Here is a 230686-nt window from a genome sequence, read left to right on the forward strand (position 1 = left end):
GCGGAACTGGCGGCGGAGGCCGGACCCCGGCTGCGCGCGGCGGGGTGGGTCACGCTCGCGGGGCTCGACCCGGTCGGCGACGCGCGTGGCGAGGCCCGGCGCCTCAAATGCACTCATTTCATCGATCCGGCCGTGGGCGCCGGGTCCGATCCCCTGCCGGTCGACTGAACGGCCGGCATCGTTCCAGGACGAGGACGAACAGAAGCATGACCAATGTGGTGGTGATCGGCTCCCAGTGGGGGGACGAAGGCAAGGGCAAGATCGTCGATTGGCTGTCGGAACGCGCGGATATCGTCGTGCGTTATCAGGGCGGCCACAATGCCGGCCATACGCTGGTGATCGGCGAGAAGGTCTTCAAGCTGAGCCTGTTGCCGTCGGGCGTCGTGCGGCCCGGAAAGCTGGGCGTGATCGGCAATGGCGTCGTGGTAGACCCCTGGGCCCTGCTGGAGGAGATGGAGCGTGTGCGCGCCCAGGGCGTCGAGATCGATCCGGGAAGCCTGGTGATCGCGGAGAATGCCTCCCTGATCCTGCCGGTTCACCGCGCGCTCGACCGCGCGCGCGAACTGGCGCGCGGCGCCGACAAGATCGGTACCACGGGCCGCGGCATCGGCCCGGCCTATGAGGATAAGGTCGGCCGGCGCGCCGTGCGCATGTGCGACCTCGCCGATCCGGAGCAACTCCGCCGTCGGGTGGACGGGCTGCTGGTCCATCACAACGCGCTGCTCAAGGGGTTGGGCGACGAGCCCGTCTCGGCCGAGGCGTTGGTGCGCGAACTGGAGGCCATCGCGCCGCGCATCCTGCCCTATGCCGGCGTTACCTGGCAGGTGCTGTCGGAGGCGAAGCGCGCGGGCAAGCGCGTGCTTTACGAGGGGGCGCAGGGCGTGATGCTCGATGTCGATCACGGGACCTATCCCTTCGTCACCTCCTCCAACACCGGCGCGGGTCAGGCCGCGACCGGCAGCGGCAGCGGTCCGAATTCGATCGGCTATGTCCTCGGCATCACCAAGGCCTATACGACGCGCGTGGGCAGCGGGCCCTTTCCGACGGAACAGGATAACGAGATCGGCCGAACGCTGGGCGAGCGCGGCCGGGAATTCGGCACCGTCACGGGCCGCGCGCGACGGTGCGGCTGGTTCGACGCGACATTGGTGCGTCAGGCGATGCGGGTCGGCGGGGTGAACGGCATCGCGCTCACCAAGCTGGACGTGCTGGATGGCTTGGACGAGATCAGGATCGGCATCGGCTATGATATCGACGGCCGGCGCTATGACCACCTGCCGGCCTCGGAGGCGCTTCAGGCCCGGGCCGTGCCGGTCTACGAGACCATGGAAGGCTGGAAGGAAAGCACCTACGGCGCGCGCCGCTGGGCCGACCTGCCGGCGACCGCGATCAAATATATCCGCCGCATCGAGGAATTGATCGATACGCCCGTCGCCCTGCTTTCCACCAGCCCCGACCGGGACGACACGATCCGCGTGCGCGATCCGTTCGAGGATTGACCGACGGCGGGGCGGACCGTGCGCCAAGCTGGCGTTCGGCTCGAATCGTGATAGCGTTCCGCCACTGGGATGTGCACTGTTGGAGGATAGGGCCGCCGCGTTCGCGCGTGCGGTGACGGCGGCACGTCGGCTAGGCGGAAAACGGACTGATGGCGCTTAAGGTCAGCGGCGGCAAGGGCGAGGAGGCGGTCGAACCCGGCGGCCCGCTGCTGGTCAAGGACCGGTTCGAGGTTCATCCCGACCATCCCCTTCCGCATCTCGACAATCCGCCGGCGGTGGCGGTGCGCACGACGCATACGCGCGACGGCTCGCGGCAGATCTATGCGCTGGTCTGCGATCCGAAGATGCCGCCCCGGCTCGACATCGTCTCGACCGTGCACCGTGTCGATCATCGCAATCTGCAGCGCGTCGTGGATTGGAGCGTTCTCGACTGGCCACAGGAAGGGCGGCGGTGCCCCGTGGTCGTCATGGAACAACCGCAGGGCGACCGCGTCTTTCCCCAATTGACCGACTGGCGCGCGCCGATGACGGAGGAGGCGGTGACCCGCCTTTTCCTCGCTCCCGTCGTTAGTATTCTGCGCGACATGCATGCGCTTGGCGTGCATCACCGCAATATACGCCCCAACAACCTCTATTTCGTGAATAGCGACGACCGGGAGATGTGTCTCGGCGAATGCTTCACGGCGCAGCCGGGGACCAACCAGACCGCGCTGTTCGAGACCATGGAATGCGGTCTGGCGGCGCCGGCCGGCCGGGGCGAGGGCGGGGCGGAGAACGACCTCTACGCGGTGGGGGCGACGGCGATCGCGCTTTTGACCGGCAAGGTGCCGATGGCCGAGAAGACCGACGAGGAGGTGATGCTGCGCCGTCTCAATGTCGGATCGTACGCCGCGCTGGTGCATAACCAGCGTATCTCGCTGACCATGATGGAGCCCTTGCGCGGCCTTCTGAACGACGACCCGAAGGAGCGCTGGACGCTTGAGGATCTGAGCCTTTGGCTCAATGGCCGTCGTCTCTCGCCCAAGCAGCAGGTGATGCCGACCAAGGCCTCGCGCGCCTACAGCTTCGCCGGGCGGGACTATTTCACCGCCCGCGAGTTGGCGCATGCGATGCACCGGCATTGGGATTCGGCCGTCATGCCGATCCGGGACGGCAGCCTCGATACCTGGCTTCGCCGGGGGTTGAGCGAGGACGACCGGGTCGAGGCCGTGAACCAGGCGAAGGGCGGCGTCGGTCAGCATGACGACGACAAGTTGATCGCGCGGGTGCTGATCGCCCTCGATCCGGAAGGGCCGGTGCGCCTGCGCGATTTCAGCGCGACGATAGAGGGGATCGGCTCCCTGGTCGGCCTGAACGTCCATGATGCCAATGCGCGCACCCTGTTCGCGCGGGTCAACAGCATGGGGCTCGGCCAATTCTGGCTGGAGCAGCAGCGCAAGGTTGATCCGAACCAACTGCGCTATCTCACTCGAATGGACAAGGCCAAGATGGTGATGAACCAGCCCGGCCTCGGTTTCGGGATCGAGCGGGTGGCCTATGAGCTCAACCCGAATCTGCCCTGCCTCTCGCCGCTCTTCGAGCGCGATTATATCGCGACCATAGAGCATCTGCTGCCGGCCTATGAGCGCTTGGCCCAGGCGGTAGAGGCCGGGCGGGTCGATCCCGTGCGCCGGCTGATCGATCGCGATTCGGCCGCCTATATCGGGGTCAATTACAAGCGCCCGAGTGGTACCGAACTGCGCGATATCGAGCGCGAGGGCGACGACCCCCCGGGGCGGATCGCGCAGATCCGGCTGCTCGCCAATATCCAGGACTACATGCACAAGAAGACCGATTTTCCGGCATTGTGCGCGCTCGCCGCGACGATCCTGGAGCCCGCGATAGAGCGGTTCCAGAGCCGGGAACGGCGCGCGCGGGTACGCGACCGGTTGCGCAAGGCCGCGCGGGGAGGCCGGCTCTCGGCGCTGCTCGACGTCGTGGACGATCAGCAGGAGGTCGCCAACGACCAGCGTAATTTCGAGTCGGCGGTGCGCAACTATGCCGCCTCGGTCGAGGAGACGATCCAGGTCAAGCGCGACATCAAGAACCGCTCGCAACTCGCCCACGAGGTCGGCGGGCAACTCGCCAGCACCTTTTCCGCCCTCGGCGCGACCGTCACCGCCCTTATTACCTTCATCGTGTGGTGGTTCTGATGGCCAAGCCGGCGACGAAGGCCAGGAAGGGCGCCAAGGGGGGGCGGAACAAGGGAGGCCGGAACAAGGAGGGTCAGAAGACGCTCGGCGCCGGGAAGCGTTTCCTCGCGCTCTTCATCGCCATCATTCTGGTGACCTTGTTCTTCGACAGCATGATCCTGCTTGCGGCCGGCATGATCCCGACGGGGGTCGCCTATCTGACCGACCGGGGCCCGCGCAAGCATGCCACGCGCACCGTCGCCTGGATGAATCTTGCCGGCTGTCTCATCGTGATCCTTGATCTGTGGGGCGGCGGCGGGTCGTTGGATCATGCGATCAGGCTGCTGATGGACCCGCTTAACTGGGTGCTGATGTTCGGGTTCGCGGGTATCGGGTGGGTGATCTATTTCACGCTGCCGCCGATCGTCTCCGGCTATCTCGCGCTTTCCCAGGAGATGCAGTTGAAGGATCTGGCCAAGCGTCAGAAGGCCCTGGAGAAGGAATGGGGCAGTGACGTGCGCAAGAACGCGCCTCTCGACCGGCTCGACATGATCGAGGAGGAGATCGCGGAGGCGGAGCGCCGCGCCAAGGCCCCCAAGGCATCCGGTGGAGAGGCGACCGATTCCGAAACGGCGGACTCGGAGGAGTCGATGGGGGTCGAGGCGGGCGAGGATCTCACCGACACGCCGGCCGGCCGGCCGGTCGCCGGCCGGCATGGAGTCGCTTCCGGACAGTCCGGCCGCACGCCGGCAAAGGCGGGGTGAGGCGCCGGTGGTCTACGCGCTCTGCAGGCGGCGCTCGAGGGCGAGGTTCTTCATCGCCTTCTGAAGCTTCTCGAAGGCACGTACCTCGATCTGGCGCACGCGCTCGCGGCTGATATCGTATTCCTGGCTGAGTTCCTCGAGCGTCTTCGGCTCGTCCTGCAGTCGACGCTCGGTCAGGATGCGGCGTTCCCGGTCATTCAGGGTCTTCATCGCCTCCTCCAGCATCTCGCGCCGGATCGACAGTTCCTCGGTATTGGCGATCATGGTTTCGTGGCTTTCGGAATCATCCTCCAGCCAATCCTGCCATTCGCCCTCGCCATCGGCGCGCAGGGGGGCGTTCAGCGAGTTGTCGCCACCGGCCAGCCGGCGGTTCATGGACACGACATCCTGTTCGGGGACGTCGAGCTCCTCCGAAATCTGCTTCACGTTCTCGGGCGAGAGGTCACCTTCCTCGAAGGCCTGAAGGCGGCCCTTGATCTTGCGCAGATTGAAGAACAGCTTCTTCTGCGCCGCCGTGGTGCCCATCTTCACCAGCGACCAGGAGTGCAGGATATATTCCTGAATCGCCGCGCGGATCCACCACATGGCATAGGTGGCCAACCGGAAGCCACGGTCGGGGTCGAAGCGCTTGACCGCCTGCATCATCCCGACATTGCCTTCGGAAATCAGTTCCGCCACCGGCAAGCCGTAGCCGCGATAGCCCATCGCGATCTTGGCGACGAGACGCAGATGCGAGGTCACGAGTTGATGCGCGGCCCCACGGTCGTCATGCTCGCGCCACCGCTTGGCGAGCATGTATTCCTCGTTCTGTTCGAGCATCGGGAATTTCCGAATCTCATCCAGATAGCGCTGAAGATTGCCTTCCGGCGTCAGCGTCGGGATGTTCCTGTCGGCATTGCTCATCGGATGCGGTCTCTCCCCGAAGCGAAAGGCGCGCACCCCGAATAGGGCGCGCGTTATGCTGGATAAATGTGCGCGCAAACCCCGATTTTCAAGGGGTTCATGTCTCCACGCGCTGGGATGGCGCGCACGGGCGCTGATGGATTCGCGCTATACCGTGGGCGCTTCCAATGCCTCGATCAGCGCCGCCATGTCGCCCGGCAAGGGGCATTCGAAAGTCATGCGTCGACCGTCCTCGGGATGGTCGAAGGAAAGCTCCGCGGCATGCAGCGCCTGGCGCGCGAAGGTCTCGGCCGCGTCTCGTCCCCGGGGCGATAGGCGGCCGCGTCGCGCCGTGGTCGCCCGGCCATAGACGGGGTCGCCGATCAAGGGATGGCCGATATGCGTCAAGTGGACGCGGATCTGATGGGTGCGGCCGGTCTCCAGCCGGCAGGCGATCCGGCTGGCGCCGAGGCCCAGACGTTTCTCGACCCGGTAATGAGTGACGGCCCGCTTTCCGCCTCCGCTCACGACGGCCATGCGCTTGCGCTCGCGCGGGTCGCGGCCGATCGGGGCGTCGATCGTGCCTTCCGACGGGCTTGGCGTGCCCCAGCAGACGGCGATATAACGGCGTCCGGCGCTATGTTCGGCGAATTGGCGGCTCAGTTCCGCATGGGCGCGGTCCGTCTTGGCGCAGACGATGAGGCCGCTCGTCTCCTTGTCGAGCCGGTGGACGATCCCCGGCCGCGCCACCCCGCCGATACCGGAGAGCGTGTCCGCGCAATGGGCAAGCAGCGCGTTGACCAATGTCCCGTCCGGACTGCCCGGCGCCGGATGCACGGCCAACCCAGCCGGCTTGTCGATCACGATCAGGTTGTCATCCTCATGCAGGATGGTGAGCGCGATGGCTTGCGGGCGCGGGGTCGCGGGTTCCGGCGGGGGCACGTCGATCGTGATTCGCGCCCCGGGTTTGACCGGGGTTTTCGGCTCCTTTACGGTTTCGCCATTGATCGTGACCATGCCGTCGAGCATCAAGGCCTTGATCCGACTCCGAGACATTTCAGGCAGGGCATCGGCCAGCCATCGGTCGCATCGCGTACCGTCGGTCCCCGGAGCGGGGCCTATGGCGGTCCCCGGGGCGGTCCCTGGGGCGGCGACCCCGGTGCTGGCCGCGGCGCCGACCGTCAATGCGATCCGTTCGACGGGGAGGGGCGGGTCGTCCGCGTCGGCATGGTCCGTGTCGGCATGGTCTGTGTTCATGGAGGTTCCGTTCATGTCCGGCACTGGGCGCCTCGCCGTGCGTGCCGCTGGGCTCGCCGCTGGGCTCGCCATCGAGGAAGGGGAACAATGCAGGCGTTGAAGGCCCTGGTTATCGGCATGGGCGTCCTGCTCATCCTGGGTGTTGTCGGCTTGGTCTACGCGATCGTGACGGATGCGGGCAAGAAGGTTGCCCCGTTGGCCGGCGCGGGGACCCCGATGCGGGTGGAACTTCCGGCCGGATCGGCGGTGAAGGGGATTCATCCGGATGGGGACCGACTCTATCTCCATCTGGAAACCGGATCGGGTACGCGTATCCTGATTTTGGATAGTGCCACCGGTCGTGATCTGGGCAGCATCGATCTGGTGCCCGGCGGTGTTGAATAGGGCGAGGGACATGAATTTCTGCTCCGACAACGTGACCGGCGCGGCACCGGAGATTCTGGCGCATCTGAGCGCGGTCAACGCCGAGCCCATGATGCCCTATGGCGAGGACCCGGTGACCGCGCGGGTGGATGCCGCGCTGGCCGCCGTCTTCGAACGCGCGCCGGGGACGATGGCGAGCTTTCCGGTCGCGACCGGAACGGCCGCCAACGCGCTGTGCCTCTCCGCCGTGGTGCCGCCCTATGGCGCGGTGCTGTGCCATCGAGACGCGCATATCAATGTGGATGAGTGCGGCGCGCCGGAGCACTTCACCGGCGGGGCGAAGCTGATCCCGCTCGACGGCGCGGCGGCCAAACTGACGCCGGAGACGGTGGCCGAGGCGCTGGCCGCCGGATGGACGGGCGTCGTCCATCACGCGCAGCCGGCGTGCCTGTCGATCACCCAGGCGACGGAGGCCGGCGCCGTCTACACCCCGGACGAGGTGGCGGCGCTGGTCGATGTCGCGCATGCCCATGGGCTGATGGTTCATATGGACGGTGCGCGCTTCGCCAACGCCCTGGTCGCCGTGGGCTGCGCCGCCGCCGACATGACCTGGCGGGCGGGGGTCGATCTGATGAGTTTCGGGGCCACCAAGAACGGTGCCCTGGCGGCGGAGGCGGCCATTTTCTTCCGGCCGGAACTGGCGGAGAGCATCGCCTTCCGGCGCAAGCGGGCGGGTCATCTCTTCTCCAAGATGCGTTTCCTCTCCGCCCAGTTGGAGGCCTATCTGGCCGGGGACCTGTGGCTGCGCAATGCGCGGCATGCCAACGCCATGGCCGCGCGTCTGGCCTCCGGGCTGGTCGACGTGCCGGGCGTATCGCTCGCCGATCAGGTGGCGGCGAACGAGTTGTTCGTGCATTTGCCGGATGGTTTGGCGGCGCATCTGCGGGCGCGGGGCTTCGCCTTCTATCCCTGGACGGCGGGTGGGGCCGACTGCTACCGCTTCGTTACGGCATGGTGCACCGCCCCGGCGGACGTGGACCTATTGATCGAGACGGCGCGCGGCTCGGCTGCTGCTTGAGAGGGCACGGTCTTCGAGGCGGGTGGTTCGGACATGGCCGGCGTGGCCGATCTGGAGCATTCGGAGTACGAGGAGAAACCGTTGGGCGCGATCGAGAGCGAAAGCTTTGGTGGCCTGGCGCTCGACCATGTGCGCGGAGAGGAATTGCGGCGTTTCGCGGCCAATTGGGTCGCGGTGCGCGGTGGCCGGCTCATGCCGATGCGGCGGGATTTCGATCCGATGGCGGTGCCGCGCTTGCTAGGGCGGCTCTGGCTTTGCGATTTCCTGCCGGCGGAACGGCGTTTCATCTATCGATTGGCCGGGGAGGACATCAACGATGTCTATGGCCGCTCACTCAAGGGCCTCGATCTGGAACAGGTGATCACGGCCGGCTCCTATGCCAATATCCATCGGCGGTTGCTCGCCACGGTCGAGACCCCGGGTATCGTCCATGTGATCGGTCGGATCTATATCGACAGCGATCGTCTCCTGGTGGGGGAACGGCTGATCCTGCCGCTCGCGAACGAGGCGGGGGAAGCCCGTTTCGTGCTCGGCGCGACGGTGGTCGAGGGTGATTGGGAATGGGACGAACGCGCGACCGTCGGCGCGCCCAGCCACTATGTCGCGACCCTCACACCACTCGACGGCGGGTCCGCCAAGCCTCTGCCGGGGGCCTGAGGCGGACTGAAGGAGGGCTGGCGCCCACCGGACCCGTTCTCCCTGGGGGGAGGGGGCGACCGTGCCGCGTATCATTTGGCTTGATCACAGCCCGGCGATCCGTTAGAACCCGCGCCGTCCCCGGAGGCGGCATGGTCCGCCCGATGGAACAACCGGCCAAGCTCCCTTCGTCTAGTGGCCTAGGACGCCGCCCTCTCACGGCGGAAACAGGGGTTCGAGTCCCCTAGGGAGCGCCAGCGCCTTTCCAAGCGCTTGATATCCCAAAAACCCCATATTACGGGGCATTGCGGCTTTCGCGGTGCTACAAAGCACGCTTTATGCGTGGTCTCACCAAACGAGGAAATACCTTCTGGTTCCGTCGTGGCGTCCCGCCCGGTCTGCGCGCGTCGATTGGTGCGCGTGAGATCACTCAACCGCTCAAGACAACTGACAAGAAGGTCGCGGAGCGGTGCTGTGCCGAAGCCTGGCTCGCGTCGGAGGAAAGGCTTGATGAAGCGCGCCTGGCGGCCAAGCGATCCGCGATCGGACAGGAGGATGAGCTTCTCGAGGATTGGTTGATGGGTCATGTCTCTCGGTGGTGGGAAGAGCACATAGGAACATTCGATCCTGACCACGGATCCCCAGAAGTTCGAGGACACGACTGAGGCGCACGCCGCGCGCTATAAATTCTCCGACCAGCACCTTCAGCAGTTTCGTGAAATCTGCCAAGAAGAACACTTTGGTCAGTTCGGTTGCTACCCAGGCGAACCATTATCCGCACGGGACCGTCCTCGTTCTCCACAGCAATCTCGAGACTCGTTGGGACATGTGGCCCAGTACATCGGCGAGACGAACAGCCAGACGGAGCCGCGACTGAGCGAGCTGCTCGAGCGGTACGTGCTCGCGAAAGAGACAGATGGCGGTACACTCACTGAATGGCGCCGAGCATTCAGGTTGCTCATCGACATTATCGGCGATCTCAAACCATCAGAAATTAGGCCATAAACTCATAAACAGGATTCCCTTTTCGCCGGTTTTGTGCTTCACGTTTTTCCTCTTTGCAGAGGAGGAACGATGAGCCGCCGCCGCTATGACCTGACGGATTTCGAATGGTCCGTGATCCAGCCGTTGTTGCCGAACAAGCCGCGCGGGGTGCCGCGTGTCGACGATCGCCGGGTGTTGAACGGCATTCTTTGGCGGTTCCGGACGGGCTCGCCCTGGGCGGACATCCCGGAGCGCTACGGCCCCTACACGACCTGCTACAATCGCTTCGTGCGGTGGCGGAAGGCCGGGGTGTGGGATCGGCTTTTGGAAGAGATATCCAGGGCCTATGACGGCGATATCATCATGATCGACAGTTCCTGCGTCCGCGTCCACCAGCACGGTGCGACGGCAAAAAGGGGGATTCGGACGATGGCCGCATGGGACGTTCCCGTGGCGGTCTGACGACGAAGATCCATGCCTTGGTCGATGCCGAGGGGCGTCCGGTCGCACTCGACCTGAGCGCCGGTCAGGCCCACGACGGCACGGCGGCCGAGAGCCTACTGGAATGGCTGGGGACGGCGCTATCCTGCTTGCCGACAAGGCTTACGACAGCAACGCCATTCGGGAATTCGCCACGGCGCGCGGCGCCTGGGCCAACATCCCCGCCAGAAGCAATCGGAAGGAAACCTTCGCCTTCAGCAAATGGCTCTACCGCCAGCGCAATCTGGTCGAGCGCTTCTTCAGCAAGCTCAAGCAGTTCAGAGGCATCGCCACGCGCTATGACAAGAAACCCGAGAACTTCCTCGCCGCCGTGAAACTCGCCTCAACGCAGATATGGCTGCGAAATTATCAGTCTACGGCCTAAATTAAGTTTCATCAGGACCGCTTCTCTCAGGATATCGGAAAAATCTGGCATTGGAGCCGCCGTCCGTTCCTGACCCGGAGCGAACTTTCAACCGTTTTGCTGCTCGGAACAAACTCTTTCCGCGGCGCCTTACGTCCTTCGCGACAATTCTCCAAAAAAACGCATTCGAACCTCACCAATTTTAGGAAATTGTGCTTTAATACATGGGGAAATCTTTCGACTCTGCATGCTCATTTAAGCGCTGATCCCGAAATAGGAAAAAAGCCACTACGGTCAAGCATGAAGCCAAAGAGCGAACTTCGTCTAGGTATACTAGAAAAAGTGACTGAGGCCGCGTTGGATGACCGCCTTTGGAAAGAGGTCATGGAAGATTTACGCGTCGAATTATCGGGCAGTCACGGGATCATTTTCACACCTGACGTCGATCCAACCAGTGCTGGCGGAATATGGAGCAGTCCGACCATCAGCCCCACCGATGTTTCCGAGTATTTACAATATTACCATGCGAAGGATTTGTGGACCGTTCGAGGACTAGAAACCGGAATGATAAAAACCGGCCGTATCTTCGTCGGGCAGGAAGTGGTCAGCGACCAAGATTTCGTTGAGTCTGAATTTTATCAGGATTTCATGCGTCTCCTCGACGCAAAGAACCTGCTCACCGCTACTGTTTTTGATGGTACGAGTGATGTTCCCCGCGTCATGATGAGTATATTTGCGGGCAATCAGTCCGATCCATTTGCAAAGGATGCGGTCGAATTCTATCGGTCCATTATTTCAGGTGTCCAAAACAGCATCGCTCTTCGGCAAAGATTCAAGACATTTGAAGACAAGTCTTTGTCGTTCGAGTTTTTGTTTAATTCCATACAGACGCCATCGTTACTAGTAGACGACTCTAGGCGAGTCATAGCAATTAATGCCGCTGCAGAAGGTCTTTTGACGTCGACTGATGATTTTTTCGTCAGATCCAAGCTCGCGTGCTGGTGTCCAAATGATCAGAGGAAATTGGACGCGGCGTTCCATCGTGTCAGCGAGGTTGGCACCGTTGAGCGGGAAAGATCAGCCGTTGTTACGGTTAAGAGCAAATACTCGACGACACCCTATGTCATCGATTTCCGCACCGTTCCGGGAAGTCGGGACGTTTTTGGGCGAACGCCCTGTGCTATGATTTGCATTTCGTCTACGCGCCCGACAAACATGGAGCACATTTCCGCAGTCTGCGACTTCTACGGTCTGACCAAGGCGGAAAAGGCTCTTTGCCTTCGGTTGCTCAACGGTCACTCCTTAATTGCATCCGCGGAACTGTTGGGAATTACCGAAGGTACGGCACGACAACGTCTCAAGACAGTGTTCAGCAAGACCGGTACCCGCTCGCAAGTTGCTCTGAATAGTCTGTTCAGATCTTTCTAAAGATCACACCGCACGCCTCCCAATTGGGAGTTCTCCGTCGATCAATCCCACGATCATAATTGCGCGGCAAGACTAGGAGGCGGGCATGTATGGACGGATTCTATCCGTATTTTCAGCGATCATTATCGCTGGATGTGTCAGCAACCATCGAGTGGATAGCTGGCCTTCACCAAATGGCAAGGCAACATCGCTCAAGGCCGAGTACCGCCCGTTGGAGGGGGAAGATCCTCGCCCGGCCGTTATTCTATTGCACGGTTGCGGTAGTTGGTATGGCGACCGCTTGGGGGTGTGGGGCGAATGGTTTCGTGAGCGTGGCTATCACGCGTTGGCCGTCGACAGCTTTGAAAGCCGCGGCTACACGGATGGGATTTGCAGGGATTTGGGACGGGTACCGTATTTCAATCGCGTAAGCGACGCCTATGGCGCGCTTTAACTGGTTGGCAAAGCGCTCTGAAGTAGATGGCGGACGCGTGGTGCTCATGCGTGCGGCTCCTCAAGGAGCATAGAGCCATCTTAGGTTTAGAGAGGCGCCTGGTTCGCGCTGAAACATTGATCTTTCTCCGCTGCAGCTTCGGAGCGGTTAGTCAGCTTAGCGAACCGACCGGATTTTGACGTGCAGGCGTTTTCAAGATTGGGGGACTAAAAATGCAATTATGGAAGAATGCGCGTTTCGCAACGCTGAGCCTCTTGTGCGTACTTACGGCATGCGCGGGAGTTAAAACTGGGCCCGTCTCAGAGCTGATGCCGCCAGCACCGCCGCCTACCTATAAGATTGGTGATCACTACCGATACAGTATTGCGGTGCTCGAGGACGAGCAGACGGTTGTCGACCAAACAGCGGAAGCCGCAATCATAGAATCGACGGTATTCGGCCGCCTTAAACAACCGCGTGCGTTTAGCAATCCACGAACCTGGAGCGGCGCGGTCGCATCAAAACTGTCGGTGGATATGGAGGGAAATCTGGACGCTCTGTTTCCTCTAGAGGTTGGTAAGACAGTAAGTGCGCGCGGCACGTCCCACTACAAGGGACGCAGTAGCCCGTTCGAACGAACCTGCGTCGTCGAGGATCAGTTGAAGATCACGGTGCCTGCCGGCGCGTTCGATACTTTCAAGGTCGACTGCCGAATTCGGTTCCGTCAGGGCGGCTACACGGTCACGTTCTGGTACGCGCCCTCGATCCACCATTTCGCCGCCTTCAGCGACCATGGAATCTTTCTCCTACTCGACTATCGGCTCGCGGAGAACTAGCGCCCAAACTAATGACCCTTGCCCTGCGAAAGGACACGGATCCCATCGCGTCGCCGCCGGCACGTGCCGGCTCACCGGGAGTCGAACGAATGTTGAAGATGCTCTGCAAGCTTTTGGCAATTTTCTACATGGCTGTTTTGGGCGGCTGCCAGACGATGGGACCGAAGATCACCGACCTCTCGGATGGCAGGACCGGGCAGGTCTACTACGAGAGTTATCTCGACAGTGACCTTACCTTGACCGGCAGTGTGCAACTTCCGGAATCGGTGAGCGGCCCCGTGCCTGCAATAATTCTGGCGCATGGTTCAGCCGGTGTCGGATACAGAGAATCGACGTGGGGCAGCTTCTTCCGAGAGAAAGGCTACGCCACAATGGTCATCGATATGTTCGGGCCGCGCGGTTTCAAACCGATGTCCGGGCCCAATGTGGGCGGGTACGACGACATCATAGATGCCTTCAATATCCTGAAAACACACCCGATGATTGACCCTGATCGAATCGCCGTCATGGGATGGTCGTTTGGTGGCGGCAATGCGCTAAACGCTGCCTCGATGACAAGGCGACGAGGGGAGGGCCATGCACTCAAGGCGTTCGTTTCTTTTTATCCAGTTTGCGGCGTCTCGGCAGTTCCTTTTATCGGAGAGGAAGATGCGAAAATCCTAGTCGTGATTGGCACCGAAGATACCTACACCGAGGTATTTCAGTGCGAAAGGATCGTCGAAAAAGGGAAGCAGGATGGACGGGACGTTCAATTGATCGTCTACGAGGGCGCATATCACGGATTTGATGGCAACCTAAATACGACGTTTTTTCACGGAAAATTTGGACGGCAGAGAGTCAAGCCGAGCGCAACAATAACTATGCGTGCCCGTCGAGACGTACTTACCTTCCTGGAAGCTAGTATGTGAATGGATGTGAGTTGCAAGTTGTCAGCATATGGCTATGCACAGACATTGGTTCCGGCAAAGCGATATTCTGTATTCGGCATAGAAGCAGACAGAGCGCATTTCATCGTATGCGTCGTGCAGGCGCTTTGTGCTATACTAATGACCCTCGCGCCGATGCTGACCACCGCCCGAAAATGATACAAAATCATGCTACAAGGCACGTTCGAGGGAAGGGGCAAGGTATTATTTTAACATATAAATTTTTGACGGACGCAGCATCCTCCTAGGGAGCGCCAATTTCCCACGACCGATCCATTCATGTGACTCGTTGAGGGTCGACGGGTCCGTTCCGATTCGTCGATAAGTCGGGCCGTTTGGAAAGCGCTCCCCATTCGGGACGCGCGGCACCGGGCGGAGTAATCGAGCGTTACATCCAAGGTCTCGAATCATTCGCCGCCGGCATGGCACGTTCCGTGCGCGTGATGCGCCCGTGTCGATCACCCCCCTTCCGTCGTGACCGAACGCCGGCGTGTTCCTTCCCCTCTTTGTCCGATTTCGTCCGTGTGTGGCGTGAGGCACATCGCGCTTCCGTCCATGCCGCGAGAATTTCGTGGCTGGCCCCTTGCATGATTTATGGTCTTAAAGATATAAATCATATAAATGTATAAGCGATGACGTTCGGTGCCGACCGGCGCCCGGCGTCCGAGACAGTAACGGGAGGAAATCATGGCGCTTCGCCGTATTCTGGTCGCGAACCGGGGCGAGATCGCCCTTCGCGTCATCCGTGCCTGCCGCGATCTGGGGATCGAGGCGGTGCAGGCACATTCCACCGCGGATGCCGACACGTTGCCGGTCCGGCTCGCGGACGCGGCGGTCGAGATCGGTGGTCCCAAGGCCACGGAAAGTTATCTGAAGGGCGATGCCGTGATCGAGGCGGCCAAGCGAATGGGCGCCGATGCGATCCACCCAGGCTACGGCTTCCTGTCCGAAAATGCCGCCTTCTCCGATGCCTGCGCGGCGGCGGGGCTCGTCTTCATCGGGCCGAAAGGGTCGGTCATCGACCTGATGGGCAACAAGGCGGCCGCGCGCGACGTGGCGCGGAAGGCCGGGGTGCCGGTGACCCCCGGTTCCCAGGACCCGGTATCGGACCCGGCGGAGGCGTTGAAGGTCGCGCGCGATGTCGGTTTCCCACTGCTGATCAAGGCGTCGGCGGGCGGTGGCGGCCGCGGCATGCGCGTCGTCGAGTCGGAGGACAAACTGAAGGAAACCCTGGAAAGCGCCGCGCACGAAGCGTCGGTCGCCTTCGGGGACGGCTCCGTCTATATCGAGAAATATCTGTCCGACGTCCGCCATGTCGAGGTTCAGGTCTTCGGCGACGGCAAGACGACACTGCATTTCGGCGAGCGCGATTGCAGCACCCAGCGCCGACACCAGAAGCTGGTGGAGGAAAGCCCGTCCCCGGCGATCACGCCGGAACTGCGCGAGGCGATGACGGCGGCGGCCTGCGCGCTTGGCGATCAGGTCGGCTATGAGGGGGCGGGCACGGTCGAATTCATCGTCGATGCGGCCACCCAGAGCTTCTACTTCATCGAGATGAACACCCGCATCCAGGTCGAGCACCCGGTGAGCGAGGAAGTCTCCCGCGTCGATCTGGTGAAGCGCCAGATTCAGCACGCCGGCGGTATCGCCCCGGCGCTCCGTCAGGAGGATATCCGCCTCGAAGGTCATTCGATCGAATGCCGTATCAACGCGGAGGATCCGGAGAAGGGGTTCATGCCAAAACCCGGGCGGATCGAGACTTTCACCCTACCGGCCGGGCCGGGCATTCGGGTCGATACCCATGTCTATCCCGGCTATCAGATGCCGCCTTTCTATGACTCGCTGTTGGCGAAGGTCATCGCCACCGGCCGTGATCGGGACGAGGCACTGGCGCGCATGCGCCGCGCGCTCGGCGAGATGAAGGTGGAAGGCGTGCCGACCACGATCGGCTTCCACCAGAGGCTGCTGGACGATCCCGCCTTTCTCGAGGGCCGGGTCCATACCCGCTATCTCCGCGAGGAGATGTATGCGGGCCATCGCATGCAGCAAATGCTCTAGGCGGCGCGCGGCCGGCCGGCGTCACCCCCGGGACCCTGTTCCACGGACCCATCCCGGAGCCGTCCGGGTGGTGGGCGGGTCCCGGTTGACGCGCTTGTGACTTCAATATGATATATATGAAATAGTTGTTTCCGACGGCATGACGGCCCGATGGGCGGGCCCCATTGGCGACTCCGACGAGTGGGGCCCGACCAGTGGGGTCGAGAAGCCGGGCCTGATGCGGGCGAGGGCGGTTCGCCCGCGGACATGTCGCCGGAAACGGAGGAAACACCGGGCCACACGCCCAAGAAACAGGAAGGTTGAGCAATGTCTGGCCCTGCGGATCTAACCCACCAAGCCGTGGTGCGTATTCTTCAAATCGTCGACCAGGCCGAGGATCTGGAGGTTCTCGTCGAATATGGCGGCATGAAGCTTCGCGTCCAGAAGGGGGCGGCGGGCGCCGGCGCCCCGTTGGCCGCCTTCGCCGGTCAGGCGGCGCACGTGCCCGTGACGCAGCCGGCTGCCCAACCGGCGCCGGCCGTCGCGGCTCCGGCGGCCGCTCCGGCGCCGCCCCCCGCCGGGGACGGTCCCGAAGTGGGGGCCGATGGCCCGGGTCTCGACGGGGCGAGCGATGCCCTGCCCGAGGGGGCGGTGGCGGTCGCGGCACCGATGATGGGCACGTTCTACCGCGCTTCCAATCCCTCCGCCCCCCCGTTCGTCGAGGTCGGCGACCGGATCGGCCCGGACGACACCGTGGCCCTGATCGAGGTGATGAAGCTGTTCAACACGGTCGAGGCCGGCGTCGGCGGCACCGTCCTGGAAATCCGTGCCGGGAACGGGGCGATGGTCGAGGAAGGCCAGACCATCCTCGTCGTCCGGCCCGATTGATCCGATGCCGAGGGAGGAAACCATGACCGAAGCCGAGAAGGTCCATGCCTGCCGGGCGAAGGACGGCAAGATCGGTTTGATCGACACCACGTTGCGCGACGCGCAGCAGTGTCTTTGGACCACCCGCATGACCACCGGCATGATGATGCCGATCGCCGACCGGATGGAGCGCGTCGGGTTCGAGATGATCGATTTCATGGCGCCGGTTCAGTTCGATGTCTGCGTGCGCTATCTCAACGAGGACCCGTGGGAGAAGGCGCGCCTGATGAAGCAGCGCTTCGTCAACACGCCCTTGCGGAGCTATTGCCGCAGCAAGAGCCTGATCGGCTTCAGCCTCGCCCCCGACGACATGGTCGAGATGTGGATGGAACGGCTGGCCGCGAACGGGTTCTCCGTCGTCGGCACGCTGGACGCGCTGTTCGATGTCGACAACATGGCCGTCAGCATCCGGCACGGGAAGAAGCTGGGGCTCTATACCGTCGGCGCCCTGGTCTTCAGCGAAAGCCCGGTGCACACGGACGAAGTCTATGCCAATACGGCCAAGGCCCTGATCGACCAGACCGATGTCGATGCGATCATGATCAAGGATTCCGGCGCGCTACTGACGCCGGACCGTATCCGCACGCTGGTGCCGGCGCTGAAGGCGGTGATGGGCGGCCGCCCACTTGAATTACACAGTCATTGTAATACTGGCCTGGCGCCGCTGGTCTATCTGGAGGGCACGAAGCTCGGCGTCGATCAGCTTCACGCCTCCATCGCGCCCTTGGCGAGCGGCCCGGCCCAGCCGTCGGTGCAGAACACGCTGCGCAATCTCTTCCATGCCGGCTACGAGACCGCGATCGACGGCGCGTTGATCGACGAGGTCAGCGACTATCTGACCGACCTCGCCGCCCAGGAAGGCTTCCCCCACGGGCAGCCGATGGAATACGACCTGTTCCACTATAAGCACCAGATGCCGGGCGGGATGCTCAATAATTGGCGCTTCCAGCTTCGCGAGCAGGGGCTGGAGGATCGGTTCGACGAGATCCTGGAGGAGATCGTCACCATCCGCGCGGAATTGGGCTGGCCCATCATGGTGACGCCCTTCTCCCAGATCGTCGGGGTGCAGGCGATGCTGAACGTCGTCGGCGGCGAGCGCTATGGCAGTGTTCCGGACGAGATCAAGCGCTACGCGCTCGGCCATTTCGGCAAGCTTCTGTCCCCGGTCGATCCGAACGTCCTGGACCGCATCGTGGAGAATGGCTCCCCCGCCATCCCGATCGAGCCGACACCGCTGGAGCCGGCCCGCCCGAAGCTGGCGCGCGACTATCCCAATCTCGACGATGACGAGCGGATGCTGCGCTACATGTTCGCGGGCGGCGAGGTCGATTCGATGAAGGCGGCGGGGCCGATCAAGACCACCGCGACGCTCGGCAGCCCGGTCGAGGCGCTGCTGCGTGGATTGAACGACCGTCCGAACGTCACCGGTTTCGAGCTCGAGTTCCACAACACGCGGGTCGCCTTGCGCCGTACGGCCTAGGCGGAAAACCGCGTATCAACGGGAGGATTCGAAGATGACCATGATGATGCCGCCGATTATCGATATGCGCCTTCGCCCGCCGATTCCCGCCTGGACGCGGGGCAGCGTGTTCCGCACCGCGATGCACTATCCCCGGCAGATGATCAGCTTCAAGGGCGCGCGCTCCGCCTGGCTGGAGGATCTCGATCTGTTGTTCGAGGAGATGGATTCCGCCTCCATCCGCTATGGCGTCCTGATCGGCAGGGCCTCCTCCGGGGCCGGTACGCTCGGCGGTGTCGACAATGCCGAGATCGTGGAGGCCGTGAACCGCTATTCCGACCGGTTCCTGGGCTTCCTGGGGGTCGACCTGGACGATATCGACAAGGGGCTCGGGGAAATCCGCGACTATGCCTCGGTCGAGAACATCAAGGGCATTTCCATCGAGCCCGGGTCCGCCCGCGAGCCGCGATGGTCGGACGATGCCAGCCTCGATCCGATCTATGAGATCGCGCTGGAATACGACCTGCCGGTGTCGATCTCGCTTTCGGGATTGCTGTCGGTCCTGGGCGGGCACGATATCACTTGGTCCAGCCCGGTCTCGATCCAGCGGGTGGCCCAGAAATATCCCGATCTGAAGATCATCGTCTCGCACGCCGCCTGGCCCTATGCGCAGGAGATGGTCGTCGTCGCGCTCGCCTGTCCGAACATCTATGTGTCGCCGGACCTCTATGCCTCGACGAAGGGCATGATCTGCGCCGATACCTATGTGCAGGGGGCGAACATGTTCCTTGAGGATCGCACGCTTTTCGGAACCGCCTATCCGGTGAAGGACATTCAGGATTCGCTGCGCGACTTCCTGGATCTGGGCTACCGGCAGGATATCGTTCCGAAGATCCTCTACGGAAACGCGGCCAAGCTGCTGAAGCTCGATCTCTGAACGGAGAGGGCGAGGAACGAGAATGGAAGCGGACGGCTCCCGACCGAGTTGGATCAGGGGCCGTCCGACTTCAGCAGGTTCCGGTACTCGAAATTCTCCGTGTTGAGCAGCGTGCGCCGCCATTCCACGGGGCGGTCCTCGAAGGTGACGGCGACGCGTATGATCTCCAGCAGCGGCGTGCCCAGCGCGATGTTCAGCCGCTTGGCCGTGCGCGCGTCGGCGGGGATCGCGCGCAGCCGGTCCAAAGTCCGGATCACGTTGATGCCGAAACGGCTCTGATAGAGGTCGTAGATCGTCGTGTCGCGCGCCACGAACTCCGCCTCCGTCAGGCCGGGGAAAAGCGATTCCGGGATGCGGATCTCGTCCAGAACCGCCGGTTCCCCGCCCATCAGCATGATGTTGAACACCCGATAGATCGGGTCGCCCACGCGAAGCCCCAACGCCTCCGCCGTCGGCGCGTCGGCGGTCGCGGCCTCGAAGGACAGCGTCTGGACGATCGGGATTTCCCGGTGTCCGTCATGGCTGACGATGTGGAAGAAGAAGTTCAGCATCCGCTCCGGGCTATAGGGCGCCAGGAAGGTGCCGCGCCCCTGCTGGCGGATCAGGACATGTTCGGCGACCAGCTCGTCGATGGCGCGGCGGATCGTGCCGATGCTCGTTCCGAACATCGCGCAGAGTTCCTTCTCCGTCGGGATCGCCTCTCCGGCCTGGATGTCGCCGCTGCTCAACATCCGGGTGATCGCGAACTTCACCTCTTTATAGAGCGGTTGGCGGGACTCCCCCATCAGGGTCACCGACTCGCGGCGGCCGCGCCGGGCCGGTTTGGGATCGCTCGTCTGAGCGGCCTTCGTCGGGGGGACGGTCTCGGTGGTCGGGGAGCGTCTTGGCATGATCCGCGTCTCGTCGCTTTCGTTATCGGGAGATGCCGCCCGGCGACGGGTCACGTGCCGTCGATTTTCGGGCATTGTCGGCGAGGAACCCGGCCCGGTGGCGAAGCCTAGACAGGATTCCCTCATCCTTCCAGGCCTCGTTGCCAGGTCGCCTTGCCCGGTCGCCTTGCCAGGCCTCATTGGCAAGGCGACCGGGCGCGGGCGGCGCGGGATGCGACACCTCTTGATTATCGGTCGATAATAGATTTGTATCATACATATGTTTTAGCTGTCACTGCATGAGGCCTGGGATGAACATCACGAAGGAAATCGCGGCGCGCGTCGCCGGAACGCGGTTCGAGGATTTCTCGGACCACGACGTCGCCTACTCCAAGACGCTTGCCATGAGCGCGCTGGGCGCGATGGTCGCCGGTCCCTATTGCGTCGGCAGCGATATCATGACCCGCTATGTCGAGCGCGCGGGCGGGGCCGGGGAGGCGAGTGTCCTCGGCGCCGGCATGAAGGCGCCGGTGGAGATGGCGGCGCTGGCCAACGGCACCTATGCCCACGCGACGGAATACGAGGACGACAGCTTCCCCGAGGCAGTGTCCAGCTACACGCTGTTTCCCGCCATTCTGGCGATGGGGGAGAAGCTCGGCTCCGACGGTAAGGACGTCATCGCGGCCTTCATCCTGTCCTACGAGGCGCAGGCGCGCATCGGCCTCGCCTGCCGGGAGGCGAGGCGTCTCGGCTACATGGTGTTGAGCCTCGCGGGCTCGATCGGCTGCGCGCTCGCCGGCGCCAGGCTGCTCAAGCTCGACGAGGAAGCGACCGCCAATGCCATCGCGATCGCCGCCTCCCAGGCCAGCGGTCTCGGTTATCAGACGGGCACCATGTCGCACATCGTGGAGATGGGCTTCTCCGCGCGGAACGGCTTGACCGCGGCGCTCCTGGCGGCGGACGGCTTCACCGGCCAAAAGGACATCCTCGAGGCGCCGCGCGGGCTGTTCAACATCATCACGGCCGGCAAGGTGGATAATCCGGAGGGCATCATCGAGGATTGGGGCAAGCCCTTCCGCATCAACGAAATCGGGATCAAGTCCTATCCCTGCTGCTACCACCTGCAACGGATGATCGAAACGACGGCGGCGGTGAAGGAAGAGGAAGGGTTGAGCGCCGATGACATCGACGCGATCTCGGTCGAGGTCAACGCGTTCTTTCCGACCGTGGTGCAGCATGCCGAGCCGAACGATCCGATCCAGGCGCAATTCAGCCTGCCTCATTCGCTGGCCATCGCGATGCTGGAACCCCGCGTCCTGCCCGCCGGTTTTGGCCGGGACAAGATCGCGGACCCCGCCTTCGCGGCCTTCCGCAAGAAGGTCGAGACCGTCGTGCGCGAGGATTGGGGCTGGACCCCGACCGGCTGGACGCCGAGCCTGACCTACCGGTTGAAGGACGGGCGGGTCATCGAACGCCGCCCCGAAACCGCGAAGGGCCAGCCGCCGGCGCTCCTCGGCTTCGAGGAGTGCGTCCCGAAATATCGCGGCTGCGTCGAGGGTATCGTGCCGGAGGACAGGATCGTCCGGTCGATCGAACTGATGGCCGGCATGGAGGAGTGCGCGGATATCGGCCAGTTGATGCGCGCGGTGGCCGTCTGACCATCCGCACGTCGCGGTTTAGAGCATGATGATATCATCCATTCTCTAGAAGTTCCGGAAGCTCTCCTCGAAGCCCTTCGCGCGGTCGCGCAGGGCCTCGATGAGGGTTTCCACCGCATGCGATTGCGGACGCTGAACCGGTAGCAACATGCCGAACTGCAGCGTGATGGCGGGGCGGAAGGGTTTCAGGATCACGCCCTTGTCGGCGAAGGCGCTGGCCGTGAAGACCTCGACGATCGAAACGCCCAGTCCGGCGGCCACCATGTCGCAAATGGCGGCGCCGGATTGGGTCTCGATCATCAGTTGGCGCTCCACCCCCATCTCGTCGAAGACCTGATCGACGCGGCGGCGCAGGACCGTGTCCGGGATGATCGAGATGAAGGATTCGTTCGCGAGATCGCCGGCCGTGATCACCGGGGCCTCGCTCAGCCGATGGCCGGGCGGCAGGACGCAGACGCAATTCAGGCTCGCCAAGGGCATGATGTTGGCCGCCGGATAATCCACCGGCAGGGTCGCCAACCCAATGTCGAACTGCTGGCCGTCCAGCCACTCCCGCAGTTCGCGCTTGACGATGGTCTTCACCGAGAGCTGGATTTGCGGCATCTGCTCGTGAAAGACCTTCAGGGCCTCCGGCACCAGCCGCTGGACCATCGGCATGGTCGCGATGATCCGGATCAGACCGCTGTCGGTCAGCGCGATGTTCTGCATCAGATTGCTGAGATGCGTCAGGCCGGGATAGACGCGTTCGATCCCGCGATAGAGAGCCTCGGCCTCCGGCGTGGGGTGAAGTCGCCCGCCGCGCCTTATGAAGAGCTGATAGTCGACCTGTTCCTCGAAATTGTGGATCAGCCGGCTGACCGCCGGCTGCGAGATGTGCAACGTCGCCGCCGCCTGGCTTGTCGATCCGGAGATCATCACCCAGCGGAACGCATCGATCTGCTTGAGGTTCAGGGCGCCGGCCATGCGTTTCTCCGAAATGAATAGTCGCGGTCTAATATATACCGAAAGCTTATGTCTTGTCCTGTGGATTGGCATGAAACGCCTTGATCTATCAACGCCATGCTGGGCAGGGGCGGGCGCGCGTGTTGTGATCGTTTCTATGCTAAAATGTTATAGATGCATGATTTAATAATATTGGAAATTATAGGGTGAGCCCGCGAGAATATATTGAAAGGGCGCCCGGGGCGCCGACGAAGAAGAGTGTTCATGCGGGAGGATATCGGTGGCGTTCGACGATTTGCTCGATGATCATGCGCGGCGGAAGCAAACCGCCCTTGCTATGGGGGGCGAGGAGAAGCTCGCGAAGCGGCGCGACCAGGGAAACCTGAATGCGCGCGAACGCTTGGATGTCCTGCTGGACCGGGGGTCGTTCTTCGAATCCGGTTTGTTCGCCAAGGGCATTCGCCCCGAGGCGCGTCACAAGACGCCGGCGGACGGCAAGATCGCCGGCTATGGCCGTGTCGACGGGCGCGAGGTCGCGGTTGTCTCGAACGATTTCACGGTCGTCGGCGCGACGAGTAGCGCCATCAACGGCAAGAAGATCCGTCATATGCGCGAGGTCGCGAGCGAGCGCGGCCTGCCGCTGATTTTCCTGGGAGAATCGGCCGGCGCGCGCATGCCGGATCGCATGGGGGCCGCGGGCCGCGCCATGCTGGGCCAGGACGCGGCGGAATATCTGCGCGACCGGAAGACGCCCTGGGTGTCGGCGCTGCTGGGTGACTGTTACGGGTCCTCCACTTGGTATGCTTGCCTGTCGGACTTCGTCGTGATGCGCAAGGGCGCGACCCTTGCCGTCGCCAGCACGCGCGTCACCTCGGTCGCGATCAACCAGTCGGTGGAAGCCGAGGATCTCGGCGGGTGGCGGCTGCATACCGGGTCGACGGGCCTGGTCGATATGGCCGTCGACACGGACGAGGAGGCGCTGGAGGCGGTTCGTACCTTCCTTGGCTATCTGCCGAGTCACCGCGGCGAGGCGCCGCCCCGGGTCGAGGCCCGGCCCCCGGAGGACGGCGCGGCCGACCGGATTCTCGACATCCTGCCGGACGTGCGGAACGCCGTTTACGACGTTCGCGATATCGTGCGCTGCGTCGTCGACGCGGACAGCCTGTTCGAGTTGAAGGCGCGCTTCGGCAAGTCGGTCGTCACGGGCCTTGCCCGGATCGATGGGCGTTCCGTCGGTATCCTGGCGAATAATCCGAAGTTCAAGGGCGGCGCGATCGATGTGGATGCGATGCGCAAGGCGGTGAGCTTCCTGGTCCTGTGCGATTCCTACAATATTCCGGTCGTCTTCATGGTCGACCAGCCTGGCTTCCTGATCGGCATCGATGGAGAGAAGCGCTGGGCGCCCGGGCGCATCATGAACTGGATGAACGCCATCAGCCTGGTCACCACGCCCAAGATCTCGGTGATCATGCGCAAGAGCTACGGCCAGGCCTATCTGAACATGGGTGGCGGGCGGAACTCCGACGAGGTGCTGTCCTGGCCCACGGCCGATCTGGGGTTCGTCGACCCGGTTCTCGGCGTGCACATGCTCCACAAGCTGAAGCGCGAGGACGATCCGGAACGCTTCGACTCGCTCGTCGCGGAGCTGAAGCAGGATTCAACCGCCTATTCCTTGGCCGAGCTTTACGAGACGCATGCGGTCATCGACCCGCGCGAGACGCGGGACGCGCTGACGCGCCTGTTGGAAGTGCATGCGCGGGAGGGTGTGGTCGGCGAGCACAAGTTGGCCAATTGGCCGACCTCCTACTGACCCTCCAACTCCTCCGCGCGCGGCGGAACAAGCGAAGAGAGAAGAGAAGAAGGACCCCATGGCCGAGATCGAAGTAAAGAGTGATATCGCCGGCACCGTTTGGAAGATCATGGTCGCGCCCGGCGCCGAGGTCGCGGAGGACGACACCTTGGTCATCCTGGAATCCATGAAGATGGAGATCCCGGTCTCCTCGCCGGAGGACGGGACGGTCAAGAGCATAGCGCTGGCGGAAGGCGATGCCGTGGTCGAAGGGCAGCTTGTCCTGGTTCTGGAAGTCTGAGGACGATGTGGAGGATGCCGGGCGGAGTGGCGCGATGAGCGACGCGGCGTTGAAACTGGGGGATGGGACCGGCCGCGAGGAGGCGCGGTCGGTCCTGGCGCGTGCCCATGAGGAAGGGCGGAGCGCCTTGGACGAGAGCCTCGGCAAGAAGGTTCTGGCCGATTACGGCGTGCGCGTTCCGCGCGCGGCCACGGCGCGGACGCCGGATGCGCTGGCGCTGGCGGCGGGGCGGTTGACGCCCCCCTTCGCGGTAAAGGTTCTGTCGTCCCAGGCCCTGCACAAAAGCGATCTGGGCGGGGTCCGCCTCGGTCTCGCCACGGCCGGGGACGCGGCCGGGGCCGCCGCCGCCATCCGCGACGGATGGCCGGGCGAGGCGCCGGCCATCGAGGGATTCCTCGTCGAGGAGATGGCGCCCGCCGGTCAGGAGATGGTGATCGGCGGTTTCCATGATCCGCAGTTCGGCCCGATGGTCATGGTTGGCTTCGGCGGGGTCTTCGTGGAGATCTTCGCCGATGTCACCTTCCGCATCTGCCCGATCGATCGCGCGGATGCGTATGCGATGCTGGACGAATTGACGGCCAAGCCCTTGCTGGAGGGCGCGCGGGGTCGGCCGCCCCAGGACAAGGAGGCGCTGGTCGACGCCCTGCTGCGCATCGGCGGCGCCGACGGGCTGTTGATGGAGGCCGGCGGCGGGATCGCGGAGCTCGACATCAATCCGATGATCGTCGGGCGCGAGGGCGCGGTGGCGGTCGATGCGCGCATCGTCCTGCGCGCCGGCGATGCCGGGGCGTCGCGCTCCCCGGATCAGGATGTCGCGCCCCCGCCGGCGAGTTTCGCCCCCCTCTTCGCGCCCCGGACCGTCGCCGTGGCGGGGGTATCGGCCTCCGGCAAGGGGCCCGGCAACCGCTTCATCGCCAATCTGCGCGCGCTCGGCTTCGCGGGCACGATCTACCCCATTCATCCCAAGGCGGAGACGCTGGAAGGGCTGACGGTCTATCGCGATCTCGGCGGGACGCCGGAACCCGTGGATTACGCCTATATCGCCGTGCCCAAGGCCGGCGTCGCGGATCTCTTGCGGTCGGCCGGTGGGCGGGTGCGCTTCGCCCAGGTCATGACCAGCGGCTTCGGGGAAGGCGGCGCCAACGATGATGGGCAGAATGCCCTGATCGCGGCGGCGCGCGAGGGGGGCGTGCGTGTCCTCGGCCCGAATTCGCTCGGTACCTATTCGCCGCGCGGGCGGATCGCCTTCGCGGAGGTTCGTCGCGCGGAATCGGAGCCCGGCCGCATCGGCATCGTCTCCCAGAGTGGCGGCATCGGCATCGACTTCGTGCGCACCGGCCAGTCGCGGGGGCTGCGCTATTCCGGCGTGGTGACCGTGGGGAACAGCGCCGATCTGGGGCCCAACGACCTGTTGGCGCATTTCATCGACGATCCGGAAACCACCGTCATCGGCATGTATCTGGAGGATATCGGGGATGGGCGGCGCTTCTTCGACCTGCTGCGTCGGGCCCAGGGACGCAAGCCCATTGTCCTGCTGAAGGGCGGACGCAGCGCCGAGGGGCAAAAGGCCGTGGTCTCCCATACCGGTGCGCTGGCGGGCGATTTCCGCATCTGGCGCGCCCTGTCGGCGCAAACGGGCTGTATCCTGGTCGATACGATCGAGGACCTTCTGGAGGTCCTGTTGCTGTTCCAGACGATCACCCCATCACCCGACCGGATCAGCCGCCGATTGGCGCTGTTCGGCAATGGCGGCGGCGCCAGCGTGGTGGCGACGGATTGTTTCGTCGAGCAGGGGTTCGAGATCGCGACTTTCGCCGAGAAAACCGCGGAGAGGCTGGCCGCGCTGGATATTCCCGATGGGGCCAGCACGAGCAACCCGATCGATTTCCCGGCGAATGCCTTCAACCGCAGCAATGGCAAGGTAGCGGCGGATATCCTGCCGGCGCTGCATGACGATTCGGGGACGGATGCGATCCTGTTGCACCTCAATCTGCCGGTGCTGATCAGCTATCGCGGCAGCGACATCGTGCCGAACATCATCGAGTCCGCCATCGCGGCGCGGGGGCAGGCGGGGCAAGATGCGCCGCATCTGGTGATCGTGATGCGCTCCGACGGCACGGACGAGGTGGACGGCGTCCGGCGCGAACAACGCCGCCGCGCCGTCGCCGCCGGCATCCCGGTTTTCGAGAATTTCGCGACGGCCGCGCGGGCCCTGGGCGCCATGGCCCGGTTCGAAGCCTTCCAGGCGGCGCGGTCGCACGGCGGAGGCGGCAACAGATGAGCGACGCGACGGGAACCGCGCTGATCGTGGGGGCCGGCGGCGTGGTCGGGCGTACCGTGCTGGATCATTTCACGGGTCTGGACGGATGGTCGGCGATCGCGGCCTCGCGCAATCCGCCGGAGACGGTGGACGGCGCGCGACGCGTCGCCATCGATCTGCAGGACCCGGCGGATTGCCGGCGCCGAATCGCCGAGAATGCCGATGTGAGTCACATCTTCTTCGCGGCCTATCGCCCGGCGCCGGACCCGGTGTCGGAGATCGAGGCCAATCTTTCGATGCTGGTCAATCTGGTGGACGCGGCCGAGGCGGAGGCGCCCGGCCTGCGTCATGTCAATCTGGCCCATGGGCAAAAATGGTACGGCAATCACCTCGGCCCCTATCGCACGCCGGCGAAGGAGGACGACCCCCGGCACATGCCGCCGAACTTCTACTACGACCAGCAGGACTTCATCGCCGCGCGGCAGAAGGGAAAAGCCTGGACATGGTCGGCCGTGCGCGTTCAGGCGCCGCTCGGCTTCTCGCTCGGCAGTCCGATGAACCAGGTGTTGATCGTCGGCCTCTACGGCTCGATCTGCCGCGCCCTGGGGCAACCCTTGAACTTTCCCGGGCCGGCGGGGTGCTTCGATGCGCTTTACCAGGTAACCGATCCGGACATACTGGCCCGGTCGATGCATTGGATGGCGACCCGTCCCGGCTGTGCCAACCAGGCCTTCAACGTCACCAACGGCGACCTGTTCCGCTGGCGCAATCTATGGCCGCGCCTGGCGGCGTTCTTCGGCGTTCCCTGCGGGGAGGTCCGTACCCGCTCCCTCGTCGATCTGATGGGGGATAAGGGGGATGTCTGGGATCGTCTGGTGGCGGAGCACGGTCTTCAATCCTACAAGATGGATCAGCTTGTCAATTGGCGCTGGGGTGATTTTATCTTCGGCAGTACATACGACAATGTTTCATCAACAATAAAAATAAGAAAAACAGGCTTCACCAACTGTATGGATAGTGAGGAGTGTTATCTGAATGCTCTGGAGAGGCTACGGAACGAGAAAATAATACCGTAGGTTTTCTTCTTCTCCGGGGGTGCCGGGCGGCCGATACGACCGCGCCCGGTTGGAGAAGGGTGCCGGAAACGAAAGAGCTTCCGGTTCGCCGATCGAACGCGGGGGAGACGATCTGCCCCGCGCGAAACAAACCGGACCCCGTGGATGTCCGGTAAAATGGGAGGTAACGATGAATCAAATGTTCAAGAACGTATCCCGCCGGGATCTGATGAGTATCTTTGGCCGTTACGGCATGGCGTCGACGATGCTCGCCGCGTCCGGCATGGCCGGTGCGATCACCGCGCCGCGGCTGGCGGCCGCGGCCGAGGAAACCCAGAAGGACCGCTATACGAGCGAGCCGAAGTATAAGTTGCGCTATGGCGGGGCCGGCTATAACGCCGAACGCCTGAAATATGTCCATGTCGGGTGCCTCGACTTCATCCGCGATCTGGAGGAGCGCACGAACGGCGCCATCCGTGTCGAGTTCATCGGCGAGAACCAGATCTGCAATGAACTGGACTGCGTGAAGAAGACCCAGCAGGGCATCATCGATATCTTCACGTCGTCCACGCAGAACGCGGCCGGCGCGGCGCCCTACTACAACGCGCTCGATTTCGCCTATATGTTCCCCAGCCGCTCGTCCTTCTATCATTTCCTCTATCATCCGAAGAGCGAGACGCTGCTGCGCGAGCCGCTGCGTCGCCTGCACAAGGTGCAGTTCCTCTTCACCATGTACGAGGCGCGCGGTCTGATGATGGGCCTGAAGTACAAGGACCGGCCGACCATCTCCACGCTGGAGGAATTGCAGGGCGGCAAGAACCGCGTGACCGGCTCCCAGCCGGGCCGGATCGCGATGGATCTGATGGGCCTCAACCCCGTTCCGGTCGCCTGGGAGGAGACGCTCGACGGATTGAAGCAGGGGCTGATCGACGGGGCGGAGACGTGGATGTCGGCGGTGGCCGCCTTCAACATGACCCCGGTCGTGTCCCAGGCGGTGGATCTGCGGTTCTTCTGCGGGGCCGAGCATGCGGCGATGAATCTCGACGTCTTCGAGAAGCTGGAGCCGGAATACCAGGACGCGATCATGGAATCGGCCTATCTCACCCAGGCCCGCATCCAGGGCACCCATGAGGCCGCGCTGGTCAACTTCATCGGGGCGACCAATCCGCCGATGGCCGGTACGGTGTTCGACGAGTACGGCGTGCGCGTGGCGCAGCTTCCGGACGAGGAAATCGCCAAGGCCGAGCAGCTGTGCGCGCCCGAGCATGTTCCCGAGCCCTGGGAGCAGTGGCGCGAGCGGATCAACGAATGGTCCGGCGGCCATGATGTCTATTCGGAAATCCACGCCATCGCGCGGGAGATTCCGAAGGAAACCCCGGCACAGGACGTCACGCCGCGTCGTTGGTGGAACGCCTGATTTCGGAAGGCGCGCGGGGTGGCCGAAGGGCCACCCCGTCGCCCTTTCGAAAAGGAGATAAGAAATTGGGGTCGAAACAGGAAACGCAGCGGGGGCGCGGGATATGAAGAAAGCCATTCTGTGGCTCGACGACAATATCGAGCCCATTCTCATCTATATCGCCTATGCCGCGATGGCGGGGCTGGTCTTCGAACAGGTGGTTCTGCGGTTCCTCTTCAAGACCCAGGTTGCCTGGAGCGCCGGCGTGGCGATCTACATGTTCATCTGGGTCACGTGGTTGGGGGCGGCCTATAACGTGCGCAAGCGCGCGCATCTGACCTTCGGCGAGATTCGCGCGCAGATGTCCTATGGGATGCAGTTCGTCTGCCTGATCATCGATGCGCTCATGTGGGTCTCGCTCGCGGTCGTCGTGATCTACTACGCGCTGGATCAGATCGATTTGTTGCAGATGAACTTCGCCTTCGTGCCGGGCACGAGCAATCTGATGCAATGGTGGTTCTATCTGATCATGCCCTTCGGCTGGGGGCTGATCATCCTGCGGGCCGTTCAGAATCTGTGGCAGGACATCGCCGCGTTCCGCCGGCGCGAGCCGTTCAAGCTCAACGCCCATGCGATGGCGGAATAGGGGGCGGTCATGGAAGGCGAACTCATCGCTCTCGTCTCGGTATCCGCCGTGGTGCTGTTCTGCATCGGGGTGCCGATCTTTCTGATCATCGCGCATTGGGTGCTGTGGACCAGCGTGATCACCGATTTCACGCTCGCCAATCTCAGCCTGACGCTGTTCGAGGGGATCAACTTCTTCGGTCTCCTGGCATTGCCATTGTTCATCCTGACTGGAGACATCATCAACGCGGCCGGTATCGCGAAGCGCCTGACCGATTTCGCCTACGCGCTCCTCGGGTGGGTGCGCGGCGGTCTCGGGCTGGCGGCGCTCGGCGCCTGCGGGATGTTCTCCGCGATCTCCGGGTCCAACGCGGCGACCACGGCGACGATCGGCTCGATCATGTACAAGGAGTTGAAGGAGGGAAAATACGACGACCGCTTCTCGGCCGCGACGCTCGCGTCCGGCGGTGTCGTCGGGATCATCATCCCGCCCTCGATCATCTTCGTCATCTACGGCTTCCTGCTGAACCTGCCGATCGGCGATCTGTTCATGGCCGGTCTGTTGCCGGGCGCGCTGATGATCGTCGGCATGCAGATCGTCTGTCTGGTCCTGTCCTGGAAGTTCGGATGGGGCACGGTCCAGCCGCTGCGGCTCGGCAATTGCGTCCGCACGGGCCTTCGCGCCTATCTTGGTTTCGTGGCGATCGCGATCGTGTTGCTCGGTATTTATGGCGGTATCTTCTCGCCGACCGAGGCGGCGGCGATGACGGTGGTTTTCGGCCTGTTCGCCGGCGTGGCGATCACGCGGGAGATCAAGCCGCGCGCCATCCCGAAGGTGTTGCTCCATTCGGGGCAGATCGCGGGGCTTCTGGTGCCGCTGGTCGCGGTGTCGATCGTGATGCAACAACTCCTCTCGATCATCGGTGCGCCGGCCTTCGTGGCCGGGCTGTTCGACGGTGTCGGCGGCTATTACGCGACCATGATGATCTGCATGGCGATGATCCTGGTAACGGGATGTTTCCTGGAAAGCGTGCCGGTGGTCATCATCCTGGCCCCGATCCTGGCTCCGATCGCCTATGGCGTCGGTGTCGATCCGACGCATTTCGCGATCATCTTCGTGGCGGGAACGGCGATCGGGTTCATCACGCCGCCCTTCGGCCTCAACCTGTTCGTGGCCAGCAGTATAACCGGCGTGCCGTTCCTGCGGATCGTGCCGTTCGTGGTGCCCTATTTCATCGTGCTGCTGCTGTCCTGGCTGGCGATCGTCGGCCTGCCTGAATTGTCCACCTACCTACCGTCGATCAGCGGCATGTAGGCACTCATCCGTGAAAGCCGTTCGCCCCGCGCCCATCGGTGCGGGGCGGCGGTTCGGAAATGGAGATCCCGTTATTTCCGCGCCCTCTCTCAAGTCGGCCTATCTGGGCGAACTGCGCGTGGTGTTCGCGCGCTCGCACATCATCGGCGACACACCCGCCGGCGCGCGCCGGGTCGATTGCTTCGAGAGCGGTCACTTCCAGGGCCCCCGGTTGAACGCTCGTGTCCTGCCCGGGACCAGCGATTGGCTCCTCGGGGGGCGGGATGGGGTTCACCGGCCCGATGTCCGGGTCTGCCTGGAGACCGATGGGGGGGAGCGTCTGCTCATGTCCTATCGCGGCGTGCGGCGCGGCACGCCCGAGGCGATGGAACGCTTCGCCCGCGCGTTGCCGGTCGATCCGGAGAGCTACTATCTGCGAAGCCTGATCCTGTTCGAGGCGGCGACGAGCGGTCCGCATGCCTGGTTGAACGACCTAGTGGCCGTCGGCATCGGCCGGCGCGAACCCGAGGCGACCTGTTACGATGTCTTCGAAATCCTGTAGCGACACGGCCCCTTCCGGCCCCTTCGCGCGCGGGCTGTCCTTCTTGGAGCCGGCCAACGCGATCTTTCCCGGCCTCGCCGTCGCCGGCATCGTCGGCCTCGCCGCGGCGTTCCTGACGGATCATTACGGCGGGCCGATCATGGTCTTCGTGCTGTTGCTCGGGATGACCCTCAATCCCGTCGCGTCCAGCCCGCGCTTCGTTCCCGGGATCACGCTGGCAACGACCCGGGTCCTGCGGATCGGCGTCGCCCTGCTGGGCGCGCGGATCACGCTCGATCAGATCCTGTCGCTCGGCCTTGCGCCGATCGCGGTGGTCGTCGTCGGCGTGGTCGCGACCGTGTTGTTCGGCGTGGCGATGGGGCGGGTCTTCGGCCTTGGCAGCCGCTTCGGCGTGTTGACCGGCTGCGCCGTCGCGATCTGCGGGGCCTCGGCCGCGCTGGCGATCGCGGCGGTCCTGCCCAAGGGGTCGAACGACGAGCGCGACACGATCTTCACCGTGATAGGGGTGACGACGCTCAGCACGGTCGCGATGGTGCTCTATCCGTTCGTTACCGTGATGCTGGACTATGACGACCATATGGCGGGCATATTCCTGGGCGGGACGATTCATGATGTCGCGCAGGTCGTCGGCGCGGGATACAGCCTCTCCGACACGGCCGGCGACGTCGCGACCTATACCAAGCTGCTGCGCGTCGCGATGTTGTTGCCGGTGGCCCTGGTGGTCGCCCTGGTCTTCCATCGCGGTGGGGCGGAGGGGACGAAGGCGCGCCCGCCGTTCTTCCTGTTCGCCTTCTTCGCGCTGATCGGGCTCAACAGCGCCGGGCTGATCCCGGCGGAGGTCGCCTCGCTCCTGGAGACCGCCTCGAAGCTCTGCCTGATCGTCGCGATCGCCGCCCTGGGGATCAAGACGTCCCTCATGGGCCTCGTGCGCGTGGGTGGGCCCGCGATTGTTCTCATCGTCCTGGAAACCCTGATGATCGCCGGGATCGTCATCGGATTGCTCACCGTGCTGGGGTGAGCGCCGGGGTGAGCGAGCGCTCATCCTGCATGCCGGAGGCCCCGGTTGGGAGATCGTGTCTTGTTACCGATTTGGGATCAGGTGGTGTTTCTCTGCGTGGTGGCCTTCGGGTGCTACACGCAGGCGATCACGGGCTTCGCTCTCGGGCTCATCGTGATCGCGCTCTCGGCGCTGTTCGGCGTCATGTCGATCGAGATGTCGTCGATCGTCGTCACCATGATCACCCTGGTCAATGCCAGCATCGCCCTGTGGCGCAGCGGCTGCACGGTGCGGTGGAGCCGGGTCATCCCGCTTTCGCTGGCCTCGGCCCCGACGATCTATCTGGGGCTGCTGCTGCTGGGGGAGATGACGGTCGCCAGCCAGGAACTGCTGCGCATCCTGCTCGGCGCGACGATCGTCGGGTGCAGTCTTATGCTGGTGCTCAACCCCAAACCATTGCCGAGGGAATCGAGCCGGACGTCCTTCGGCGTGCTCGGCTTCGTCTCCGGAATCCTGGGCGGTCTTTTCACCGCCTACGGTCCGCCGATCATCTTCCAGTTCTATCGCCAGCCCTTGCCGCTGCCGATCATCCGCGATTCGCTGCTGATGATCTTCCTGCTGCTGTCGATCGAGCGGTTCGGCTTCCTGGTGCTGCAGGACGGGCTGCCGCTGGACGCGATGTTCCAGGCGGCCCTCGCCGTGCCGGTCACACTGGCCTTCACGCTTCTGGGCGGCCGCCTTCCCCCCCCGATGAGCGAGGCCGCCATGCGCCGCGCGGCATTCATCCTGCTGATGCTGGCGGGCCTCGCCATCATGGGGTTGTCGATCCTGGCGGAATAGCGGCGGCGGGTGGCGTGAAGCGATTTCCACGCCGCCCGCCGCCCCCGGCGGCGGATCAGACCCGTTCGATCACCACGGCGATACCCTGGCCCACGCCGATGCACATGGTGCACAGCGCATAGCGTCCGCCGCGCGCCTCCAGCTCGTGCAGGGCGGTGGTGATCAGCCGCGCCCCCGACATGCCGAGCGGATGGCCCAGCGCGATGGCCCCGCCATTGGGGTTCACATGCGCCGCGTCGTCGGGCAGGCCCAGCCGGCGCAGCACGGCCAGGGACTGGCTGGCGAAGGCCTCGTTCAGTTCGATCACATCCATCTTGTCGAGCGGCAGGTCCAGCCGCGCCAGCAGCTTCTCCGTCGCGGGCGCCGGGCCGATCCCCATGATCCGGGGCGGCACGCCGGCCGTCGCCATGCCCAGCACGCGCGCCCGCGGGCGCAGCCCATGCTTGGCCGCCGCGGCCTCGCTGGCGACGATCAGCGCGGCCGCGCCGTCATTGACGCCGGAGGCATTGCCCGCCGTCACCGTGCCTCCCTCGCGGAAGGGGGTGCGCAGCTTGGCCAGTCCTTCCAGGGTCGTTTCGGGGCGGGGATGCTCGTCGGTGTCCACGATGACCGGGTCGCCCTTCCGGCGGGGGATGGTGACCGGCACGATCTCCCGCGCCAGGCGCCCGTTCGCGGCGGCGGCGGCGGCGCGTTGCTGACTGCGCAAGGCGAAGGCGTCCTGGTCCGCGCGCGTCACGTCGAAGTCCTCGGCGACGTTCTCGCCCGTCTCCGGCATGGAATCGATGCCGTACTGATCCTTCATCAGCTTGTTGACGAAGCGCCAGCCGATGGTCGTATCCTCGATACTGGCGGCGCGGGAGAAGGCGCTCTCCGCCTTGCCCATGACGAAGGGGGCGCGGGACATGCTCTCCACCCCGCCGGCGAGGTAAAAGTCGCCATCCCCGGCCCGGATCGCCCGCGCGGCCGATCCAACCGCGTCCATTCCCGATCCGCACAGGCGGTTGACCGTCGACCCCGGCACCTCGACCGGCAGCCCCGCCAGCAGGCTCGCCATGCGGGCGACGTTGCGGTTGTCCTCGCCGGCCTGGTTGGCGCAGCCGAAGATCGCGTCGTCCACGGCCTCCCAGTCGACTCCCTCGTTGCGCGCCATCAGGGCCTTGATCGGAACGGCGCAGAGATCGTCGGCCCGCACCGGGCTCAAGGCCCCGGCATAGCGGCCGATGGGGGTGCGGACGGCGTCGCAGATGAAGGCGTCGGTCATGTGCTTGATACTCCTGTTCTCATGAGGCCCGGGCGGTTGCGGCGTGGGCTCGCGTTCGGTTCGCGCGCCGGGAAAGGCATGGTCGCTGCGGTTGTCATCTCTCCGACGGCTCGGGCGATACGACCGCGTCCCACGGACCGGGAAGCGGGCCGAGGTCGAGGCGCCGGGCGAAATCCGGCGTTCCGTCGTCGCGCGGGAACAGGTCCCCGACCAGCGGGTCGTGGCCGGGAATGACCAGCCCGGGCGTGGAGGCCAGATCCCGAATGCGCCGGAACCCGGAGAGCATGTCGCCCAGATCGACCACCAGGGGAAAGACCTTCTCCTGGAGGAAGTTCTCGTAATAATGCGAGGCATCCGAGGCAAGGCAGAGCCAGCCCGACCGGGTCTTGACCCGCACCACCTGAAGCCCGCGCGTATGGCCGCCGATCAGATGCACGGTGATACCGGGGGCGATCGCCGTGTCACCGGCATGGAAGGCGACGCGGCCGGAATAGATCCGCCGCACCATCTCGCAGATATCGTCGGGCGCGTAGGCGACGTTCAGCGCCGCATGCGCCATGCAGGGACCGCAGGCATAGGCCATCTCCGCCTCCTGGAGATGGAAGGTCGCGTTGGGAAAACGTGCCAGCCCGCCCGCATGATCGTAGTGCAGGTGGGTGATGATGACGTCGTCGATCGTCTCCGGATCGATACCGAGGGCGGCGACGGCGGTCGCGGAATCACGTTGGACCGGGCGGTTGCGCCGCGTGGCTTCCCGTTCGTCGAAGCCCGTATCGACGAGGATCGTTCGCCCGCCGGACCGCAGGACCCAGACGAAGTAGTCCAGGCCGTGTTCGCTCTCGTGATCGTCCTCGAAGAGGAAACTCTCCGCGCGGGTACGGTCGCGCCGCTCCGCGTATTTCAACGCCGTCACTTCCCAAAGCTGGTCCATGCGTTTTCTCTCCGCTTACATCGCGATCGCGTGTCGTCAGAACACCAGGCTTTGATAGCGTTCCAGGCAGGCGCGGGCCGTTCTTATTATCTCGCGCTTGCAGCGCTCGGCCTCCTCCGGCTCGCGCGCGGCCATGTGCCGCAGCATACGGTGATGCATGCCGCAGCCCTCCTTCGCGCGGCCCGGCAGCAAGGTGACACGCCGGGCGACCACGCGCGCCTTGTCCAGTACGAGGTCGAGGAAATGCGTGATATGGGCGCTGTCCGCCCAATGCAGCGTGCGCTCGCGTACCGCGTCCAGCACTTCCAGATAGCGTTCGATGTCGCCGGCCTCGATCGTCTCCTCCATCGCGGGGCCGAGCGCCTCGATCAGGTCGTCCCAGGCGCCGTCCGGGGCGTTCACGGTCGCCAGTCGGACGGCGAGGCCTTCGAGCACCTCGCGCACATCGAAGATCTCGTAGACTTCCTTGGCGTCCAGCCGGGCGACCACGGCGCCCCGGTTGGGGATGCGCTCGATCAATCCCCGCTGCTCCAGGATGCCCAGCACCTCGCGCACGCGGGCGCGGGAAATCCCGAATTCGGTCGCGATCAGGACTTCCTGGATCCGCTGACCGGGTTGCAGGTCGTGTCGCGAGATACGGGCGCGCAGGATATCCGTCACCTGCTCCGCCGTCGCGCCGTCGCCGCGCTTACGCTCCGCGGGGCCGTCGGATCGATCTTGGGTACCCGGCGGCACCTTGTCTGCGGCCGTCTTCATCAATCGCGCTTCCTTTCCGGGGTCCGTCCCGTCCCCTTCGGATATCCCCTAGATACCCCGTGGAGCGGGCCACATCAAAGCCCCGACATAATTGTGTATAGAGTATCAACAATATTGTTGGCAATCTTGTCGTCGATTATGTAGGGTCCGTTCCAACGTCGATCCGGGACCGCCGGAGCGATGGCCATTGCAAGCCAGTCGGCTAAAGCCCAGCCGGAAAAGGAGACATGTGATCATGAGCAGGATGACGGGCGGTCAGGCCGCCGTCGCGGCCCTTCGGAACGAGACGGTTTCCCATGTCTTCGGATTGATCGGGTCGGCGACGATGGAGATGTTCGACGCGCTCTATGACAGCCGCGACATCCGCATGATCGGCGTGCGGGACGAACGCACCGGCACGCACATGGCCGACGGCTACGCCCGGGCGAGCGGCCGTCCCGGCGTCATCCTGGCGGGCCAGAACGGACCCGGCGCCACCAACCTCGTCACCGGCTTGGCGCAGGCGAAGGCCGCCTATTCGCCCGTGGTGTCCATCGCCGGCGCCTTGGCGACGGGCCATATCTATCGCGACGCCTTCCAGGAGGTGGATCAGCAATCCCTCTTCATGCCCATCACCAAGAAGACCTGGAGCGTGCCGAGCACGGATCGCGTGCAGGAGATCATGCGCGAGGCGTTTCGCACCGCCATGAGTCCGCGCCGCGGGCCGGTGCATGTCAATCTGGCGCGCGACGTGCTGGCCGGGCAGGCGGATTTCGATCCGCAACCGGAGCCCGGCAGCTATCGCGTTCAAATGGTACCCGCCGCCCCGGCGGAGGCGGCGGACAAGGCCGCGGCCCTGCTCCTCAATGCCGAGCGGCCGGTGATCGTGACCGGCGGCGGGGTGAAGTATAATGGCCGTTCGGACGCGGTGCTGGCGTTGGCCGAGCGGTTGAATTGTCCCGTCGCGACCTCGCCCGGCCATGGCGACGCCATCCCCTTCGGCCATCCGCTGAATGCGGGTCAGATGGGGCCGCGCGGCAATCCGGTGGCCTCGCGGCTGGTGAAGGAGGCCGATGTGATCCTGGCCCTCGGCACGCGGCTGGGCTTCAATTCGACCTTCTATTCCTACGATAACATCAACCGGGATGCCGCGATCATCCATGTGGAGATGGAGCCGACCGCCATCGGCCGCTATTTCCCGATCGCCCAAGGGATCTGGGGCGACGCGGCCACGGTCGCCGAGCAGATCGCCGACCGGCTGGAGAACGCCGAACGCAAGGCGGCGGCCGAGGCGTGGCTCGCCCGGTTCAAGGAGGAGCGCGCCGCTCACCTCGCCCGGCGCGACGCCGATGCCGTGATGGGAGAGCCGATGCAGCCTTCCGGCGTCTTCAAGACCTTGCGCGACGTGCTGCCGAAGGACGCGGCGGTGACCATGGATGCGGGCACGTTATGCCTTCAGGCGACGGACGCGCTGAATTATTGGGAGAGCCCCAGCCTCTTCACGCCGCTGGATTTCGGCCTTGTCGGCTTCTCCTTCGCCTGTGGCCTGGGGGTGAAGCTCGCGCGGCCCGACCGGCCCGTCGTGAGCCTCATGGGCGACGGCGGTTTCGGCATGACGCTGACGGAGCTGAGCACCGCCGTGCAGCATGATATCCGGACCGTCACCGTGGTCATGAATAATGGCTGCTGGGGCGCGGAGAAGGCCTATCAGCGCGATTTCTTCGGCGAACGCTATATCGGCGCGGACATCCACAACCCGCCCTTCGACAAGGTGGCGGAACTCTACGGCGCGGCCGGCTTCCGGGTGGAGCGGCTCGATGAGCTCGGTGATGCGGTAAAGGCGGCGCTCGCCTGCGGCAAGCCGGCGGTCGTCGACGTCCAGGTCGATCCCAGCGCGCTTTACAGCTTCCGCCGCGATTCCTTCGCCCATCGCGCCGGAAAGGCGTCCTGAGCCAGCCATGACGGAAATCCATGATTATATCGTCGTCGGTGCCGGTTCCGCCGGGGCTGCCCTTGCCGCCCGCCTGAGCGAATGCGGCCGCTATCGTGTGCTGTTGCTGGAAGCGGGCGGGCCGGACCGGAATCCGTGGATCCATATCCCGCTCGGTGTCGGCAAATTGCTGACGAACGCCCGTTATGTCTGGCCCTATGAATCGGAGCCGCAGGCGCATCTGGCGGGTCAGCGCATCTATTCTCCGCGCGGCAAGGTCCTGGGCGGGTCGAGCGCGGTGAACGGCATGGCCTATCTCTGGGGCGATCCGGCGGAATATGATTCCTGGGCCGAAGATGGGGTGACCGGCTGGGGACATGATGACGTCCTGCCCTATTTCCAGCGCATGGAAAGCAACGCCTTCGCCGACGACCCACGGCGTGGCCGAACCGGGCCGGTGCGCATCACCGACCTGAAGCAACGCGATCCGGACATCCTTTCGGAAGCCTTCATCGGCGGCTGCAAGGAAGCCGGGATCGCGGAGACGCCGGACTACAACGTCGTCAGCTATGAAGGCGTCCGCTATCTGGAGCAGACCGCCGCCGACGGGCGGCGTTGGTCGACCGCGCGGGCCTATCTGCGCGCGGCCGCGAAGCGTCCGAATCTCCGGATCGTGACCCATGCGCGGGCGACATCCATCCTGTTCGAGGGGCGGCGCGCGGTGGGCGTCGCCTATGAGCGGAACGGCACCGCGTTCGAGGCCCGCGCGCGGGGCGAGGTGTTGGTTTCGGCCGGGACGATCATGTCGCCCCATCTGCTCGAACTCTCCGGTATCGGGGCGGGGGAGCGACTGCGCGGGTTCGATATCCCCGTCACCGTCGACAACCCGGCGGTGGGCGAGAATATGAGCGATCATCTTCAGGTGCGCCGAACCTACGAGACCCGGGCCGCGCGCACGATCAACGATATCGTCTGCAATCCCGCGGTCAGGACCTTAGAGGCCATTCGCTATCTGTTGACCCGCAAGGGGATGTTCGCCGGTACTTCCTCGACCGCGCATGCGATCACGCGCGCCGACCCGGACGTGACGCGGGCGGACACGATGATCCGGCTTTACCAGATCAGCGGAAAGGACCGTTATTCACGCAGCAAGCTGGGAGGCATCGATAGTTTCTCCGGCTTCTCGGTCGGCGGGTTCAAGCTGCTGCCGAAATCGCGGGGTCATGTGCATATCGCCTCGCCGGACCCGTCGGCGCTTCCCCGGATCGAGCCGAACTACTTCGCCGATCCGGCGGACGCGGTGACCGCCGTCAATATCCTGAAGCTGATCGGCCGGGTTGCGGCCCAGCCGTCCTTCCGCCAGGTGATCGTCCAGGAACATCAACCGGACCTGTCGGAGGAGACCGACGAGGCGCTGCTGGACTATGCCAAGCGCACCGGTCAGACGGCTTGGCACACGGTCGGAACCTGCCGGTTCGGCCCGGCCGGTGTCGGGGTCGTGGGTTCCGATCTGCGCGTCCATGGCACGGAGGGGCTGCGGGTGATCGATGCCTCCGTCTTTCCGACGATCCCTTCCTCCAACACGAACGCCCCGGCGATCATGGTCGGCGAACGCGGGGCGGATCTGGTGCTGGCCGACGCGCGGAGAGCCTCATGACGACGGATAGCACGGACGGCATGGACGACTTCCCCCATACGCGGGCGCATCGCGACAAGGGGGATTGGAACCCGCTATGGGAGCAGTTCCGGGAATTCGACCCGGATTTCCTCGAAGCCTATCTGGCCTTTCGCGGCGTGCCGCAGCGCAAGGGTCCATTGCCGCAGAAAACCAAGGAATTGATCCTGATCGCGATCAACGCGGCGACCACCCATCTCTATGCCCCCGGCGTCCGGCGTCATATACGCAACGCGTTGAAGGCCGGGGCGACGCGCGCGGAAATCCTGGAGACGATCCAGCTCACCACCGTGATGGGCATCCATGCCTGCAATCTGGCCCTGCCCATCCTGGCGGAGGAGTTGCGGGACTGGGAAGGCGGGCAGGGCCGGGAAGACCAGCAGGGTCAAGGGGGCGCGGGCGGCGACTGACGGCGCCGTGCGTCCGAGTTAGCTCCGCGCGGCCGCGATCGCGTCGGCCATGATCTCCAAGCCCCGGTCGATCTCCGCGTCGGAGACCGTCAGCGGCGGGGCGATCCGGAAGACGGCGCCCATCGCGGGCAGCTTGACGATATTCATGCTGAGCCCGCGCGCCATGGCCTCCGCGCCCAGCCGCTCACCCATCGCCAGGTCGGGTGCCTTGCCGGCGCGGTCGGTGACGATCTCCAGCCCCAGCATCAGGCCCCGGCCGCGCACATCGCCGATGCAGTCGAAGCGCTGCTGTAGATCCTCCAGCCCCGCGCGCAGCCGGTCGCCGGCGACGCGGGCGCGGGTGATCAGACCTTCCTTCTCCACCACGTCCAGCACGCTCAGCCCGACCGCCGCCGTCAGCGGGTCCGAGACATGGGTGGTATAGAAGAGGAACCCGCGCTCATGCGCCGTTTCCTCGATGTCGGCACGGGTCAGGACGGCGGCCAGCGGCAGGCCCGCGCCCAGCGTCTTGGACAGCGTCAGGATATCCGGCGTCACGCCGTCGCGTTGGAAGGCGAACATATAGCCGGTGCGGCCGATGCCGGTCTGCGCCTCGTCGAGGATCAGCAGCATCCCGCGCTCCTCGCACTTTTGCTTGAGCGCCGCCAGATACCCCTCCGGCAATGGGATGATCCCCCCGGAGGACAGGATCGGCTCGGCGATGAAGGCGGCGAGGTTGCCGGTCGACTGGCTGTCGATCAGGGCGAAGGCGTCGTCCAGTTCCGTCCGCCAATCGAGGCTGCCGTCGGCATGGGTGAAGCGCGGACGATAGGCATTCGGCGCGGGGATCGCGTAGGTCCCCGGCTGGGCCGGGCCGTAGCCGCGCCGCCCGGCGGCATAGGTCGCCGCCGCCGCCGCGCCGGTCATGCCGTGCCAGCTCTTCGAGAAGGCGACGATCTCATGCTTGCCGGTCACGATCTTGGCCAGCCGGATCGCGGCCTCGTTCGACTCCGCCCCGGTGGAGAGCAGCAGCACCTTCTCCAACCCCGGGGCCAGGGTACCCAGCCGCTTCGAAAGGTCGACGACGGGGCGCGAGAGCATGGCGCTCAACAGATGATCAAGCCGTCCCGACTGGTCGCGCAATGTGCGCACGATGGCGGGATGGGAATGGCCCAGGACGGAGCTCATCTGCCCGGAGGTGAAGTCCAGGATCGCCCGGCCGGCCGCGTCATGAACGTAGCTGCCCTCGGCGCGTTCGATGATGCGCGGTTCGAACGGCACGCCGTAACGCAGGACATGGCTGGAGACGTCGGCCCAGAATGCCGGGTCCGCGTTGGCGTCTGCCGGGGTCGTGTCGGGCATGGTCGATCCTTCGTGTCGAGGGTGGCGGCTGCGCGCCGGGAAGACGGTTACCGGTGATTCTATGGCCGGCCGCCTCTTCAGCCAAATTCATAATATGGAAACCCGATATCAACCGATATGATGGGGTATGTCGCTCGACATCCTTCTTCTGCGTAGTTTCGTCGCCGTGTCGCGAACCGGGTCGATCAGCGCGGCCGCGCTTCGGATCGGCCGCACCCAATCGGCCGTCAGCATGCAGATGCAGCGGCTCGAGGAGGCCGTCGGCCGGCCCGTGCTGCATCGCGCCGGCACCGGCGTGCGCTTGACGGCGGCGGGGGAGCGGCTGTTGTCGCATGCCGAACGGATTCTGAGCGCCCATGACGAGGCGATGTCGGACCTCTCGGGCGAGGGGCTGCGAGGGGCGATCAGCTTCGGCTGTCCGGAGGATTACCTGACCGCCTTCCTGCCGGATATTCTCAGGGGATTCAGCGAACGGCATGGCGGCGTGGAGATTGAGGTCGTCTGCGCCCCGACGGTGGATTTGCATGCGCTGCTCCATCGCCGGCGGATCGACGCGGCCTTGATCTCCTTGCCCGCGGGGGAGGGCGGAGGGGAGGACGGGTGTCGCGTCATTCGCCCGGCTTCCTTCGTTTGGGTGGCCGATCGTCCTGCGCCGGCATTGCTCGACAACCCGGTGCTGCCGCTCGCCCTGTCGGCGCCGGAGACGCTGGACCACAGGGCGGCGCGGGATGCGATGATGCGGGCGGGGAGGGCCTATCGCATCGCCTTCGCCAGCAACAGCCTGGCCGGGTTGCTGGCCATCGCGCGCTCCGGCCAGGCAGTTAGCGTCGTCACCCGGTCGGCCGTGCCGGACGATCTGCATGTACTGGGCGCACCGATGCCGGCATTGCCCGATATCGCCATCAGCCTCGCCTATGCCTCGGACCGGCCGCCGGCGATCGTCCGGGCCTTCGGCGATTTCGTGGCGAACGGTCTTCGCCCCGGTGTTCTGCGATATCGATAGGTTGCGGTCCGCGCCATGCGCGCGATTGCAGTTTCATCGGAGGAAGGTTAGAACGCGGATGAGAATCATTATCAACTGAGGCGGCGGTCCCTCGGCTCGGGAGGCCGGACGCGATGCGCGTGCCGCCCGGAACGACGACGAGCGCCCGGCTTTGTCCCAGGATACGGAAATTCTCGCTCTCTATACCGCCCATCGCAGCGCACTCGTGGAGTATGCGAGCGGGATCACGGGCAACCGCGCCCATGCGGAAGATCTGGTGCAGGAGGCATGGGTGCGCATGGACCGGGCGGCGCGCAAGGAGCCGCCGAAGGAACCGCTTCGCTATCTTTATCGGATCGTGCGCAACCTTGCCTTCGACGGTCGGCGGAGCCTGGCGCGCGAACGTCAGGTGATCAGCGGCGAGGATGTCGCGGGCGCGGCCGCGCGGGGGGCGTCGCCGGACCCATCGCCGGAGGCGGTGGCACTTTACAAGGCGGAATTCGAGCGTCTGGTCGCGGCCATGGACGAATTGCCGGAGAGAACGCGGATCGCGCTCGAAATGCACCGGATCGGCGGGTGCAAGTTGCGGGAGATCGCGGCCTTCCTGGACATCTCCCTGCCGATGGCGCATGTGCTTGTCGCGCAAGGGGTTGAGCATTGCAAGCGCCGGCTCGGCTGGTCGTAGGCGATAAAGCGGGGCACGTTCCGCATGCTGCCCGGCACCCCGCCGGTTCCTCAACGGGGCGGGGCGGACTAGAAAAATCGCGCGCCGCAACGTCTGATGGGTAGGGTGACGGCAATCGCGGGGCGCGCGGTGCCCGTCGGTTCGTCCGAACGCGGGAATGACGAGGGAAGGGCATGTCGGATAGCGCCGGTCAAACCCGGGACAAGGCATCGAGGGAGGCCACGGACTGGTTGATCCTGTTGCAGGACGATCCCGAGGATCGCGCGCTTCGTGATCGGTTCGAACAATGGTTGAACGCCGATTCCTTGAATCGCGCGGCCTGGGACGCGACCGCGCGCGCCGCACAAATGATGGCGGTCGCGCCCGCCGTCCATGCAGCCCGATGGCGGCCGGCCGTGGTGACGCCGTCCCGGCCCCGCTATGCGCGAACGGTGCGCGCGGCAAGCCGCTTCCGTTCCGGGGCGCGCTCGCGTTTGCATCGTCGGATCGCGGCCGCGACGGGTGCGGTGGCCGTCGCGGTTTGCCTCGTGCTGCTGGCCGCGCCCGATATCCCCATGCGGATGCGCGCCGACATCGTTACCGCGACGGCGGAGGTGCGGTCGGTCGCGCTGGAGGACGGCACCACCGTCACCCTCGGTCCCGAAAGCGCGATTTCCGTACGCTATGACCCGGACGGCCGGCAGGTCGACCTGCTGGCGGGGGAGGCCTATTTCGATGTCGTTTCCGATCCCGGCCGGCCCTTCCGCGTGGCGGCTGGAACGGTCCGCGCGCGTGTTCTCGGCACGCGGTTCGATGTCTGGCGGGGCGAAGAGGGGACCGCCGTCTCGGTCGCGGAGGGGAGGGTCCGGGTCGAGAATCCGGCCGCCGCGCCGCCCGTCTCCGTCATCCTGACGAAGGGGCGGGCCGCGCGGTTGGATGGCCGGGGGGCGGTGCGGCGGTTCGCGGTCGCACCGGATCAGGTCGCGTCCTGGCGGGACGGACGCCTGATCGCGCAGGACGAGCCGGTGGAGGATGTGATCGACCGGCTGCGCCCCTATCACGACGGCGTCATCCTCGTCGCGGGATCGGCCTTGGCGGATCGGACCGTCACCGGCGTCTACAATCTGGACGACCCGATGTCGGCGCTCTCCGGCATTGCCCGGGCGCACGGGGCGGCCGTCCGGCGGATCACGCCCTGGATCGTGCTGGTTTCGGGGTTCTGAGGACCGTTCTATCCGCCACCCATGCACGTTTCCCTCCATGTTCCGGTCATGGGCGGAGGCATATGGCACGGACGGACCTATTTTTTATTAGAAAAGCTGTTCCACCCGTCGTCGGTCCTTGTGAGGGGGCGGAAATGAGACGCATTCGCAATATTCGCGGATGCGATCCCTCGCCCGGCTTTGGGATGCATGAAACGGAGGGGAACGATGGCGGATAAGGTGGATCGGCGCATGGAAGCCGGCCGGGCAAGGGGGGCGCTCGCGCTCGCGGCGGCTCTGGCGGGAACTGTGGCGACCGGATTGGCAAGCACCACATGGGCGGAAACACCGGGCTCCCGGTCCGGGACGTTTGTCCAGGGCGTCGGCGTCCCCGCCCCGATCTCCTTCGAGCCGGGGGCGCAACTCGCCCAGGCCGAGGGCGAAAACGTGACTTTCGATATCCCCGCCCAGCCGCTGACCAGCGCGCTGGCCGCGTTCGGTCGGCAGTCCGGTCTGCAGGTGACGGTAGATGGCGCGATCGCGCGCGGTCACGACGCGCCGGACGTCCATGGCAGCATGACGGCGGAAGAGGCGTTGCGTCGCCTGATCGCCGGCAGCGGTCTTACCTACCAGCGCGACGGCGGGACGATCGCCCTGCGCCGGCGCGTGGGCGAGAATGGTACCATGCAGCTCGACCCCATCACGGTTGAGGGGCAGGGACATGCGCTCGACCCCGGGCGCACGGAGGATACGGGCTCCTATGCCGGGTCCCAGGTTTCCGTCGGCTCCAAGATGCCGATGTCGATCCGGGAAATCCCGCAATCGGTCAGCGTGGTCACCCGTCAGCGCATGGAGGACGAGGACCTCGTTTCGCTGCAGGACGCGATGGAGCGCACGACCGGCGTTCGCGTGCAATATTGGGATGACGATCGGGCGAGTTTCAGCGCGCGCGGTCATGACGCGTCGCTTCTGCGTGACGGCGTTCCGGTAACGCATATGACGAACTTCACGGCGGCGCCCGATCTCGTCGCCTATGACCGCATCGAGGTTCTGCGCGGCCCGGCGGGTCTGTTCCACGGCGCGGGCGAGGCCGGGGGATCGATCAATCTGGTGCGCAAGCGCGCGCTGGAGGATGCCCGCATCAAGGGGTCGGCCCAGGCCGGGTCCTGGAACAACTATCGCGGCGAGGTCGATGTGACCGGCGCCTTGGTGGAGTCCGGCCGTCTGCGCGGGCGTCTCGCCGGTTCCTATCAGGACAAGGAATCCTTCATCGACATCTACGACCAACAGGAATCGGTGATCTACGGCACGGTGGAAGGTGACCTGACCCCCGCCACCACGCTTTCCGTCGGCGGGATCTATTTCGAGCAGGACAAGCACCAGTTCCAGGGCATTCCGATCGCCTATACGACGGGCGAAATGGTCGAGTTGCCCCGGCATTCGAACCTCGGCCATGACTGGAGCCGCGGCAACGAGTCGGCGAGCGATCTTTTCGTGGAGGTGGAGCACGGTTTCGACAACGGGGTGGACCTGACGCTTTCCGGGCGCCATGTCGAACGCGATCGCGACGGCTTCGTGAGCTACGTCACCTCGGGTATCGATCGCGCGACGGGAACCGTCAGTTCCCAGGCCTGGGAATTCATCGCCGGAAGCGAGGATACCTCGTTCGACGCGAATATCGCGGCGCCGACGCGTTTCTTCGGCCAGCAGCAGGAATTCCTGGTCGGCGCGGACTACACGCTCGCCGATCACCGTTCGCAATGGGGCAGCAGCGCGGCCTTCAGGACCGACGCCTTCGCACCGGATCATCATTTCCCGCTTTCCACCATCCGGGGCTTCAGCTCCGATTGGGAGGAGGATACGGAGCAGATCGGTGCCTATGGTCAAGCGAACATCAAGCCCGGCCTGGACTGGTTGACGTTGGTCGCGGGCGGGCGCTTCACCTGGTGGGACTATGTCAACACGAACAATGCCGCCGGCACGACGACGTCCGACGTGACGGTCAGCGGCGAATTCACGCCGAAGCTGGGGGTGGTCGCGGATGTGACGGAGGAGCTTTCGACCTATGCCTCCTATGCGGCGATCTTCGAGCCGCAGACGAACCTCGACCCTTCCGGCGAGGTGATCGACCCGCGCGAGGGCGAGCAGTTCGAGGTCGGCGTCAAGGGCGAGTTCATGGACGGCCGGTTGCTTGCCCATCTGGCCGCCTATCAGATCGAGGACAAGAACCGCGCGACCCAGATCGACGGTTGCGTCGGCCCGCTCTGCGCCGAGGCGGCCGGGCTGGTCCGCAGCCGGGGTGTCGAGATGGAGGTTAGCGGATCTCCGGCCCCCGGATGGCAGGCCATGGCGGGCTATGCCTACACCTACGCCACCTATGTCGATGATCCGACCAACCAGGGGGAGGTCTTCGCCTCCTATATCCCGAAGCATATGGTCAACCTTTCCGCGACCTACAGCTTCGAGGGCGGCGCCCTGGACGGACTCAGCCTCGGCGGCGGCGGCCGGTTCATGAGTTCCTATTTCGATGTCTCGGGCGGCAATCGCTATACCCAGGATGCCTATGCGTTGTTCGATGCCCGCGTCGGCTATGACCTGACCAAGGAAGTTTCAGCCCAGTTCGCGGTCAAGAACCTCCTGGACGAGGAATATTTCGAACGTCTGGGCGGGGTGAGCCGGAACAATTACTGGGGCACGCCGCGCAGCTACATGCTGACCCTTCGCGGGGAATGGTAAGGAACGCCGGATGCCGGATAGAACCAGGGGGCTTTCGGTCCTCTCACGGGTGGCGGCCGCGGCGCTCGGCGGCTATGCCTGCGCCGCGGCGGTCTCGGTATGGGTCTCCCATATCGTGCCCGCGCCGCGCGTGGAGGGGGTGACGACCGGCCTCCTGATCGGCTTCGCGGTGTTCGTGGGCGCGGTGGTGTGGGTCTTCGCCGCCACCACCGCGCGCCGCGCCTGGGCGGGGGTGCTCTCCGTCACCGTGCTTTTCGCCGTGATGGCGTGGGTCGCCGGACCGGTGCCCGCGCCATGAAGACCGGATTCCGTCAGTCCATGGTCGGGGTCCACACATGGGCCGGGTTGGTTGTCGGCTGGGTGTTGTTCCTCGTCTTCCTGACCGGGACCGCCGGCTATTTCGATGCGGAAATCGACCGTTGGATGCAGCCCGAGCGGCCGCTCCAACGCGAGACGGTCTCGGCGGAGCGGGCGGTCGAGGAGGCCTCCGCGCGTCTGAGCCGCGCCGCGCCCGGCGCGGAGCGTTGGTTCATCGGATTGCCCGGGCCGCGCGATCCGGACATGACGCTGTTCTGGCGTGCCGATCCGTCCGCGGGTGGCGGCACCGGGCGCGTGGAGATCGACCCCACGACGGGCGCGCCGGTCGCGGCCCGCGAAACCGGGGGTGGGCAGTTCCTCTACAAGCTGCATTACCGCCTGCACTACATGCCGGCGGTGCCGGCCTATTGGATCGTCGGCCTGTGCAGCATGCTGATGCTGATCGCCATTATCACCGGCATCATCATCCACAAGCGGATATTCAAGGACTTCTTCACCTTTCGTCCGGGGAAGGGACAGCGCTCCTGGCTCGACGCGCATAATGTCCTGAGCGTTCTGGCACTGCCCTTCCACCTCATGATCACCTATTCGGGATTGATCTTCTTCGCCTATCTCTACATGGCCCCGGTGATCGCCGCGACCTACGGCATGGGGGAGGAGGCGCGGGACGTCTATTTCGACGAGCGCTTCGAGCGCGATTCGATCCCGGCGCGCACCGGTATCCCGGCCGATCTGACCCCCCTAGCCCCCCTCGTCCGGGAGGCGGAGCGGCGGTTGGGGGACGGGATGCTCGGCTATCTCAATATCCACAATCCGGGCGACGCCAATGCCCGGGTCGTCATCGTGGGCGGGCCGGCCACGCCGTCCCGGCAAAGAACCGGGCTGACCTTCGACGGGGTCGACGGCACGCTCCTCACGGTTTCCGCGCCCGATTCCGCGCCGATGACGACCTATCAGACATTGCTCGGCCTGCATGAGGGGCTGTTCGCGGGCCCGATCCTGCGATGGTTCTATTTCCTTTCCGGCGCGCTGGGAACCGCGATGGTCGGGGCGGGGCTGATCCTGTGGACGGTGAAACGCCGCGCGCGGATTGGCGGGACGCCGGGATTCCGACTGGTGGAGCGGTTGAATATCGGAACGATCGCCGGCCTGCCGGTCGCCATTGCCGCCTATTTCTGGGCCAACCGGCTGATCCCGGTGGGGATCGGGGCACGCGCGGCCTGGGAGGCCCATGTGCTCTTCATCGTCTGGGCGGCGATGCTGCTGCATGCCTTCCTTCGGCCCGCGCGGCGGGGGTGGCGGGAGCAGCTCTGGCTCGCCGCGGCCGCGTTCGGTCTGTTGCCGGCGCTCAATGCCGTCACCACCGACCGGCATCTCGGTGTCACCTTGCCGGCCGGCGCGTGGGATCTGGCGGGCGTCGATCTCGTGACGCTGGTCCTCGGGCTTGCCTTCGCGGGTGTCGCCTGGCGGCTTGGGCGCCGCGCGCGACATGAGGTTCGTGCCGGGGGACGGCGGGCTGAATCCGGCTTGCGGGCACGCGGCTCGGAGGCGGCGGAATGACCGGCGGGGCGGCCCTGCTTCCCGCGCTGGCTGGGTTCGGCGTTCTGGCGCTGTCGATGCACCGGCATCATCGCGACCTGGTCGGACACGCGCCGTCCCGGCGGCGGATGCTCAGATTGCGATGCGTCGGCGGGGGATTGCTCGCCCTGTCCCTGGCCATGCGGGTGGCGGTGGCGGGCTGGGCCGTGGGGGTGGTCTCCTGGCTCGGTTTCCTGACCGTCGCGGCGTTGCTCGTCGTCTTGACGCTCGCCTGGGCGGCGCGGCGTTAACGCCGCCGGTTTCGTTATTCCGCAGGCCGGGGGCGCGGGGCGGAGAGTTCCTCCTCCAGCAGTTTTTCGGCATGGGAGCGCGGCTTGGTCAGGCCCGCCAGCAGGTCGTAGAGCACCGGCGTCAGGAACAGCGTCAGCACCAGCGCCGATCCGAGGCCGCCGACGACCACCCAGCCGATGGCGATGCGGCTCTCGGCGCCGGCTCCTTCGGCGACGATCAGCGGGATGGCGCCCAGGATGGTCGATATCACCGTCATCACGATCGGCCGGAAGCGCAGGACGGAGGCCTCGATCACGGCATCCCGGACACTCGCCCCCTCGTCCCGGAGCTGGTTCGCGAATTCCACGATCAGGATGCCGTTCTTGGCCATCAAGCCGACCAGCAGGATGATGCCGATCTGGCTGTAGACATTGAGCGAGACATCGGCCAGATACAGCGAATAGAGCGCGCCCGCGATGGCGAGCGGCACGGACAGCATGATGACGAGAGGGTGGACGAAGCTCTCGAACTGAGCCGCGAGCACGAGGAAGACGATCAGCAACGCGATCGCGAAGGTCACGCCGAGCCCGCCGGAGGTCTCCTTGTAGGTCGCGGACTGGCCGGCATAGCCGAGCTTGGCGGTGGCGGGCAGGATGCGCGCGGCGCCTTCCTCCATATAGGTGATCGCCTGGCCGAGCGTGTAGTCGGGCGAGAGCGCCGCCTGGATGGTGACGGAGGGAAGGCGGTTATAGCGCCGCAATTCGGCGGCGGCGGCCGTCTCCTCGGCCGAGACCATCGCGCTCAACGGAACGAGCGTCCCGTCCGCGCCTCCGGAACGCACGAACACGAAATCAAGATCCGAGGGCGTGCGGCGATCGCTTTCCTGTGCCTGGGCGATCACCGGATATTCCCGCCCCCGGTCGACATAGGTCGTGATCTCGCGAGAGGCGAACATGGTCTGAAGCGTGGTGGCGACCGTGTTGGCGCTCACATCCAGATCGTCGGCGCGTGCGCGGTCGAGCGCCAGGTCGAGTTGCGGTTGATTCTCCTCATAGTCGATTTCCGGGTTCAGCAGCCCTTCGTTGAGCCGGGCATGTTCCAGCAGGTCCGTGGCCCAGCCCTTGACCTGGTCGAAGTCCGCGCCGCCGACGACGATCCGCAAGGGGGTCGAGTTGCCGCGCAGTCCGAGGCCCGCCGGGCTCGCCACCGCGGCGCGCGCGCCCGGCAGGCCAAGTGCCGCGGGCTGCACGGCGCGCACGATGTCGGCTTGGGAATCCGTCCGGTCCTCCCACGGCGCGAGGCGCATCACCACGAAGGCGCGATAAGGGCGGGACCCCCAGCCGACCAGGGAATAGAGCGTGGCGATATCGCCGTTCGCGACATAGGGGTCCAGGGCCGACTCGATGATGCGGGCCTGCTCGTCGGTGTAGTCGACGGTCGCGCCCTGCGGGGCGGTGATCGGCACGAAGGCGACGCCACGATCCTCCAGCGGCGCCAACTCGCGCGGCAACTCGTTGAAGATGCCGACGGACCCCGCGACGAACAGGCCGGACAAGGTGAGCACGACGAGCGGCGCCGATATCGCCCGCACGAGGCACGCGCGATAGAGCCGCCCGATCCAGGACCGGGCCATGGCGCTGTCGCCATCCGCCGCCGCGCCGGGATCGCCGCTGCCGGGCGCGCGGCCGGAGAGGATGCGCGAGGCGATCATCGGGCACAGGCTCAAGGCCACGAAGGTGGAAATGACGACGGAGGCGGCCATGACCAGCCCGAACTCGCTGAACAGACGTCCGACCTGCCCGCCGAGGAAGGAGATCGGAATGAAGACAGCGATCAGTGTCGCGGAGGTGGCCAGTACCGCGAAGGTGACCTGACGAGTGCCTCGAACGGCGGCGACCAGCGGCGTCTCCCCCTCGTCGATACGGCGCTTGATGTTCTCCAGCACGACGATCGCGTCATCGACGACCAGCCCGATGGCGAGGAGTAGGGCGAGCAGTGTCAATACATTGATGGAGAAGCCGAAGAGCGCGATCAATGCCATGCAGCCGATCAGGGCGACCGGGATCGTGACCGCGGGCACGAGCGTCGTGCGAAGCGAGCGGAGGAAGAGGAGGATAACGGCGATCACGAGCCCGAGCGAGATCAGGAGCGCCGTCATCACCTCCCGGATCGAGGCGGAGATGAACAGCGCATCGTCGGAGCCGACGATTACCCGCATGCCCGGCGGCAGGGTGGGCTGCAAGGCGTCGATCTCGTCGCGTACCGCCTCCGCGATTTCCATCGTGTTGGCCTGGCTCTGGCGGATCACCTGCAGGCCGACGGCGGGCGTGCCGTTCGATCGGACGATGATCTCGTCGTTCTCGACGCCCTGTTCGACCCGCGCGACGTCCCGCAGACGGATCGGATACCCGTCGACCGTGGTCAGGACGATTTCGCGGAACCCTTCCACCGTGCCGAGCCGCCCGTCGAGGCGGATGTCCAACATCCGCTCGCGCGAGGTGATCTCGCCCGCGGGCAGTTCGACATTGTTGCGACGAATCGCTTCCTCGATATCCGCGACGGTCAGGCCACGCGCCGAGAGCGCGCGCCGGTCGATCCATATGCGGATCGCGTAGCGCCGTTCCCCGCGCATGTCCACGCTGGCCACCCCGTCCAGCGTGGACAGGCGGTCGATCACGAAACGTTCGACATAATCCGTGATCTCCTGTGGCGAATGCCGGTCGGACAGCACGGCGAGCCGCATCACCGGATCGGCATTGCTGTCGTTCTTGACGATGATGGGCTCCTCGACGCTTTCCGGCAGATCGCCCCGGACCCGGCCGACCGCGTCGCGCACGTCGTTCGCGGCCTCGTCGATATTCCGGCCGACCTCGAATTCGATCACCGTCTGGCTGCGGCCGCGACGGCTTTCGGAGGAGATGGTCTTCACGCCTGAGACGCCCGCGACCGAACTTTCGATCAATTCGGTGATGTCGGTATCGACGATCTGGGGCGAGGCGCCGACATAGGTCGTCGTCACCGTGACCACGGCGGAATCCACGTCGGGCAGCTCGCGGATCGGGATGCCCAGGATCGATGCGATACCGGCCGTGACGATCAGGAGGCTGGCGACGATCGCCAGCACGGGCCGGCGAACCGAGATGTCCGAGAGGCTCATGATCCCAGCGCGCCCGATGAGGGGTCGGACGGCGCCGGGGGCGTGTTCGCGGTTCCCTTCGGTTCGAGCGTAAGGGCCGCGCCGTCCCGCGCCTTCTGCACGCCGCGCACGATGACCCGCTCGCCCTTCGAGACGCCGTCCAGAACCTCGACGAAGCCGAAGGCGCGCTGGCCGAGGTCGAGATGGCGTTGCGCGGCGCGCGGGCCGCCGTCCTCGGCCTCCACCGCGACGAAGGCATGGGCGCGGCTTCCGTCGAAGACGACCGCTTCCTCCGGAATCGTCAACGCGTCGCGCCGTTCGACCATGACTGAAAGATGCATGAACATGCCGACGGGCAGGGCGCTGTCCTCGTTGCCGATGACGGCGCGCACCTTGAAGGCGCGCGAGATGGGATCGATCCGGCTGTCCAGTGTCTCGACCCGGCCGGTGAATTCCCGCTCCGTGAAGGCCGCCGCGCGGGCTCTAACCGTCTTGCCTGGCTGGATTCGGCCGAACCACCGCTCGGGCAACGAGAATTCCACCTCGATCGCCGACAGATCGTCGAGGACGGTTACGTGATCGCCGACCTCCACCCGCGCCCCGATCTCGATATCGGTGAAACCGACGATGCCGTCGAACGGGGCGAAGACTGTCCGGTCGCGCAGCCGGCGCTCCGCGCGCTCCAACTGCGCCTTGGCGATGGCGAGTTCGGCGGTCAATTGCTCGACCGTCGCCTCGGCGACGGTATTCGAGCGGCGCAATGCCTGGGCTCGGGCCAGCTTGCCCTCCGCGTCGCGTACGCGCGCGGCCGCCTCGGCGACATCGGCCCGCTCGATGCCGTCATCCAGCTTGAGCAGCATGTCCCCGGACTTGACGGGCGCGCCCGGGACCAGATGAAACTCCGTGACCCGGCCGGCGGCGGCGGGCGTGATCGCGACCGACCGTCTGGCCCGGGTCGATCCGACGGCCTCCAGGAGGATTTCGATCTCCCGCGTCTCGGCGAGCGCGGTCACGACGGCGATGCGGGGGACTGCGCGTATGTCGGTGGCTTGCTCGGTTCGATCGTCCTGGCCGTAGCGCTCCCAGCCGAAATATCCCGCGATGGCGAGCGCGCCGATCAGGACCAGGACGCCCATCTGCTTGAGAAACGACACGAAGCGGTCCTCCCGGCGAGAACGCGGCCCGCATCGGTATGGCGCGGCGCCTTGTCGAAATCGAGGAATCGGATACGCGGATCATTCCTTGCCGACATCCCTTGTACGTCGGGAAGTGCGCGCTGGGCCAGCGCGAAATGCGAGTCCAACGCGTTCTTGCTCGCGATGCGCGCGGTGCGACCCTCTATATCTTTGGAAAGTCGCACCAGAAGGTGCTGCCTTCGCCCACGACGCTCTTGACGCCGATATCGCCGCCCATCCTTTCGACCAGGTTCTTCGCGATCGTCAGGCCGACCCCCGTTCCCTCGCCCGCCAGGAAGGGGTCGCCCTCCAGCCGGCTGAAAACGTCGAAAATCGACCCGTACATCGATTCCGGGATGCCGCGCCCGGTGTCCGAGACGCGGATGCGGACCCGGTCCGGGCGCGTCTCGCCGAGGTCGATGACGACGCGCCCGTCCGGGCGATTATACTTGATGGCGTTGGAAAGGATATTCACCAACACCTGCCGGGCACGAATCGGATCGATCCGGCAGAGGATCTCCCCCTCCTCGTCCAGCCGGTTGACGATCGCCACATTTCGGCTCGCCGCCAGGAAACGCACCTGGGCAAGTGCTTCCTCGACGCACTGTCGCAGCGAGGAAGGCACGGGGGCGATATGGAAGTCGATCTGTTCGGCATGCGTCAGTTCCAGGACGTCGTTGACGAGGGCATAGAGCTGATGCGCCGCCGTTTGGATATCGCTCAACTGCTCGTGCTGCTTGGCGGTGAGCCGATCGTTCGCGGACATCTGCAGAACCTCCGAGAACCCGATGATCGCGTTCAACGGGGTTCGGAACTCGTGGCTCATGCTGGCCAGGAAGACCGACTTCGCCCGGGCCGCCTGTTCGGCCTCCACCTTCGCTTCCAGCAGGGCCTGCTCCATCTCGATTCTGGAGCTGATGTCCTGGCATGTCCCAAAGATCACCGTCCGGCCCGCGGCCTCGCGCGCGATCTCGATATTGGTTTCGACCCAGATCGCCTCGCCCGTCTTTCGCACCAGCCGATAGACCGCGGGGCCCATGGACGTGGCCCCTTCGGCGATACCCCTTTGGATCCATGCCATGATGCGTTCCGCATCGTCGGGGTGATGTATTCCTTCCGCGACGGTCTCGAAGGTGATTTCGTCGTTCTCGTCATACTCCAGAAGACGGCGTAGGCCATTCGACCACTCGACCTCGCCGGTATCGACATTCCAACTGAAGTCACCAAGCCGGGCCAGGCGTTGCGCTTCCTGAAGCTTGCTCGTGCTATGTCGCAAGGCCTTGGTGGCCGAGGCGATTCGCCGGCGCAGCACGACCCCTGAGACGAGGGCGCTTAGGAGAATGACGATCCCGACCGCGGCGAGCGCGCGCAACCAATCGGGGACACGCACCGATGCGGCCTCGAACCATTTTTCGTAAGCGTCGAAATAGGGGGAGTGTGGGTCGGATTGAAGCCGTGCCAGGAGGGAGTCGAACTCATCGACGAGGCTTCGGGGAATATCCGGCGCGAACGCTAGATAAAGCGCGGAGGCGTTGAAGACGAACTGGGCGCGGATCAGGCCGGAATCGGCCTCCATGCGTTCTCCGAACAGGTGGTTCACGATCGCGACGTCCGCGCGTCCGCTGCCGACGGCGGCGAAACTCTCCGCATGGCTCGCGGTGCGCACCGTCTCTATCGTCCAGCCGCCTTCCTGCGAGAATTCCCGTAGCTTGGTTTCCTGGATGCTGTCCGCGAGGATAGCGACCCGCTGACCGTCCAGTTCGGCGAGGCCGCCCACGATGCCGCCTGGGCGGGTATAGAGATAGGACCAGCTATAGAGCGCCGGCGTCTTGCCGAATTGAAAGCGCGCGGCCCTGGCCTCGGAGAACGCGACGTCCGGCATGATGTCGATCCGGCCTTCCTCCAGCCGTTGCAGGCATGTACGCCATTCACAAATCTCGAAGCGGATCGGGTGACCGGCGCGGACCGATAGTTCCCGCATCAGGTCCGGAAAGAAACCGGTGGGATGGTCGGCGTCGTCGACGATGATCTTGGGGGCGTTCCGATAGGCACCGACGACGAGCGGACGGTCGTCCGGCGCGGCGCCGCCCACCGACGGTGGAGCGAGGAGAAGGAGGAGGCAGATCAGGACCGCCCGCGACGCGCGGCCCCCACGCCCCCCAGGCGGCGGCGCGGCGTGATGTGTCCCGCCATGGCGGCCGGGCATATGGAAGCTTCGGGCCATTCCCATGCGACAGACTCTTACCCCCGTTCGTCCCCACGAATCTCGGAGGACCATAGCATGTCCGGGCATGTCCACGATGGATCGATATGGGGGCTCACGCGCGCGGGGCCATCCCCGCGGTCTTCCCCAAGCGTGCCTTGAATTCGGTGGGGAGGCCGCCATCTCTACCAATCCGCGGCCATCCGGCGGGGCTTTCCGGGCGTGGAGCGCCAGGGCCGGTTTAGCCAGGAACGGTTTAGGTTCAAAATGACATACGCGCTCTTTCCTGCCTTCGATCAGTCTCCCCCGAGCGTGATGGAGACCGTGGAGCCGGCCGCGCCTTTGCTCGGAGGACCCGCGTGAGCCGCGCGGGCCGATGGTCGCGTCGTCTCGCCGAGTCGCGGTGGGGCGATTGGGGGGTCGGAATCGCCAGCCTTGCCGAGGCCCTGGCCGTGCCGGTCCCGCTGGAGCTCGCGCTTATCCCCCATATGCTGGCGAACCGGACGCGGGTCTGGCGGTTCGCGACGTTGGCGCTCGCGGGGTGCCTCGTCGGGGCCGCCGTCGGCTATGGCATCGGTTGGCTTTTCTTCGAATCGGTCGGGCGCTGGGCGGTCGAGAGCCTGGGGTGGGCCGAGGACATGGAAACCGTTCGCGGGTGGATGGAATCCTATGGATTCTGGGCCGTCGTCGCCATCGGAGTAACGCCCGTTCCCTTTCAGGCGGCGATGCTGATGGCCGGTCTGACGGGGTATCCCTTCGCGGCCTTCATGCTGGCCGCCGCGCTGGCCCGCGGTCTGCGCTATTACGGCTTGGCCGCCGGGGTTCTATGGCTCGGGCCGAAGCTGGAGGTGGTTGTTCGAAAAGGCACCGGGCGCGATCGGTAGCCCGCCGATTCGAGAGGGGCCGATTCGGGAAGGCGAGAGGGTCAGCGCGGAACCGGCGTCTGATCGATCTGTTCCGTTCGTGCCGGCGCACCCAGCAGGAAGTCGCGCGCGCCGAGGCCGGCGGCCGCGCAGAAGCCCCCGCCGGCAAGCCCGTCGAACGGTGCTTCCGATTGGCGGGCCTGGGAAATCTGGAGCGCGGCGGCGATGAGCGCGCCGGCCAGGAGAAGCGCGCCGAGGGCCCAGAAGGCCGCCGCCTCGACCGATCCACCATGCCCGGCATTCCGGTTCGCGCCGCTTTGGGGGGCGTGTGGGACGACTGTTCGTTCATCCTCGTGCGTCATGTACCCCTCCGGCTTTTCCGGTGCCGTAACCGCCGATGCGGGCGGTTTTCGCCGGGTCACGGCGGCGCCCGATATCCGCGCGGGACGGGCGGAGAATAAGCGTTCGGCGGCTTCGAGACAATCGGGAGCACCGTATGGTCACGGGCATATTTGCAAATGCAAATAATTCTCATTGACAGTTCGGTTCTGATCGGAGACGGTGCGGCCATTCCGATATTCGTTCTGACGAGGACTGACGAGGAGAGGAGAAACCAAATGAGGCAAAGAGCCATCCTGGCGTCCAGCGCCTTCGCCGCGACGCTTGCATTCGGCGCGGCGGCGGCCCCGGTCCAGGCGGCCGAACCGGCGGAGGTCGTGGAGACCTATGCCGATATCGCCCACGCCATGTACGAGGATTCGCTGGACACGGCCAAGGTTCTGCAGGACAGGGTCGATGCGTTGCTGGCGAACCCGAATCCGGCGACGCTCGCGCTGGCCCGCGTGGCCTGGCGCAACGCCCGCGTCCCCTATCAGCAGACCGAGGTCTATCGCTTCGGCAACGTGATCGTCGACGAGTGGGAGGGCAAGGTGAATGCCTGGCCGCTCGACGAAGGGCTGATCGATTATGTCGCGACCGATTCCTACGGCGACATGTCCGATGCCAACCGCTTCTACACCGCCAATGTCATCGCCAACGAAACGCTGGAGATGAGCGGCGAGACGATCGATGCCTCCACCATCGACGCCGACCTAATCCAGAACGAGCTGCATGAGGTCGACGGGGTCGAGGCGAACGTGGCCACCGGCTATCACGCCGTCGAATTCCTGCTCTGGGGCCAGGACCTGAACGGGACCGAACCCGGCGCCGGCAATCGTCCCGCGACGGACTTCGATACCGAGAACTGCACGCACGGCAATTGCGACCGCCGGGGCGCGTATCTGAAGGCCGCGACCGATCTCCTGATCTCCGATCTGGAGTGGATGACCGCCCAGTGGGCCGAGGGCGGCGAGGCCCGCGCGGCCGTCACCGACGATCCGGCCGCCGGTCTCGTCGCGATGGTCACCGGCATGGGCAGCCTCAGCTACGGCGAACTCGCGGGTGAGCGGATGAAGCTCGGCCTCATGCTGCACGACCCGGAGGAGGAGCATGACTGCTTCTCGGATAACACCCACTATTCGCACTATTACGACGTGGTCGGTATCCGGAACGTCTTCCAGGGCCGCTATGTCGGGCCGGACGGCACGGTGACCGAAGGGCCGGGGCTGGCCGACCTCCTGCCGGAGGCGGAGCGCGAGGAACTCGCTCAGGCGATTGACTCGACGGTTGCCCGCATGACCGTCCTGGTCGACGAGGCCATGGCCGGCCGCCCCTATGACGTGTTGCTCGCGCCGGGCAATACGGAGGGGAACGAGAAGATCGACGCGGCCGTCACCGCGTTGTTGACGCAAACCAAGGCGATCGAACGGGCGGCTTCCGCCCTGAAGCTCGACGGGATCGGGATCGAAGGCTCCGATAGCCTCGACAACCCCTCGGCTGTCCTGCAGTAGCCGCTGGGCCCCTAACCCGATCCCCCGAGAGGCGGGTCGGTCGGCGATCCCTCGTCCGCCGCCCGGCCCGCCTCACTCTTTTTCATCCGGCATCCTGCCGTGCGGGGCGTCTCCCGGCCCCCTAACCGCCGGGAGCCACCCCGCCCCTTGATCCTAGCCCGCCGGGGCCCGAACGGAAAGGAAGCCAACCCATGTCGCGGATGATGTCGCCCACCATCCCCGGCTTGCGTGCTAGAGGCGCGGTCGAGCAGTTCACGCTCTGGGCCTTTCGCTCCTGGGTTCAGGGCTTCGACAACCGTCCTTGGAAGCGCGCGGAAATGCGCGAGGGCTTCGCCGCCATCGGCGCGGGCGAGGCCGGAGACCCCTTCGACGAGGCGCTGATGATGCTGGCGGCGTCCACGACGACGGTGCTGGGCGTCAACTGTCCGACTTGCCCGACCGTTACCGAGGATGAGCATGATTTCCTGCTGGTCCTCGCCCATCTTCAGCGCGGCGAGACGAGTCGGGCCGACCGGGTGCTGCGGACCTGGCTGCCACCCGCCGCCGCGCGTCTGTGCACGGGGCGTTTCGCCCAGGCGGCGCGCGCCATGGATGAGGCGGGCTATCGCCTGCCCGTGCGGGCCGAGGCCCTGCGCGCCGTCGATTCGGTCGGATGGGACGGGACGGCCCGCGACCCGGTGCCGCAGGGGGCTTCGCGTACGCTCCATTGACGCATCTCGCCGGGTGCGTCACTCCAGGTGCTCATGCGACACATTCTCAATCCCGGTCGTGTTCACACCCTGATAGGCTTGTGCCTCGCCGCTTGCGGTGGGATGGGCGCGGCCGTTCTTGCGGCCGCGCCCGTGGATCTGCCCCACGCCGCCTTCGAGGCCGGGGAGGACCGGCCAGGCGGCGCGGCCACCAGCGACAAGGCGTTCGATCGCAACGCCTTTTCCCATGCCAGCGCCAACATGCCGTTCGAGAAGGAATTGGACTTCAAGATCGGCAACGGCTTCTTCAAGCGCATCTGGGTGTCGGCGCCGTCCTCGACCCAGGCGGCGGATGGGCTCGGCCCGGTGTTCAACGCCAAGGCCTGTCAGCGCTGTCACTTAAAGGACGGGCGCGGCCATCCGCCGGCCGGCAATTATCCCGAGGACACGGCGGTTTCAATGTTCCTCCGTCTGTCCGTGCCGCCCGCGACGGCGGCGGAACGGCGGCTGATCGAGGAAGGACGCCGGAACGTCATTCCGGAGCCGACCTATGGCGGCCAGCTTCAGGATTTCTCCGTCCAGGGCGTGCCCGCCGAAGGGCGCATGCATATCGAGTACACGGAGCGCACGGTCGCGCTGGCCGATGGGACCGAGGTTTCGCTGCGCGTGCCGCATTACAGCGTCACCGACCTCGGCTACGGCCCGATGCACCCCGACACCATGATCTCCCCGCGTATCGCGCCGCAGATGATCGGCCTCGGCCTGCTGGAACTGGTGCCGGAGGCGGATATCCTCGCCGCCGCCGATCCGGACGATGCCGATGGCGATGGAATCTCCGGCCGGCCGAACCGGGTGTGGAGCCATGTGGAGGGGCGGGTGAAGCTCGGCCGTTTCGGGTGGAAGGCCGGCGCGCCCTCGATCGACGAGCAGACGCAGAGCGCCTTCAACGGCGATATCGGCATTTCCACGCCGCTTTTCCCCGATGCGTACGGCGATTGCACCGACGGCCAGGCCGAATGCCGCGCCGCGCCCAGCGGCGCCAGCCCGCAATATAACGACCTCGAAGCGCATGGCGAGGTGGTCGATCTGGTCACCTTCTATTCGCGCAACCTGGCGGTTCCGGCGCGGCGCGATCCACGCGATCCGACGGTTCTGGCCGGCAAGAAGCTGTTCAATGACGCGGGCTGCGCGGCCTGTCACACGCCCCGGCATGTGACGGCCGCATCCGAGACGCAGCCCTGGCTCGGCGGACAGACGATCTGGCCCTATAGCGACATGTTGCTGCACGATATGGGCGAGGGGCTGGCGGACAACCGGCCGGAAGGCCGGGCCAACGGGCGCGAATGGCGCACGGCCCCCCTATGGGGCATCGGCATGACCGAACGGGTCAACGACCATACGAACTTCCTGCATGACGGGCGGGCACGCAATCTATTGGAGGCGATCCTATGGCATGGCGGCGAGGCGGAAGCGGCACGCGAGCGCGTGCGCATGATGACGCGGGCGGAGCGGGAGGCGCTGATCGCCTTCCTGAATTCCTTGTGAGGCGACGGCGCTTCTGCCTCGCGCTGGCGTCGGTCCCAATCGCGTCCCCGTTCCTGGGGGGGGCCGGATTGGGATGGTCGTCCACCGGCGCGCGGGCGCAATCACCGGCGCCGGACATGGCGGTCGGCTTCGTGGAAAGCGCGCTCGACCGGGTCATCATTCCGGATTATGAGCGTTTCGCCGATGCGGCGGAAGGGTTCGCGACGACCGCCGCCGGCGGATGCGCCGATATCGAGACGCTGCGCGCCGGCTTTCACGACGCGATGGACGCCTGGCAGGCGGTGCAGGCCGTTCGCTTCGGCCCGGTCGAGCGCGAGGAGCGGCATTTCCGCATCCAGTTCTGGCCGGACAAGCGCAACCTGACCGCCCGGCATCTAGGGCAATTCATCCAGGACGCGGACGAGTCCGCGCTGGCGCCGGAGACGCTCGCCGCCTATTCGATCGCGGTTCAGGGCTTCCCGGCGCTGGAGCGGCTGTTGTTCGAGGATGCGGAGGCCCTGACGGCGGGCAATGCCGAGGCGGATTTCCGCTGTCGCCTTGTCGCGGCGATCGCCCGGAACATCGCCAACATCGCGGCCGCGATCGTCGCCGAATGGCCGGAGGACCGTCGTCTGATGACCGCGCCGGGACCGGATAATTCGGCCTATCGCGACGGGTCGGAAGCGCTGCGCGCGATCCATGGGGTCATGTCCGGCGGTCTCGATGCGGTGGTGATGCTGAAGCTCGAACCCGTCCTCGGCGACGGGCCAGAGGGTGTGCGCGCGCGGTTGGCGGAGAATTGGCGCTCCGCGCGGTCCTTGCGCAATATCGCGCTCAACCTCCGGGCGGCCGAACGGCTTTTCCGGGCCGACGGCGCGGCGGACTATAGCTTCGACGGGTTCCTGCGGGCGAGCGAACTGGGCCGCCTCGCCGATCGGATCGGCGGCGGACTGGGCGATGCGGCGGATCGCGCCCACGACATCGGGCCGGATTTCGAGACCGCGTTCGCGGCCGAGGGCGGCTATACCGGCGTTCTGCTGCTGCGCGATCAGGTGGGCGGCGCGCGCGGCGCGGTCAGCCGGGACCTCGCCGCCGCGCTGGGCCTGACCCTTGGTTTCAATGCGCTGGATGGGGATTGAACCATGATGGATCGTCGGAACGCCTTGCGATTGATCGCCGCCGGCGGCGCGGTCGCCACGTTGGCGCCGGGCGCCGGCTGGTCGGCCGAACAAGCGTCCGGTCCGGCGCGGCGTTGCGTCGTGGGATGCGCCCGGGGCGCGGACGGGCGCGACCGCGCGGTCGTCACCGACATCGAGGGCCGGGTGCTGATGGATATCGTCCTGCCCGATCGCGGTCACGGACCCTCCGTCTCGCCGGATGGGCGGACCGCGATGGTCCCCGCGCGGCGTCCGGGGCGATTCGCCGCGATCCTGGATCTCGACGCGATGCGGCTCGCCGACATGCTCGAAACCCCGGACGGGCGGCACTTCATGGGGCACGGCGTCTTCTCGCCGGATGGGCGCCATTGGGTCGCGACCGAGAACGACCATGTGCGCGGCCGCGGGATGTTGAGCGTCTGGGACGTGAAAAGCCGCAAGCGTGTCGCCGAGTACGAGACGGACGGGATCGGCCCGCACGAGATCCTGCTCGACCCCGGCGGCGGGAGCGTGACCGTCGCCAATGGCGGTATCCTGACCGACCGCGACGACCGCCCGCGCGAGAAGCTGAATATCCCGACCATGAAGCCCAATATGCGGCGCATCTCGCTCGCGGACGGCGCCGTCATGGCGGGCGCGTCGCTGTCGGCTGACATGCATAAGGTCAGTCTGCGCCATATCGACATGGCGCCGGACGGCACCGTCCTGGTCGCCGGGCAGGACCAGGGGCCGGTGGGCATGGACATGCCGCTGCTGTTCGTCTGGCCGGCCGATGGCGGGGCGTTGCGCACGATCGAGCTTCCGCTGACCAAGACCCGCGCGCTCGTCCAATATTGCGGCAGCGTCGCCCTGGACCGCACGGGGCGCATCGGCGCCACGGCCAGCCCGCGCGGCGGCGTGGCCATGTTCGTCGATGTGGAAAGCGGTGCCTTCCTCGGTCAGTTGCGCGCGCCGGACGGATGCGGGCTGGCACGCGACACGCGCGTCGATGGCGGCTTCTTCCTGTCCAGCGGAACCGGACGCCTGGACGCCGTCCGGGTCGATGCCGAGGGCACCCTCCGGCGCGAGGCGGTCTCCGGCCCGAACCCGACGACCGCGATGTGGGACAATCACCTGGGGGCTTTCGGCTGATTCAGCCGGTCGCTGCGGGTGGGGTTGCAAGTACCGGCGCGCCCGCGATGATGGGGCGTCCTCTCGCAACCCACCGCCCGGAGACGTTTCATGCCCGCCGATCCATCGGACTCCTATCCGCGTGCCCGCGCCGCCGCCCTGGCCGGCGCGGCGGCCAGCCTGCTCGGCCTCGGGCTCGCGCGGTTCGCCTATACGCCGCTTCTTCCGGCGCTGGTCGAAGGGGGATGGTTCGACGCGGGCGCGGCCGCCTATCTGGGGGCGGCCAATCTGGCGGGCTATCTGATCGGTGCGTTAGCGGGCGCGCGGGTGATGCGCTGGCTCGGTCCGGGCGGTACGACGCGGGCGATGATGCTGCTCTCGGCGGCGAGCTTCCTCGCCTGTATCGAGCCGGTCGGTTTCGCCTGGTTCTTCCTCTGGCGGCTTCTCTCGGGCATCGCGGGCGGGCTCGTCATGGTGGCGGCTTCCAGCCTCGTCATGTTGCAGACGCCGATCGACCGGCGGGGGCGCGCCGGTGGTTTGATGTTCAGCGGTGTCGGCCTTGGCGTCGTTCTGGCGGCGGTCGCCATTCCGTGGCTGCTCGATTTCGGGCTCGGCGTGACATGGGCGGTGCTGGGGGTGGTTTCCACGGTCATCGCGCTCGCCGCCTGGCCTTTGGCGCGGGAGCCGGAGGGCATGGCCCCACCCTCGCCCTCCCCGGCGGACACGGCGGAGACGCCGGACGACGCGTCCGCCCGTCAACGCGCGGAGCGGCGCGCCCTGATCGCGGTCACGCTGCTCTACGGTCTGTGCGCCTTCGGGCTGGTGCCGCACATGGTGTTCCTCGTCGATTATGTGGCGCGCGGGCTTGATCTGGGCATGGGGCAGGGCGCCTTCTTCTGGACGCTATTCGGAATCGGGGCGGCGGTCGGGCCGCTGGCGACCGGCCGGCTCGCGGATCGGATCGGCTTCGCCGCCGCGCTGCGGGTCCTCGTGCTGGTGGAGGTGGGAAGCGTCGCGCTTCTCGCCGCGACGGAGGTGCCGGCGCTGATCGGCCTGGCGGCCTTTACCGGCGGCTTGTTGGCGCCGGGCATGGTGCCGGTCACGCTTGGCCGCGTGCGCGAGCTTTCAGGGCCGAGCGAGGGCGCCAAGGCCGGCGCCTGGGGCCGGGCGACGAGCGGATTCGCGCTGGGACAGGCGGCGGGGGCCTATCTGCTCGCCTGGCTCTATGACAGGACGGGGGATTACCACGTGTTGTTCTACGTCGCCCTGTCGGCTCCGGTGATCGGCATCGCCCTTGAACTGGCGGCGGCGTTCGGCCGCGCGCGGGCGGCCGGTCGTCGGTGACGGCACCCCGGCATATGCCCCGGAAGACTCCCTGTGAGCGTATCGCGCCGATCTGGTGCGCGACCGGGCTCTCCCCCGGCGCGCTGCCCGCCCTGGCCCCGGCCTGGGAGGGTTCGCAGGGGGCACCGGAGGGGACGCCGGTCTATCGCAGCGGTTTCCGCGTGGACGAGGCTGCATGGACGGCCATCGCGCTGTGCGCGGCCGGCGCGGCGGCGATCGACCGGGCGCGTGGCGGCGCGGCGCAGCATGTCATGGTCGACCCGCGCCATGCCGCCGTCGAATTCCGCAGCGAGCGCTATTTCCGCTTGAACGGCACGCCGCCGACGGATCTCTGGGACCCGATCGCCGGTCTCTACCCCACCGGCGACGGGGGATGGGTGCGCGTGCATACGAATTTTCCCCATCATCGCGACGGCTTGCTGGCGATCCTGGGCTGCGCGCCGACGCGCGCGGCGGTTGCCCGCGCGCTCACCGGCTGGCGGGCATTGGATCTGGAGCGTGCGGCGGCGGACGCCGGGATGGTGGCGAGCGCGCTGCGATCCTTCGCGGCGTGGGACATCCACCCGCAGGCCGCCGCGGTGCGCGCCGAGCCCTTGATCGCGGTGGACCGCATCGCCGATGCCCCGCCCACGCCCTTCCGGGCACGTAACGAGGACCGGCCGCTTTCGGGGGTGCGCGTGCTGGACCTGACCCGGGTGATCGCGGGCCCGGTCGCGGGGCGCGCCCTGGCCGCGCACGGGGCCGATGTGCTGCGGGTGACGGGGCCGCGTCTACCGGCGCTTCCGGCCCTCGACATCGATACCGGGCGGGGGAAGCGGTCGGCGCAACTCGACCTCGACCGGCCGGAGGGGGCGGCGCGTCTCCGCGATCTGGCTGCGCGCGCGGATGTCTTCCTGCAGTCCTACCGGCCGGGCGCCCTGGCGGCGCGAGGGTTCTCGGCCGAGGCGCTGGCGGCGCGGCGCCCGGGCCTCGTTCACGCGGAGCTGAGTGCCTATGGATTCTCCGGTCCCTGGGCCGGGCGCCGTGGGTTCGATTCACTGGTTCAGGCGGCGACCGGCTTCAATCTGGCGGAGGCGGCGGCGCTCGGTCGTGACGAGCCGACGGCTCTGCCGGCGCAGGCGCTCGACCATGGGGCGGGCTATCTGCTGGCCTTCGGGATCGAGGCGGCGCTGCTGCGCCGGGCGGTGGAGGGGGGAAGCTGGCGCGTGCGGGTCTCGCTCGCCCGGGTCGGGCAATGGCTGCGGGATATGGGGCCGACCGATCCGACGGCCGGCGTCGTCGACCCGGAGGAGGGGGAGATCGCCGCCCTCTCCGAGACCGTGGAGAGTCCTTTCGGTGCCGTCACCGCGATCCGGCACGCGGGCGGTCTGTCGCGCACGCCGCCGCGCTGGGCGCGGCCGCCGGTGCCGCTCGACCACCATCCGGCCGACTGGTAGCGCGCACGGGCGAAGCCTAACCGTCGAGGTCCCGGCGCGCCTTTCGCCGCGCGCGGTCGTGCTTCAGCTTCGCGCGCCAGGTCGCGATGCCGGCCGCCAGGAAGAACAGCAGGATCAGCGATGTCGTCACCGGCATGGCCAGGACGGCGAAGCCCATCCCCGCCAGCAGACCGACGGCGAGCGCCGCGACCAGCAGGAAGAACAGCACGGTCAGGATCGCGCCGCCGACATAGCCGTTGCCCGTTCGATTGTCTTCGCTGTCGTCCATTGTCCACTCTTCACCGATGAAGGGGCGCGAGACGGGGCGGAGTATGCCGCCCGCCCCCCGCCCGCGCAACGCAAGGGACGGGGCAGGGACCATTGTCGAACCGGCGCGGGCATGCTCTAACCCGCCGGAAACGGGCGCCGCGTGCCAAGACGGCGTCCCGGAGGAACGAACGTCCGGAAGAGACGGGGTGCGATCATGGTCGATAATCCGCTTCCCTTCACCGACACGGTGGCGGCGCTGCCCGCCGCCGTGCCCTTCGTCGGGCCGGAGACGCTGCAACGCCGACGCGGTGCGCCGTTCCGCGCGCGCCTCGGCGCGAACGAGAGCGCCTTCGGTGTCTCCCCCAAGGCCGAGGCCGCGATGCGCGAGGCGGCCGCGGACGTCGCCTGGTACGGCGATGCGGAGAGTTGGGAGCTGAAACAAGCCCTGGCCGAGGCGCATGGCGTGCCGACGGAGGCGATCGTGATCGGCGCCGGCATCGACGGGCTGCTCGGCGTGCTGGTCCGCGCGATCGTGGAGCCGGGGACCCCGGTCGTCACCTCCCACGGGGCCTATCCGACCTTCAATTATCATGTGAACGGCCATGGCGGGCGGCTGGAGTTCGTGCCCTATCGGGACGACCGGGAGGATTGGCGCGGACTCGCGGCGCGGGCGGAGGCGGTGTCGGCGCCGCTCGTCTATTTCTCCAACCCCGACAATCCGATGGGCACCTGGTGGCCGGCGGCGGAGGTTCAGCAACTGATCGCGGCGATCCCGGAGGGCCGAATCCTCGTCCTAGACGAGGCCTATTGCGATTTCGCCCCGCCCGAGGCCCTGCCGCCGATCGACGTGACGGACCGGCGGGTCGTGCGCATGCGTACCTTCTCCAAGGCGCACGGCATGGCGGGCGCGCGCATCGCCTATGCCATCACCCATCCGGAAATCGTGACGGCCTTCAACAAGATCCGGAACCATTTCGAGGTGAACCGCATGGCCCAGGCCGGGGCGCTGGCGAGTTTCCATGACGCGGCCTTCATCCGCCGCGTGGTCGAGGAGGTCGAGCGCGGCCGCCAGGATTACTATGCGACCGCCGCGCGCCTGGGGCTGAAGGCCATACCGTCGGCCACCAATTTCGTCGCCATAGACATGGGGCGCGACGGTGATTACGCGCGCGCCATCCTGTCGGCCCTGCAGGAGGATGGCGTCTTCATCCGCATGCCGGGCGTGGCGCCGCTGGACCGGTGCATCCGGGTTTCCGTCGGCCGGCCGGAGGAACGCGCGATCCTGGACCAAGCGCTGGAAGCCGCGATCGCGCGCGTCGGATAGGCCGCCCCGATCGCCGCGGCTATCCCGCCGCCCCCTTTGCCTTCAGGTAAAGGGCGCGCAGATCGTCGGCGAGGGTCAGCGGATCGAAGGGCTTAGCCAGGGTGCCGGTGGCGCCGGCCGCGCGATAGGCGGCGATCTCGTCCGGCTGCACCTTCGCGGTCATGAAGATGACCGGGATGTCCGCCGCCGACGGCATGGCGCGCAGCGCCTCCAGCGTCGCCATCCCGTCCATGCCGGGCATCATCACGTCCAACAGGATCAGGTCCGGAGCGACCGTGGCGACCTGGGCCAGCGCTTCCTCGCCCGAGCCGCAGACGGTAACGGACAGCTTGCCCACGTCCTCCAGCGCCAGCGCGATGACGTCTTGAAGGTCCGGGTCGTCCTCCACGCACATGACGGAGGCGAGGTCGCTCATCTCGATATTCCCTTCTCTCTTTCTCCTGACCGATCCGCTTCACGGTCCGGCTCATGGGCCCGTTGCCGATCCGGGGTCCGTTCGTTCGACCGTTCACCGGCCAGCGCGGCGACCAAGGCCGAGACATCATGCCCGCCGGTCATCAGCCGCCCGCGCATGGTCTCGCGGATCGTGGCTTCGTCCCGTTTCCCGACCGCCAGGAAGCAGCCGATGCGCGGGGGCGACGCGCGTAGCCGGTCGAGGAGTGCCAGCGCGTTCTCGTTCCCGACCGACAGGGGGGTGACGACGATATCGAAGGGGCCGTCGACGGGCTCTTCCCCGGCCAGTTCTTTCTCGGCCGCGTCGATACTCGTCTTGGTCTCGACCGGACCCAGCGCGCGCAATCGTTCGGGCCATGCGTCGTTCGTCTCCGGGGTGGCGCTCACCATCAGGGTGCGAACCGGGGCGGCCGTTTCGTCGACTGGAACATGGCGCAGGATCGCGCCAAGATCCTCCGGGCGTGGTGGATCGGCGATGCAGCGTAGCCAGGGCTCCGGTATCAGCATCAGGCTGTCCGGGCGTTCCGGATCGAGGGCGAAAGGAATGAGATCGGGCGCGCGCGCCGTCCGGTGTTCCCCGAAGATAGCCAGCAGATCGGGCCAGTTGGCATCGGGCACGTCGATGTCGAGGACCATCGCGCGGATGTCCGGATTGCGCAGCAATTCCGCCAGGGCATCCACCGCGGAGGTGACCCAGATCGTCTCCTGTTCGGCCGCGTCCAATTCCTGGGTGATGCGCGCGGCGTGGCCCGACTCTTCCGCGACCAGCAGGATCGGGCCGCGCGCGGGTCCATCCGGGGCGGCGAGGGGCACATCCGTCACGGCTGTTCCCCAGATCGGCAGATCGAAGAAGAAAGTGCTGCCGACGTCTTCCTCGGTCTGGAAGCCGATTCCTCCCCCCATGCGTTCCACGATGTCGCGGCTGATCGCGAGGCCGAGGCCCGTGCCGCTCGTCCGGCGCCGGTTGGAACTGTCGGCCTGCGCGAACTTCTCGAAGATGCGCGTATGAAAAGCCTCGGGAATGCCGGCGCCCTGATCGCTCACGGAAATTCGGATCATATGGCCGGTCTCGCGCGCGGTGATAAGGACGCGCCCCTCGGGCGGGGAAAACTTGACCGCGTTCGAGAGCAGGTTTCCCAGCACCTGATCGAAGCGTCCGGCATCGACCAGCAACCGGATTCCCGGAACGGTGTTCTCGGTTTCGATTGTGATGCCGCGTTCGGCGCCGAGCGTCTGCGCGCTCTCGACCGCCTGGGAGAGGAGGGCGTCCAGCGCATGGACCTGGAAGGCGAAACGCATCTTGCCGGCGGTGAGCTTCTCCAGATCCAACAGATCGTTGACGAGAGCGTGGAGCCGTTCGCCGTTGCGATTGGCGAGGCGCACGAGGTGGTCCGCCTTGGCGGGCTTGTCCTTGAGCGCGCCGCTTTCCAATAATTTCAACGCGCCGACGAGGGCGGCTACCGGCGTGCGTAGCTCATGGCTGACGGTCGAGATGAATTCGCTCTGCATCCGCTCGACACGCCGGCGTTCGGAGAGGTCGCGCACGATCGCGACGAACCGCCCCTCGGCCCCCGCGGCCGAGCCCGCGCCGTCGTCGCGGACATATTGCAGGAAGACCTCGACCGGGATCAGCCGCCCCTGACGATGGCGGTGATGCGTCTCGAACAGGAGCCAGGGCTGCTCTCCCCGGATCAGCGGGGTGACGAGGGCCTCGAAACCGGCGCGGGACATGCCCGGATCGATGGCATGGGCGTTCATTCCGATCAGGGCGTCCCGGTCATAGCCGATGTGAAGCACCGCGCCCTCGTTCACATAGAAGAACCGCAAATGCGCCGCATCGAACATGAAGACGCAATCCCGCGTCTGGTCGAGCGTGGATTTGAACCGGCCGAGCTCCGCCGTGCGGTCGCGCACCTGCCGTTCCAGGTCGGTACGCGCGGCGGTGACTTCCTGGAAGCTCTCCGCCAGCCGGCCGGCCATATCCTCGATCGTGCGGGTGAGGGAGCGATACTCCGCGATACTGCTCTCGGGCAGGCCCGGTTTCTCCCCCCGGGCGATCTTGGTGTTGAGGGTGGCCGCCGCCGTTTCGAGTCGGACCAACGGGCCGGTGATCAACCGGCTCGTTCCCCAGGCGACGAGCAGGCCGATCGCGAACAGATCGGCCACGAAGAAGATCATGTCCGAGCGCTCCGCTCGGAAGGCGCGCACCACCGGCTCCGCCGCATGCTCTATCACCAGTACGCTGACCCCCGGCGTCCCGGAGATCAGCCGCGTCACCTGATAGCGCCCCTCCATCCAACGATTGACGGCCGTCTCCTCCGCTTGCGGCATCCAGATCGCCATATCGGAGAGGACCGGCGTCAAATGGCCATTCGACCGCACGCTCGCGACCTGTCCTGTTTGGGCAAGAATACGCCCGCCGGGACCGATGAAGGCCGCGCTTTCCCATTCACTCAATCCCGCCCGGTCGAGCAGGGCCTGGAGGCCGGCCTGGAGTCCGTTCGACGTGGTGGGACCCTCGTCCGGGATGGCCCGGTCGAGTTGTCGTGCCTGATCGTGCAACCGTTCGGAAAGGTGCGATTCCTCCAGGTTCTGAATGCCGGCTCCTGTATCGATCAGGGGAACCGCCCCCGAGACCAGCATCGCCATGAGGGTGAGGGCGAAAACGATGTGGGTAAGTTCCGGCGGGGCCAGCCGCAAGCGCTTGCGGGCAGGGGGGAAGAGCCCGACGATACCCGTCACGAGGATCGCGAGCAGGGCATTGAAGGCGCCGTTGACCGTGCCCTTGAAGGCGATCAGCACGGTCGCGTCCCAGCCGCTGTCGAGCATGACGCGATGACACAGCAGGATAAGCGGGATGCCGACGATGCCCCAATAGGCAAGGTCGGCCAGCACCAGATTGCGCAGGCCGCGGCGATAGAGGAAGGCGACCACCAGGGCCTCCGCCACCAGGATCGCCATGGCGAAGGGATGGGACCAGAGGCCGATCGTCGCGATCCCTCCGATGCCGGCGACGATCAACGCCGCGAACGGGCCGACGAACAGGATCGCCAGCATGACCGCGAAGGAGCCGAATATCAGTTCGACCCCATAGGAGAGTGGGATCGTCAGGTTGTTGCCGAGGAAGGAGATCGCCGCCAGGACCGCGGTCGTTACCACGACCCGGGTCAAACGGGCGCGCCGGCTTTCCGGAGGGACCTCCGAGTCTTCGGTCTGTTCGGACTGGCGTGGCACGGACGCACCGCTCCCCGGTCAAGGATTTAGCGCGGCTGAATTCTACTTTAAGGAGAACATCGATATGCCACGCTCACTATATACTCCGTATTATCGCATAGAGCACGGTGCCGAAATAACCCTATTCGGCGTCATTCGATGGCTGTTGGGGTACGGGCGGGGGGTAAGGTGACGGCATGGGGGGAGGAGACGACTCAACCGGACGGGGGCAACCGGATGGGGGTCAACCGAGCGAGTGGGTCAAGGTGCGACGCACGGCGTCCCGCCACCCGGCATATCTGCGCTCACCGATCGCCGGGTCCAGGCACGGGTCGAAGCGCCGATCGAGCGCCCAGTCGGCGGCGAAGCGCTCCTGATCGGGATAGAGGCCGGCCTTCATGCCGGCGAGCCAGGCGGCACCGAGCGCGGTGGTCTCCAACACCGTCGGCCGGTCCACGGGCGCGCCCAGGATGTCGGCCAGGAACTGCATCACCCAGTCGTTCGCGGTCATGCCGCCATCGACGCGCAGAACGGTTTCCGGCGTCTCGCCCGTTCGCGCATCGGTGCCGAGCGCGCGGGCACGGTCCTTGCGCATTGCTTCCAGCAGGTCTCGGGTCTGGAAGGCGACGCTCTCCAGCGCGGCGCGGGCGATTTCCGCCGGGCCGGTGGCGCGGGTCAGGCCGTGGATGGCACCCCGGCACTCCGCGTCCCAATAGGGCGCGCCCAGCCCGGTGAAGGCGGGGACGAGATAGACGCCGTGATCGTCCGGCGCGCGTTCCGCGAGCGCCCTGGTCTCGTTGGCGTCGCGGATGATGCCGAGACCGTCGCGCAGCCATTGTACCACCGCGCCGGCGATGAAGATCGACCCTTCCAGCGCGTATCGCGGCCGCCCGTCGAGCTGATAGGCGATGGTGGTCAGCAACCGGTTGTCCGAGGCGACCGGCGTCTCGCCCGTGTTGAGCAGCGCGAAGCAGCCCGTGCCGTAGGTCGATTTCAGCATGCCCGGCGTGAAGCAGGCCTGGCCGACGACGGCGGCCTGCTGGTCGCCCGCGACGCCGCGAATGGGGATCGCGCGGCCGAGGAGGTCCGCACGGGTCTCGCCGAAATCGGCGGCGCTGTCGCGCACCTCCGGCAGCATCGCTTCCGGGATGTCGAGCAGGCGCAGCATCTCCGCGTCCCATCGGCCCTCGCGGATATTGTAGAGCAGCGTGCGCGAGGCGTTGGTCGCGTCGGTCGCATGCACCCGGCCGCCGGTGAGGCGCCAGATCAGATAGCTGTCGACGGTGCCGAACAGCAGCTTGCCGTCGGCCGCGCGGGTGCGCGCGCCGTCCACCGCGTCCAAAATCCAGGCCAGCTTCGTCCCGGAGAAATAGGGATCGAGCAGCAGGCCCGTGCGTTCCGATACCATCGGCTCCACGCCGTCGGCCTTCAGGCGCTCGCACAGGTCCGCCGTGCGGCGGTCCTGCCAGACGACGGCGCGATGGATGGGGCGGCCGGTTTCCCGGTCCCAGACGATGGTGGTCTCGCGTTGGTTGGTGATGCCGATGGCGGCGATCCGCTCGGGCGCGGCCTGGGCGCGTTCCACGGCCGCGCGCATGACGGCCGCCGTGCTCGACCAGATATCGTCGGGGTCGTGCTCCACCCAGCCGGATTTCGGGAAATGCTGCGGGAATTCCTCCTGACCGATTCCGAGAATCCCCATCGCCGAGTCGAACAGGATCGCGCGGCTGGAGGTCGTGCCCTGGTCGATCGCCAGGACGGTGTCGTCGCCGGCCTCGGGTGCGTGCGCCGTCATTGGGCGGTTTCCTCCTCGATCGGATCGGGTGCCGTCTCGGCCCGCATGAAGCGGGCGAGCCTTTCCTTCTGCGAGTCGGAGAGCCTAAGTCCCAATTTCGAGCGACGCCAGAGCACATCCTCCGCCTCGACCGCCCATTCCCGCGTGATCAGCCAGCGAACCTCCGCCGCCGTCAAACCGGCGCCGAAGGCTTCGCCCAGCTCCTCGGCCGCGCGCGCCGTCCCCAGAATATCCCAGGCCTGGGTGCCGTAGGCGCGGATCAACCGCTTCGCCGTCGCCGGGTCGAGGAAGGGGTAATCCCCGGCCAGCCGCCGGACCAAATCCGCGACGCCATCCACCGGAAAATCGCCGCCGGGTAGGGGCGCGCCGGCGGTCCAGGCCGCGCCGTGGCCCGGCAGGAAGGGGGCGAGCTTCGCCGCCGCGGCCTCCGCCAGGCGGCGGTATGTGGTGATCTTACCGCCGAAGATGTTGAGGAGCGGCGGCTCGCCCTCCCCCGGCCGGTCGAGCTTCAGGACATAATCCCGCGTCGCCTCGGCGGCCGCCGAGGCGCCGTCGTCGAACAGCGGCCGGACACCGGAATAGGTCCACACGATGTCCGCCGCCGTTGGCGGTTGCTCGAAATAACCGGCGACGGCGTTCAGCAGGTAATCCCGCTCCTCCGGCGTGCAGACCGCCTCGGACGGAGGGCCCTGATGGTCCGCGTCGGTCGTGCCGATCAGGGTGAAATCCCCCTCATAGGGAATGGCGAAGACGATGCGACCGTCCGTCTGCTGGAAGATATAGGCGCGGTCATGGGTAAACAGGCGGCGGGTGACGATATGGCTGCCGCGCACCAGACGGATGCGGTCGGCGCTGTCGCGGTGCGTTCGGTTCAGGATGACGTCCTGCACCCAGGGACCGCCGGCATTCACCAGGGTTCGCGCCCGTGCGGTCGATACCGTGTCGCCGCGCATGTCGCGCAAGCTCAGGCGCCATAGGCCGTCGGTGTCGCGCGTCGCGTTTTCGCATCGCGTGCGGGTGCGGATATCGGCGCCCCGGTCGGCGGCGTCGCGGGCGTTGAGGACGACGAGCCGCGAATCCTCCACCCAGCAATCGGAATATTCGAAGCCCTTGCGGAACTGGGCCTTCAGCGGCGCCCCGGCATCGTCCATCCGCAGGTCCAGCGTCCGCGTGCCCGGCAATATCTCCCGCCCGCCCAGATGATCGTAAAGGAACAGACCGAGCCGCAGCAGCCAGGCCGGCCGCAGGCCCTCGTGATGCGGCAGGACGAAGCGCAGCGGCCAGGAGATGTGCGGCATGGCGCGCAGCAGGGTTTCCCGCTCCACCAGCGCTTCGCGCACCAGTCGGAACTCATAATGCTCCAGATAGCGCAGCCCGCCATGGAACAGTTTCGTCGAGGCGGAGGAGGTCGCCTGCGCCAGATCGCCCTGCTCGCACAGCAGGACCGAGGCGCCGCGCCCCGCGAGATCGCGCGCGATGCCGCACCCGTTGACGCCGCCGCCGATGATGGCGACATCGTGGACCGCCTCGTCGGGAACGCTCTGCCGGTCATTCATTCGCGTCATTTCCTTCTGGGCGTTCGTTCGCGCCTCTGTTGCCGTCCCCGTCGGGCGTCGTGACATGGATCGACACGCCATCGCGTGTGCAGGCCCGGCGAAACCGCGCGGGCGGCTCGGCGTCGGTGACGACATGGTCGATCCGCGACAAGTCGCAGATGCGCACGGGCGCGCTACGCTCGAACTTGCTCCTGTCCGCCACCAGGATGGTGTTGCGCGCATTTTCGACGATCGCCCGCGCGACCGAGACCTCGCGGTAATCGAAGTCGAGGATGGCGCCGTCCTCGTCCAGGGCGGAAGCACCGATCACCGCCCAATCCACCTTGAATTGGCGGATGAAATCGACCGCCGCCTCGCCGACGATGCCGCCGTCGCTCTGTCGGACGACGCCGCCGGCAAGGATAAGTTCCGTCGTCGGGGAGCCGCGCAGCACGCTCACGACATTGATGTTGTTGGTGATGACGACGAGGTCGCGATGCTCCCGCAGCGCTTCGGCGACCTGCTCCGTCGTCGTGCCGATATTGAGGATCAGGGAACAGGAATCGGGAATCAGCGCCGCCGCCGCCGCGCCGATCCGCGCCTTCTCCGCGAAGGCCATGGCGCGGCGTTCCTCATAGGCGACATTCGCGGTGCCGTTCGCGGGCATCGCCCCGCCATGAACCCGTGTCAGCAGGCCGCGCCCGCATAGGTCGTTCAGATCGCGGCGGATGGTCTGCGGCGTGACCGCGAAGTCGCGTGCCAGACCGTCCACCGACAACCGCCCGGAGGCACGGGCCATGGCGAGCATTTCGTTCTGGCGTGGGGTGAGCGACATGGGAACGATCCATGGCCAATCATGACCGGGAGGCAAGTGATGGTTTCATTTCTAGCGCAATATTTTCGGTTTTCCAATTTTTTATGTTCAAATGAAAATACCCGTAAGCGAATCCACGCCTACCAGAACCGGAGCCGTTTGCCCGGTGCGGGAAACCGGCTTGCCGGTGCCGGCCGGATGGCAGACCATCCGCCCGCCCAATACGGGGATGAACACCGTCGACGGTGAAGGAAGGAACGCGCGATGAGCCATATCCGAACAGCCGGAATTTGTCCGGCGTGCGCCGTGTATCGGGGGCGCTGGGGAATCGTTCGGGGGTAAGGCTATGCGCGCGCTCGCGATCGGCTCGGCCATGATCGATACCATCGTCCTGGTGGCCAGCCGCAATATCGAACGGATGACGATGGCGAACGACGCCGTCTCCTATCTGCTGTTGGAGCAGGGCCGGAAGGTGGAGGCGGAGAGCATCGCCGAGCATGTCGGCGGCGGCGCCGTCAACGCGGCCGTCGCCATGGCGCGGTTGGGGGCGGAGACCGCCGCCGTCCTGAAGGTCGGGACCGACCTGAAGGCGGAGAAAATCCTGACCCGTTTGCGGGAGGAAGGCGTCGCGGCGGATTTCGTCGCGCGCACCGACGCGGACGAGACGGGGGCCGCCGTCATGATCGCCAGCCACGACCGTAACGCCACGATCTTCACCCGGCGCGGGGCGAACACACGCCTTGCCGACACGGATGTCGCGGCGGATCGGTTCGCGGGCCGCGATCTCGTCTATATCACGGCCCTCAGCAACGAATCCGCCGACCGCTTCCCCGATATCGTGCGCCGGGCCGGCGAGGCGGGCGCCTTCGTCGCCGCTAATCCCGGAATCCGGCAATTGACGGCGCGGGCCGAACCCTTCCTGGAGCGGCTGTGCGATCTCTCGCTCCTCGCCGTCAACCGGGTGGAGGCGGAGGCGCTGGTTCCCGCCTTGAGCGTCCGGCGGGTGAGTCATGCGCCGGCGCTCCTTCCCGATGCCGATGAGGGCGACGACGGGTCGGAGCCGCCGCCCCTGATGCGTCAGGGGCTCAGCTTCGGCGGCTTCGATATGGAACTCGCCAGCTTCTGCGCGGCCGTGCGCGCCTTCGGCTGTGCGCGGCTTGTGGTCAGTGACGGGACCAACGGCGCCTATCTGGCCGATGCGGAGGGGATATACCATGTCGCCGCCGCCGACGCGGTCGAGGTACGGGGCACCGCCGGGGCCGGGGATGCCTTCACATCGACCTGCGCGACGCTTCTCGCCGATGGGGCGGACCCCGCGCGGGCCTTGCGCGCCGCCGCCCTGAACGCGGCCGGCGTGGTCGGCCATATCGACACGCAATCCGGCCTGTCGACGCGGGCCGCGCTCGATGCCCGGCTGGCGGCGGCGCCGGAAACACCACGCGTCAGATTCTGGAGGTGGACGACATGACGATCGTCATAACGGGCGGTAACGGGTTTCTTGGGCGCCGCGCGGCGGCCTTGCTGGCGCGGCGCGGGACGGAGGAGGATATCCTGCGGGTCGACGCAATGCCGGCTGGCGATACGGGGCTGCCGGGCCGGGAGGTCGTCGGCGATGTCGCGGACCCTGCCTTCCTCGCCGGGGCCATTCCGGAGGATACGACGGCGATCCTTCACCTCGCCGCCGTCGTCAGCGCCCAGGCCGAGGCCGATTACGACATCGGCATGCGCGTCAATATCGACGGGGTCCGCGCCCTGATAGAGCGGTGTCGGCCCCTGCCCGCCCCGCCGCGGGTGGTCTTCGCCAGTTCCGTCGCCGTTTTCGGGCCGGTCGCGGGGGAGGTTCTGGACGACACGGCCGCGCGGCCGCTTTCCTCCTACGGCACGGAGAAGGCGGTGGGGGAATTGTTGATCAGTGACGCCAGTCGCAAGGGCTTCCTCGACGGGCGCTGCTTCCGGGTGCCGACCATCGCGGTGCGGCCGGGGCGGCCGAACAAGGCGGCGTCCTCCTTCGCCAGTTCGATCATCCGCGAGCCACTGCATGGCGAGCGCGCGGCCTGCCCCGTCGATCCGGCGACGGTGATGTGGCTGTCCTCGCCCCGGCGCGCGGTGGCGCAATTGGTCGCCGGTCTCGATATCGACGGGGCGGCGATCGGCTATCCACGAATCGTCAACCTGCCGGGCCTATCGGTGACGGTCGCCGGGATGATCGAGGCCCTGGCGCGCGCCGGCGGCGATACCGGGCTGATCGATCATGTTCCCGACCCCGCGGTCGCGGAAATCGTCGGAAGCTGGCCGGGATCGATGCGCACGGATCACGCGAACCGCCTAGGGTTCCGGGCGGATGCCGATATCGACGCGATCCTGCGCGCCTATCTGGAGGACGATTTCGAGGCCGACGCGGCGGCCCGGCAAGCCACCCGATAAATCCGGCCGCCGGTCGGCCCGGCCCGTGATGTGCCCCGGGATATGTGCCCCGGGATATGTGCCCTGTGAGATACCCCGGGGGCCATGGAAGACTGGGGTTATTGCGCCGCGATCTCCATGGCGATCGTACGGTTCTCGGGAAAGCGGGCGGTTACGGTCGTGCCGTGCCCCGCCATGGAATCCACCGTCAGGCTGCCGCCATGCAGGCGCATCATCGCCTTGACCAGCGGCAGGCCGAGGCCGGTGCCCGGATGTTTCTTGTTATAGGTCGCGTTCAACTGCGTGAAGGGCTCCAGCGCGCGCTTCACATCCTCGCGCGACATGCCGATGCCGGTGTCGCGGACCATGAGGGCGATTCGCCCGTCTGCTTCCATCCGCGCCTCGATGCGAACCTGACCGCCGCGGTCGGTGAACTTGATCGCGTTCGAGACGAGATTGATCAATATCTGGCGGGCCAGCCGGGGGTCGGCATTAAGCCGGGGCAGATCCCCGTCATGAACCGCCGACAAGGCGACACCCGCCTGATTGGCGCTTTCCTCCGTCAGACGGCGGACTTGCTCGACGGTGTCGCCGACATCGATCGGCTCTTCCTCCAGTTCCAACCGGCCGGCCTCGATCCGCGAATGTTCCAGCAGGTCGTTGATCACGGCCAATAGATGCGCGCCCGCCTCTCGGATGGTGGTGATATATTCCCGATAGCGTCCGTCGCCCCCAAGCGGCCCGAAACTCTCCGCCTCCATCACCTCGGCGAAACCGATCACGGCGTTGAGCGGGGTGCGAAGTTCATGGCTCATATTGGCAAGAAAGACCGACTTCGCCTGATTCGCGGATTCCGCCTCCGACTTGGCATGGATCAGTTCCTGCATCGTGCGTTCGAGATAGCGGGTATGGCTGTGCACGCGCTCGACCACCTCGTTGTACTGCGCGGCCACCGGCTCGACCTCCGAACCACGCTCGACCTTCACCGGCTCCGGCAAGGCGTCCTCCGAACGGTTTCGGTCCATGGCGTCGATCAAGTCGATCAGCGCCGAGCTTTCCTCATGTTCCGCGATATTGAGGCCGAGCGCCTCGGCTTTCCGCGAGACCCGGAGCGGCACGAATCGGTTGACCAGATAAAGCACGACGAAGGAGACGGTGAAGCTGTAGGCGCCAATCGCCGCGACCCCGATGGCCTGGACGGAAAGCTGTTCCGTCATGGACAAGGACAGATTGGCCGGATCGGCCAGCACCGCCAGCCCGATCGTGCCCACGATTCCGGCCGCGAGGTGAACCGGCACCGCGCCCACCGCATCGTCGATGCGCAACCGGTTCATGAGATAGGTGGCACCGATCGTCGCGAGTCCCCCCAGCGCGCCGATCGCGATCGCGCCGCCCATGGTCAGCACATGCGCGCCCGCCGTCACGGCCACGAGGCCGCCCAGAATGCCGTTCAGGATCGAATCGATCCGTACGTGACGATGGATCGAGAAGGAAAGAGCCTGCGCCGCGATCCCGCCGGCGCAGGCCGCGAACATCGTATGCAGGATGATCGAGGGGACCGCGCCCGTGAAGGCCAGCGTCGATCCGCCATTGAAGCCGAACCACCCGACCCAGAGACAGACGACGCCCAGCGCGGAAAGCGGCACGTTGCTCGCTTGGGGTCTTTTGCCATGCGGGCCGAATCGCCCCTCCCGCGGGCCGATAACCAGCAGCAAGGCGAGCGCCACCCACCCGCCGATCGAATGAACGACGGTCGATCCGGCGAAATCGATGAACCCCATCGCCTCCAGCCAGCCTTGCGCGCCCCCGTCGATGCCGCGCCAGGCCCAGCCGCCGGCGACGGGGTAAATCGCGACGGCGACAAATACCACCACGCAGGAATACGCCAGGAAGCCAACCCGTTCCGCGACGGCGCCGGAGATGATCGTCGTGGCCGTGCCACAGAACAGAACCTGGAACAGCAGCAAGGCGGCCGCCCAGCCGGTTTCGATCTCGCCCGCGCTTGGGTCCGACAGGCTGCCGTCGGCGAACATGATGCCCGCGCCCGCCGCCCAGAAGGCTATGCCCGACAGGCAGAGGTCGGCGAGATTCTTCGCCGCGACGTTGATATTGTTGCGCGCCCGGACAAGTCCGGCCTCCAGCGCGCAGAACCCGCCCTGCATGACCAGGACGAGAGCCGATGCCACGATCAGCCAAGCCGTATCGATCGCTTGCGGCATGCCGCGTCGCTCCCCCCTTCCGAGCCCAGGATCAATCCGGACACCCTTGCCAAGGCAGGGGTGGCCCGCTCATTTCATTCCCCCGGTATCGGACTTGCGCGCCGCGGCTCCTACTGCACGCCATCCACAATATTATTATAGATATTCGAAGCGGAGTGTATTCACCTTCCATCCCCTTGCAAAGGGGTGGAGGAAAAGGAGGTAAGGGAAAGAAGGGGAGCGGTCGCTTGACTCCCAATGGACGGGTTGGAAGAACCTGGACGCCTCATACCGCCATGCAACAGGAGGAGGGGGCTCATGTCGTCCACCACGGATCGTGGCAGTTCCTGGCTGGCGGCCGTCACCGGGGCGGCGCCCTATCGCGGCGTCGGCGCGGCCACCCGCGCGCGCATGGCCGCCGATGACGGCTATCGGGGGTATGAAGCCCACAGCATCGAGGATGCCAATCAGGCGCTGGGCACGCCGGCGGCCTATTACAGGGTCATGGGCGCGGAGGAATCGGAACTCGATCAGCCCGCCTGCCTGATGAGGCTGACCTGGTCGGAGACGGAGGCGGCCGGGGTTCTGGCCGCGCTGCGCGGCGAACTGGACGCCGATCCGACCTTCGAGGAGAGCGCCGCCGCCTATCTCGCGGAATTCGACCCGGCGCGCCATCACCTGTTCGTCGCCCATGATCCGGAGACCGAGCGGCCGGTCGGCTATGTGCGCTGGCAGTGCGCGCTTTCGATTTATCCGGATGGATCGGATGGGCCGGATGGGGAGGAGGCCGCCTCCCTCGATGCGGTCACCTATGACGCGTGCGCGCGCCTCATCCTCTCGATCTATCCAGAACTCTTCTATGTCCGACCCTCCTTTCGGGAACGTCGGATCGGCGGGGCGCTCGCCGGGGCGATCCAGGCGGAGATCGCGACCCATGTCGAGGATGTGTTGAAGGCCATGCGCGCGGCCGGATTCCCGGGCGCGCTCGCGCTCGTCTTCTATGCCGAGGTGGAGAGCGAGGGGGGCTCCAAGCTGATCGAGGCGATCGCCCAAAGCTTGGAGCAGGATATCGCCACCCGTAACCAGGGCCGGGACCTGCCGCCGATCGAGGTTTCGCTGGAGCATCGGGAAAAACAGACGCCCTGAGGGGCGATGTTGAGAAAACTATGGCGGAGCCTTATCGCATGCGTCAAATCTATGACGTGCGCTCGCCGGAGGACGATCCATGCGTAAGCTCAGCACCAGTCAATTGCGGGCCTTCGACGCGGTGGCGCGGGAAGGCGGCATGTCGCGCGCCGCGCAGCTTCTGAACGTCACGCAACCGACCGTCACCGTGCAGATCCGCCAGTTGGAGGAACGCTGCGGCTTCGCGTTGTTCCGGCGCGGGCCGGAGGGCGTGACCCTGACCGAGCAGGGGGAGCGGCTTTTCGACCTGACCCGGCGCATGTTCACCAGCGAAACCCTGATCGAGGATTTCGTCGATGCCGCGCGGGGGTTGGAGATCGGGGCGCTGACGCTCGCCGCCGACGGGCCGCATGTCGCGCTCGACGTGATCGCGGCCTTTCGCGCGGACCATCCGGGGGTGCGGCTCACGGTCATGCTCGCCAATGCCGGGCGGGTGCTGGAGGAGGTGCGCGCAGGCCGGGTCGACGCCGCCATCATGGGCGAGCCGACGGAGCGCGACGGTCTGTTCATCGAACCGATTTTGAGCCAGGGGCTGGTCGCGGTCCTGCCGGTGGGGCATGCGCTGTCCGGGGCGTCCGCGCTGACGCTGGCCGATCTGCTGCGCGAGCCGCTGATCGTGCGCGAACGCGGCTCCAACACCCGCCGCTTCCTGGAGGCGGCGGCGGTCAAGGCGGACCTGCCCCTCGCCCCCGCGCTCGAACTCGGCAGCCGGGAGGCGGTGAAGGAAGCGGTGGCGATCGGTCTCGGCGTCTCTGTCCTGCTCGACCGGGAGGCGGTGGGCGACGGCCGGTTGGTCGCGGTCCCGATCGAGGGGCTGGCGGGCGTCAATGTCGATGCCCTGGTCTGTCCGGCGGGCGCGGAACGCCGCGCCGCCATGCGCGCCCTGCGCAAGGCCGCCCGGCGCGTCGGCGCGGAACGCGGGTGATTCCGAATTCGGGGAATCCCGTTTCTGAGTTCACGGCCCAGAGGCCGCGGTTTTCCGGGACGCCCCCAGGGGAGCCCGTTCGGAATGGCCGGGAATGCCGTTCAATCCCCGCATCTCATTGGTCCTCCGCTTCCTTCGGGTCGAAGGGGTTGCGGCCGCTCGGGTCCTCCACCTCGATCGCCCAGAGGTCGGGGTCGCGCGCTCGGGCGCGTTCGATATAGGCGTCGGCGTCGGCCTCCGGCACGCGCTCCGAGCCGAGGGCCGGGACCCAGCCCAGCACGCCGTCGAGATCGCGTTGCTGCGTCAGCAATCGCGCCCCTTCCGCCACGCGGGCGATCTTGACCAGGACGACGCCGCTCATCCGCTCGCCCTTGTGCAGGACGACGGCGGGTATCCCGGCGGCGGAGCAGCGGCTCAGCCCGGCGCCGATCCAAAGATGGGTCGGCAGGCGGTCGTCGCTCATCGGGGAGGCTCCATGACGGTTTCGCGGGACGTCGGGGCGGTGGACACGGGGCACGGGCAGGCGGATCGTGGCGGTATGGTGACGCCCCTTGCCGCCTTGTCAATCGCCCCACATATGCGGATCAGTAGCGGGGGCGGCGGCGCGCGCCCGCGTCGATCGGCGAGCACCGGGAAGGACCCATCCGATGCTGGATAGCGAACGTGTGCAGGGCGGCGCCGAGGAGGCGCCCGGTTTCCTCCTTCGCACCTGGGAGAGCGTGCGTAGCGCCTGGCGGGACTTGAGCGGAACGGAAAGTCCGCTCGCCGGGCGCACGGAACTGGGCACGCGCGAACTGGCGGATCTGGAGAAACGGATCGAGGCCTGCCTGGAGCGCCGGGGTGGCGAGGTTTCGGCCCGGCAGCGCGCGGCCGGCCTGGGCCAGATCTACCTGACCCTGGCGCGGGCCGGGCGCCGGCAGTTCCTGAGCGTGCTGTCCACCCGTTTCGGCCCCTCGCGACAGGCGGTGGACGAAGCCGTGGCGGCCTATCAGGCGGCGGAGGACGATGCGGCGCGCCATGGCGCGCAGGAGCGGTTGCGCCGGGCGCTGACCGCGCCGCGCGTCGAATTGCTGACCCAGTTCAATGCCCTGCCGCAGGGCGTGAAGTTCCTGGTCGATATGCGCGCGGAGGTGCTGGAGTTCCTGCCCGACGCGCCGGAGCTGGCGCCGCTTGAACGCGATCTGAAAGGGTTGCTGCGAAGCTGGTTCGATATCGGTTTCCTGGAGATGCAGGCGATCAATTGGCAGTCGCCGGCCGCCCTTCTGGAAAAGCTGATCGAATATGAGGCGGTGCACGAAATCCGTGGTTGGCACGATCTGCATAACCGGCTGGCGGACGACCGACGGCTCTATGCCTTCTTCCATCCGAACATGCCGATGGAACCGTTGATCTTCGTCGAGGTGGCGCTGGTCAAGGGGCTAGCCGCGAACGTCCAGGTGCTTCTTGACGAGAAGGCGCCGACCGCCGACCCGCGCCAGCAGGATACGGCCATCTTCTATTCCATCTCCAACACCCAGAAGGGGTTGCGGGGCATCAGTCTGGGCAATTTCCTGATCAAGCGCGTGGTGGATGATCTGCGCCATGAACTGCCGAATCTGCGGACCTTCTCCACCCTTTCCCCGATCCCGGGATTCCGGCGTTGGCTGGACCGCGCGATCGCGGAGGGCGCGCCGCGCATCCTGACGGCGGACGATCGCAAGAAACTTCGCCAGGCGACGGGCGGCACGGTCGCCAAGGGCCATCTGCCCAAGCTGATCGCCGATCCGTCCTGGGTCGGGGACAAGGCGCTGGCCGAGGCGCTGAAGGAGCCGCTGACCCGGCTTTGCGCGCGCTATCTGGTGGAGGAGAAGCGGGGCGACAAGCCACTCGACCCGGTCGCGCGCTTCCATCTCTCCAATGGTGCGCAGGTCGAGCGGATCAATTGGATGGGCGATCTCTCCCCCAAGGGGGTCGAGCAGTCGGCCGGGATGATGGTCAATTATCTCTATAAGCTTCCCGACATCGAGAAGAATCACGAGCGCTTCGCCGAGGAAGGCCATATCGCCGTCGGCGGTCAGGTGAAGAGCCTGTTGTAGGTCGCCTCTCCCACGTCGATGATCCATTCCAGGCGGGTGGCGACCGGGCTTGCCCCGCCGGGCGGCAGGCCTACACTCTGCGCCGCGTCCGCGCGCACGAGATGATTTACGAGGAAAAGAGATGACCGGCACGACACCGCCCTTCACCACCCGCCCGGAGATTCGGGGCACCTTCGGGGTCGCGGCTTCGACTCATTGGCTCGCCTCTCAGACGGCGATGGGAATGCTGGAGCGCGGCGGCAACGCCTTCGACGGCGCCTTCGCGGCCGGCATGGTGTTGCAGGTGGCGGAGCCGCACATGAACGGCCCCGGTGGCGACGTGCCGATCATCATGCAGCGCGCCGACGAGGAGCGCCCCCGCGTCATCTGCGGCCAGGGGCCGGCGCCGAAGGGCGCGACGATCGAGCATTTCAAGGCCATGGGCCTGGAGGTCATCCCCGGCACGGGCATGATGTCGTCGGCTATTCCCGGCGCCTTCGACGCCTGGGCGCTGATGCTGCGCGACCATGGCACGATGACGCTGCGCGAGGTGCTGGAGCCTGCCATCGGCTATGCCGAGAAGGGCTGCCCCATCCCCTATTCGACGACGGAGACGATCAAGGCGGTCAAGGACATGCTGGTCGCGCATTGGCCGTCGACCGCCGAAATCTTCCTGCCGGGCGGGGAGGTGCCGAAGCCCCAGCAACTCTATCGCAACCCCGCGCTGGCGGAGACGTGGAAGCGCGTGCTGGCCGAGGCGGAGGCCGCGGGGTCCGACCGCGTGGCGCAGATCGATGCCGCCCGCGCCGCCTGGTACGACGGCTTCGTGGCGGAGGAGATCGCGCGCTTCTGCGCCGAGGAGCCGCATATGGACGCGACCGGCCGCAAGAACGGCGGTCTGCTGACCATGGAGGATATGCACGGCTGGCGCGCGAGCTATGAGGAGGCGGTCTCCGCGACCTATCGCGACTGCACCCTGTTCAAATGCGGGCCGTGGAGCCAGGGGCCGGTACTGTTGCAGACCATGGCGCTGCTTGAAGGGTACGACATCGCCGCCATGGACCCGGAGGGCGAGGAATTCGTCCATACCGTGGTCGAGGCGATGAAGCTCGCCTATGCCGACCGGGAAACCTATTACGGCGATCCCGATTTCGTCGATGTGCCGATGGCGGACCTGCTGTCCAAGGAGTACGCGGGCGAGCGGCGGAAACTGATCGGCGCGGAGGCGTCCGGCGCCTTCCAGCCGGGCGTTATCGGCGGCAATAACTGGACGATCGATTACGAGGCCGCCTGCCGGCGCAAGCCGGTGGACGGCATCATGGCCGGGTTCGGCGGCGGCGAGCCGACGGCGCAGGAATCCAAGCTTCACGCCAGCGACACCTGTCACCTCGACGTGGCGGACGCGGCGGGGAATCTCGTCTCCGTCACGCCGTCGGGCGGGTGGCTGCAAAGCTCCCCGGTCATCCCGAAGCTGGGCTTCCCGCTGGGGACGCGCTTGCAGATGGCATGGCTCGACCCGGCGGCGCCGGCGGCGTTGCAGCCGGGACGGCGGCCGCGCACGACGCTGACCCCCTCGCTCGCCCATCGCGACGGGCGGCCCTATCTCGCCTTCGGCACGCCGGGCGGGGACCAGCAGGATCAGATGCAGATCGTCATGCTCTGCCGGCACATCGATCATGGCATGAACCTGCAACAGGCGATCGATTGTCCCTCATTCCATATCGAGCATTTCCCGAACAGCTTCTATCCCCGCCATGCCTCCCCCCGGAAGGTGGTGATGGAAAGCCGTTTCCAGGAGGCGGTGGTCGCGGGGCTGAAGGCGCGCGGCCATGACGTGAGCCTCGCGCCGCCTTGGTCGGAGGGCCGGCTGGCGGCCGCCGGTTTCGATCCCGACGGGACGCTGAAGGCTGGGGCCAATCCGCGCAACATGCAAGGGTACGCCGTCGGGCGCTGATCATGACGGACGGTGCCCACACGGTCCCCCCCGCCGCCAGGCGGGCGCGGATGCGCGGCTATGCCTCGGTGATCGCCAGCAATATCTGCTTCGGTCTGGCGATCGGCATGTTCCTGCCGCTGATCCCGCTGCGGTTGGATCAGGCGGGGACCAGCGCATTGCTGATCGGGGTCAATGCCGCCGCGTCCTCCTGCGCGATCTTCGTGACCGGGCCCTATATCGGGCAGGTGCTGCGCCGGGCCGGCTATGCCGGGGCGTTGTTCGGCGGGGCGTTGCTGTTCGCGGCGGCGACGCTCGCCATGATCGTCTGGCCGGGTTACGCGGCATGGACCGCGCTGCGTTTCGTCGCGGGGCTCGGCATGTCGGTCCATTGGGTGGCGAGCGAGAGTTGGCTCAACGCCGCCGCCGACGAGCGGGAGCGGGGCCGCGTTCTTTCCATCTATGTCGCCGCCTTCATCGGCGGCACGGCGGGTGGGCCGCTGGTGCTCAATCTGATCGGGACGGGCGGATCGACGGCCTTCGTCGCGATCATCCTGCTTTCCGTCCTCTCCGCGCTCGCCATCCTGCCGGGCCGGTCCGGCGCGCCGGTGTTCGAGCCGATGGCCAAGGCGGCCTTCGCCAAGGTCTTCCGCATCGCGCCGCGCCTGATGTCGGCGGGCTTGCTGATGGGGGTGGCGCAGGGGGCGGCGCTGACGTTGATGGCGCTCTATGGCGTGCGCGCGGGTCTGCCGGAATCGGACGCGACGCTGTTGCAGGCGGCATTGCTGGGCGGGGGGCTGTTGTTGCAGTTCCCGATCGGCTGGCTCGCCGACCGGGTCGGGGACCGGCATCGGCTGATCGTGCTGCTTGCCCTCGTCTCCGTCGCCGGGGCGGGGTTGCTGGTGCCGCTTACCCACGATCCGGTGCTGCTCTATCCGATGGTGATCGTCTGGGGCGGGTGTCTGATCGGCATCTACACGGTGGCGCTCGCGCTGCTCGGTGCGCGGTTCGCGCAACTGGGCGGCATGGCGGCGGCGAACGCGGCCTTCATCCTGACCTGGGAGCTCGGCACCTTCTCCGGCGGGCCGATCGCGGGCGGCGTGATGCAAGTCATGGGACCGCCCGGCATGGCCCTGGTGATGGGGGTGAGCGCGGCCGCCGTCGGTCTGCTGATGGCATGGCGCGTGGCGCTGGACCGGCCGGGATAGGGGATCAACGTCCCGCCACGCCGAGATGTTGCAGGCGCGCGAGCCAGCGGGCGCGGGTCCGGTCGTCCAACTCTTCGGCCCCACCGATCAGCGTCCAGCGCACCGGCCTTATGCCGACGAAATGCAGGATATTGCGGGTCAGGCTCTTCAGGCTGTGCGCGCCATAGAACCAGCGGTAGGCGAGGGCGGGCATCCCCATCGTGACGACGACGCGCGCGGATCGCCCGCCCAGGGCCTTCCGGGGCAGGCGTCCGCCGTCATAGGAAAAGGCGAAGCCCGGCCGGAGCACCTGTTCCAGGAACAGCTTCACGAGCCCGGGCATGGTGCCGAGCCAGAGCGGATAGATCAGCACGATATGCTCCGCCGCCCGCAATGCCGCTTGCGCGGCGGCGATATCCGGCGGCGGTTCCTCATGCTCGAACGCCTGTTTCGTGCGCAGGACGGGAATGTCGAGGCGCGCGACATCGATCCGCGTCACCGCGTGGCCGGCTTCCGCCGCGCCGGCCGCATAGGCGTCGGCCAGCCCGTGGACGAAGTGGTCACCCGCCGGGTCCGGGTGGCCGTCGATCAACAGGATGCGCATGACCCGCAGCCTTCCGTTCGCGTGTTTCGAGCGAAGCAAGAATAGGCCGATCGTCACGCCGCGTCCCGCGACGAATCGATCAGGGCCAGGTTTCCTCCGGCCCGGCGAAGCGGCTTGTCAGGAAATCGATGAAGGCGCGCACCTTGGCGGAAAGATGGCGGCTCGGCGGGTAGACGGCATGGATGCCGACGGGATCGCTCTCGAAGGCTTCCAGCGCGGGCTCCAGACGCCCATCACGCCATGCCTCCCCACAGATGAAGCAGGGGCTCATCACCACGCCCCGGCCGCCGATCGCGGCTTCCACCAGCACATGGCCGTTATTGGCATGCATCGGTCCGGTCGGAACCTGAACGGTGAAGGGCGCGCGGGTTTCCGGCTCGGCGAAATCCCAATGTTGCTGCGATTGTTGATAGGCATAGGTCAGGCAATGATGATTCGCCAACTCGCGCGGGTGCGTGGGTTTGCCGTGCCGGCGCCAATAATCCGGCGCGGCCAGCACCATCCGGCGGCTGGAGGCGATGCGCTTGGCGATCAGGCTCGAATCGGCCAGCCGCCCGATCCGCACCGCCATGTCGAATCCTTCCTCCAGAAGGTCGACCGTGCGGTCGGCGCATTCCATGTCGATCTGGACGTCGGGATAGCGCGCCATGAAATCGGGTAGCGCGCGGCCCAGATGCTCGATCCCGAAACTGACCGGCGCGGAGAGGCGTAATATCCCGCGCGGATCGACCTGCAGGCGGGTGACGGCGAGCTCCGCCTCCTCCGCTTCCGAGACGATGCGCCGGCAGCGCTCATAGAAGGCTTGCCCGACCTCCGTCAGATTGAGCCGCCGCGTCGTGCGGTTCAGAAGTTGCGCGCCCAGCCGCTCCTCCAGGCGCGTGATCTGCTTGCTGACAGCCGATTTGGAGAGGCCGAGCCGCTCGCCCGCCTTGGTGAAGCTACCGACCTCGACCACGGCGGTGAATACCGCGATTCCACTGAGATCGTGCATGGCGGAGATGCCCTTCGTTCATTGTTCGCGATCCATCAACAATCTGATTACCAGGAGCCCGATTGTTTGCCCAGTGCTTCCGCCCACCTATTGCGGCGAGACACCAATTGACCTCGGCAGGGCGATGGCCTGCTGGGCGCGCGATGAAAGGGGAAGGCAAGATGACGAAGATTCTGGTACTTTACTATTCGACCTGGGGCCATGTCGAGACGATGGCCGAGGCGGTCGCCGAGGGCGCGAAGGGCGTCGCGGGAACCGAGGTCACGATCAAGCGCGTGCCGGAGCTGATGCCCGACGACATTGTCGAGAAGATGGGGGTCAAGACCGATCAGCCGGCCCCGATCGCGGACCCGTCGGAACTTGGCGACTATGACGCGATCCTCTTCGGAACACCGACGCGTTTCGGCAACATGGCCGCGCAGATGCGCAATTTCCTCGACCAGACCGGCGGGCTTTGGGCGAAGGGCGCCTTGATCGGCAAGGTCGGGAGCGTCTTCACCTCCACCGGCACCAATGGCGGGCACGAGACGACGGTGACCAGCTTCTGGAACACGCTGGCCCACCACGGGATGGTGATTGTCGGGCTCAGCTACGACAATCCGGAGCTGGCGGATCTCGACGGTATTCGCGGGTCGAGCCCCTATGGCGCGGCTGCCATCGCCGGTGGCGACGGGTCGCTGAAGCCGAAGGAAATCGACCTGACCCTTGCCCGTGCGCAGGGCAAGCGCGTGGCGGAGATCGCCGCGAAGCTGAGCGCGTAGGGACGATTGTTCCCGCCCGTCGGAGCCATTTTCCGGCGGGCGGGGAACGCATGGAACAACGACCGACCGGAGGATGGACCCATGGGACTGCTCGTCGATGGCGAATGGCATGACAAATGGTACGACACGGACAAGACCGGCGGTCGGTTCAAGCGATGGGATAGCGCCTTCCGCAACTGGGTGACCGCCGACGGCGCGCCCGGTCCTGGTGGAGAGGGAGGCTTCGAGGCCGAGCCCGGGCGCTATCACCTCTATGTCTCGCTCGCCTGTCCCTGGGCGCATCGCACGCTGATCATGCGCAAGTTCAAGGGGCTGGAGAAGATGGTCGGTCTGTCCGTCGTGCATTGGCTGATGGGCGGTCAGGGCTGGCAGTTCAAGGACGGTCCCGGCGTTATCCCGGACCCGATCCATGGCGTCGACTACATGCACCAGCTCTATACCCACGTGGCGCCGGACTATTCGGGTCGCGTGACGGTGCCGGTGCTGTTCGACCGGAAGCGGGATACCATCGTCTCCAACGAGTCGGCGGAGATCATTCGTATGCTGAACGACGCCTTCGACGGCGTCGGCGCGAAACCGGGGGATTACTATCCGGCCGATCTGCGCGAGGAGATCGATGCGGTGAACGCCCGCATCTACGACACCGTCAATAACGGCGTCTATAAGGCGGGATTCGCCACGACCCAGGAGGCCTATGAGGAAGCGGTGCATCCGCTGTTCGAAAGCCTGGACTGGCTGGAGGAGCGGCTGGCCGACCGGCGCTATCTGATGGGCGACCGGCTGACGGAGGCGGATATCCGGCTGTTCACGACGCTGGTGCGCTTCGATCCGGTCTATGTCGGCCATTTCAAGTGCAATATCCGCCGGTTGGTCGATTATCCGAACCTCTGGGCCTATGCCCGCGACCTTTATCAGACGCCCGGCGTGGCGGAGACCTGCGACTTCCGGCACATCAAGCATCACTATTACGAAAGCCACGATCACGTGAACCCGACCGGCGTGGTGCCGGCGGGGCCGCTGCTGAATTTCGACGCCCCGCATGGGCGTGAAAACCTGATGGCGGCGTGACCGGCGGCGCGACGGAGGACGAAATGAGCGTTGAGGTCAGATCCTTCGACAGCCTGGGTGCCTTTCAGCTCGACTGGTTGAACGCGAAGCATCATTTCAGCTTCGGCCACTATCACGACCCGGAGCGCATGGGCGTGGGACCGTTGCGCGTGTGGAACGACGACGCGATCCAGCCGCGCACGGGCTTCGACCCGCACCCGCATCGCGACATGGAGATCATCACCTATGTCCGCGAGGGCGCGATCACGCATAAGGACAGCCTCGGCAATACCGGCCGGACGGAGGCGGGTGACATCCAGGTGATGTCCGCCGGCAGCGGTATCGTCCATGCGGAGTATAATCTGGAGGACGATCCGACCCGTCTCTTCCAGATATGGATCATGCCGCGCGGCAAGGGCGGCGCTCCGCGTTGGGAAACGCGGCATTTCCCGAAGGCCGGCGACAACGGCGGCGGCGGGCTCAAGCCGCTTGCCTCCGGCCGGAAGGGTGTCGGAGACGTGGCGCCGATCGACCAGGACGCGACCCTATTCGCCGGCATGGTTCCGGCGGGCACTGCAATCGATCACCCGCTGGGCCGTGACCGTCAGGCCTATCTGGTCGCCGCGCGCGGCCGGCTGATCGTCGACGGCGTGCCGGCTGACACCCGCGACGGAATCCTGGTCCGCGACACCGAGACCATAAGGCTGGAAGCGCCTTCGGAAGGGGGCGAGGATGCCGAGGTCATCCTGGTCGATCTGCCGCTCTAGGCCGGATCGGGGCCTTACTTGGGTAACCCGCCCTTGCATGCGGGCGAGTGTCCACTAATATCAAAAGCGTCAAGAATGCTGTCGGAAAAGGCGGGCAGACACACGGAACGATGGCGGTCGATCGCGAGGGCATAAAAAGCGGCTATTTCCAGCGCATGGCGGAAGAAAGCATGCGCGAGAACGGCATCGTTCCCTTGAGCGACGCGGAACGCCGTCTGTCGCGCGATGCGATATTGGCGAGCCGCCCGGTTGGCGCGGGCCTGTGGGTCTTCGGGTACGGTTCGCTGATGTGGAACCCGGCTTTTCACTATGTCGAGAAATGCCGGGCGAAACTCTTCGGCTATCACCGCAGCTTCTGTCTTCAGACGCCGATAGGGCGGGGTAGCAAGGATTTTCCGGGGCTCGTGCTCGGCCTCGACCGGGGCGGGTCGGTGCGCGGCGTCGCCTTCCGCATCGCCGAGGAGGCGGCGGAGGAGGAGCTCGACATCATCTGGGCGCGGGAGATGCTGGCCGGCTCCTACTGTCCGCGCTGGGTCCATTTGCTGGACGAGGAGACGGGCGCGCGGTTCCGCGCCATCTCCTTCGTGATGCGGCGGGAATGCGACCGCTATGCCGGTGATCTGGACCGGGACGAGGCCGCGCGGCGCATCGCGCATGCGGCGGGGCGGCTCGGCCCCTGCCGGGAGTATCTGGAGAACACGGTCCTGGCGCTCCATGAACTCGGCATCGCCGACGGACCGATGCATGACCTTCTCCGCCGGGTGCGCGTGATCGCGGGTGGGGGTGAAGGAGCGGGGGAGGGTCCCCGACTGACGGAGGCATCCTGATGGCCGATTTGGATATGCGGAAGGTCCGCAAGACGGACGAGGAATGGCGGCGTCAATTGACGCCCGACCAGTACAAGGTCACCCGGAAGGGTGGGACGGAACGGCCCTTCAAGAACCAGTTCTGGAACTGCAAGGAACCGGGGACCTATCGCTGCGTTTGTTGCGATGCGCCCTTGTTCGACGCGGAGACGAAGTACGACAGCCGCAGCGGCTGGCCCAGCTTCACCGAACCGGTGACGGACCACGCGGTGGCGGAACGCACGGATCGCTCTCTCTTCATGACGCGCACGGAGGTCTTGTGCGCCACCTGCGACGCGCATCTGGGGCATGTCTTCCCGGATGGCCCGCCGCCGACGGGGTTGCGCTACTGCCTCAACTCGGCGGCGCTGACGCTCAAGAAGAAATAGCCGGGGCGGGGCGAGTCGGTTAGCGTCCCGTCGTCATGAATCGCAAGGAACGCAGAGCGGCCGCCAAGCGCAAGGCCCAGACCGGCGGCGCGGGCGGCCTCGTCGTCGGCAACGCCGGTAAGGCGTCCAAGCACCGGGCCGAGGGGCGCGAGGCGCTGTTGACGCTCGGCCGGCAATTGCATGAGCAAGGCCGGTTGCAGGCGGCCGACCGCTATTACGTCCAGGCATTGCAGGCCGATCCGGACGATGCGGAGGCGCTTCGCCTGCGCGGCGCGCTCGCGCTTCAGATCGGCAATCACGAGGCGGCGGCGGAACTGCTGCGCCGCGCCGCCAAGCATCTGCCGGGGGATGCGGAGGTGCATCTCCATCTGGCCGCCGCGCTGGAGGGGCTCGGCCGGGCGAAGGAGGCGGAGCGCATCTATCGCAGGGCCGTCGCGCTGGCCCCCGGGGATGTGGGCGCGCGCATGCAACTTGGTGCCTTCCTGCGGCTTTCCGGAGATTTCGCGGCGGCGGAGCCGGTGCTGCGGGAGGCCCGCGCGCTCGACCCCGGCCATGCGGCGTCGGCCTATCATCTGGCGGCGCTCTTGATCCAGGCGGGCCGGGGGGCGGAAGCCGTCGCCCATGCCGAGGCCGCCCATGCGGCCGACCCGGGGGATGCGGATATCCTGATCGTCCTCGGCGTCGCGCGCCAGCATGCGGGCGATTTCTCGGGCGCGGAGGCGGCCTTCCGGTGGGTCGATCGGTTGAAGCCGGGCAATCTCGGCGCGGCGATCAATCTGGCCTCGCTTCTGGTGGCCGACGGCCGGTTGGTGGAGGCGGAAACGGCTGCGCGCGCGGCCGTCGATGCCGCGCCGGAGAGCGTGCCGGCGCTGCTCAATCTGGGCGTCGTGCTGACGGCCGCGGAACGGTTCGAGGAAGGGGAGGCGATCTATCGCCGGGCCCTCGACCTCGCGCCGGACTATGCCGAGGCTTGGGGCAACTATGCCAATCTGTTCCGCATGGCCGGCCGGCACGAGGAGGCGGAGACGGCCTATCGCCGCGCGCTGGCCCTCGATCCGGAGGGCGCGCGGCACCGTTTCCAGCTCGGCATGGGGCTTCTGGCCCTCGGCCGGTTGGAGGAGGGATGGGCGCTCTACGAACATGGTTTCGCCTGCGGCGAGCGCCGCCCGAATCGAGAGCCCGACGCCGCGCGCTGGCAGGGCGAGAGGTTGGAGGCGGCGCGCCTGCATATCTGGCCGGAACAGGGGGTGGGGGACGAAATCCGCTTCCTTGGCCTTGTCGGGGAGGCGGCCGCGCGCGCCGATGGCGAGACGCTTGTCGAATGCGATGCGCGGCTGCTGCCGCTCGCCCGGCGCTCCTTTCCGGGGCTCGCCTTCGCCGCCACGGACGCGGTCGCGGCGCGGGACGGCGACCGCCGCATTCCGATGGGAAGCCTTGCCGCCATGCTGCGCGCGCGGGTGGCGGATTTCCCCGACCGCGATGGCTATCTGAAAGCCGATCCGGCGGCCCGGGCGGATTTCGCGGCACGTCTCGCGGCGCTGGGGCCGGGGCTCAAGGTCGGAGTCGCCTGGCGCAGCGGGCTGACCAGTTCTCGGCGCGACAGCGCGCATGGCCCGCTCGACGAATGGGCGCCGATCCTGACGATGGCGGGTGTCCGGCCGGTCAGTCTGCAATATGGCGATGTGGAAGGGGAACTGGCCCGCGCCGAGACCGCCCACGACATCAGAATCGCCCGGTGGCCCGATCTCGACCTGAGGCAGGATCTCGACCGCGTGGCGGCGTTGATCTCGGAATTGGATCTCGTGATCGCGACGGGAAGTTCCGTCTGCGACCTCGCGGGCGCGCTCGGCGCGCCGCTCTGGGCGCTCTACCGGCCGCGGGACTGGGTCATGCTGGGGACCGACGGCACGCCCTGGTATCCCCGCGCGCGGGTCTTCTGCCGCCGTCCGGGAGAGGGCTGGGCGCGGCTCCTCACCGAGACGGTCGCGCCCAGCCTGGCCGGGCTTCGGGACCGAGGCTAAGGAAATTGCGAAAAGATCGCGGATAAAGTTTTTTAATAATTCTAGAATGCACTTGATTTCGCGCCGTCCAAACGCACATTAGAACTGTTCCAGGGACGAGCCTAGGGCTCGGACCTGACCCAGGTTTTCAGCCGCCGGATAGCTGGCGGTTTAACCATCTTCAATCCTGAAGGAGGAGGTTCATCCATGTTGAAGGAAGGCGACAAGGTTCCGGGCGTTACGTTCCGCACGCGCGAGGACGGCAACTGGAAGGCCGTGACGACCGACGAGATTTTCGGCAACAAGCGCGTCGTCGTGTTCTCCCTGCCGGGGGCGTTCACGCCGACCTGCTCGTCCACGCACTTGCCGGGTTTCCTCGAGAAGAACGCGGAAGTGCGCGCCCAGGGCGTCGACGATATCTATTGCCTCAGCGTCAATGACAGCTTCGTCATGAACGCCTGGGCGAAGGAGCAGGGCGTCGACGACGAGGTCAAGATGATCCCGGACGGCAATGGCGAATTCTCGGACAAGATGGGGCAGCTCGTCGACAAGGCCGATCTCGGCTTCGGCAAGCGCAGCTGGCGCTATGCCATGGTCGTCAATGACGGCACGATCGAGAAGATGTTCGTCGAGCCGGAGAAGCCCGGCGATCCCTTCGAGGTCAGCGACGTGGATACCGTCCTTGGCTATCTGAAGGAAGCCAAGGAAAAGGCGGCCTAAGCGGCCACCTCCCGAGAGGGTACGACGGAAAGGGGCATCGCCTTGGCGGGCGGTGCCCCTTTTCTCGTTCGGGCTGTGGGCCCCTTCTTTCGTCTGATACCAAATCTTGTTGCTTCTGCCCCATGGGGACGTCCCTCCCGGGTTCTCGGCTAGGAGCGCGTGCCGTGGCGATGCGGGGCATGGCGAGGCGCGGGCGACGCGCCCTTCGGTCGCGTTCGGCTTCCGTCGGAGGGCGTCAACGCGGCTTGACGATGCCCCGCATCGCCCGCGCCACCCTTCCTACCCGACCAAAGCCGAACGCGATCCGCATGAAGCAGGCGCAACAAGATTTGGTATCACGCTTCCGCGCGCACGAAGTCGATCGATTGCCGGGCGGTGCGCAGGGCATGCTTGCGCTTGAGGGGGCTGTGGAGGAAGCGGTCTAGGGCGGCGGCCGCGAGGCCGTGCCACGGGGCCTCGGGGCGCTCCACCGCTTCCTCGGCCAGCGCGACGGTCAGCTTCAGCTTGTGGGCGGAGACGATATATTCGAACTCCCCATGATCGAGGAGCCCGTCCAGCACGTCGGCATGGAAGCGCTCCGGCATGTCGACCGCCCACGCCTCCGGAACCGTCCCGTATTCCCGCGTCCGGTCGGTGAAGGCCGCGTTGCGCCCGAGGAAACAACCGATTTGCAACAGACCCGCCGGCCAGATATCCGGCGCGCGTTCCGCCAGCTTGCGCACGGCGTTGCCGAAGGTCAGCGCGTGCGTGAAGTCGAGCCAGGTGACGTTCTGCGATACCGGGCCGTCGGTTCGTGCCTGCCAGGACAGATCGAAGCGCAGCATCTGGTCCGCCGCCGCCGCGAGAAGCCGGTCATAGAGCACCAGCGGATCGGCCGCCGCCCCGGCCCGGCGCGTCGCCGCCAGGACCTTGCGCACGGAATCGCGCGCGAGCGTTTCGGCCGCGGGCAAGTCGCCGGTGCCCGCGCGCCAGGCGGCGAGCGAGGGCGCGTACTCCTTGAATTCCGGAATCAGATCCTCGCGCGGGGCGAGGACGAGGCTTCGGGTCAGCATCGCCAGGATGGCTTCCAGCGTCTCCCGGTCGGGGGCGAGCCAGGCGATCAGGTCGCGGGTCTTGTAGGTATAGATCGCGGAATGGCCGAAATCGGCGTAATGGGCCAACGCCGCGCGGGCGAAGCTGGGCTCCAGCGCGTCCCAGGTAAGGCCCGCATCGAGCGCGCCGCGCATGCGGGCGAGCGCGCCCGCCTCGTCCTCCGCCTCGACGGCCGCCAGGAAGGCGGCCTCGTCCCAATCCGCCGTGCCGCCCGGAAAGGGATGGCGGGGGCAGCGCTGGCCGTCCCAGGCGAAATGGCCGATCGCCTCCAGATAGGCGACGAGGCGATGCTCCGGCGCGTTCGTGCTCGCTGGTGCCGGGTTCCGCGCCAGGCGTAGCCAATCCGCCGCCGCCGGCAAGGCGTGCGTCGCGCCATATTCCAAGCGGTCGGCCGTCTCGCGGATCGTCGCGGCGAGCGCGTCGTCGGCACTGCCGCCCGCCTTTTCCAGCCGCGCGAGCTCGCGCGCCATGCGGTCGTACTCGTGCCGGTCGAAACTGTCGAGAAGCGCCGCGATCGACCGCCGCGCGACCTCGGAGGCGGGCGGGTCGGCGAGGTCGAGTTCGATCCGTCCGGCCCGCTCGCGCGTGGGATAGGTTCTGAGCCGATCCCCGCCGACCAGCGTCTCGCCGCTTTCCAGATCGAATTTCCAATTATGCCAATTGCAGGTGAGGAGGCAGGCGCCATCCGCCCCCTTGCTGACACTCCCCTGGGAGAGCGGGTAGCCCTCATGCGGACACTGGTTGTTGCAGGCCCGCACGCTCCCGTCGTCGAGGCGGAAGAGCGCGATCTGCTTGCCGCGATCGGTCTTCACCACCCGACGGGCACCGGGGGCCAAGTCATCGCTCGCCAATAGGTCGGTCCAGCGCGGCGCGCTGTCCGGGTCCGGGGACGTCATCGTGGCATGTCTCATGACATCAGTCTCTCATGCGTCCGATAGGGAGGGAAGCGCGGCGCCGCCTCGATTGGGGCCGCCGCCCAGGGGAGTCGAGATGGGGGGAGTCGAGATGGGAGGGTCGAGATGGGGGACGGGCCGGCACGGCGTCCAGCCCAGGTCACGCCGCGCCTTCCGCGCGTCGATCCGCTGGCTGCGGGCGAATCCGGCGGCGGCCGGCCCCTCGGCGGCGACCGCGGCCGAGACCGGCACGGTCTCGATGACGGGGCGCGCGACCCCCCGCCTTGCCGCCAGGGCCCGGATCACCGCGTCGATCGGCACGCCGGAGACCGCGACGGCATTGACGCTTTCACCCCGGGGCAGGCCGGTCAGCGCGCGGCGATAGAGGTCCGCCAGATCGTCGGCATGGACCATCGGCCAACGTATTCCGGCGTCGCCAATGACCGGCACGGGACGACCGTCCTCCAGAGCCGCGATCCATGGCGCGATCGCGCCGCGTCCGGCCGAATCGAAGACGAGGCCCGGATGGATCATCACCGCGTCGATATGGGGAAGGTCGGCGATGCGCCGCCAGTGATCGACCATCCAGGCGAAGGCGGGCAGGGGGTCGAGCGGCGATGTCTCGTCCCGGAAGATCTGCGGCCCGTCGGGATAGAGCCACACCCCACCGGTATAGAGAACCCGCGCCCCGGGGGCGAGCGGCAGGCGTCCCGCCTCCAGCGCCGTGATCAGGGGGACCTCCGCCGCGCCCATGTCGGCGGCGGCGAAATCGGCGGCGCAATGGATCAACGCATCGAAGGGCGCCATGCCCGCGACCGCCGTATCGAGGGTGGCGAGGTCGCCGGACACCACCGCCGCACCCGCCAGGTCGGGCCGCCGCGCCCCTGCCGGGTCGCGCGTCAGAACCGTGACGGAATGGAATCCGGTAAGCGCGCGCAGGACCGCGCCGCCGATCAATCCCGTTCCGCCCGTCAGCAGGATATGCATCATCCTTCCTTTATAAATGAATTTCTTTAGAAAGTATCGCGCCATGCGCTTTATTTTTTCAAGGAAAAACTTTATAAAATAGATATGAAGGAAAAGCCCCCCAACGGAAGCGATCCGGCGACCGCCCAGACACCGGCCCAGACACCGGCCCAGACACCGGCCCATACCCGGCGGCGAATTCGCCGGTTGCTGAAACATGGCGGACCGCAACGCGCGGATGACCTGGCCGGGGCGCTTGGGCTTACCGCGATGGCGGTGCGCCAGCATCTCTATGCCATGGCGGATGCAGGGGAGGTGGAGGGTACCGCCGTCCCGCAAGCGCGCGGCCGGCCGGCGAAGCATTGGGCGCTGACATCGCGGGCCGACGCCTTTTTCGCGGACGGGCACGCCGATCTGGCGGTCGGTCTCATCGAAAGTCTGCGTCGCACGCTGGGGGAGGCGGCGATGGAACGGTTGCTCGCCGACCGGACGGCGCAACAGATCGCGGCCTATCGCGCGCGTGTCGGGCGGTACGAATCGCTCTATCGCCGGCTTCGGGAACTCGCCGCGATCCGGGGCGAGGAAGGCTATATGGCCGCCGTGGAACCCGATCCGGACGGTGCGCCCGAATGTTGGCTTCTGGTCGAGAACCATTGCCCCATCTGCCATGCGGCACGCGCCTGCACCGGCTTATGCGCCCAGGAGCTGACGGTTTTTCGCGAGGTGTTGGGGGAGGCGGTGTCGATCGAGCGGACGGACCATCTGCTCGACGGTGCGCGGCGTTGCGCCTATCGGGTGCGCGCGCGCGACGTCAGCGGCCGAGGCTCTGCTTGACCAGCGCGGACGCCTTGCCGAAATCCATCCGTCCGGCATAGCGGGTGCGCAACTCGCCCATCACCTTGCCCATCTCCTTCAGGCTGGCGGCATCGAGGGCGGCGATGGTGGAATCGACCGCGTCCCGGGTCTCGCTCTCGCTCAATTGCTTGGGAAGGAACTGGCGGATGACATCGATTTCCGCCTGTTCCTGTTCGGCGAGTTCGAGGCGCCCCCCCTGTTCGTACATCGCGATCGATTCCTCGCGCTGCTTCACCATGGACTGAAGCATCTGGAGGATTTCATCGTCGGTTATGCGGCCATCGGGACTCTTGCCCCGGGCGGCGATGTCGCGATCCTGCAGCGCGGCCAGGATCAAGCGCAATGTGGAGATCGCGCGTTGATCCTTCGCGCGCATCGCTTCCTTCAGGGCTTGGTTGAGCCGCTCGCGGAAATCATTCGACATCGGGGTGCCTCTCCTTGGCTGATCAAGGCAGGGCGCGTGGACAGAATGGAGCCTTCAGGCGCCCCCACCCGACCGGTGGCGCACGATATGGGAAAGCATCAGGCGGCGCAACATAGGGTTATTCGTCTAACTTGTTGATTTTGCAGAAAATCGAAAAAATGACCGGACTTGACCGGGCGCCCCGGGCACCTTATCTCTGCGCTCTGGCTCCCGGCACGGGACGGGCGGGCCGGGGCCGATCGCGCCGTCGTCGAGTCCTACTGGCTCATGCTCCGGGACCCGCGGTATCGCAATCCACGTCGCCACCGCCCGGGCCGATACCGGCCGAATGCACGCCACCGGGAGCCATGCCATGACAGAAACCGCCAAGCCGACCGCTTCCGAGAGGCCGATCTTCCCCGAGCGCCCCGAGGGCGCAACCGCCGCGTTGGTCCTGGCCGACGGCACGGTTTTCTGGGGGCGCGGCGCGGGCGCGGCCGTCATCCGGGTGGGCGAGGTCTGCTTCAACACCGCGATGACCGGCTATCAGGAGATCATGACCGATCCGTCCTATGCCGGGCAAATCGTGACCTTCACCTTTCCCCATATCGGCAATGTCGGTGCCAATATGGAGGATATAGAGACCATGACGCCTTCGGCCTGCGGCGCGGTGCTGCGGGCGGAGATCACGGAGCCCTCGAACTTCCGCGCGGCCTCTAATCTCGACGGATGGCTGAAGGCGCATGACCTGCCCGCCATCGCCGGCATCGACACCCGCGCGCTGACCCGGCGCATCCGGGACCAGGGCGCGCCCAACGGCGCGTTGCAGCATGCGCCGGACGGCGCCATCGATCTGGAGGCGCTGTGGCGCATGGCGCGCGACTGGCCGGGGTTGGAAGGCATGGACCTCGCCAAGGGTGTGTCCTGCACGCAGCCCTATGACTGGACGGAGACCGCCTGGACCCTCGGCCAGGGCTATGGCGAGATGGATGCGGGGACGGCGCGCTTCCACATCGTCGCCGTGGATTACGGCATCAAGCGCAATATTCTGCGCAACCTCGCCACGCTCGGCTGCAAGGTCACGGTCCTGCCGGCCACCGCGACGGCGGAGGATGTGCTGCGCCGGAAGCCCGACGGTGTCTTCCTCTCCAACGGGCCGGGCGACCCGGCGGCGACGGGCGAATATGCCGTGCCGATGATCAAGGCGGTGGTGGCGGCGGGGATACCGATTTTCGGCATCTGTCTTGGTCATCAGATGCTGGCGCTGGCGCTCGGCGCGCGGACGGCGAAGATGCATCTCGGCCATCATGGCGCCAATCATCCGATCAAGGACCTGACCACGGGCAAGGTCGAGATCACGAGCCAGAATCACGGCTTCGTCGTGGTGCGGGAGAGCCTGCCGGACGCGGTGGAGGAAACCCATTTCTCCCTGTTCGACAAGTCGCTGGCCGGTATCCGGGTGACGGGCAAGCCGATCTTCTCGGTGCAGTACCATCCGGAAGCCTCCCCCGGCCCGCGCGACAGCCACTATCTCTTCAAGCGCTTCGTGGAGATGATCGAGGCGCACAAGGCCGAAGCGGTCGCCTGATCGTCGGTCGGGCTTCCCCGCCCTTTCGATTGCGGCACGCGATACGGGACAAAAGAAAAGGGGCGGTCGCGCGTGGCGGCCGCCCCTTGTTCGTTCGGACTGTCGCGGCGATCAGTTCAGCCGGGTCGAAACCGACTTGATCGCGTCGTCCATCACCTTGGTGCCGGCGGCGCCCTTCATCTGATCGCCGATGACGATGCCGGCGGCGTCGATCGCCATGTCGACGGCCTTGCCGCGAACCTCCCGGATCGCATTGGCCTCGGCCTGGGCGATCTTGTCCTCGGCCTGTTGCTCGCGGCGCTTGATGAAGTCGGCCAGACGCTCGTCGGCCTCCTTCTTCAGGGCCTTGGCTTCCTTCTTGGCGTTCTCGACGATCTTCTCGGCCTGGTCCTCGGCCTCGCGCTGCTTCTTCTTGGCGTCGGCGAGTTGCTTGTTCGCCTCCTCCTTGAGCTGCTCGGCCTGTTCGATCTCGGCGCGAATCCGGTCGATTCGGCCATGGACCGCCTCGCGGATCGGGCCCCGGCCCTTCACATAGGCCAGGATCACGAAGCCGACGAAGGAGACGCCGACCCAGAAAGTCGTGTTCTGCAGAAGCGCATCCATCGGATCAGGCCTCCTTGCCGGCGGAATCGAGGGCGCTGTCGATCGCCTTCTTGGTCGGCGCCTTGCCGACCAGCTTGGCGACGGCGGCGGTCGCCGTCTCGCTCGCGACCTCGCGGATTTCGGCGAGCGCGGCGGTCCGGGCGTCGTCGATCCGCTTCTCGGCCTCGGAAATCATGGTCGCCAGTTCGGTATCGTGGCGTTCCAGCTTCTTGTCCTGGTCGGCCTTGATACGGTCCTGCGCCTTCCGGATTTCCTCGTTGGCGTCGGCCCGCGCGTCGGCCAGGAGCTTCTCATAGCCGGCGGCGATCTGGTCGACTTCCTCCTTCAGCTTCTCGGCCCGCTCCAGATCGGCGGAAACCTTCTGCTGGCGCTGCTCGATCACCTCGCCGACGCGCGGCAGGGCGACCTTCCACATCAACAGGAAGAGGATCAGGAAGCTGACGATCAGCCAGAAGATCTGGCTGGGAAAGGAGGTGGGGTCGAGCTGCGGCATGCCGCCACCGCCACCATGCGGTTCGGCCGCCATGGCGGCGCCCGCGCCGAACGCCAGGACGGCGGCGGCGAGACCCGCGATGCGGCTGTGCATCAGGATGTTCGTCATGAACGCGTCCCTTCGATCAGTTCGACCCGGATATCCCCGGGGACGATCCGTAACGGAAGGTCCCCGGCGTTCCGGGCCGTCACCCGGTTTGGGCGGGCAAGACGCGGGGGGCGGAACCCTGGGGTCCCAGGCGCCCCCGCGCGACGTCGAGCCGGCCGATCAGGTGAACAGGATCAGGAACGCGATCAGCAGCGCGAAGAGGCCGATGGCCTCAACCAGCGCGAAGCCCAGCATCGACAGGCCGAAGACCTGACCGCGCGAGGCGGGATTGCGGGCGACCGACGAGATCAGCGAGGAGAAGATGTTGCCGATGCCGATACCGACACCGAACAGCGCGATACAGGCCAGGCCCGCACCGATCATCTTGGCGGCTTCAACTTCCATTGTACTGTCCTTTCCTTCTCTCAAGGTTGATCCCGGGGCCGAGGGGATTCGGTTGTAGGCCTCGACCTCGGGATGCGGGGTAAAAGGGTACGCTTGCTCCGTCGCCTCCGGCCGGCGCCGCACTCAGTGCAGATGCAGCGCGTCGTTCAGATAGAGGCAGGTCAGGATCGTGAACACATAGGCCTGGATGAAGGCGATCATGAACTCGAACCCGATCAGCAGGACGTTGATCGCGATCGGCGCCAGCGCGCCGATGCCGAAGGTGGCAGCGCCCAGCCCGAAGACGAAGCCCGCGAAGACCTTCAGCATAGTGTGGCCGGCGACCATGTTCGCGAACAGTCGCACCGACAGGCTGATGGGACGCGAGAGATAGCTGATGATCTCGATCGGAATGATCAGCGGATAGAGGAACTTCGGCGCGCCGTCCGGCACGAAGAAGCTGAAGAAATGCAGCCCGTGCTTGGCCAGCCCGACGAGCGTCACGAAGACGAAGACGGCGAGCGCCATCGCGAAGGTGACGATGATGTGGCTGGTGTAGGTGAAGGCGCCAGGAACGAGGCCGAGCGCGTTGCCGAACAGCACGAACATGAAGATCGTGAAGATGAGCGGGAAGAACTTCCGCCCCTCCGATCCGACATTGTCCCGGATCATGTTGCCGATGAATTCGTAGACCGACTCCGCCATCGACTGCCAGGGGCCCGGCACCATCGCGCGCTTGCGCATGCCGCCGACCAGGAAGACGGTCGCGGTGACGACCGCGATGGTCATCCACAGCGAGGAGTTGGTGTAGTCGAAGCCGCCCGGGACCTCGACCAACGGCTTGATCGTGAACTGCTCTAGCGGACTGGCCACTGCTCACCCCATTCGCTTGGCGTTGCGGACCGGCCGGACGCAACGCCCCGCCGACCCCCTAATTCCCGAAAAGCCGGCCGCGCATCGCGCCGCCGCGCCCCCATGACCCGCGCCATGATCCGCGCGGTGCCGTTTCCGTCGTCCTCAGCCGCCCTTCCCGTCATCCGCCTCGTTGCCCGGATCATGGTCCGGACGCTTCCAGCCGATCCCGGCATCCTTGCCCTCGACCAGGCGATAGACGTTCATGACCCCCGCCGCGCCGCCGATGAACAGGAACAGCGCCATCAGCCACGGCCGCGTGCCCAGCCATTCGTCCAACAGATAGCCGATCCCGACGCCCACGATCAGGGCCGCGATCAGCTCGCTGCCGACTCGCATGGCATAGCCGATGCCTTGCCAGCGGCTGCGTTCCTCCGGCGAGCGTTTCCGATCCGACCCATGCGCGGCCTCGTACTGGGCCCGCGCGGCCTTCAGCCGCCGGTCGAAATCGTCTCCGTCCCCACCCCCGCCACCGTTCCCGGTCATGGCGTGGCCTTTCCGAACGCATGGTCGGCGACGCGGACGCGCCGAACACGATCATACCAATGCCGGGGTGGGTGCCCCCCTCCCGACGCGCGCGGAGAATAGGGACGGCGACCCGGAGCGTCAAGTTGCCGAATGGCGGAAATCAGGCGTTTTCGCGCAAGCGGACGGCTTGGCTCAGATCGACGGAGACGAGTTGCGAGATCCCGCGTTCGGCCATGGTCACGCCGAACAGCCGGTCCACCCGCGCCATGGTCAGCCGGTGGTGGGTGACGATCAGGAAGCGGGTGGTGCCGTTATGCGCGATCTCGTCGAGCAGGGTGCAGAACCGGTCCACATTGGAATCGTCGAGCGGGGCGTCTACCTCGTCCAGCACGCAGATCGGCGCCGGGTTGGTCAGGAACACGCCGAACAGCAGCGCGAGCGCCGTCAGCGCCTGTTCTCCCCCCGACAACAGGGAAAGGATCTGCATCTTCTTGCCCGGCGGGCTCGCCATGATCTCCAGGCCCGCTTCCAGGGGGTCGTCGGATTCGGTCAGCGTCAGCTTCGCCTCGCCCCCGCCGAAGAGCCGCACGAAAAGTTCCTGAAAATGCGCGTCCACCTTCTCGAAGGCGGCCAGCAGGCGCTCCCGGCCCTCCCGGTTCAGCGCATTGATTCCCTGACGCAGGCGCGCGATGGCGGCCAGCAGGTCTTCCCGCTCGCTCGTCATGCTCTCGATCTGCTCGGCCAGTTCGCTCGCCTCCTGCTCGGCGCGCAGATTGACCGGGCCGATATTGTCGCGCTCTCGCTTCAGGCGCTCGATCTTCGCCTCGACCTGATCCAGTTCGGGCAGGGGCGCGCCGTCCTCCAGATCCGCGATGGCGAGCACCTGGTCGGGCCGAACCTCCAGTTTCTCCGAGATCTGGTCGGCGACGGCGCCGGCGGCCTGTTCGGCATTCTCGATCTCGGCTTCCCGGCGGACCCGGCGTTCGCGCGCCTCGGCCAGTTGGCTCTCGGCCTGGCGCAGCATGCGGTCGGCCTCGATCTGCTCGGCCTCGGCCGCGGCCAGTTTCTCCGCCGCCATCTTGCGCCGCGTGTCGCTTTCCGCGATTTGGGTCAACAGGCCGTCGCGCTGGCCGGCGATTTCCTCCGGCCGGGAATCGATGGCGGCGAGATCGTCGCGCGCCTGGGCACGGCGCGCTTCCAGGTCGGCCATGCGACCGCCCGCGCCTTCCGCGCGCTCGCGCCAGCCCTTCTCCTCCTGCGCGATCGCCTGCAGGCGGCGGCCGCGCACCTCGGCCTCGCGGCGCAGTTCCTCGTAGGCGCCGCGCTTCTCCACCTGGTCGGCGCGCAATTCCGCCAGCGTCGTGCGCATGGCGCTGACCCGTTCACGCGCGGCGAGGGGGTTCTCCAGCACCTTGAGCGCGCTTTCGGCGGCGGCGATGGTTTCCTCCACCTCCGCCCGGTCGGCGGTCAGGCGCGTCTCCTCCTCCGCGATCGAATCGAGGCGCGAACGCGCCGCCGCCGATTTGTTCTCCAACCCAGCCAGATGCTGACGCGCGTCGTTCAGCGCCTGGAAGGCATGGCTATAGGTGGCGCGGGCGGTCTTCGCGGCTTCCTGAGCCGATGTCTCGGCGCCCAGCGCCTCGTCCCGTGCCGTCACCATCGCCTGAATCTCCGCCTCGGCGGCGGCGCGGGCCTCCTCGGCGGCACGGTCGTTGGCGGCGCGGGCCTCGGCTGTCTCGGCCTCCGCCTTCTCGCGCTCGCGCTCCAGGGCGCGTTCGGCCTCCGTCTTCTGGGCGCGCACATCCTCCAGGCGGTTGCGCTGCTCCAGCCGCTTGGCCGCGGGGGTCTCCGTCCCCGGCCGGACGGTCAATCCGTCCCAGCGCCAGAACCCGCCGTCGCGGCTGACCAGTCGCTGGCCGGTGGTCAGCGCGGGATGCAGGCGCTCCCCCTCATCGGCGGTTTCTACGACGCCGATCTGGGTGAGACGCCGGGCCAGCGCCTCCGGCGCGCGCACATGGGCCGACAAAGGCTCCGCCCCCCTGGGCAGGGCCGGCGCGTCGGCAAGCGGTGCCAGGGTCTTCCAATGGCTCGCCGCCGCCTCGTCCAGCGCGGCCTCCAGATCCTCGCCCAGCGCGACGCCGAGCGCCGCCTCGAACCCGCCATCGACGGAGACACGATCGATCGCCGGGGGGAAATTGTCGTCCTCGTCCCGCTCGACCAGCCGGGCGAGGGTCCTTTCCTCCGTCGCCAGCGCGTTGAAGGCCTTGTCCGCCGCCTGCACGCGCTCGCGCGCGGCGCGCTCGGTTTCCTCCAGGCTCTTGCGGGCCTCGGCGATCGCGGTCTCGATCCGCTGCCGGCTGGCGCGCTCGGCCTCGGCCACCTCGTCGCGCAGGCGGCTTGCTTCCGCGCTCCTGGCGGTGGCATCGGCATCCGCGCGTTCCGACGCGCCCTCGGCCTCCGCCAGCGCGGTTTCCGCCGCCTCGGCCTTGGCGCGGGCGCCGTCGATATCGCCGGCGCCCGCGATATCCGATTCTAGCTCCCCGCGCTCCGCCGTCAGCGCCTCGCGCCGGGCGGCGATCCGGTCGAGGCGCTGACGCCCTTCCTCGATCCGCCGGGTCAGGCTGTCGCGCTGGGCCTCGACGCCGGCGACATGCTCGGTCAGTTCCTCGAGTTCCGCTTCCTTTTCCGAAACGGCGGCGTCCGCCTTCTCGCGCGCGGCGCGGGCGGCCTCGCCCGCCTCCTTCTCGCCGGCGCGGGCGGCCTCGATCTCCTTCGCCTCGGCGGAAAGACGCTCGACCGCGGATTCCGCGTCGGATTTCAGCGTCCCCTCGCGCTCGATATCGGCGGCGAGTTGCTCCAGGCGCGTGGCGAGTTCCTGTTTCTGCGCGATCAGGCGGTTCTCCTCCTGATCGAGCTCCCGCTCCGCCAGCGTCAGGCGCTGAAGGTCCGCCGCCGCCTCGGCCTCGGCCTTGCGTAGTTCGGGCAGGGCGGTTTGCGCGTCGGCCTGGCGCCGGGAGGCGCTGGCGGCGGCGGCCGTGCGCTCGTGAACCGCGTTCTCCGCCTCGGCCATGCGGGCCTTGGCGCTGTCCACGCCTTCCTGCGCGGCGGTCCATTTGAGGTGCAGGAAGACGGCCTCCTGCTGGCGCAATTGCTCGGAAATGCGGCGATAGCGGTTGGCCTGCCGGGCCTGGCGTTGCAGGCCGCTCGACTGGCTTTCCAGCGCGCCGATCACGTCCTCCAGCCGCTCCAGATTGCTTTCCGCCGCGCGTAGGCGCAGTTCCGCCTCGTGTCGGCGGGAATGCAGGCCCCGGATACCGGCGGCCTCCTCCAGCAGGGTGCGCCGTTCGGTCGGTTTCGCGCCGATCAGCGCGCCGACGCGGCCCTGGCTGACGATCGCGGTGGAATTGGCGCCGGAGGCGAGGTCGGCGAACAGGAGCTGCACGTCGCGCGCACGCACCTCCTTGCCGTTGATCCGGTAGGTCGAGCCCTGGCCACGATCGATGCGGCGGGTGATCTCGATCTCGTCGACATCGTTATAGGCCGAGGGGGCAAGCCGGGAGGCGTTGTCGAGGACGATCGCCACCTCGGCCGAATTGCGCTGGGCGCGGTTGGAGGACCCGCCGAAGATGACGTCGTCCATCTCCCCGCCGCGCATGCGCTTGGCGGAGGTCTCGCCCATCACCCAGCGCAGGGATTCGATGACGTTGGACTTGCCGCAGCCATTGGGACCGACGACTCCGGTTATGCCCGGCTCGATCAGGAGCTCGGTCTGGTCCACGAAGGACTTGAAGCCGTGCAGTCGGATCTTCTTGAAGTCCACCGCGTCGATCCGTCCTCAACCGTCACCGTTTGGGCGTCATAATCCGGGTCGATCCCGGCCCGGTCCCTGGGGCCGGGCCGTCGATTCCCATTCGTTCGCGTTCACTGAGTCCCGATTCTTAATACCCCGCAAGCCATGCGGCCGGATAGGGCCCCGGCCAAGGGCGATTCGTCAGCCGAGCGCGCTGTCGATCGCCTCGGCGAAGGTCTCGAAGGGCTGGGCGCCGACGATCTTCGTCTCCCCGATCAGGAAGGTGGGGGTGGAATTGATGTCGTTCATCTCGGCGGCCTCGTTGCGCGCGTCGCGGATGGCGTTGAACAGCGCCTCGTTCTCGAAGCAGGCCTGAAGCGTTTCCTGGCTCATACCCGCGAAGCGCCCGACCTGGGAGAGCGCGTCCAGCACATTCTCGGACCGCGCCCAATCCTGTTGCTTGTCGAACAGGGTGGAGATGATCGGGAAATAGCGCTCCTTCGGCGCGCAGCGCGCCATCATGGAGCCGGCCGCCGCCGCGCCGTCGAGCGGGAACTCGTGCATCACCAGCTTCGCCTTGCCCGGATCGATATAGGCTTCCTTCACCTGGGGTAGGGTGTCGTCGTGGAATTCCTTGCAATGCGGACAGGTGAGGGAGGCGTATTCATGGATCGTCACCGGCGCGTCCGGATCGCCCATCACGCGCTGTGCCATCATCTCCTCGATGCTGGGCAGGTCCGCCAGGGCGCGGCCCGTTCCCAGGAACGGCACGGCGGCAAGGCCGGCGGCCGCGACGGCGAGGCCATGGAAACGGCGGCGGGTGATGGTCGGCGAAGCGGTCATGACGGGTCGTCTCCTCGAATCGTCGCGGTAATCGGCGGATCATTCAGCATCGGGGCCGGAGTATAGGTAGGCGCGCGGCCCCGAACAACAGGCGCCTGGGGCTCTTCCCAGCCTATTCCTGGTCCGGCTTTGTGGCGGTATCGCGGCGCAGGACGGCGCGTCCGAGGCGGTGCAGACGCTCGCGCAGTTCCGGGTCCTCGATATGGGCGAGGCGCGCGTCGAGGCTTTCCGTCTCCGTCGCGTTCAATGGCCTTTGCGGCGGTTTCGGGGCCTTGCGCGGCCCGTCCGCGCCGGGGCGGCGGATGGGCGCCTGGATCAGCTTCAGCCGCGCGACCGCGTTATAGCCGAAATAGCCGTTGATCCGCTCGATCACCTGCGGCTCCAGATGCATCAGTTCGGTGGCCAGCGGGCCGTCCACGCGGATGGTGAGCGTGCCGCGATCGCGCTCCCCCCGGGCGAAGCGAAGCTGTTCCGGCTGCGATTGGCGGGCGAGATCGGGGCCGACGATGCGGGCCCAGTCGGTCACGATCTTGGCGGTGGTGAAGCCGCGCTTGCCGATCGCCTGGCGGGTAAGGCCGGGGACGAGCGCGGCGATGGACCGCATGCCGCCCCGGCGCTGGGCGTCGCGCTTATCCCCGCCCTTACCGTTGCCCTTACCGCTAACCTTGCTGCTGGGCGCCGTTTTCCCCTTAAGCTTGGCTGCGTTGGCGTCTTTATCGGGCGTGTCGTCCATGACCGCTCCAATTCCGGCACCGTCCGAACGGAGAAGGGGCGCCCCTCTCGACCCGCCCGCGCCGGACACTATAGTGGAGCGGCATAGTCACATGTCCCCACCCGCCGAGAAAGACCGGGACCGAACCTGGACAGGACGGAAATGGCCCGACCCGCGACGAAAGCGGAAATCGCCGCCGAGGCGGCGCATGATCTGACGCTCGCCGGCGGCGCGGCGGCCGGGGATATCGCGCCCCGGTTGCTCGACTGGTACGACCGGCACCGGCGGCGCCTGCCCTGGCGCGCCGAACCGGGAGAGGCGACCGACCCCTATATCGTCTGGCTTTCCGAGATCATGCTGCAGCAGACGACGGTCGCGACCGTCGGGGACTACTTCGCGCGCTTCACCGCGCGCTGGCCGACGGTGGAAGCGCTGGCGGTGGCCGATCTGGACGATGTGCTGACGGAGTGGGCGGGGCTCGGCTATTACGCCCGCGCGCGCAATCTGCATGCCTGCGCCCGCATGGTGTCGGCGGAGCATGGCGGGCGATTTCCCGATACGGAGGAGGGGCTGCGCGCCCTGCCGGGCATCGGCGCCTATACGGCCGCGGCGATCGCCGCCATCGCCTTCGGCCGGCGCGCGGTGGTGATGGACGGCAATATCGAACGGGTGACCGCGCGCCTTTTCGCCGTGGAGACGCCGTTGCCGGCGGCGAAGCCGGTGCTTCACGCGCTGACCGACCGGATAACGCCGGCCCGCCGCGCGGGCGATTTCGCGCAGGCGATGATGGATCTGGGCGCCACCATCTGCGTGCCCCGGAGCCCGCGCTGCATGCTCTGTCCGCTCTCCGCCCCGTGCGCGGGGCAGGGGATCGCGGCGCGCCTGCCGGCCAAGGCGCCGAAGAAGGCGAAACCGACCCGCCGCGCCGTCGCCTTCTGGATCGAACGGCCGGACGGCGCCGTCCTGATCCGCCGCCGGCCGGAGAGCGGATTGCTGGGCGGCATGATGGAGGTGCCGTCGAGCGAATGGCGCGCGGACGAGTCGCCGGCGATCGCGCAAGCCTTGACCGAGGCGCCGATCCCGGTTGAAAGCGCGCATCCGGTCGGCACCGTGCGCCATACCTTCACCCATTTCCATCTGGAACTGGCGGTGGCGCGCGTCGCGGTACCGGACGACGCGGCCGCGCCGGAGGCTTGCCGCTGGGTCATGCCGGACGGGTTGGGCGGCCTTGCCTTGCCGACGGTAATGCGCAAGGTGGCGGAGCGCGCGCTGGGCGCCACGCCATAGACGATAACGACCAAGATCAAGGACAGCCCATGGCCGAGGATCAACCGACGATCACCCAACCGCTGGAGCGGATTGCCCAGATCGATAATCTGCGGGAGTTCTGGGGCCTGACGGTCGATGTCTGGCAACATGGGGTGTTCGGTATAGACCTCGGCAAGATCCTGATCGCCATCGGGATTTTCGTGATCTTCATGGCGATCCGGCGGCTCTTCACCTGGGCGGTGCTGAACCGGCTCGAAAACTATGCCCGGCGCAGCGACACCGCCGTCGATGACCGGGCGGTCGCCGCCTTGCGCCCACCGGTACGATTCGTGCCGATCGTGATGGGCGTCTTCTTCGCCTTCAGCTATCTCGATCTGGACGGCAAGGTCGCGCAGTTCTCGAACAATATCGTCCGCTCGCTCATCATCTTCACGCTGTTCTGGGCCTTCTTCCGGCTGGTGACGCCGCTTTCCTTCCTGCTCGGCCGGGTCGAGCGGATCTTCACCAGCGCCATGGTCGAATGGCTGGTGAAGGCGATCAAGGTGCTGGTCGCCTTCCTGGGGGCGGCGACGATTCTGGAGGTCTGGGGAATCGAGATCGGGCCGATCCTGGCCGGCCTCGGCCTCTTCGGCGTGGCGGTCGCGCTGGGCGCGCAGGACCTGTTCAAGAATCTGATCGCCGGAATCCTGATCCTGATGGAGAAACGTTTCTCCATCGGCGAATGGGTCAAGGTGGACGGCATCGTGGAGGGGATCGTGGAATCGATCGGGTTCCGCTCCACCTTCATCCGGCGGTTCGATCAGGCGCCGGTCTATGTGCCGAACGCGCATCTGTCCGACAGCGCCATCACCAATTTCAGCCGCATGACCTATCGCCGGATTTTCTGGCTGATCGGGCTGGAATATCGCACGGACAGCCAGACGCTCGCCCGCATCCGCGACCGGCTGGAGAAATATATCCTGGACGGGCAGGAATTCGTCGGCCCCGACGACGCGCCGACCTTCGTGCGGTTGGATTCCTTCAACGCCAGTTCGATCGACCTGATGCTCTATTGCTTCACCAAGACCACGATCTGGGGCGAGTGGCTGGAGATCAAGGAGAAGCTGGCCTTCGAGATCAAGCATATCGTCGAGGAGGAGGGCGCCTCCTTCGCCTTCCCCAGCACCTCGCTCTATGTCGAGAAACTGCCCGAGGACCGGCCAGAAACCTACACCCCGCCGGAGGAGGGCGGCGACCCGTCGCAAGGCGGCAAGACCGCGGCCAGGGGCGGGAAGACACCCGATCCCTCCGTCCATCAATCCAAGGCGAGGCGCGGCTCTACCTCCGAGGAGGCGGCGGAGGACGAAGGCGAGGGCGAATAGACGTCCCTCCAGCCTTTCAACTGCCGCGCCCCTCAATCGTTGTCGCTTAGTCCCGCCCCGGCGCCGGAGAGGCGGGAGCCGTCGCTGGCCGGCACATAGGTGCGGTGGGCGAGGCGTTCGGCGCGCGCCCATACGCGGCGATCCACCGCGACCCCGCGCGCGATACGGGGTGTCGCCCTCTCGGAACGGGTGCCGCCGTCCGTCGCGGGACGGATGAGGATGTCGGCCTCCCCCGGCAGGCGGGGCAGGGGCCCGGTCGGCCCGTCCGGGGAAAGTTGGGTAATTGCCGGGTCTCCCCCTGGCGCGCCGCATGTCATTTCGAAGCGCCGCCCTTCCTCCGCCGCCGCGCGGGCGATGAAGGGGAGGAGCAGAAGCGGCGTCCGAACTATGTGGAGACGGATCGAGGCATCCGCCCGCCGCAGATCGAAGGCGAAATCGACGAGGGCCGTGCCGGCCGCGACGGGGCAGAGCGCGCCGCCCGCCGCCTGCCATAGACGCGCGCCGTCCGCGCCGGTCGTCTCGTGCGGGCGCAGCGTCTCATGCGCGCGGCCGTCGCGCCATTCCAGCAGGTCGACCAGGGCGGCGAGCCCCGGCTGGTCGTGCAGCGCCAGCCAGCGGGCGGCCTTGCCCGCCTCCTCCGCCAGCCCCCAGCTCATCCCGGCGCCGCGCGCGGCCTTGCGCGCCACCGCCTCGATCTCGTTCAGCGACGCGGCCAGCATCAGATGTCCTCCGCGCCATCCAGGGGCGGATAGGCCCAGTCGTCGGCCGGCATGTCGGCCAACTCCTCCGGATAGGGGGCGTTCTGATACATCGTGATGCGGACCCACCGGTCGGATCGCGGATCGAAGCGCGTGGCGCCGAAGAAGCTTAACTTGCAGCGCAGCAGATCGATCGGCAGCAGCGCATCGGCGACCAGATTGTCCCTGATCTCCGCGTACGGGTGGTCGGCCAGGATTTGGACGCGGCGCGCGACATGGCGGTGTTCCGGCCGTTCGATCAGGAACCGGGCCAGCGGCTCCTCCGGTGGCCAGACGGAAAGATCGCGGTCGAGCGCCGCGACATCCCGCCCGACGGCCAGCGGTTGCTCCAACTCGGCCCCCGGCTCCTGCCGGCGTCGGCCGAGGCGGGGTTCCAGCTTCTCCTCCGAGACATACCAGAAATGATCCTGGGCTCCCGGCGCCGCGTAATCGATGGAAAGCGCCCAGTCGTAATGCATCGCGATCAGATCGCGCATCGCGCCGCAGGACAGTGCGCCGTCGATGCGGAAGCCGATCGTCTCGTCCGCCGCCATGCGCGTCGTCAGATCGTCCACCAGGGGGCCGTGCGGCTCGATCACCAAGCTCGCCAGCATCTCCTGCCCTTCCAGGGTGAAGCTGTCCTCGCCACGCCGGATCAACGCGTCCCAGGGATAGGCGCCATCGAGGAGACCGCCTTCGTCGAGCCATTCGGCCAGCCGGGCGAGGTCGGCGGCGAGGTCGGCGGTCCGGGCCGCCTGCCGCTCATCCCCGGTACGCCAGTCGGCGACGCCGGCGCGTGCGCGCCGGACGATGTCGTGGAAGGCCGTCTTCGCCCCGTCCTCCGCCCGGGGCAGGGCGCGCACGCGGGCCAGCGCCTCCTCCCGCGCGGCGATCCAGCGATGCAGCAATTGCGGATGGGTCACCAGGAACGGCGCCATGCCGAGGCCGGTGGAATTGCCGACCCCGAGGCGCCGCCGCAGCGCGGGGTCGAGACGCGCGGCGCGTCCCGGCGCGCCGTCGACCCGGCGATCGTTCTGATCGCGGGCCTGGGCCAAATGCTCCGCCAGATCGACGGTGAAGGCGCGGATCAGATAAACGGCCAGCATCTCCGCCCGGAAGGGACCGGCGAGTTCGGGCCGGTCGCAGACCCGCTCCCGGTCGGCCAGGCCGAACTTGCCGTTGCCGTAGACCGCCGTCGTGCGCATCAGATAGCCGACGGCCTCGATCTCCGCGCGGTCGGGTTGGCGCCCCTCCGCCAGCCGGCCGACCACATGGTCGAAAAGCCGCACCGACCGGTTCGCGCGGGAAAGGACGAGTTCCCGGTCGCTGACGCGGCCGGCCTCCTGGCGCGGAACGTTGGCTTCCAGGCGCGCGATGTCGGCCGCCGTCGGGGCCCCGTCGAACAGCGCGAAGGTCGCGTCCCACGCCTCCGCGATGACCCGGTCGGACCGGCTCTCGGGCGGCAGGTCGTGGGAGAAACAGACGAGGCTGTAGGCCCGCCCGTCCACCCGCACGCGATAGACGGCATGGCCGAAGCCCTCCGCGTCGATGGCCCAGACGGGCCGGTCGAAGCGCCAGGCATCCCGCTTCATCCGCCGCATCAGCGCGCGCATGAAGCTGAGCCGCGATTGATGGAAGGCACCCAACCGCGCCAGCCGCATCACCTGGACGGGCGGGCGCGGACCGGAGGGCACGTGGCCGGTGGGGGCGCCGTCCGGCGCCTCCGCCCGGGGAAGGGGGGCTCGATCACCTGTCGTCATCCAACCCTCTCGCATGATGGCCGGGGTCGCGCGGCCTGGGCGGAACCATGGTTCCCCACGCCGCGCGGCCCCGGCAACCTCGATTACGACGTCCCGGTCATTCGGCCGCCGTGGCCGCCGCCTCGCGCCGCTGCCGGCCGAGGGCGAGCACGATCCGCGCCGGGTCCCAGATGCTGGGCAACAGTACCAGCGAGACCGGCACCGCCGTCACCACGATGAAGCTTTGCAGCTTCGAGATGCCGCCGGAGCCGAGCGAGATCAGGATCAGCGCCATCGCGCCCATGGCCACGCCCCAGAAGACGCGGACCGGGGTGGAGGAGCGATCCTCGTCCGACATCGCGACCGAGATGACATAGGTCATGGAATCGCCCGTGGTCGCCACGAAGATCGTGGTCAATGCCAGGAACAGCACCGAGACCAGGAAGCCGAGCGGCAGGTTCTGGGTGATCGCCAGCAGCGCGGCGGGCAGGTTGAAGCCTTCGAACGCGGTCGCGACCACGCCCGGTTCCGCCAGTTCGAAGGCGATGCCGGAGCCGCCCACGATGCTGAACCAGAAATTGGTCACCAACGGCGCGATGATGGACAGCATGATGATGATCGCGCGTACCGAGCGCCCGCGCGATACCCGCGCGATGAACATCGCCATCATCGGCCCATAGCCCAGGAACCAGCCCCAGAAGAACACGGTCCACCAGCCGAGCCAGCCCGGATCGCCGAACAGCCCCGCATCGCCCCGGAACAACGCCATGGAGAAGAAGTTGGTCGCGTAGGTGCCGAGCCCGCCGAAGAACGCCTCCAGGATGAAGACGGTCGGCCCCGCGATCAGGATGAAGGCCAGTAGGATGAAGGCCAGGATCACGTTGACCCGGCTCAGGAACTGGATGCCGCGCGACAGGCCCGTGACGGCGGAGATGGTGTAGAGCGCGACCAGACCCGCGACAACCACCGCCTGCGTGCCGAACCCGTCGGGGATGCCGAACAGCGTCTCCAGCCCATAGGAGACCTGGAGGCCCAGGAAACCGATCGGCCCGACGGTGCCGGCGACCACCGCGATGATGCAGGACGCGTCGGCGATCCAGCCGATCGGCCCCTCGATCGCATGGCGTCCGAAGATCGGGTAGAGCAGCGTGCGCGGCGCCAGCGGCAGGCCCTTGTCATAGTGGTAATGCATCAGCATCACGGTCGTGAGCGATCCCAGGATCGCCCAGGCCAGGAAGCCCCAATGCATGAAGCTTTGCGCCATGGCGGGATAGGCGGCCTCGGGCGTGCTGGATTCCACGCCGAAGAGCGGGGGCGAGGAGAGGAAGTGCGCCATCGGCTCCCCCGCCGCCCAGAACACGCCGCCGCCGGCCAGCAGCGTGCACATGATCATCGCGGCCCATTGGAAGAGCGTGAATTCCGGCGTCTCCCGTCCGCCGAGCCGCGCCTTGGCGCCCGGCAGGAAGCAGATCACGAGGCCGATCAGGAAGGTCGCCAGCAGCAGCACCTGCCAATAGAGGCCGAAGAACCGCGCCGACCATCCGAAAGCGGTATCGACCATGCCGCTCAACAGATCCAGATCGATCAGGGCCGTCAGGCAGAACACCAGGATGAACCCGCCCGTGATCGCGAATAACGGTTTGTTGATATGGCCGAGGTCCGCGCCCCCGCCTTGCTTGTCGTCCGACATCCCCCATTACTCCCAGTTTCGCGCCCGCGCCGTTCGCGGACGTCCTTGCTTGGGCGCCGCCGGGGTTCCGGCGGGCGCCTCTCGATTCACTCGGTCCCGCTCGGGACCCGCGCGGCCGTCACGGCGCGGCGGGACGAAAACTCTTCTCGAAGAAGGCGAGCCAGTTGCCCCCCATGATCCGGGCGACGTCCTCGGCCGAGAAACCGGCGGCGCGCAGCCCCTTCTCCACGGTCGGAAAATCGCGATTGTCGCGGAACCAGTCCGGCTGCCTCGGAAAGCCGGGATTGGCTTTCGATCCCTCCCCGAGATCGACGCCCTTGGTCCAGCGGCCGGAGCGCATCCAATCGACCACGCTGTCCGGCTGATCCTGGACGAGGTCGCTGCCGATGCCGATATGCTCCATGCCCATCAGCTCGGCCGTGCGCGCGACCATGTCGCAGAAGCCGGAGAGCGTGCAGGCGCCGCCGTCCCTCAGATGATGGGGATAGAGCGAGAAGCCGAGCATCCCGCCCGACTGCCCCAGCGCGCGCAGCACGTCGTCCGACTTGTTGCGCAACGCCGCGTGCCAGGAGAGCGGGTTGGCGTGGGTGATGGCGATCGGGCGCGTCGAAAGCTCGATCGCCTCCAATGTCGACCGTTCGGCCGAATGCGACATGTCGACGACGAGGCCGACCCGGTTCATCTCCCGGATCACCTCGCGCCCCATGCGGGTGATGCCGGGGTCCTCCGCCTCGTAGCAGCCGGTCGCCAGCAGCGATTGATTGTTATAGCTGAGCTGCATGAAGCGCGCGCCCAGCCGGTGCAGGATCTCGACCAGACCGATGTCGTCCTCCATCGGGCTGCAATTCTGGAAGCCGAAGAAGATCGCCGTGCGGCCGGTTTTCCGGGCGATATCGACATCTTCCGCCCAATAGCCCGGCATGATCAGGTCGGCGTGACGCTCGAACCGGCGGTTCCATTCCTCGAACCGGGTCACGGTCTCGCGGAACAGCTCGTGATAGGCGATGGTGACATGGACCGCGTCGACCCCGCCCTTGCGCATCTGGCGGAAGATCTTCTCCGACCAGTTGGCATATTGCAGGCAGTCGATGCGGATCGGCCGGGCCATGGCGGTCACTCCGGCGTGCCGGCCGCGATATAGGCCGTCTTGACGGTGGTATAGAATTCCTTGGCATAGCGGCCCTGTTCGCGCGGGCCGAAGGAACTGTCGCCGCGCCCGCCGAAGGGCACGTGATAATCCGTGCCCGCCGTCGGCAGGTTGACCATGACGCAGCCCGTGCGCGCGTTGCGCCGGAAATGATTGGCCCGGGCGAGCGAGCGCGTGACGATCCCCGATGTCAGGCCGAAGCGCGTGTCGTTGGCGACCGTCAGCGCCTCCTCGTAGGAGCCGACCTTGATCACGCAGGCGATGGGCGCGAACATCTCCTCCCGGTTGATGCGCATGGCGTTGGTCGTGCCGGCATAGAGCGCCGGGGCCTGGTAATAGCCGTCCTGGGGAAGGGAGAGCCGTTCCCCGCCGCACAGATGCTCCGCGCCTTCCTCCTCGGCCAGCGCGACATAGGCGAGATTGGCCTCCAACTGCGCCGCGCTGACGACGGGGCCGATCTGCGTGCCGTCCGCCAGCGCATGGCCGACCTTGAGCGCGCGGACCGCGGCCGCCGTCTTCTCCACGAAGGCGTCATGCACGCCCTCATGCACGATCAGGCGCGAGGAGGCGGTGCATTTCTGGCCCGTGCCGCCATAGGCGCCGCCGACCGCGATCGATACGGCGAGGTCGAGATCCGCGTCGTCCATCACGACCAGCGGGTTCTTGGAGCCCATCTCCATCTGCAGCTTGGTGCGGTTGACGGCGGCGGCGGCCGCGATGGTCCGGCCGACCTCGACCGAGCCGGTGAAGCTGATCGCGTCCACCCCGTCGCTTTCCACCAGCGTCTGGCCGACGGAGCCGCCGGGCCCCATCACCAGATTGAAGGTCCCCGTCGGCAGCTTCGCCTGGCGCGAGACGATATCGGCCAACGCCCAGGCGCTCGCCGGGGTCTGGTTCGCGGGCTTCCACAAGACCGCGTTGCCGAAGGCCAGGGCCGGGGCAATCTTCCAAACCGCCGTCGCCATCGGGAAGTTCCAGGGGCTGATGATCGCGACGGTGCCGACCGGCTCGCGCCGCACGTCGATCTCGACGCCCGGGCGGACGCTATCCGTCGTATCGCCGATCTGGCGCAGCACCTCGGCGGCGTAATAGGTGAAGAACTGACCGGCGCGATAGACCTCGCCCTTGCCTTCGGCCAGTGGCTTGCCCTCCTCGCGGGAGAGCTGGCGGCCCAGTTCCTCGGCGCGCGCCTTCAATTCCTCCCCGATCGCCATCAGGGTGGCGTAGCGATCCTCCAATCCCGTGGCGGCCCAGGTCGGTTGGGCGGCGCGCGCGGCCTCGATCGCGCGACGGGTCTGGCCGGCATCCGCCTGGGCGAACTGGCCCAGGCTGTCGCTCAGATCGGAGGGGTTGCGGTTATCGACCGTGTCCGCGCCCGCGATCCATTCGCCCGCGATATAGTTCCGAAACTGCTCCGCCATCGTTTCCTTCGCCTCTGCATCGATCATTACCGTCGCGTGACGGGCAGAGTGCGGAGTCGGCGAGTTTTCAGTCAAACGCGAAAAAATTCATGAAATTTCAGAAAATCTGAATATTCTGTGATCATGAGCCTGTCCCTGAATGCCCTTCGCGCCTTCGCGGTCACCGCCGATACCGGGTCGGTGACGCGGGCGGCGGAGATTCTGCATCGCACGCCCTCGGCCGTCTCCATGACCCTGAAGCAGTTGGAGGCGGAGATCGGTCCCCCCCTGTTCGAGGGGGAGCGGAAGGGCACCCTGACCCCGACCGGCCATGCGGTGTTGGCGGAGGCGCGGGCCGCGCTCGACCGGTTCGACCGGGCGGAGGCCGCGATTCGCGCCCATGCGGCCGGGGCTGCGGGGCGTCTGGTGCTTTCCGCGACACCGTCGGCGACGACGCATCTTCTGCCGGAGGCGCTGGTCGCCTTCCGCGCGCGCTTTCCGGACGTGGAGATCGATCTGCACGACGCCGACAGTGCCCGCGTGGCGGAGGAACTGCTGGCCGGGACGGTGGAACTCGGCATCGCCAGCGCGCCGACGACGGCGCAGGGCCTCGCCTTTCAACCGCTCTACCGCGACGCGCTCGGCCTTGTCTGCCGGGCCGACGACCCGCTGGCCGCCATGACCGGGCCGATCGGGTGGGCGCATCTGACCGGCCGCACGGTCATGGCCCATGCATTGAGCCCCTCGACCCCGCTCCCCTCGGCGGGTGGCGCGACGTCCCACGGCGACGAGGGGGCGGTGACCGCGCGTACGGTGACGGCGGCGCTGGCCCTGGTCCGCGCCGGGCTGGGCGTTACCATCCTGCCGCGCCTGACGGTGCCGGGGGCGGATGGCGATCTCGCCTTCGTGGAGATGGACGGCGCGTCCGCGCCGCCCCGCACCGTCGGCCTGCTGACGCGGAAGGGAGAGAGCCTGTCGGCGCCCGCGCGCATGTTCCTGGAGACGCTCGGCCCCTGTCTCGACCGCTTGGCCGGGCGCCTGGGCGGAACGTTCGAGCGTCTATAGACGCTCTTAATAAGCCTTGGCCAGGATCACGTCCGTGGTCGCGTCCTTGCCGGTCAGGACGCATTTGCCGGCGGTGCCCGATTGCTCATGGGGGATGCAGCGGATGGTGACGCCGAACTCGTCCAGGCCGCCTTCGCTGCCCGGGTCCCCGCACCATTTCGCGCGTACGAAGCCGGTCTTGTTCTCGCCCGCGAAATGCGCCTTCAGATCCGCGAAATCGGTGATGTCGTCGCGGCTCTGGGCCTTGCGGAAGGCATTCGCCTGATCGAACAGGGCCTGGTCGATCTCCCCCAGATAGGCGGCGGCCTGGGCCACGAGGTCTTCCTGCTTGGGGAAGCTCTTCTCGTTCGGCGCGAGGTCGCGGCGGAAGAGGGCAAGGGTGCCGTTCTCAAGATCGCGCGGGCCGATCTCGCAGATGATCGGCACGCCCTTCTTGATCCAGGCCCAACGCTTGTTGGCGGCGCTGTCCTCGCGGGTGTCGACGAAGGCGCGCACCGGCTCGCCGGCGAAGCGTTGCTGGCCGAGCTGACCGGCCAGCTTCTGGCAGGCTTCCATCACGGGGCCGCGCGCGCTCTCGTCGCGGATGATCGGCAGGATCACGATCTGATGCGGGGCGATGATCGGCGGCAGGCGCAGCCCGTCATCGTCGGAATGGGTCATGATCAGACCGCCGACGAGACGGGTGGAGGCCCCCCAGCTCGTGGTGTGCACCAGCTTCTGCTGCCCGGTCTCGTCCTGGAAGGCGATATTGGCGGCCTTGGCGAAATTCTGGCCGAGATAGTGCGAGGTGCCGGCCTGAAGCGCGCGGCCGTCCTGCATCATTGCCTCGATCGTATGGGTCTCGACCGCGCCGGGGAACCGCTCGCCGGGGGATTTCTCACCCGGAATCAGCGGGATGCGCATCATGTCCTCGACCACCTGGCGATAGACCTCAAGCATGGTCTTGGTCTCGTCCATCGCGTCCTCGGCCGTGGCGTGCGCCGTATGCCCCTCCTGCCAGAGGAATTCGGAGGTCCGCAGGAACAGGCGCGGGCGCATCTCCCAGCGCACCACGTTCGCCCATTGGTTCAGCTTCAGCGGCAGGTCGCGGTAGCTCTCGATCCAGCGGGCGAAGGCCTCCCCGATCATGGTCTCGGAAGTGGGACGCACGACCAGCGGCTCCTCCAGCGGGGCGGCGGGCTTCAACTGCCCTTCCTCCATCACCAGCCGGTGGTGGGTGACGACCGCCATCTCCTTGGCGAAGCCCTCGACATGGCTCGCTTCCTTCTGGATCAGGCTAAGCGGGATGAAGAGCGGGAAATAGCAGTTGTCGTGCCCCGTCTCCTGAATGCGGTTGTCCAGCAGGCGCTGGATGCGTTCCCAGATCTTATAGCCCCAGGGCTTGATGACCATGCAGCCGCGCACGCCGGAATGTTCGGCCATGTCGGCGGCCTTGATGACCTCCTGGTACCAATTCGCGAAATTCTCCGCTCGCGTCACCGGCAGCGCGTTCTTGGCCATATCGAAACGGGTCCTCGTCCCAAGCTGAAGCGTTCAAATCCGGCCGGATGAATGCGCGAGCGGGCACGGCTTTGCAAGCCCGCTCATGGTCGGGGCCTGGGTCGGGGCCTGGGTTGGAGCCTGGGATCGGGCGCCGGGACGGAAAAGGGGCCGGGACGATCGCCCGGCCCCTTGCCGACATTGGAACGCGGCGCCGCGCGCCGTGCGGTCGGTCAGAATTCCCGCCCGATGGCGCGGTCGAGACTGAAGCGCCCACCGCCGCGAACGGCGAAGAACAGAGCGGCGATCATCCACATCAGCGGATATTCATAGCCGCCATTGGTCCACAGGAACCCGTTGGCCGCGTGGAACAGAACCGCGTTCGCCATGAAGACGGCGACCGCGACCGCGACCGGCCGCGTCAACAGGCCGAGCACCAGGGCGATACCGCCCACGAGTTCGACCAGCCCGACCAGGAGCGCCAGGAGATAGGCGGGTTCGAACCCGACGCTGGCGAAGAAATCGGCCGTGCCCTGGAGCCCGCCGCCCAGCAGCTTGCCATAGCCGTGCGGAATCAACAGCGCGCCGACGGTGATCCGCAGCACCGGCTCCGCATAGGGGGTAAGCGCATCCGTGATCGGCGCCGCGAAGGCCAGCAGACGCTTCGGGGGAACAGACGGGGACGCGGTCTTATCGGTCATGTCGCTCATCAAACGCCTCCTCCACTCTCAAGTCGGCGGGCCGGAATGGCACGCTTTCGGGTGGAAAAGTGCGCTCAATCTCGACGAAAAACAATCACCATAGCATGTGACGCATTGTTTCCATTCGGAGACAATCGGCCCTCAAGGCTTGTAACCAAGCCGTTGATTGCCCCATTGCCGCCCGCCGACCGTGATGGGCACCGTCATGTCCTTCATGAGAACGAACGCCCCGCCGCCCATGTCACGCAGATAGCTTTGGATCAGGAAGGGCTTGGTATTGGCGCCGGCGGCCTTGCCCGTTCGGTCGGTGAAGATGCGCCGATTGCGGCAATTGGCGGCGTTCCAGACCGGGTCGTCGGGTCGCTGGGGCTTGGAATAGACCAGATTGTGGGTCGGCAGATAGCCGTTGATGTCCACCGCCGCGCAGAAGGCCACCCGTTCGTCCACTTCCAGCATCGGCTCTTGCAGAGGTGGCAGGATGCGATCCAGCACGTCGGTATATCGCGTCGTATGCTGCTTCGGGTTGCTGCCCTCCACGGGGCGATAGTCGGTGTCGAACAGATCATCCATGGTTAGCTCGCCGGTGGCGACCGCCTTCTCGAAAGCATCGGCGACGGCATGCGCGGTCGCCGTCAACCGTTCGATCAGCGGCTGGTCGAGGGCGATATTCGCCTCGATGAAGCGATGCAGCGCGTCGCCCTGGCCGCCGTCGAGGGCAAGGTGCCCCGCCGCCACCGTTCCGCTTAAGGTTCCCAGACCGTCGATCCGCACGCGTGTCGGGCCGTCGGGGACCGCGTCCGCCTGGCCCTCGGCCGGTGCGATCGCGCAACCGGAGGAATCCAATCCGTCGAGAGCGACGCGCCGTGCCCCGCTCCCACTTCCCTGCCAGCCGATCAGGGTGACCGGCAGGACCGCGGGCTCATATTCCCCCTTTCGGGTCTTGGTGTCGGCGATGGCGGTGCCGAGGCGTCCTTCCAGTGCCGCCACCATGTTCTTCATCTGCTCGGCCCGCTCGCGTTGGCCGTCGGCTAGGCGGCTGGTTTCCTCCACCTCCTGCGAGACGGAGCCGAGCGCGTCCGCCACCGCATGCGCCCCGCGCGAGGTTTCCTGCGCGTTATGCCCGATCTCGTCGATCGCCTTCATTTGCTCCGACACGGCTTCGGCGGCTTCGTTGGAGCAGGATTCGACCTCGCCGATCGCGCCCTCGATCGTCTTGATCGCCTCGACCGCGCGCTTGGTGACCTGCTGGATTTCCTCGATCTGGGCGGCGATCTCCTTGGTCGCGTCGGCGGTTTGCCGGGCCAGCGACTTGACCTCGCTGGCGACGACCGCGAAGCCCTTGCCGGCCTCCCCGGCGCGCGCCGCCTCGATCGTGGCGTTGAGGGCGAGCAGGTTGGTCTGGCTGGCGATGTCGTTGATCAGCTTCACGATGGCGCCGATCTTGTCCGACGCGTCGGCCAGCGTGCCGACCACCTCGGCCGCGCGGCGGGTCTCGGCGACCGCGCCCTGCGATTGGGTGCTGGTGCGGCCGACCTGGCTCTCGATCGTGGCGGCGGAGGCGGCGAGCTGTTCCGTCGCCACGGCCACCGCATCGATGCTGTCGCTTGCCTGGGAGGCGGTCTGGGTCAGTTCCTCGCACAGCCGCGTCACGGTCGCCAGCGCCTGCGCGATCCCCTCCGCCGCCTCGCCCATATGGGCGCCGGTGGCATTGGCCTGGGCGACGGTGCCCTCGATCTCGCCCTGGAGTGCGTCGGCGAGCGTCATCAACTCGCGTCGTTGCCATAGGATGGCCCGATCGATTTCTCTTTGGTTGGGAAGCGACGCCCCCGCGTCGGTTCGCATATCGCTCGACTGGCGATTCTCGTCCATCGGGATTTTCCTCCACTGCGCCCTGGTGCGGCCGATATTCGCGGCGGCACATGTCGCCCTCTTCGAGGGGCGAGCCCATGCCGGACGACGGGGAGGCTCTTCGTGGCCCGCTATCAATCCCGAAGCCCATCGAACGCGAACGCGCCGATAGGTATTTCATAGAACGATTCTCGTTACGATACCAAACTGTAACAAACGGATGCCCCATGCTCGGCGTTCGCGACGATTGTTCGTATACGAATGAAATTGACCCTATCCCGGAATTCGGAGACGCTTTCGCCGGACATGACCGAAGGTCATTTGGCGCTCCACGTGGCGGCCCGCTACTTGACCGGGGCCATGGGAACGGGATTGAGCGATGGCGACACGAATCGTCGGCTGCGATGTCGGCGGCACCTTCACCGATCTGATCCTGCTCGAGACCGGGGGGGATGGCGCGCCGGGAAGCGGGAGCGGGAGGGATGCCGTCCGCACGCGCACCCGCATCGCCAAGGTGCCGACCACCCTCGACAATCAGGCGTTCGGGGTGCTGCGCGCGCTGGAGGCCGCCGACGCGGCGCCGGAGACGCTGGATGCGCTGGTCCACGGCACGACGACGACGACCAATGCGCTGCTGGAGCGTAAGCTGGCCAGGACCGGGCTGATCACCACCAGGGGATTCCGCGATGTGCTGGAACTGGGCCGGCGCACGCGGCCCAGCAGCTATGGGTTGAAGGGCGGGTTCACGCCGTTGATCCCGCGCGAATTGCGCCTTGAGGTGGCGGAGCGGATGGATGCCGACGGCGGCGTCGTCATCCCGCTGGACGAGGCGGCGGTGCGCGCGGCGGCGGAACAGTTGGCGGCGGCGGGTTGCCAGGCGCTGGTGATCCATTTCCTGCATGCCTACAAGAATCCCGCCCATGAGCGCCGCGCGATGGAGATCGCGCGCGATGTCTGGCCCAACGCCTATGTCACCGCCGGCCATCAGGTCCTGAGCGAATATCGCGAATATGAGCGCGGCGTGACCGCGACCGTGAATGCCGCCGTGCAACCGATCCTGGAGCGTTATATCGCCCGGCTGGTAGCGGAACTCTCGGGGCGCGGCTATCGCCACGACCTGCTGGTAATGCAGGGTAACGGCGGCGTCGTCTCCGGCCGCATCGTGGCGGAGAGCGCGGTCAACACGGTGATGTCCGGCCCGGCCTCCGGCGTGATGGCGGCGGCCTATACGGGCGCCGCGGCGGGGCACCCAAACCTCGTCACCTTCGACATGGGCGGGACGAGTTGCGATGTCGGCCTGATCAAGGACGGCGTGCCTCAGGTCTCCAACGAGTTGGAGATCGAATACGCCATGCCGGTCCATGTTCCGATGGTGGATGTCCACACGATCGGCGCCGGCGGCGGCTCCATCGCCGCGATCGACGAGGGCGGCCTGCTGCGTGTCGGACCGGAAAGCGCGGGCGCGACGCCCGGTCCCATCTGCTATGGCCGGGGCGGGGAGGCGCCGACCATCACGGACGCCAATCTGGTGCTCGGCCGGCTCGACGCGCAGGCGCTGCTCGCCGTCGACAATCCGGTCGGGATAGAGGATGTGCGCGCGGCGATCGCGACGCGGCTCGGCGCGCCCCTCGGCCTGTCCTGGGAGGAGGCGGCGGGCGCCATTCTGCGCATCGCCAACGACAAGATGGCGGGCGCGGTGCGCATGGTATCGCTCTCGCGCGGGCACGATCCGCGCGATTTCGCGCTCTTCCCCTTCGGTGGGGCGGGGCCGTTGCACGCCGCGGCCATCGCGCGCGAACTCGGCATCCCCAGCCTGCTGGTGCCCGCGCGGCCGGGGATCACCAACGCGCTCGGCTGCGTGGTGGCGGATGTGCGTCACGACTATGTGCAGACGATCAACGAGCCGCTCGACAAGGTGGATATGGACCTCGTTCACCGCACGCTGGCCGATCAGATCGCGGCGGGCCGCGAGACCATCGCCCGCGAGGGGGTCTCGGTCGAGGATATCCGGATCGTCCACGGCGCCGACATGCAGTTCGTCGGGCAGAGCCATCTGCTCTCCGTGCCCCTCGCGGAGGCCGGGGTCGATCGCGGAACGCTGCAAGACGCCTTCGAATGGGTCTATTGGGAACGGTTCGAGGTCGCCCTGCCGGAAATCAAGGCGAACCTCGTCAACCTGCACACGGCCGTTATCGGCAAGCGGCCGGCGGTCGATCTTTCCAACCTGATCGACGAGGAGCGGGCGGCCGATCTTGACGGCGCGCGCCTCGGCCGGCGATCGGTCTGGTTCGAGGGCGAGGGCTGGGTCGACACGCCGCGCTATGCCCGGGGCAAGCTGGCCGCCGGGTTCGAGATCGAAGGCCCCGCGATCGTCGAGCAGCTCGACACCACGGTCCTGATCGAACCCGGCATGCGCGCCGTGGTCGATGTGCTGGGCAATCTCGAAATCCGGATAGAAGCCCGGACCGGGAGGGGATGAGCATGGCGGAGGCGAAGGATATGGCGGACGAAACCGCGATCGACCCCGTGACCCTGACGGTGATTCAGAACGGCCTCGCCCAGGTCTGCAACGAGATGGACCTGGCCTTCTGCCGGGCGGCCTTCTCGCCGGTCATCTCGGAGGCGATGGACCGTTCCGACGGGATCTATGCCGCCGGGGACGGTGCGCTGATCGCGCAGGGCGATCTCGGCCTGCCGGTTTTCGTCGGCACCATGCAATACGGCACCCAGGCGGTGATCGAGCGGGTGACGGACCCAAGGCCCGACGATGTCGTCATCTGCAACGACCCCTATCTGGGCGGCACGCATCTGATGGATGTGCGGTTCTATCGGCCGTTCTTCTATCGGGGGGAGTTGTTCTGCTGGCTCGCCAATACCGGCCATTGGCCGGATACGGGCGGGATGGTGCCGGGCGGTTTCTCCGCGCGCGCGACGGAGGTCGAGCAGGAGGGGCTGCGCCTGCCGCCGGTGAAACTCTTCAAGCAGGGCGAACTCGATCCCGAGATTCTGGCGATCATCCAATCGAATATCCGCATCTCCGAACAGCGCATCGGCGATATCAAGGCCCAGGCGGCGGCGCTGAAGATCGGAGATAAGCGGCTGACGGCGCTGCTGGACCGCTATGGGGCGGAGACGGTGAAGGCGGCGATCGCCCAGCTCCGCGCGCGTTCCAGCCAACTGATGCGCGCCAAGATCGCCACCATCCCCGACGGCACCTATGAGGGCGAGGCCTTCGTCGATAGCGACGGCGTGGTGGACGAGCCGCTGCGCATCGCCATGCGCATCACGGTCGCGGGCGAGGAAATGACCTTCGACATGTCGGAAAGCTCGCCACCCTGCCGCGGGCCGATGAACAGCGTGATCGCAACGACGCGTTCCTCCGTCTATCTGGCGATGAAGCACATCTTCCCCGACGTGCCGCTGAATGCCGGAACCTACGAGCCGCTGCATATTGTCGATCCCCGGGGCACCTTCCTCTATGCGGAATATCCGCGTCCCGTTTCCGGCTGCGCGGCAGAGGTGTCCCAACGCATCGCGGAGGCGGTGTTCGCCGCGCTGACCAAGGCTATTCCGGACCAGCTCTTCGCCGCGCCGGCGGGCTCCAGCGGCAATTTCGCGCTCGGTGGGCACGACCCGGTGAAGGGACGGTCCTATGTGATGTATGTGATCTCCGGCGGCGGCTATGGCGGCTATGCCGAGGGGGATGGCCTCACGAACGGCTGCTCCACCATCGGGATTTCCAAGTCCCAGCCGGTCGAGGTGTTGGAGCAGTATTTCCCCGTCCTCTTCCACGAATATGCGTTGCATGAGGGCTCGGGCGGGGCGGGCGCGTCGCGCGGTGGCTTCGGGCTCAACTATGCGCTCTCCGTCCGGCGGGGGGAGGCGCGGGCCTCCATGGTGATGGATCACGGCCGCACCGGCCCGCAGGGTGTGCTGGGCGGTAAGGACGGCGGGCCGAACAGGGTGCGCGTCGATTTCGCCGACGGGAAAAGTCACGCGCCCGCCCATCTCTCGAAGGATCAGGATATCGCCATCGGGCCGGGCGACGTGGTGCGGGTCTCCACCCCCGGCGGGGGCGGATATGGCGCGCCCTTCGCGCGCGATCCGGCCAAGGTGGCCGCCGACGTCGCGCGCGGCTATTACAGCGCCGAGGAGGCGGCCGCCCTGTTCGGCGTCGCGCTCGACGAGGGCGGCGTGGTGGACGCGGCCGCGACCGCGCGGCTGCGCGGGACGTGAGCGGGCGGGCAGGGAAGAGGTGGCCTATCGCGTCGGCGGGTTGGTCGCGCGGCACATCGCGTCGGCGCGGGATTTGAACAGCTTCTCCTGCGCGTCCTCGATCATGCCCTCCGCGCGCATCTGGTCGATATCCCCGAAGCGTTCGTCCCGGCAGGCGCGATAGGCGGCGAGCGCCGGGTCCTCGCTTACCGTGGCCGCGGCGGGAAACAACGTCTCGCGCTCGTACCAGACGAGGAAGCCGGCGGCCGCCAGCACCACCCCGGCGGCGGCGAGGCGCGCCGGCCGCCCGTCGAGGGCCGAGCGGGACCGACCGGCATCGTCATCGAAACCCGTATCACCCATTTCCGGGGCGCCTCCATCCACGTTCGCCGGATAGCCGCGACGACCATATCAGATTTCCGGGGGCGTGTCGGCGTCCAACGGCCTCGATTGACAGGCGCGGCCGGTGGGGCTATCGCCCAACGACGCGCGCCCCCGAGACCCGCCCGAGAGCAAGGATCGGTTCCATGTACGAAAATCCCGTCATCACCGTCGTCGGGCTCGGCTATGTCGGCTTGCCGCTGGCCGTGGCGCTGGCCCGTCATTTCGAGGTGATGGGCTATGACATCGACGAGAAGCGGATTGCCGAACTGCGCTCCGGTCACGACCGAACGGGGGAGTTGAGCCGGGGCGAACTGACCGACAGCGCGCTGGAATATGTGACCGATCCCGAGGCGCTGAAAGAGGCGCATATCTTCATCGTTACCGTGCCGACGCCGGTCGATGCGGAGAACAAGCCCGATCTGCGCGCGGTAGAAAGCGCGTCGCGCTTCGTCGGCTCGTTGATCCGCATGGGCTCCGTCGTCGTTTATGAAAGCACGGTCTATCCCGGCTGCACGGAGGCGTTCTGCGGCCCGATCCTGGAGGCGGAATCGGACCTGATCGCGGGACAGGATTTCTTCCTCGGCTATTCGCCGGAACGGATCAATCCGGGCGACAAGGTGCACCGCGTCGACAGCATCACCAAGGTCGTGGCGGGCCAGACCGAGAAAGTCGCCCAGTTGCTGGCCCAGGTCTATGGTGCGATGAATGGCAACGATACCTTCATCGCCCGCGATATCCGCACGGCCGAGGCGTCCAAGGTGATCGAGAACGCCCAGCGCGACATCAACATCGCCTTCGTCAACGAGATCGCGGAGATCTTCGGCAAGATGGGCCTCTCCATCTACGACGTGCTGGAAGCCGCGAACACGAAATGGAACTTCCTGCCCTTTAGCCCGGGGTTGGTCGGCGGGCACTGCATCGGGGTCGATCCCTATTACCTCGCCCATGCGGCGGAGAAGATTGGCGTCGATCCCCGGGTCATCCTTTCCGGCCGGCGGATCAACGACAACATGGCGCGGTCGATCGCCGCGCGTCTCGACGCGGAACTGCCGCGCGGCGCGCGGATCTTGATGCTGGGCTTCACCTTCAAGGAGAACGTGCCCGACATCCGCAACACGAAGGTGATCGACCTCGTCCGCGCGCTGGAGGAGAAAGGCCACGACGTCGCGGTTTACGATCCCATCGCCGACGCCGATGAGATCCGCGCGCATTACGACCTCTCCGTGATCGAGACGCCGGAACTGGCCTATGACGCCGTGGTCGGCGCCGTGCCGCATAGCGGCTTCGCGGAATTGCCGTTGCGCGGGCTGGTGCGGGCGGACGGTCTGGTCGCCGACATCAAGGGGATATGGCGCAAGCGCTCGGTCCCGCAGGGCTTGCGCTACTGGACGCTTTAGGTCGGCCGGGCCGGGCCGCCTATCCCAGCAGCACGCCCGCGCGCATGCCGATGACGAGTTGCCCCAGGAAGAAATCCGCCGCCGCCAGTCCGATCGCCACGCCCATCGGGCAGTCGAAGACGCGCCGGGCGAGCTTTATCCGGAACAGGATCAGCCAGAACATCAGCACGATCCCCGGCAGGCCCAGCGTCCCGCCGGTGGCCCCGAATCCGACCAGGATACCCGTCGCGATGACGGAGGCCGGGACGATCACCCAGTTATAGGCGCTGATATAGCGAGCATAAGCCTCCGGCTGCTTCAGCACCAGATCGCAAATCATCACCATGGCCAGCGGCCAATAGACCACGTCGATCGCATAGGCCGAAAGCTCCGCGATCAACCGCGTGAGCCAGGGCACATCCTCCGCCGCCGTGCCGCCGTCGAGGGTCAGCGCGATCAGCAGATGCAGCGGCAGCACGAGGACCGGCGCCCAGAAGCTTTTCCACACATCCTCGATATCGTCGCCGAAACGCGGCAGTTGCTTGGCGTCGAAGGTCAGGAAGAAGCGGAAGGCGGCCTCGATCCGGCCGGCGGCCTCGGCGGGGGATATGGGGTGAAGTCGCATCGCGTCCGGCGCTCCCCGCCGGTCAGGCGCGCGCGAAATAGCCGGCGATCACCCGGCCATAGATTCGCGTCAGTGCCGCTATATCCGAGACGGATACCCGCTCGTCCACCTTGTGCATGGTCTGTCCGACCAAACCGAAATCGACCACCATGGGGCAGTAGTCCTTGATGAAGCGACTGTCGGACGTGCCGCCGGTGGTGCTGGGCGCGCAGGTCTCGCCGGTTTCGGTCAGGCAGGCCTCCGCGATCAATTCGCTCAACAGGCAGGGCGGGGTGACGAAGCTCTCCCCGGAGACGCGCACCTCGAAGTCATAGCGCGCATCCTCGCCCGCCGCCTCCGCCAGCACGGCGCGCAGCCGTTCCTCCAGCGAGGCGCCGCTATGCAGATCGTTGAAACGGATGTTGAAGACGGCCCGCGCTTCCCCCGGCACGATATTGGTCGCGCTGTTGCCGACATCCACGGTGGAAATGGCGAGGGTCGAGGGCTGGAAATGCTCCGACCCCCGGTCGAGTTCCATCGCCAGTAGCGCGTTCAGCATGCGCACGATCCGGTGCGCGGCATTGTCCGCCAGATGGACGTATCCGGTATGGCCCTGCACCCCGTGAACGGTAAGGAAGCCGTTCAGGCTGCCGCGCCGGCCGATCTTCATCATCTCGCCCAGGCGCGTGGGGTTCGTCGGCTCGCCGGTGATGCAGGCGTCGATCCGCTCCCCCCGTTCCGCCAGGGCGGGCAGCATCTTGCGCGTGCCGTTGATCGAGGGGCCTTCCTCGTCGCCGGTGATCAGCAGGCTGATGGAGCCGCGTCCGGCCTTTCCCTCTCCCCCGTCACCGGCCAGATAGGCCGCCGCCGCGGCGACGAAGCAGGCGATCGCGCCCTTCATGTCGCTCGCCCCCCGGCCGAAGAGCGTGCCGTCGATCACCTCCGCGGCGAAGGGATCGACCGTCCAGCCGGCGGGGTTGCCGACCGGCACCACGTCGGTATGTCCGGCGAAGCAGAGGTTCGGACCCTCCCGCCCGATGCGGGCATAGAGATTGTCGACCGGGTCGGTCCCCGCCTCCTCGAAGGGCAGGCGGATGCAATCGAAGCCGAGTTTCTCCAGAACCTCCTGCAGCAGGTCGAGCGCGCCGCCCTCCGCCGGTGTCACGCTCTCGCACCGGATCAGGTCGCGGGCGAGCGCCAGCGCGTCGATCCTCGGGCCCTCACTCGGGTGTTCCTGATGCGTGCGGGTCTCGTCCGGCATGGGGGGGCGGGGCTCCTGTCTCGGTACCCTTGTCTCAGGTGCGCAGCAATTCGGTGATCGAGGTCTTGGAGCGCGTCCTGTCATCGACGCGCTTGACGATCACGGCGCAATAGAGACCCGGGCCCGGGCTGCCGTCCGGCAGGTCCTTGCCGGGCATGGTGCCGGGCACGACGACGGCGTTGGCCGGTACGCGGCCGGTGAAGATCTCGCCCGTCGTGCGGTCGACGATCTTGGTCGAGGCGCCGATATAGACGCCCATGGAGAGGACGGCGCCGCTTTCCACGATCACGCCCTCGGCCACCTCGGCGCGCGCGCCGATGAAGGCGCCGTCCTCGATGATGACGGGGCCCGCCTGCAGCGGCTCCAGCACGCCGCCGATACCGGCGCCGCCTGAGAGGTGGACGCCCTTGCCGATCTGCGCGCACGAGCCGACGGTCGCCCAGGTGTCGACCATCGTGCCCTCGTCCACATAGGCGCCGAGATTGACGAAGCTCGGCATCAGCACGACGCCCTTGGCGATATAGGCGGAGCGGCGCACGACGCAGTTCGGCACGGCGCGGAAGCCGGCCTCGCGGAATTCCTTCTCGCCCCAGCCGGAGAACTTGCTGGGCACCTTGTCCCACCAATTGGCGTCGCCGCCGGGACCGCCCGCGATCGTCGTCATGTCGTTCAGGCGGAAGGACAGCAGCACCGCCTTCTTCAGCCACTGATTGACCGTCCAGCCGTCGTCGCCCTTCTCGGCCACGCGCGCGGCCCCGGAATCGAGCAGGTTGAGCGCGTCATCGACCGCTTCGCGGATCGCGCCGCCGGTCTTTGCGTCGATCTCGCCGATCTTGTTGTCGAAGGCGTCGTCGATGGTCGCTTGCAGGTCTTCATGGGCCATGGCGCGCGCGTTCCTTCCCGTTTCCTCGCGTGCTTGGAGGGCGTCGTCCCGGATCGCGCGATCCGGGCCGGGTCCGTCCGAATGGCGCGCACTCTACCGACCGGACCTAGGGCGTCAAGCGGCGCACGCGCGGCCGGAGGAAGCGCGCGAGCGCTATTTCACGACGACGACCGTGCAGTCGGCGAGCGAGGTGACCTTGTGGCTGACGGAGCCGAGCAGCGCGGCCTCCAGATCGCCCAGGCCGCGGCTGCCGATCACCGCGCAATCCACCTTCGTGCGCTTGATATAGTCGCAGATGGTGCGTGCCGGCTGCCCCTCCAGCACGACGGTCTCCACCCGCACCGTCTCGCGCGATTTGGCACGTTTCTTGGCCTCGTCCAGCACGCCTTCCGTCATCGGCTCCAGGACATAGGTCGCCTCGCCCATCAGGCTCTCGCTCTGGAAGAATTCCTTCAGTTTCGGCGATAGTTTCATGGGCTTGGCGACGGTCAGGATCGTCAGTGTCGCGCCGAACTTCTCCGCCATCTCGCTCGCCACCTCGACCGAGCGCAGCGAATGTTCCGAGCCGTCGACGGCGCATAGAATCTTCTTGAACATGGCTTTCCCCCTTGTTTCCCCCGCGAAGTGTTCACCCCGGCGGACAGCCTAGCCGGGTTTCTTGCACGGGGGCCAGCGCAATACTGTTCCCTTCGCGCCGGTTTCGCCCTCTTCAGGGGCGTCGGTGGGAAGTGTCCATGCCCTCGATCGCTACCGAAAGCGGCGATGACGGCGTGGGCGCTTGCGTGCCGTCCTCTGGGGGACTACGTAAACCGTCATGCAACAGCCCGTGCGCATCGCCCCGTCGATTCTGTCCGCCGACTTCGCGAGGTTGGGGGAGGAGGTGCGCGCCATCGACGCCGCCGGCGCGGATTATATCCATATCGATGTGATGGACGGCCATTTCGTGCCCAATATCACGATCGGCCCCGCCGTCGTCGCGGCGCTGCGCCCGCACAGCGACAAGGTGTTCGACGCGCACCTGATGATCGCGCCGGCCGATCCCTACCTGGAAGCCTTCGCGCAGGCCGGGGCCGACATCATCTCCATCCATCCGGAGGCGGGGCCGCATCTCCATCGCTCGCTCCAGACCATCAAGGCGCTCGGCCGGAAGGCGGGGGTCGTTCTCAATCCCGCGACGCCGGTCGCGGTGGTGGCGGAGGTGCTGGACCTGATCGACCTGGTGCTGGTGATGTCGGTCAATCCCGGCTTCGGCGGGCAGAGCTTCATCGAGAGTCAATTGCCGAAGATCGAACGGCTGCGCGCGATGATCGACGCGAGCGGCCGCGCGATCGATCTGGAGGTCGATGGCGGCGTCAACCGGGAGACCGCGCGGCGCTGCATCGCCGCCGGCGCGGATGTCCTGGTCGCCGGCAGCGCCACCTTCAAGGGCGGTCCGTCCGCCTATGCCGAGAACATCGCCCGCCTGCGCGGGTAGGAATCCGTCCACGTCACCCAGGGGTCGCCGCGCGCCATGGATGAGGACCCGTCACCGCCCAGCCGCTTTTGGTCCGGCCTGAAATACGGCGCGGTCAAGGCCGCGCGCGGGGCCGGTCTCTATGGCGTGATGCTGACCGGCCGGCGCGCCCCGCCGCCGATGCTGGTGCCGCCCGCGCCCTTCTCCGGCGATCCGGAGCGCGGCGCCGACATCGTCGATGGCGCCTTCGTCTTCGCCGGGGAGCGGATCGCCCAGGCCCGCAATCCGTGGAGCGCGATCGGCGCCGGTCCCGGCTGGCTGGAGAGTGCCAACGGCTTCGGCTGGCTCGACGATCTGGTCGCTCATGGCGGGCAGGTGGCGCAGGGCAGGGCCCGTGCGCTGGTCGCCGATTGGATCGCCGCCGATCAGGCCGGCAAGCTGGAGGCGGAGACGGTCGCCTGGCGCGCGGACGTAACCGGGCGCCGGGTCTGGTCGTGGCTTACCCGCTATGCCTGGTTGGTCGAAGGGGCGGAGGCGTCGGATCGCGATGCGTTGCTGGAGAGCCTGGGCCGCCAGGTCCGCCATCTCGCCCGCGTCGCCGGGCACGAGGGGCGGGACGAAGGGCGCCTGACCGGCATCGCCGGTTTCGTGGTGGCGACGCTCTGCCTGGAGAGCTGGGCGGAGGAACGCCGGACCGCGATCGGCCTGCTGGCGGACGAGGTGTCCCGCGCGATCCTGCCGGACGGCTGTCACGCGACGCGCAGTCCGCGCGTGCAGGTGGCGGTGCTCAAGGATCTGACGGCGCTGCGCGAGGTCTTCCGGGCGGTGCAGTTGGAAGTCCCGACCGCGCTTCAGACCGCGATCGACCGGATGGCACCGATGGTGCGCTTCTTCCGCCATGGCGATGGCGGGCTTGCCCTCTTCAACGACAGCCGCGAGGGCGACCCGGCGGAGATCGATGCGGTCCTGGCGCTCGCCGACGCGCGCGGCCGTCCCCCGAAACGCGCGCCGCATGGGGGGTTCGAGCGTCTGGTGGCCGGACGGTTGACATTGCTGGCCGATACCGGCGCGCCGCCGGCGGACGGCTATGACGGCCATGCCCATGCCGGTGCCCTTTCGATGGAGGTGAGCGCGGGACAGGAACGCCTGATCGTCAATTGCGGCGCGGCGCTTCGCCCCGACGGCGAATGGTCCTCGGCCCAGCGCGCGACGGCGGCCCATTCGGTGCTGGGCGTCGCCGATACGAACAGCACGGAAATCCTGACCCGCGGCGGCGGCATCGTCGGACGGCGGCGCGCGCGCACCGAGTGCGAGCGGCGCGAGGCGGAGGAGAATATCTGGATCGAGGCCGGACATGACGGCTATTGGCGGAATTTCGGCCTGACCTATCGCCGCCGCCTGTTCCTGGCCGCCGGCGGGGACGATCTGCGCGGCGAGGAGGCGCTGGAGGGCGAGGCCGGCCATCCCTTCACGGTGCGCTTTCATCTGCATCCGAAGGTGCAGGTCTCGCTTCTGCATAATCACACGGCCGCGCTGTTGCGCACGCCGTCCGGCCAGGGATGGCGCCTGCGGGCATCGGGCGCGGACATGGCGCTGACGGACAGCGTCTATCTCGGCCGGGGCGAGGGACGGCGCGGCCAGCAGCTCATCCTGACCGGGGTGACGACGGAGGCGGGCGCCACCGTCAAATGGGCCCTGCAGCGCGAGGCGAGGAAGGGATAGGGCGCGCCCGCGCGCCCTGCCGCCGCCCCTATTCGTCGATGTCCTCGCCGCGCTCGCGGGCGGCGAAATAGTCGCCGGTGGTACGGGGGCGGGGGCGGTCGCCGCCGCGGAAGATTTCTCCCTCGCCCGCATCGAAGACCGCCTGGACGCGGCAATCCTCGCACATCTTGAGGCGTTCCATCTGGCCGCCCTTGAACATCCAATGCTTGTCGCCGAGCGTCGCGAGCATCTTCTCGATCGTGCTCTTGGAGGCGAAGGGCTTGCCGCAGGACACGCACTCGAACGGCTCCTCCTCCTTTATGACATGGCGTTCGGCGGCGTCGTCGCGGAAATTGTAGCGCGGCTCCAGGCTGATCACCTTCTCCGGGCAGGTGTTCTTGCACAGGCCGCATTGGATGCAGGCATCCTCCGAGAAGGAAAGCTGCGGCATGTCCGGATTGTCGCCGAGCGCGCCCGTCGGGCACGCCCCCACGCAGGCGAGGCAGAGCGTGCAGCCCGCCACGTCGACATGCACCGTCCCGAAGGCCGCCCCCTTGGCCAGCGCGATGTGATCGCGCGGGTCGGGCGCGTGCTTGCGCAGATGCGCGCTCGCCAGACGCAGATTGGTGCGTTTCCTCTCTTGCGGGGCGAAGGCGGCGGCTTTGGGCATGGACAGCTTGCGCCGCGCCGCCGGGCTGTCATGCAGCGCGTCCTCCAGCGCGTCGGGATCGGCGGCGGTCAGCACCTCGACCAATCCGCTTTCATAGCCGAGGCCGCCCAGCATGGTCTCGACCAGGCCGGTCTGATGGGCGAGGCCCTCCAGTTCGTCCCGCTTGGTGGGATGCACCAGGATCACGACGCGATGCGCGCCCATGGCGATGGCGGAGATCAGCATCTCCGCGTTAAGCTGCGTCGGCTCGTTGATCGGGACGGGGATCGTCGCGGCGGGCAGGCCGCGTCCGAAGCGGGCGGAGGCCTCGATCGTCTCGAAGCTGCGCCCTTCCGCATGGAAGAGCAGCGTCGGCCGTTTCCCGCCCGCGTCGAGATAGGTCTTGAGCAGCGTGCGCACGCGGGTCAGCAGATGCTGGTCGCGCGGATAGGCATAGCGCGCCGCCTCCGTCGGGCAGACACTGTTGCACGCCCCGCAGCCGCCGCAGACATAGGGGTCGATCGTCACATGATCGCCGTCCGGCTGGATCGCCGAGGCCGGGCATACATCCAGGCAGCGCGTGCAGCCCGTGACCCGCGCGCGGCTGTGCGCGCAGACATCCGGGTCGAAGGCGACATAGCGCGGCTTCTCGAATTCGCCGACCAGGTCGCTGGCCTGGAGGATCGCCTTCTGCACCGCGACCGGGTCGCTCGGATCGACGCGGATATAGCCGTCGCGCTTCTCGTGCGCGGGGAAGAGCGGCGCCTCCCCCGACATGTCCAGGATGATATCGCATTGGCTGGCGGCCTGGTTCGACGGCCGCCCCCAGGCCAGTTCGCCACGCGAAGCGGGATCGAGCGGGGCATAGCGGTCGACCACGATCTCGAATCCGCCGAGATGGCCGCTCGCCCCCGCGACGCGCCCGCGGGCCACCAGCAAATCCATGATGCCGAGCGGCATGACATCCCCGGGGTCGGTCAACAGAAGCGAGACGTCGAGCCGCCCCTCCAACTGCCGCGCGGCGTCGACGGCGGCCTGACCGGCACCGTAGAGCAGGCAGATGCCGGCCGATTCCATCTTCACCGTCGCGACGTCGGGACGATCCAGCGCGGCGGCGCTCAGCAGCGCGGCGATCTTCGGATGGGCCTTGTCGGCCTCCACGCTCCAGCCCGCATATTCGCGGATATTGGCGAAAAGGGGCGGGTGCGCCGGGTCCTGTCCGGTCTCGCTCAACGCCTCCTCGAAGGCGGTGCGTTCCTGGGTGCAGGCGACCAGGGTGCCCGCCCCCTCCGCCTCCGCGTCGCCGACCAGATGGGCGAAGCGCTCCAGCTCCCGCCGGCAGAGATTGCGATGCACGGGCGGCGCCTCGCCCGCCTTGTGGCCGCAGGCCTTGGCGAACTTGGCGCCGTCCAGCGGCATCGTGTCCTCGCAGTCGCAGATCAGGACGGTCTTGCCGTTGAGTTTCATGCGGGACGTCCCTTCAGCTGCCGCGCGGGACCGCCGCCGGACCCGCTGGCGCCGGAAGGGGCCGCGCGGTCAGTCCTTTCCAATCAGGCTTTTGAAGGCGCGCCATTCGACGAATCCCTGGATTCCGGGCTTCAACGAATCGGCGCGACGGATCTTCTGCTTGGGGTTGAGCGCGATGGCTTCGTATTGGACCGCATTCGGGTGGTCGAAGGCGAGTTGCACGGCCGCGCCTTCCGTCGCCGCCGCGACGATCATCACGACCGACGGGTTCGCGTCCTTGTCCGGATAACAGTCGAGCGCGTAGAGTCGCGTGACCTCCATCCGTTTCCTCCCGGCTATGCGTTCGTCGCCCGGTCTTTTGTATTCTCGCCGGGTCGCTACCCCTAGCAAAGACCGGGTAATGCGCGTTTGGCAAGAGATGAGTGGTCCTACCAATCACCTTTTCCGTCCGGTGGTTCGGCCGGTGGGGATTTGACGGCCACGGGCCATTGGTGTTGATGGAAGGGCGCGGCAGACGACTAACGGATAAGGGTAAAGCGGAATGGCGGACGATATCGAACGGGTTTCGGTCTCCATCGACATCGAGGCGGAGGGCGTGCGGCACGGTTATCTTTCCGTCCCTTACAGCCATGACGAATCCGCCTGGGGCGCGGTGCGGGTGCCGGTCGCCACGATCCGCAACGGCGACGGCCCCACGGTACTGTTCACCGCCGGCAATCACGGCGACGAATATGAAGGGCAGATCGCGCTGCATAAGCTGGTGCGGGAACTCGCCGCCGATCCGGGACAACTCTCCGGCCGGGTGATCGTCTTGCCCGCGCTGAACGCGCCCGCGGTGACGGCGGGCAAGCGAACCTCGCCGATCGACGGCGGCAATATGAACCGCTCCTTCCCCGGCGATCGTTACGGCACGGTCACGCCGATGATCGCGGATTTCGTCTATCGCCATCTGGTGCCGGCGGCGGACGCGGTGGTCGATCTGCATTCGGGGGGGCGCACGCTTTCCTTCCTGCCCTTCGCGGCGATCCATGACCTGCCCGACGCGGACCAGCGCGCGCGAAGCCTGGCCGCCATGAAGGCGTTCGGCGCGCCCTACGGCCTGATCATGACCGAACTGGACAGCGCCGGGATGCTGGACACGGCGGTGGAGGCGATGGGCAAGATATTCGTCACCACCGAGCTTGCCGGCGGCGGCACCGCCAGCGCGGAGACCGTCGCCATCGCCGACCGTGGGGTGCGCAATATCCTGAAGCATTTCGGCATGATCGCGGGCACGCCCGACATCCCCGGCGCCACCCGCTTCATGGACATGCCGGAAGGCGGCGTGCATGTCGCCGACGATCCGGGCCTGTTCGAGATCGCGGCCGATCTGGGCGCCGCCGTCTCCAAGGGCGATCTGCTGGCGCGGATCTATCCGCTGCACCGGACCGATCTGCCCGCGACGGAAATTCGCGCGCGGATCGACGGTGTCGTTCTGCAACGGCATTTCCCGGGGCTGATCAAGGTAGGCGATTGCCTGATGATCCTCGGGCGCGACATGGATTGAAGGCGCCTAAGCGCATGCGGGGGGCGGATGAGCATGGGGGTCGACGGCATCGGCGCGCTTTGGACCGTCGCCCTTATCTGGGGCGCCGCGGCGCTCGTCCCCGGGCCGGATTTCCTGGCGATCGCGCGAGCCTCGATCGGGGGCGGCCATCGGCACGGCCTCGCCTGCGTCGTGGGCGTCCTGTGCGGGACGGCGGCCTGGGGCGCGGCCGGGGTACTGGGGGTCAGCGCGCTGTTCGTGGCGGCGCCCTGGCTTTATCTGGGCTTCAAGGTCGTCGGCGGGGGATATCTGATCCTGGTTGGGCTTCAATTGCTGCGTGGTGCCCTTTGGGGCGGGACGACGGCGGCCGGGGCCCCATCCGTCGCCGCGCGGGGTGACGCGACGGCGTGGCGGAGCTTCACGCGGGGGCTGGCGGCCAATCTCTCCAATCCCAAGACGGCGATCTTCGTCGCCAGTATCTTCGCGACCATCCTGCCGCCGAGCCCGTCGGCCGCGCTCGCGCTCTCGACCGTCGGGGTGACGACGGGCGTCTCTCTTCTCTGGTACGCGGCCGTCGCCTGCTTCCTCTCCACGCCCACGGTCCGGCGGGCCTATCAGCGCGCATGGCGCTGGCTGGCGGGGATCGCGGGCGGGCTCTTCATCCTGTTCGGCGCGCGCTTGGCGGTGGAGCGATAGGGGGAGCGGTAGGGCGCATTCGCGCGCTCACCCTTGCGCCATGTTGCCGGCGAAATAGGCGGCGGCGAAGGCGATGCCGCCGAGCAGCACGGCGATAATCAACCAGACCGCGACACCCGGTCCCGTCCTTACCCGCACCTCGGCGGTGCCCGTTCCGAGTTCCGCTTGCAATCTTTCGATCGTCGCGGCGAGTTCCCTGGCCGCCTCGTTCTTCTCGTCCGGCATCGAACGATGCATCTGGCGCAGGCGTTCAAGCTCCCGCGCCGTTTCCTCCCGCGAACGCGCCATCCGTCGGTCTCCCCCGCTGTTGCCTCGCGGCCCGTTCCGGCCATACCCCTCCCCTAATCCCATCCCTATCACCAGCCTAACGCGATGCAATATCGCCGCGCCAGAATAGATTTATGTTAATTATCAATTGGTTGTAAGATTTATTCCGGAATTTTGGATGGGCGGACCCGATAGCGGATCATTCAGTTGTCGTGAAACCGTCACCGAACCGTAAAGGCTCTCGGATAAGCATGCGCCCGTCGTCGGCGACGGCGACAGGGGCCGCGCCACCTTGGGGAGGGTGGCACGGGCTTTTCCGCGATTGGGTTGCCGACAGCGAGAGCCGCGCATGCTCGACTTCAAGTCCGTGTCTAAACGTTTCGGCTCCGTCACCGCCGTCGACCGGGTGACGCTGCGCGTGGAAGAGGGCGAGATGCTCGGCATCATCGGCCGGTCCGGCGCGGGGAAATCCACGTTGCTGAAGATGACCAACCGGTTGAGCGACCCGACGAGCGGCGAGATCGCCTATGGCGGCCGGTCCGTCTCCGCGCTCAAGGGCAAGGACTTGCTGGCTTGGCGCCGCGACTGCGCGATGATCTTCCAGCAATTCAATCTGGTGCCCCGCCTCGACGTGCTGACCAATGTGATGCTCGGCCGGCTCAACGGTCTCGGCACGCTGAAAAGCGTCTTCAAGCTGTTCTCCGACGAGGATCGTCGCGACGCGCTGCGGGCGCTCGACCGGCTCGATATCGCGCAGACGGCCTTGCAGCAGGCGGGCACCCTCTCCGGCGGCCAGCAGCAGCGCGTCGCGATCGCCCGCGCGCTGGTTCAGCGCCCCCGGATCATCCTGGCGGACGAGCCGATCGCCTCGCTCGACCCGCTCAATGCCAAGCTCGTGATGGACGCGCTCCAGCGCATCAATCGCGAGGAGGGGCTGACCGTCATCTGCAATCTCCACACGCTCGACACCGCGCGGCAGTACTGCCGGCGTATCGTCGGCATGCGCAAGGGCGCCCTCGTCTTCGAGGGCGCGCCGGAGGATCTGACCAAGGACGCCGCGCGCGACATCTATGGCGCGGGCGAGGAATTCGACGAGGCCACGACCTCCACCAGCCTGGGCTCTAGCCCGGGCGCGGATGCGGCCGCGTCGGGGACGGCGGCGGTACCCGCCGAGAGCGAGCGGCCAAGGGTCGTCGGACTCTGAACGAAAGGGCCGGGGCCGTGGGCGCCCGGCCCAACGATACGGAAGAACGGTCGATCGAACCGGACCGGTAAGAAGCAAGCCGTCGTCACGAACGGCCGGTTCCGGACATCTCACGAAGGGGTCGGCCCCGACAGCGGGCCGCCATCCGAAACAGAGGGCAAAGAGGCAAACATCATGAGCAAGATCCGCAACCTCGCGGCGGTCGCCGCGCTCGCCGCGACCGTGACCGGCATGACCGCCGTCGCGCCGGCGTCGGCCCAGGAAATCGAGGAATTCCGCATCGGCATTCTCGGCGGCGAGAACGCCAACGACCGCCTGCGCTCGAACGAGTGCGTCCGGGCCAAGACCGAGGAACTGCTCGGCGTCGAGACCAAGCTCTACGCCCCCGCCGACTATAACGGCGTGATCGAGGGGCTGCTGGGCGGCACGATCGACATGGCCTGGTTGGGCGCGTCGGGCTATGCCGCCGTTTATCTGGAGGACCCGGAGGCGGTCGAGCCCGTCCTGGTGAAGGTCAATGTCGACGGCAGCTACGGCTACCATTCGATCGGCTTCGCCCGCGCCGACAGCGGCATCACGGAACTGGCCGATCTCGAAGGCAAGGTCTTCGCCTTCGGCGACCCGAACTCCACCTCGGGCTATCTGATCCCCTCGATCGAGATCCCGAAGGCCGGCTATTCCATGAAGCCGGGTGAGTTCTTCGGCGACGTCGTCTTCGCGGGCGGCCATGAGCAGACCATCGTCGGCGTCTATAACGGCGATTACGACGCGGGCGTGAGCTGGGCCGACGGTCTCGGCGCCTGGGAGGACGGCTACAATAGCGGTGCCTTCCGCAAGGCGGTCGACAGCGGTCTCGTCGATATGACGGAGATGGTCGAGATCTGGCGTTCCAACGTCATCCCGGAAGGCCCGATCGTCCTGCGCAAGGAACTGCCGACCGACGTTAAGACCAAGATGGTCGGTCTGCTGGCCAGCCTGGAATCGATGGATGCCGAGTGTGCCTACGGCTTCATGGCCGGTGAGATCAAGGGCATCGCGCCCATCACCCACGCCGCCTATGAAAGCGTGATCGAGGCCCGTAAGGCCAAGATCGGCAATTGATCGCCGATCGTCCCTACCGCGCCGGCGCCGGGAAGTCCTCCCGGCGCCGGTTTCGGTCTTCACCGAAGACGGATCGACGCGCCCCATGACCGCGACCAGCCCAGGCGATCACGCGCCGCGCATGATCGACCAGATCGACCAGGAATTCGGCAAGGCGGAGCGCAAGCGCCGGCTCTATACGGCCTTGTTCATCGCCGCGACGCTTTTCGTCATGGTCGGCGGCTTCGGCATCGCCGAGGACATGAATTCCGGCAGTTTCATCGGCGGTCTGCATAAGTTCTTCGACTATCCCGCCAATATCGTGGCGGAGAGCTTCGAGGCCGGCTGGGGCTGGTATCCGCTGCTGCTGCATTTCGCGCCGGCCCTGATCGAAACGGTCAACATGGCCGCCGTGGGCACGATCCTGGGGGGCGTGCTGGCCTTGGTGCTGGCCTTCTGCTCGACCCGGGGCCTGGGGGTCTGGCCGCCGCTGATTCCGATTTGCCGGCGTTTCATGGACGGCGCGCGCGCCTTCCCGGAACTGATCCTGGCGCTCTTCCTGATCTTCGTGCTGGGGGCGAGCCCGGTGCCGGCGATCATCGCGGTCGCCTTCCACACCGCCGGCGCGCTCGGCAAGCAGTTCTCGGAGGTGAACGAGAATATCGACCGCGGGCCGCTCGACGGCCTTGCGGCGGCCGGGGCCAACTGGACCCAGCGCATGCGCTACGGCGTGCTGCCACAGGTCCTGCCGAATTATACGAGCTATCTGCTGATGCGCTTCGAGATCAACATCCGGGCCTCCGCCATCCTCGGTTTCGTCGGCGCGGGCGGCATCGGGCAGGAACTGCGCAAGGCGATCGGCTGGACCCAGGGGGCGGAGACCTCCGCGCTCTTCGTGCTGCTGTTCCTCGCCATCGTCGCGATCGATCAGATTTCCAGCACCCTGCGTCGCCGGCTTACCGGCGATGGCGTGGGTCACGTCTGAGCGGGGAAGGGGACGCGCCATGACCACCGCTTCCGCTACGACGCTCGGCACGGACGAGATCGACCGGCGCTTCGCCGCTGTCCTTGCGCGCTCGCGCCGCCAGATATTCTGGCCGGTCGGCCTCGCGCTCGGTGTGCTCGTCTATCTGGTCTATGCGTGGATCGCCTTCGACATGACGTCGCTGGTCCAGCAGTCGCGCTTCGACCGGGCGGCGATTCTGGCGCTCGACAGTTTCGCCTATAAGGTTCACGTGACCGAGGATCTGCGCGATGCCGGGGCGCCGCTGGAAATCAGCATCGAGGGCGCGCGCCAAGGCGGCTTCCGCGAGGACCCGGATTGGGTCGTGCGCACCGAAACCGGCGCCGCGGTCGATCTCGGCGACGGCTACCGGGCGGTGATCGAGGGGAGGACTCTGACGCTGACCGGCCCCGGCCTCGACGGCCCGGTGGAGGCGCGGGTTCTGGAGGACGGCACGGTCGAGGCGACGGGTTCCCGGCCGGATTGGGTGAAGGTCAACGACCGCCGCTTCGAGGCCCGCCCGACCCTGTTCCAGCGCGTGCGGATCACCCGGACCCGGATCGAGCTTCACCGCTATTTCGTGGGCTGGGAGAATTTCTGGTTCGATTACGATAGCCCCTATCACGGCATGGGCCTGATGCAGGCCTGGGCCTATGCGGGAAGCCAGCCTCAGATCGAGGAAGGGATATCCAACCGGGCGCTGATCTTCTCCAACTTCTGGACCAACAAGGAATGGCAGCATGGCGACGTCTTCAAGGCGCTGCTGGAAACCATCCTGATGGCGCTTCTGGGGACGCTCGTCGCCTCGATCGTGGGGCTGCCGCTCGCCTTCCTGGCCGCGCGCAACTTCAATCCGGTGATGGCCAGTCGCATGGCGGTGCGGCGCGTCTTCGACTTCCTGCGCGGCATCGACATGCTGGTCTGGTCGCTGATCTTCATTCGCGCCTTTGGGCTGGGACCGCTGACCGGTATCATGGCGATCGCCTTCACGGATACCGGCACGCTCGGCAAGTTGTTCTCGGAGGCGATCGAGAATATCGACGGCAAGCAGGTGGACGGCGTCAAATCGACCGGCGCCTCCCCGGTGCAGCGCTATCGTTTCGGGGTAATCCCGCAGATATTGCCGATCTTCGTCGCGCAGTCGCTCTATTATCTCGAATCCAACACGCGATCCGCGACGATCATCGGCGCCCTCGGCGCCGGTGGCATCGGGCTCAAGCTGGTGGAGACGCTACGCACCGGCGTGGATTGGGAGAACACCTTCTATATCATCCTGCTGACCATCGCGGTGGTGATCGCGATGGATATCTTCTCCGGCTGGCTGCGCCGCAAGCTGATTACGGACGCCTAAGGAGAGGCGGGAGGCGCGCGGATATCAGACGCCCAGATGGCGGTGCAGGAAATCCTGATCGGCCATCAGATCTTCGCCGTTGCCGTCGAAGACCAATTCGCCCTTCACCAGCAACAGGTGCCGGTCGCAGATTTCGACCAGTCGCTTGACGTTCTTGTCGACGACCAGGCAGGCGATGCCCGTCGCCTTGATCTCGCCCAGCACGCGCCAGATCTCCTCGCGGATCAGTGGCGCCAGCCCCTCCGTCGCCTCGTCCAGCAACAGCACCGACGGGTTCGTCATCAGGGCGCGGCCGATGGTCAGCATCTGCTGCTCGCCGCCGGAGAGGTTGTTGCCCCAATTGTCGATCCGTTCCGCCAGCCGGGGGAAGAGGGCGAGCACGCGCTCCAGTGTCCAGTCGGTCCGCCCTTCCCGTCCCGGCCGGGCGGCGACCATCAGGTTCTCGCGCACCGTCAGGTTCGGGAAGATGCCGCGCCCCTCCGGCACGAAGGCGATACCGGCATTGGCGGATTTGTAGGAAGGACGCCCGTTGGCGCCGACGCCGAAATGCGCGACCTGGCCGCGCACGGGCGGGACGAGACCCATCGCGGTGCGCAGGGTCGTGGACTTGCCCATGCCGTTGCGGCCCATCAGGCTGACGCATTCGCCGCGCGCCAGGCGAAAGCTCACGCCGCGCAGGATATGGCTCTGGCCGTAATAGGTATGCACGGCGTCGAAGGAGAGGACGGTTTCTGACTCGCTCATCGGCCGTTTCCTCAAATCATCTCATCGCCGAGATAGGCTTCGCGCACGGTCTGGCTTTCGCGGATCTGGTCGGGCGTGCCGGTTTCCAGAACCGTGCCGTTGACCATCACCGTCAACCGGTCCGCGACGGCGAAGACCGCGTCCATGTCGTGCTCAATCAGCACGACGCAATGCGTCGCCTTCAGGCGGTTGATCAGGGCGACGATATTCGCCGTCTCCTCCGGCCCCATGCCCGCCAGCGGCTCGTCCAGCAGCAGCACCTCCGGCTCCGTCGCCAGCAGCATGGCGACCTCGAGCTGGCGTTGCTCGCCATGGCTGACGGTGGCGGCCACGGTATCGGCGCGATGGGAAAGGCCGGCCAGATCGATCGCGCGTTCCGCGCGCGCCGCCACATCCTTGCGGTGATGGGCCGGGCGGATGAAGCGCATGGAGGAACGCATGCGCGACTGGGCCGCGAGCCAGACATTCCGCATGCAGGTGAATTCGGGGAAGATGTTGGTGCGCTGATAGCTGCGCCCGATGCCGAGTTGGCTGATCCGGTGCGGCGGCATGGTCGTGATGTCCCGGCCGCGGAAGGCGATGCGCCCGGCGCTCGGCGGCAGATCGCCGGAGAGCAGATTGATCAGCGTCGTCTTGCCCGCGCCGTTCGGGCCGATCACCACATCGACCTGGCCGGTGTGGAAGTCGAGCGTGACGTCGCGCACCGCATGCAGGCCGCCGAAGCTCTTCGAGACGCCCCTGGTCGCGAGGACGGGATCGCTCATGGCTTCTCTCCCCCGGGCACCTCGGTTTCGACCGGGTCGGGCTTGGCGCGCGGAGCGCCGCCGAGTGAGCCGGCGAGCCCGTTGCGCAGCATCAGGACGACGGCGATCACGAAACAGCCCATGATGATCTGGAAGTGATCGGCGAGGAAGCCGACCAGCTCGCGCTCGCGCGCCAGTTCCTCGACCCCGATGAAGGCGACCGCGCCGACGATCGGGCCGAACAGCGTCCCCATGCCGCCGAGAATGACCATGGCGAGGCCGATCCCGCTTTCCTTCCAGCCGAGCAGTTCCGGCGAGATATAGCCGTCGATGCAGGCATAGACGAACCCGGCGAGCGAGGCGACGGCGGCCGAGATCACGTAGCTGACGAGCTTGTAGCGATAGGTGTCGTAGCCGAGCGCGCGCATCCGGTGTTCGTTCACCTTGATGCCCTGGATGACCTGCCCGAAGGGCGAGCGCAGCAGCATGATGAGAAGGCCATAGACCGCCAGCATCAGCCCCAGCGCGAACCAGAGCAGCGTCGCGCGATCCTCGAAGTCGATCAGGATGGTTTCGCCCACCGCCAGGACCGGCTTCACCCAGATATAGGCGCCGTCGCTGCCGCCCGCGATCTGGCTGTCGTGGAAGAAGTAGAACATCATCTGCGCGAAGGCGAGCGTCACCATGATGAAGTAGATGCCGCTGGTGCGCACGACGAGCGCGCCGATCAACGCGCCGACGAAGGCCGTCACGCCGATCACGACCGGCAGGGCGAGGGCGATGTTCACCGCCTCGTATTCCGGGGAATAGATCTGCAGCGTATAGGCCGCGAGCCCGAAGAAGGCCGCGTGGCCGAAGCTGACCAGCCCGGTATAGCCGAGCAGCAGATCGAGGCTCATCGCGAAGATCGCGAAGACGATCATGCGCGTGGCGACCTTGATCGCGTAGGTCTCGCCAAAGACCGGGACGAGGGCCAGCCCGATCGCCACGGCGGCGAGCAGCAGGAGCGCGGGCCAGCGGGGGACGACGGTCATGATGTCCGCATGCCTCCTTCGTGTCGCCTAATGCGCCCGGCCGTAGAGGCCGGCCGGCCGCCACAGCAGGATCGCGGCCATCAACGCGTAGACCGTGACGGAGGTGAGATTATCGACGCTGAGGCCGCTCATCAGTTCAACGTCGTCGAAGGCGCGCAGGATCGTCGCGCCGAGACTGTCCATCAGGCCGATCATCATGGCGCCGACGAAGGCCCCCTTGATCGAGCCGATACCGCCGATCACGACGACGACGAAGCTGATGATCAGCACCTGCTCGCCGATACCGGGATAGACGGAGCGCTCCGGCGCGGCCAGCAGGCCGGCGAGCGCGGCCATCGTCGTTCCGATCGAGAACACGGTGGCGAACAGAACCTTGGTGTTGATGCCGAGCGCCTGGATCATCTCCGGATTGGAGGAACCGGCGCGGATGCGCATGCCGAGCCGCGTCTTCTGCACGACCCAATACATGACGCCCGCGAGCACGAGACAGACCGCCGCCAGGAACAGATTGTAGGCGGGATAGGACTGAACCTCCGTCAGCGGGATGGAGAACTGCAGGAAGTCCGGCTTGGGCACGCTGTGCGGATCGTCGCCCCAGATGATCGACTGCATCTCGTTAAAGATCAGGATCAGCCCGAAAGTCAGCAGCACCTGTTGCAGATGGTCGCGGTTATAGAGGTGGACGATGAAAAGCCGCTCCACCAATAGGCCGAGCATCGCCGCCAGCGGCACGCCGAGCAGCAGCGCCCAGAAGATGCTGCCCGTCCAGGCGGTCAGCGACCAGGCGAGATAGGCCCCGACCATGTAGAAGGACCCGTGCGCCAGATTGATGACGCCCATGATGCCGAAAACGATCGTCAGGCCACTGGCGATCAGGAACAGCAGCAGCCCGTACTGAACGCCGTTCAGCAATTGGATGAGCAGTAACGTGAGATCCATCGAATCCTGCTTCCCGCGCCTCGCGATCCTCTAAAAACCCGGCCGTGAGCCTTGGGCCCACGGCCGGGTCGTTTATACGCCGGAACTGGTGCCGTAAAGCGTCGGCCTCAGCCCAGGCGGCAGCCTTTCGCCGGGTCGGACAGCGCCTCGACGGCGATGCTCTGGACCTCGTTGACGCCGTTTACGACCTTGCGCAGATAGAAGTTCTGCACCGGGTTGTGCGCGGCGGACAGCTTGAAGGGACCGCGCGGGCTGTCATAGACCGTGTTCTCGATCGCCTTGATCATGTCGTCCTTGGCGCCCGTGTCGCCGTCGGTGGCCTCCAGGGCGACGCGGATCATCTCGGCCGCGTCATAGCCTTGAACGGCGTAGACGTCGGCTTCCGAGCCCCACATTTCCTTGTAGTTCCGACGGAACACGTTGTTGACGTCGTTATCGAGCGTGTCGGCATAGTGCAGCGTCGTGCGCAGCCCCTCGGCCGCCGCGCCCTGCGCCTCGGTCACGCCCTCGGTCAGGAAGCCCGAGCCGGTGAGCTCGATCCCCGAATCCTTCAGGCCGGCCGCCGCCCAGTCCTTCACGAACTTCACCGCGCCGCCGCCGGCGAAGAAGGTGTAGACCGCATCCGGCTTCAGCGAGGCGATCTCGCTCAGCACCGACTGGAACTCGACCTCCGGGAAGGGGACGCCGATTTCCTTGATGATCTCGCCGCCGCTTTCCGCGAAGCCGTCCTTGAAGCCCTGGGCCGATTGCTGACCGGCGCCGTAGTTCCAATAGCACAGGACCACGCGCTTCTTGCCCTCGGCACCCAGGACCCGGCCCATCGGATAGCCCGGCTGCCAGTTCGAGAAGGAGGAACGGAAGATGTTCGGCGCGCACAGCGGGCCGGTGATCTGATCGGCGCCGGCATTCGGGATGATCGTCATCACCCCTTCCTCGCGCGCGATCTTGGCCATCGCCATGGCCACGCCCGAATGGACGGGGCCGACCAGGAAATCGACCTTCTCGCTGTTGATCAGCTTGGAGGTGTTCTCGGTCGCCTTCGGGGGGGCGGCCTCGGAATCGAGCTTGATCAGTTCGATCTCGCGCGATCCGATCATCTCCTTCGATTGCGCGAAGCGCATCTGCATGGCGTTGGTGATGGCCTCGCCCAGGCGGGCGTAAGTGCCGCTATAGGGCAGCAGGGTGCCGACGCGCACCTTGGCCTGCTGGCCGATCGCGAACTTGGTCGGCGTGAAGCCGGCGAGCGTGCCGACGCCCGCGGCGGCGCCCATGAGGCCGAGGGCCCCGCGACGCGAATATGTCTTCCTCGTGCTCACTTGTCGTTTCTCCCAGACTGTACGCGACCTCGATGGAAGGCGCGCCTGTTGTCCCGGCACGGGTCCGCCGGTTATCCGGCGGGCACGCACCATTCGTGCGAACGGGTTGTTTTTCGAAGAGGATCGAGCCGGCGAACGCCGTGGTCGCATGCTCCAAGCCGTATGACGGACATGCGGCCCCGCCGCCATGTCCCCCTTCCGTGCAGCCAGCCATCCGTGCGTGGCGCCTCTGCCCCCTTCAGACCCGCATATATCCGTTCCAGCGCGGTTCTTGCCGACCGCTTCGGGCGCTCCCCGGCCGAGCACGGTGCATGGGGCACGGTACCCCACCGCATCCGGTCGCGGACATCGCCCAACCATGACCCGATCCACTATTCCTTGGCAATATTTTAAATTTAAAACAATGCCGAGGGCGCCATTGGTGGGTGGGCCGTGGGTCCCTATTGAGAACCCAGAGTCATGAACTATATTGCACATATTGAGACGCCGCAAGACCGGACATTCAGCCGGGTTTGCTACTCCTGGCGAGAGGGACTGCTTGGAGCGGGGCATCTACTGCATTATGATGCATAAACATTTGGTTGCCGTCGGACGATCCGGTCTGTCCGCGAGGAGAATTCGAGACGAAGGGAGCGACCAGCATGGCGGAGAATTTAAGCGAGAACTGGACGGAAACCTTCCGGGGGGCGGTCCTGGCGGCCGAGTACGACCCGGAATCGACGATGAACTCCCGTCTTTATATCGAACGTTTCGATCAGGCGACATGGTTCCTGATGCATTCGATCGGTCTGACCCCGCGCGGCGTCAAGGCGGATGGGCAGCGCATCGCCGTCGTTCGCCAAAGCTTTCAATATGTGCGTGAGTTGAAGGGCGGGGAACTCGTCACCATTCGTTCCGGCTTCATTGCCGTGGGCGGCAAGCATTTCCGTTTCATCCATCGTATGTTGGACGTGGAGAGTGGCGCGCTGATCGCCAGCGCCGACATGACCGCGGTGCTGGCGAGCCTGGAGACGAGCAAGACCCTGCCCTTGCCGGAGGACAAGGTGACGAAGGCCCGTGAACTGACCATCACGGAGGCGGAGATCGATTGATCGCCGCGCCGGTCAGTGCGTCTCGGTGGGGCGTCATCGGCACGTCATCGGCGATGGGCTAGACTGCCGTCCTTCCCGCCCATCGGGCCGTCGGGAGCCGTGAAGCACGTGCGTCAGTCGTTACGATCGGTACTGTTCTTGTTGCTGTGCGCCCTTGCCGGCGCCCTTGCCGGCATGGGGACGCCGTCCGCCCATGCCGACGACCCGGTGGAGGTCGGGGTGCGGCCGCTTCATCTCCTGGACCGGCTGGAGGAGGGGGCGCTGAAACGGCGCCTATCGGCCTGTGTCGGCCGCCCCGTCGCGCGCACCGCCTTCTCCATCTCCCATCGCGGCGCGCCCCTGCAGTTTCCTGAGCATACGAAGGAATCCTACCTGGCCGCCTATCGCCAGGGGGCGGGCGTTCTCGAATGCGATGTCACCTTCACGAAGGATCGCGCGTTGGTCTGCCGTCATTCCCAGTGCGACCTGCACCGCACGACCAATATTCTGGCGACGCCACTCGCCGCGCGCTGCCGCCAGCCCTTCGTTCCGGCCGATCCCACGACCGGGCGGCAGGCGACGGCGGAATGCTGTACCAGTGACCTGACGCGCGACGAGTTCCTGAGCCTCCAAGGGAAGATGGACGCGGCCGACCCGATGGCGACCGACGTGGCGGGCTATATGGACGCGACGGAGTCATGGCGGACCGATCTGCACGCCCCGGGCACCTTGATGACCCATGCGCAGAGCATCGGGCTCTTCCAATCGCTCGGCGTCGCCATGACGCCGGAATTGAAGGCGCCGGAGGTGACGATGCCGTTCGACGCTGACTTCAGCTATGGCGACTATGCCGACAAGATGCTGGCGGAATACGAGGCCGCCGGCGTTCCGGCCGAGCGTGTCATGCCGCAGAGTTTCGATCCCGACATCCTGCGTCATTGGATCGCGAACCACCCGGTCTTCGCGGACCGTGCCGTGTTCCTCGATTCCGGCCCGTGGGGGGATCTCGGCATGGCGGGCGCGATCGAAAGGCTGCCGGGTCTCGCGGCGTCCGGCGTGCGCATCGTGGCGCCGCCGATCTGGGTGCTGCTCGACCTGAAGGACGGGCGCATCGTGCCGTCGGCCTATGCGCGCGCGGCGAAGGCGGCGGGGCTCGATATCGTGACCTGGTCGCTGGAGCGTTCCGGCCCGCTCGCGAACGGCGGCGGGTGGTATTATCGCAGCGTCTCGGAGGCGATCGACGATGACGGCGACATGCTGACGGTCCTCGACGTGCTGGCGCGGGACGTTGGCGTGATCGGCGTCTTCAGCGATTGGCCGGCGACCGTCAGTTTCTATGCGAGTTGCATGTTGGAATAAGCGAACGCCCCTCCCCCCGAACGAACGACGCGAGCGATGCCACGTTTTACAGCTTGACGGAGGGCGGTTTCCCCCGTGACCCTTTAGGAGAGCGAAACGGGGGTGGAGTAATGCGTCTTTTCTTGATCGGCGCGGCGGCGCTGGCGCTGATCGCGATGGGCGTTCCCTTCGGGCCGGCCCAGGCCGATGGTGGAACCGGTGACGCCGCCGACGCGCGACTGCTTTTCGGCGATATCGATAATCGCGCGCTCAAATACGAGTTTCTTGTGGATGAGCAGCGTGTCGGCATCGGGGAGGGCCGAATCCGCAAGGTCGGCGAGGCACGCTGGCAGGTCGATATCCGCTATGAGATCGATGTCGAATTGCTGGGCGTCGATGTCTACACCCTTCACCTCGAAGCGCGGGAGACTTATGAGGGGGCCCGTCTCGTCGCCCTGGATTCCGACAGCACCGAGGATGGGGAGCATCACGAGGTCTCCGGCAGGGCCGATGGCGATGTCTTCCGCTATACCCACAATGGCGAGGAGGCGGAGGCGGTCTCCGACATTGTGCCGAGCACGGAGCTATGGCGTCGTCAGTTGCTGAAACGCACGCGCGTTCTGCATGTGGTGGAGGGGGAACCCTTCGAGCGCACGACCGAGCCGGCCGAGGATAGGCGGATAGAGGGGCCGGACGGCGAGACCGTCGTCCTGGAGGGCGTTTATATCGAGACACCTTACGAAACGGCGACCCTCTGGTTCGACGCGGAAGGTCTGCTGCAACGGGCCGTCGTCGATCGGATGGGCACCACCTTGGACATCCGCAGGATGGCGATGGAGGAGGAGTAGTCGCCGACGGCCGATCGGTCGGCTATAGACGTCGGGCACCGACGTTAGGCCGGGTTGCCGCGCAACTCCTTCAAGGCCCAGAGAGTCAGGCAGAAGACCGTCGCCGCGCCCGCCTGATGCAAGACCGCGACCGGCAGCCAGACGATCGTCAGCAGCGCCGCGATGCCGAGCCCCGCCTGCACCAGAACCCCCGCCATCAACGCATGCGCCGCCCACCGCACGCGGGGCGCCAGCGTCCGGGCCCGCGCGCATGTCGTCAGCCAGAAGGCGGCGGTGACGGCGAGCGTCAGATAGGCCATCATCCGGTGGTCGAATTGCACGACCTCCAGCGTCTCGAACAGGTTGCGCCAGCCCAGCGCGGCGTTCCAGAACGGGTCGGGGATGAAACGCCCGCCCATGTCCGGCCAGTCGTTGTAGATGAAGCCCGCCCGGCTGCCCGCGACGATCGCGCCGGAGATCACGGTGAAGAAGACGACCGCATGGCACCACGCGCCGAGCCGCCGATAGCCGCGCGGCGCGGGCGCGCGGCCCGCCTCCATCGGCCAGAGGAGCCCCAGCGCCAGCCAGACCAGATAGCCCAGGATGAGGAAGGCCATGCCGAGATGGACGGCGAGGCGGTATTGGCTCACCTCCGTCCGGTCGACGAAGCCGCTCTTCACCATCCACCAGCCGATGACACCTTGCAGCCCGCCCAGCGCCAACAAAATCCAACCATGTTTCGCATGGCCGGTCGGCAGCCGCCCCCGGATCAGGAACCACAGGAAGGGCAGGGCGAAGACCACCCCGATCAACCGCCCCCAAAGCCGGTGCAGCCATTCCCAGAAGAAGATCTCCTGGAACGCCTCCAGGCTCATGCCCGAATTCATCAGGCGATACTGGGAGGTTTCCTTGTAGAGGGCGAAGACGCGCGCCCACTCGCCCTCGTTCATCGGCGGCAGGAAGCCGATCAGCGGGCGCCATTCCACCATCGAAAGCCCGCTTTCGGTCAGCCGGGTGATCGCGCCGATGATCATCATCGCGAAGACCATCAGCGCGCTGGCGACCAGCCATAGGCCGACGGCGCGGCGGTCGCGGCCCTCGTCGCGGATCTTGGGGGGGTCGATATCCTGGGTCATGCTCGCCATGGCCGCTTCATAGCGCCGACCGCCGCCGCTTTCCAGCCCGCCGGCGCGGGCTGCGGCGGCGGGTCGCGGCGCCGCGATCCGTCGGGTTCAAACCGCCCAGACACCCGCCATGTTCCTGAACCCCTTGATCTCGATCGGATTGCCGGACGGGTCGCGGAAGAACATCGTCCATTGCTCGCCCGGCTCGCCCTCGTAGCGAACGGTCGGGGCGATCACGAAATCGGTGCCGGCGGCTTCCAGCCGGTCGGCCAGATCGCGCCAATCCTCATAGGCCAGAATCGCGCCCAGATGCGGCATCGGCACCTTGTGCTCACCCACCTTGCCGGTCGGCGCGGTGGCGAAGGGTTCTCCCAGGTGCAGGGATATCTGATGGCCGAAGAAATCGAAATCGACCCAGCTTTCCGTGCTGCGCCCTTCCCGGCAGCCGAGCAGGTCCGTGTAGAACCGCCGCGCGGCGTCGAGGTCGCGCACATTATAGGCGAGATGGAAGAGGGCGCGGGTCATGGCGTTCGGTTCTTTCGCGGCTGCGCTTGCGCTTCATCCTGCTTAGTCCTCCATGGGCCCCGCGCGCAAGAGCGGCCTCCACCCGAACCGGAAAATGGCGCTTCAGACCGACCGCGCGATGGCGTAAGCAGCCATGCTTCCCTGTTTTGGAGACACCCCGATGACATCTCACCGGAACGATCTCGACCAGCCGATCGGCGCGCCGGTCCTGGACTGGACGGCCCGGCCCCACCCGGACGGGCGGACACTCGCCGGGCGGTTCTGCCGGCTGGAACGGCTCGACCCCGACGGGCACGGCGCCGATCTCTTCGCCGCCGACAGCGCGGATCGGGAGGGGCGGAGCTGGACCTACCTTCCCTACGGGCCCTTCGCGGGGGTCGGGGACTATATGGGCTGGCTGCGTGCGCAGGCGGCGTTGAGCGACCCGTTCTTCTACACCATCGTCGAGGCGGAGGGCGGGAAACCGGTCGGACTCGCCAGCTATCTGCGCATCGCGCCCGAGGCCGGCGCGATCGAGGTCGGGCACCTGCATTTCTCTCCCGCCCTGCAGCGCCGGCCCGCGGCGACGGAGGCGATGGCGCTGATGATGGCCCATGCCTTCGAGGATTTGGGATACCGCCGGTATGAGTGGAAATGCAACGCGCTCAACGCCGCGTCCTGCCGCGCGGCGGAGCGGCTCGGCTTCACCTTCGAGGGAGTATTCCGGCAGGCGGGCGTGGTTAAGGGGCATAACCGCGATACGGCCTGGTATTCGATCCTCGACCACGAATGGCCGGGCATGAAGCGGGCCTTCGAATCCTGGCTCTCGCCCGGTAATTTCGAGGAAGATGGAACCCAACGCCGTGCCTTGAGGGATTTTCGACCCGCATAAAGGGGCCCGCCTCATTCCCCCTTCAGCACCACCATCCCCGGGGGCATCAGCAACGGCCCGTCGATCAGCGGCAGGGCGAGGGCGTCTCCCGCGCTCACCGGCCGGCCCGGCCGGGTTTCGACCCGGATGGAGGGCCCCTCGCAGGCGAAGAGGTCGGCACGAAGCCCAATACGCCCGACATAGAGCGCCTGACCGGCCGCGACCGCGATGATCGGGACCGGCGTGCTGTTTACGTCCGGCAGGCGTGCGGCATAGACGGCGCGCGTCGTCGGCGCCTCCGTCGGGGCGCCGCAGGGGCGGCCGTCCTCCACCGCCATCACGCGGGCGAGGCTGTAGGTGCCCGGCGGCACGGCCCGGGCGACGGCGTGAACGCCGGTACGGGCGCGCTCCCCCTCGGCCGGGCGGAAGGTGATTTCTTCCCGGGGCATGCCGTCGGCGGCGCGTAGGACGATGGCCCAGGTACGCAGACTGCCGGCCGCGACGTCGAGGGCAAGGAGTCCATGCGCCGCCGGGTCGTCCCGGAACAGTTCCGGCGCATGCGGGGGCGGTGACGCGCAGGCGGCCAGCAGGAATGCCGCCACGGCAATCAGGGCAAGGGGAATGGGCACGAAGGGGATGGGCATCAATCCGCCGGCGCCCCGCCTTCCTCCTTCCGGCGGGCGACGAAGGCGTCCAGGCTTTCGCGCACGGCCGCGTCCATCGGCGGCGCCTCGTACTCGGCCAGATGCGCCTTGTAGAGCCGGTGGGCGCGCGTCGTCGCATCCTCGGCGCCGGCTTCCTGCCAGGTCTCGAAATTACGCCAGTCGCTCAACATCGGCGCATAGAAGGCCCGGTCGTAACGCGCCAGGGTGTGCGCCGTGCCGAAGAAATGTCCGCCCGGCCCGACATCGCGGATCGCCTCCAGGCCGAGCGTATCGTCATTGACCTCGATGGGGCGCAGATACTCCGCCATCATCTGCAGGATCTCGGCGTCGATCATCACCTTCTCGAAGGAGGCGCAGAGCCCGCCCTCCAGCCAGCCCAGCGCATGCATCATCATGTTGCAGCCGCCGGTGACGGCGCCCCAGACGGCCATTTCGCTCTCATAGGCGGACTGGACGTCCGGGGCGTTCGATGCGTTGACGTTGGAGGATCGGAAGGGCAACCCGTAGCGCCGGGCGAGCTGGCCGCCGATCTGGGCCGCGCGGGCATATTCCGGCGTGCCGAAGGCGGGGGCGCCCGACTTCATGTCGACATTGGAGGTGAAGCCGCCATAGACGCAGGGCGCGCCCGGATTGACCATCTGGGCGAAGGCGATGCCGGCCAATGCCTCCGCGTTCTGCTGGGCGATGGCACCGGCCAGCGTCACCGGCGCCATCGCGCCCGACAGCGTGAAGGGGGTGATCACGACGATTTGGTTCATCCGCGCCATCTCGATGATGCCGAGCGCCATCGGGATATCGAGCTTCAGCGGGGAATTGGTGTTGATGATGGTGAACAGGCTCGGCTCGCGCTTGAGCTGTTCCGCGTCGATGCCGCGGGCGAGGCGCGCGATCTCGATGCCGTCGCGGATGCGCTCGCGTCCGAGCGAATAGGCGTGGAACGGCTTGTCCGTCAGCGTCGCCGCCGCGTGCAGCGCGTCGAGATGGCGCGTGCGGTGAGGCAGGTCGATCGGCTCCACCGGATAGCCGCCGTTCAGGTGGCAGATATTGAGTTGTTGGCTGAGGCGCAGGAAATCCTGGTAATCCGCGAAATTGCCGCGTCGCCGGCCGCCCTCCAGGTCGGAGGCGTTGGGCGCGCTCGCCACCATGCAGAAGATCAGCCGCCCGTCGCCCAGGGCCAGGTCGTGGGCCGGATTGCGCGCGTGGAAGTCGAAGCGGGACGGTGCCTTGGCGATCAGCTCCGCGATCAGATTCCGGTCGAAGCGCACCCGTTCCGACCCCGGACGCACGTCGGCGCCGGCCTTGGCCGCGATCTCCCGCGCTTCCTCGGACAGGAAATCCATGCCGATCTCTTCCAGGATGGTCATGGAGGCATCGTGGATGCGCTCGATGGCGTCCTCGTCCAGGATATCGACGGGCCGGTAGGAATTGACGACCGCCCGCCAATCGAGTTGCGGCAGGCGATCCGCGACGATGCCGGGGCCGGCGGCTCCGGCGCCCGCTTCCTGGCCGCGTCGGCGACGTCTCGCTCTCTCGCGCATGGGCATGTCCTTCGTTCGAGGGCGCCCGGGACCGGGCGATTGGTCGTACGGGATTTAAGAAGCCCGGCCCGCGCTTTGTCGATAGGGAATGTGCCTTGGACCTATCCGGAAACGTAGTATTGCACGACGAAGGAGACCGTCGGCACCGAGGCGATGGTCGATACCAGGATGATCGCGGCCGCGCGTTGAACATAGACGCCGTACCGCTCCCCCACCACGAAGATGAGCGAGCCCGTCGGCAGGGCCGCCATGATGACGGCGGCGGCCACGAAATGCGTCGGCATGTCGAGCATATGGGTGGCGATGACCCAGGTGAGCAGCGGGTGGGCGATGAGCTTGAGCGCGCTGACCCAGCAGACCTCCACCGCGCCGCGCCGGATCGACTGGCCGACCAGGAACAGCCCCATGGCGAACAGCGCGCAGGGCCCCGCCGCGTCGCCCAACAGGTCGAGAAAGGTGACGGCCGGTCCGGGCAGCGGGATGCCGCCTGCGGAGAACAGGATGCCGAGGCTGGCGCTCAACACCAGTGGGCTCTTCACCACGCCCAATATGACGTCGCGGGCGATGTCCCGCATCCGGCCCGTGCTGCGGTCGACTTCCAGGATCGCGGTCAGGACCGCCATGACCACGGCGCCGTTCGCCACCGTGATGATGACGGCGGGCAGCGTCATCACGTCCCCGAAGGCGGTCATCAGCAAGGGAATGCCCATATAGCCGGTATTGGAGAAGATCGCCGCGATCCCGTGCATGCTGAGCGCGCCTATCCGGTCCGCGAAGACGAACCGCGCGATGAGGACCGCCAACAGGAACACGCCGATCTGTCCGCCGTACCAGGCGGTCAGGAACGGGCCGTCGAAGATGTCGGAGAAGGGGGCGCCCGCCATAGCCTTGAAGAACAGCGCGGGCAGGGCGATGAAATAGACGAAACCGTTGAGCGCCGCCGTCGAATCCTGTCCCAGCAGCCGGAAGCGGCCCGCCAGATAGCCGGCCAGCATGATACCGAAAATGGGAAGGGTAACGTCGATCAGGGCCTGCATGAGGCGCGGAGCCTATGGCGGGATCGCGCATTTGTCGAGGCGCGCGGCCGGGGGCGGGCTGTGAGGCCGGCCGCGGGGCGGGCTGCCGTGCCTCTTGCTCGCGCGGCCAAGCTCCAGTACTGACAATATCCGCGCGGGGGGAGCCCAGCCGACGATCACGAACGACAGCGGATGATAGAATGCTTTCCACTCACGACGCGCTTATTCATTGCATGGTGTTGACCTCCGCGGCCGATGCGCAGGTCAGCGACACCGAGCTTGAGGTGATCCGCGGGATCATCGCCAATCTTCCGGTTTTCCGGGACTACGATCCGTCGACCATGAACGAGACGGCGACCGCCTGCCTCGCCATGCTCGACGACGAGGACGGGATCGACCTGATCCTCGCGCGGGTCAAGGAGGCACTGCCGGCCCGCCTGCGCGAGACCGCCTACGCGCTCTGCGTCGAGGTGGCGGCCGCCGATCTCCATGCGACGGAGGAAGAGCTGAACCTGCTTCAGATCATCCGGCAGAAGCTGGAGATCGACCGGCTGATCTGTGCCGGAATCGAGCGGGGGGCCCGCGCGCGGTTCGCGCTGGCCTGATCGGGTGTCGAACGGCTGAACGAACCTGACGCCGAGGGGCCAAGAAACCGAGGGAAGGGAATAACCATGGGGCAATTGGACGGACGCAAGGTCGCCTTTATCGGGCTCGGCCTGATGGGGAAGCCGATGGCGCGCAACCTCCGCGCCGCGGGTGCGGAGGTTCTGGTCCATAATCGCTCCAAGGCCCCGCAGGAGGAGTTGGCCGCCGAAGGGTTCGCGACCGCCGACAGCCCGGCCGAGGCCGCGCGCTGGGCCGGTGCCGAGGGCACGGTGATCGGCATGGTGACCGATACGCCGGCGGCCCGTCGCGTGCTGGTCGACGGCGAGACGGCCGTGCTGGCCGGAATCGCGTCCGGGGCGCTGGTCGTCGACATGGGTACGACCCAGGTGATGGACACGCGCGAGATGGCGGAACGCTTCGCCGAGGCGGGGGCGGCCTTCGTCGATGCGCCGGTTTCCGGCGGACAGGTCGGCGCGGAAGGCGGCAGCCTTACCATCATGGCCGGCGGCACGGACGAGAATTTCGCGCGCGCGCTCCCCTTCTTCGAGGCGATGGGCAAGACCATCACCCATGTCGGCGATGTCGGCGCGGGGCAGGTCGCGAAGAGCGCGAACCAGATGATCGTCGCGCTCACGCTGGGCGCGGTCGGTGAGGCCTTCGCCCTGGCGCGGCGCGCGGGTGTCGACCCGGCCAAGGTGCGCGAAGCGCTGCAGGGTGGCTTCGCCGGCAGCCGCATCCTGGAACTGCATGGGCAGCGCATGATCGACCGGAGCTTTACGCCGGGGGGGCGCGTATCGGTCCAGCGCAAGGACGTCGTGCAGGCCCTGGCCCTGGCGGAGGAAGTCGGGATAACGCTTCCCGGTCTGTCGCGGAACAAGGATCTCTGGGATGCCCTGATCGAGGCGGGGCACCAGGATCTTGATCATTCCGCGTTGGTGAAGGCGATCGATCCGGGCTGGTGACCCCCGTCGTCTGAACGCTTCTCCCATATGCGGACCGGAGTGTCCCGCCGGGCGCCTGCCAACCCCCTCAGTTATGCGCTTTCTGCATAGGGGGGCTGTATGATCCGCCCTTTCAAACATAACCCGAGAGCCCTATTTACAGGGTGCTTCAGTTGCTGCGCCGCAGCAACCGCCGAGGGCGGCTCCCCGCCGTCGCTCGGCCTTACGTCTCCCAGACGTGAAGCCTCCCTGTTCAACTTGCCCCCAAGCCTTTCGGCTTGGGGGTCATTTTTTTGTGTTGCGCTGTTCACACGCGGCAGGCTTCCGGCGTGGACGTGAGGCGCCGGTATCAGGGGGGAAGGATCGTTGCCGACTATCCACCGAACGGCCGTTCATTCGCGAGACGGGGCGAAAGAGGCAGGACCCCGCGCAGAACTCCGAGCACATGCTGCCGCGTTTGGCGTCACGAGTGCGGCTGGATTCGCCAGCAGTCGGGATGTTTTTTCATAAATCTCTATTTGAATATTATAAAAAATTTGAGCAAAATAAATATCTAACCCTGGGGAGGGCAGAGTCTTGACGTGGCAGGAAGAAATCGAGTCATGGGTTCGCCTCTACCGGCGGACATATGGCGAGCATGCGCGGGAGGAGGCATTACGCACCTCGCGCGAACGGCGCCTTCATGGCGATATGGAAGGCGCGCGCAAATGGTCGTCGATATCCGAGCGTCTTTGACCGAGCGAGCAGAAAGGGATCGAGCGGGAAGAAGGAGGGCGGTGCTTTTCGAGCCCCGTCCGCGTGCGGGTTCTCTCAATTCTTCCCGGAGAGGGCGCGAATGACGTCGCGCATGACATTACGGGTCCTGTCGTCGCGGATGGCGCGCCAATCGCGGGCCACCTTGGCAGCGTCCCGATCAAGCGGCGGGGAGGTGGCCGCGGCCCCGGCCAGGTCGATGTCCTGGAAGAGGGCGTTTACCGGAACATTCAGGATTTCGGCGATTCCGACCAGCCGGGACGCACCCATCCGGTTGGATCCCTTCTCATATTTCTGGATTTGCTGGAAACTGACCCCAGCCTTCTCCGCGAGGACCTGTTGGGTCATGTTCGCGCGAATCCGAAGTTCGCGGACACGATTCCCAACGGCGACGTCAACAGGGTGCGGCATGCGTCCTTCACCTTTCTGACCGGGCGTGGCGTGCTGCCTCGACATGCCGCCATTGCCTCCTTGGTCTGCGCTGAGCGATGAAAGGATTACTCAATCCGTTACGAAACTTCAATCTTAAGTGTCTGGGTTTTCCAAAAAACCGCTCTATTACTATCTAGTACAGCCAGAAATAGCTAAATCTCGGTGGTACTATAGACTTCGCAAGAATGCTTGAGGCCAAATAAGCGCGGATGTGGAATTTCTTCTACAAATTCCCTGATGTTTTGCTACTATCACGATATAATGATAAAAGAAAACACGGTCAGGGATGGTCGGCGCGTATTGCCTTCAACCTGCGTTACAGGTTAAGGGCGTTAAAATTTTGAAATATCGCCAATTAGGGGTGTCGGTGTGGAATCGATGCCATTGGGGGAGAAGGTGCCGTGCCGAACCACGCGATAGGCCGAAGCGAGGAAACCGAGGGTCCGGGCGGGGAAACCTCGATCGAGGGAATGCATGAAATATTGCGTGAACATCTGCGTCTGCAGATGAGGCGGAACGGTTTGTCCCAGCGGGGGTTGTCACGACTCGCGGCTCTGGATGAAACCGCGGTCAAGCAAATCCTGAGCGGCCGCTCCCGCTCGCCGCGACTTGACACGGTCGCGCGTCTTGCCTCCGCCCTGAACACATCGGTCGCTGATCTCATCGGGGAAAGTGCCGCCGACAGTTCAATATATTCGGTTCTGACGCGGGTTTTCGACCTGTTGCGCGATCATGCTCTTCTTTCACTTGATGAGCAGGAGAGCCGCATGGTCGCCGCGGCGATCGCCGAATGCCTGAACGATGCCGTGACGGATAAATCCACGTCCGACCCATCGGAGCATGTGGCGGCCGTCGTGCGGAATCTCGTAAGCGCGCGGAAATTCAAGGAGTCCGGGATGGATGATTCCGGGGGGCAATCCAGACCCGATTGATCGCCCCTCCCCGATTGATCGCCCCTCATGGAACGGCCGCGCTTACTGTATCAGAGTGTGGCGCGTTTATTCTGAACCGCCTGAGTCGCCTTTTTCGGTTTCCTGGGGGGAGGGGCGACGGACGCGGCGATGCGGCAGGATCTCATCCGCGCCGTCTTCTCGGGCAGCGGTTATCGGGGGCACCGATACGGCGATGCGGCGTCGCGAGCGCCCATCCGGTGGCGTTAATGGTTTCCGCCGCTCGTTTGGGTACGGGCAAGCGTCCGGATCATGTCCCGCACGATTTCGCGGGTGCTTTGATCGGGAATCCGAATCCAGTCACGGGCGACCCGCGCTGCGTCCCGGTCCAGCAACACATCTTCATTGTCGCTCGGCCGGGTCGTCGTCTCGCTCGTCTCAAGGCCCTCGAAAAGCGCTTCGACCGGCATGTTGAGGACGCCGGCGATCTGGATCAGGCGCGACGCGCCCATCCGGTTCGTTCCCTTCTCGTACTTCTGTACCTGTTGGAAGCTGAGGCCAATCCGTTCCGCCAAGGCCTGTTGCGATAGGCCGGCCCGAACCCGCAATTCGCGGACCCGGCGCCCGACGGCGATATCGGTTGGGTGAGCTGCCATGGCGATCTCCTCGCTCCCTGTATTCCGGCCCTACATGACGGACGGACGTCGCATGGACGCGATGCGCTCTGTCCCGTCCGCCTTCATCGAATCGCCCTCGGCCAAGTCCGGTATTCACCGGACCGGCCGCAGCATCCATACGCGAGAATCTCGCAATCCTCGCGTGGACACACAATTTATAGTAGGTCAGGAGGTCGGGTTTGTCACCCCTCTCGTCGGCCACACCCATCGGGGGTAGCGTGGATGGGGCGGGGCCGCCCGATCAGGGTCCGCTTTCAGCCTCGTAGGCGGAATCGATCAGGCCGATGATCTGCCGTCGCAAGGTATCATTACTGAGCTTGTGAAGTTTCGCGGCGGTGGCGATCGCCTTTCGGGAGAGTTCGGCCTGGTTGACTTCCGACATCTTAGGGCCGCCTTCCAGCCCCTCGAAGAAATACGGAACCGGCAGGTCGAGCGCGATGGCGGTTGCCCAAAGTCGTGACGCGCCGAGACGGTTCGTGCCCTTCTCGTACTTCTGAACTTGCTGGAAACTCACGCCGAGCAACGCGCCGAGCTCGGTCTGGCTCATCCACTTCGCGACACGGGCGTCGCGAACCTTCCGTCCCACATGCACATCGGTCGGATGCGGCATACTCCTAACCTCCCGTACACTGATCGTGGCGCGACCGTCCGAACCGTTGGTCAGCCCGGGCGTCACCTCTCCCCTCCTTGCCGCGTCGACGGCGCGTCGCGCCGACGTTCGAGCCCTGAGCTTGCCACGACGAAATTTCAGGCGCGCGCAACGAGGCGCGCTATCTAAAAGCCCACATGTCGATCAAGCACCCGACTTCCGTGCACTCGCTTTAGGTGAGCGTGCGATACTACCGCACGGCCGTCTTTGGATACAAGAGCCAAGCCCGATACATCTCCGTTTACCAAGTACAAAGGGCGGACAACCATTGATGTTACGCGTCATCCGGATGCTTCCTAATGAGGGTGTCCGGCGCGTGGAAACGGCGCGTGGAAAAGGAGAAGCCCGCCTTCTCGGGTCGAGGAGACGGGCTTCATCGGGCGTTCACAAACCCGTCGGGCGTGGCCGCGCCCCCGCGCCGGCGCTCAGGAGGCGTCGGGAACCTGTTCGGTTTCCTCGATGGTGATCTTCACCGCGATGTCGCCATGCATCAGGGAGAATTCATCACTGGCACCATATTCCTGCCCGTCGATCTTCACCGTGTCGTCCTGCCCTTTCAGGATGGTGAGTTCGTTGTTCTCGTCGGTCATCGAGATGATGTCCTCGAGTGAAAGATTGACGTTTGTCTGCCCCCCGGTATTGACGATATCGAGAGCTTCGATGTTCTCGACGCCGGTCACATCCTCGCTGTCGATGCTTCCGTCGGTGGGACCGTTCGTGACTTTCAGCGTGTCCCGGCCGGAGCCGCCGTCGAGACCGGATCGGCCGCGGTCCAGCCCTTCGATCCCGTCCGTGCTGTTCGCGTCGAGCGCCTGATCGACGCTGTCGTGCCGGGCCCCGAAATCAGTCTGTCCGCCCATCGCCGAAAGATCGTCACCAGAGACTTCCATCACGTCGTCGCCGGCCCCGCCCAGCAGCAGGTCGTCGCCGCCCTTGGCCACGAGCCGGTCGTTGCCGTCGCCGCCGGCCAGGATATTGGCCGCGTCGTTGCCGATGATGACATCGTCGCCGGCTCCACCCGCGACATGATCGGCGCCGGTCCAGACATCGCCGCCCAGGTCGACCTCCAGCGTATTCTCCACGCCCGCCGCCGCGGCGACCCAGTCATGGCCCGCGCCCATGTCGATCCCGTCGAAAAGTTGATCGAGATCCTCCTGGCTCAGCGCGTCCTCGTCATTGCCGCTGCGCAGCAACCAGGTGTCGAAGGCGTCCGTATCCGGCGCCTCGACCGCGACGGAGAAGCCGACGGTCCCGCCGCTGAGCGCGACATAATCGTCATGGACGCTGCCGCCGGTGAGGTTGACCGAATCCTCCGCCTCGAAGACGCGGTCGCCCAATTCTATCCGGTTGACCAGGACGTTGGAGGCGCTATCGACGGCCTTGATCTCGATATCGACCGTCTCGCCCTCGGTCACCTCGATGCCGCCAATCTCGACCGTGCCCCATTCGCCGAGTTGGCCGTGCGCCACGGTGGCGATGAAAATGCCGAGGCTGATGCCGTTGACGATTACCTCGAACCGGCCATTGCTGCCCTGGCCTTGGTTGCCGTCACCGTTGGAGCCGCCGCCATTGCCCTGGTTTGCGAACCAGTGGTCGAAGCCTTCCCATTCGCCGTCGTCGTCATCCTCGCCACCCTGCGCGCCGTTGCCGGTCCGTGCGACGGTGATGGTCAGCGTTTCGATGGTGGTTTGCGGTTCGGTGATCTCGGCCAGGCCGGAAACGACGGCGCCTTCGCCGTCGGCCTCGGTCACGAAGGCGACGCTGTCATTCTGCGCCCCTTCGGAATCCGCGATCTCGGCTGCGCTTGGTTCGACCGCGACGCCGGTTTCCGCCGCCTCGGAGGAAATGCCGTCGTCGTCGGTGACGGCGATACTGATCGTGCGCGCGCCCGGCTCCGGGGCGTCGTCGTCATTGACCAACCGGATCGCCGAGAGCGCTTCCTCATAGGCGGCCACCGGCGCGTCACCGGAGAGGACGAGGGTGAAGTTGCCCTCCCCATCGGGTCCGGCCGACAGAATCTCTAGCCCCGTCGCCTGCAGGACGCCCGCGTCGATCGTCAACGCGTCGCCCGCCTGCATGCCTTGCGAGATGGTCACGCTGGCCTGCATCAGGGTCGGGCTGTCGGCATCCTGGATCGCGATATCGCGCGCCACGGGCGTGCCGGCGAAGAGCGCATCGGTATCGATCACCAACGGCTCCAAACCCGTGACGGTGGGGGAGAAGGTCTTCTCCGTTCCGTCGACGAAAAGCTGCACATCCTCGACATTCTGGAAATCGAGGCCGATGCTCTCCACGCTTTGCAGGGCGGAGGGGTCGAGCTTCGCGGCCTTGATCGCTTCCGCGATTTCAGCGATGGCCTGCTCCAGCGCATCCATGCCGGTGGACAGTTCGATGCGCAACGTGTCGTATCCGTCGCCGCCGTCATAGGTGACGCCGGGACCATCTTGAGCGAAATTGAAGATCGCCGTGTCGTCGCCGTCACCACCGCGCAACGTGTCATTTCCGCCGCCGCCGGTTAGAACGTCGTCACCGGCATCGCCATCGATCACGTCGTCGCCGTCGCTACCATGCAAGGTATCGTTGCCGTCGCCGCCGCGGAGGGTGTCGTTGCCCGTGCCGCCGTCGAGCACGTCATCGCCCTCGCCGCCGTCGAGAACGTCGTTCCCGCCGCCGCCGGTCAGCGTATCGTCGCCGCCCCCGCCATAGAGTTCGTCGTCGTCGTCGCTGCCGATCAGCGTATCGTCGCCTTCGGCACCATAGAGGGTGTCGCCCCCCGTGCCGCCGTCGAGCACGTCATCGCCCTCGCCGCCGTCGAGTACGTCGCTCCCACCGCCGCCGGTCAGGGTGTCGTTGCCGCCCCCGCCATAGAGCGCGTCGTCATCGTCCCCACCGAGCAGTATGTCGTCGCCTTCGGCGCCATAAAGCGTGTCGCCGCCGCCGCCGCCGTCGATCACGTCGTTGCCGCCGCCCCCGTCGATCGTGTCCGCGTTGTCGGTGCCGCCGATCGTGTCGTCGCTGTCGCCGGCGATGATGTCGACACCCTGCACGCGCAGGGAGTCGATCGGGATTTCCTCCCCCTCGAGGCCGAGGACTGTCAGGCTCTCCACCCCCTGGACACGGAGGTTGAGTGTCTCGAAGACCCGCACCTCCTCGGGCCCTGGGCCGGAGGCGATCCAGTCGTGGAGAGCGATGATGTCGCTGACGATATCGGCATAGATCAGATCCGTCGGCCCGACGGTCAGCGTCAGGTTGAGCGCATCGCTCCCCGCGCCGCCATCCACGATGTCACGTCCGGCATCGGGATCGATCGTGAGGGAGAGGGTGTCGTCCCCGTCACCCGCGATAAGCGTGTCGGCGCCGGTCCCGCCGTCGAGCACGTCATCGCCCGGCCCGTTGCCGGAAGCGATGGTGACCGTCAGGGAATCGGTGAAGGTGGCGGTGTCGCTGCCGCCATCCTGATCGATATCCGTCACGGTCGTGGTGATGCCGATGGTGAAATCGCCCAGGCCGGCCGGGACGAGGGCCTGAAGCCCGTCGAGATCGCTCGGCGCGAAGGCATGCCCGATGTCGTAGGGGGTGCCCTGCGCGTCGGTCAGGACAACGCCGGCGGGAAGTGTGAAGGTGAGGGCTAGGCTCTCGGAACCGTCGATATCCTCGCCGGCACCGGCCTCGATCGTGAGCGGAATGAGCGTGGCCGCGTTCGACCCGTCGCCGGTCAGGACATCGTCGCCCGCCCCGCCGGTCAGGGTGTCGTTGCCGGCGCCGCCGGTCAGCACGTCGTCTCCGTCCGTACCCTCCAGAAGGTCGTCGCCGGCATTGCCCTCGACCCCGGCGGCATCTTCCGCCACGACCGACGGCGTATCCGGCACGGGGGCGACCACGGCGACCGCGCTCGCCGCCGCGGAGGACGTGCCGCCGGTCAGTAAGCTCGTCGTGGTCGCCGAGACGGAAAGCGTGAAATCCGCGCTGACATTGGCGGGCGGCGTGATCGCCAGGCCGGCGAGTTGGTCCGGCGTCAGGTCGATCGCCGTGCCGCCGGGGAAGTTGTCGCCCGCGGCATTGGTGAGAACATATCCCTCCGGCACGCCGTCGAGCGTCACGATGGTTTGCATCGCCGCGCCCGTCGCGACCGAAAGACCGATCGTGACCGGAATGCTCTCATCCTCGTTCGCGGGGCCGGCCGCGAGGGAAAGGGCGGTGGTGGTGTCCTGCTGCGGCCCGTCGATCGTGATCGTCTCGATTCCACTCAACGTCAGGCCGAGCGCCGGGAAGGTGCCCTGCTGCCCGGAATGCAGCGCCGCGAGCGCCTGCAGGATATCAGGATCGGTCAGATCGGCCGCGGTGTAGCTGACGACCACCCGGTCATTGCCGGCGCCGCCGTCGATCACGTCGGCGCCGTCGCCGACGCGATAGAGGATGGTGTCGTTGCCCGCGCCCGCATTGATCGCGTCACCGCCGGCCCCGCCGTCGATCGTGTCGTCGCCGTCACCGCCGAGGATGATGTCGTCGCCCGTCCCGCCATAGAGCAGGTCGTTGCCCGTCCCGCCGTCGATCAGGTCGTTACCGGCATTGCCGTAAATGACATCCGCGCCGCTGCCGCCGGTCAGATTGTCGCCGGAATAGACACTGGTCGTGTCGCCCCCGGCATAGTCGCCCCCCCGGATCACGTCGTTGCCGGCGCCGCCATCGGCGACGACGCGCTTGTCGGTGGCGCTGGCATCGATCGAATCATTGCCGGCGCCGCCATCGATCAGGACGGTTTCGTTGATGATATCGGTGTTCGAGAGGTCGCCGACCGACGCACTGTCATTGCCCGTGCCGAGATCGAGGTCGAATTCCTCCACCTCGCTCATGGTGATGATGGTACCGTTCGATTCGGTGATGATGACGTTGCCGCTCGCGTCCTGCCCAACGGTCCAGCCGGTGGGAACGGCGCTCTGGGACATGCTGATGGTGAAGATGTCCTTGCCCGGACCGCTGGAGCCGACGACCGTGCCGACGACCGGATTGCTCGGATCGTAGCGGAAGGCATAGCGCCCGGAGAACGGCGCGTTCGGCAAGCTGTCATTGAAGGGCGAGGAGGAAATCGGGCCGGACGGGCCTAGCGGCGCCCCGGGTCCCGCGGAGGGGACGAAAGAGTCGTTGTCGCCATACCGGTCGTCCAATCCGGTGAAATAATCGTAAGCCCCGCGGCCATCGTCGTTGTCGTTCGCCAGCGTGCCGGATTGCAGCGACCCCGATCCTTCCAACAGGCCGTTCAGCAGACGCAGGAAGGCCGCGCTCTTGGTGACGGCGGCGATGGCGCCGCTCGGCCCGGCGGCCGTGTCCACATCATTGAGTTGGTCGGCGAGCTTCTCCATCTCGGAATCGTCGAGCACGGCCTGATCGCCGGTCTCCCCATCCGAGGATTCGCCATCCTGGCCGTCTCGGTTGAGCGACGGCTGGTCGGGAGAGAAGGCGATGGCCTCCCCATACATCCGCGCCTGTTGCAACGGGTCCATCGTGGTGACGTCGCTCGGCGCGATATCGTAGGCCGCGACATAGGTCGTCTGCCCGACCGAACTCAGCACCTGCTCGCCGCCGGCATTGCGCACGGTCACCGCGCCCTCGAACAGGGTGACCGTGGTCTCCCCATCCTCGGCGCCAACATTGACGCCGTACTTGGTGCCGCGGATACCGATCGTGGCGACCGGCGTGCGGACCTCCACATCCTCCGGATTGGTCTTGCCGATATGGCCCGAGGCGAAGACGAAGGCGCCCTGCACCACGTCGAACAGCTGGTTGCCCGACTGGTTGCTGTCGTCATAGACCATCTGGTCGACGACGATGCGGGCCTGGCTGCCCATCGACATGGTGCTGTCGTCGACGAACAGGACACCGAGGGCGGAATCCGTCCCGGTGACGATGGTGTCGTTCTCGTAGATCTGGGAGCCGGCCTCGAGCGGTTCCTCCGTGCCGTCGGCGCGGATCACCGTGGCCGTGCCCTTCATCGCGTCGATGGTGCCGACGGCCTCGCCGAACGCGCTCGCGTCGCTGGCGATGCCGTCGGATTGCGCGATCTGACCCGCGGTTTCCGGCCCGGCGAGCTTCGCCGCCGTCTCGCCCAGGATGCGCGCGCCGCCCTCGGTCATCAACGTCGCCAGCGCGTCGGGCCCGCCGGCGAAGAAATCGACCACGACGATCGTGTCGCCGCCGGGCAGTTCGATATGGAGATCGAAGCCCTCGCGCGCGAAATCGCCTTGCAGCGCCTCGTTGCCGCCGGGGAGGAGGACCGGGTCTCCGGTCCCGCCCAGATTGACGAACAGGGTTTCGCCCGCACCGTTGCCGGTGTCGGCGTTGGACCCTTCGGTCGGCATGCCGCGCAAGGAAAAGTCCTGTGCAGCGCCGTTCAGTGGCGTTGGCGAGCTAATAGCACACCTCGCTTTCAACAGCGCCCCTATAGCGCGATGCCCGTCCAAACCCGGCACCGGCCATTCTGGCTGCGCCCATAAACCGGACGGACCACTCACGATCCCATAAGGTATTATGGCACGAAAGTGTCAGGAGCTGGAAAGGAAAAAAGGCAAGGAAAACAAACTTTTAACTACAATTTTCGTGAAATTTTAATAAAAAGTAATATAATGTCGGGGTTGCCACGCAATTGCTTTCGGCGATCTGTGATGACGATCACACTAAACCCGAATTCGGATTCGCCCGCAAGTGGCGACATACTGGGTTCGGATTCCACCGGAGTCCGCGAGCCGGCCGCCTCGGGCGTCCGGGAGGGGGGGACGGTGATCGCGAGGCAAGACGCGCGTTCGCCACCCGGCCAATCGCGGTCGGGCCGGGCGCGGTCGGGCCGGGGTGTCCCCATGTAGGCTGGGTGGGCTGGTCTATCGATAGAGCCGGTCGCCGAATTCCGTTTCGAGGCCCTTATAGAGATGCGCCACTTGCTCGCCATAGCCGTTGAAGAGCCGGGTCGGCACACTTTCCCCGGTGGAGAGTAGGCGCTCGCTCGCCTGGCTCCAGCGGGGGTGCGCGACGTCGGGATTGACGTTGGCCCAGAAGCCGTACTCGCTTTTCTGGATTTCCTCCCAGAAACCGACGGGACGTTCCTCCGTGAAGGTGAAGCGGACGATCGATTTGATCGACTTGAAGCCATATTTCCAGGGCAGAACCTCGCGCAGCGGCGCACCGTTCTGCTTCGGCAACGGCTTGCCGTAGAGGCCGGTCGCAAGGAAGGCGAGGTCGTTCGTCGCCTCCTCCATCGTCAGGGCCTCCGTATAGGGCCAGGGATACCAGCCGGCGCGGATGCCGGGCATGGTCGCCTCGTCGGCGAGGCTGGTCATGCGGATATATTTCGCCTTGGAAAGCGGCTTGGCCCGCTTAACCAGTTCCGCGAAGGGGAAGCCGGTCCAGGGCACGGTCATCGCCCAGGCCTCGACGCAGCGATGGCGGTAGACCCGCTCCTCCAGCGGCATGGCGCGGATAAGCGCATCGATGTCGAGGGTCTTTTCCTCCTCGACCAGCCCGTCGATCCTGATCTGCCAGGGACGGAGTTCCAGCGCCTGGGCGGCCTCCGCGATCTGCTTGTGGCTGCCGAACTCATAGAAGTTGTTGTAGCTGGTAACGTCGCTTTCGTCCGAAAGCGCGCGGTCCACCTGATAGCCCTCGTCGCGCGGGACGGGATAGAGGTCGGCGGTGGGATCGTCCGCCGCGCGCGCCGCGCGCGACCCGCCGGTCAGACCGGCGCCGAATCCGGCCGCCAGGATCGACCCGGCGGCGAGCCCCTTCGCGATCCGCCGCCGGTCCCGAAAGAATGCCTCGTCCGTCGCCGCGCTGTCGGGCAGCTCCCAGGAACGCTTGATCTTGATCAGCATGCTCTCCGCCTCGTCGGTGCTCGTGATACGAGGGCGGCGGTTTCCCCATGGGAATGGCCGCGTTCGCCCCCTGGTATGTAAGGGTGGGGCGCGAACGCGTCGCGTCAAACCGGATCACGAGTTGGTGACGGGCGAAGCGGTCCTCAGTAGCCGCTCATCTGAAGCGATATGGTGCCGAGGGGGCCGTAATCGGCACCGACCGTCTCGCCCGGCTGAACCTCGAAGATATCGGTGATCACGCCGGTCGTGACGAATTGGCCGGCCTTGAGGCCGATGCCGCGCGCGCGCAGATGCTCGACCACCCAGCCGAGCGCGACGAGCGGCCCCCCCATCGCGTTGCCGGAAAGGCCGTCCGTCTTCGCCGCGCCGTCGAGGGTGACGGAGACGGCGATCGCCGTCGCGTCCAGCTCCCGCCATGTCTCGCACGCGGGGCCAAGCACGAAGGCCGCGTTGGCGCCCGCATCGGCCGGGAACCAATAGGGGGTGCCGGCGAATCCGCCGCTTTCCCCGGGTCGGTCGGCGATGCGGCGATCGACGATCTCGAAGGCGGGGTGCAGCGCGCGCACGGCGCCCGCGATCTCGTCGGCCGTATAGGGCGTGGGGCGCGGCGGCAGGTCGGCCGCCAGGCTCGCGGCCACCTCCGGCTCGACGATCCGCAGCGCGCTTTCGGGGGTCGCGACCTCGGCCGGGCTCTCGGTCACCCAGCGCTCGAACAACGGGCCGCTGAACGGGCCGTCGACACCGAGGCGCGCTTGCGCCTTCTGGCTGGTGGCGCCGATCTTCCAGCCGACGACGGGGCTGTCCGTCGCCTCGATCAGGGCGTCCTGGATCGCATAGCCTTCTTCCCAATCGACCGGATCGGGTCCGGGAGGTTCGGCAAGCTTCCGTCCCGCCATTCGGGCGTCAAGGAGCGCGTGGGCCGCCGCCTTGGGATCAAGCGTCATGACAGCGCCTCGCAGGCGTGCTGGATGCGGGTGCAGGCCTCTTCCAGCGCATCCGTCGCGGTAGCGTAGGAGATCCGGAAATAGGGCGAGAGGCCGAAGGCTTCGCCATGGACGCAGGCGACGCCTTTCGCCTCCAGCAGATACTTAACGAAGGCCTCGTCGCTGTCGATCTTCGTGCCGTCCGGAGTCGTCTTGCCGATCACGCCCTTGCAGGAGGGATAGACGTAGAAGGCCCCCTCCGGCACCAGGCATTCCAGCCCCGGCGCTTCGTTCAGCTTGCCGACCACGAGGTCGCGGCGCTGCTTGAAGACGGTGTTGTTCTTCTCGATGAAGCCGTGATCGCCGTCCAGCGCGGCCACCGCGGCCCATTGCACGAAGGTCGCGGGGGAGGTCACGGACTGCGAGTTCAGCTTGTTCATCTGCTTGATCAGCTCGACATTGCCGGCGGCATAGCCGAGGCGCCAGCCCGTCATCGCATAGGCCTTGGAGAGGCCGTTGAGCGTCAGCGTCCGGTCGAACAGCGCCGGCTCCGCCTCTGCGATGGTGCTGAATTGGAAGCCGTCATAGACGATCTTCTCGTACATGTCGTCGGTCATGACATGGACGTGCGCGTTCGCCTCCTCCAGCAGCACGGCGGCCAGCGCCTTCAACTCCTCGCGCGTGTAGCAGGCGCCCGTCGGGTTGGAGGGGCTGTTCAGCATCAGCCATTTGGTCTTGGGCGTGATCGCCGCGCGCAACTGCTCGGGCGTCAGCTTGAAACCGGCGTCGGCCGGGCAATCGACCACCACCGGCTTACCCTCGCACAGCATGGTGATGTCGGTGTAGCTGACCCAATAGGGGGCGGGAATGATGACCTCGTCGCCGGCATCGATGGTCGCCTGCATGGCGTTGAAGATGGTCTGCTTGCCGCCGCAACCGACGGAGATCTGATCGGGCGTGTATTTCAGGTGATTGTCACGCTCGAACTTCCGGCAGATCGCCTCGCGCAGCGGCAGGATGCCGGGCGGGGGGCCGTATTTGGTCTTGCCCTCGGCCAGCGCCTTGGTGGCGGCTTCCTTGATGTGGTCCGGCGTGTCGAAATCCGGCTCGCCCGCGCCCAGGCCGATGACATCGACCCCTTGCGCCTTCAACTCGTTCGCCTTGGCCGTCACGGCGACGGTGGGCGAGGGTTTGATGCGGCTCATACGCTCGGCAATGAAGCCCATGGTCGGGTCCTCCGGAAATCTCGAAAAGGTGGGGCGGGGGTCGCTCGCGCGGGCCACCATAAGCCCGGCGCGCGGTGCCCACAACCGGGTTGAGGGAAGCCGCGCGCGGGATCCTCGCCAGCGCCTTAGAGATGGGCGACCAGCACCACCCAGGCGCTCAACGCCGCGGCCAGAACGGCAACATAGATGCCGTTCCAGACGAGGCCGACGCGGCGTGCGCTGACATGGCCGAAGGAGCCGATCAGCAGCGTTGTCGCCGTATAGGGCGAGGTCACGCCGGAGAGCGCCCAGCCCGCCGTGATCGCCACGATCAGCGCCGAGGGTTGGAGCCCTAGCTCGGCGGCTTCCGGCAACAGCGGCGCGATCAGCGCGACGGCCAGGATCGGGTTCATGCCAAGTTGCCCCGTGATGGGGATGATCCAGACCAGGGCGAGCATGACGACCCATCCGGGGACGGCGGCGAGGTCGTGGCCCGTCGCCGCCAGCAAGGGCGCGACCAGCGCGGAGCCGAGTGTCCCGATGAACCCCGCCGTCGTCAGCAGCACCAGTTCCGAGCGATAGCCTATCAGGTCTTCCATCGCGAAACGCCGGACCCGGGCGGTCAGGTGCCGGAACGTCCCGCCGGCGATGCCTCGGCTTTGGATCGCGATCCAGACGAGGCTGACGGTCGGCACCACCGCCATCACCACCGCGATGGTGCGCAGATGCGTCGCGGCCTGCAACGCGCCGACGGTGCCGACGAGCAATATCAGCAGCAGGAGAAGCGGCAGCAGGTCCCGCCGGGTTCCCGCCGGCGCCTGCGGCGGGGGGCGGGGGCCCTTGATCCGCGGCTTGACGATCCGGTCCACCGCCCAGCCGACGGTCAGCAACAGCAGTGACGTGACCGCGCAATAGGGCGCGGCGGCGGCCCAGCTCGCGCCTGGCACGAGGGAGAGCGAGATGGCCACGGCGAAGGCCAGCGGCGACCAGGGCAGGGTGGAGATGAAACCCCGCTGGATGGCGAGCAACATGCGCCGGGCGCGGACCGCGGCGATTTCCTTGTTGGGCTCGCGGGCGGCGCTGGCCTCCGCCAGACTGCCGAGCAGCGCGATCGCGCCGTAGCTCAGCACCAGTCCGAAGAGATGCCCGCCGACCGTCAGGGCCGCGTAGCGCCGGCCCGGCGGCTGTTCCGACAGATATTGTCCGCAACGCTGGATGGCGGGCGAGCCCCCGGCCGCATGGCGCAACCAGGCCAAGGCCACGAAGAAGCCGGCGATGAAGGCGGCGCTCAACAGCGCCTTCGCCAGGATGGCGCCGGCATCCTCGCGGCTGACGACGGCCCAAAGCGTCAAGCCCAGGCTCACCGCCAGGAAGGGCCAGCGCCCCTTCGGCACCCGTCCGGCCGCCAGAACGAGGAACAGAACGACGCCGCTGCCGGCCACCAGATAGAGCGGGCGCGCGCCCGTCCACTCCGCCACCACGACGGCGAGGGAGACGAGAAGAATCAACGAGCCTGTCAGTCGATCGAGCAAAGGGCGCGCCTTGACGGGGCGGTCTATGAAAACGCTAGGCTTCCACTAAAGCGCGGAGTGGCGCCTCCGGCAACCAGTCCGCCGGCACATCACCTGTGCCCGGGGCCGGGGCCGGGGGCGAAGGGCCGATGACCAGGGCGGGCCGATGACCAGGGCGGGCTGATGACTGGGGCAATCCGCGCGCCAAGGCCCGCGGTCCGCCGTCAGATACCCCGGTCGCGAAGCTGCTCCCCCCGCTCGGCCAGCAACCGGTCGAGCCAATCCGGGTCCATCTCCGGCACCGAGCTGAGCAGAAGGTCGGTGTAGGAATGGTGCGGCGGGGTGAACATCTCCGTCTTCGGTCCGGCCTCGACGACACGGCCCTTCTGCATGACCACCACCTCGTCGGCGATCGCCTTCACGGTCGCCAGATCGTGGGTGATGAACATGTAGGAGAGGTCGAGTTCGTCCTGCAGCTTGATCAGGAGCTTCAGGATGCCCTCGCCGACGAGTTGGTCGAGCGCGCTCGTCACCTCGTCGCACAGGATCACCTCCGGCTCCGCGGCCAGCGCGCGGGCGATGCAGATGCGCTGCTTCTGGCCGCCGGAAAGCTCGGTCGCCATCCGGTCGATATAATCGTCCGGTTCCAACTCGATCAGGGAGAGCAGTTCGCGGATGCGCTCCTCCTTCTTTCGCCCCTGGAGGCCGAGATAGAAGGAGAGCGGCCGTCCGATCACGTCACGGATCTTGTGCTTCGGATTGAGCGCGGTGTCCGGCATCTGATAGATCATCTGCATGCGGCGCAGATGATCCTTCGGGCGGCTCTTGAAGTCCGCCGGCAGCGGTTCCCCGTTATATTCGACATGGCCGGAGAGCGGCGGCAGAAGCCCGGTGATGACGCGCGCCGTCGTGCTCTTGCCCGAGCCGGATTCGCCGACCACGGCGACCGTGCGCTTCTTCGGTACGTCGAAGCTGACGTCATAGAGGACCTGCGCCTTGCCATAGGCGGCGTCGACCCGCTTGACCGACAGGATCGGCGTCTCGCCCTCGGGACGCTTCGCCTCCGCCTTCGACAGCTCGCGGACCGAGAGCAGGCGGCTCGTGTATTCCTGCTTCGGGCTCTCTATCATCGAGCGGGTCTCACCCTCCTCGACCAGATTGCCGTAACGCATGACCATGATGCGGTCGGCCATCTGGGCCACGACGGCGAGATCGTGCGTGACGTAGATCGCGGCCGTGTTGAACTGCTCCACGATGTCCTTGATCGCCGCCATAACCTCGATCTGCGTGGTGACGTCGAGGGCGGTCGTCGGTTCGTCGAAGATGATCAGGTCCGGCCGGCAACTCATCGCCATGGCGGTCATCATGCGCTGAAGCTGGCCGCCGGAGACCTGGTGCGGATACCGGAAGCCGATGGTCTCGGGATCCGGTAGATGCAGCCGGCCATAGAGGTCCTTCGCCGCCGTCTCCGCTTCCCGGCGATTCAGCACGCCGTGCAGCACCGGGGCCTCGCAATATTGGTCGATCAGCCGGTGCGCCGGGTTGAAGGCGGCGGCGGCGGATTGCGCCACATAGGCGATGCGGCTGCCGCGCAGGCGGCGTTTCTCCGCCGTGCTGGCCTTGGCCAGATCCACCCTGTCGAACCAGATCTCGCCGCCCGAGATGCGGCACCCGTCGCGGGCATAGCCCATGGCGGCGAGGCCGATGGTGGACTTGCCCGCCCCGGATTCGCCGATCAGGCCCAGCACCTCGCCTCGGCGCAGGGTCAGGTCCACGCCATGGACGATCTCGTGCCATTTCTCCTCGGAGCGGCCCTCGATGCGAAGGCCCTTCATGCGCAGGATGATGTCGTCGTCGTTCATCGTCATGTTCCCCTCGATCTCAGCTCTTCAGGCCGCTGGTCTTGTGCAGGAACCAGTCGACGACGAAGTTGACGGACACCGTCAACAGCGCGACCGCCGCCGCCGGGAAAAGCGGCGTCGGCAAGCCGAAGGTGATCAGCGTCGCCATCTCGCGCACCATCGAGCCCCAATCGGCGGTCGGCGGTTGCAGGCCGAGGCCGAGGAAGCTGAGCGAGGCGACGAACAGGAAGACGAAGCAGAAGCGCAACCCGAACTCCGCCGCCAGCGGGGCGGAGATATTCGGCAGAACCTCGTGCCGGATGATCCACCACAGCCCCTCGCCGCGCAGCCGCGCGACCTCGACATAGTCCATCACCACGATATTCATGCCGACCGCCCGGGCGAGGCGGAAGACCCGCGTCGAATCCAGGATGGCGATCACCAGGATCATGTTGATGACCGAGGTGCCGATGATCGTCAGGATGAGAAGCGCGAAGATCAGCGGCGGAATGGACATCAGCACATCGACGATGCGGCTCAGGATCTGATCGAACCACCCGCCCAGGACGGCGGCCAGAAGCCCCATGACCGCGCCGATGGCGAAGGTCAGGACCGTGGTGATGAAGGCGAGGCCGACGGTGTTGCGCGCGCCGTAGATGATGCGGCTCAACACGTCGCGGCCGATATGGTCGGTGCCGAGAAGAAAGCTCGGATTGTCGCCGATCGAGAGGCCGGCGACGTCCACCACCTCGGTCTCGCCATAGGGCGCGAAGATCGGCGCCAGGAGGGCGACCACGATATAGATCGATACCATGATCAGACCGAACCACGCCGTCGGCGGGGCGGTGCGGAGGAGCTTCCAGGTGTTCTGCGTTGCTTTCGACATTGTCCCGGTCCCCCTTACCGTGGATGCAACAGGCGCGGGTTGCTCAGGATCGAGAGAATGTCCGCGCTGAGATTCATCAGGATATAGGTAACCGCGAAGACCAGCGCCGAGGCCTGGACGACAGGCATGTCGCGTTTCACCACGCTGTCCACGAAAAGCTGGCCCAGGCCCGGATAGGCGAACACCACCTCGACCACCACGACGCCGACGATCAGATAGGCGAGGTTGATCGCCACCACGTTGATGATCGGGGACAGCGCGTTCGGCAGGGCGTGGCGGACGATGATGCGGCCGCGCGGGATGCCCTTGAGCCGCGCCATCTCGATATAGGGGCTGGCCATCAGATTGATGATCGCCGCCCGCGTCATGCGCATCATGTGCGCCATGGTGACGAGCGTCAGCGTCACCGCCGGCAGGAACAACATATAAAGACGGTCGGTGAAGGTCGTCGTCTCGTTCAATCGGGCGATCGACGGGAACCAGGCGTTCTGGACCGCGAAGAAATAAACCAGGATATAGGCGGCGAAGAATTCCGGCGAGGAGATCGCGGCCAAGGCCCCGACATTGACTCCCCGGTCATAGGCGCTGTTGCGATAGAGCGCCGCCAGGATGCCGAGCGTCAGCGCGATCGGCACCGCGATGCAGGCGGCGTAGGCGGCGAGGAAGAGGGTGTTGTAGACGCGGGGGCCGACCAACTCGGAAATCTGCCGCTCGCTCGCGAGGGACCGCCCGAAATCACCCTGAAGCACGTCGCCGAGCCAGATGAAGTAGCGCTCGACCGCCGGCTTGTCCAAGCCCAGGTTCTGACGGATCGCGTTGACCGTCTCGTCGGTGGCGGATTGACCCAGCAGGGCCTGCGCGAAATCCCCGGGCAGGAGTTCGACCGCCAGGAAGATGATCATGGTCACGACCCAGAGCGTCAAAAGCCCCAAGGCGAGACGCTGGCCGATCATTGTCAGGATTGCGCTCATGGATCTGTCACTGTCCCCCCGGGCCGACCGTCTCGCCCCGCATCGACGGATCCGATGTGCTCCTACCGGATTGTCCGTTCCGGCGATCGCCGGTTCCGCCGTCGCGAGGCCCCCCATGGCGGCCCGCGCCCATATCATGCCCCTTGGGTGATGGGGCGACCGAAGATCGGCGCCACCCCTCCCCATGATCAATGGAGAGAGGCGGCGCCGGTCCGCTTCAGACGCTTACGCCTTCCACCACCGCTCGGCGATCTTGAAACCGTCGAGCGCGTAGTTGGCACCGACCGTGTCGTGCGCCAGGCCGTCGGTATGCGCATCGACATAGCTGGCGAACAGCGGAACGATCGTCCCGCCGTCGTCGCGCACGATCTGCTGCATCTCGGCGTAGATCTCGGCGCGGCGCGCTTCGTCCAGCAGGGCGCGTGCCTCCGTCAGCAGATTGTTGAAGCGCTCGTTCGACCAATTGGTGTCGTTCCACGGAACACCCTCGGCATAGGCGGTCGTGAACATCTGATCCTCGGTCGGACGGCCGCCCCAATAGCACATGCAGAAGGGCTTCTTCATCCAGACATCCGACCAGTAGCCGTCATTCGGCTCGCGGACGACATTGACGTTGATGCCGGCGGCCGCGGCATGCTCTTTGAACAGGACGGCCGCGTCGACCGCGCCGGCGAAGGCGGCGTCGGCCGCGCTCAGATTGATCTCGACATTCTCCAGGCCGGCCTTCTTGGCATGGAACTTCGCCTTGTCGGGATCGTAGGCGCGTTGCTCGATATCCGCGTGATAGCGGTTCGCGGTGGCGATGGGGTGGTCGTTGCCGACCGCGCCATAGCCACGCAACACCTTCGCCAGAAGATCCTCGCGGTCGATCGCGTATTTCAGCGCCAGACGCGTGTCGTTGCTGCTGAAGGGGTCGACGTCGGTCAGCATCGGCATGGTGTAGTGCTGGGTGCCGGTCACTTCCAGCACCTCGACGCCCGGGCGGTTCTTGAGCAGATGAACCGTCTTCAGGTCCGCGCGCTCCATATAGTCGATCTCGCCCGTGGTCATCGCGTTGGTCCGCGCGGCCGTGTCGGTCAAAACCAGCATTTCGAAGGAGTCGAGATGCTGCCGGTCGTCGCCCTTGAAGTAATTCTCGAAGCGCGAGGTCATGGCGCTGACGCCCGGCTCGAAGGCTTCGAGCTTGTAGGGGCCGGTGCCGTCGCCCGAGGTCGCGTCCACATTGCCTTCACCGTCGGACGGCAGGATCGCGAGGTGATAGTCCGTCATATAGAAGGGGAAGTCGGCATTGCCGGCGGACAGCGTCACGACGACCGTGTAGTCCCCGTCGGCCTTGATGTCCTCGATCGCGGCCAGCAGCGGCTTGGCGGCCGACTGGCTGTTCTCGCCGCGGTGATGGTTGATCGAGGCGATCACGTCGGCGGCCGTCATCGTCTTGCCGCTATGGAATTCGACGCCCTCGCGCAGCTTGAAGGTCCAGACCTTGGCGTCCGGGCTCGCCTCCCAGCTTTCGGCCAGTTCCGGGCCGAGCTGACCGTCCGGCGTGACCTCGGTCAGTGAGTTGCGCAGCGTGCCGTAGCCGAGCACCTGGTTGAAGGTCGTGTCGAAGGTCGCGGGGTCGAGCGTGTCGGAGGTCGAGCCGGTGCCCATTCCGATGCGCATATGGCCGCCCTTCGAGGGCGCGGCCATCGCCGGGAAGGGCAGGCCGACCGTGCTGGCCGCGCCGAGCGCGCCGATCGCGGCGGCGCCGGCGAGAAAATCGCGTCGATTGATCCGCTTGGTCGCGTAAAGCCGTTGGAGTTCCTTGAACGTCATGATCTCACTCTCCTGTTATGAAGCGTGGTTAAGGCGATGGGCGGACGTTTCGCGCGACAGGCGGGCCGAAAAGCCGGACGACCGGCGGATTTCCGGACTCGCGCGGAACGCTGCGTCCGCTACGGGCCGGTACGCGGCCCGGATCGGTTCGCTCGATATGGCGCGCCCCGGATGAGGGCGGCCCGCTCGGTGTGTAGCCGTCATTGACGGTCGAGAGTCCCTGTTCGTCGCGACGCATCTTTATTCAGGCCGGCCTTCTGCTGGGCCGTGAACCTGCTTCGCATCGTCGTGAATGCGCGCATCAGAACATGGACGCCCGTAAACTCCAACCAAAAACAGGACGGAAAGTCGTTCCCGCATCGGGACTTATCCTAGCCATAAGTTGTTCTTTGGGCGGGGCGGTCGTTCGTGGCGTGGGGCCGGAGGCCCTATTTCCGCCCCATTCGTGCCCGGAAAACACCCGTCTTCCGTCCCGGCTCGGGCCCTATTGCCGGGCTTGAATACGCGCCATGAGCCCTTCCGTCGGAGGGGCGCGAGGATCGGAGTCGGAGACGGAACCGATGACCGTGCGCAATATTCAATCGGCGCGCAGCTTGGCGCGACTTTCGCTGGCGGCCTTCCTGATGTCGGCCGCGCTCGTGATGTGGATGGTGGCCTTCGTGCAGGCGGCCGCGAGTCAGGAACACCTGGCCGAGGCCGGGCCGCGGGTGGAAGGGGGCTCTTCCCAATCGGATAGCACCCTCCTGCTTGGAAATGGCTCGGGGGAGGCTGTGGGCGCGCGTCTTGTTTCCGCGCGCATGGCGACGGACGTTATGGGCCCCTTGGCGGAGACCCGCCTGCGCCAGGTTTTCATGAACGAGGGCGCGGCGAGCGACGAGGCCGTTTATCTCTTTCCCCTGCCGGCCGATGCCGCGCTGCACGCGATGACCATCCATGTCGGCGATCGCGTCATCGAGGGGGTCGTGCGCGAGCGGGAAAGCGCGCGCCAGATCTACGAGACCGCCAAGCGCGAGGGCGCCAATGCCGGTCTCGTCGAGCAGCAGCGCCCCAATCTCTTCACCACCCGCTTCGCCAATGTGCCGGCCGGCGCGACCGTCACGGTCGAACTTGCCTTCCAGCAGACCGCCAAGCGTGTTGGCGACGGGTTCGAACTCGTTCTACCCCAGGTCGTCACGCGCCGTTACATGCCCGACCTCGATGTCGCTGTAAGCGCGCCGGAGGAGGAGCTGTGGCGACGCTTCGCCGACTATGTTTCCGGCGCCGAGGCGATCGATATCTCGCAGAACGCCGGCGTCGGCTCCGAGACGATGCGCACCGGCGGCCATGCGCTCGATATGCTGGTGCGGCTGCGGCCCGGCGCGGCGCTCGCCGAGGTCGATTCCCCCAGCCACGATATCAAGGTGGACCGGACGGCGGAGGCGCGCGACGGCGGCAGCTATATCCTGCGTTTCGCCGACGGCCCGGTGACGGCGGCGCGTGACGTGGTGCTGCGTTGGCGGGCGCGGGCGGGCGATGCGCCGGCGGCCCAGGTCTTCGTCGAGAAGCGTGCCGACGGCATCTATCTGATGGGGCAGATCCTGCCGCCGTCGGCCGATAGCCTGATCGGGGCGGAGGCTCCGCGAGACGTCACCTTCGTGCTCGACACCTCCGGCTCGATGCATGGGGAGTCGATCGCGCAGGCGGTTGGCGCGCTCGCCCGCGCGGTCGAGGGGCTGCATACCCGCGATCGGTTCGACATCATCCGGTTTTCCGATAAATTCAGCCGTCTCTTCGGCGAACCCCGGCCCGCGACCGACGACAATCGGCGCCATGCGCGCAACCTGTTGGCGCATCTGGAGGCCGAGGGCGGGACGGAGATGCGCCCCGCGCTCAATGCCGCGCTGTCCGATCCGGCGCTGCCCGGCATGCTGCGTCAGATCGTCTTCCTGACCGACGGCGCGGTCGGCAACGAGGTTGAATTGTTCGCCGACGTCGCCCGGTCGCTCGATCAGGCGCGGCTCTTCACGATCGGCTTGGGGCCGGCTCCGAACGACTGGTTCCTGCGCAAGGCCGCCGCCTTCGGGCGGGGGGCCACGCTGCGCATCGACGATGCGTCCGAGGCCGGCGCGCGCATGGCGGATTTCTATAACCGGATCGGCCGGCCGGCTTGGACCGAACTCTCGCTGATGACGGTGGGCGATCCCGGCGCGGTGATCCGCTATCCCAGTCGCCTGCCCGATCTCTATCAGGGCGAGCCGGTGAATTTCGCGATCAAGCTGGAGCGCATGCCGCGTGCCTTGATGGTGACCGGCGCGCGGGGATCCCAACCCTTCTCGATCACCTTGCCGGCCGAGGACTTCCGGTCGGCGGAAGGTGTCGCCCGCCATTGGGGGCGGGAGCGGATCGCGGCCCTGATGGATCGTCTGCCGCTCGGCGCGAACGAAGCCGCGGTGCGCGAGGCGGTGCTGCAAACCGCGCTCGCCCATGGGCTCGCCAGTCGCTGGACCAGCTTCGTCGCGGTCGAGCGCCTCCACGATCCGGCCCGTCCGGGCGTGGAGGATACCGGCGCCGATCCGGTGGACGGTGATACCCGGTCCGCCATGCGTCAGGCGAGCCTCAGCATCGGGGGGCCGGCGACCGGCCTCGGCGATCTGACCGGGCCAGTGGCGCAAGGGGTCGGGCTCATCCTGATCGGCCTGGTGCTGTTGCTGGCGCTGCGGCCGCGCCGGAAGGCGGGGGAAGCGGCATGATGGGGCGAAAGGTGGTGACCATGACCGTGACGATGATGCGTCGTGTCGGGATCGGGCTCGCGATGCTCGCGATCGTTGGTGGGGTCGTCAGCCTGTGGCGCCCGGCGTTGCTCTGGGCCAAGGCCTGGGCGGCGCCGGTGATGATCGAGCATGCCTGGGAAAGCGCCACGCCGGGCGAGCCCGCGCCGCCGCCCTGGCCCTGGGCCGACGGCCGGCCGGTGGCGGTGTTGAGCGCGCCGGATCTCGGCATCGTGCGCTATGTCCTGGACGGCGCCAGCGCCCGGGTGCTGGCCTTCGGGCCGGCCCGGCTGTCCGGCGCGGGGCCGTTGAAGCCGACGATCCTGTTCGGCCATCGCGATACCCATTTCCGTTTCCTGGAGCGCATCGAGCCCGGCACGAAACTGACCTATACCGGCACCGACAGGTTGCCGCGCCGCTATATCGTGACGCGCACCCGGGTCGCGGATGCCCGAACGCTGCGGGTACCGGAGGATCCGGACGCGCTGGTCCTCGTTACCTGCTGGCCGTTCGAATCCTCGGCGGCGCTCACCAACGAGCGCTATGTGGTCACCGCCTGGCCGGCCGCGCGCGTGGCCAGTCCGGATTTGCCGTGAAGGCGCCCTGATCGCCACCCGCCCCCGTCCGTTCGTTCGTGTTTGTTCTCCCGGGGGGCCTGTTCCCGAGCCTCGCCAAGCGCTATATAGGCGGCATGGCCGACAGCACCCTCGATCTCAAGCCGCCGATGCCGGAAGGACGCGCCGCCAAGCTTTCCAAGGCGGTCGACCGGCCCTTGTCCGAAGGCGGCCGCCGCTTCGAAATCCAGTCCGACTATTCCCCCGCCGGCGATCAGCCGAAGGCGATCCGGGAACTGGTCGCGGGCGTCAACGAGGGGGAGCGTGATCAGGTCCTGCTGGGGGTCACCGGCTCGGGCAAGACCTTCACCATCGCGCATACGATCCAGACGGTGCAGCGTCCGGCGCTGGTGCTGGCGCCGAACAAGACGCTTGCCGCCCAGCTCTATGGCGAGATGAAGAGCTTCTTCCCGAATAACGCGGTGGAGTATTTCGTCTCCTATTACGACTACTACCAGCCCGAAGCCTATGTGCCGCGCACGGATACGTTCGTGGAGAAGGAAAGCTCGATAAACGAGCAGATCGACCGCATGCGCCACAGCGCGACCCGCGCGCTGTTCGAGCGCGAGGACGTGATCATCGTCGCCTCGGTCTCCTGCATCTACGGTATCGGCTCGCCCGAGACCTATTCCAACATGATCGTGGCGGTGAAGCTGAACCAGCGCCTGGACGTGCGCGACTTCCAGCGCGCGCTGGTGGAGCTTCAGTACAAGCGCAACGACAATAATTTCCAGCGCGGGACCTTCCGGGTGCGCGGCGATACGATCGAGGTGTTCCCGGCGCACTATGAGGATACGGCCTGGCGCTTCAGCTTCTTCGGGGACGAGGTCGACGCGATCCACGAGTTCGACCCGCTGACCGGCGAGAAGCGGGATGCGCTGGAGGAGGCGCGGATCTACGCGAACTCCCACTATGTCACGCCGAAACCGACGCTTCGTCAGGCGTCGGAAAAGATCAAGGTGGAGCTGAAGCAGCGGCTGGGCGCGTTCGAGGCGGCCGGCCGCCTGTTGGAAGCGCAGCGCATCGATCAGCGCACCACCTTCGATCTGGAGATGTTGGAGGCCACCGGCTCCTGCGCGGGGATCGAGAATTATTCGCGCTACCTGACCGGCCGAAACCCGGGGGAACCGCCGCCGACGCTGTTCGAATACCTGCCGGACGACGCGCTGCTGGTGGTGGACGAAAGTCACGTCACCGTGCCCCAGATCGGCGGCATGTTCCGGGGCGACTATGCGCGCAAGTCGACCCTGGCGGAATATGGCTTCCGTCTGCCGTCCTGTATCGACAACCGTCCTCTCAAGTTCGAGGAATGGGACGCCATGCGTCCGCAGACGATCTATGTCTCCGCGACGCCCGGCCCGTGGGAACTGGAGCGTACCGGCGGCGTCATCGTCGAACAGGTGGTCCGCCCGACCGGGCTGATCGATCCGCTCTGCGACATCCGCCCGACGGAGCATCAGGTGGACGACCTGCTGGACGAGTGCCGCAAGCGGGTCGAGCTTGGCCAGCGGGTGCTGGTCACGACGCTGACCAAGCGCATGGCGGAGGATCTGACCGAATATATGGGAGAGGCGGGGTTGAAGGTCCGCTATCTCCATTCCGACGTGGATACGCTGGAGCGGATCGAGATCATCCGGGATCTGCGCCTTGGCGCCTTCGATATCCTGGTCGGTATCAACCTTCTGCGCGAGGGGCTGGACATTCCCGAATGCTCCCTCGTCGCGATCCTGGACGCGGACAAGGAGGGGTACCTGCGCTCCAAGACGTCGCTGGTCCAGACGATCGGACGGGCGGCGCGCAATGTGGACGGCCGTGTCATCCTCTATGCCGATCGAATGACCGACAGCCTGCAATACGCGATCGACGAGACCAACCGGCGGCGCGAGAAGCAGCAGGCCTATAACGAGGAGCACGGCATCACGCCGGAAAGCGTGCGCAAGTCGATCGGCAATATCCTTGAAAGCGTCTATGAGCGCGACCGGGTGACGGTGGCCACCGGGGACGAGGCGCAGTCGCATCTGGTCGGCGTCGATCTGAAGCAATATATCCGCGATCTGGAAATCCGGATGCGCCAGGCGGCGGCCGATCTGGAGTTCGAGACGGCGGCGCATATGCGCGACGAGATCAAGCGCCTCGAAGCCTATGATCTGGAAATGCCGGCGCATCAGGCGCCGCTCGATCCCGATATCGCCGCCAAGCTGATCGCGCGTAACCCGGATGCCGTGCCGAAGGGCAAGGGGGCGAAAGGCCGGAAATCCACCAAGGGCCGGAAGGCGCGGGGACGATGACCGACGATGTCGATCCCGCGATTCCCCGCACCGCGCTGGTGACGGGGGGGGCGAAGCGTATCGGGCGGGCCGTGTGCGACGGATTGGCAGCCGATGGCTGGCGGGTCGCGCTGCATTACCACGGCTCCTCCGAGGAGGCGGACGAAGCCTGCGCGGAAATCGCAGCGGCCAGCGGTCGGACGGTGGTGCCGGTGCGTGCCGATCTTGCCGATCCGGCGGAGACGCGCGCCTTGATCGGTGCGGCGGTCGCGGCGGTGGGGCCGCTCGGTCTGCTGGTCAACAGCGCCGCGATCTTCGAGGGGCCTGACTGGCGCGAGACGACGGAGGGGGAGATCGACCGCCATATGGCGATCAATTTCCGCGCGCCCCTCGTGCTGATGCAGGAGTTCGCGCGCGCGCTGCCGAAGGACGCGGGGGGAACGGTCGTCAATATCATCGACCAGCGCGTCTGGAACCTGACCCCTTATTTCCCGGCCTATACCGCCTCAAAGACGGCCCTGTGGACGGCGACGCGGCAGATGGCATTGGCGTTGGCGCCGCGAATCCGGGTCAATGCGGTCGGCCCGGGCCCCACGCTGCAGGGGCCACGGCAGAGCCCCGCCGATTTCGAGGCGCAGTGGCGTGGCGTTCCTCTCGCCCGGCGCACGCGGGCGTCGGAAATCGCCGAGGCGGTCCTATTCCTGGCGCGTGCGCGCGCCGTCACGGGGCAGATGTTGGCGCTCGACGGGGGGGAGCATCTGGGCTGGCGTCAGGACAGTGACGGGACGGCGCCGGTGGAGTGAATCGGGTCTCCGTTGAAACACGGGTTTAATCTCGAATCGTGGGAATGGAGCATAAAAGACTGTTCCGGCAGGAGATTCTCTCTCACATGGCGGGAGGGCAAAAAGTTTTGCACAAGACGGATTTACTATAGTTTCGGTTCACGAAATAATGTCCAGAGCTATGCGAATGCAATATGTTAAGAAAAGGTTACCAGTAATATTGAGTGAAAACAAACAGTTAGAGCGTATTGCCCAAAAAGTCGGCAAACTGGTGGAAACCCCTAGGATTCTGGGGCTGCTGCTTTCGAGCCCCAGGTTGTGCACAGGCTTATCCACAGGAATCGTGGATATCTGGAAGAACGGCGCCGAGGGCGGCGAACAGGCCGCGTCGAATGGGTTAGGGACCGCAGAGGCATGACGAGCGGCAAGGCCGACAGAGACCGGGAAGCCGGCCCGTCCAATATGGGCCGAAGCGCCTCCGGCGCGCCGGAGGCGGCGGGGTTGTCGCGCCTGGAGGCCGGCGCGGCGGTGATCCGGGGCTATCTCGACCGGCTCGGTACCGGCCCCGGCGTCTATCGCATGCTGAATGCCAAGGAGGAGCCGCTCTATGTCGGTAAGGCCTCCAGCCTGAGGAAACGGGTGGCGACCTATGCCCGGCCGGAGCGCCTGCCGATCCGTCTCCAGCGCATGGTGGCCGAGACCGCCACGATGGAGTTCGTGACGACGGGCAGCGAGGTCGAGGCGCTGCTGCTTGAGAACAACCTGATCAAACGTCTCGCGCCGCGCTACAATGTGCTGCTGCGCGACGACAAGACCTTCCCCGATATCTGGATCCGCACCGACCACGACTATCCGCAGATCCTGAAGCATCGTGGCGCCCGCCGGGAGGGAGGGGAGTATTTCGGGCCCTTCGCCTCCGCCGGCGCGGTCAATCGCACGATCAACATGTTGCAACGCGCCTTTCTGTTGCGGAACTGCTCGGATTCGGTGTTCGAGAATCGCAGCCGCCCCTGCCTGCAATATCAGATCAAGCGATGCTCCGCCCCTTGCGTCGGGCGCATCGACCGCGAGACCTATGCTCGCGACGTGGCGCAGGCCAAGGCGTTCCTATCCGGTCGTGGGAAGGAGATTCACGACGATCTGGTGACGGAGATGCAGGCGGCCTCAGAGGCATTGGAATTCGAGCGCGCCGCGATGCTGCGCGACCGGATTCGCGCGATCGCCCATGTCCACGCCCAGCAGGACATCAATATCGAGGGGATCGCGGATGCCGACGTGGTGGCGCTTGAGAGCCAGGGCGGCCAAACCTGCATCCAGGCCTTCTTTTACCGCGGTGGGCGGAACAATGGGAACCGCGCCTATTTCCCAAGTCACGACAGTAAGATGGAGCGGGGCGAGTTGATCGCCGCCTTCCTCGGCCAGTTCTATGAAAATCGGCCTCCGCCGAAGCTGGTGTTGCTCAGCCACGAGCCGGCCGAGCGTGCCCTGATCGAGGAGGCGCTGGCGCTTAAGGCCGGGCGCAAGGTGGAGATCGCGGTGCCGGTGCGCGGCGCGAGGCGCAAGGCGGTGGATCATGCGACCACCAATGCGCGCGAGGCCCTGGAGCGCCGCCTGGCCGAGAGCGCCAGCCAGCGCAAGCTGCTCGACGGGTTGGCGGAACTTGCCGGGCTGGGCGCCGGGATCGAGCGGGTGGAGGTCTATGACAACAGCCATACCGGCGGGACCAAGCCGGTAGGGGGCATGATCGTCGCGGGCGTCGACGGGTTCCAGAAGAAGGAATATCGCAAGTTCAATATCCGCTCCGGCACCGCGCCGTCCGACGCGGAAGGGAACCTGGACGCGGACGACTACGCCATGATGCGCGAGGTGTTCGAGCGGCGTTTCGGGCGCGCGCTGAAGGAGGACCCGGAGCGGGAGAGCACGAACTGGCCCGACCTCGTCCTGGTCGACGGTGGGAAGGGCCAGCTTTCCAGCGTGCTTTCCGTGCTGGAGGAACTGGGCCTGGAGGCCGAGGTGCCGGTGATGGCCGTGGCCAAGGGGCCGGAGCGCGAGGCCGGCCGGGAGCGGATCATCCTGCCCGGCGCGACCGAACCCATCATGCTGCCGCCGCGCGATCCGGTGCTCTATTTCATCCAGCGGCTGCGCGACGAGGCGCACCGCTTCGCCATCGGCTCCCACCGCGTGCGCCGGGCGAAGGGGGCGACCGCCTCCCCCCTCGACGACGTGGCGGGCATCGGGGCGAAGCGCAAGAAGGCGCTGCTGCTCCATTTCGGCTCCGCCAAGGCGGTTGCCCGCGCCGGGGTCACCGATATCGCGCGGGTGGAGGGCATTTCGGAGACGGTCGCCCGCAAGATCTACGATCATTTTCACCCGGAGGGGTGAAAGAGGACCCTCCGCCTTCCCACCTATATCTTTCGACCAGCCCCGCCGACGACCACCGATTGCACGCGCGGCGCGGCACTTGTACTAATCTCCGGCGTCATTCGGATCGCCAGACCGCCAGACCGGGAGGGTTCCCGCCCCGCCATGCTGTTCAATCTTCCCAATCTGCTGACCCTGTTTCGGATCGCGGTGATCGTGCCGATCGTGGCCTTGTTCTTCTTCTTCGAGGCGGATTGGGCGCGCTGGACAGCCTTCGGGCTCTATGCGCTGGCCTGCATCACCGATTTCTTCGATGGCTATGTCGCGCGCCAGATGAACCTGGTCTCGCCGCTCGGCCGGTTCCTCGATCCGATCGCGGACAAGTTGCTGATCGCCGCGATTATCCTGCTCTTGGTGGCGGTCGGCGGGCTTTCGGGGGCGATCGTCGTGCCGGGGCTGATCATCCTGTTGCGGGAAATTACCGTGTCCGGTTTGCGGGAATTCCTGGCCGGGGTTCGGGTCGGCGTGCCGGTTTCCAATCTCGCCAAATGGAAGACGACGATCCAGATGCTGGCCTTCGGTTTCCTGCTGGTCGGGCCGGCCTCGCCCGCGATCATCCCCTCGCAGTTGATCGGGGAGGTTCTGGTATGGCTCGCGGCGGCGCTGACGCTGGTGACCGCCGTCGATTACCTGCGCGCGGGCCTGCGGCATATGACGGAGGAATAAGTCGTGAAGGCCCTCGGTATCGCCGGCTTCAGCGGCAGCGGCAAGACGACGCTGACGGTCAAGCTGATCCCGGCCTTGACCGCGCGTGGCCTCAGTGTTTCCACCATCAAGCACGCCCACCACGCCTTCGATGTCGATACGCCCGGCAAGGATTCCTACGAGCATCGCCATGCCGGCGCGCGGGAGGTGCTGGTCGGTTCCGCCCAGCGTTGGGCCCTGATGCACGAGCATCGCGGGGATGCGGAGCCGGGCCTCGACGACCTTCTGGCGAAGCTCGATCCCGTCGATCTGGTTCTGGTGGAGGGTTGGAAGCACGGCGCCCACCCGAAGATCGAGGTTCACAGGCCGAGCGTGGGAAAACCCCTGATCGCGCGCGAGGACCCGCATGTCATGGCCGTCATCAGCGACGAGGCGATCGATGGCTTGACCGTTCCTCTGCTTCCGCTGGACGATGTGCCGACGGTGAGCGCCTTCATCGCCGAGTGGCTCCGTCGCTAAAGACGGGTTTTATCGGGAGTTATCTCGGACAGGTTCGCACGGGACGGCAATGGCACGATTGACCGACGATTGCTTCGCTTTCGACGGGCCGCCGGTCACGGTGGAGGAGGCGCGTGCCCGTCTGTTGGCGCGGATCGGGCCGGTCGCGGGGGAGGAGACGGTGCCGCTCGACCGCGCGGCCGGGCGCGTGCTGGCGGCGGACGTGACGGCGCGGGTCGACGTGCCGCCCTATGACAACGCGGCGGTCGACGGCTTCGCGCTTCATGCCGACGACCTTCCCGTCGGGGGGGAGGTGGCGCTGCCCGTGACCGGGCGGGTCGCCGCCGGTCATCCCCTGGGGCGGCCCCAGCGGCGAGGGGAGGCGGTGCGCATCTTCACCGGCGCGCCCATCCCTCATGGGGAGGACGAAAGTGCCGCCGTCCCCGATACCGTGATGATGGTTGAGGACGCGCGCGTGGAAACCGGCATCGATGGGGTGGAGCGCGTCACCCTGCCCGCCGGTCTGGCGCGCGGTGCCAATCTCCGCCGGGCGGGGGAGGATGTGGCGGCCGGATCGATCGCGCTTCGGGAAGGGGTTCGACTTTCCCCGCCGGAGGTTGGGCTCCTCGCGGCACTCGGCTTGGATCGTGTGCCGGTGCGTCGCCCGCTTCGGGTCGCGCTCTTCTCCACGGGCGACGAGGTGGCGGTACCCGGCGGTCCGCTCGCGCCGGGCAAGCTCTATGATTCGAACCGCTATATGATCGGCTCCGCGTTGCGCGGGTTGGGGTTCGACGTGCGCGATCTCGGCATCCTGCCGGACCGGCGCGCGGCGATCGAGGGCACCATGACGGCCGCCGCGCGGGAGGCGGATGCGATCCTTTCCACGGGCGGTATGTCGATGGGGGAGGAGGATCATGTCCGCGCGGCGATCGAGGCGCTGGGGCGGCTTTCCTTCTGGCGTATCGCGATCAAGCCGGGGCGCCCCGTCGGCATGGGGATGCTGCCCGACGGGAGCGGCGGGCACACGCCCTTCGTCGGCCTGCCGGGCAATCCGGTGGCGGCGCTGACCACCTTCGTCCTTCTGGCGCGCCCGATGCTGCGCGCGCTGCAGGGAGAGCGGGTGACGGAACCGCGATGCTTTCCCGTGACCCTCGGTTTCGCGTACAAGAAGAAGGCGGGGCGGCGCGAATATCTGCGCGTCGCGTTGGAGACGCCGTCCACCGCCGGATCGTTGGAAGGGGCGCCCACCGCCTCGGCCATGGCCCTGCCGGTCGCGCGGCGGCACGGCAAGGGAGGTTCCGCCATGCTGTCCTCCCTCGTCGGGGCGGACGGTTTCGTGGACGTGGCGGAGGATCGCACCCATCTGGAGGAGGGTGAGACGGTGGCCTTCCTGCCATTCAGCGAGGTGTTGCGATGAAACTGCTCTATTTCGCCTGGTTGCGCCAGAAGATCGGCGTCGGGGAGGAAACGATCGACCTCCCCGCCGATATCGCCGATGCGCGCGGCCTCGTCACCTGGCTCAAGGGCCGGGGCGAGGGGTACGAGATCGCCTTCCGCGACCTCGACGCCATCAAGCTCGCGGTCAATCAGGACTATGCCGATCTCGACGCGCCGGTGAAGGCGGGCGACGAGGTGGCCTTCTTCCCGCCGGTCACGGGGGGCTGAGCCCTTGGCAATCCGGGTGCAGCGGGAGGATTTCGACGTCGGCGCCGAACTGGCGGCGTTGGGCGCGGGCAATCACCGGATCGGGGGGATATGTTCCTTCGTCGGGCTGGTGCGCGACATGAACGAGGGCGCGGGCGCGTCGGAGGGGGTCAGCGCCATGACCCTCGAACATTATCCCGGCATGACGGAGAAGCAGTTGGCGGCGATCGACGCGGAGGCGCATCGGCGCTGGCCGCTGGAGGCGTCGCTGGTCGTCCATCGTCATGGACGGCTGGAGCCGGGCGACCGGATCGTCCTGGTCGCGACCGCCAGCCCGCACCGCGAGGCCGCCTTCGAGGCGTGTCATTTCCTGATCGACTGGCTGAAGACCAAGGCGCCCTTCTGGAAGGTTGAGGAGAGCGCGGAGGGTGCCGCCCGTTGGGTCGAGGCGCGGGAAAGCGACGATGCCGCTGCGGCCCGTTGGGCGGCGGTGGACGGAAAGGAAGGATGACCCATGCACCTGGAAGGGTCCTGCCATTGTCGCGCGGTCACCTTCGCGCTGGAAGCGCCGCACCCGGTGCCTTTCGCGCGCTGCTATTGCGAGATTTGCCGCAAGACGGCCGGGGCCGGCGGCTTCGCCATCAATATCGGCGGCGTCGCGGACAGCCTGCAGGTGTCGGGGGAGGAGAACATCACCCGCTATCGCGCGGTCCTGCGTGACGACACCGGGGCCGTCACCGGCGAAAGCCCGATGGCGCGCAGCTTCTGCAAGCGGTGTGGTTCTCAACTCTGGGGCTGGGACCCGCGCTGGCCGGACCTGATCCACCCCCATGCCTCGGCCATCGATACGCCGCTTCCCACCCCGCCGGAGCATGTGCATCTGATGCTGGGATCGAAGGCCCCTTGGGCGGAACCGGCGGTGGCCCCGAAGGACAAGAGTTTCGAGGGCTATCCCGACGAGTCGCTGGCGGCCTGGCACGAGCGGTTGGGGTTGGAGGGGTAAGTAAGGCACGCCCTCCCTTCCGGTTCCGATTTATATGAAGGCCGTGCAAGTGATATGGCCGTGCAAGGAAAAACCCCGGCGCCATGCGGGCGCCGGGGCTTTTGATCAGGGTCCGCCGTTCGGGAAGGTCCCTTACCGCTCCAACGCCTTCACGATGTCCTCGCACATCTTCTTGGCGTCGCCGAAGAGCATGGTGGTGTTGTCGCGGAAGAACAGCTCGTTCTGCACGCCGGCATAGCCGGGCGACATGGAGCGTTTCACGAACAGCACCTGCTCCGCCTCCTCGACATTGAGGATCGGCATGCCGTAGATCGGCGAGGCTTGGTCGGTCTTGGCGGCCGGGTTGGTGACGTCGTTCGCGCCGATGACGAAGACCACGTCGGTGCTGGAGAAGTCGCGGTTGATCTCCTCCAGTTCCAGCACGTCGTCGTAATCGACATTGGCTTCCGCCAGCAGCACGTTCATATGTCCCGGCATGCGGCCCGCGACCGGGTGAATGGCATAGCGTACCTGCGCGCCGTTCGACTTCAGCAGTTCCGCCATCTCGCGCAGCGCGTGCTGCGCCTGGGCCACGGCCATGCCGTAGCCGGGGACGATGATAACGCTTTCCGCCTGCTTCATCATGAAAGCCGCGTCCTCCGGCCCGCCGGACTTGACCGGCCGGTCGTCGTCGCCCGCGGGGCCGGCGCCTCCGCCGCTCTCGCCGCCGAAGCCGCCCAGGATCACGTTGAAGATCGATCGGTTCATGCCCTTGCACATGATGTAGCTGAGGATCGCGCCCGAGGCGCCGACCAGCGCGCCGGTGATGATCAGCGCCGTGTTGGCCAGCGTGAAGCCGATGCCGCAGGCCGCCCAGCCGGAATAGCTGTTTAGCATCGAGACGACGACCGGCATGTCCGCCCCGCCGATCGGCAGGATGAGGAGCAGGCCGATCGCGAAGCTCAGCAGCACGATGGCCCAGAATACCCAGGGCTCCTGCACCATGCAGAACCAGACGACCAAGCCCAGCAACAACAGGCCGAGCGCGGCGTTCAGCAGATGCTGCCCCGGAAAGACCAGCGGCTTGGAGCCGAAGACGCCCTGCAGCTTGCCGAAGGCGACGACCGAGCCGGTGAAGGTCACGGCGCCGATGGCGGTGCCGAGGCTCATCTCGATCAGCGAGGCGACGGCGATGTGCCCGGCCGTGCCGATATCGTAGGCGCCCGGATTGTAGAAGGCGGCGGCGGCCACGAAGACCGCGGCCAAGCCTACCAGGCTATGGAAGGCCGCGACGAGTTGCGGCAGGGCGGTCATCACGATCTTCTTGGCGATCACCGCGCCGATCACGCCGCCGATGACGATGCCGGCGATGATCCATTCATAGCTGACCACGTTCGGCATCAGGATCGTGGTGATGACGGCGATGGCCATGCCGGCCATGCCAAAGCGATTGCCGTTCCGGGCGCTTTCCGGATGGCTGAGGCCGCGCAATGCCATGATGAAGCAGATTGCGGCGACGAGGTAGGCGAATCCAGCCCACTGCATGGCTTAGCTCCCTTCCGTGTGCCGTTACTTCTGCTTCTTCCTGAACATCCCCAGCATCCGGTTCGTTACCAGGAAGCCGCCGAAGATGTTCACGCTGGCGAGCACGATCGCCACGAAGCCGAAAATCTTGGAAATGTCCGACCCTTCCGGGCCGGCCGCGATCAGCGCCCCGACGATGATCACCGACGAGATCGCGTTGGTGACACCCATCAAGGGCGAGTGCAGCGCGGGCGTCACCGACCAGACCACGTAATAGCCGACGAAGCAGGCCAGCACGAAGGCGGTGAAGAGAAAGATGAACGGCGTGTGACCGCCGCCGGCGGCCGCGGCCTCGGCCGCGGGCTGCGCCATCTGGGCCGCCTGGGAGGCCAGTTCCCCCGCCTTCTCGGCGAGTGTCCGGGCCTCCTCCTGCAGGCTCTGCGCCTGCTGTAAAAGCTGCTGCTTGTCCATCGCCTCAGCCCTCCTTGCTGCTGTCGGCGTCGCCGGCGCTGTCGGTGGCGTTCGTCGTCTTGCTCACCGCGCCCGCCGGGGCCTTCGTTTCCTGCCCGGCGCCGGCGGCCGCATCCGGCTTGGCCGGCTCTGGCTGCTTGGTCTCGGCCGACTTCGCCGCCGATGCTTTTGACGAGGTCTTCTTGGCGGTCGATTTCTTGGCCGCGCCCTTCTTCGCGCCGGTCTTCTTCGCGCCGGCCTTCTTGGCGGATGCTTTCTTGCCCGTCGGTTCCTTGCCCGTCGTCTTCGCGGCATCGGACACGCGCTCATGGACGATCCTACCGCCTTCGCAAACCAGCGTGCCCTGCACGACCTGATCCTCGTGATCGATCTTGAGCGCCTTGGTCTCCTTGTCGATCAGGGGGGTGAGGAAATTGAGCAGGTTGCGCGCGAAAAGCTGGCTCGTCGCCTCGGCAAGGCGGCTGGGGACGTTCGGATGGCCGATAAGCGTCACGCCGTGCTTCTCCACCACCTTGCCGAATTCGGTCAGCGGGCAGTTGCCGCCGCTTTCCGCCGCGAGATCGACGATCACCGCGCCCGGCTTCATCGACTTCACATGATCCTCGGTGACCAGCACCGGCGCCTTGCGGCCCGGAATCTGGGCGGTGGTGATCACGATATCCATCTTCTGGATTTCCTTCGCGATCAGGTCCGCCTGCTGCTTCTTGTAGTCGTCCGACATCTCCTTGGCGTAACCGCCGTCGGCCTGCGCCTGCTGGAACTCCTCGTTCTCGACCGCCAGGAACTTGCCGCCCAGCGATTCGACCTGCTCCTTGGTGTCGGGCCGCACGTCGGTGGCATGGACCACGGCGCCCAGGCGCTTCGCGGTGGCGATCGCCTGCAGCCCGGCGACGCCGACGCCCATGACGAAGACATTGGCCGGATTGATGCGGCCGGCCGCCGTCGACATCATCGGCAGCGCGCGCGGGAAATACTGAACCGCGTCCAGCACCGCCTTGTAACCCGCCATGTTCGCCTGGCTGGAGAGGATGTCCATGGATTGCGCGCGGGTGATGCGCGGCACCAGTTCCATGGCGAAGAGGCGCACGCCCTTTTCCGCCAGTTGCGTCATCAACGCCGGCTCGGTCAGCGCGTTCGCCTGGCAGAGCAGGGTCTGCCCCTTGGCGAAGAGGCCGATCTCCTCCGCCGTCGGACGCTGGATCTTCAGGACCACGTCGGCGCCCTTGACGGTGGCGGCGGGATCCTTGGCGATCCTGGCGCCCGCCTCCTCGAAGGCCGTATCATGCAGGGCCGCGCCCGTGCCGGCCCCCGTCTCGATCGTGACCTCGCAGCCCAGATCGATGAATTTCTTAACGCTGTCGGGCGAGGCGGCGACGCGCAACTCGTGCGCTCGCCGCTCCTTTAGAATGGCGATCTTCATGGTGCGTCCGTTCGCGAGGCTATGCCGTGGCGCCCCGTCCCTTATCTGCCGTTGTTCGTCGGCGGCCCGATGGTCGGGTGCCCTCGATGATGTTCCTCGGGTCGCGCGGCTTGTTGGCCGGCCCGACCGTCGTAATAGAGTTTACTCCCTCCCGAGCCTATCCCGTTAGGGCGGCGTAATGGCAAGAAGTTAATTAAGGGCTTCGCGCGCATGTGCCAAGGGGGTGGCGGAAAAAAGGCGACAATAGGGCACGGAGAAGCCGTACGCGTCGTACGTGCCGAGAGGGCGGGCGGCATGGGGCGCGGGGGGGATTGGCCCACCTTGCGTCAGGATGAAAGCCCCACCGTTCGCAGCGCTTCCGCTTGCCGTGCCTCCAGCCGCTTCGGATCGAAATCGGCGATCAGATCGTGGAACATCCGGTGCCAGTTTATCTCGGCCCTGAGATGCATGAAGACCGATCCGAGCCCGATCGCCGCGCGGTCCATCAGGACGAACTCCCGGGGCGGTTCGACCCCGCCGACGCGTTTCAACTCCTTGTGCACCTTGGCCGCGACCTCCGCGCCGTAGCGACCGGATTCCTGATCCTGGATTCGTTGCACCGAGTCCTGCATCAAGGGCTTATAGAGAAAGCGGGCCCAGATATTCAGAATTTCCAACAAATCATGGTCGATCCTCTCGAATCCCCAGCATTCGTACGCGTACACGGCTCGCTCCATGTCGTCCTGGTCGAGCGCGTGATAGAGTTCGATGACCCCTTCCACGAAGCGGGCGGGGAAGATTCGGATGCAGCCAAAGTCCAGCAGGTTGATGCCGAAATCGTCGCGCACCTGATAATTGCCCATGTGCGGATCGCCGTGGATCACGCCGTAATAATAGAAGGGCGTGTACCAGGCCTTGAACATCGATCGGGCGATGGCGTTGCGCGTCTCCGGCTCGGCGTCCCGGAAATCCATCAGCGGCCTGCCGGAGAGCCAATGCATGGTCAGCAGCCGTTTGGTGCAGAGGTCCGGCACCGTGGTCGGGACCGTAACCTCCGGCACGTCCGCCAGCATCAGGTCGTAGAGCGCGATGGCGCGGGCCTCGCGCTCGTAATCCAGTTCCTCGCGCAGCCGTTCGGAGAGTTCCTCATAGATGCGGCGGGTGGAAATCGCGTCGTCATAGCGCTTATAGATCGAGAAGATCAGCTTGAGTTGCTTCAGGTCGCTTTCGATCGCCGATCCCATCTCCGGATATTGCAGTTTGCAGGCGACCGGCGTGTCGTCCTCCAGCCATGCCTTGTGCACTTGGCCGAGGGAGGCGGCGTGCGCGGCATCGCGCTCGAAGCGCTTGAAACGGGTCTGCCACTTCTCTCCCAGCTCGCCCCGCATTCGGCGGCGCACGAAGGGGAAGCCCATCGGCGGCGCGTTGGTCTGGAGTTGGCGCAGCTCGTCCGCATATTCCGTCGGGATCGCGTCGGGAATGGTGGCCAGGATCTGCGCCACCTTCATTACCGGCCCCTTGAGGCCGCCCAGCGCCTGGGTCAGTTCGGCCGCGTATTTCGAATTGTCGAGCGTGCGCCCCAGATAGCGCGACGCGCCCAGCCGCGCGCCGATCCCCGCCATGGCGGTGCCGACGCGGGCATAGCGCTTGGCCTGGCCGTAGAATGTGTTTTCATCCGTCATGGGGATGCATGGCTCCTCGCTCCTGTCCCCCCGATACGTATGATCCGGCCCACAGGTTCAACAGGGCAGGGGCCGATTCAGGCGAAACCGCATTCCGCCAGCCATCGCGCCAGACGCCCGGCGGTCACATGCGCGTCGCGGCCCAGCATCATGCCATGGCCGATGCCCGGCAGGATATCCGCACGGCTGCCGAGCGCGCGGCCCGTCGCGCGGACATAGGCGGGCGGGATCAGCGCATCCTTCTCCGCCCCCAGGACCAGGGTCGGGACCAGCCCGGCGATCGCGGCCGCGTCGATCCGCGCGGTGCTGTTGAGTTCAAGCACCGCGCGCCGGCTCTCGCCGTTCATGCGGGCATAGTAGATGGCGGCGGCCCCGTCCGGCGTATCGGGCGTGAAGAGCGCGGTCTTGAGCGTGCGCAGATTGGTGGCGCTCGGATGGCCACCCTGGATTTGGCTGATCTCGTAGAAGAGATTCGGCTGGAAGGTCATCATGCTGAGGCTCGCCCCCCAAAGTCCGCCGGGCGGCACGGAGGCGAGCAATGCCAGCCCCGCCACCCGGGCGGGCCCGGCCTCCTGCAGATAGCGCATGGCGACGAACCCGCCCATGGAATGGCCCACCAGGATCGGCGGCCGGTCCATGTCCGCGATCACGGAGGAGAGATCGCGGACATAATCCGCGATCCCGAATTCGTCGAGTGTCGAGCGCCCACCGCTCTCCCCATGGCCACGGAAGGAGAAAGCGGTGCAATCCCACCCCTGGGTCGCGAAGCCGGGCAGGAAGCTTTCCGACCAGCACCACGCCCCGGCGAAGGCGCCATGAAGGAACAGCAATGGCGTCTCATGCGCCGGCATCCCTTCGGGTGAACGCGCGCGCAGGACCTCCAACCCGATCTCCCCACCTGCATCGGGCATCAGAAGGTCGCTTCCAACTCGTCGATGAAGCGTTCGATGACGCCGAGCCCCTGGTTCCAAAAGGCGGGGTCGGACGCGTCGAGGCCGAAGGGCGCCAGCAGGTCCTTGTGCCGGAGCGTCCCGCCGGCTTCCAGCATCGTCAGATACTTCTTCTGGAAATCCGGATGGCCGCCTTCATAGAGGGCATAGAGAGAGTTCACCAGGCAATCGCCGAAGGCATAGGCATAGACATAGAAAGGCGAATGGATGAAATGCGGGATATAGGCCCAGAAATTGGCGTATTCCGCGCCGAAGCGGAAGGTGTCGCCAAGGCTCTCCCGACTACACTCCATCCAGATTTCGCCGATGCGGTCCGCCGTCAATTCACCGTCGCGCCGGGCGTCGTGGATTCGTCGTTCGAACTCGAAGAAGGCGATCTGGCGCACGACCGTGTTGATCATGTCCTCGATCTTGTTGGCCAGCAGCGCGCGCCGGCGCTTCGGATCCTCCGTCCCGGCCAGCATCGACTGGAAGGTCAGCATCTCGCCGAAGACGGAGGCCGTCTCCGCCAGCGTCAGCGGCGTATCCGCCATCAATTGACCCTGTTTGCCGGCCAGGACCTGATGGACGCCGTGCCCCAGCTCATGGGCCAGCGTCATGACGTCCCGCGCCTTGCCCTTGAAGTTGAGCAGGAGATAGGGATGCGCGCTCGGCACCGTCGGATGGGCGAAGGCGCCGCCGGCCTTGCCCGGGCGCGGGGGGGCGTCGATCCAGCCATTATCGAAGAAGCGCTTGCCCAGATCGGCCATGGCCGGGTCGAAGCGGCCATAGGCGGACAGCACGGTCTCGCGCGCCTGGTCCCATTCGATCGTGCGGTCGTCGTCCTGTGGCGGCGGGGCGAGGCGGTCCCAATAATCCAGTGTCTCCGCTCCCATCCAGCGGGCCTTCAGCTTGTAATAGCGGTGGGAGATGCGGGGATAGGCCTCGCGCACCGACTGGACCAGCGCATCGACCACCTCGTCCTCGACGAAATTGGCGAGGTTGCGGCTGGAAACCGGGCGGGCGAAGCCGCGCCAGCGATCCTCCACTTCCTTGTCCTTGGCCAGCGTATTGGTTATCAGGCTGAAAAGCTGGATGTTCTCCCCCAGCGTCTCGCCGAGGGAGCGGGCGGCGTCGCGGCGCACGCTTCCGTCCGGATCGCTCATCAGGTGGAGGATGTCGGTGTTGGTCAGCATCTCTCCCCGATAGGGAAAGCGCAGTCCCGCCAGGGTCTGGTCGAACAGCCGCGTCCAGGCGCCGCGCCCCGCGACCGCCTTCTCCAGCAGCAGCTTCTCCATCTCGTCGTCGAGTTCGTATCCCCGCATCGCGCGGCTGTCACGGATCCAGGGGCGATAGTGGGCGAGCGCCGGGCTCTCCGCCAGCTTCGCCTCCAAGTCCTCCTCGTCGATCCGGTTGATTTCGAGTTGGAAGAACAGGAGCGTCGAACTGATCGCGTTCAGCCGCTCGATCGTGTTCTGATAGAAGCGTCCGACCTCCGGGTCGGAGACGTCGCCCGCATGCATCAGACCGGCATAGCTGCCGATCCGGCCCATGATCTCCTCGATCCGCTCATATTCCGCGACGGCCCCGGCCAGCGCATTGCCGTCGAGCTCGGCGAGCTTCCCCGCATGCGCCTCCGCGAAACGGCCGGCATCCTTCTCCAGCGCCTCGAAGTCGCGCGCCAGCGCGTCCGAGTCGACACCCGGGTACAGATCGTCCAAATTCCACAGGGGCAAGCCGTTCTCGTCCGTGGGAATTTCGCCGGATGCGGTGGCGGTATCGGGCATGATCCTATATCTCCTGACCTGACGTGCCGGTCGAATATGGTCGAGGGGACCGGGCCCGGCAATGACCGAAACGGTACGCGACCGACGAGGACGCCGGACGAACGGCGCCCATGGACCAGGGATCGAGGAAACGCGCATGATCGATTATGGGGCGCTCCGCACCTTGCCGGAGCTGTTCTTCACCCAAGCCGACCGCTATGACGAGCGGCCCTATCTGATCGCGAAACGGGATGGAGTCTGGCGCGAACAAAGCTGGCGGGAGGTCGAGGCCCGCGTCGCCGGGTTCGCCGCCGCGCTGGACTCCTGGGGACTGGAATCCGGGGACCGGGTCGCCCTGGTGGCGGAGAACCGACCGGAATGGACCATCGCCGACCTCGCCGTCATGGTGGCGGGCGGTGTCACCGTGCCGACCTACACGACCAACACGGTCGAGAACCATGTCCATGTGTTGCGCGATTCCGGCGCGCGGATCGCGATCGTCTCGACCGGTCAACTCGCCCGGCGTCTGTTGCCGGCCTGCGTCGAGGCGGGGATCGACACGGTGATCGCGATGGAGCCGCTCGCCGAGGTGCCGGACAACATTACCGTCCATGATTTCGAAGCCATGGTGGCCCAACACCGGGGCGCCGAGGCGACGGCGCGCGCCCGGGCAAGGGCGGTGGAACCCGCGCGCTCCGACATGGCCTGCATCATCTATACGTCCGGTACCGGCGGCGCGCCGACCGGCGTGATGTTGAGTCATGGCAACATGATCTGCAACGTCATGGGCGCGGATCACTTCCTGCGCACGCTGCCCGGTTTGACGGAAGGGGAGGAAGTCTTCCTTTCCTTCCTGCCTCTCAGCCATTCCTACGAGCATACGGTCGGCCAGTTCATTCCAATGTCGATCGGCGCCCAGGTCTATTACGCGGAAAGCCTGGACCGGCTGGTTCAGAATATCGCGGAGGTGCGGCCGACGATCATGACCGCGGTGCCGCGTCTTTATGAATCGATCCGGGGGCGCGTGCTGCACGGCGCGGCCCAGGCTGGCGGCTTGAAGGAAAAGCTTCTGCACAAGGCCGTGGCGGTCGGAACCCGTCGTCACGACGGTACGATGACGCTATGCGACCGGCTGATCGATCCGGTCCTGACGAAGCTTGTCCGGCGCAAGGTCCAGGACCGTTTCGGCGGCCGGTTGAAGGCCTTCGTCTCCGGCGGGGCGCCGCTGAATCCCGATGTGGGGAAGTTCTTCATCGCGCTCGGGATGCGCGTGCTGCAGGGCTACGGCCAGACGGAAAGCGCGCCCGTCGTCTCCGTCAATCTGCCGCACAACAACAAGCTCGACACCGTCGGCCCGCCGCTTAAGGGCGTGGAGGTCCGTATCGCGGAGGATGGCGAGATCCTGGTGCGCGGCGAGCTCGTCATGCTCGGCTACTGGAACCAGCCTGAGAAATCGGCGGAGACCGTGAAGGACGGCTGGCTCCATACCGGGGATGTGGGCGAGTTGGACGATGAAGGCTATCTTCGCATCACCGACCGCAAGAAGGACATCATCGTCAATTCCGGTGGCGACAACGTCTCCCCCCAGCGGGTCGAGGGGGTGATGGCGCTGGCGCCGGAGATCGGTCAGATCATGGTCCATGGCGACAAGCGCCCGCATCTCGTCGGCCTCGTCGTGCCGGATGCGGAGTGGCTCGGGAACTGGGCGCGGGAGAACGGGAAGTCGAGTGGCGATCTCGCCGAGCTTTCGGACGATCCCGATCTTCACAAGGCGGTCGCGGCGGCGGTCGAGCGTTGCAACAAGGACCTTTCGGTGACCGAGAGGGTGCGCCGCGTGATCCTGGCGGAGGAGCCTTTCAGCGTGGAGAACGCGATGCTTACGCCTTCGATGAAGATCCGGCGCCACGTCATCAAGCAGCACTATCTGGACCGGCTGGAAGCGCTTTACGGGCGGTGAGGGAACGCGCCCGCCGGACCGGCGGCGCGATCCGTGCCCTGGCGTCACGACGCCTTGGCCATGAAAGGCGCGGGGTTCCATGATTTCAAACATTGCCCTTCCCGCGCACGCTCGTTAAAACCGCGCCGGTTCCGTGGGTCCGGAAAGGTCCCGCGCATGCGACGAACACGTGAAAATCGAAGGGGAGCGCCAGATCATGCGCGTCTATTACGACCGCGACGCGGACGTCAATCTGATCAAGTCGAAGAAGGTGCTGATCGTCGGCTATGGCAGCCAGGGTCACGCCCACGCGGCCAACCTGCGCGACAGCGGCGTCAAGGATGTGCGCGTCGCGCTGCGCGAGGGCTCGGCTACCCGCAAGAAGGTGGAGGGTGCCGGCTTTACCTGCATGACCCCGACCGAGGGCGCGAAGTGGGCGGACGTCGTCATGATGCTGACGCCGGACGAACTGCAGGGCGATATCTACAAGGACGAACTGCATGCCAACATGCAGGAAGGCGCCGCGATCGCCTTCGCCCACGGCCTCAACATCCACTTCAACCTGATCGAGCCGCGCGCCGACCTCGACGTCTTCATGGTCGCGCCGAAGGGCCCGGGCCACACCGTGCGTAGCGAGTATCTGCGCGGCGGCGGCGTGCCGACCCTGATCGCGATCAGCCAGGACCCGTCGGGCAATGCGCACGACATCGCGCTGTCCTATGCCTGCGCCAATGGCGGCGGGCGCGCCGGCGTGATCGAGACCAGCTTCCAGGAGGAGGTCGAGACCGACCTGTTCGGCGAGCAGGTCGTGCTGTGCGGCGGTCTGGTGGAACTGATCCGTGGCGGTTTCGAGACGCTGGTCGAGGCCGGCTACGCCCCGGAGATGGCCTATTTCGAGTGTCTGCACGAGGTGAAGCTGATCGTGGATCTGATCTACGAGGGCGGCATCGCCAACATGAACTACTCGATCTCCAACACGGCCGAGTATGGCGAGTACAAGACCGGCCCGCGCATCATCACCGACGAGACCAAGCAGGAGATGCGCCGCGTGCTGGAGGATATCCAGTCCGGCCGCTTCACCCGCGATTGGATGCTGGAGAACAAGGTCAACCAGACCAGCTTCAAGGCGACCCGCCGCCGCAACGCCGCCCATCCGATCGAGGAAGTCGGCGAGAAGCTGCGCGCCATGATGCCTTGGATCGGCGAGAACAAGCTGGTCGACAAGGACAAGAACTGAGCCCCATGGGTTCGACCATCCTTCCTTCGGGCGGGAATGGGAAAGGGGCGCTCCCGCGGGGGAGCGCCCCTTTCTTGCTTATTGATAAGTTTTATTGGTGGCTTTCCCGGATGCGGGCGACGAAGTCGCGAACCTGATCGCGCAGGCGGTCGGACTGGGCGGCCAGACCGTCGGAGGCCTCCTTCACCTCGCCGGCGCTTTGGCCGACCTCGCCGGAGGTTCGTCGCATGCGCTCGATCCCCTCGCGCGCGGTGCCGGCCCCTTCCGCCGCCCGGGCCGCGTTGGCGGAGATTTCCTCGGTCGCCGCGCTCTGCTGCTCCACGGCCGCCGCGATCGCGCCCGCGATATCGTCGATCTGGTCGATCGTCCGCTTGACGCTGGTCATCGCCTCGTCGGCGCCGCGCGCGCCGGTCTGCATCTCCCGGATCTGTCCGGCGATGCGGTCGGTCGCCTTCGATGTCTGCTCGGCCAGCGATTTGACCTCCTGCGCCACGACGGCGAAGCCCTTGCCGGCGTCGCCCGCGCGCGCGGCCTCGATCGTGGCGTTGAGGGCGAGCAGGTTTGTCTGTTCCGCGATATCGGTGATCAGGTCGATGACGCTGCCGATCCGCTCCGCCGATTTGGCGAGGTCGCCGACGGTGGCGCCGGTCCTGTCCACATTGTCGACCGCCTCGCGGGAGATGCGGGAGGCTTCGCCGACCTGCTGACTGATCTCACGGATCGAACTGGAGAGTTCCTGCGACGCGCCGGCCACGACGGTCACGTTGTCGGAGGCGTCGCCGACCGCGGCGGTAGCCGATTGGGTTTGGTCCTCCGCTTCGCGCGCGGCGTTCGCCATGCGGCCGGACGATTCCTGCAATGCCGTGGCCGATTCCGAAACGGCCGCGACCACTTCGCCCACGGTGCGTTCCAATTCCTCCGCGATCCGCTCCAGCGCCGCTTGGCGGGCGCGCGCGGCCTCCTCCTCCGCCTCGCGTTCGAGGCGAAGGCGCTCGGCCTCGGCGGATTGCTGGTCCTCCCGCAGTCGCTTGTTGTCGATCAGCCCCTTGCGGAAGGTCTCGACCGCGCGGGCCATCCTGCCCAGTTCGTCGCCGCGCTTGGCGTAGGGGATCTCGGTCTCCAGCTTGTCGCCGGCGAGCGCGTCGATGGCGCCGGCGAGTCGTGTCACCGGCTTGGCGGCGAGCGCCCGCAGCGCCAGGAAGAGCCAGAGACCGAGGCCGAGCACCAGCGCCGCGAAGACGATCACCACCGTTTCGGTCGTGCGCACCACGGGGGCCAGCATCCTGTCCTCCGGCAAGGCGACCATCAGGCTCCAGTTATCGGCTATTCCCGCCACCGCGATCGGCTCGAACAGCTTGTGCAGGATGGTGTCGAGCCGCTCTGAACGGGTTTCCACGCTGGCCGGCCGGCCAGCTTGAATATCGGGCAGGATATCGGCGAGGCGCGGATCGGTCGCGTCGATCCGGGCTCCGACCTCCGCTCCTTCCGAGTCCGTCACCCAGGTCCCGGCGTTGGAGATGATCGCGGCGTGGCCACTTTCATAGGGCTGGATGTCGCGCATCCGTGCGTTCAGGGAATCAAGGCTGATATCGGCCGTCACGATGCCGACGAACGCGCCCTCGCGCCTGATCGGGACGGAGATCGTGGTGATCAGATGCTCGACCCCGTCGATCGGATAGAAATAGGGTTCGAGCAAACGCGCCTCGCCGCTCCGCTTCACGAGTTGATAGTAGTCGCCGGGGCCCGGCGTGTCGTAGTCGACCAGCGGTTCCACGACGATTTCGCCGCCGGAATAGGCGACATAGGGAATGAAACGTCCGGTGTCGTCGTGGGCGTCCGCGCCGGTGAACCAGGAATCGCGGCCGTCGAAGGCATTCGGTTCCCAGGCGGTGGAAACGCCCAGCAGGTCGGGATTGGCCGCCAGCGCCCCTTTCAGGATGTTGATCACCACCTGCCGGTCGGGCGGCGCGCCGCTGGCGCTCTCGATCGTCGCGCCCTGGATCGCGCCGCGCAGCGCCTCGACCACCCGCTTCACACCGTCGAGGCGCCCGCGCACCATGGCGGCCGCGCGCTGGGATATCTCGTCCCCCTTCTCAAGCGCCAATTCACGCACGACACCACCATTGCGTTCGGCGACGGCATAGCCGGCGGCGGCGAGCCCGAGGGCGAGCGCTAGAAGGACGGGCAATACGATTTTCAGGGTCAGCGGCAAACGGCGCCAGAGGGTCACGATACGTCCTTTCTTCCCAAATATTCCTTAGGCGGGAAGGGGAGATATCGGCCGGGCCCGTTACCGGATCGTGACCCGTACCCCAATGTTGGCATTAAAATTTTGTTGCGGTCCGATGGCGGCACGACGCGATGGCATCACGTGCTTCTCTCCTTATAAAGGGTGATCGAATCAGTTTAATCTTAATAATTGATTTTCTGATGGGGTGAGAGGCGACCATGGGCAAGAATATCGTCATGCTGTTCGACGGTACCGGAAACCGGATCGGCGATGCGGAACGCACCAACATCGTCGACCTGTTCCGGGGATTGGAGCAATCCGAGCGTCAGATCGTCTATTACGATACGGGGGTCGGTACAGCGTCCGGGGCGCGCCATCCGTGGATCGATACAATGGTGAAGACGTTCCGGAAGGCGATGGGGAAGGGCGTGCGCGAGAACGCCCGCCAAGCCTACAGCTTCTTGATGGACAGCTACGAGGAGGGGGACAGGGTTTATCTCCTCGGCTTCAGTCGGGGTGCCTATACCGCGCGTGTCTTCGCCGGCATGGTGAAGAAGATCGGGTTGCTGAAACCGGGAAATTTCCAATTGGTCGAGCCGGCCGCCAATCTTTACTTCCGGAAGGCGGGCAAGGACGAGGTGGAGGTTTTCCGGCGGATCGCGACCCGGAAATGCGACATTCATTTCGTTGGGGTCTTCGATACCGTCGCCTCGATGGGATTCCTCTTCAGGATGAAGTTTTTCCAGGACCGGACATTGCATCCGGAAATCGGGTGCGGTGTTCATGCTGTTTCGCTCGATGAGCGGCGGGCGAAATTCCTGCCGAACCTATGGGATATTCCGGACGATCAATTGGGCCGGCGTGTCGATCAGGTCTGGTTCGCTGGTGTGCATTCCGATGTCGGCGGTTGGTATCGGGAACGTGGCCTGTCGGCTGTCACGCTTCGCTGGATGCTGAAACATGCGCGCAAGGCGGGTCTGATCGTGGGGGAGGTGTTCCTCGCCGAAGTCGATGGGCGCGCCGATGCGGAAGGCCAGCAACACGAGTCCTTCAAATGGTATTGGCGGCTATTGGGGGGTGAGGCGTCTCGGTCGATCCCTGACGGCGCGCGTGTGCATGATTCCGTACGGGTTCGGCGCAACACACCAGGATCGGGTTACGATCCCCCCAATCTTCCGGTCGATTCTGCGCTGGTTTACGTCTCCGATCCCTGATCCGTATCCCGTTTCAGGGCGCCGGCGGCCAGGGTCCGGGCGCGGGGACGCGGCCGGGCGTGCCAGGGCATGGGGCGGCAGGCGTCGATCGCGGCGAGGCCGAGGCGCGCGGTCAGGAAGCCGTTGGCGAGGGCTGCCCCCGCCTTGCCCGACAGGCGGCCCGCGATGCCGACGCCCAGCATATCGCCCAGCGCGTCGTCCGCCGCCTCGATCGCGCCGGCGGACAACATGGCGAAGAAAGCGCGACGCAGCAGCTTCAAGGTCGCGAGCGATCCTGGCCGCCCGCCATAGAGTCGCGCGATCTCCGCCGCGAGCCGGAGGTCGAGCACCAGCGTCACCGCCATGTCCAGCCCCGCGAACGGACTGACCGCCGTGCCCGCCGCCACGCGCCGCACGGCACGCGAGACGGCGGCGGCCGCGCGCCGGTCGATCTCGTCCAGCACCACCTCCTCGAAGACGGGCAGGCGATCGATGGGGTCGGGCAGCCGGGCGACCCGCTCGCGATAGGTGGCCAGGGCCCATTCGCGGGCGGGCATGGGGGCGTAGAGCCGTTCCAGCCGGTCGAGCGCCGCCTCGGCCGCCGGCGGGTCCCCGGCGAGCCCCGCGCGGGCGGTCCCTTGCAGGGTCGCCAGCCGAGTCAATCGGCGTACGCCGCGCCATTCATGGCCAAGCCAAAGCAGCAGCGCCGCGAGCGTCAGGCCGAGCCCGCCGAGCGCCGCCCAATGATACCACGGCCCAAGCGCCAGCACCTCGCGTACCAGCGCCTCGCCAAGCGCGCCGAGGCCCGTCGCCACCAACAGCCCCAGTCCGGCCAGCGCGAGCCGCCCCACCCATCCGCGCCGTCCGCCGCGTTCCACCTCCGACAGGGCGGCACGGTCTTGGATAGATGCCGGGGCGACGCTTTCCGCGAGATTTTCCTGGGCCGTCGCGACATGCAATCCGTCGAGGGAGCGGGTTTCCGGCGCATCCTTGTTCGCGCGCGTCATCGCAGATCCTCACCGATTAGGAACTCCAACGCCCGATCGAGGCGCAGGTGCGGCCAGGCGGCCCCGGCGTCGAGCCCCCCGGGCGGCTGAAAGGCGAGGGGGGCGAAGCTTCGTTCGGCTCCGGCGCGGTGCGCATCGTCCTCGCCACCGCCGATTCGCCCCGGATAGTGGGCGACTTCCTCCGTGCCGTCCATCGGGCGGCCGGCGAGATAGCGGCGCGCCGTCCGGCCGTCGGCCGCGACCTCGCGCGTCGCGCGCAGGCCGGCGAGGCTCAGCACCTCCGTCTCGGCGCCGCCGAAGCGGGCGTGCCGCAAGCTCTTCGACAGGCTGCGGCGCACCAGGTCCTCAAGCGCGGGATGCTGGTCACTGGGCAGGTGATCGGCCTTGCTGCAGGCGAAGAGAATTCGGTCGATGGAGGGGCGCAGGGCACGCGGCAGCCAACCGCGCCCGAGTCGGAGGGCCCGTTGCAGCGCCTCCAGCTCGCGGTCCAGGCGCGCCGTCGCCTCGCCCCCGCGCGCCAGCCCCTCCAGTGCGTCGATCAGCACCAATTGCCGGTCGAGGCGCGCGAAATGCCGGCGGTGAAAGGGGCGCACCACCTCCTGCCGGTAGGCGTCGAAGCGTGCGCGCATCAAGGCGCGCGGGCTCTCCCCCGTCCCGCCCCGTCGGCGGCGCGGCGCGGTGTCCCCGCCGGGCGGGGGAAGTGGCGCGAAGGTCAGGATCGGCGAGCCCTCCAATTCCCCGGGCAGCAGGAAGCGCCCCGGGTGCAGGGCGAGCGCCCGGCCCGCCGCCTCCTGGCGTGCGTGCATGTGGGCGCGGAACAGGGGGGCGAGTTCCATCGCGGTCGCTTCCGCCCCGGGGGTGGGCGTATCCGGATCGACGGCGTCGATCCGCGCGCGCAGAGCCTTGCTCTCCGGCAGGTCGGAGGCGGCGATCTCCTCCATCATGGCGGCCGACCAGCTCTCGAAATCATGGTCGAGGAGGATGAGGTCGAGCAACCATTCGCCGGGATAGTCGAACAGATCGAGATGCAGGATCTCGTCCCCCAGCTTGCCCAGCAGGCCCGGTGGGCGATAGCGGATGGAGAGCCGCAATTCGGCCTGCCGGTTCGTGCTCTCCGGCCAGGTCGGGTGGCCCCCGGCGTCCGGGGCGGTGCCGGTCAGCCGCGCGACGTTCTCCTCGAAGGGGAAGCGGGGCAGGGTCTGGCTCGGCTGCGGGCGCAGCAGCGCCGCGCGGTAGCGTCCCTCTCGCACGGCGGCGAGGCCGTGCAGCCGTTCCGGATGCAACAGCGCCTGGACCAGCGCGGTCAACAGCACCGTCTTGCCGGAGCGGCTGAGGCCGGTGATGCCGAGCCGAACCCTGTGCTCGACCAAGCCGCGCCCGATATCGGAGAGATTGTCGAGGAATCCGGTCACGAATAGTCCGCCGCAGGGTTTTGTCGGTCTTTGGGCGAGGAAGCATGGCGGCCCCTTGGGGCCCTCACCTTGCCGGAGGATGAAGATACAGTCGGATATAGGGGACGTGGCGGCTCCTGCAATGGCGAAGGCCCGCGGGGTCGTGGCGAACCGTTCGCGGACGGGCTAGGATCGGGGGATGATCCCGATCCTTCGATCCGCGCGACCTGGAGAGGCCGACCGCTTGAGCGCGCTCGTGATGCGCTCCAAGGCGTATTGGGGCTATGACGCCGCATTCCTGGAAAAGTGCCTCCCCGCACTGCGCGTGAGCACGGCCATGATCCGCGTCTTCCCGAATCGGGTCGCGGAAATCGACGGGTATCCGGCCGGTTTCGCAATGATCGACAGTAAAGACGATCCGGCCGAGGTGCTTCTTCTTTTTGTCGAACCGTCGGCGATGGGGCGGGGGATCGGCCGCGCGCTTTTTACCTGGTTGGAGACGGAGGCGCGCCGGGCGGGCCGCGCGGCGCTCCGCATCGAGGCCGATCCGGGAGCCGTCCCTTTCTATGAGCGATGCGGCGCCCGGCGGACGGGTGCTTGGGCACCGTCCGAGGCGGATGCCGCGCGATACCTGCCGGTGCTCGTTCGGTCGTTGCGCGGAGACTTGGGCGGCGTGTTGCCGGACGGGCCCGGAAGCCGCCAAATCCGTGGAAATCTATAGGAGAAAACGATTGCCCGAAGGATTGAATCGGCGTAAATCCAAGAGTGCGAGCGTTTCCCCGGTTACCGCGTCGCGACGCGCCACGGATTGGCCAAATTTCCGATGCAATACTTCGAGGCGCCGCCGGGAAATTCTTCGCGGTTAAGTCTTCGTCAATAATTTCCGGACAAAATCGTTCGGTTGGTTGGCGAGGGGGCTTGCCTTTGGCGACCGGACTCGCGACAAGCGGGCTGGCGCGCCGGGTCTTGAGTGGGGGAATTCGTCCGCATGCGTGAGCGGATCGCCGGAGCCGACCCGGCCAACGTGATAGCGCCGGTCCGATCCCGGGACGGTGGTCGCGCTGGGCCGGCTTCGTGTCCGGACCATGCGTGGCGAGGGGGCTTCGACGGCCGCGCGTGGGGCGCGCCTCACGCGGACCGATAGGGGCGTTCGGGGTGTCGGGGTGCGGTCTGACGCGTCATCGGGCGCGTGGTGGGCGGCGGGCCGGCAGCGGTACCATGACCAGTGATTTCGGAGGCTGAACGCCAACCATGTTTTCGCGTCTTCTCGGTTTTCTCTCCGCTGACATGGCCATCGATCTCGGGACGGCGAACACGCTCGTCTACGTCAAGGGGCGGGGGATCGTGCTGAACGAGCCCTCCGTCGTCGCGATCGTCGAGGTCAAGGGCAAGAAGCAGGTGCTCGCGGTCGGCGACGAGGCGAAGATGATGCTCGGCCGCACGCCCGGCAACATCCAGGCCATTCGCCCGTTGCGGGACGGCGTCATCGCCGATTTCGAGGTGGCGGAGGAAATGATCAAGCACTTCATCCGCAAGGTGCATAACCGGCGCAGCTTCGCCAGTCCTCAGGTCATCGTCTGTGTTCCCTCCGGCTCCACCGCGGTGGAGCGGCGCGCGATTCAGGAATCGGCGGAAAGCGCGGGCGCGCGCCGGGTTTTCCTGATCGAGGAGCCGATGGCCGCCGCGATCGGCGCGCAGCTTCCGGTGACGGAGCCGACGGGTTCCATGGTCGTCGATATCGGCGGCGGCACGACAGAGGTCGCGGTGCTCTCGCTCGGCGGCATCGTCTATTCGCGCTCGGTCCGCGTCGGTGGCGACAAGATGGACGAGGCGATCATCGCCTACATCCGCCGGAATCATAACCTGCTGGTCGGCGAGGGGTCGGCCGAACGGATCAAGAAGCAGATCGGCTCCGCCTGTCCGCCGGACGAGGGCGACGGCATGTCGATGGAAATCAAGGGCCGCGACCTGATGAACGGCGTGCCGAAGGAACTGGTCATCACCGAGCGTCAGATCGCCGAGAGCCTGGCGGAGCCCGTCGGCGCGATCATCGAGGCGGTCAAGGTCGCGCTGGAACAGACGCCGCCCGAACTGGCGGCGGATATTGTCGACAAGGGTATCGTCCTGACCGGTGGTGGCGGCATGTTGCGCAATCTGGATTACGTTCTGCGGCACAATACCGGCTTGCCGGTCTCGATCGCCGATGACGCGCTCTCCTGCGTCGCCCTCGGCACCGGGCGGTGCTTGGAGGAGATGCGGACGCTGAAGAATGTTTTGATCAGCATGTACTGACGGCACGGATATTGCTCACCACATCTTGTGTTTGGCGACAGGGTGGTGACGGGTCGTCAACGGGCATTGGGGAGGGCCCGCTCAGGGTCTCTGAACGGCAGTGAACGAAAGGTCGGGAACCGCGCTCAGACTAGCTCAGCCGTTGCGCTCCTTGGCGCAGCGCTCGGCGTTTCTTCTGCTTCTTTTGGGGGCGGTGGGGTTGATGCTTTGGGGCAAGACCGACCCGCAAATCTTCGAGCGCGCGCGAACCGCCGTCACCGACGTGACGGCTCCCCTGATGGATGTGATCTCCCGGCCGGCCACGACGGCGGAGACACTGGTCGAGGAAGGGCGCGATCTTCTGCGTATTCGCGCGGAGAATGAGCGGCTGCAACTCGCCAACGAGCGGCTTCTGCAGTGGGAGGCGGTCGCCCGCCGGCTCGAACATGAAAACGAGCAACTGCGCCAGCTGCTGAATTTCCGTCGGGCCGACGCGCAGCGCTACATCACCGGGCGGGTGATCGGCTTTGGCGGCTCCTTCGTTCGTGCCCTCTTGATCAATGTCGGCGGCGAGCGCGGGGTCGCGAAGGGGCAGGCGGCGGTCTCCGGCGAGGGGCTGCTCGGCCGCGTCGCCGAGGTGGGGGAACGCTCGTCCCGGGTTTTGCTGATCACCGATCTCAACAGCCGGATTCCGGTGGTGATCGAGGAAACGCGGGTTCGCGCCATCCTGGCGGGCGATAATACCAGCCAACCGCGCCTGATCTATCTCTCGGCCAACTCGGATCTGGAGGCGGGGCAGCGGGTGGTGACCTCCGGTCATGGCGGGGCTTTCCCGCCGGGTGTCCCGGTCGGGCGGGTCAGCGCGGTCGGTGATGCCGGCGTGCGCGTCATTCCGTTCGCGGACCCGGATCGGTTGGAGTTCGTCGAGTTGATGGATTTCGGCTTGGGCGGCATCCTGGACGAGGAACGCATGGCCCGCGAGCCGAAGACCCTGACGGGCCTGCCCGAGGCGCAGGAGCCCGAGGAAATAGAGGCGGCGGGAAGTGCGCCGGGCACTGCCGGCGTGCCGACCGGGACGGGGGCGGCGGCGTCCTCCCCACCGGTGATGCCGTCGCCGGTGACGTCGGCGACGGCACCACCGCCACCCGTCGCCGAGTGATCGCGAATGCGGCCGGCCATCGGCCGTCGCGTGTTCGTGTCGCCGTTTGAGGCCCGATACCAATGTTGGTGAAGCAAGGACCCTGGACCAAGCTCGACAATTTCGCGCGGTCATTGATGCCCGTGCTGATCACGCTTGCCCTGATCCTGCTTTCCGTCATGCCGACGAAGATCCCCGGCTGGAGCCATATCGCGCCGGCCCTGGTCCTGATGAGCGTCTATTATTGGGGCATCCATCGGCCGGACCTGCTGCCGGCGGCGGCGATCTTCGCGCTTGGGCTCGGGCTCGATCTGCTGGGTGGTTCGCCGATCGGCGTGCATGCCTTCACCTTTCTGATCGCCTATGGGCTGGTCGTCTCGCAACGGCGGTTCTTCCATGCCAAGAGCTTCGGGGTCGTGTGGTGGGGCTTCATGCTGGTCGCCGCCGGTATTCTGACACTGGAATGGCTGATCATGTCCCTGTTGGTCAGTGGCGGGCCGATCGATCCGCGTCCGGCCCTGTTCTCGCTAATGTTGACGGCGGTGATTTATCCGGCGGTCGCGACGATCTTCATCGCGGCGCATCGGGTCCTGCCGCTTCCGGACCATTGAGCGCGGGGGAGGGACATCCGTCATGAAGCCGGAAAAGACTCGCTCCAAGCTCTTCAACCGCCGGGCGGCGCTGCTGCTCGGGGGGAAGATCCTGTTGCTGGGTGGGCTTGGCACTCGGCTCTATTATCTGCAGGTGGTCGAGAGCGAACGCTATAAGGTCCTGGCCGAGGAGAATCGGGTCAATTTCCGCCTCCTGCCGCCACCGCGCGGGTTCATCACGGACCGCAACGGCGACTATCTGGCGATCAATATCCAGAATTATAGGCTCGTCCTCGTGCCGGAACAGGCGAACAACGCCGACGGGGTCGAGGCGACGCTGCTCAAGCTCTCGCATCTGATCGATCTCAGCGAACATGACGTGAAGCGCGTGCTACGGGAAACCTCGCGCCGGCGTGCCTTCGTGCCGATCACGGTGCGCGAGAACCTGTCCTGGGAGGAGGTTAGCCGGCTCGGCGTCAACACGCCGGAGCTACCGGGCGTCAATATCGATGTCGGGCAGACCCGCCATTATCCCTATGGCCGGAACATGGCGCATGTCATCGGTTATGTGGCCGCGGTCTCGGAGAAGGAATTGCAGAACAGCGACGACCCGTTGCTGGAACTGCCCGGCTTCCGAATCGGCAAGAACGGGGTCGAGAAGGAATATGATATCGCGCTGCGCGGTACGGCCGGCACCAGCCAGGTGGAGGTCAACGCGCTCGGCCGGGTCATCCGCGAATTGCGCCGGCAGGAAGGTCAGCCGGGCCACGAGGTGCGGCTTACCCTCGACATGCGCCTTCAGGATTTCATCGGTGAGCGGGTAAAGGACGAGAAGGCGGCGGCCGTCACCGTCATGGACGTCCATACCGGCGCGATGCTGGGCCTCGTTTCCACCCCGTCCTATGATCCGAACGCTTTCAGCGAGGGGTTGCGGACGGAGGAATGGCGCGACCTCGTCAACAATCCGCATCATCCGCTCACCAACAAGGCGATCGCGGGTCAATACGCGCCGGGCTCGACCTATAAGATGACCGTCGCCCTCGCGGCGATGGAGGCCGGCATCAGCCCGGAACATTCGGTCTTCTGCCCCGGGCACATGGAACTCGGCGACCGGCGGTTCCATTGCTGGAAGCGCTGGGGCCACGGCCATATGGATATGACGGAGGCGTTGGCGCAGAGTTGCGACGTCTGGTTCTATGATGTCGCGCGGCGCATCGGCGTCGACCGGATCGCCGCCATGGCCAAGCGTCTCGGCTTCGGGGACCCGACCGGTATCGATCTGGCGGGCGAGCGGCCGGGCCTGATTCCGACCAAGGCATGGAAGCGCGCGACCCTCGGCCAACCCTGGCATATGGGGGAATCCCTGGTGATTGGTATCGGCCAGGGTTATGTGCTGACCACGCCGTTGCAACTCGCCGTTTCCACCGCCCGGATGGTCAATGGCGGCAAGGCGGTTCGGCCGCATTTGGCCATGCGCCGGATCGACGGCAACACGGTCGAACCGCGCGTCCACGATCCCTTCCCCGATCTGGGCATTCCGAAGGGGCATCTGAACATCGTGCGGCGCGGCATGGAAGCGGTGGTCAATGGAGAGCGCGGCACGGCCCGCGCCTCGCGCTTGCGCGATACCGAGATGGAGATGGGGGGCAAGACCGGTACCAGCCAGGTTCGCCGCATCTCCAAGGCGGAGCGCGACGCGGGCATTCGAAGCGGCGAGGATATCGCCTGGCGGCTGCGTGATCACGCCCTCTTCGTCGGCTACGCGCCGGCGCATGATCCGCGTTATGTGGTCTCCGTCGTGGTGGAGCATGGCGGCGGCGGCTCGACCGCGGCCGCGCCGATCGCCCGCGACGTGTTGGAGGAGGTGCTGCGGATCGAGGCGCGTACGGTCTCCGACGCGGGCGACCTGCCCGACGATGACGGCAGCGACCGGGTCAAGGCGGACGACGCGAAGACGGAAGGAACGGGCTGATGCGGGTCAGGCACGGGGAACTGCGCGCGCCGGAACTGACGCTCGGGCAGAAATTCTGGCAGGTGAACTGGGGGCTGTTGCTGCTCGTTTCGGCCTGCGCGGGTGTCGGGCTCGCCATGCTCTTCTCCGCCGCCAACGGCGATTGGGACCCCTGGGCGTCGCGCCACGCGGTGCGTTTCGGCATGGGGGTCGGGATCATGCTGCTGGTGGCGCTGATCGATATCCGGCTGTGGATGCGCTACGCCTATCTGATCTACACGATCGCCCTCTTGCTGCTTCTCGCGGTCGAGGTGGCGGGGACGATCGGTATGGGCGCGCAGCGTTGGATCGATCTCAAGTTCTTTCAGCTCCAACCGTCCGAGGTGATGAAGATCGCCCTGGTCTTGGCTCTCGCGCGTTATTTCCATACGCTCAATTTCGAGGATATCGGACGGGTCGGCTATCTGCTGACGCCGGCGCTGATGGTGGCGGCGCCGGTCATCCTGATCCTGCGGCAACCCGATCTCGGAACCGCCGTGATGCTGGCGGTCGGCTCCGCGGTGCTGTTCTTCCTGGCGGGCGTGCGCTTGTGGAAATTCATCCTGGTCGGGCTCGCGGCCATGGGCTCCGTTCCGATCGCCTGGAACTTCCTGCATGACTATCAGAAGAAGCGTATCCTGACCTTCCTCGACCCGGAGAAGGACCCGCTCGGCAGCGGCTATCATATTCTGCAGTCGAAGATCGCCATGGGGTCGGGCGGGATGATGGGCAAGGGCTTCATCCGGGGGACGCAAAGCCATCTCAATTTCCTGCCGGAAAAGCAGACGGATTTCATCTTCACCATGTTGGCGGAGGAATTCGGTCTCATGGGCGGGCTCGCGCTGATGGCGCTCTATGCGCTGATCATGGTCTATGGCTTTGGCATCGCCGTGCGCGCGCGCAGCCAGTTCGCCCGTCTCGTCGGCATGGGGGTGACGACGACCTTCTCGCTCTATGTCTTCATCAATATCGCCATGGTGATGGGGGTGATCCCGGTGGTCGGCGTGCCGCTGCCGCTCGTCTCCTATGGCGGCACGGCGATGCTGACGGTGATGATCGGTTTCGGCCTGCTGATGAATGTCTATGTCCATCGCGACACCCGGATCGGCCGGCGCTGGTCGGATCACGGATGACGGCCCGGCGGTTTTCCCGCCACCGCGCGCCGGATATGCTCCGTTTCCTGTAAGGGGCGACGGATAAGGGAGAGAGCGATGGCGGAGCATGCGGAGACCGTCGAGAAGGCAGGGTTCTGCTGCCTGTGCCGGTCGCGCTGCGGCGCCGTGTTCGAGGTCTCCGGCGGCCGTCTTATCAAGGCGAAACCGGCCCCCGACCATCCCACGGGCAAGGCGCTCTGCGTCAAGGGAAAGGCGGCGCCGGAGATCGCGCACAGCCCGGAGCGCATGCTCCATCCCATGCGCCGGACCACGCCGAAAACGGACCCCGACCCCGGCTGGGAGCGCGTCTCCTGGGAAGAGGCGATGCGCGATATCGCGGCCCGGTTGGGCGCGATCCGCGAGGCGTCGGGGGCGGAAGCGGTCGGTTTCGGCGTCACCACGCCGAGCGGCACGCCGATCAGCGACTCGATCGAATGGATCGAACGCTTCATCCGCCTCTTCGGCAGCCCCAACACGGTATATGGGACAGAGATATGTAATTGGCACAAGGATCACGCGCACCGCTTTACCTATGGCAGCGGGATCCTCTATCCCGACCACGCCAATGCGGACGCGATCCTGCTCTGGGGCTTCAATCCGAGCGCCGTCTGGCTCGATCAGGCGACCCAGATCGCGGCCGCGCGCGGCGCACGGATCGTCGCGGTCGATCCCCGCCGCACGGGCTATGCCCGCCGGGCGGACCCGTGGCTGCGCGTGCGGCCGGGAACCGACGGGGCGCTCGCCATGGGCCTCGCCCATATCCTGATCGAGCGGGAGGCATTCGATGCCGCCTTCATCCGGCGCTGGAGCAACGGGACGCTGCTCGTGCGGACCGATACCGGCCGCTTCCTGCGCGAGGCGGAGGTGAGGGGACGGGACGGCGCGACCCGTCTGGTCGCGCGGCGCGGGAATGGCGCTCTCGTCTTCTACGATCCCGAAACCCGCTGTTTCGACGCGGACCCCGATACGGATACGGACGGGCTTGCCCTGCGGGGTACCGTGCGGATCGACCTCGCCGGTGCCGGACCGGTCGCGTGCCGTCCGGCCTTCGACCTCTTTGCCGAGGCCTGCGCCACGTATGAACCCGCCGTGGTGGCGGCGCGGACCTCCGTGCCGGAGGCCGACCTGATGGCGGCGGCGGAGACACTGATCGCCGCGCGGCGCGTCGCCTATTACTGTTGGTCCGGCGTGGGGCAGCATCGCGACGCGACCCAGACGGATCGGGCGATCGCGCTGCTGATGGCCCTCAAGGGCGGCTATGACAGCCCCGGCGGCAATGTCGCCTTCACCAAGCACCCGCTCAATCCGGCGACCGATTTCACGCAATTCCCCGAAGGCCAGATCGAGAAGGCGCTGGGCTATGCGGAGCGTCCGTTGGGACCGCCTTCGCAAGGCTGGGTACGGGCGGCGGAGATTTATCGCGCCATCCTGGAGGGCTCGCCCTATCCCATCCGGGCGATGGTGGTTTTCGGCGCGAACATGGCGGTCTCGCAAGGGGATACCGACCGGGCCGTCGAGGCGTTTCGCGCGCTTGATTTCCATGTCCATTGCGACAGCGTGGAAACGCCGACAGCGCGCTTCGCCGATTACTTCCTGCCCGTCAACACGCCCTGGGAGCGGGAGGCTCTGCGCAATGGTTTCGAGGTGACCCAGGAGGCGGAGAGCCTGATCCAGCTTCGCCAGCCCATGATCCCGCCGGCGGGCGAATCGCGCTCCGACACCGAAATCGTGTTCGATCTCGCCACGCGCCTCGGTATGGGGCAAGCCTTCTTCGGCGGGGATATCGACAAGGCCCGTGCCTGGCAGCTCGAGCCCGTCGGCCTCTCCCTGGCGGACTTGCGGGCCCGGCCGGAAGGAATCCGGCGCGATCTCGCCTATCGTCCGCGCAAATACGCCGAATCGCGCGGGGAAGGCGTCACCGGTTTCGCGACACCGACGGGGCTGGTGGAAATCTATTCGCAGCGCCTACGGGATCATGGTCATGCGCCGATGCCGGCTTTCCCGGCGCCGGCCGATTCCGAGGCGGCGGCCTATCCGCTCCTGTTGACGACGGCGAAGAGCCCCTATTACTGCCATTCGCAGCAGCGCCATATCGCATCCCTGCGCCGACGCAAGCCCACGCCGACGGTGACGCTGCATCCCGACACCGCCGAGGCCGAGGGCCTCGCCCCCGGCGACCGGGCGTGGGTCGAGACCGCGCATGGCCGCATCCGCCTCGCGGTGGAGACCGACGGGACCCTCGATCCCGGGGTGGCCGTCGCCGATTACGGGTGGTGGCAGGGGAACGAGGCGCTGGGCCTGCCGGCCCATGATCCCTTCTCGGAGGAGGGCGCCAATTATAACCGCCTGATCTCGGCCGGGGCGGCCGACCCGATCAGCGGGTCCGTCCCGCACCGCTCCACCCGCGCCCGCGTCTCGGCCGAGCGCGGCGATGGAGAATAGAGGGCGGACGATCCGTCATCTCAAGGGTTGGCAAGCCAATCCCGAGCGGCTATATACCCGCCCGCCGCCGGGCCCTGCCGGGCGGCGCTTGGCCGGGTTCCCTCGCGTTTTCCGGCCGGACATGGGGGCCGTTAGCTCAGTTGGTAGAGCGGGTGACTCTTAATCACTAGGTCATAGGTTCGAGTCCTATACGGCCCACCACTCCTTCCGGGGAGGTACGAAGAGAGGCGACAAGCCGCAGTGGCTCTGAGATTGGGGCGGTTCGATACCCCTCGTTTCGGCAGTAGGCGATGCGCTCTGTGAAGAGCATGCGAAGCACGATTCTTTGCAGCTCGTACCGGCCCGAAGCCCACAGTTTGTGCGGGTTTGCCAAGACGGTGCAGGCGGTTCGATACAGATCGTCGAACTTGCCTTGCATCGGGCTGGCATTCTTCGCCGTGTCCTCCAAGAACAGCCGCCGCCGATCCAACGCCGCGATCTGCTTTTCATAGGCGCTGATCACCGCCGGGTTGGTGGCCTCCATGATGCGTTCGACCAGCTTCCCGGTCTTGGCTTCAATCGCCGGGATTTCCGCGCGGGCCTCATCGGCCGTTTGCCGTGACAGGGTTGTCATCTGGCCCCAGCGCTGAATGAACATGCTCTTCACCATGGCGAAGACGCGCGGCGCGGGCGTGATGGATTTCAGGAGGGTTTCGAACTCCCCTTCGATCTTCTCGCGCCGCACCGACTTGCCCTTCATCTCGCAATGACGGTTCTGGCAGGTATAATACGGATAATGGGTGTTGCGCCCCTTGCTCCATGCCGCCGTGAGGTTATTGCCGCAGCAGGCGCAGGCGATGAAGCCACGCAGCGGAAAATCATGGTTCAGGTCTTGGCGCGCGGGCGCATGGGCGTTGCCCGCGAGGCGGTCTTGAATCTTCCGCCATGTCTTGAGGCTGATCAACGGCTCATGCTTGCCCGGATGCATGGAGATGCCCCACTTGGGCACATTCATGTAGCCCGCATAGATCGGATTGAGCAGCGCATTCTTCGCCATCTGGCGCGATAGGCCATACCGCCCGCGCCGCTTGGTCTCAGGAAAGCCGTTGATGAAGCGCGCCACTTCCGAGGTGGTCTGGAACCTCCCGGCGGCGAAGCCCTCAAGCGCCTCCTTCATCACCGGCGCGATGGCTTCATGAGGCACCAGCATCTTGCCGCCATCCTTCGCCTTGGCATAGCGATAGCCCAGAATGGTGCCGAAACAGTAATAGCCGCGCTCCACACGGACGCGCATTTTCTGCGTCACCTGCCGTCCATTCTGCTCGCGCTCAAGCTGGCCTTGCGCGGCGGCGATGGTCTCGAAAAACAGGCCCTCGGGGCTATCCTCGAAATTGTAATTGAGGCACTCGCGCACCGCGCCGCGCTCATACATGATGCGTCGCAGGCGCAGATGGAACTCGGTATCGCGGGCATAGCGCTTGAGATCATCGAAGATCACCACGAAACGCTCATCGGGCCGCGCGTCGAGATAGGCGAGCAAGGCCACCATGCCGGGGCGGTTGATGAAATCGCCTTTGCCGGTGATATCATCGGGAAAGATCGCTTCCACCTCGTAGCCCTTGGCCTCGGCATATTGGCGGCAGCGGTATTCCTGGCTGTCCAGTCCGTTGCCATTCGTATCCTGCTTCCTGTCCGAGACGCGGCAATAGATGACCGCCTTGCGCGGCGGCTCGGGGTTCATAATCAGATGGTTCATGTCTCCTCTCTTTCTGCGCGGCCATCCTCGGTGGCGGCGCGCGGTTCTGGATGGTTTTCCTGCAAATAGGCCCTGAGCGATTCTACCCCGGATTCAGAATCAGGGGGCGGCCTCAAGCCCTGACCGCCGGGTTTTCCACAAGAATTTTGGGTCTGCTGGAGCGGGTGCATGTTGAAGCCGAGCGCTACGAACTCGCACACGATATTCCAGACGAGGGTGATGTATTCCGCCTTCTCCTCCTCGCTCCAATCGGCATCGTCGAGGAAGTGCATGAACTCCGAGGCGTCGAATTCGAGAGAAGGATAGGCGGAGGATGCGGGCGGATCGGCGGCCCCGTCGGTGGCCCCGTCGGCGGCCTTGGCGTTGAAATGATCCGTATCGTGTTTGTCGCGCATGGCGTCCTCCTTCTCTCAAATCTCTTTCGTCTCTTCGCGCCTCCTTTCCCTGCACCGCGACAAGAACATTAAGAGAACACTTATACGGGAACGAGAACTAAATTGCAATCATAAATAGGAATGTATTCTCTTTCCGTTGCCCCGGCAGAAGCGTGGCCGGGACGGCGGCATGAAACGCGGTGCTTTGAAAGAGATGCGCAGAAACGCGGCGCGTATCAACGCGCGCCGCGCCAAACTACGCAGAATTGGAAGGAGAGCGGCGGGCGGTATTAGCTAAGCGCTTGAAAGCGCTGATAAAGCGAAAACAGGAAAAATCATGTCCCGGTTATCTGTGGGGCCGTCCGGCCCGGTGATCAGGCTTCTACATGCTCCGTCCACCGCGCCAGCACCCAATCGAGGTGATCCTTACGGGCCGTGGCGGCGGTGCCGTTGATCCATGCGGATATCGTATTGGCGGTGAGCCCCTGCGGGACATCCGGGGCGCTTTTCAGGAGCGCGGCCTGCATCATGCCGCTGCGCGCCCGCGCCTCTTCGAGACGCGCGCGTATCTCCGCCGTGAGCGGAACCCGGCTTTCGCCTGTTTCGGAGAGATGCGCACAGCGGGCCAGCACCCAATCCCGGTGATCGGCGCGCAACTGTTCCATGCCGCCTTTCAGCCAGCCGGTGATGACGGTGGCGCTCAGCCCCTCCGGCTTGTCCGTCGCGCCCTTGAATATCTTTGAGGGCAGCAGCCCCGCCGCATGATAGGCGGCCAGTTGCCTGCGCAGTTCCTTTGTCAGCGGCACCCATGCGGGGGCATCTTCCATCGCCCGGTTCCATGCCGTCGCCGCGAAACGCAGATGTTCCGGCGGTGCGGATTGCCGCGCGCCGCTCAGCCATTGCGTGATGGCGGTATGATCGAGCCCATCGGGAATCTCCATGTCCTGCGCTTCCGCCCAAGCCACAAGCGCGACGCCGCCCTTGCCGGATCGCTCCTGCATGGCCATTAGATGGGCGCGCATGGCCTCGGTGATCACGACCCGCCCCTCGCTAAGCTCGAAACGCTCCACGCCCAGCAGGGCCGGATCGGGCAAGGAAAGATCGGGACAGGCCCGCCATGCCGAAAGAACGGCCTCGTAGTCGCATCGTTTCGCGCTCTTGGCGGTTCCGGCGAGCCAACGGTGAATCATCCCCTCCGTAACGGCAGGGGACGAGCCGCGATCGGCCTTCATGCGGCGGGCGAGGTCCGCGATTTCAACGCCGCTGCGCGCGCGTTCCTTTTGCAAGGTGTCGATATGAGCCGGAGTGAGCGCGATCCGGTCTTCGCCGCTTTCCATCATCCCTTGAAGGCGTGCAATCACGAACTCGAAATGCTCCCGCCGCGCCTGCCGACCCGGCGCGCTCAGCCAGCCGCGAATGATCGAACTGGTCAGCCCGTCCGGCTGTTCGTGCCGCGCGCCGCGCAACAGGCCGCCCGGCCCGGTATCGACCGCACGCATCAGACCTTTGAGACGTGCGACATCCCCGTCCGTAAGAGTGATGACCTCGCCCCGTGAGGGGCAGGCCGCCCAAGCCTCACGCACGAAAGCCAAATGATCCGCGCGCGCCGTCGCCGTTTGTCCGGATAGCCAGTTCCGCAGGACGGAGGGGGTAAGACCTTCCGGTTTGTCCCCGGCTTCCTGCAACAGTCGGGTTTCGCCGATCCCGGATCGTTTCTTCGACGCCCGGAGTTCGTCCACGATAACCGCATCGAGGGGAATATAGCCGGGCTCCCGCGCGGCAAGGTGGCGCCAGGCATCCTCGATGAAGGCGAGATGATCGCGCCGCGCCGTTTTGGTGCTGCCCGCCAGCCACGCGGCGATCATGCTACCGCTAAGGCCGGAAGGAATCGCATCTCTGTCCACACCGAGGCGCTGCAACAGCGCTGGTGGTGACAGGCCGGTATCGCGGCGAAGCGCCCGCAGACGCGCACGACGCGCCTCATCAATAGGAACGCGGGAGGATTTTTCGGGCTCACGAGGTTCCGCTGGCGTCTCGTCCGGTAAACCTTCCCAGCGCGCGAGCGTCCAATCGAGATGATCCTTGCGGGCGCGCTTGGCCGACCCGGAAAGCCATGTCCGGATCATGCCTTCCGTTAACTTATCCGGCGCATCGTGAGCCCCATCAAGCAAGGCTTTCGGCCCGCAGCCCGTCCGCTCCCGCGCGCGGCGAAGCCGGGCCGGAAGGTCGGCGGGAATATCGACATAATAGGCTTTGCGCCGCCAAATCCCGCGCCAACCATTGAGAACGTAGCTCAGATGCCCCCGCCGTGCCCGGCACACGGTGCCGTCCATCCACTGCCGCACCGTCCGGCTCGTGAGCCCGGCGGGCCGCTTCCCCGCCGCAGCCCGAAGGATGGCGCGTTCCCCCATCCCGGTTTTGTCCTTGAGGAAAGCAAGCTCTTCACGCAATTTCTTATCGATACGAACAAAATCACCCATTCAGGGCATATTAACACAAGATTAATTTTAGGTTGCAATTATCTAAAATTGAAGCATTTCCATAACATTTATTAACCTGTTTCCCGTATATTATTCAAAGACTAATGGAGAAATATTTCTCATACGGTCATTTTATTAAGGGTAACTTAATTCTATAATATGTAAAATAAATAAACAGAACTTGGAAGTATATTTTTGGGGCTAACAATGGGGTTCAATCCACACGAAGTGACAGCAGCAAGAGCGAATGTGCCGGAGGGCTTTCAGGCCGATCCGAATGCGCATTTGTTGGGCTCTTTTGCGGAGGCTGGAACCAGCGATGAACCGGGGGCCGAGCAGCAGGAGCGGAATGCCGCCCTGCGGGCCAAGCATGACGAACAGGACGATGCCCTGATCGCGAAGGCATCCGGGGTGCTCGGCGCGAGCCGCATGGACTTAGCCGGTGTTGGCGCCGCCGAAGACAGGCGTATCGAGCAGGCCGGGAAAGACAGAGCCAAGGCCCGGCACGAAACCAACTATCTGGCCGCCCTTCAGGCGCAGCTTGATCAACTGAATGCCGATATCACCCAGCTAGATATCGATATCGAAAATATCCTCGACCCATATCTATCCGAGGACGAGAAAGCCTATCTCGACGGGATAGACGACCCGGAAGAAAAAGCGCGTGAACAGATGCGTATCGCCCGGGAAAAGCTGGAAAATGGCGAGATGTCACAAGCTGAATTCGACCGTTTCGAAGATCGGTGGGATGAACGGCAAGCGAAGCGAGCGGAGCATGAGCGCGTAGAAAACATCATGGAAAACGGAAGCCCGGAAGAACGCCGTGCGGCTGCAATAAATGAAGACATTAACTCTGTCCGGGAAAGTCGGGATGTTCTCGAGCAAAATGAAAGAATCGAAGTAGAGCAAACACTGGAGAGCCGTGCGGACACAGGAAATGCCGCCAAGAAAAGTGCCGTCCATGATGACCTTGGTGGATGGGGGCTATCTGGCGGCAAGGATTCCAAGCTTGCAGACCTTAAAGGTCACGCAAAAGGCGAATTTAAAGATGTTGCCGCAAATACCGAAGCAACGAACCCCACACCCGACGATGGGAACCATCCGCCTTCTTCCCCGCTTCCATCGGGAGATAAGCTAACATTATTGTGACGGTGTGTTCTGGGAAACCTGCCTAGGGCCCCATTCATCCTGATAGTGGGCGTAGACACGTCCAAGATTGCCTTTTATGTCGTCAATGTTGATCGTGAAATTATAACCGTTCACATAAAAGGTGATATCTGTAGTCGTGCCCCGTGATCGGTTGACACGGTATTCCGTAGGAACGCCCTGTCCTTCAAAAATCTCTCCGAGCCTCTGGCCTATACGGTCGCCGTAATCGTCCGGTGCATTCCCCTGCACATTGATGAAAATACCAATCCCACGCTTGTTGGGATCCCTTGAGTAGGCGGCCATATCATCCATGCCTTGGACTGCATCCAAGCCACGTTCGCCCGGTGTCGCAGCTTTTGCTTCCCCGGCCTGCGCGTCGTTCGCACCCGGCAGGGAGGCCAGCATAAAAGCGGCGACCCCGCCAAGGGCGAGGCTGCGCAGCGCGCCGCGACGGCTAATGTCGTGGGCTCCTTCGCTTTGCTCTTCGAATGTATCTTGTAACGCACTCATAATATCGCGCCTAAAAATAAAATTACAAAAAGACTCATAATATGGCACTTTTATACAACTTATGTGCAAATAATGCAAGAAAATAGGCGATTTTCTGTAATGTAGAAGGGTGTCGTATTCTGAGTTCCGGGAGACTTTATTTGTGGCGCGCATGTCCATCTTTCCGCCCTCCCTATTGGAACAGGCCGGAGAGCGCTTCCCAGCGGCTCACCAGAACGGCGAGCATGAGAAGCAGCACGGCGCTCACCACCAGCCATGTCCACAGCAGGCCGATGAATTTGAACGCCAGATAGACCGCGCCGGAGCCCATGGCGCCCGCGACCAGCGCGCCGCCCCAGCCGCCTTTGCCATAGCCCGCAATCGCGCAGATGATCCCGGCGATCACGGCAAGGCCGCCCACCGTGTCATTGCCTTTGGAAGAAGAGTCTTTGCCCATCGCACCGGCCCCTTATGCTGCCTTTGATACTGCTGATGCGCGGGCGGGCCGGAGGAGGGTGCGACACCATAAAGTTGTGAACAAAACATACAATTCTGTTTTAGGTGTTGATCGCGTTTGGTAAATGGGTATCCTGAGGGCGGATGAAAAGCGCGGGCTGGGCGGCTCATGGAGCCGTAAGGCGCTGAAGTCCGGCGGAGAATGCATGGGGTGAACGCTCTTGTATGAAGTGTTCACCCGGAATTCTCTGCCTGGAAGGAAGCCCGCGATGCCACGCCGCCCGAAATCGGAACCGTCTCTCTCGCTCTTCACGCGCGGCGGGGCGCGCAAATATCTCTCGGCGGCCGAGCGGGCGCGCTTCTATGCGGCGCTGGAATGTCTTGAGCCCGAAAGCCGCACCTTCTGCGAAATGATCTACTGGACGGGGTGCCGCCCTGGCGAGGCGCTGGCGATGAGCGCGGCCAGCCTCGATACCGAGGCCGGGACGGTGACGATCCGCTCTCTCAAGAAGCGCGGGGCGCAGAAGGGACGGCATTACCGGGTTGTCCCCTTGCCGCGCGCGTTCATTACGCGGTTGAGCCAAGTGCATTGCTTAGGGGAAGGAGATGACGGGGCCGGAGCGCCGAAGGAGCGCCGCCTATGGCGCTTCGGGCGCACCACGGGCTGGAAGCGCATGGGTGCCGTGATGACGGCGGCGAAGATCACGGGCACGCGGGCCTGTGCTCGGGGGCTGCGTCATAGCTTCGGGGTGCATGCCGCGCTCAAGGGCGTGCCGGAAACGCGCATCCGCAGGTGGCTGGGGCACGCCAATCTGGCGACGACGGCGATCTATCTCGATATGGCCGCGCTGGAAGACCGCGAAATGGCCCGGCGATTGTGGCGGGAGGACGGGGCCGGAATAGAAAGCGTGCCTCCGATCCGCCGCCCGGATCACACGCTATCCAACACGGAGTTGATCCGTCTGCTCAGCGCCTACAGCGCCATTGCCGAGGAAGCGCCGCGCCTTGCTTTCCTCACCAGCCTTGAAACCCGCGCCGGGCTGCCGCCCGGCCACCCATAACGAAAAGGAGGAACCATGACCGGGAAACTCGTAACGCCGATCATTCTATTGCTTTGGAAATTGCAGGACGGGCTCCGTGCCCTAAGTACGGCACTGGAGCGCATCGAATACCGCATCGCTGACGCTGTTCCGGATGAGGAATGACGGGCTACACGCAGCCGCATGCGCAAAGGCATTTGAACTGAACCGTCACAGCGAAAACCGTCCCACTTCGTGAAACGCAAGATGTGCGCGGTAATACCGCGCCATCTTCTCGGGATCGCTAACGCGCCCCTCGGCAAAGGGTCGTGCCGCCCCTTGTGCAATCCCCTGCCGGTTGGCCCTTGCGTGCCAGTTAGACCGTATCGCCGGTCAATCACTCGCAACGTCTGGCCGTTGCATCCCCCATCGCCTAAAGAGCCTTCTAGCCCCCTGGACACCTGAAGAATCCTCTGCAAAGTAGATGTCGCGCACTTGGCTAACGCGTTCCAATTTGAATCGGACGTCCTTCGAGATGTATGTCATGATGCATATCATCTTCGGCAAAGCGTTCATGCAGGCCCAATATGCCAGAAATTGGCCCAGTCCGTTGCTCTAGAATAGAGCTCGATTTTTACACTTTTCGCGTGTAATAAAGAAAAAATTGTATTATAGTAAGAAAGGAACGAAAGTCAGCCCGATGCCAACAGCCGACCAAATCAAAGCCTTGCTAGCTTCGCATGCAGATGGTGACGAGGCTCAATTTTTTGCGGTCGCGATGCAGATCGCAGCTGCTGAAGCACGACAAGGCCACGGTAAGGTGGCGGAAGAGTTGCGCGCGCTGATAGACAAGGCGAAGACCAAGGGAGGGGTGAGAGGCACCACGCCAATCCCGATCGCCAAACCCCGTGGCGAGCTGGCCGACATCCTTTCGGCTTCATATCCGAAAACCAAGCTCTCGGATATGGTTCTGGCGGAGGCGCTTGAGAAACGCCTCTCGCGCGTTGTCCGTGAGCATGTCGCCATTCGCTCGATCAGAAGCAAAGGGTTATCTCCACGGCGAAAACTCCTGCTTGTTGGCAAGCCAGGAACAGGCAAGACACTCACGGCATCAGCTCTAGCGGGAGAGCTCGGCCTTCCGCTCTTTGTCGTTCGGCTCGACGGTCTAATCACTAAGTTTATGGGCGAAACCTCCGCCAAGCTGCGGCTGATATTCGATGCTATGGATCAGACACGCGGCGTCTATCTCTTCGACGAGTTTGATAGCATTGGTTCCGAACGTGGCTTTAGCAACGATGTTGGAGAAATCCGGCGCATTGTGAACAGTTTTTTGCAGATGGTGGAGTTGGATGAATCCGACAGCCTCGTGATCGCTGCCACTAACCACATTGATCTTCTCGACCAGGCGCTCTTCCGCAGGTTTGATGACATCATCGAGTTCGATCTTCCGGACCAAGAACGGATCAAGTCTCTCCTGCGCAGTCGACTAGCTGGCTTTAAAACCAAAGGTGTGCGCTGGGCCGAGGTGGCCAAGACAGCATTGGGACTGAGCTATGCAGAAGTCGTTCGTGCGACCGAGGACGCAATCAAAACCGTTCTAATTGAAGATCGCGATACAATTTCGAACGCCGACTTGATGGCGGGTGTGCGCGAGCGACGCTACACATTGACGGGCAGCAAAGGTGATTTCTGATGCCGCCCGATAACGTGCGGCATCATCCTCATCTCTTCGATCCGAACGCCGCTTCGATACACGATTTTATTACTCCCCGGCCAGGACGCGGAAAGGCGATTTCATTACAGGCGCGAGACCGTGCACAGCACGCAGCACGTCTTCTCGGCCAAATGGAAGATATTGAGGCGATGGCCGCCGAGCGGATCGCTGCTCAAAAAGCTGAGGGCGTTGACGCCGGCAACGGGGTCTATTTGCAGTTCGACAGCGAACCTGGGTTTGATCTCAAATTCGAGAGCCTCGATTTCGCGCCGTCAGGAATCGAACTCTGCTCCGTCCGACGATCGCCGATCGATCGTTTACAAGCCACCGTCTTCGTACCTGATGGAAAACTGTCATTCTTTCTGAACAGAATCACGGCTTACCGGGATGACGACACCAATCCGAAGAAGGACGGTTCCACGCAACCCAAGAATCGCGATCTCGTAGAGAGCATCGCCGATATCCGCTTGGCGGCATTGGAAGCTTTATGGACGGATGACCCAGAACTCTACCCGGTGCCCGATCAAGACGTTGGCTGGGAGGTTTGGCTTAGGAAATCGGACAAACTCGATCATTTGCAGCGTTTCAGGGAAATCGCAGCCGCTCACGACCTCACTGTGAGCGAGGAATCAATCAGTTTCATCGACCGGGTAATTGTTCTCGTTAGTGGCACCGGACGCAATCTAGCTCGGTCTACAGAACTATTGGGAGCAATCGCCGAGCTTCGCCTTCCCAAGACAGCAGCCTCCTTCTTCACACAAATGAACAGTGTGGAACAGCAGGATTGGGTCGACGACCTTGCTGGCCGACTGCTACCTCCGGATGCAGCATCTCCATACGTCTGCCTGCTCGATACTGGCGTTAATCGCGGGCACACACTTCTTGCCCCCCTATTGGCGGATGCGGATCTCCATACCTACAAACCTGACTGGGGTGTTGATGATAGGGGCGGTCACGGAACGCCAATGGCGGGCATTGCTGCCTATGGTGATTTGACTGATGCTCTTGCTTCGGCGGGCCAATGGCCCGCCACACACCAACTTGAATCT

General features: G+C 66.2%; 193 protein-coding genes, 2 tRNA genes and 2 pseudogenes (2 of these 197 only partly in view). 112 read left to right on the plus strand and 85 right to left on the minus strand.

Going from position 1 to position 230686, the window contains the following annotated elements:
- The 4 genes from KAJ83_RS05760 to KAJ83_RS05775 form a co-directional block, all read left to right on the plus strand.
- On the plus strand, positions 1–168 hold the 3' end of the coding sequence (locus KAJ83_RS05760) for an ATP phosphoribosyltransferase regulatory subunit (protein ID WP_210681071.1). 1005 nt of this gene lie to the left of the window's left edge; the window shows 168 of its 1173 coding nt (coding positions 1006–1173); its start codon lies beyond the left edge, outside the window; it ends in the stop codon at positions 166–168.
- A gap of 38 nt (positions 169–206) precedes the next feature.
- Positions 207–1499: an adenylosuccinate synthase gene (locus KAJ83_RS05765; RefSeq protein WP_210681072.1), complete on the plus strand. Its 1293-nt coding sequence runs from the start codon at positions 207–209 to the stop codon at positions 1497–1499.
- 149 nt (positions 1500–1648) lie between these two features.
- Positions 1649–3691, plus strand: a complete 2043-nt coding sequence (locus KAJ83_RS05770; RefSeq protein ID WP_210681073.1) for a protein kinase domain-containing protein — start codon at positions 1649–1651, stop codon at positions 3689–3691.
- The gene (locus KAJ83_RS05775; RefSeq protein ID WP_210681074.1) at positions 3691–4434 is read left to right on the plus strand and encodes a hypothetical protein; all 744 of its coding nucleotides are present in this window, start codon (positions 3691–3693) and stop codon (positions 4432–4434) included. The genes KAJ83_RS05770 and KAJ83_RS05775 overlap by 1 nt, the downstream gene beginning before the upstream one ends.
- Before the next feature lie 12 nt (positions 4435–4446).
- On the opposite strand, the gene rpoH is transcribed toward KAJ83_RS05775, so the two are convergent.
- Both rpoH and KAJ83_RS05785 read right to left on the minus strand, forming a co-directional pair.
- Complete coding sequence (rpoH, locus tag KAJ83_RS05780) at positions 4447–5337, minus strand: RNA polymerase sigma factor RpoH (RefSeq protein WP_210681075.1); 891 nt, start codon at positions 5335–5337, stop codon at positions 4447–4449.
- 147 nt (positions 5338–5484) lie between these two features.
- Complete coding sequence (locus KAJ83_RS05785) at positions 5485–6573, minus strand: RluA family pseudouridine synthase (protein WP_210681076.1); 1089 nt, start codon at positions 6571–6573, stop codon at positions 5485–5487.
- Positions 6574–6660: 87 nt separating this feature from the next.
- Here KAJ83_RS05785 and KAJ83_RS05790 point away from each other — a divergent pair, with 87 nt between their 5' ends.
- From KAJ83_RS05790 to KAJ83_RS05855, 14 genes and pseudogenes are all read left to right on the plus strand, one after another.
- Complete coding sequence (locus KAJ83_RS05790) at positions 6661–6957, plus strand: DUF6476 family protein (RefSeq protein ID WP_210681077.1); 297 nt, start codon at positions 6661–6663, stop codon at positions 6955–6957.
- Between the two features lie 10 nt (positions 6958–6967).
- Positions 6968–8014 (plus strand): threonine aldolase family protein, encoded by a 1047-nt coding sequence (locus KAJ83_RS05795; RefSeq protein WP_210681078.1) that lies wholly within the window; start codon positions 6968–6970, stop codon positions 8012–8014.
- Between the two features lie 33 nt (positions 8015–8047).
- Positions 8048–8671 (plus strand): PAS domain-containing protein, encoded by a 624-nt coding sequence (locus tag KAJ83_RS05800; RefSeq protein ID WP_210681079.1) that lies wholly within the window; start codon positions 8048–8050, stop codon positions 8669–8671.
- 160 nt (positions 8672–8831) lie between these two features.
- Positions 8832–8907, plus strand: a tRNA-Glu gene (locus tag KAJ83_RS05805).
- Positions 8908–8988: 81 nt separating this feature from the next.
- Positions 8989–9315 (plus strand): DUF6538 domain-containing protein, encoded by a 327-nt coding sequence (locus KAJ83_RS05810; protein WP_210681080.1) that lies wholly within the window; start codon positions 8989–8991, stop codon positions 9313–9315.
- Positions 9316–9724: 409 nt separating this feature from the next.
- A pseudogene (locus KAJ83_RS05815) lies at positions 9725–10499 on the plus strand (IS5 family transposase).
- A gap of 321 nt (positions 10500–10820) precedes the next feature.
- The gene (locus KAJ83_RS05820; RefSeq protein WP_210681081.1) at positions 10821–11906 is read left to right on the plus strand and encodes a helix-turn-helix transcriptional regulator; all 1086 of its coding nucleotides are present in this window, start codon (positions 10821–10823) and stop codon (positions 11904–11906) included.
- An 85-nt stretch (positions 11907–11991) separates the two neighbouring features.
- Entirely contained in the window at positions 11992–12339 is a 348-nt protein-coding gene (locus KAJ83_RS05825; protein ID WP_210681082.1) for a dienelactone hydrolase family protein, read from the plus strand.
- Positions 12340–12707: 368 nt separating this feature from the next.
- Positions 12708–13154 (plus strand): hypothetical protein, encoded by a 447-nt coding sequence (locus KAJ83_RS05830; RefSeq protein WP_210681083.1) that lies wholly within the window; start codon positions 12708–12710, stop codon positions 13152–13154.
- 89 nt (positions 13155–13243) lie between these two features.
- Positions 13244–14062, plus strand: a complete 819-nt coding sequence (locus KAJ83_RS05835) for a dienelactone hydrolase family protein (protein WP_210681084.1) — start codon at positions 13244–13246, stop codon at positions 14060–14062.
- A 705-nt stretch (positions 14063–14767) separates the two neighbouring features.
- A complete protein-coding gene (gene accC / locus KAJ83_RS05840) occupies positions 14768–16138 on the plus strand; it encodes an acetyl-CoA carboxylase biotin carboxylase subunit (protein WP_210681085.1) in 1371 nt (456 codons plus the stop codon).
- 306 nt (positions 16139–16444) lie between these two features.
- Positions 16445–17005, plus strand: coding sequence for an acetyl-CoA carboxylase biotin carboxyl carrier protein (locus KAJ83_RS05845; RefSeq protein WP_210681086.1), 561 nt, complete (start codon positions 16445–16447; stop codon positions 17003–17005).
- A 22-nt stretch (positions 17006–17027) separates the two neighbouring features.
- Positions 17028–18524, plus strand: coding sequence for a hypothetical protein (locus KAJ83_RS05850; protein WP_210681087.1), 1497 nt, complete (start codon positions 17028–17030; stop codon positions 18522–18524).
- 34 nt (positions 18525–18558) lie between these two features.
- Positions 18559–19440: an amidohydrolase family protein gene (locus tag KAJ83_RS05855; RefSeq protein ID WP_210681088.1), complete on the plus strand. Its 882-nt coding sequence runs from the start codon at positions 18559–18561 to the stop codon at positions 19438–19440.
- A gap of 53 nt (positions 19441–19493) precedes the next feature.
- Here the strand turns inward: KAJ83_RS05855 and KAJ83_RS05860 are convergent, their stop codons facing one another.
- Positions 19494–20330 carry a GntR family transcriptional regulator gene (locus KAJ83_RS05860; protein WP_210681089.1) on the minus strand — a complete coding sequence of 279 codons (837 nt, stop codon included), beginning with the start codon at positions 20328–20330 and terminating at the stop codon, positions 19494–19496.
- 290 nt (positions 20331–20620) lie between these two features.
- Here KAJ83_RS05860 and KAJ83_RS05865 point away from each other — a divergent pair, with 290 nt between their 5' ends.
- Entirely contained in the window at positions 20621–21967 is a 1347-nt protein-coding gene (locus KAJ83_RS05865) for an MmgE/PrpD family protein (protein WP_210681090.1), read from the plus strand.
- Positions 21968–22012: 45 nt separating this feature from the next.
- On the opposite strand, the gene KAJ83_RS05870 is transcribed toward KAJ83_RS05865, so the two are convergent.
- Positions 22013–22930: a LysR substrate-binding domain-containing protein gene (locus KAJ83_RS05870; protein WP_210681091.1), complete on the minus strand. Its 918-nt coding sequence runs from the start codon at positions 22928–22930 to the stop codon at positions 22013–22015.
- A gap of 259 nt (positions 22931–23189) precedes the next feature.
- Here KAJ83_RS05870 and KAJ83_RS05875 point away from each other — a divergent pair, with 259 nt between their 5' ends.
- The 10 genes from KAJ83_RS05875 to KAJ83_RS05920 all read left to right on the plus strand — a co-directional run bounded on the left by KAJ83_RS05875 (position 23190) and on the right by KAJ83_RS05920 (position 34027).
- Positions 23190–24719: an acyl-CoA carboxylase subunit beta gene (locus KAJ83_RS05875; protein WP_210681092.1), complete on the plus strand. Its 1530-nt coding sequence runs from the start codon at positions 23190–23192 to the stop codon at positions 24717–24719.
- Between the two features lie 58 nt (positions 24720–24777).
- Positions 24778–24999 (plus strand): biotin/lipoyl-binding carrier protein, encoded by a 222-nt coding sequence (locus KAJ83_RS05880; RefSeq protein WP_210681093.1) that lies wholly within the window; start codon positions 24778–24780, stop codon positions 24997–24999.
- Positions 24956–27280, plus strand: coding sequence for an acetate--CoA ligase family protein (locus KAJ83_RS05885; protein WP_210681094.1), 2325 nt, complete (start codon positions 24956–24958; stop codon positions 27278–27280). The genes KAJ83_RS05880 and KAJ83_RS05885 overlap by 44 nt, the downstream gene beginning before the upstream one ends.
- Entirely contained in the window at positions 27277–28335 is a 1059-nt protein-coding gene (locus KAJ83_RS05890) for an SDR family oxidoreductase (protein ID WP_210681095.1), read from the plus strand. Before KAJ83_RS05885 ends, KAJ83_RS05890 begins: the two co-directional genes overlap by 4 nt.
- 208 nt (positions 28336–28543) lie before the next feature.
- Positions 28544–29731, plus strand: coding sequence for a TRAP transporter substrate-binding protein (locus tag KAJ83_RS05895; RefSeq protein ID WP_210681096.1), 1188 nt, complete (start codon positions 28544–28546; stop codon positions 29729–29731).
- A gap of 103 nt (positions 29732–29834) precedes the next feature.
- On the plus strand, positions 29835–30356 hold the full coding sequence (locus KAJ83_RS05900; protein WP_210681097.1) for a TRAP transporter small permease: 522 nt from the start codon (positions 29835–29837) through the stop codon (positions 30354–30356).
- 9 nt (positions 30357–30365) lie between these two features.
- Entirely contained in the window at positions 30366–31649 is a 1284-nt protein-coding gene (locus tag KAJ83_RS05905) for a TRAP transporter large permease (protein WP_210681098.1), read from the plus strand.
- Between the two features lie 10 nt (positions 31650–31659).
- Positions 31660–32190 carry a DUF3237 domain-containing protein gene (locus KAJ83_RS05910; RefSeq protein WP_210681099.1) on the plus strand — a complete coding sequence of 177 codons (531 nt, stop codon included), beginning with the start codon at positions 31660–31662 and terminating at the stop codon, positions 32188–32190.
- Positions 32171–33208, plus strand: a complete 1038-nt coding sequence (locus tag KAJ83_RS05915) for a YeiH family protein (protein WP_210681100.1) — start codon at positions 32171–32173, stop codon at positions 33206–33208. The genes KAJ83_RS05910 and KAJ83_RS05915 overlap by 20 nt, the downstream gene beginning before the upstream one ends.
- A gap of 60 nt (positions 33209–33268) precedes the next feature.
- A complete protein-coding gene (locus tag KAJ83_RS05920; RefSeq protein ID WP_210681101.1) occupies positions 33269–34027 on the plus strand; it encodes a sulfite exporter TauE/SafE family protein in 759 nt (252 codons plus the stop codon).
- A 55-nt stretch (positions 34028–34082) separates the two neighbouring features.
- On the opposite strand, the gene pcaF is transcribed toward KAJ83_RS05920, so the two are convergent.
- The 3 genes from pcaF to KAJ83_RS05935 form a co-directional block, all read right to left on the minus strand.
- A complete protein-coding gene (gene pcaF, locus KAJ83_RS05925) occupies positions 34083–35288 on the minus strand; it encodes a 3-oxoadipyl-CoA thiolase (RefSeq protein ID WP_210681102.1) in 1206 nt (401 codons plus the stop codon).
- Between the two features lie 94 nt (positions 35289–35382).
- Positions 35383–36219: an N-acyl homoserine lactonase family protein gene (locus KAJ83_RS05930; protein ID WP_210681103.1), complete on the minus strand. Its 837-nt coding sequence runs from the start codon at positions 36217–36219 to the stop codon at positions 35383–35385.
- A 36-nt stretch (positions 36220–36255) separates the two neighbouring features.
- Entirely contained in the window at positions 36256–36975 is a 720-nt protein-coding gene (locus KAJ83_RS05935; protein WP_210681104.1) for a GntR family transcriptional regulator, read from the minus strand.
- 235 nt (positions 36976–37210) lie between these two features.
- Here KAJ83_RS05935 and KAJ83_RS05940 point away from each other — a divergent pair, with 235 nt between their 5' ends.
- From KAJ83_RS05940 to KAJ83_RS05950, 3 genes are read left to right on the plus strand one after another with little or no spacing between them, the layout of a single operon-like run.
- On the plus strand, positions 37211–38905 hold the full coding sequence (locus KAJ83_RS05940; RefSeq protein ID WP_210681105.1) for a thiamine pyrophosphate-binding protein: 1695 nt from the start codon (positions 37211–37213) through the stop codon (positions 38903–38905).
- A 7-nt stretch (positions 38906–38912) separates the two neighbouring features.
- Positions 38913–40541, plus strand: a complete 1629-nt coding sequence (locus KAJ83_RS05945) for a GMC family oxidoreductase (RefSeq protein WP_210681106.1) — start codon at positions 38913–38915, stop codon at positions 40539–40541.
- On the plus strand, positions 40538–40969 hold the full coding sequence (locus tag KAJ83_RS05950; protein WP_210681107.1) for a carboxymuconolactone decarboxylase family protein: 432 nt from the start codon (positions 40538–40540) through the stop codon (positions 40967–40969). The genes KAJ83_RS05945 and KAJ83_RS05950 overlap by 4 nt, the downstream gene beginning before the upstream one ends.
- 18 nt (positions 40970–40987) lie before the next feature.
- Here the strand turns inward: KAJ83_RS05950 and KAJ83_RS05955 are convergent, their stop codons facing one another.
- Positions 40988–42310: an aspartate aminotransferase family protein gene (locus tag KAJ83_RS05955; RefSeq protein WP_210681108.1), complete on the minus strand. Its 1323-nt coding sequence runs from the start codon at positions 42308–42310 to the stop codon at positions 40988–40990.
- 127 nt (positions 42311–42437) lie between these two features.
- Here KAJ83_RS05955 and KAJ83_RS05960 point away from each other — a divergent pair, with 127 nt between their 5' ends.
- From KAJ83_RS05960 to KAJ83_RS05990, 7 genes are all read left to right on the plus strand, one after another.
- Positions 42438–43313: a LysR family transcriptional regulator gene (locus KAJ83_RS05960; protein WP_210681109.1), complete on the plus strand. Its 876-nt coding sequence runs from the start codon at positions 42438–42440 to the stop codon at positions 43311–43313.
- Between the two features lie 151 nt (positions 43314–43464).
- On the plus strand, positions 43465–43977 hold the full coding sequence (locus KAJ83_RS05965) for a sigma-70 family RNA polymerase sigma factor (RefSeq protein WP_210681110.1): 513 nt from the start codon (positions 43465–43467) through the stop codon (positions 43975–43977).
- A 173-nt stretch (positions 43978–44150) separates the two neighbouring features.
- Positions 44151–45179 carry a FecR family protein gene (locus KAJ83_RS05970; RefSeq protein WP_210681111.1) on the plus strand — a complete coding sequence of 343 codons (1029 nt, stop codon included), beginning with the start codon at positions 44151–44153 and terminating at the stop codon, positions 45177–45179.
- 207 nt (positions 45180–45386) lie between these two features.
- Positions 45387–47894, plus strand: coding sequence for a TonB-dependent siderophore receptor (locus KAJ83_RS05975; protein ID WP_210681112.1), 2508 nt, complete (start codon positions 45387–45389; stop codon positions 47892–47894).
- A 10-nt stretch (positions 47895–47904) separates the two neighbouring features.
- A complete protein-coding gene (locus KAJ83_RS05980; protein WP_210681113.1) occupies positions 47905–48192 on the plus strand; it encodes a DUF3649 domain-containing protein in 288 nt (95 codons plus the stop codon).
- Positions 48189–49772, plus strand: coding sequence for a PepSY-associated TM helix domain-containing protein (locus tag KAJ83_RS05985; protein WP_210681114.1), 1584 nt, complete (start codon positions 48189–48191; stop codon positions 49770–49772). Before KAJ83_RS05980 ends, KAJ83_RS05985 begins: the two co-directional genes overlap by 4 nt.
- Positions 49769–50041 carry a DUF3325 domain-containing protein gene (locus tag KAJ83_RS05990; RefSeq protein ID WP_210681115.1) on the plus strand — a complete coding sequence of 91 codons (273 nt, stop codon included), beginning with the start codon at positions 49769–49771 and terminating at the stop codon, positions 50039–50041. The genes KAJ83_RS05985 and KAJ83_RS05990 overlap by 4 nt, the downstream gene beginning before the upstream one ends.
- A gap of 14 nt (positions 50042–50055) precedes the next feature.
- Here KAJ83_RS05990 and KAJ83_RS05995 read toward each other — a convergent pair whose 3' ends face one another.
- The 3 genes from KAJ83_RS05995 to KAJ83_RS06005 form a co-directional block, all read right to left on the minus strand.
- On the minus strand, positions 50056–53178 hold the full coding sequence (locus KAJ83_RS05995) for an efflux RND transporter permease subunit (protein WP_210681116.1): 3123 nt from the start codon (positions 53176–53178) through the stop codon (positions 50056–50058).
- Positions 53175–54311 (minus strand): efflux RND transporter periplasmic adaptor subunit, encoded by a 1137-nt coding sequence (locus KAJ83_RS06000; protein ID WP_210681117.1) that lies wholly within the window; start codon positions 54309–54311, stop codon positions 53175–53177. Before KAJ83_RS06000 ends, KAJ83_RS05995 begins: the two co-directional genes overlap by 4 nt.
- A gap of 184 nt (positions 54312–54495) precedes the next feature.
- Positions 54496–56562 (minus strand): ATP-binding protein, encoded by a 2067-nt coding sequence (locus KAJ83_RS06005; protein WP_210681118.1) that lies wholly within the window; start codon positions 56560–56562, stop codon positions 54496–54498.
- A 332-nt stretch (positions 56563–56894) separates the two neighbouring features.
- Between KAJ83_RS06005 and KAJ83_RS06010 the strand changes: the two genes are divergently transcribed.
- Positions 56895–57419 carry a YqaA family protein gene (locus KAJ83_RS06010; RefSeq protein WP_210681119.1) on the plus strand — a complete coding sequence of 175 codons (525 nt, stop codon included), beginning with the start codon at positions 56895–56897 and terminating at the stop codon, positions 57417–57419.
- Positions 57420–57460: 41 nt separating this feature from the next.
- Here KAJ83_RS06010 and KAJ83_RS06015 read toward each other — a convergent pair whose 3' ends face one another.
- Entirely contained in the window at positions 57461–57760 is a 300-nt protein-coding gene (locus KAJ83_RS06015) for a hypothetical protein (RefSeq protein ID WP_210681120.1), read from the minus strand.
- Positions 57761–58015: 255 nt separating this feature from the next.
- On the opposite strand from KAJ83_RS06015, the gene KAJ83_RS06020 reads away from it, so the two are divergent.
- From KAJ83_RS06020 to KAJ83_RS06050, 7 genes are all read left to right on the plus strand, one after another.
- A complete protein-coding gene (locus KAJ83_RS06020) occupies positions 58016–59287 on the plus strand; it encodes an imelysin family protein (RefSeq protein ID WP_210681121.1) in 1272 nt (423 codons plus the stop codon).
- Between the two features lie 191 nt (positions 59288–59478).
- A complete protein-coding gene (locus tag KAJ83_RS06025; protein ID WP_210681122.1) occupies positions 59479–59997 on the plus strand; it encodes a hypothetical protein in 519 nt (172 codons plus the stop codon).
- Positions 59998–60129: 132 nt separating this feature from the next.
- Positions 60130–61521, plus strand: a complete 1392-nt coding sequence (locus KAJ83_RS06030) for a di-heme oxidoreductase family protein (protein ID WP_343221959.1) — start codon at positions 60130–60132, stop codon at positions 61519–61521.
- 68 nt (positions 61522–61589) lie between these two features.
- Positions 61590–62639 carry an imelysin family protein gene (locus KAJ83_RS06035; protein ID WP_210681124.1) on the plus strand — a complete coding sequence of 350 codons (1050 nt, stop codon included), beginning with the start codon at positions 61590–61592 and terminating at the stop codon, positions 62637–62639.
- 3 nt (positions 62640–62642) lie between these two features.
- Positions 62643–63788 carry a DUF1513 domain-containing protein gene (locus KAJ83_RS06040; protein WP_210681125.1) on the plus strand — a complete coding sequence of 382 codons (1146 nt, stop codon included), beginning with the start codon at positions 62643–62645 and terminating at the stop codon, positions 63786–63788.
- A gap of 90 nt (positions 63789–63878) precedes the next feature.
- Entirely contained in the window at positions 63879–65111 is a 1233-nt protein-coding gene (locus KAJ83_RS06045) for a YbfB/YjiJ family MFS transporter (RefSeq protein ID WP_210681126.1), read from the plus strand.
- Between the two features lie 14 nt (positions 65112–65125).
- Positions 65126–66547 carry a CoA transferase gene (locus KAJ83_RS06050; protein ID WP_210681127.1) on the plus strand — a complete coding sequence of 474 codons (1422 nt, stop codon included), beginning with the start codon at positions 65126–65128 and terminating at the stop codon, positions 66545–66547.
- Positions 66548–66563: 16 nt separating this feature from the next.
- Here KAJ83_RS06050 and KAJ83_RS06055 read toward each other — a convergent pair whose 3' ends face one another.
- Positions 66564–66815, minus strand: a complete 252-nt coding sequence (locus KAJ83_RS06055) for a hypothetical protein (RefSeq protein ID WP_210681128.1) — start codon at positions 66813–66815, stop codon at positions 66564–66566.
- Positions 66816–67010: 195 nt separating this feature from the next.
- Between KAJ83_RS06055 and KAJ83_RS06060 the strand changes: the two genes are divergently transcribed.
- A complete protein-coding gene (locus KAJ83_RS06060) occupies positions 67011–68120 on the plus strand; it encodes a pyridoxal phosphate-dependent aminotransferase (protein WP_210681129.1) in 1110 nt (369 codons plus the stop codon).
- Positions 68121–68139: 19 nt separating this feature from the next.
- On the opposite strand, the gene KAJ83_RS06065 is transcribed toward KAJ83_RS06060, so the two are convergent.
- From KAJ83_RS06065 to KAJ83_RS06085, 5 genes are all read right to left on the minus strand, one after another.
- On the minus strand, positions 68140–68535 hold the full coding sequence (locus tag KAJ83_RS06065) for a response regulator (RefSeq protein WP_210681130.1): 396 nt from the start codon (positions 68533–68535) through the stop codon (positions 68140–68142).
- Positions 68532–71732, minus strand: coding sequence for an ATP-binding protein (locus KAJ83_RS19615; protein ID WP_210681131.1), 3201 nt, complete (start codon positions 71730–71732; stop codon positions 68532–68534). Before KAJ83_RS19615 ends, KAJ83_RS06065 begins: the two co-directional genes overlap by 4 nt.
- 298 nt (positions 71733–72030) lie before the next feature.
- Positions 72031–73581 (minus strand): glycerol kinase GlpK, encoded by a 1551-nt coding sequence (gene glpK, locus KAJ83_RS06075; protein WP_210681132.1) that lies wholly within the window; start codon positions 73579–73581, stop codon positions 72031–72033.
- On the minus strand, positions 73578–75137 hold the full coding sequence (gene glpD, locus KAJ83_RS06080) for a glycerol-3-phosphate dehydrogenase (protein ID WP_210681133.1): 1560 nt from the start codon (positions 75135–75137) through the stop codon (positions 73578–73580). The genes glpK and glpD overlap by 4 nt, the downstream gene beginning before the upstream one ends.
- On the minus strand, positions 75130–75951 hold the full coding sequence (locus tag KAJ83_RS06085; protein WP_210681134.1) for a DeoR/GlpR family DNA-binding transcription regulator: 822 nt from the start codon (positions 75949–75951) through the stop codon (positions 75130–75132). Before KAJ83_RS06085 ends, glpD begins: the two co-directional genes overlap by 8 nt.
- Before the next feature lie 325 nt (positions 75952–76276).
- Between KAJ83_RS06085 and KAJ83_RS06090 the strand changes: the two genes are divergently transcribed.
- Positions 76277–77398, plus strand: coding sequence for a carbohydrate kinase family protein (locus KAJ83_RS06090; protein WP_210681135.1), 1122 nt, complete (start codon positions 76277–76279; stop codon positions 77396–77398).
- Complete coding sequence (denD, locus tag KAJ83_RS06095) at positions 77395–78354, plus strand: D-erythronate dehydrogenase (protein WP_210681136.1); 960 nt, start codon at positions 77395–77397, stop codon at positions 78352–78354. Before KAJ83_RS06090 ends, denD begins: the two co-directional genes overlap by 4 nt.
- 98 nt (positions 78355–78452) lie before the next feature.
- Here the strand turns inward: denD and KAJ83_RS06100 are convergent, their stop codons facing one another.
- Positions 78453–80552, minus strand: a complete 2100-nt coding sequence (locus tag KAJ83_RS06100; RefSeq protein ID WP_210681137.1) for an ATP-binding protein — start codon at positions 80550–80552, stop codon at positions 78453–78455.
- A 297-nt stretch (positions 80553–80849) separates the two neighbouring features.
- Between KAJ83_RS06100 and KAJ83_RS06105 the strand changes: the two genes are divergently transcribed.
- A complete protein-coding gene (locus KAJ83_RS06105) occupies positions 80850–81677 on the plus strand; it encodes a hypothetical protein (protein WP_210681138.1) in 828 nt (275 codons plus the stop codon).
- A 79-nt stretch (positions 81678–81756) separates the two neighbouring features.
- Positions 81757–82641: a LysR substrate-binding domain-containing protein gene (locus KAJ83_RS06110; RefSeq protein ID WP_210681139.1), complete on the plus strand. Its 885-nt coding sequence runs from the start codon at positions 81757–81759 to the stop codon at positions 82639–82641.
- Between the two features lie 115 nt (positions 82642–82756).
- Here the strand turns inward: KAJ83_RS06110 and KAJ83_RS06115 are convergent, their stop codons facing one another.
- A complete protein-coding gene (locus KAJ83_RS06115; RefSeq protein WP_210681140.1) occupies positions 82757–83104 on the minus strand; it encodes a DUF1491 family protein in 348 nt (115 codons plus the stop codon).
- Positions 83105–83288: 184 nt separating this feature from the next.
- On the opposite strand from KAJ83_RS06115, the gene KAJ83_RS06120 reads away from it, so the two are divergent.
- The 3 genes from KAJ83_RS06120 to KAJ83_RS06130 all read left to right on the plus strand — a co-directional run bounded on the left by KAJ83_RS06120 (position 83289) and on the right by KAJ83_RS06130 (position 87836).
- Positions 83289–84716 (plus strand): malonyl-CoA decarboxylase, encoded by a 1428-nt coding sequence (locus KAJ83_RS06120; protein WP_210681141.1) that lies wholly within the window; start codon positions 83289–83291, stop codon positions 84714–84716.
- Positions 84717–84837: 121 nt separating this feature from the next.
- Positions 84838–86649, plus strand: coding sequence for a gamma-glutamyltransferase family protein (locus tag KAJ83_RS06125; RefSeq protein WP_210681142.1), 1812 nt, complete (start codon positions 84838–84840; stop codon positions 86647–86649).
- Positions 86650–86651: 2 nt separating this feature from the next.
- A complete protein-coding gene (locus KAJ83_RS06130; RefSeq protein ID WP_210681143.1) occupies positions 86652–87836 on the plus strand; it encodes an MFS transporter in 1185 nt (394 codons plus the stop codon).
- Between the two features lie 4 nt (positions 87837–87840).
- Here the strand turns inward: KAJ83_RS06130 and KAJ83_RS06135 are convergent, their stop codons facing one another.
- Both KAJ83_RS06135 and KAJ83_RS06140 read right to left on the minus strand, forming a co-directional pair.
- Complete coding sequence (locus KAJ83_RS06135; protein WP_210681144.1) at positions 87841–88419, minus strand: NAD(P)H-dependent oxidoreductase; 579 nt, start codon at positions 88417–88419, stop codon at positions 87841–87843.
- Positions 88420–88498: 79 nt separating this feature from the next.
- A complete protein-coding gene (locus KAJ83_RS06140; protein WP_210681145.1) occupies positions 88499–89410 on the minus strand; it encodes a LysR family transcriptional regulator in 912 nt (303 codons plus the stop codon).
- Positions 89411–89571: 161 nt separating this feature from the next.
- On the opposite strand from KAJ83_RS06140, the gene wrbA reads away from it, so the two are divergent.
- The 7 genes from wrbA to KAJ83_RS06175 all read left to right on the plus strand — a co-directional run bounded on the left by wrbA (position 89572) and on the right by KAJ83_RS06175 (position 95939).
- A complete protein-coding gene (wrbA, locus tag KAJ83_RS06145) occupies positions 89572–90171 on the plus strand; it encodes an NAD(P)H:quinone oxidoreductase (RefSeq protein WP_210681146.1) in 600 nt (199 codons plus the stop codon).
- 81 nt (positions 90172–90252) lie between these two features.
- Positions 90253–91239, plus strand: coding sequence for a glutathione S-transferase family protein (locus KAJ83_RS06150; RefSeq protein WP_210681147.1), 987 nt, complete (start codon positions 90253–90255; stop codon positions 91237–91239).
- Positions 91240–91262: 23 nt separating this feature from the next.
- Positions 91263–91985 carry a pirin family protein gene (locus KAJ83_RS06155; RefSeq protein WP_210681148.1) on the plus strand — a complete coding sequence of 241 codons (723 nt, stop codon included), beginning with the start codon at positions 91263–91265 and terminating at the stop codon, positions 91983–91985.
- Between the two features lie 110 nt (positions 91986–92095).
- Positions 92096–92812 carry a gamma-glutamylcyclotransferase gene (locus tag KAJ83_RS06160; RefSeq protein WP_210681149.1) on the plus strand — a complete coding sequence of 239 codons (717 nt, stop codon included), beginning with the start codon at positions 92096–92098 and terminating at the stop codon, positions 92810–92812.
- Entirely contained in the window at positions 92812–93219 is a 408-nt protein-coding gene (gene msrB, locus KAJ83_RS06165) for a peptide-methionine (R)-S-oxide reductase MsrB (RefSeq protein WP_246484267.1), read from the plus strand. Before KAJ83_RS06160 ends, msrB begins: the two co-directional genes overlap by 1 nt.
- A 35-nt stretch (positions 93220–93254) precedes the next feature.
- The gene (locus KAJ83_RS06170) at positions 93255–95240 is read left to right on the plus strand and encodes a tetratricopeptide repeat protein (protein WP_210681150.1); all 1986 of its coding nucleotides are present in this window, start codon (positions 93255–93257) and stop codon (positions 95238–95240) included.
- A gap of 186 nt (positions 95241–95426) precedes the next feature.
- Complete coding sequence (locus KAJ83_RS06175; RefSeq protein WP_210681151.1) at positions 95427–95939, plus strand: peroxiredoxin; 513 nt, start codon at positions 95427–95429, stop codon at positions 95937–95939.
- Positions 95940–96274: 335 nt separating this feature from the next.
- Here the strand turns inward: KAJ83_RS06175 and KAJ83_RS06180 are convergent, their stop codons facing one another.
- Together KAJ83_RS06180 and KAJ83_RS06185 are read right to left on the minus strand one after the other, a co-directional pair.
- Complete coding sequence (locus KAJ83_RS06180) at positions 96275–97927, minus strand: Rieske (2Fe-2S) protein (RefSeq protein ID WP_210681152.1); 1653 nt, start codon at positions 97925–97927, stop codon at positions 96275–96277.
- A gap of 27 nt (positions 97928–97954) precedes the next feature.
- Positions 97955–98914 (minus strand): NAD-dependent epimerase/dehydratase family protein, encoded by a 960-nt coding sequence (locus tag KAJ83_RS06185; RefSeq protein ID WP_210681153.1) that lies wholly within the window; start codon positions 98912–98914, stop codon positions 97955–97957.
- 81 nt (positions 98915–98995) lie between these two features.
- Between KAJ83_RS06185 and KAJ83_RS06190 the strand changes: the two genes are divergently transcribed.
- On the plus strand, positions 98996–99724 hold the full coding sequence (locus KAJ83_RS06190) for a helix-turn-helix transcriptional regulator (protein ID WP_246484268.1): 729 nt from the start codon (positions 98996–98998) through the stop codon (positions 99722–99724).
- Here the strand turns inward: KAJ83_RS06190 and KAJ83_RS06195 are convergent.
- Entirely contained in the window at positions 99702–100169 is a 468-nt protein-coding gene (locus KAJ83_RS06195; RefSeq protein WP_210681154.1) for a GatB/YqeY domain-containing protein, read from the minus strand. The two genes, KAJ83_RS06190 and KAJ83_RS06195, sit on opposite strands and share 23 nt — an antisense overlap.
- Before the next feature lie 352 nt (positions 100170–100521).
- Here KAJ83_RS06195 and carA point away from each other — a divergent pair, with 352 nt between their 5' ends.
- Positions 100522–101736, plus strand: coding sequence for a glutamine-hydrolyzing carbamoyl-phosphate synthase small subunit (gene carA / locus KAJ83_RS06200; RefSeq protein ID WP_210681155.1), 1215 nt, complete (start codon positions 100522–100524; stop codon positions 101734–101736).
- Between the two features lie 111 nt (positions 101737–101847).
- Here carA and KAJ83_RS06205 read toward each other — a convergent pair whose 3' ends face one another.
- The 8 genes from KAJ83_RS06205 to KAJ83_RS06240 form a co-directional block, all read right to left on the minus strand.
- Positions 101848–102339 carry a F0F1 ATP synthase subunit B family protein gene (locus tag KAJ83_RS06205; RefSeq protein ID WP_210681156.1) on the minus strand — a complete coding sequence of 164 codons (492 nt, stop codon included), beginning with the start codon at positions 102337–102339 and terminating at the stop codon, positions 101848–101850.
- A 4-nt stretch (positions 102340–102343) separates the two neighbouring features.
- Positions 102344–102940 carry a F0F1 ATP synthase subunit B family protein gene (locus tag KAJ83_RS06210; protein ID WP_210681157.1) on the minus strand — a complete coding sequence of 199 codons (597 nt, stop codon included), beginning with the start codon at positions 102938–102940 and terminating at the stop codon, positions 102344–102346.
- A gap of 159 nt (positions 102941–103099) precedes the next feature.
- Positions 103100–103324, minus strand: coding sequence for a F0F1 ATP synthase subunit C (locus tag KAJ83_RS06215; protein WP_210681158.1), 225 nt, complete (start codon positions 103322–103324; stop codon positions 103100–103102).
- Positions 103325–103447: 123 nt separating this feature from the next.
- Complete coding sequence (locus KAJ83_RS06220; RefSeq protein WP_210681159.1) at positions 103448–104176, minus strand: F0F1 ATP synthase subunit A; 729 nt, start codon at positions 104174–104176, stop codon at positions 103448–103450.
- 144 nt (positions 104177–104320) lie between these two features.
- Positions 104321–104701, minus strand: a complete 381-nt coding sequence (locus KAJ83_RS06225) for an AtpZ/AtpI family protein (RefSeq protein ID WP_210681160.1) — start codon at positions 104699–104701, stop codon at positions 104321–104323.
- Positions 104702–104843: 142 nt separating this feature from the next.
- Positions 104844–108503, minus strand: a complete 3660-nt coding sequence (locus tag KAJ83_RS06230) for an AAA family ATPase (protein WP_210681161.1) — start codon at positions 108501–108503, stop codon at positions 104844–104846.
- A gap of 171 nt (positions 108504–108674) precedes the next feature.
- Entirely contained in the window at positions 108675–109316 is a 642-nt protein-coding gene (locus tag KAJ83_RS06235; RefSeq protein ID WP_210681162.1) for a DsbA family protein, read from the minus strand.
- Positions 109317–109428: 112 nt separating this feature from the next.
- A complete protein-coding gene (locus tag KAJ83_RS06240) occupies positions 109429–110049 on the minus strand; it encodes a DUF721 domain-containing protein (RefSeq protein ID WP_210681163.1) in 621 nt (206 codons plus the stop codon).
- 141 nt (positions 110050–110190) lie between these two features.
- Here KAJ83_RS06240 and mutY point away from each other — a divergent pair, with 141 nt between their 5' ends.
- Positions 110191–111315 carry an A/G-specific adenine glycosylase gene (gene mutY / locus KAJ83_RS06245; protein ID WP_210681164.1) on the plus strand — a complete coding sequence of 375 codons (1125 nt, stop codon included), beginning with the start codon at positions 110191–110193 and terminating at the stop codon, positions 111313–111315.
- A 29-nt stretch (positions 111316–111344) separates the two neighbouring features.
- On the plus strand, positions 111345–112658 hold the full coding sequence (locus KAJ83_RS06250) for a mechanosensitive ion channel family protein (protein WP_210681165.1): 1314 nt from the start codon (positions 111345–111347) through the stop codon (positions 112656–112658).
- Between the two features lie 32 nt (positions 112659–112690).
- On the opposite strand, the gene KAJ83_RS06255 is transcribed toward KAJ83_RS06250, so the two are convergent.
- The 5 genes from KAJ83_RS06255 to KAJ83_RS06275 form a co-directional block, all read right to left on the minus strand.
- Positions 112691–113377 (minus strand): DUF3726 domain-containing protein, encoded by a 687-nt coding sequence (locus KAJ83_RS06255; protein ID WP_210681166.1) that lies wholly within the window; start codon positions 113375–113377, stop codon positions 112691–112693.
- Positions 113377–115155 (minus strand): hypothetical protein, encoded by a 1779-nt coding sequence (locus KAJ83_RS06260; protein ID WP_210681167.1) that lies wholly within the window; start codon positions 115153–115155, stop codon positions 113377–113379. Before KAJ83_RS06260 ends, KAJ83_RS06255 begins: the two co-directional genes overlap by 1 nt.
- Positions 115156–115252: 97 nt before the next feature.
- Positions 115253–116824: a BCCT family transporter gene (locus KAJ83_RS06265; RefSeq protein ID WP_210681168.1), complete on the minus strand. Its 1572-nt coding sequence runs from the start codon at positions 116822–116824 to the stop codon at positions 115253–115255.
- Between the two features lie 118 nt (positions 116825–116942).
- Complete coding sequence (locus tag KAJ83_RS06270) at positions 116943–117932, minus strand: membrane dipeptidase (protein ID WP_210681169.1); 990 nt, start codon at positions 117930–117932, stop codon at positions 116943–116945.
- A gap of 5 nt (positions 117933–117937) precedes the next feature.
- A complete protein-coding gene (locus tag KAJ83_RS06275) occupies positions 117938–119392 on the minus strand; it encodes an aldehyde dehydrogenase family protein (protein ID WP_210681170.1) in 1455 nt (484 codons plus the stop codon).
- A gap of 123 nt (positions 119393–119515) precedes the next feature.
- Here KAJ83_RS06275 and KAJ83_RS06280 point away from each other — a divergent pair, with 123 nt between their 5' ends.
- On the plus strand, positions 119516–120436 hold the full coding sequence (locus KAJ83_RS06280; RefSeq protein WP_210681171.1) for a LysR family transcriptional regulator: 921 nt from the start codon (positions 119516–119518) through the stop codon (positions 120434–120436).
- Positions 120437–120442: 6 nt separating this feature from the next.
- On the opposite strand, the gene proS is transcribed toward KAJ83_RS06280, so the two are convergent.
- The 3 genes from proS to KAJ83_RS06295 form a co-directional block, all read right to left on the minus strand.
- Entirely contained in the window at positions 120443–121936 is a 1494-nt protein-coding gene (gene proS, locus KAJ83_RS06285; protein ID WP_210681172.1) for a proline--tRNA ligase, read from the minus strand.
- Positions 121937–122148: 212 nt separating this feature from the next.
- A complete protein-coding gene (locus KAJ83_RS06290; protein ID WP_210681173.1) occupies positions 122149–122625 on the minus strand; it encodes a DoxX family protein in 477 nt (158 codons plus the stop codon).
- A 132-nt stretch (positions 122626–122757) separates the two neighbouring features.
- On the minus strand, positions 122758–124485 hold the full coding sequence (locus tag KAJ83_RS06295; RefSeq protein WP_210681174.1) for a methyl-accepting chemotaxis protein: 1728 nt from the start codon (positions 124483–124485) through the stop codon (positions 122758–122760).
- A 358-nt stretch (positions 124486–124843) separates the two neighbouring features.
- Between KAJ83_RS06295 and KAJ83_RS06300 the strand changes: the two genes are divergently transcribed.
- Both KAJ83_RS06300 and KAJ83_RS06305 read left to right on the plus strand, forming a co-directional pair.
- A complete protein-coding gene (locus KAJ83_RS06300; protein WP_210681175.1) occupies positions 124844–126943 on the plus strand; it encodes a hydantoinase/oxoprolinase family protein in 2100 nt (699 codons plus the stop codon).
- Positions 126944–126945: 2 nt separating this feature from the next.
- On the plus strand, positions 126946–128700 hold the full coding sequence (locus KAJ83_RS06305; protein ID WP_246484269.1) for a hydantoinase B/oxoprolinase family protein: 1755 nt from the start codon (positions 126946–126948) through the stop codon (positions 128698–128700).
- 24 nt (positions 128701–128724) lie between these two features.
- On the opposite strand, the gene KAJ83_RS06310 is transcribed toward KAJ83_RS06305, so the two are convergent.
- A complete protein-coding gene (locus KAJ83_RS06310; RefSeq protein WP_210681177.1) occupies positions 128725–129042 on the minus strand; it encodes a hypothetical protein in 318 nt (105 codons plus the stop codon).
- 164 nt (positions 129043–129206) lie between these two features.
- Here KAJ83_RS06310 and KAJ83_RS06315 point away from each other — a divergent pair, with 164 nt between their 5' ends.
- Entirely contained in the window at positions 129207–130460 is a 1254-nt protein-coding gene (locus tag KAJ83_RS06315) for a nucleotide sugar dehydrogenase (RefSeq protein WP_210681178.1), read from the plus strand.
- 19 nt (positions 130461–130479) lie between these two features.
- Here KAJ83_RS06315 and KAJ83_RS06320 read toward each other — a convergent pair whose 3' ends face one another.
- The 4 genes from KAJ83_RS06320 to KAJ83_RS06335 form a co-directional block, all read right to left on the minus strand.
- Entirely contained in the window at positions 130480–131064 is a 585-nt protein-coding gene (locus KAJ83_RS06320) for a hypothetical protein (protein WP_210681179.1), read from the minus strand.
- A gap of 22 nt (positions 131065–131086) precedes the next feature.
- Positions 131087–132304, minus strand: a complete 1218-nt coding sequence (gene dapE / locus KAJ83_RS06325; RefSeq protein ID WP_210681180.1) for a succinyl-diaminopimelate desuccinylase — start codon at positions 132302–132304, stop codon at positions 131087–131089.
- Between the two features lie 34 nt (positions 132305–132338).
- Complete coding sequence (gene dapD, locus KAJ83_RS06330) at positions 132339–133187, minus strand: 2,3,4,5-tetrahydropyridine-2,6-dicarboxylate N-succinyltransferase (RefSeq protein WP_210681181.1); 849 nt, start codon at positions 133185–133187, stop codon at positions 132339–132341.
- Between the two features lie 153 nt (positions 133188–133340).
- On the minus strand, positions 133341–133784 hold the full coding sequence (locus KAJ83_RS06335; protein ID WP_210681182.1) for a universal stress protein: 444 nt from the start codon (positions 133782–133784) through the stop codon (positions 133341–133343).
- A 217-nt stretch (positions 133785–134001) separates the two neighbouring features.
- Between KAJ83_RS06335 and rpe the strand changes: the two genes are divergently transcribed.
- Together rpe and KAJ83_RS06345 are read left to right on the plus strand one after the other, a co-directional pair.
- The gene (gene rpe, locus KAJ83_RS06340) at positions 134002–134661 is read left to right on the plus strand and encodes a ribulose-phosphate 3-epimerase (RefSeq protein ID WP_210681183.1); all 660 of its coding nucleotides are present in this window, start codon (positions 134002–134004) and stop codon (positions 134659–134661) included.
- A gap of 36 nt (positions 134662–134697) precedes the next feature.
- Complete coding sequence (locus tag KAJ83_RS06345) at positions 134698–136362, plus strand: heparinase II/III family protein (RefSeq protein ID WP_210681184.1); 1665 nt, start codon at positions 134698–134700, stop codon at positions 136360–136362.
- A gap of 28 nt (positions 136363–136390) precedes the next feature.
- On the opposite strand, the gene KAJ83_RS06350 is transcribed toward KAJ83_RS06345, so the two are convergent.
- A complete protein-coding gene (locus KAJ83_RS06350; RefSeq protein WP_210681185.1) occupies positions 136391–138457 on the minus strand; it encodes a 4Fe-4S dicluster domain-containing protein in 2067 nt (688 codons plus the stop codon).
- A gap of 69 nt (positions 138458–138526) precedes the next feature.
- Entirely contained in the window at positions 138527–138778 is a 252-nt protein-coding gene (locus tag KAJ83_RS06355) for a hypothetical protein (protein WP_210681186.1), read from the minus strand.
- A 220-nt stretch (positions 138779–138998) separates the two neighbouring features.
- On the opposite strand from KAJ83_RS06355, the gene doeB reads away from it, so the two are divergent.
- On the plus strand, positions 138999–140003 hold the full coding sequence (doeB, locus tag KAJ83_RS06360) for a N(2)-acetyl-L-2,4-diaminobutanoate deacetylase DoeB (RefSeq protein WP_210681187.1): 1005 nt from the start codon (positions 138999–139001) through the stop codon (positions 140001–140003).
- 27 nt (positions 140004–140030) lie between these two features.
- Positions 140031–140678 (plus strand): LysE family transporter, encoded by a 648-nt coding sequence (locus KAJ83_RS06365; protein ID WP_210681188.1) that lies wholly within the window; start codon positions 140031–140033, stop codon positions 140676–140678.
- 27 nt (positions 140679–140705) lie between these two features.
- On the opposite strand, the gene KAJ83_RS06370 is transcribed toward KAJ83_RS06365, so the two are convergent.
- Positions 140706–140966, minus strand: coding sequence for a hypothetical protein (locus KAJ83_RS06370; protein WP_210681189.1), 261 nt, complete (start codon positions 140964–140966; stop codon positions 140706–140708).
- A 328-nt stretch (positions 140967–141294) separates the two neighbouring features.
- Here KAJ83_RS06370 and phnC point away from each other — a divergent pair, with 328 nt between their 5' ends.
- The 4 genes from phnC to phnE (KAJ83_RS06390) all read left to right on the plus strand — a co-directional run bounded on the left by phnC (position 141295) and on the right by phnE (KAJ83_RS06390) (position 145583).
- Complete coding sequence (gene phnC / locus KAJ83_RS06375; RefSeq protein WP_210681190.1) at positions 141295–142149, plus strand: phosphonate ABC transporter ATP-binding protein; 855 nt, start codon at positions 141295–141297, stop codon at positions 142147–142149.
- 174 nt (positions 142150–142323) lie between these two features.
- Complete coding sequence (gene phnD, locus KAJ83_RS06380) at positions 142324–143250, plus strand: phosphonate ABC transporter substrate-binding protein (RefSeq protein WP_210681191.1); 927 nt, start codon at positions 142324–142326, stop codon at positions 143248–143250.
- Between the two features lie 85 nt (positions 143251–143335).
- A complete protein-coding gene (gene phnE / locus KAJ83_RS06385; RefSeq protein ID WP_210681192.1) occupies positions 143336–144214 on the plus strand; it encodes a phosphonate ABC transporter, permease protein PhnE in 879 nt (292 codons plus the stop codon).
- Positions 144215–144233: 19 nt separating this feature from the next.
- Positions 144234–145583, plus strand: coding sequence for a phosphonate ABC transporter, permease protein PhnE (gene phnE / locus KAJ83_RS06390; protein ID WP_210681193.1), 1350 nt, complete (start codon positions 144234–144236; stop codon positions 145581–145583).
- 24 nt (positions 145584–145607) lie between these two features.
- Here phnE (KAJ83_RS06390) and KAJ83_RS06395 read toward each other — a convergent pair whose 3' ends face one another.
- The 5 genes from KAJ83_RS06395 to KAJ83_RS06415 all read right to left on the minus strand — a co-directional run bounded on the left by KAJ83_RS06395 (position 145608) and on the right by KAJ83_RS06415 (position 150359).
- On the minus strand, positions 145608–146327 hold the full coding sequence (locus tag KAJ83_RS06395) for an ABC transporter ATP-binding protein (RefSeq protein ID WP_210681194.1): 720 nt from the start codon (positions 146325–146327) through the stop codon (positions 145608–145610).
- Between the two features lie 11 nt (positions 146328–146338).
- Positions 146339–147091 carry an ABC transporter ATP-binding protein gene (locus KAJ83_RS06400; protein ID WP_210681195.1) on the minus strand — a complete coding sequence of 251 codons (753 nt, stop codon included), beginning with the start codon at positions 147089–147091 and terminating at the stop codon, positions 146339–146341.
- On the minus strand, positions 147088–148104 hold the full coding sequence (locus tag KAJ83_RS06405; protein WP_210681196.1) for a branched-chain amino acid ABC transporter permease: 1017 nt from the start codon (positions 148102–148104) through the stop codon (positions 147088–147090). Before KAJ83_RS06405 ends, KAJ83_RS06400 begins: the two co-directional genes overlap by 4 nt.
- Positions 148105–148131: 27 nt before the next feature.
- Complete coding sequence (locus KAJ83_RS06410; protein WP_210681197.1) at positions 148132–149043, minus strand: branched-chain amino acid ABC transporter permease; 912 nt, start codon at positions 149041–149043, stop codon at positions 148132–148134.
- Between the two features lie 107 nt (positions 149044–149150).
- A complete protein-coding gene (locus KAJ83_RS06415; protein WP_343221961.1) occupies positions 149151–150359 on the minus strand; it encodes an ABC transporter substrate-binding protein in 1209 nt (402 codons plus the stop codon).
- 641 nt (positions 150360–151000) lie between these two features.
- Between KAJ83_RS06415 and KAJ83_RS06420 the strand changes: the two genes are divergently transcribed.
- The 3 genes from KAJ83_RS06420 to KAJ83_RS06430 all read left to right on the plus strand — a co-directional run bounded on the left by KAJ83_RS06420 (position 151001) and on the right by KAJ83_RS06430 (position 153615).
- Entirely contained in the window at positions 151001–151450 is a 450-nt protein-coding gene (locus tag KAJ83_RS06420; protein ID WP_210681198.1) for an acyl-CoA thioesterase, read from the plus strand.
- 108 nt (positions 151451–151558) lie between these two features.
- Positions 151559–152788, plus strand: a complete 1230-nt coding sequence (locus KAJ83_RS06425; RefSeq protein WP_210681199.1) for a glycerophosphodiester phosphodiesterase family protein — start codon at positions 151559–151561, stop codon at positions 152786–152788.
- A 110-nt stretch (positions 152789–152898) separates the two neighbouring features.
- The gene (locus tag KAJ83_RS06430) at positions 152899–153615 is read left to right on the plus strand and encodes a DUF6134 family protein (protein ID WP_210681200.1); all 717 of its coding nucleotides are present in this window, start codon (positions 152899–152901) and stop codon (positions 153613–153615) included.
- A gap of 44 nt (positions 153616–153659) precedes the next feature.
- Here the strand turns inward: KAJ83_RS06430 and KAJ83_RS06435 are convergent, their stop codons facing one another.
- Complete coding sequence (locus tag KAJ83_RS06435; RefSeq protein ID WP_210681201.1) at positions 153660–154739, minus strand: COX15/CtaA family protein; 1080 nt, start codon at positions 154737–154739, stop codon at positions 153660–153662.
- A gap of 87 nt (positions 154740–154826) precedes the next feature.
- Positions 154827–155243, minus strand: coding sequence for a VOC family protein (locus KAJ83_RS06440; protein ID WP_210681202.1), 417 nt, complete (start codon positions 155241–155243; stop codon positions 154827–154829).
- Positions 155244–155403: 160 nt separating this feature from the next.
- Between KAJ83_RS06440 and KAJ83_RS06445 the strand changes: the two genes are divergently transcribed.
- A complete protein-coding gene (locus tag KAJ83_RS06445; protein ID WP_210681203.1) occupies positions 155404–156114 on the plus strand; it encodes a GNAT family N-acetyltransferase in 711 nt (236 codons plus the stop codon).
- A gap of 11 nt (positions 156115–156125) precedes the next feature.
- Here KAJ83_RS06445 and KAJ83_RS06450 read toward each other — a convergent pair whose 3' ends face one another.
- From KAJ83_RS06450 to KAJ83_RS06460, 3 genes are all read right to left on the minus strand, one after another.
- Entirely contained in the window at positions 156126–156737 is a 612-nt protein-coding gene (locus tag KAJ83_RS06450; protein ID WP_210681204.1) for a hypothetical protein, read from the minus strand.
- Positions 156737–158296 (minus strand): trimethylamine methyltransferase family protein, encoded by a 1560-nt coding sequence (locus KAJ83_RS06455; protein ID WP_210681205.1) that lies wholly within the window; start codon positions 158294–158296, stop codon positions 156737–156739. Before KAJ83_RS06455 ends, KAJ83_RS06450 begins: the two co-directional genes overlap by 1 nt.
- A gap of 101 nt (positions 158297–158397) precedes the next feature.
- Positions 158398–159333, minus strand: a complete 936-nt coding sequence (locus KAJ83_RS06460; RefSeq protein ID WP_210681206.1) for an AEC family transporter — start codon at positions 159331–159333, stop codon at positions 158398–158400.
- Positions 159334–159512: 179 nt separating this feature from the next.
- Between KAJ83_RS06460 and KAJ83_RS06465 the strand changes: the two genes are divergently transcribed.
- Both KAJ83_RS06465 and KAJ83_RS06470 read left to right on the plus strand, forming a co-directional pair.
- Entirely contained in the window at positions 159513–159917 is a 405-nt protein-coding gene (locus tag KAJ83_RS06465) for a tellurite resistance TerB family protein (RefSeq protein WP_246484270.1), read from the plus strand.
- A 66-nt stretch (positions 159918–159983) separates the two neighbouring features.
- Entirely contained in the window at positions 159984–160880 is an 897-nt protein-coding gene (locus tag KAJ83_RS06470; RefSeq protein WP_210681208.1) for an NAD(P)-dependent oxidoreductase, read from the plus strand.
- A gap of 789 nt (positions 160881–161669) precedes the next feature.
- Here the strand turns inward: KAJ83_RS06470 and KAJ83_RS06475 are convergent.
- Complete coding sequence (locus tag KAJ83_RS06475; protein ID WP_343221962.1) at positions 161670–162068, minus strand: helix-turn-helix domain-containing protein; 399 nt, start codon at positions 162066–162068, stop codon at positions 161670–161672.
- 458 nt (positions 162069–162526) lie between these two features.
- Here KAJ83_RS06475 and KAJ83_RS06480 point away from each other — a divergent pair, with 458 nt between their 5' ends.
- A complete protein-coding gene (locus KAJ83_RS06480; RefSeq protein WP_210681210.1) occupies positions 162527–162976 on the plus strand; it encodes a helix-turn-helix domain-containing protein in 450 nt (149 codons plus the stop codon).
- A 224-nt stretch (positions 162977–163200) separates the two neighbouring features.
- Here the strand turns inward: KAJ83_RS06480 and KAJ83_RS06485 are convergent, their stop codons facing one another.
- The 11 genes from KAJ83_RS06485 to KAJ83_RS06535 form a co-directional block, all read right to left on the minus strand.
- A complete protein-coding gene (locus KAJ83_RS06485) occupies positions 163201–163590 on the minus strand; it encodes a helix-turn-helix domain-containing protein (RefSeq protein WP_210681211.1) in 390 nt (129 codons plus the stop codon).
- Positions 163591–163852: 262 nt separating this feature from the next.
- A complete protein-coding gene (locus KAJ83_RS06490) occupies positions 163853–164221 on the minus strand; it encodes a helix-turn-helix domain-containing protein (RefSeq protein ID WP_210681212.1) in 369 nt (122 codons plus the stop codon).
- A 464-nt stretch (positions 164222–164685) separates the two neighbouring features.
- Positions 164686–170616, minus strand: a complete 5931-nt coding sequence (locus tag KAJ83_RS19490; protein WP_281413103.1) for a FecR domain-containing protein — start codon at positions 170614–170616, stop codon at positions 164686–164688.
- A 516-nt stretch (positions 170617–171132) separates the two neighbouring features.
- Complete coding sequence (msrP, locus tag KAJ83_RS06500; RefSeq protein WP_210681214.1) at positions 171133–172119, minus strand: protein-methionine-sulfoxide reductase catalytic subunit MsrP; 987 nt, start codon at positions 172117–172119, stop codon at positions 171133–171135.
- Between the two features lie 143 nt (positions 172120–172262).
- A complete protein-coding gene (locus KAJ83_RS06505) occupies positions 172263–173063 on the minus strand; it encodes a 2-keto-4-pentenoate hydratase (protein WP_210681215.1) in 801 nt (266 codons plus the stop codon).
- Positions 173060–174268, minus strand: a complete 1209-nt coding sequence (locus KAJ83_RS06510; RefSeq protein ID WP_210681216.1) for a pyridoxal phosphate-dependent aminotransferase — start codon at positions 174266–174268, stop codon at positions 173060–173062. Before KAJ83_RS06510 ends, KAJ83_RS06505 begins: the two co-directional genes overlap by 4 nt.
- Positions 174269–174393: 125 nt before the next feature.
- Positions 174394–175779, minus strand: coding sequence for a hypothetical protein (locus tag KAJ83_RS06515; protein ID WP_210681217.1), 1386 nt, complete (start codon positions 175777–175779; stop codon positions 174394–174396).
- Between the two features lie 203 nt (positions 175780–175982).
- Positions 175983–177626 carry an ABC transporter ATP-binding protein gene (locus tag KAJ83_RS06520; RefSeq protein WP_246484271.1) on the minus strand — a complete coding sequence of 548 codons (1644 nt, stop codon included), beginning with the start codon at positions 177624–177626 and terminating at the stop codon, positions 175983–175985.
- A gap of 13 nt (positions 177627–177639) precedes the next feature.
- Positions 177640–178485 (minus strand): ABC transporter permease, encoded by an 846-nt coding sequence (locus tag KAJ83_RS06525; RefSeq protein ID WP_210681218.1) that lies wholly within the window; start codon positions 178483–178485, stop codon positions 177640–177642.
- Positions 178486–178499: 14 nt separating this feature from the next.
- Positions 178500–179456 (minus strand): ABC transporter permease, encoded by a 957-nt coding sequence (locus KAJ83_RS06530; RefSeq protein WP_210681219.1) that lies wholly within the window; start codon positions 179454–179456, stop codon positions 178500–178502.
- 225 nt (positions 179457–179681) lie between these two features.
- The gene (locus KAJ83_RS06535) at positions 179682–181271 is read right to left on the minus strand and encodes an ABC transporter substrate-binding protein (protein WP_210681220.1); all 1590 of its coding nucleotides are present in this window, start codon (positions 181269–181271) and stop codon (positions 179682–179684) included.
- Positions 181272–181831: 560 nt separating this feature from the next.
- On the opposite strand from KAJ83_RS06535, the gene KAJ83_RS06540 reads away from it, so the two are divergent.
- The 11 genes from KAJ83_RS06540 to KAJ83_RS06590 all read left to right on the plus strand — a co-directional run bounded on the left by KAJ83_RS06540 (position 181832) and on the right by KAJ83_RS06590 (position 193892).
- Entirely contained in the window at positions 181832–184000 is a 2169-nt protein-coding gene (locus KAJ83_RS06540) for a marine proteobacterial sortase target protein (protein WP_210681221.1), read from the plus strand.
- Entirely contained in the window at positions 183997–184614 is a 618-nt protein-coding gene (locus tag KAJ83_RS06545; RefSeq protein WP_210681222.1) for a class D sortase, read from the plus strand. Before KAJ83_RS06540 ends, KAJ83_RS06545 begins: the two co-directional genes overlap by 4 nt.
- Positions 184615–184742: 128 nt before the next feature.
- A complete protein-coding gene (uvrB, locus tag KAJ83_RS06550) occupies positions 184743–186920 on the plus strand; it encodes an excinuclease ABC subunit UvrB (RefSeq protein WP_210681293.1) in 2178 nt (725 codons plus the stop codon).
- A complete protein-coding gene (locus KAJ83_RS06555; protein WP_210681223.1) occupies positions 186917–187702 on the plus strand; it encodes an SDR family oxidoreductase in 786 nt (261 codons plus the stop codon). The genes uvrB and KAJ83_RS06555 overlap by 4 nt, the downstream gene beginning before the upstream one ends.
- Positions 187703–188143: 441 nt before the next feature.
- Positions 188144–190063 carry an excinuclease ABC subunit UvrC gene (uvrC, locus tag KAJ83_RS06560; protein WP_210681294.1) on the plus strand — a complete coding sequence of 640 codons (1920 nt, stop codon included), beginning with the start codon at positions 188144–188146 and terminating at the stop codon, positions 190061–190063.
- Between the two features lie 144 nt (positions 190064–190207).
- On the plus strand, positions 190208–190768 hold the full coding sequence (gene pgsA / locus KAJ83_RS06565) for a CDP-diacylglycerol--glycerol-3-phosphate 3-phosphatidyltransferase (RefSeq protein ID WP_210681224.1): 561 nt from the start codon (positions 190208–190210) through the stop codon (positions 190766–190768).
- A 3-nt stretch (positions 190769–190771) separates the two neighbouring features.
- On the plus strand, positions 190772–191266 hold the full coding sequence (mobB, locus tag KAJ83_RS06570; protein ID WP_210681225.1) for a molybdopterin-guanine dinucleotide biosynthesis protein B: 495 nt from the start codon (positions 190772–190774) through the stop codon (positions 191264–191266).
- 49 nt (positions 191267–191315) lie between these two features.
- A complete protein-coding gene (locus tag KAJ83_RS06575; protein ID WP_210681226.1) occupies positions 191316–192662 on the plus strand; it encodes a molybdopterin molybdotransferase MoeA in 1347 nt (448 codons plus the stop codon).
- Complete coding sequence (gene moaD / locus KAJ83_RS06580; RefSeq protein ID WP_210681227.1) at positions 192659–192910, plus strand: molybdopterin converting factor subunit 1; 252 nt, start codon at positions 192659–192661, stop codon at positions 192908–192910. The genes KAJ83_RS06575 and moaD overlap by 4 nt, the downstream gene beginning before the upstream one ends.
- 4 nt (positions 192911–192914) lie before the next feature.
- A complete protein-coding gene (locus KAJ83_RS06585) occupies positions 192915–193400 on the plus strand; it encodes a molybdenum cofactor biosynthesis protein MoaE (protein WP_210681228.1) in 486 nt (161 codons plus the stop codon).
- Between the two features lie 3 nt (positions 193401–193403).
- Complete coding sequence (locus tag KAJ83_RS06590) at positions 193404–193892, plus strand: GFA family protein (RefSeq protein WP_210681229.1); 489 nt, start codon at positions 193404–193406, stop codon at positions 193890–193892.
- A 132-nt stretch (positions 193893–194024) separates the two neighbouring features.
- Here KAJ83_RS06590 and KAJ83_RS06595 read toward each other — a convergent pair whose 3' ends face one another.
- The 6 genes and pseudogenes from KAJ83_RS06595 to KAJ83_RS06620 all read right to left on the minus strand — a co-directional run bounded on the left by KAJ83_RS06595 (position 194025) and on the right by KAJ83_RS06620 (position 201663).
- Complete coding sequence (locus KAJ83_RS06595) at positions 194025–195416, minus strand: NAD(P)(+) transhydrogenase (Re/Si-specific) subunit beta (RefSeq protein WP_210681230.1); 1392 nt, start codon at positions 195414–195416, stop codon at positions 194025–194027.
- 24 nt (positions 195417–195440) lie between these two features.
- Entirely contained in the window at positions 195441–195866 is a 426-nt protein-coding gene (locus KAJ83_RS06600) for an NAD(P) transhydrogenase subunit alpha part 2 (protein ID WP_210681231.1), read from the minus strand.
- 223 nt (positions 195867–196089) lie between these two features.
- Positions 196090–197286: pseudogene (locus KAJ83_RS06605) on the minus strand (Re/Si-specific NAD(P)(+) transhydrogenase subunit alpha); the annotation flags it as partial.
- 326 nt (positions 197287–197612) lie between these two features.
- Positions 197613–198947, minus strand: coding sequence for an ABC1 kinase family protein (locus KAJ83_RS06610; protein WP_210681233.1), 1335 nt, complete (start codon positions 198945–198947; stop codon positions 197613–197615).
- Between the two features lie 77 nt (positions 198948–199024).
- Positions 199025–199858 (minus strand): alpha/beta hydrolase, encoded by an 834-nt coding sequence (locus KAJ83_RS06615; protein WP_210681234.1) that lies wholly within the window; start codon positions 199856–199858, stop codon positions 199025–199027.
- Positions 199858–201663, minus strand: a complete 1806-nt coding sequence (locus tag KAJ83_RS06620; RefSeq protein ID WP_210681235.1) for a M3 family oligoendopeptidase — start codon at positions 201661–201663, stop codon at positions 199858–199860. The genes KAJ83_RS06615 and KAJ83_RS06620 overlap by 1 nt, the downstream gene beginning before the upstream one ends.
- A gap of 136 nt (positions 201664–201799) precedes the next feature.
- On the opposite strand from KAJ83_RS06620, the gene KAJ83_RS06625 reads away from it, so the two are divergent.
- Both KAJ83_RS06625 and ilvC read left to right on the plus strand, forming a co-directional pair.
- The gene (locus KAJ83_RS06625; protein WP_210681236.1) at positions 201800–203599 is read left to right on the plus strand and encodes an AMP-dependent synthetase/ligase; all 1800 of its coding nucleotides are present in this window, start codon (positions 201800–201802) and stop codon (positions 203597–203599) included.
- Positions 203600–203795: 196 nt separating this feature from the next.
- Positions 203796–204815 carry a ketol-acid reductoisomerase gene (gene ilvC, locus KAJ83_RS06630; RefSeq protein WP_210681295.1) on the plus strand — a complete coding sequence of 340 codons (1020 nt, stop codon included), beginning with the start codon at positions 203796–203798 and terminating at the stop codon, positions 204813–204815.
- 91 nt (positions 204816–204906) lie between these two features.
- Here ilvC and KAJ83_RS06635 read toward each other — a convergent pair whose 3' ends face one another.
- A complete protein-coding gene (locus KAJ83_RS06635) occupies positions 204907–207045 on the minus strand; it encodes a methyl-accepting chemotaxis protein (RefSeq protein WP_210681237.1) in 2139 nt (712 codons plus the stop codon).
- Between the two features lie 218 nt (positions 207046–207263).
- On the opposite strand from KAJ83_RS06635, the gene KAJ83_RS06640 reads away from it, so the two are divergent.
- On the plus strand, positions 207264–208259 hold the full coding sequence (locus KAJ83_RS06640) for a DUF2235 domain-containing protein (RefSeq protein ID WP_210681238.1): 996 nt from the start codon (positions 207264–207266) through the stop codon (positions 208257–208259).
- Here the strand turns inward: KAJ83_RS06640 and KAJ83_RS06645 are convergent.
- Both KAJ83_RS06645 and KAJ83_RS06650 read right to left on the minus strand, forming a co-directional pair.
- Entirely contained in the window at positions 208241–209245 is a 1005-nt protein-coding gene (locus KAJ83_RS06645; protein ID WP_210681239.1) for a TIGR01620 family protein, read from the minus strand. The genes KAJ83_RS06640 and KAJ83_RS06645 overlap by 19 nt on opposite strands.
- Positions 209242–210657, minus strand: a complete 1416-nt coding sequence (locus KAJ83_RS06650) for a YcjX family protein (RefSeq protein WP_210681240.1) — start codon at positions 210655–210657, stop codon at positions 209242–209244. The genes KAJ83_RS06645 and KAJ83_RS06650 overlap by 4 nt, the downstream gene beginning before the upstream one ends.
- A gap of 178 nt (positions 210658–210835) precedes the next feature.
- On the opposite strand from KAJ83_RS06650, the gene KAJ83_RS06655 reads away from it, so the two are divergent.
- The 8 genes from KAJ83_RS06655 to KAJ83_RS06690 all read left to right on the plus strand — a co-directional run bounded on the left by KAJ83_RS06655 (position 210836) and on the right by KAJ83_RS06690 (position 220422).
- Positions 210836–211357, plus strand: a complete 522-nt coding sequence (locus tag KAJ83_RS06655; protein ID WP_210681241.1) for a GNAT family N-acetyltransferase — start codon at positions 210836–210838, stop codon at positions 211355–211357.
- 530 nt (positions 211358–211887) lie between these two features.
- A complete protein-coding gene (locus KAJ83_RS06660; RefSeq protein WP_210681242.1) occupies positions 211888–212928 on the plus strand; it encodes a rod shape-determining protein in 1041 nt (346 codons plus the stop codon).
- A gap of 100 nt (positions 212929–213028) precedes the next feature.
- A complete protein-coding gene (gene mreC / locus KAJ83_RS06665) occupies positions 213029–214066 on the plus strand; it encodes a rod shape-determining protein MreC (RefSeq protein WP_210681243.1) in 1038 nt (345 codons plus the stop codon).
- A 62-nt stretch (positions 214067–214128) separates the two neighbouring features.
- A complete protein-coding gene (gene mreD, locus KAJ83_RS06670; RefSeq protein ID WP_210681244.1) occupies positions 214129–214656 on the plus strand; it encodes a rod shape-determining protein MreD in 528 nt (175 codons plus the stop codon).
- Positions 214657–214678: 22 nt separating this feature from the next.
- Positions 214679–216607 carry a penicillin-binding protein 2 gene (mrdA, locus tag KAJ83_RS06675; protein ID WP_210681245.1) on the plus strand — a complete coding sequence of 643 codons (1929 nt, stop codon included), beginning with the start codon at positions 214679–214681 and terminating at the stop codon, positions 216605–216607.
- Complete coding sequence (gene rodA / locus KAJ83_RS06680) at positions 216607–217758, plus strand: rod shape-determining protein RodA (protein ID WP_210681246.1); 1152 nt, start codon at positions 216607–216609, stop codon at positions 217756–217758. The genes mrdA and rodA overlap by 1 nt, the downstream gene beginning before the upstream one ends.
- Before the next feature lie 78 nt (positions 217759–217836).
- The gene (locus tag KAJ83_RS06685; RefSeq protein ID WP_210681247.1) at positions 217837–220221 is read left to right on the plus strand and encodes a molybdopterin-containing oxidoreductase family protein; all 2385 of its coding nucleotides are present in this window, start codon (positions 217837–217839) and stop codon (positions 220219–220221) included.
- Between the two features lie 125 nt (positions 220222–220346).
- A tRNA-Lys gene (locus KAJ83_RS06690) sits at positions 220347–220422 on the plus strand.
- Here KAJ83_RS06690 and KAJ83_RS06695 read toward each other — a convergent pair.
- The 3 genes from KAJ83_RS06695 to KAJ83_RS06705 form a co-directional block, all read right to left on the minus strand.
- Positions 220388–221956: a recombinase family protein gene (locus KAJ83_RS06695; RefSeq protein ID WP_210681248.1), complete on the minus strand. Its 1569-nt coding sequence runs from the start codon at positions 221954–221956 to the stop codon at positions 220388–220390. The two genes, KAJ83_RS06690 and KAJ83_RS06695, sit on opposite strands and share 35 nt — an antisense overlap.
- Positions 221953–222351 carry a hypothetical protein gene (locus KAJ83_RS06700; RefSeq protein WP_210681249.1) on the minus strand — a complete coding sequence of 133 codons (399 nt, stop codon included), beginning with the start codon at positions 222349–222351 and terminating at the stop codon, positions 221953–221955. Before KAJ83_RS06700 ends, KAJ83_RS06695 begins: the two co-directional genes overlap by 4 nt.
- 353 nt (positions 222352–222704) lie before the next feature.
- The gene (locus KAJ83_RS06705; RefSeq protein WP_210681250.1) at positions 222705–224663 is read right to left on the minus strand and encodes a hypothetical protein; all 1959 of its coding nucleotides are present in this window, start codon (positions 224661–224663) and stop codon (positions 222705–222707) included.
- 354 nt (positions 224664–225017) lie between these two features.
- Between KAJ83_RS06705 and KAJ83_RS06710 the strand changes: the two genes are divergently transcribed.
- Positions 225018–225959 carry an HlyD family secretion protein gene (locus tag KAJ83_RS06710; protein WP_210681251.1) on the plus strand — a complete coding sequence of 314 codons (942 nt, stop codon included), beginning with the start codon at positions 225018–225020 and terminating at the stop codon, positions 225957–225959.
- Here KAJ83_RS06710 and KAJ83_RS06715 read toward each other — a convergent pair.
- Complete coding sequence (locus KAJ83_RS06715; RefSeq protein WP_210681252.1) at positions 225951–226628, minus strand: hypothetical protein; 678 nt, start codon at positions 226626–226628, stop codon at positions 225951–225953. The two genes, KAJ83_RS06710 and KAJ83_RS06715, sit on opposite strands and share 9 nt — an antisense overlap.
- Before the next feature lie 13 nt (positions 226629–226641).
- The gene (locus KAJ83_RS06720) at positions 226642–226905 is read right to left on the minus strand and encodes a hypothetical protein (RefSeq protein ID WP_210681253.1); all 264 of its coding nucleotides are present in this window, start codon (positions 226903–226905) and stop codon (positions 226642–226644) included.
- A gap of 268 nt (positions 226906–227173) precedes the next feature.
- Here KAJ83_RS06720 and KAJ83_RS06725 point away from each other — a divergent pair, with 268 nt between their 5' ends.
- From KAJ83_RS06725 to KAJ83_RS06735, 4 genes are all read left to right on the plus strand, one after another.
- Positions 227174–227965, plus strand: coding sequence for a tyrosine-type recombinase/integrase (locus KAJ83_RS06725; RefSeq protein ID WP_210681254.1), 792 nt, complete (start codon positions 227174–227176; stop codon positions 227963–227965).
- A 15-nt stretch (positions 227966–227980) separates the two neighbouring features.
- Positions 227981–228109, plus strand: coding sequence for a hypothetical protein (locus KAJ83_RS19495; protein WP_281413099.1), 129 nt, complete (start codon positions 227981–227983; stop codon positions 228107–228109).
- 514 nt (positions 228110–228623) lie between these two features.
- A complete protein-coding gene (locus KAJ83_RS06730; protein ID WP_210681255.1) occupies positions 228624–229616 on the plus strand; it encodes an AAA family ATPase in 993 nt (330 codons plus the stop codon).
- Positions 229616–230686 carry the beginning of a S8 family peptidase gene (locus KAJ83_RS06735; RefSeq protein WP_210681256.1) on the plus strand. 1425 nt of this gene lie beyond the right edge of the window, so only the first 1071 of its 2496 coding nucleotides appear in the window; its start codon is at positions 229616–229618; its stop codon lies beyond the right edge, outside the window. Before KAJ83_RS06730 ends, KAJ83_RS06735 begins: the two co-directional genes overlap by 1 nt.

Origin of the sequence: Marivibrio halodurans, from assembly GCF_017963645.1 — a bacterium.
Classification (GTDB): domain Bacteria; phylum Pseudomonadota; class Alphaproteobacteria; order UBA8366; family Aestuariispiraceae; genus Marivibrio; species Marivibrio halodurans.

Bases quoted from the DNA above. Each gene is read 5' to 3' on its own strand.
- KAJ83_RS05765 (WP_210681072.1), top strand. From the start codon at position 207: ATGACCAATGTGGTGGTGATCGGCTCCCAGTGGGGGGACGAAGGCAAG.
- KAJ83_RS05770 (WP_210681073.1), top strand. From the start codon at position 1,649: ATGGCGCTTAAGGTCAGCGGCGGCAAGGGCGAGGAGGCGGTCGAACCC.
- KAJ83_RS05775 (WP_210681074.1), top strand. From the start codon at position 3,691: ATGGCCAAGCCGGCGACGAAGGCCAGGAAGGGCGCCAAGGGGGGGCGG.
- rpoH (WP_210681075.1), bottom strand. From the start codon at position 5,337: ATGAGCAATGCCGACAGGAACATCCCGACGCTGACGCCGGAAGGCAAT.
- KAJ83_RS05785 (WP_210681076.1), bottom strand. From the start codon at position 6,573: ATGAACACAGACCATGCCGACACGGACCATGCCGACGCGGACGACCCG.
- KAJ83_RS05790 (WP_210681077.1), top strand. From the start codon at position 6,661: ATGCAGGCGTTGAAGGCCCTGGTTATCGGCATGGGCGTCCTGCTCATC.
- KAJ83_RS05795 (WP_210681078.1), top strand. From the start codon at position 6,968: ATGAATTTCTGCTCCGACAACGTGACCGGCGCGGCACCGGAGATTCTG.
- KAJ83_RS05800 (WP_210681079.1), top strand. From the start codon at position 8,048: ATGGCCGGCGTGGCCGATCTGGAGCATTCGGAGTACGAGGAGAAACCG.
- KAJ83_RS05810 (WP_210681080.1), top strand. From the start codon at position 8,989: ATGCGTGGTCTCACCAAACGAGGAAATACCTTCTGGTTCCGTCGTGGC.
- KAJ83_RS05825 (WP_210681082.1), top strand. From the start codon at position 11,992: ATGTATGGACGGATTCTATCCGTATTTTCAGCGATCATTATCGCTGGA.
- KAJ83_RS05835 (WP_210681084.1), top strand. From the start codon at position 13,244: ATGTTGAAGATGCTCTGCAAGCTTTTGGCAATTTTCTACATGGCTGTT.
- accC (WP_210681085.1), top strand. From the start codon at position 14,768: ATGGCGCTTCGCCGTATTCTGGTCGCGAACCGGGGCGAGATCGCCCTT.
- KAJ83_RS05845 (WP_210681086.1), top strand. From the start codon at position 16,445: ATGTCTGGCCCTGCGGATCTAACCCACCAAGCCGTGGTGCGTATTCTT.
- KAJ83_RS05850 (WP_210681087.1), top strand. From the start codon at position 17,028: ATGACCGAAGCCGAGAAGGTCCATGCCTGCCGGGCGAAGGACGGCAAG.
- KAJ83_RS05855 (WP_210681088.1), top strand. From the start codon at position 18,559: ATGACCATGATGATGCCGCCGATTATCGATATGCGCCTTCGCCCGCCG.
- KAJ83_RS05860 (WP_210681089.1), bottom strand. From the start codon at position 20,330: ATGCCAAGACGCTCCCCGACCACCGAGACCGTCCCCCCGACGAAGGCC.
- KAJ83_RS05865 (WP_210681090.1), top strand. From the start codon at position 20,621: ATGAACATCACGAAGGAAATCGCGGCGCGCGTCGCCGGAACGCGGTTC.
- KAJ83_RS05870 (WP_210681091.1), bottom strand. From the start codon at position 22,930: ATGGCCGGCGCCCTGAACCTCAAGCAGATCGATGCGTTCCGCTGGGTG.
- KAJ83_RS05880 (WP_210681093.1), top strand. From the start codon at position 24,778: ATGGCCGAGATCGAAGTAAAGAGTGATATCGCCGGCACCGTTTGGAAG.
- KAJ83_RS05885 (WP_210681094.1), top strand. From the start codon at position 24,956: ATGCCGTGGTCGAAGGGCAGCTTGTCCTGGTTCTGGAAGTCTGAGGAC.
- KAJ83_RS05890 (WP_210681095.1), top strand. From the start codon at position 27,277: ATGAGCGACGCGACGGGAACCGCGCTGATCGTGGGGGCCGGCGGCGTG.
- KAJ83_RS05895 (WP_210681096.1), top strand. From the start codon at position 28,544: ATGAGTATCTTTGGCCGTTACGGCATGGCGTCGACGATGCTCGCCGCG.
- KAJ83_RS05900 (WP_210681097.1), top strand. From the start codon at position 29,835: ATGAAGAAAGCCATTCTGTGGCTCGACGACAATATCGAGCCCATTCTC.
- KAJ83_RS05905 (WP_210681098.1), top strand. From the start codon at position 30,366: ATGGAAGGCGAACTCATCGCTCTCGTCTCGGTATCCGCCGTGGTGCTG.
- KAJ83_RS05915 (WP_210681100.1), top strand. From the start codon at position 32,171: ATGTCTTCGAAATCCTGTAGCGACACGGCCCCTTCCGGCCCCTTCGCG.
- pcaF (WP_210681102.1), bottom strand. From the start codon at position 35,288: ATGACCGACGCCTTCATCTGCGACGCCGTCCGCACCCCCATCGGCCGC.
- KAJ83_RS05930 (WP_210681103.1), bottom strand. From the start codon at position 36,219: ATGGACCAGCTTTGGGAAGTGACGGCGTTGAAATACGCGGAGCGGCGC.
- KAJ83_RS05935 (WP_210681104.1), bottom strand. From the start codon at position 36,975: ATGAAGACGGCCGCAGACAAGGTGCCGCCGGGTACCCAAGATCGATCC.
- KAJ83_RS05940 (WP_210681105.1), top strand. From the start codon at position 37,211: ATGAGCAGGATGACGGGCGGTCAGGCCGCCGTCGCGGCCCTTCGGAAC.
- KAJ83_RS05945 (WP_210681106.1), top strand. From the start codon at position 38,913: ATGACGGAAATCCATGATTATATCGTCGTCGGTGCCGGTTCCGCCGGG.
- KAJ83_RS05950 (WP_210681107.1), top strand. From the start codon at position 40,538: ATGACGACGGATAGCACGGACGGCATGGACGACTTCCCCCATACGCGG.
- KAJ83_RS05955 (WP_210681108.1), bottom strand. From the start codon at position 42,310: ATGCCCGACACGACCCCGGCAGACGCCAACGCGGACCCGGCATTCTGG.
- KAJ83_RS05960 (WP_210681109.1), top strand. From the start codon at position 42,438: ATGTCGCTCGACATCCTTCTTCTGCGTAGTTTCGTCGCCGTGTCGCGA.
- KAJ83_RS05970 (WP_210681111.1), top strand. From the start codon at position 44,151: ATGTCGGATAGCGCCGGTCAAACCCGGGACAAGGCATCGAGGGAGGCC.
- KAJ83_RS05975 (WP_210681112.1), top strand. From the start codon at position 45,387: ATGGCGGATAAGGTGGATCGGCGCATGGAAGCCGGCCGGGCAAGGGGG.
- KAJ83_RS05980 (WP_210681113.1), top strand. From the start codon at position 47,905: ATGCCGGATAGAACCAGGGGGCTTTCGGTCCTCTCACGGGTGGCGGCC.
- KAJ83_RS05985 (WP_210681114.1), top strand. From the start codon at position 48,189: ATGAAGACCGGATTCCGTCAGTCCATGGTCGGGGTCCACACATGGGCC.
- KAJ83_RS05990 (WP_210681115.1), top strand. From the start codon at position 49,769: ATGACCGGCGGGGCGGCCCTGCTTCCCGCGCTGGCTGGGTTCGGCGTT.
- KAJ83_RS05995 (WP_210681116.1), bottom strand. From the start codon at position 53,178: ATGAGCCTCTCGGACATCTCGGTTCGCCGGCCCGTGCTGGCGATCGTC.
- KAJ83_RS06005 (WP_210681118.1), bottom strand. From the start codon at position 56,562: ATGGGAATGGCCCGAAGCTTCCATATGCCCGGCCGCCATGGCGGGACA.
- KAJ83_RS06015 (WP_210681120.1), bottom strand. From the start codon at position 57,760: ATGACGCACGAGGATGAACGAACAGTCGTCCCACACGCCCCCCAAAGC.
- KAJ83_RS06020 (WP_210681121.1), top strand. From the start codon at position 58,016: ATGAGGCAAAGAGCCATCCTGGCGTCCAGCGCCTTCGCCGCGACGCTT.
- KAJ83_RS06025 (WP_210681122.1), top strand. From the start codon at position 59,479: ATGTCGCGGATGATGTCGCCCACCATCCCCGGCTTGCGTGCTAGAGGC.
- KAJ83_RS06040 (WP_210681125.1), top strand. From the start codon at position 62,643: ATGATGGATCGTCGGAACGCCTTGCGATTGATCGCCGCCGGCGGCGCG.
- KAJ83_RS06045 (WP_210681126.1), top strand. From the start codon at position 63,879: ATGCCCGCCGATCCATCGGACTCCTATCCGCGTGCCCGCGCCGCCGCC.
- KAJ83_RS06050 (WP_210681127.1), top strand. From the start codon at position 65,126: ATGCCCCGGAAGACTCCCTGTGAGCGTATCGCGCCGATCTGGTGCGCG.
- KAJ83_RS06055 (WP_210681128.1), bottom strand. From the start codon at position 66,815: ATGGACGACAGCGAAGACAATCGAACGGGCAACGGCTATGTCGGCGGC.
- KAJ83_RS06060 (WP_210681129.1), top strand. From the start codon at position 67,011: ATGGTCGATAATCCGCTTCCCTTCACCGACACGGTGGCGGCGCTGCCC.
- KAJ83_RS06065 (WP_210681130.1), bottom strand. From the start codon at position 68,535: ATGAGCGACCTCGCCTCCGTCATGTGCGTGGAGGACGACCCGGACCTT.
- glpK (WP_210681132.1), bottom strand. From the start codon at position 73,581: ATGACGGCGCACGCACCCGAGGCCGGCGACGACACCGTCCTGGCGATC.
- glpD (WP_210681133.1), bottom strand. From the start codon at position 75,137: ATGAATGACCGGCAGAGCGTTCCCGACGAGGCGGTCCACGATGTCGCC.
- KAJ83_RS06085 (WP_210681134.1), bottom strand. From the start codon at position 75,951: ATGTCGCTCACCCCACGCCAGAACGAAATGCTCGCCATGGCCCGTGCC.
- KAJ83_RS06090 (WP_210681135.1), top strand. From the start codon at position 76,277: ATGCGCGCGCTCGCGATCGGCTCGGCCATGATCGATACCATCGTCCTG.
- denD (WP_210681136.1), top strand. From the start codon at position 77,395: ATGACGATCGTCATAACGGGCGGTAACGGGTTTCTTGGGCGCCGCGCG.
- KAJ83_RS06100 (WP_210681137.1), bottom strand. From the start codon at position 80,552: ATGCCGCAAGCGATCGATACGGCTTGGCTGATCGTGGCATCGGCTCTC.
- KAJ83_RS06105 (WP_210681138.1), top strand. From the start codon at position 80,850: ATGTCGTCCACCACGGATCGTGGCAGTTCCTGGCTGGCGGCCGTCACC.
- KAJ83_RS06110 (WP_210681139.1), top strand. From the start codon at position 81,757: ATGCGTAAGCTCAGCACCAGTCAATTGCGGGCCTTCGACGCGGTGGCG.
- KAJ83_RS06115 (WP_210681140.1), bottom strand. From the start codon at position 83,104: ATGAGCGACGACCGCCTGCCGACCCATCTTTGGATCGGCGCCGGGCTG.
- KAJ83_RS06120 (WP_210681141.1), top strand. From the start codon at position 83,289: ATGCTGGATAGCGAACGTGTGCAGGGCGGCGCCGAGGAGGCGCCCGGT.
- KAJ83_RS06125 (WP_210681142.1), top strand. From the start codon at position 84,838: ATGACCGGCACGACACCGCCCTTCACCACCCGCCCGGAGATTCGGGGC.
- KAJ83_RS06130 (WP_210681143.1), top strand. From the start codon at position 86,652: ATGACGGACGGTGCCCACACGGTCCCCCCCGCCGCCAGGCGGGCGCGG.
- KAJ83_RS06135 (WP_210681144.1), bottom strand. From the start codon at position 88,419: ATGCGCATCCTGTTGATCGACGGCCACCCGGACCCGGCGGGTGACCAC.
- KAJ83_RS06140 (WP_210681145.1), bottom strand. From the start codon at position 89,410: ATGCACGATCTCAGTGGAATCGCGGTATTCACCGCCGTGGTCGAGGTC.
- wrbA (WP_210681146.1), top strand. From the start codon at position 89,572: ATGACGAAGATTCTGGTACTTTACTATTCGACCTGGGGCCATGTCGAG.
- KAJ83_RS06150 (WP_210681147.1), top strand. From the start codon at position 90,253: ATGGGACTGCTCGTCGATGGCGAATGGCATGACAAATGGTACGACACG.
- KAJ83_RS06155 (WP_210681148.1), top strand. From the start codon at position 91,263: ATGAGCGTTGAGGTCAGATCCTTCGACAGCCTGGGTGCCTTTCAGCTC.
- KAJ83_RS06160 (WP_210681149.1), top strand. From the start codon at position 92,096: ATGGCGGTCGATCGCGAGGGCATAAAAAGCGGCTATTTCCAGCGCATG.
- msrB (WP_246484267.1), top strand. From the start codon at position 92,812: ATGGCCGATTTGGATATGCGGAAGGTCCGCAAGACGGACGAGGAATGG.
- KAJ83_RS06170 (WP_210681150.1), top strand. From the start codon at position 93,255: ATGAATCGCAAGGAACGCAGAGCGGCCGCCAAGCGCAAGGCCCAGACC.
- KAJ83_RS06175 (WP_210681151.1), top strand. From the start codon at position 95,427: ATGTTGAAGGAAGGCGACAAGGTTCCGGGCGTTACGTTCCGCACGCGC.
- KAJ83_RS06180 (WP_210681152.1), bottom strand. From the start codon at position 97,927: ATGACGTCCCCGGACCCGGACAGCGCGCCGCGCTGGACCGACCTATTG.
- KAJ83_RS06185 (WP_210681153.1), bottom strand. From the start codon at position 98,914: ATGATGCATATCCTGCTGACGGGCGGAACGGGATTGATCGGCGGCGCG.
- KAJ83_RS06190 (WP_246484268.1), top strand. From the start codon at position 98,996: ATGAAGGAAAAGCCCCCCAACGGAAGCGATCCGGCGACCGCCCAGACA.
- KAJ83_RS06195 (WP_210681154.1), bottom strand. From the start codon at position 100,169: ATGTCGAATGATTTCCGCGAGCGGCTCAACCAAGCCCTGAAGGAAGCG.
- carA (WP_210681155.1), top strand. From the start codon at position 100,522: ATGACAGAAACCGCCAAGCCGACCGCTTCCGAGAGGCCGATCTTCCCC.
- KAJ83_RS06205 (WP_210681156.1), bottom strand. From the start codon at position 102,339: ATGGATGCGCTTCTGCAGAACACGACTTTCTGGGTCGGCGTCTCCTTC.
- KAJ83_RS06210 (WP_210681157.1), bottom strand. From the start codon at position 102,940: ATGACGAACATCCTGATGCACAGCCGCATCGCGGGTCTCGCCGCCGCC.
- KAJ83_RS06215 (WP_210681158.1), bottom strand. From the start codon at position 103,324: ATGGAAGTTGAAGCCGCCAAGATGATCGGTGCGGGCCTGGCCTGTATC.
- KAJ83_RS06225 (WP_210681160.1), bottom strand. From the start codon at position 104,701: ATGACCGGGAACGGTGGCGGGGGTGGGGACGGAGACGATTTCGACCGG.
- KAJ83_RS06235 (WP_210681162.1), bottom strand. From the start codon at position 109,316: ATGACCGCTTCGCCGACCATCACCCGCCGCCGTTTCCATGGCCTCGCC.
- KAJ83_RS06240 (WP_210681163.1), bottom strand. From the start codon at position 110,049: ATGGACGACACGCCCGATAAAGACGCCAACGCAGCCAAGCTTAAGGGG.
- mutY (WP_210681164.1), top strand. From the start codon at position 110,191: ATGGCCCGACCCGCGACGAAAGCGGAAATCGCCGCCGAGGCGGCGCAT.
- KAJ83_RS06250 (WP_210681165.1), top strand. From the start codon at position 111,345: ATGGCCGAGGATCAACCGACGATCACCCAACCGCTGGAGCGGATTGCC.
- KAJ83_RS06255 (WP_210681166.1), bottom strand. From the start codon at position 113,377: ATGCTGGCCGCGTCGCTGAACGAGATCGAGGCGGTGGCGCGCAAGGCC.
- KAJ83_RS06260 (WP_210681167.1), bottom strand. From the start codon at position 115,155: ATGACGACAGGTGATCGAGCCCCCCTTCCCCGGGCGGAGGCGCCGGAC.
- KAJ83_RS06265 (WP_210681168.1), bottom strand. From the start codon at position 116,824: ATGTCGGACGACAAGCAAGGCGGGGGCGCGGACCTCGGCCATATCAAC.
- KAJ83_RS06270 (WP_210681169.1), bottom strand. From the start codon at position 117,932: ATGGCCCGGCCGATCCGCATCGACTGCCTGCAATATGCCAACTGGTCG.
- KAJ83_RS06275 (WP_210681170.1), bottom strand. From the start codon at position 119,392: ATGGCGGAGCAGTTTCGGAACTATATCGCGGGCGAATGGATCGCGGGC.
- KAJ83_RS06280 (WP_210681171.1), top strand. From the start codon at position 119,516: ATGAGCCTGTCCCTGAATGCCCTTCGCGCCTTCGCGGTCACCGCCGAT.
- proS (WP_210681172.1), bottom strand. From the start codon at position 121,936: ATGGCCAAGAACGCGCTGCCGGTGACGCGAGCGGAGAATTTCGCGAAT.
- KAJ83_RS06290 (WP_210681173.1), bottom strand. From the start codon at position 122,625: ATGAGCGACATGACCGATAAGACCGCGTCCCCGTCTGTTCCCCCGAAG.
- KAJ83_RS06295 (WP_210681174.1), bottom strand. From the start codon at position 124,485: ATGGACGAGAATCGCCAGTCGAGCGATATGCGAACCGACGCGGGGGCG.
- KAJ83_RS06300 (WP_210681175.1), top strand. From the start codon at position 124,844: ATGGCGACACGAATCGTCGGCTGCGATGTCGGCGGCACCTTCACCGAT.
- KAJ83_RS06305 (WP_246484269.1), top strand. From the start codon at position 126,946: ATGGCGGAGGCGAAGGATATGGCGGACGAAACCGCGATCGACCCCGTG.
- KAJ83_RS06310 (WP_210681177.1), bottom strand. From the start codon at position 129,042: ATGGGTGATACGGGTTTCGATGACGATGCCGGTCGGTCCCGCTCGGCC.
- KAJ83_RS06315 (WP_210681178.1), top strand. From the start codon at position 129,207: ATGTACGAAAATCCCGTCATCACCGTCGTCGGGCTCGGCTATGTCGGC.
- KAJ83_RS06320 (WP_210681179.1), bottom strand. From the start codon at position 131,064: ATGCGACTTCACCCCATATCCCCCGCCGAGGCCGCCGGCCGGATCGAG.
- dapE (WP_210681180.1), bottom strand. From the start codon at position 132,304: ATGCCGGACGAGACCCGCACGCATCAGGAACACCCGAGTGAGGGCCCG.
- dapD (WP_210681181.1), bottom strand. From the start codon at position 133,187: ATGGCCCATGAAGACCTGCAAGCGACCATCGACGACGCCTTCGACAAC.
- KAJ83_RS06335 (WP_210681182.1), bottom strand. From the start codon at position 133,784: ATGTTCAAGAAGATTCTATGCGCCGTCGACGGCTCGGAACATTCGCTG.
- rpe (WP_210681183.1), top strand. From the start codon at position 134,002: ATGCAACAGCCCGTGCGCATCGCCCCGTCGATTCTGTCCGCCGACTTC.
- KAJ83_RS06345 (WP_210681184.1), top strand. From the start codon at position 134,698: ATGGATGAGGACCCGTCACCGCCCAGCCGCTTTTGGTCCGGCCTGAAA.
- KAJ83_RS06350 (WP_210681185.1), bottom strand. From the start codon at position 138,457: ATGAAACTCAACGGCAAGACCGTCCTGATCTGCGACTGCGAGGACACG.
- KAJ83_RS06355 (WP_210681186.1), bottom strand. From the start codon at position 138,778: ATGGAGGTCACGCGACTCTACGCGCTCGACTGTTATCCGGACAAGGAC.
- doeB (WP_210681187.1), top strand. From the start codon at position 138,999: ATGGCGGACGATATCGAACGGGTTTCGGTCTCCATCGACATCGAGGCG.
- KAJ83_RS06365 (WP_210681188.1), top strand. From the start codon at position 140,031: ATGAGCATGGGGGTCGACGGCATCGGCGCGCTTTGGACCGTCGCCCTT.
- KAJ83_RS06370 (WP_210681189.1), bottom strand. From the start codon at position 140,966: ATGGCGCGTTCGCGGGAGGAAACGGCGCGGGAGCTTGAACGCCTGCGC.
- phnC (WP_210681190.1), top strand. From the start codon at position 141,295: ATGCTCGACTTCAAGTCCGTGTCTAAACGTTTCGGCTCCGTCACCGCC.
- phnD (WP_210681191.1), top strand. From the start codon at position 142,324: ATGAGCAAGATCCGCAACCTCGCGGCGGTCGCCGCGCTCGCCGCGACC.
- phnE (WP_210681192.1), top strand. From the start codon at position 143,336: ATGACCGCGACCAGCCCAGGCGATCACGCGCCGCGCATGATCGACCAG.
- phnE (WP_210681193.1), top strand. From the start codon at position 144,234: ATGACCACCGCTTCCGCTACGACGCTCGGCACGGACGAGATCGACCGG.
- KAJ83_RS06395 (WP_210681194.1), bottom strand. From the start codon at position 146,327: ATGAGCGAGTCAGAAACCGTCCTCTCCTTCGACGCCGTGCATACCTAT.
- KAJ83_RS06400 (WP_210681195.1), bottom strand. From the start codon at position 147,091: ATGAGCGATCCCGTCCTCGCGACCAGGGGCGTCTCGAAGAGCTTCGGC.
- KAJ83_RS06405 (WP_210681196.1), bottom strand. From the start codon at position 148,104: ATGACCGTCGTCCCCCGCTGGCCCGCGCTCCTGCTGCTCGCCGCCGTG.
- KAJ83_RS06410 (WP_210681197.1), bottom strand. From the start codon at position 149,043: ATGGATCTCACGTTACTGCTCATCCAATTGCTGAACGGCGTTCAGTAC.
- KAJ83_RS06420 (WP_210681198.1), top strand. From the start codon at position 151,001: ATGGCGGAGAATTTAAGCGAGAACTGGACGGAAACCTTCCGGGGGGCG.
- KAJ83_RS06430 (WP_210681200.1), top strand. From the start codon at position 152,899: ATGCGTCTTTTCTTGATCGGCGCGGCGGCGCTGGCGCTGATCGCGATG.
- KAJ83_RS06435 (WP_210681201.1), bottom strand. From the start codon at position 154,739: ATGGCGAGCATGACCCAGGATATCGACCCCCCCAAGATCCGCGACGAG.
- KAJ83_RS06440 (WP_210681202.1), bottom strand. From the start codon at position 155,243: ATGACCCGCGCCCTCTTCCATCTCGCCTATAATGTGCGCGACCTCGAC.
- KAJ83_RS06445 (WP_210681203.1), top strand. From the start codon at position 155,404: ATGACATCTCACCGGAACGATCTCGACCAGCCGATCGGCGCGCCGGTC.
- KAJ83_RS06450 (WP_210681204.1), bottom strand. From the start codon at position 156,737: ATGCCCATCCCCTTCGTGCCCATTCCCCTTGCCCTGATTGCCGTGGCG.
- KAJ83_RS06455 (WP_210681205.1), bottom strand. From the start codon at position 158,296: ATGCGCGAGAGAGCGAGACGTCGCCGACGCGGCCAGGAAGCGGGCGCC.
- KAJ83_RS06460 (WP_210681206.1), bottom strand. From the start codon at position 159,333: ATGCAGGCCCTGATCGACGTTACCCTTCCCATTTTCGGTATCATGCTG.
- KAJ83_RS06465 (WP_246484270.1), top strand. From the start codon at position 159,513: ATGCTTTCCACTCACGACGCGCTTATTCATTGCATGGTGTTGACCTCC.
- KAJ83_RS06470 (WP_210681208.1), top strand. From the start codon at position 159,984: ATGGGGCAATTGGACGGACGCAAGGTCGCCTTTATCGGGCTCGGCCTG.
- KAJ83_RS06475 (WP_343221962.1), bottom strand. From the start codon at position 162,068: ATGTCGAGGCAGCACGCCACGCCCGGTCAGAAAGGTGAAGGACGCATG.
- KAJ83_RS06485 (WP_210681211.1), bottom strand. From the start codon at position 163,590: ATGGCAGCTCACCCAACCGATATCGCCGTCGGGCGCCGGGTCCGCGAA.
- KAJ83_RS06490 (WP_210681212.1), bottom strand. From the start codon at position 164,221: ATGCCGCATCCGACCGATGTGCATGTGGGACGGAAGGTTCGCGACGCC.
- KAJ83_RS19490 (WP_281413103.1), bottom strand. From the start codon at position 170,616: ATGCCGACCGAAGGGTCCAACGCCGACACCGGCAACGGTGCGGGCGAA.
- msrP (WP_210681214.1), bottom strand. From the start codon at position 172,119: ATGCTGATCAAGATCAAGCGTTCCTGGGAGCTGCCCGACAGCGCGGCG.
- KAJ83_RS06505 (WP_210681215.1), bottom strand. From the start codon at position 173,063: ATGACGCTTGATCCCAAGGCGGCGGCCCACGCGCTCCTTGACGCCCGA.
- KAJ83_RS06510 (WP_210681216.1), bottom strand. From the start codon at position 174,268: ATGGGCTTCATTGCCGAGCGTATGAGCCGCATCAAACCCTCGCCCACC.
- KAJ83_RS06520 (WP_246484271.1), bottom strand. From the start codon at position 177,626: ATGACGATGAACGACGACGACATCATCCTGCGCATGAAGGGCCTTCGC.
- KAJ83_RS06525 (WP_210681218.1), bottom strand. From the start codon at position 178,485: ATGTCGAAAGCAACGCAGAACACCTGGAAGCTCCTCCGCACCGCCCCG.
- KAJ83_RS06530 (WP_210681219.1), bottom strand. From the start codon at position 179,456: ATGAGCGCAATCCTGACAATGATCGGCCAGCGTCTCGCCTTGGGGCTT.
- KAJ83_RS06535 (WP_210681220.1), bottom strand. From the start codon at position 181,271: ATGACGTTCAAGGAACTCCAACGGCTTTACGCGACCAAGCGGATCAAT.
- KAJ83_RS06540 (WP_210681221.1), top strand. From the start codon at position 181,832: ATGACCGTGCGCAATATTCAATCGGCGCGCAGCTTGGCGCGACTTTCG.
- KAJ83_RS06545 (WP_210681222.1), top strand. From the start codon at position 183,997: ATGATGGGGCGAAAGGTGGTGACCATGACCGTGACGATGATGCGTCGT.
- uvrB (WP_210681293.1), top strand. From the start codon at position 184,743: ATGCCGGAAGGACGCGCCGCCAAGCTTTCCAAGGCGGTCGACCGGCCC.
- KAJ83_RS06555 (WP_210681223.1), top strand. From the start codon at position 186,917: ATGACCGACGATGTCGATCCCGCGATTCCCCGCACCGCGCTGGTGACG.
- uvrC (WP_210681294.1), top strand. From the start codon at position 188,144: ATGGGCCGAAGCGCCTCCGGCGCGCCGGAGGCGGCGGGGTTGTCGCGC.
- pgsA (WP_210681224.1), top strand. From the start codon at position 190,208: ATGCTGTTCAATCTTCCCAATCTGCTGACCCTGTTTCGGATCGCGGTG.
- KAJ83_RS06575 (WP_210681226.1), top strand. From the start codon at position 191,316: ATGGCACGATTGACCGACGATTGCTTCGCTTTCGACGGGCCGCCGGTC.
- moaD (WP_210681227.1), top strand. From the start codon at position 192,659: ATGAAACTGCTCTATTTCGCCTGGTTGCGCCAGAAGATCGGCGTCGGG.
- KAJ83_RS06590 (WP_210681229.1), top strand. From the start codon at position 193,404: ATGCACCTGGAAGGGTCCTGCCATTGTCGCGCGGTCACCTTCGCGCTG.
- KAJ83_RS06595 (WP_210681230.1), bottom strand. From the start codon at position 195,416: ATGCAGTGGGCTGGATTCGCCTACCTCGTCGCCGCAATCTGCTTCATC.
- KAJ83_RS06600 (WP_210681231.1), bottom strand. From the start codon at position 195,866: ATGGACAAGCAGCAGCTTTTACAGCAGGCGCAGAGCCTGCAGGAGGAG.
- KAJ83_RS06610 (WP_210681233.1), bottom strand. From the start codon at position 198,947: ATGACGGATGAAAACACATTCTACGGCCAGGCCAAGCGCTATGCCCGC.
- KAJ83_RS06615 (WP_210681234.1), bottom strand. From the start codon at position 199,858: ATGCCCGATGCAGGTGGGGAGATCGGGTTGGAGGTCCTGCGCGCGCGT.
- KAJ83_RS06620 (WP_210681235.1), bottom strand. From the start codon at position 201,663: ATGCCCGATACCGCCACCGCATCCGGCGAAATTCCCACGGACGAGAAC.
- KAJ83_RS06625 (WP_210681236.1), top strand. From the start codon at position 201,800: ATGATCGATTATGGGGCGCTCCGCACCTTGCCGGAGCTGTTCTTCACC.
- ilvC (WP_210681295.1), top strand. From the start codon at position 203,796: ATGCGCGTCTATTACGACCGCGACGCGGACGTCAATCTGATCAAGTCG.
- KAJ83_RS06640 (WP_210681238.1), top strand. From the start codon at position 207,264: ATGGGCAAGAATATCGTCATGCTGTTCGACGGTACCGGAAACCGGATC.
- KAJ83_RS06645 (WP_210681239.1), bottom strand. From the start codon at position 209,245: ATGACGCGCGCGAACAAGGATGCGCCGGAAACCCGCTCCCTCGACGGA.
- KAJ83_RS06655 (WP_210681241.1), top strand. From the start codon at position 210,836: ATGATCCCGATCCTTCGATCCGCGCGACCTGGAGAGGCCGACCGCTTG.
- KAJ83_RS06660 (WP_210681242.1), top strand. From the start codon at position 211,888: ATGTTTTCGCGTCTTCTCGGTTTTCTCTCCGCTGACATGGCCATCGAT.
- mreD (WP_210681244.1), top strand. From the start codon at position 214,129: ATGTTGGTGAAGCAAGGACCCTGGACCAAGCTCGACAATTTCGCGCGG.
- mrdA (WP_210681245.1), top strand. From the start codon at position 214,679: ATGAAGCCGGAAAAGACTCGCTCCAAGCTCTTCAACCGCCGGGCGGCG.
- rodA (WP_210681246.1), top strand. From the start codon at position 216,607: ATGCGGGTCAGGCACGGGGAACTGCGCGCGCCGGAACTGACGCTCGGG.
- KAJ83_RS06685 (WP_210681247.1), top strand. From the start codon at position 217,837: ATGGCGGAGCATGCGGAGACCGTCGAGAAGGCAGGGTTCTGCTGCCTG.
- KAJ83_RS06695 (WP_210681248.1), bottom strand. From the start codon at position 221,956: ATGAACCATCTGATTATGAACCCCGAGCCGCCGCGCAAGGCGGTCATC.
- KAJ83_RS06700 (WP_210681249.1), bottom strand. From the start codon at position 222,351: ATGCGCGACAAACACGATACGGATCATTTCAACGCCAAGGCCGCCGAC.
- KAJ83_RS06705 (WP_210681250.1), bottom strand. From the start codon at position 224,663: ATGGACGGCACCGTGTGCCGGGCACGGCGGGGGCATCTGAGCTACGTT.
- KAJ83_RS06710 (WP_210681251.1), top strand. From the start codon at position 225,018: ATGGGGTTCAATCCACACGAAGTGACAGCAGCAAGAGCGAATGTGCCG.
- KAJ83_RS06715 (WP_210681252.1), bottom strand. From the start codon at position 226,628: ATGGACATGCGCGCCACAAATAAAGTCTCCCGGAACTCAGAATACGAC.
- KAJ83_RS06720 (WP_210681253.1), bottom strand. From the start codon at position 226,905: ATGGGCAAAGACTCTTCTTCCAAAGGCAATGACACGGTGGGCGGCCTT.
- KAJ83_RS06725 (WP_210681254.1), top strand. From the start codon at position 227,174: ATGCCACGCCGCCCGAAATCGGAACCGTCTCTCTCGCTCTTCACGCGC.
- KAJ83_RS19495 (WP_281413099.1), top strand. From the start codon at position 227,981: ATGACCGGGAAACTCGTAACGCCGATCATTCTATTGCTTTGGAAATTG.
- KAJ83_RS06730 (WP_210681255.1), top strand. From the start codon at position 228,624: ATGCCAACAGCCGACCAAATCAAAGCCTTGCTAGCTTCGCATGCAGAT.